Source organism: Streptomyces asiaticus (genome assembly GCF_018138715.1).
Taxonomy (GTDB): domain Bacteria; phylum Actinomycetota; class Actinomycetes; order Streptomycetales; family Streptomycetaceae; genus Streptomyces; species Streptomyces asiaticus.
Genome location: NZ_JAGSHX010000006.1, coordinates 3,260,906 through 3,488,795 on the forward strand (window position 1 = coordinate 3,260,906; position 227,890 = coordinate 3,488,795).

The 227,890-nt window shown below is 71.6% G+C and carries 204 protein-coding genes, 4 tRNA genes and 2 pseudogenes (1 of these 210 only partly in view); 98 read left to right on the top strand and 112 right to left on the bottom strand.

Annotated features, from left to right (window positions below; genetic code table 11):
* Both KHP12_RS21030 and recD2 read right to left on the bottom strand, forming a co-directional pair.
* Positions 1–357: the 5' portion of a citrate synthase gene (locus tag KHP12_RS21030; RefSeq protein WP_086881356.1), read on the bottom strand. It extends 933 nt beyond the left edge of the window; 357 of the gene's 1,290 nt are visible here — the first part of the coding sequence; the start codon lies at positions 355–357; its stop codon lies beyond the left edge, outside the window.
* A 151-nt stretch (positions 358–508) separates the two neighbouring features.
* A complete protein-coding gene (gene recD2 / locus KHP12_RS21035) occupies positions 509–2,752 on the bottom strand; it encodes an SF1B family DNA helicase RecD2 (protein ID WP_086881357.1) in 2,244 nt (747 codons plus the stop codon).
* A 186-nt stretch (positions 2,753–2,938) separates the two neighbouring features.
* Here recD2 and KHP12_RS21040 point away from each other — a divergent pair, with 186 nt between their 5' ends.
* The 8 genes from KHP12_RS21040 (at position 2,939) to KHP12_RS21075 (ending at position 10,721) form a co-directional block, all read left to right on the top strand.
* Positions 2,939–3,955 (top strand): LacI family DNA-binding transcriptional regulator, encoded by a 1,017-nt coding sequence (locus KHP12_RS21040; RefSeq protein ID WP_037955133.1) that lies wholly within the window; start codon positions 2,939–2,941, stop codon positions 3,953–3,955.
* Between the two features lie 155 nt (positions 3,956–4,110).
* Positions 4,111–5,628 carry a sugar ABC transporter ATP-binding protein gene (locus tag KHP12_RS21045; RefSeq protein WP_086881364.1) on the top strand — a complete coding sequence of 506 codons (1,518 nt, stop codon included), beginning with the start codon at positions 4,111–4,113 and terminating at the stop codon, positions 5,626–5,628.
* Positions 5,618–7,567, top strand: coding sequence for an ABC transporter permease/substrate-binding protein (locus tag KHP12_RS21050; protein ID WP_211833447.1), 1,950 nt, complete (start codon positions 5,618–5,620; stop codon positions 7,565–7,567). Before KHP12_RS21045 ends, KHP12_RS21050 begins: the two co-directional genes overlap by 11 nt.
* A 19-nt stretch (positions 7,568–7,586) precedes the next feature.
* Positions 7,587–8,513, top strand: coding sequence for a ribokinase (rbsK, locus tag KHP12_RS21055; RefSeq protein ID WP_211833448.1), 927 nt, complete (start codon positions 7,587–7,589; stop codon positions 8,511–8,513).
* Positions 8,510–8,905 (top strand): D-ribose pyranase, encoded by a 396-nt coding sequence (gene rbsD, locus KHP12_RS21060; protein WP_086881360.1) that lies wholly within the window; start codon positions 8,510–8,512, stop codon positions 8,903–8,905. Before rbsK ends, rbsD begins: the two co-directional genes overlap by 4 nt.
* A gap of 353 nt (positions 8,906–9,258) precedes the next feature.
* On the top strand, positions 9,259–9,669 hold the full coding sequence (locus KHP12_RS21065; protein ID WP_210609305.1) for a hypothetical protein: 411 nt from the start codon (positions 9,259–9,261) through the stop codon (positions 9,667–9,669).
* A gap of 69 nt (positions 9,670–9,738) precedes the next feature.
* Positions 9,739–10,371, top strand: a complete 633-nt coding sequence (locus tag KHP12_RS21070) for a SigE family RNA polymerase sigma factor (protein ID WP_037955125.1) — start codon at positions 9,739–9,741, stop codon at positions 10,369–10,371.
* Entirely contained in the window at positions 10,368–10,721 is a 354-nt protein-coding gene (locus KHP12_RS21075; protein ID WP_211833450.1) for a hypothetical protein, read from the top strand. The genes KHP12_RS21070 and KHP12_RS21075 overlap by 4 nt, the downstream gene beginning before the upstream one ends.
* Positions 10,722–10,760: 39 nt before the next feature.
* On the opposite strand, the gene KHP12_RS21080 is transcribed toward KHP12_RS21075, so the two are convergent.
* Entirely contained in the window at positions 10,761–11,234 is a 474-nt protein-coding gene (locus KHP12_RS21080; protein ID WP_211833452.1) for a hypothetical protein, read from the bottom strand.
* A gap of 279 nt (positions 11,235–11,513) precedes the next feature.
* Between KHP12_RS21080 and KHP12_RS21085 the strand changes: the two genes are divergently transcribed.
* The 4 genes and pseudogenes from KHP12_RS21085 to KHP12_RS21100 all read left to right on the top strand — a co-directional run.
* Complete coding sequence (locus KHP12_RS21085) at positions 11,514–12,707, top strand: helix-turn-helix domain-containing protein (RefSeq protein ID WP_211833455.1); 1,194 nt, start codon at positions 11,514–11,516, stop codon at positions 12,705–12,707.
* Positions 12,708–12,816: 109 nt separating this feature from the next.
* Positions 12,817–13,425 (top strand): hypothetical protein, encoded by a 609-nt coding sequence (locus tag KHP12_RS21090; protein ID WP_211833457.1) that lies wholly within the window; start codon positions 12,817–12,819, stop codon positions 13,423–13,425.
* Positions 13,426–13,600: 175 nt separating this feature from the next.
* Positions 13,601–14,842, top strand: a complete 1,242-nt coding sequence (locus KHP12_RS21095) for a methyltransferase domain-containing protein (protein ID WP_211833458.1) — start codon at positions 13,601–13,603, stop codon at positions 14,840–14,842.
* Positions 14,843–14,865: 23 nt separating this feature from the next.
* Positions 14,866–15,834: pseudogene (locus KHP12_RS21100) on the top strand (RNA-guided endonuclease InsQ/TnpB family protein); the annotation flags it as partial.
* Positions 15,835–15,851: 17 nt separating this feature from the next.
* Here the strand turns inward: KHP12_RS21100 and KHP12_RS21105 are convergent.
* The 11 genes from KHP12_RS21105 to KHP12_RS21155 form a co-directional block, all read right to left on the bottom strand.
* A complete protein-coding gene (locus KHP12_RS21105) occupies positions 15,852–16,682 on the bottom strand; it encodes a sugar phosphate isomerase/epimerase family protein (RefSeq protein ID WP_211833460.1) in 831 nt (276 codons plus the stop codon).
* Positions 16,679–17,848: a dihydrodipicolinate synthase family protein gene (locus KHP12_RS21110; protein WP_086882411.1), complete on the bottom strand. Its 1,170-nt coding sequence runs from the start codon at positions 17,846–17,848 to the stop codon at positions 16,679–16,681. The genes KHP12_RS21105 and KHP12_RS21110 overlap by 4 nt, the downstream gene beginning before the upstream one ends.
* Before the next feature lie 34 nt (positions 17,849–17,882).
* On the bottom strand, positions 17,883–19,043 hold the full coding sequence (locus tag KHP12_RS21115) for a Gfo/Idh/MocA family protein (RefSeq protein ID WP_086882410.1): 1,161 nt from the start codon (positions 19,041–19,043) through the stop codon (positions 17,883–17,885).
* Between the two features lie 428 nt (positions 19,044–19,471).
* The gene (locus tag KHP12_RS21120) at positions 19,472–21,304 is read right to left on the bottom strand and encodes a hypothetical protein (protein ID WP_086882409.1); all 1,833 of its coding nucleotides are present in this window, start codon (positions 21,302–21,304) and stop codon (positions 19,472–19,474) included.
* A complete protein-coding gene (locus KHP12_RS21125) occupies positions 21,301–21,885 on the bottom strand; it encodes a hypothetical protein (RefSeq protein ID WP_210609311.1) in 585 nt (194 codons plus the stop codon). Before KHP12_RS21125 ends, KHP12_RS21120 begins: the two co-directional genes overlap by 4 nt.
* A 2-nt stretch (positions 21,886–21,887) precedes the next feature.
* Entirely contained in the window at positions 21,888–22,760 is an 873-nt protein-coding gene (locus tag KHP12_RS21130) for a carbohydrate ABC transporter permease (RefSeq protein WP_210609313.1), read from the bottom strand.
* Entirely contained in the window at positions 22,757–23,719 is a 963-nt protein-coding gene (locus tag KHP12_RS21135) for a carbohydrate ABC transporter permease (RefSeq protein WP_086880974.1), read from the bottom strand. Before KHP12_RS21135 ends, KHP12_RS21130 begins: the two co-directional genes overlap by 4 nt.
* Positions 23,716–25,005 carry an ABC transporter substrate-binding protein gene (locus KHP12_RS21140; RefSeq protein ID WP_086880973.1) on the bottom strand — a complete coding sequence of 430 codons (1,290 nt, stop codon included), beginning with the start codon at positions 25,003–25,005 and terminating at the stop codon, positions 23,716–23,718. Before KHP12_RS21140 ends, KHP12_RS21135 begins: the two co-directional genes overlap by 4 nt.
* Positions 25,006–25,248: 243 nt before the next feature.
* The gene (locus tag KHP12_RS21145) at positions 25,249–25,998 is read right to left on the bottom strand and encodes a cupin domain-containing protein (RefSeq protein WP_086880972.1); all 750 of its coding nucleotides are present in this window, start codon (positions 25,996–25,998) and stop codon (positions 25,249–25,251) included.
* A gap of 5 nt (positions 25,999–26,003) precedes the next feature.
* The gene (locus KHP12_RS21150) at positions 26,004–26,951 is read right to left on the bottom strand and encodes a DUF6807 domain-containing protein (RefSeq protein WP_086880971.1); all 948 of its coding nucleotides are present in this window, start codon (positions 26,949–26,951) and stop codon (positions 26,004–26,006) included.
* Between the two features lie 7 nt (positions 26,952–26,958).
* Complete coding sequence (locus tag KHP12_RS21155; protein WP_086880970.1) at positions 26,959–28,116, bottom strand: Gfo/Idh/MocA family protein; 1,158 nt, start codon at positions 28,114–28,116, stop codon at positions 26,959–26,961.
* Between the two features lie 299 nt (positions 28,117–28,415).
* Between KHP12_RS21155 and KHP12_RS21160 the strand changes: the two genes are divergently transcribed.
* On the top strand, positions 28,416–29,465 hold the full coding sequence (locus tag KHP12_RS21160; RefSeq protein WP_037953075.1) for a LacI family DNA-binding transcriptional regulator: 1,050 nt from the start codon (positions 28,416–28,418) through the stop codon (positions 29,463–29,465).
* A gap of 150 nt (positions 29,466–29,615) precedes the next feature.
* Here KHP12_RS21160 and KHP12_RS21165 read toward each other — a convergent pair whose 3' ends face one another.
* The 3 genes from KHP12_RS21165 to KHP12_RS21175 all read right to left on the bottom strand — a co-directional run bounded on the left by KHP12_RS21165 (position 29,616) and on the right by KHP12_RS21175 (position 32,052).
* Positions 29,616–29,906, bottom strand: coding sequence for a hypothetical protein (locus KHP12_RS21165; RefSeq protein WP_211833462.1), 291 nt, complete (start codon positions 29,904–29,906; stop codon positions 29,616–29,618).
* Entirely contained in the window at positions 29,903–30,496 is a 594-nt protein-coding gene (locus KHP12_RS21170; protein ID WP_086880968.1) for a hypothetical protein, read from the bottom strand. Before KHP12_RS21170 ends, KHP12_RS21165 begins: the two co-directional genes overlap by 4 nt.
* A 167-nt stretch (positions 30,497–30,663) precedes the next feature.
* Complete coding sequence (locus KHP12_RS21175; RefSeq protein WP_211833464.1) at positions 30,664–32,052, bottom strand: helix-turn-helix domain-containing protein; 1,389 nt, start codon at positions 32,050–32,052, stop codon at positions 30,664–30,666.
* Between the two features lie 97 nt (positions 32,053–32,149).
* On the opposite strand from KHP12_RS21175, the gene KHP12_RS21180 reads away from it, so the two are divergent.
* From KHP12_RS21180 to KHP12_RS51200, 4 genes and pseudogenes are all read left to right on the top strand, one after another.
* Positions 32,150–33,100: a bifunctional helix-turn-helix transcriptional regulator/GNAT family N-acetyltransferase gene (locus KHP12_RS21180; RefSeq protein ID WP_244202674.1), complete on the top strand. Its 951-nt coding sequence runs from the start codon at positions 32,150–32,152 to the stop codon at positions 33,098–33,100.
* Positions 33,101–33,171: 71 nt separating this feature from the next.
* Positions 33,172–33,312: an RNA polymerase sigma factor gene (locus KHP12_RS21185; RefSeq protein WP_308016958.1), complete on the top strand. Its 141-nt coding sequence runs from the start codon at positions 33,172–33,174 to the stop codon at positions 33,310–33,312.
* Between the two features lie 177 nt (positions 33,313–33,489).
* Complete coding sequence (locus tag KHP12_RS21190; protein ID WP_211834887.1) at positions 33,490–34,632, top strand: N5-glutamine methyltransferase family protein; 1,143 nt, start codon at positions 33,490–33,492, stop codon at positions 34,630–34,632.
* A 409-nt stretch (positions 34,633–35,041) separates the two neighbouring features.
* Positions 35,042–35,686, top strand: a pseudogene (locus KHP12_RS51200) (sugar phosphate isomerase/epimerase family protein); the annotation flags it as partial.
* On the opposite strand, the gene KHP12_RS21195 reads toward KHP12_RS51200, so the two are convergent.
* A complete protein-coding gene (locus KHP12_RS21195) occupies positions 35,670–36,803 on the bottom strand; it encodes an EamA family transporter (RefSeq protein WP_211833466.1) in 1,134 nt (377 codons plus the stop codon). The pseudogene KHP12_RS51200 and the gene KHP12_RS21195 sit on opposite strands and share 17 nt — an antisense overlap.
* 115 nt (positions 36,804–36,918) lie before the next feature.
* Here KHP12_RS21195 and KHP12_RS21200 point away from each other — a divergent pair, with 115 nt between their 5' ends.
* Positions 36,919–37,833: a LysR family transcriptional regulator gene (locus KHP12_RS21200; protein WP_086883210.1), complete on the top strand. Its 915-nt coding sequence runs from the start codon at positions 36,919–36,921 to the stop codon at positions 37,831–37,833.
* Positions 37,834–37,986: 153 nt separating this feature from the next.
* On the opposite strand, the gene KHP12_RS21205 is transcribed toward KHP12_RS21200, so the two are convergent.
* Positions 37,987–39,258, bottom strand: a complete 1,272-nt coding sequence (locus KHP12_RS21205) for a macrolide family glycosyltransferase (RefSeq protein WP_211833468.1) — start codon at positions 39,256–39,258, stop codon at positions 37,987–37,989.
* Between the two features lie 246 nt (positions 39,259–39,504).
* Between KHP12_RS21205 and KHP12_RS21210 the strand changes: the two genes are divergently transcribed.
* Complete coding sequence (locus KHP12_RS21210) at positions 39,505–41,439, top strand: glycoside hydrolase family 3 protein (RefSeq protein WP_086883208.1); 1,935 nt, start codon at positions 39,505–39,507, stop codon at positions 41,437–41,439.
* Between the two features lie 183 nt (positions 41,440–41,622).
* Here KHP12_RS21210 and KHP12_RS21215 read toward each other — a convergent pair whose 3' ends face one another.
* Entirely contained in the window at positions 41,623–43,029 is a 1,407-nt protein-coding gene (locus KHP12_RS21215) for a S28 family serine protease (RefSeq protein WP_211833470.1), read from the bottom strand.
* 183 nt (positions 43,030–43,212) lie between these two features.
* On the opposite strand from KHP12_RS21215, the gene KHP12_RS21220 reads away from it, so the two are divergent.
* Positions 43,213–43,656, top strand: a complete 444-nt coding sequence (locus tag KHP12_RS21220) for a hypothetical protein (RefSeq protein ID WP_020871152.1) — start codon at positions 43,213–43,215, stop codon at positions 43,654–43,656.
* 178 nt (positions 43,657–43,834) lie between these two features.
* Here the strand turns inward: KHP12_RS21220 and KHP12_RS21225 are convergent, their stop codons facing one another.
* Both KHP12_RS21225 and KHP12_RS21230 read right to left on the bottom strand, forming a co-directional pair.
* Positions 43,835–48,025 carry an ABC transporter ATP-binding protein gene (locus KHP12_RS21225; RefSeq protein ID WP_246649130.1) on the bottom strand — a complete coding sequence of 1,397 codons (4,191 nt, stop codon included), beginning with the start codon at positions 48,023–48,025 and terminating at the stop codon, positions 43,835–43,837.
* Positions 48,026–48,814: 789 nt separating this feature from the next.
* Positions 48,815–49,102 carry a helix-turn-helix domain-containing protein gene (locus KHP12_RS21230; RefSeq protein ID WP_210609318.1) on the bottom strand — a complete coding sequence of 96 codons (288 nt, stop codon included), beginning with the start codon at positions 49,100–49,102 and terminating at the stop codon, positions 48,815–48,817.
* 75 nt (positions 49,103–49,177) lie between these two features.
* On the opposite strand from KHP12_RS21230, the gene map reads away from it, so the two are divergent.
* Positions 49,178–49,945: a type I methionyl aminopeptidase gene (map, locus tag KHP12_RS21235; RefSeq protein WP_138915541.1), complete on the top strand. Its 768-nt coding sequence runs from the start codon at positions 49,178–49,180 to the stop codon at positions 49,943–49,945.
* Positions 49,946–50,090: 145 nt separating this feature from the next.
* On the top strand, positions 50,091–51,083 hold the full coding sequence (locus tag KHP12_RS21240) for a helix-turn-helix domain-containing protein (RefSeq protein WP_211834888.1): 993 nt from the start codon (positions 50,091–50,093) through the stop codon (positions 51,081–51,083).
* A gap of 207 nt (positions 51,084–51,290) precedes the next feature.
* Here KHP12_RS21240 and KHP12_RS21245 read toward each other — a convergent pair whose 3' ends face one another.
* The 8 genes from KHP12_RS21245 to KHP12_RS21280 all read right to left on the bottom strand — a co-directional run bounded on the left by KHP12_RS21245 (position 51,291) and on the right by KHP12_RS21280 (position 60,290).
* The gene (locus tag KHP12_RS21245; RefSeq protein ID WP_210609320.1) at positions 51,291–54,056 is read right to left on the bottom strand and encodes a glycosyl hydrolase family 65 domain-containing protein; all 2,766 of its coding nucleotides are present in this window, start codon (positions 54,054–54,056) and stop codon (positions 51,291–51,293) included.
* Between the two features lie 213 nt (positions 54,057–54,269).
* Complete coding sequence (locus tag KHP12_RS21250) at positions 54,270–54,947, bottom strand: response regulator (protein ID WP_210609322.1); 678 nt, start codon at positions 54,945–54,947, stop codon at positions 54,270–54,272.
* The gene (locus tag KHP12_RS21255; RefSeq protein ID WP_211833474.1) at positions 54,944–56,299 is read right to left on the bottom strand and encodes a sensor histidine kinase; all 1,356 of its coding nucleotides are present in this window, start codon (positions 56,297–56,299) and stop codon (positions 54,944–54,946) included. Before KHP12_RS21255 ends, KHP12_RS21250 begins: the two co-directional genes overlap by 4 nt.
* A gap of 10 nt (positions 56,300–56,309) precedes the next feature.
* Positions 56,310–57,545, bottom strand: coding sequence for an acyltransferase family protein (locus KHP12_RS21260; RefSeq protein WP_244202860.1), 1,236 nt, complete (start codon positions 57,543–57,545; stop codon positions 56,310–56,312).
* Positions 57,546–57,699: 154 nt separating this feature from the next.
* The gene (locus KHP12_RS21265) at positions 57,700–58,623 is read right to left on the bottom strand and encodes an alpha/beta hydrolase (protein ID WP_210609328.1); all 924 of its coding nucleotides are present in this window, start codon (positions 58,621–58,623) and stop codon (positions 57,700–57,702) included.
* A gap of 263 nt (positions 58,624–58,886) precedes the next feature.
* Entirely contained in the window at positions 58,887–59,519 is a 633-nt protein-coding gene (locus KHP12_RS21270; RefSeq protein ID WP_086884049.1) for an SRPBCC family protein, read from the bottom strand.
* A gap of 3 nt (positions 59,520–59,522) precedes the next feature.
* Positions 59,523–59,894: an ArsR/SmtB family transcription factor gene (locus KHP12_RS21275; protein ID WP_211833476.1), complete on the bottom strand. Its 372-nt coding sequence runs from the start codon at positions 59,892–59,894 to the stop codon at positions 59,523–59,525.
* A gap of 96 nt (positions 59,895–59,990) precedes the next feature.
* Positions 59,991–60,290 (bottom strand): SCO5918 family protein, encoded by a 300-nt coding sequence (locus tag KHP12_RS21280; protein WP_211833478.1) that lies wholly within the window; start codon positions 60,288–60,290, stop codon positions 59,991–59,993.
* Positions 60,291–60,585: 295 nt separating this feature from the next.
* Between KHP12_RS21280 and KHP12_RS21285 the strand changes: the two genes are divergently transcribed.
* The 3 genes from KHP12_RS21285 (at position 60,586) to KHP12_RS21295 (ending at position 63,282) form a co-directional block, all read left to right on the top strand.
* On the top strand, positions 60,586–60,789 hold the full coding sequence (locus tag KHP12_RS21285) for a cold-shock protein (protein ID WP_020871138.1): 204 nt from the start codon (positions 60,586–60,588) through the stop codon (positions 60,787–60,789).
* A 97-nt stretch (positions 60,790–60,886) separates the two neighbouring features.
* Positions 60,887–62,284 (top strand): DEAD/DEAH box helicase, encoded by a 1,398-nt coding sequence (locus tag KHP12_RS21290; protein WP_208653146.1) that lies wholly within the window; start codon positions 60,887–60,889, stop codon positions 62,282–62,284.
* Between the two features lie 188 nt (positions 62,285–62,472).
* Positions 62,473–63,282, top strand: a complete 810-nt coding sequence (locus tag KHP12_RS21295) for a phosphatase (protein ID WP_372455212.1) — start codon at positions 62,473–62,475, stop codon at positions 63,280–63,282.
* A gap of 220 nt (positions 63,283–63,502) precedes the next feature.
* On the opposite strand, the gene KHP12_RS21300 is transcribed toward KHP12_RS21295, so the two are convergent.
* The 3 genes from KHP12_RS21300 to KHP12_RS21310 form a co-directional block, all read right to left on the bottom strand.
* Positions 63,503–64,396 (bottom strand): acyl-CoA thioesterase, encoded by an 894-nt coding sequence (locus KHP12_RS21300; RefSeq protein ID WP_086884052.1) that lies wholly within the window; start codon positions 64,394–64,396, stop codon positions 63,503–63,505.
* 59 nt (positions 64,397–64,455) lie between these two features.
* Positions 64,456–65,613, bottom strand: coding sequence for an acyl-CoA dehydrogenase family protein (locus KHP12_RS21305; protein ID WP_086884053.1), 1,158 nt, complete (start codon positions 65,611–65,613; stop codon positions 64,456–64,458).
* Positions 65,614–65,861: 248 nt separating this feature from the next.
* Positions 65,862–66,527, bottom strand: coding sequence for an SACE_7040 family transcriptional regulator (locus tag KHP12_RS21310; RefSeq protein ID WP_086884054.1), 666 nt, complete (start codon positions 66,525–66,527; stop codon positions 65,862–65,864).
* Between the two features lie 103 nt (positions 66,528–66,630).
* On the opposite strand from KHP12_RS21310, the gene KHP12_RS21315 reads away from it, so the two are divergent.
* Genes KHP12_RS21315 through KHP12_RS21335 form a run of 4 tightly spaced genes read left to right on the top strand, consistent with a single transcriptional unit; the run spans position 66,631 to position 72,898 of the window.
* On the top strand, positions 66,631–68,283 hold the full coding sequence (locus KHP12_RS21315) for a carboxyl transferase domain-containing protein (RefSeq protein ID WP_037953103.1): 1,653 nt from the start codon (positions 66,631–66,633) through the stop codon (positions 68,281–68,283).
* Between the two features lie 59 nt (positions 68,284–68,342).
* Entirely contained in the window at positions 68,343–70,796 is a 2,454-nt protein-coding gene (locus tag KHP12_RS21320; protein WP_244203129.1) for an ATP-binding protein, read from the top strand.
* A complete protein-coding gene (locus tag KHP12_RS21330) occupies positions 70,796–71,728 on the top strand; it encodes a hydroxymethylglutaryl-CoA lyase (protein ID WP_211833480.1) in 933 nt (310 codons plus the stop codon). The genes KHP12_RS21320 and KHP12_RS21330 overlap by 1 nt, the downstream gene beginning before the upstream one ends.
* 3 nt (positions 71,729–71,731) lie before the next feature.
* Positions 71,732–72,898 carry an acyl-CoA dehydrogenase family protein gene (locus KHP12_RS21335; RefSeq protein WP_208653147.1) on the top strand — a complete coding sequence of 389 codons (1,167 nt, stop codon included), beginning with the start codon at positions 71,732–71,734 and terminating at the stop codon, positions 72,896–72,898.
* A gap of 86 nt (positions 72,899–72,984) precedes the next feature.
* Here the strand turns inward: KHP12_RS21335 and KHP12_RS21340 are convergent, their stop codons facing one another.
* On the bottom strand, positions 72,985–74,640 hold the full coding sequence (locus tag KHP12_RS21340; RefSeq protein WP_086884056.1) for a beta-N-acetylhexosaminidase: 1,656 nt from the start codon (positions 74,638–74,640) through the stop codon (positions 72,985–72,987).
* 103 nt (positions 74,641–74,743) lie between these two features.
* Here KHP12_RS21340 and KHP12_RS21345 point away from each other — a divergent pair, with 103 nt between their 5' ends.
* From KHP12_RS21345 to glmS, 3 genes are all read left to right on the top strand, one after another.
* Complete coding sequence (locus KHP12_RS21345; RefSeq protein ID WP_211833481.1) at positions 74,744–75,655, top strand: DUF4429 domain-containing protein; 912 nt, start codon at positions 74,744–74,746, stop codon at positions 75,653–75,655.
* Positions 75,656–75,765: 110 nt separating this feature from the next.
* Positions 75,766–76,041 (top strand): hypothetical protein, encoded by a 276-nt coding sequence (locus tag KHP12_RS21350; RefSeq protein WP_037953108.1) that lies wholly within the window; start codon positions 75,766–75,768, stop codon positions 76,039–76,041.
* A 108-nt stretch (positions 76,042–76,149) separates the two neighbouring features.
* The gene (glmS, locus tag KHP12_RS21355) at positions 76,150–77,982 is read left to right on the top strand and encodes a glutamine--fructose-6-phosphate transaminase (isomerizing) (RefSeq protein ID WP_037953110.1); all 1,833 of its coding nucleotides are present in this window, start codon (positions 76,150–76,152) and stop codon (positions 77,980–77,982) included.
* A gap of 540 nt (positions 77,983–78,522) precedes the next feature.
* Here glmS and KHP12_RS21360 read toward each other — a convergent pair.
* The gene (locus KHP12_RS21360) at positions 78,523–79,044 is read right to left on the bottom strand and encodes a universal stress protein (protein ID WP_020871124.1); all 522 of its coding nucleotides are present in this window, start codon (positions 79,042–79,044) and stop codon (positions 78,523–78,525) included.
* 499 nt (positions 79,045–79,543) lie between these two features.
* Between KHP12_RS21360 and KHP12_RS21365 the strand changes: the two genes are divergently transcribed.
* From KHP12_RS21365 to KHP12_RS21385, 5 genes are all read left to right on the top strand, one after another.
* The gene (locus tag KHP12_RS21365) at positions 79,544–79,918 is read left to right on the top strand and encodes a hypothetical protein (protein WP_372455213.1); all 375 of its coding nucleotides are present in this window, start codon (positions 79,544–79,546) and stop codon (positions 79,916–79,918) included.
* Between the two features lie 519 nt (positions 79,919–80,437).
* Positions 80,438–81,778, top strand: coding sequence for a helix-turn-helix domain-containing protein (locus KHP12_RS21370; protein ID WP_086880112.1), 1,341 nt, complete (start codon positions 80,438–80,440; stop codon positions 81,776–81,778).
* A 5-nt stretch (positions 81,779–81,783) separates the two neighbouring features.
* The gene (gene orn, locus KHP12_RS21375; protein WP_086880111.1) at positions 81,784–82,392 is read left to right on the top strand and encodes an oligoribonuclease; all 609 of its coding nucleotides are present in this window, start codon (positions 81,784–81,786) and stop codon (positions 82,390–82,392) included.
* A 108-nt stretch (positions 82,393–82,500) separates the two neighbouring features.
* Positions 82,501–82,573, top strand: a tRNA-His gene (locus KHP12_RS21380).
* A gap of 425 nt (positions 82,574–82,998) precedes the next feature.
* Positions 82,999–83,199 (top strand): SCO3870 family protein, encoded by a 201-nt coding sequence (locus KHP12_RS21385; protein ID WP_086880110.1) that lies wholly within the window; start codon positions 82,999–83,001, stop codon positions 83,197–83,199.
* A gap of 69 nt (positions 83,200–83,268) precedes the next feature.
* On the opposite strand, the gene KHP12_RS21390 is transcribed toward KHP12_RS21385, so the two are convergent.
* Both KHP12_RS21390 and KHP12_RS21395 read right to left on the bottom strand, forming a co-directional pair.
* On the bottom strand, positions 83,269–83,646 hold the full coding sequence (locus tag KHP12_RS21390) for a MerR family transcriptional regulator (RefSeq protein ID WP_086880109.1): 378 nt from the start codon (positions 83,644–83,646) through the stop codon (positions 83,269–83,271).
* A 36-nt stretch (positions 83,647–83,682) separates the two neighbouring features.
* Positions 83,683–84,084, bottom strand: a complete 402-nt coding sequence (locus tag KHP12_RS21395) for a helix-turn-helix transcriptional regulator (protein WP_244202553.1) — start codon at positions 84,082–84,084, stop codon at positions 83,683–83,685.
* A 108-nt stretch (positions 84,085–84,192) separates the two neighbouring features.
* Here KHP12_RS21395 and KHP12_RS52440 point away from each other — a divergent pair, with 108 nt between their 5' ends.
* Positions 84,193–84,636, top strand: coding sequence for an STAS domain-containing protein (locus KHP12_RS52440; RefSeq protein ID WP_244202552.1), 444 nt, complete (start codon positions 84,193–84,195; stop codon positions 84,634–84,636).
* Here KHP12_RS52440 and KHP12_RS21405 read toward each other — a convergent pair.
* Positions 84,614–85,363, bottom strand: a complete 750-nt coding sequence (locus tag KHP12_RS21405; RefSeq protein WP_211833483.1) for a Clp protease N-terminal domain-containing protein — start codon at positions 85,361–85,363, stop codon at positions 84,614–84,616. The two genes, KHP12_RS52440 and KHP12_RS21405, sit on opposite strands and share 23 nt — an antisense overlap.
* A gap of 54 nt (positions 85,364–85,417) precedes the next feature.
* Positions 85,418–85,690 (bottom strand): hypothetical protein, encoded by a 273-nt coding sequence (locus tag KHP12_RS21410; RefSeq protein ID WP_037953118.1) that lies wholly within the window; start codon positions 85,688–85,690, stop codon positions 85,418–85,420.
* 169 nt (positions 85,691–85,859) lie between these two features.
* Here KHP12_RS21410 and KHP12_RS21415 point away from each other — a divergent pair, with 169 nt between their 5' ends.
* The 4 genes from KHP12_RS21415 (at position 85,860) to KHP12_RS21430 (ending at position 91,453) form a co-directional block, all read left to right on the top strand.
* The gene (locus tag KHP12_RS21415) at positions 85,860–87,446 is read left to right on the top strand and encodes a N,N-dimethylformamidase beta subunit family domain-containing protein (RefSeq protein WP_308289483.1); all 1,587 of its coding nucleotides are present in this window, start codon (positions 85,860–85,862) and stop codon (positions 87,444–87,446) included.
* Positions 87,447–87,529: 83 nt separating this feature from the next.
* Positions 87,530–90,007, top strand: coding sequence for a glycosyltransferase (locus KHP12_RS21420; RefSeq protein WP_086880107.1), 2,478 nt, complete (start codon positions 87,530–87,532; stop codon positions 90,005–90,007).
* A gap of 118 nt (positions 90,008–90,125) precedes the next feature.
* Positions 90,126–90,473, top strand: coding sequence for a hypothetical protein (locus KHP12_RS21425; protein ID WP_244202550.1), 348 nt, complete (start codon positions 90,126–90,128; stop codon positions 90,471–90,473).
* Positions 90,470–91,453 (top strand): glycosyltransferase family 2 protein, encoded by a 984-nt coding sequence (locus KHP12_RS21430; protein WP_086880105.1) that lies wholly within the window; start codon positions 90,470–90,472, stop codon positions 91,451–91,453. Before KHP12_RS21425 ends, KHP12_RS21430 begins: the two co-directional genes overlap by 4 nt.
* A gap of 3 nt (positions 91,454–91,456) precedes the next feature.
* On the opposite strand, the gene KHP12_RS21435 is transcribed toward KHP12_RS21430, so the two are convergent.
* On the bottom strand, positions 91,457–94,348 hold the full coding sequence (locus KHP12_RS21435) for a glycoside hydrolase family 48 protein (protein WP_211833485.1): 2,892 nt from the start codon (positions 94,346–94,348) through the stop codon (positions 91,457–91,459).
* Between the two features lie 317 nt (positions 94,349–94,665).
* Between KHP12_RS21435 and KHP12_RS21440 the strand changes: the two genes are divergently transcribed.
* Together KHP12_RS21440 and KHP12_RS21445 are read left to right on the top strand one after the other, a co-directional pair.
* On the top strand, positions 94,666–95,832 hold the full coding sequence (locus KHP12_RS21440; protein WP_086880103.1) for a glycoside hydrolase family 5 protein: 1,167 nt from the start codon (positions 94,666–94,668) through the stop codon (positions 95,830–95,832).
* Complete coding sequence (locus tag KHP12_RS21445; protein ID WP_086880102.1) at positions 95,829–97,196, top strand: glycoside hydrolase family 6 protein; 1,368 nt, start codon at positions 95,829–95,831, stop codon at positions 97,194–97,196. The genes KHP12_RS21440 and KHP12_RS21445 overlap by 4 nt, the downstream gene beginning before the upstream one ends.
* 135 nt (positions 97,197–97,331) lie before the next feature.
* On the opposite strand, the gene KHP12_RS21450 is transcribed toward KHP12_RS21445, so the two are convergent.
* Positions 97,332–98,009: a GntR family transcriptional regulator gene (locus KHP12_RS21450; RefSeq protein ID WP_211833487.1), complete on the bottom strand. Its 678-nt coding sequence runs from the start codon at positions 98,007–98,009 to the stop codon at positions 97,332–97,334.
* Between the two features lie 111 nt (positions 98,010–98,120).
* Here KHP12_RS21450 and KHP12_RS21455 point away from each other — a divergent pair, with 111 nt between their 5' ends.
* The 5 genes from KHP12_RS21455 (at position 98,121) to KHP12_RS21475 (ending at position 103,759) form a co-directional block, all read left to right on the top strand.
* On the top strand, positions 98,121–98,981 hold the full coding sequence (locus KHP12_RS21455) for a fumarylacetoacetate hydrolase family protein (RefSeq protein ID WP_211833489.1): 861 nt from the start codon (positions 98,121–98,123) through the stop codon (positions 98,979–98,981).
* A 62-nt stretch (positions 98,982–99,043) separates the two neighbouring features.
* Entirely contained in the window at positions 99,044–99,997 is a 954-nt protein-coding gene (locus KHP12_RS21460) for a VOC family protein (RefSeq protein ID WP_211833492.1), read from the top strand.
* 10 nt (positions 99,998–100,007) lie between these two features.
* Positions 100,008–101,705, top strand: a complete 1,698-nt coding sequence (mhpA, locus tag KHP12_RS21465) for a bifunctional 3-(3-hydroxy-phenyl)propionate/3-hydroxycinnamic acid hydroxylase MhpA (protein WP_211833494.1) — start codon at positions 100,008–100,010, stop codon at positions 101,703–101,705.
* Positions 101,702–103,363: an amidohydrolase family protein gene (locus KHP12_RS21470; RefSeq protein WP_211833496.1), complete on the top strand. Its 1,662-nt coding sequence runs from the start codon at positions 101,702–101,704 to the stop codon at positions 103,361–103,363. Before mhpA ends, KHP12_RS21470 begins: the two co-directional genes overlap by 4 nt.
* A 204-nt stretch (positions 103,364–103,567) precedes the next feature.
* Positions 103,568–103,759 (top strand): hypothetical protein, encoded by a 192-nt coding sequence (locus KHP12_RS21475; protein ID WP_211833499.1) that lies wholly within the window; start codon positions 103,568–103,570, stop codon positions 103,757–103,759.
* Here the strand turns inward: KHP12_RS21475 and KHP12_RS21480 are convergent.
* Positions 103,721–104,206: an ATP-binding protein gene (locus tag KHP12_RS21480; RefSeq protein ID WP_308289484.1), complete on the bottom strand. Its 486-nt coding sequence runs from the start codon at positions 104,204–104,206 to the stop codon at positions 103,721–103,723. The two genes, KHP12_RS21475 and KHP12_RS21480, sit on opposite strands and share 39 nt — an antisense overlap.
* Positions 104,207–104,578: 372 nt before the next feature.
* On the opposite strand from KHP12_RS21480, the gene KHP12_RS21485 reads away from it, so the two are divergent.
* Positions 104,579–105,442, top strand: a complete 864-nt coding sequence (locus KHP12_RS21485) for a helix-turn-helix domain-containing protein (RefSeq protein ID WP_086880114.1) — start codon at positions 104,579–104,581, stop codon at positions 105,440–105,442.
* 2 nt (positions 105,443–105,444) lie between these two features.
* Positions 105,445–105,654: a DUF397 domain-containing protein gene (locus KHP12_RS21490; protein ID WP_086880097.1), complete on the top strand. Its 210-nt coding sequence runs from the start codon at positions 105,445–105,447 to the stop codon at positions 105,652–105,654.
* A gap of 82 nt (positions 105,655–105,736) precedes the next feature.
* On the opposite strand, the gene KHP12_RS21495 is transcribed toward KHP12_RS21490, so the two are convergent.
* Positions 105,737–106,783 carry a LacI family DNA-binding transcriptional regulator gene (locus tag KHP12_RS21495; RefSeq protein WP_086880113.1) on the bottom strand — a complete coding sequence of 349 codons (1,047 nt, stop codon included), beginning with the start codon at positions 106,781–106,783 and terminating at the stop codon, positions 105,737–105,739.
* Between the two features lie 278 nt (positions 106,784–107,061).
* Between KHP12_RS21495 and KHP12_RS21500 the strand changes: the two genes are divergently transcribed.
* The 5 genes from KHP12_RS21500 (at position 107,062) to qcrB (ending at position 113,720) form a co-directional block, all read left to right on the top strand.
* The gene (locus KHP12_RS21500; RefSeq protein WP_086880096.1) at positions 107,062–108,396 is read left to right on the top strand and encodes an ABC transporter substrate-binding protein; all 1,335 of its coding nucleotides are present in this window, start codon (positions 107,062–107,064) and stop codon (positions 108,394–108,396) included.
* 7 nt (positions 108,397–108,403) lie between these two features.
* Positions 108,404–109,429, top strand: a complete 1,026-nt coding sequence (locus tag KHP12_RS21505) for a carbohydrate ABC transporter permease (protein ID WP_037953127.1) — start codon at positions 108,404–108,406, stop codon at positions 109,427–109,429.
* Positions 109,430–109,446: 17 nt separating this feature from the next.
* Positions 109,447–110,361 (top strand): carbohydrate ABC transporter permease, encoded by a 915-nt coding sequence (locus KHP12_RS21510; RefSeq protein WP_037953128.1) that lies wholly within the window; start codon positions 109,447–109,449, stop codon positions 110,359–110,361.
* Positions 110,362–110,441: 80 nt separating this feature from the next.
* Positions 110,442–111,848 carry a GH1 family beta-glucosidase gene (locus KHP12_RS21515; protein WP_086880095.1) on the top strand — a complete coding sequence of 469 codons (1,407 nt, stop codon included), beginning with the start codon at positions 110,442–110,444 and terminating at the stop codon, positions 111,846–111,848.
* Between the two features lie 180 nt (positions 111,849–112,028).
* The gene (qcrB, locus tag KHP12_RS21520; RefSeq protein WP_086880094.1) at positions 112,029–113,720 is read left to right on the top strand and encodes a cytochrome bc1 complex cytochrome b subunit; all 1,692 of its coding nucleotides are present in this window, start codon (positions 112,029–112,031) and stop codon (positions 113,718–113,720) included.
* A gap of 435 nt (positions 113,721–114,155) precedes the next feature.
* Here qcrB and KHP12_RS21525 read toward each other — a convergent pair whose 3' ends face one another.
* The 3 genes from KHP12_RS21525 to KHP12_RS21535 all read right to left on the bottom strand — a co-directional run bounded on the left by KHP12_RS21525 (position 114,156) and on the right by KHP12_RS21535 (position 117,452).
* On the bottom strand, positions 114,156–115,208 hold the full coding sequence (locus KHP12_RS21525; protein ID WP_086886063.1) for a chitinase: 1,053 nt from the start codon (positions 115,206–115,208) through the stop codon (positions 114,156–114,158).
* A gap of 139 nt (positions 115,209–115,347) precedes the next feature.
* Positions 115,348–116,742, bottom strand: a complete 1,395-nt coding sequence (locus tag KHP12_RS21530) for a sensor histidine kinase (RefSeq protein WP_086886062.1) — start codon at positions 116,740–116,742, stop codon at positions 115,348–115,350.
* Positions 116,739–117,452, bottom strand: coding sequence for a response regulator transcription factor (locus KHP12_RS21535; protein ID WP_166484232.1), 714 nt, complete (start codon positions 117,450–117,452; stop codon positions 116,739–116,741). The genes KHP12_RS21530 and KHP12_RS21535 overlap by 4 nt, the downstream gene beginning before the upstream one ends.
* Before the next feature lie 42 nt (positions 117,453–117,494).
* Here KHP12_RS21535 and KHP12_RS21540 point away from each other — a divergent pair, with 42 nt between their 5' ends.
* On the top strand, positions 117,495–118,070 hold the full coding sequence (locus tag KHP12_RS21540; protein WP_086886060.1) for a hypothetical protein: 576 nt from the start codon (positions 117,495–117,497) through the stop codon (positions 118,068–118,070).
* 313 nt (positions 118,071–118,383) lie between these two features.
* Here the strand turns inward: KHP12_RS21540 and KHP12_RS21545 are convergent, their stop codons facing one another.
* The gene (locus tag KHP12_RS21545) at positions 118,384–119,274 is read right to left on the bottom strand and encodes a spermidine synthase (RefSeq protein ID WP_037953204.1); all 891 of its coding nucleotides are present in this window, start codon (positions 119,272–119,274) and stop codon (positions 118,384–118,386) included.
* A 40-nt stretch (positions 119,275–119,314) separates the two neighbouring features.
* Positions 119,315–119,902, bottom strand: coding sequence for a hypothetical protein (locus KHP12_RS21550; protein ID WP_244203170.1), 588 nt, complete (start codon positions 119,900–119,902; stop codon positions 119,315–119,317).
* A gap of 204 nt (positions 119,903–120,106) precedes the next feature.
* Here KHP12_RS21550 and KHP12_RS21555 point away from each other — a divergent pair, with 204 nt between their 5' ends.
* Entirely contained in the window at positions 120,107–121,576 is a 1,470-nt protein-coding gene (locus KHP12_RS21555) for an NsdA family TPR-like regulatory protein (protein WP_086884232.1), read from the top strand.
* Positions 121,577–121,645: 69 nt separating this feature from the next.
* On the opposite strand, the gene KHP12_RS21560 is transcribed toward KHP12_RS21555, so the two are convergent.
* On the bottom strand, positions 121,646–122,239 hold the full coding sequence (locus KHP12_RS21560) for a histidine phosphatase family protein (RefSeq protein WP_086884233.1): 594 nt from the start codon (positions 122,237–122,239) through the stop codon (positions 121,646–121,648).
* A 309-nt stretch (positions 122,240–122,548) separates the two neighbouring features.
* On the opposite strand from KHP12_RS21560, the gene KHP12_RS21565 reads away from it, so the two are divergent.
* The 7 genes from KHP12_RS21565 (at position 122,549) to KHP12_RS21595 (ending at position 129,485) form a co-directional block, all read left to right on the top strand.
* Positions 122,549–123,574, top strand: a complete 1,026-nt coding sequence (locus tag KHP12_RS21565) for a phosphatase PAP2 family protein (RefSeq protein WP_086884234.1) — start codon at positions 122,549–122,551, stop codon at positions 123,572–123,574.
* Between the two features lie 31 nt (positions 123,575–123,605).
* Complete coding sequence (locus tag KHP12_RS21570; RefSeq protein WP_244203171.1) at positions 123,606–124,886, top strand: DUF2139 domain-containing protein; 1,281 nt, start codon at positions 123,606–123,608, stop codon at positions 124,884–124,886.
* On the top strand, positions 124,877–126,583 hold the full coding sequence (locus tag KHP12_RS21575) for a hypothetical protein (protein ID WP_086884236.1): 1,707 nt from the start codon (positions 124,877–124,879) through the stop codon (positions 126,581–126,583). The genes KHP12_RS21570 and KHP12_RS21575 overlap by 10 nt, the downstream gene beginning before the upstream one ends.
* A complete protein-coding gene (locus KHP12_RS21580; RefSeq protein WP_244203172.1) occupies positions 126,583–127,965 on the top strand; it encodes an AAA family ATPase in 1,383 nt (460 codons plus the stop codon). The genes KHP12_RS21575 and KHP12_RS21580 overlap by 1 nt, the downstream gene beginning before the upstream one ends.
* Positions 127,966–128,257: 292 nt before the next feature.
* Entirely contained in the window at positions 128,258–128,623 is a 366-nt protein-coding gene (locus tag KHP12_RS21585) for a DUF8844 domain-containing protein (protein WP_086884237.1), read from the top strand.
* 114 nt (positions 128,624–128,737) lie between these two features.
* Positions 128,738–129,355 (top strand): bifunctional DNA primase/polymerase, encoded by a 618-nt coding sequence (locus tag KHP12_RS21590; RefSeq protein WP_086884238.1) that lies wholly within the window; start codon positions 128,738–128,740, stop codon positions 129,353–129,355.
* Between the two features lie 56 nt (positions 129,356–129,411).
* Positions 129,412–129,485 (top strand) — tRNA-Lys (locus KHP12_RS21595).
* A gap of 107 nt (positions 129,486–129,592) precedes the next feature.
* On the opposite strand, the gene KHP12_RS21600 is transcribed toward KHP12_RS21595, so the two are convergent.
* The 5 genes from KHP12_RS21600 to KHP12_RS21620 form a co-directional block, all read right to left on the bottom strand.
* A complete protein-coding gene (locus tag KHP12_RS21600) occupies positions 129,593–130,906 on the bottom strand; it encodes a nucleotide disphospho-sugar-binding domain-containing protein (protein WP_211833501.1) in 1,314 nt (437 codons plus the stop codon).
* 91 nt (positions 130,907–130,997) lie between these two features.
* Positions 130,998–131,744 (bottom strand): SDR family NAD(P)-dependent oxidoreductase, encoded by a 747-nt coding sequence (locus KHP12_RS21605; protein ID WP_210609336.1) that lies wholly within the window; start codon positions 131,742–131,744, stop codon positions 130,998–131,000.
* A 103-nt stretch (positions 131,745–131,847) separates the two neighbouring features.
* Positions 131,848–132,798: a GlxA family transcriptional regulator gene (locus tag KHP12_RS21610; RefSeq protein ID WP_037953150.1), complete on the bottom strand. Its 951-nt coding sequence runs from the start codon at positions 132,796–132,798 to the stop codon at positions 131,848–131,850.
* Between the two features lie 92 nt (positions 132,799–132,890).
* Positions 132,891–134,126, bottom strand: coding sequence for an FAD-dependent monooxygenase (locus KHP12_RS21615; protein ID WP_211833503.1), 1,236 nt, complete (start codon positions 134,124–134,126; stop codon positions 132,891–132,893).
* Between the two features lie 316 nt (positions 134,127–134,442).
* Entirely contained in the window at positions 134,443–135,267 is an 825-nt protein-coding gene (locus KHP12_RS21620; protein WP_037953152.1) for an AfsR/SARP family transcriptional regulator, read from the bottom strand.
* 183 nt (positions 135,268–135,450) lie between these two features.
* Here KHP12_RS21620 and KHP12_RS21625 point away from each other — a divergent pair, with 183 nt between their 5' ends.
* The 3 genes from KHP12_RS21625 to KHP12_RS21635 all read left to right on the top strand — a co-directional run bounded on the left by KHP12_RS21625 (position 135,451) and on the right by KHP12_RS21635 (position 139,429).
* Positions 135,451–135,642, top strand: coding sequence for a hypothetical protein (locus KHP12_RS21625; protein ID WP_086885396.1), 192 nt, complete (start codon positions 135,451–135,453; stop codon positions 135,640–135,642).
* 7 nt (positions 135,643–135,649) lie between these two features.
* Positions 135,650–138,070, top strand: a complete 2,421-nt coding sequence (locus KHP12_RS21630) for a TOMM precursor leader peptide-binding protein (protein ID WP_211833506.1) — start codon at positions 135,650–135,652, stop codon at positions 138,068–138,070.
* A gap of 138 nt (positions 138,071–138,208) precedes the next feature.
* A complete protein-coding gene (locus KHP12_RS21635) occupies positions 138,209–139,429 on the top strand; it encodes a sensor histidine kinase (RefSeq protein WP_246643191.1) in 1,221 nt (406 codons plus the stop codon).
* Positions 139,430–139,540: 111 nt separating this feature from the next.
* On the opposite strand, the gene KHP12_RS21640 is transcribed toward KHP12_RS21635, so the two are convergent.
* The 3 genes from KHP12_RS21640 to KHP12_RS21650 all read right to left on the bottom strand — a co-directional run bounded on the left by KHP12_RS21640 (position 139,541) and on the right by KHP12_RS21650 (position 143,386).
* Positions 139,541–140,146, bottom strand: a complete 606-nt coding sequence (locus tag KHP12_RS21640; protein ID WP_037953161.1) for a response regulator transcription factor — start codon at positions 140,144–140,146, stop codon at positions 139,541–139,543.
* Between the two features lie 140 nt (positions 140,147–140,286).
* Complete coding sequence (locus tag KHP12_RS21645; RefSeq protein ID WP_210609340.1) at positions 140,287–141,930, bottom strand: AMP-binding protein; 1,644 nt, start codon at positions 141,928–141,930, stop codon at positions 140,287–140,289.
* A gap of 190 nt (positions 141,931–142,120) precedes the next feature.
* A complete protein-coding gene (locus KHP12_RS21650) occupies positions 142,121–143,386 on the bottom strand; it encodes a M6 family metalloprotease domain-containing protein (protein ID WP_086886519.1) in 1,266 nt (421 codons plus the stop codon).
* A 321-nt stretch (positions 143,387–143,707) separates the two neighbouring features.
* Here KHP12_RS21650 and KHP12_RS21655 point away from each other — a divergent pair, with 321 nt between their 5' ends.
* Positions 143,708–145,774 carry a putative bifunctional diguanylate cyclase/phosphodiesterase gene (locus tag KHP12_RS21655; protein WP_210610415.1) on the top strand — a complete coding sequence of 689 codons (2,067 nt, stop codon included), beginning with the start codon at positions 143,708–143,710 and terminating at the stop codon, positions 145,772–145,774.
* Here the strand turns inward: KHP12_RS21655 and KHP12_RS21660 are convergent.
* From KHP12_RS21660 to KHP12_RS21685, 6 genes are all read right to left on the bottom strand, one after another.
* A complete protein-coding gene (locus tag KHP12_RS21660; RefSeq protein ID WP_086882724.1) occupies positions 145,771–146,901 on the bottom strand; it encodes an LLM class flavin-dependent oxidoreductase in 1,131 nt (376 codons plus the stop codon). The genes KHP12_RS21655 and KHP12_RS21660 overlap by 4 nt on opposite strands.
* A 244-nt stretch (positions 146,902–147,145) precedes the next feature.
* Positions 147,146–149,020, bottom strand: coding sequence for a phospholipase C (locus tag KHP12_RS21665; RefSeq protein WP_086882725.1), 1,875 nt, complete (start codon positions 149,018–149,020; stop codon positions 147,146–147,148).
* A gap of 157 nt (positions 149,021–149,177) precedes the next feature.
* Positions 149,178–150,401 carry an iron uptake transporter deferrochelatase/peroxidase subunit gene (efeB, locus tag KHP12_RS21670; RefSeq protein ID WP_211833510.1) on the bottom strand — a complete coding sequence of 408 codons (1,224 nt, stop codon included), beginning with the start codon at positions 150,399–150,401 and terminating at the stop codon, positions 149,178–149,180.
* Entirely contained in the window at positions 150,398–151,645 is a 1,248-nt protein-coding gene (locus tag KHP12_RS21675; RefSeq protein ID WP_086882727.1) for an EfeM/EfeO family lipoprotein, read from the bottom strand. Before KHP12_RS21675 ends, efeB begins: the two co-directional genes overlap by 4 nt.
* 138 nt (positions 151,646–151,783) lie before the next feature.
* The gene (locus tag KHP12_RS21680) at positions 151,784–152,539 is read right to left on the bottom strand and encodes a maleate cis-trans isomerase family protein (RefSeq protein WP_086882728.1); all 756 of its coding nucleotides are present in this window, start codon (positions 152,537–152,539) and stop codon (positions 151,784–151,786) included.
* A 114-nt stretch (positions 152,540–152,653) separates the two neighbouring features.
* Positions 152,654–153,637, bottom strand: a complete 984-nt coding sequence (locus KHP12_RS21685; RefSeq protein WP_086882729.1) for a maleate cis-trans isomerase family protein — start codon at positions 153,635–153,637, stop codon at positions 152,654–152,656.
* Positions 153,638–153,845: 208 nt separating this feature from the next.
* Between KHP12_RS21685 and KHP12_RS21690 the strand changes: the two genes are divergently transcribed.
* Entirely contained in the window at positions 153,846–154,793 is a 948-nt protein-coding gene (locus KHP12_RS21690; protein ID WP_037953173.1) for a D-2-hydroxyacid dehydrogenase, read from the top strand.
* Between the two features lie 26 nt (positions 154,794–154,819).
* Entirely contained in the window at positions 154,820–156,235 is a 1,416-nt protein-coding gene (locus KHP12_RS21695; protein WP_086882730.1) for an amidase, read from the top strand.
* 125 nt (positions 156,236–156,360) lie between these two features.
* Here KHP12_RS21695 and KHP12_RS21700 read toward each other — a convergent pair whose 3' ends face one another.
* Entirely contained in the window at positions 156,361–156,870 is a 510-nt protein-coding gene (locus KHP12_RS21700; protein ID WP_086882731.1) for a DUF3830 family protein, read from the bottom strand.
* Between the two features lie 120 nt (positions 156,871–156,990).
* Between KHP12_RS21700 and ehuB the strand changes: the two genes are divergently transcribed.
* The 6 genes from ehuB to KHP12_RS21730 all read left to right on the top strand — a co-directional run bounded on the left by ehuB (position 156,991) and on the right by KHP12_RS21730 (position 161,260).
* Positions 156,991–157,914, top strand: a complete 924-nt coding sequence (gene ehuB, locus KHP12_RS21705; RefSeq protein ID WP_086882732.1) for an ectoine/hydroxyectoine ABC transporter substrate-binding protein EhuB — start codon at positions 156,991–156,993, stop codon at positions 157,912–157,914.
* The gene (ehuC, locus tag KHP12_RS21710; protein ID WP_086882733.1) at positions 157,911–158,663 is read left to right on the top strand and encodes an ectoine/hydroxyectoine ABC transporter permease subunit EhuC; all 753 of its coding nucleotides are present in this window, start codon (positions 157,911–157,913) and stop codon (positions 158,661–158,663) included. The genes ehuB and ehuC overlap by 4 nt, the downstream gene beginning before the upstream one ends.
* The gene (gene ehuD, locus KHP12_RS21715; RefSeq protein ID WP_037953178.1) at positions 158,660–159,310 is read left to right on the top strand and encodes an ectoine/hydroxyectoine ABC transporter permease subunit EhuD; all 651 of its coding nucleotides are present in this window, start codon (positions 158,660–158,662) and stop codon (positions 159,308–159,310) included. Before ehuC ends, ehuD begins: the two co-directional genes overlap by 4 nt.
* Positions 159,311–159,332: 22 nt before the next feature.
* Entirely contained in the window at positions 159,333–160,103 is a 771-nt protein-coding gene (gene ehuA, locus KHP12_RS21720; protein ID WP_051573182.1) for an ectoine/hydroxyectoine ABC transporter ATP-binding protein EhuA, read from the top strand.
* A gap of 260 nt (positions 160,104–160,363) precedes the next feature.
* Positions 160,364–161,125, top strand: a complete 762-nt coding sequence (locus KHP12_RS21725; RefSeq protein WP_086882734.1) for an IclR family transcriptional regulator domain-containing protein — start codon at positions 160,364–160,366, stop codon at positions 161,123–161,125.
* A gap of 61 nt (positions 161,126–161,186) precedes the next feature.
* A tRNA-Lys gene (locus KHP12_RS21730) sits at positions 161,187–161,260 on the top strand.
* Positions 161,261–161,308: 48 nt separating this feature from the next.
* Here the strand turns inward: KHP12_RS21730 and KHP12_RS21735 are convergent.
* The 3 genes from KHP12_RS21735 to KHP12_RS21745 all read right to left on the bottom strand — a co-directional run bounded on the left by KHP12_RS21735 (position 161,309) and on the right by KHP12_RS21745 (position 163,473).
* A complete protein-coding gene (locus tag KHP12_RS21735; RefSeq protein WP_086882735.1) occupies positions 161,309–161,527 on the bottom strand; it encodes a DUF2277 domain-containing protein in 219 nt (72 codons plus the stop codon).
* Positions 161,528–161,761: 234 nt separating this feature from the next.
* Positions 161,762–162,616, bottom strand: a complete 855-nt coding sequence (locus KHP12_RS21740; RefSeq protein ID WP_086882790.1) for an alpha/beta fold hydrolase — start codon at positions 162,614–162,616, stop codon at positions 161,762–161,764.
* Between the two features lie 23 nt (positions 162,617–162,639).
* Positions 162,640–163,473, bottom strand: a complete 834-nt coding sequence (locus KHP12_RS21745; protein ID WP_086882789.1) for a 4'-phosphopantetheinyl transferase family protein — start codon at positions 163,471–163,473, stop codon at positions 162,640–162,642.
* Positions 163,474–163,751: 278 nt separating this feature from the next.
* On the opposite strand from KHP12_RS21745, the gene KHP12_RS21750 reads away from it, so the two are divergent.
* Positions 163,752–164,663 carry an alpha/beta hydrolase gene (locus KHP12_RS21750; RefSeq protein WP_086882788.1) on the top strand — a complete coding sequence of 304 codons (912 nt, stop codon included), beginning with the start codon at positions 163,752–163,754 and terminating at the stop codon, positions 164,661–164,663.
* A 76-nt stretch (positions 164,664–164,739) separates the two neighbouring features.
* Here the strand turns inward: KHP12_RS21750 and KHP12_RS21755 are convergent, their stop codons facing one another.
* The 21 genes from KHP12_RS21755 to KHP12_RS21855 form a co-directional block, all read right to left on the bottom strand.
* The gene (locus KHP12_RS21755) at positions 164,740–166,497 is read right to left on the bottom strand and encodes an acetyl/propionyl/methylcrotonyl-CoA carboxylase subunit alpha (protein WP_211833512.1); all 1,758 of its coding nucleotides are present in this window, start codon (positions 166,495–166,497) and stop codon (positions 164,740–164,742) included.
* 54 nt (positions 166,498–166,551) lie between these two features.
* Positions 166,552–167,481, bottom strand: a complete 930-nt coding sequence (locus KHP12_RS21760) for an alpha/beta hydrolase (RefSeq protein ID WP_037956195.1) — start codon at positions 167,479–167,481, stop codon at positions 166,552–166,554.
* 183 nt (positions 167,482–167,664) lie between these two features.
* A complete protein-coding gene (locus tag KHP12_RS52450) occupies positions 167,665–168,444 on the bottom strand; it encodes a DsbA family protein (RefSeq protein ID WP_211834891.1) in 780 nt (259 codons plus the stop codon).
* A gap of 97 nt (positions 168,445–168,541) precedes the next feature.
* Positions 168,542–169,399, bottom strand: coding sequence for a 3-oxoacyl-ACP reductase FabG (fabG, locus tag KHP12_RS21770; protein ID WP_244203022.1), 858 nt, complete (start codon positions 169,397–169,399; stop codon positions 168,542–168,544).
* Between the two features lie 34 nt (positions 169,400–169,433).
* On the bottom strand, positions 169,434–169,925 hold the full coding sequence (locus KHP12_RS21775; RefSeq protein WP_086883384.1) for a 3-hydroxyacyl-ACP dehydratase FabZ family protein: 492 nt from the start codon (positions 169,923–169,925) through the stop codon (positions 169,434–169,436).
* Positions 169,922–170,383 carry a 3-hydroxyacyl-ACP dehydratase FabZ family protein gene (locus KHP12_RS21780; protein WP_086883385.1) on the bottom strand — a complete coding sequence of 154 codons (462 nt, stop codon included), beginning with the start codon at positions 170,381–170,383 and terminating at the stop codon, positions 169,922–169,924. The genes KHP12_RS21775 and KHP12_RS21780 overlap by 4 nt, the downstream gene beginning before the upstream one ends.
* Before the next feature lies 1 nt (position 170,384).
* Positions 170,385–170,639 (bottom strand): acyl carrier protein, encoded by a 255-nt coding sequence (locus tag KHP12_RS21785; protein ID WP_020871038.1) that lies wholly within the window; start codon positions 170,637–170,639, stop codon positions 170,385–170,387.
* Between the two features lie 35 nt (positions 170,640–170,674).
* The gene (locus KHP12_RS21790) at positions 170,675–171,664 is read right to left on the bottom strand and encodes an ACP S-malonyltransferase (RefSeq protein WP_086883386.1); all 990 of its coding nucleotides are present in this window, start codon (positions 171,662–171,664) and stop codon (positions 170,675–170,677) included.
* A gap of 37 nt (positions 171,665–171,701) precedes the next feature.
* Complete coding sequence (locus tag KHP12_RS21795; protein ID WP_086883387.1) at positions 171,702–173,015, bottom strand: beta-ketoacyl synthase N-terminal-like domain-containing protein; 1,314 nt, start codon at positions 173,013–173,015, stop codon at positions 171,702–171,704.
* Positions 173,016–173,065: 50 nt separating this feature from the next.
* Positions 173,066–173,461 carry a hypothetical protein gene (locus KHP12_RS21800; RefSeq protein ID WP_037956202.1) on the bottom strand — a complete coding sequence of 132 codons (396 nt, stop codon included), beginning with the start codon at positions 173,459–173,461 and terminating at the stop codon, positions 173,066–173,068.
* A 3-nt stretch (positions 173,462–173,464) separates the two neighbouring features.
* The gene (locus tag KHP12_RS21805) at positions 173,465–173,872 is read right to left on the bottom strand and encodes a DsrE family protein (RefSeq protein ID WP_086883415.1); all 408 of its coding nucleotides are present in this window, start codon (positions 173,870–173,872) and stop codon (positions 173,465–173,467) included.
* Complete coding sequence (locus KHP12_RS21810; protein WP_086883388.1) at positions 173,872–174,198, bottom strand: hypothetical protein; 327 nt, start codon at positions 174,196–174,198, stop codon at positions 173,872–173,874. The genes KHP12_RS21805 and KHP12_RS21810 overlap by 1 nt, the downstream gene beginning before the upstream one ends.
* Positions 174,195–174,986: an SDR family oxidoreductase gene (locus tag KHP12_RS21815; RefSeq protein WP_086883389.1), complete on the bottom strand. Its 792-nt coding sequence runs from the start codon at positions 174,984–174,986 to the stop codon at positions 174,195–174,197. The genes KHP12_RS21810 and KHP12_RS21815 overlap by 4 nt, the downstream gene beginning before the upstream one ends.
* On the bottom strand, positions 174,983–176,161 hold the full coding sequence (locus tag KHP12_RS21820) for a beta-ketoacyl synthase N-terminal-like domain-containing protein (RefSeq protein WP_086883390.1): 1,179 nt from the start codon (positions 176,159–176,161) through the stop codon (positions 174,983–174,985). Before KHP12_RS21820 ends, KHP12_RS21815 begins: the two co-directional genes overlap by 4 nt.
* On the bottom strand, positions 176,158–177,426 hold the full coding sequence (locus tag KHP12_RS21825) for a beta-ketoacyl synthase N-terminal-like domain-containing protein (RefSeq protein ID WP_086883391.1): 1,269 nt from the start codon (positions 177,424–177,426) through the stop codon (positions 176,158–176,160). The genes KHP12_RS21820 and KHP12_RS21825 overlap by 4 nt, the downstream gene beginning before the upstream one ends.
* The gene (locus KHP12_RS21830) at positions 177,426–178,418 is read right to left on the bottom strand and encodes a hypothetical protein (RefSeq protein ID WP_086883392.1); all 993 of its coding nucleotides are present in this window, start codon (positions 178,416–178,418) and stop codon (positions 177,426–177,428) included. Before KHP12_RS21830 ends, KHP12_RS21825 begins: the two co-directional genes overlap by 1 nt.
* The gene (locus KHP12_RS21835; RefSeq protein ID WP_086883393.1) at positions 178,415–179,575 is read right to left on the bottom strand and encodes a beta-ketoacyl synthase N-terminal-like domain-containing protein; all 1,161 of its coding nucleotides are present in this window, start codon (positions 179,573–179,575) and stop codon (positions 178,415–178,417) included. The genes KHP12_RS21830 and KHP12_RS21835 overlap by 4 nt, the downstream gene beginning before the upstream one ends.
* The gene (locus KHP12_RS21840; protein ID WP_086883394.1) at positions 179,572–180,717 is read right to left on the bottom strand and encodes a beta-ketoacyl synthase N-terminal-like domain-containing protein; all 1,146 of its coding nucleotides are present in this window, start codon (positions 180,715–180,717) and stop codon (positions 179,572–179,574) included. The genes KHP12_RS21835 and KHP12_RS21840 overlap by 4 nt, the downstream gene beginning before the upstream one ends.
* Positions 180,714–181,955 (bottom strand): beta-ketoacyl-[acyl-carrier-protein] synthase family protein, encoded by a 1,242-nt coding sequence (locus KHP12_RS21845; protein ID WP_086883395.1) that lies wholly within the window; start codon positions 181,953–181,955, stop codon positions 180,714–180,716. Before KHP12_RS21845 ends, KHP12_RS21840 begins: the two co-directional genes overlap by 4 nt.
* Before the next feature lie 39 nt (positions 181,956–181,994).
* Complete coding sequence (locus KHP12_RS21850; RefSeq protein ID WP_020871025.1) at positions 181,995–182,246, bottom strand: acyl carrier protein; 252 nt, start codon at positions 182,244–182,246, stop codon at positions 181,995–181,997.
* 286 nt (positions 182,247–182,532) lie between these two features.
* Positions 182,533–183,282, bottom strand: coding sequence for a helix-turn-helix transcriptional regulator (locus KHP12_RS21855; protein ID WP_211833519.1), 750 nt, complete (start codon positions 183,280–183,282; stop codon positions 182,533–182,535).
* Between the two features lie 344 nt (positions 183,283–183,626).
* On the opposite strand from KHP12_RS21855, the gene KHP12_RS21860 reads away from it, so the two are divergent.
* From KHP12_RS21860 to KHP12_RS21875, 4 genes are all read left to right on the top strand, one after another.
* The gene (locus KHP12_RS21860; RefSeq protein WP_086883398.1) at positions 183,627–185,192 is read left to right on the top strand and encodes an MFS transporter; all 1,566 of its coding nucleotides are present in this window, start codon (positions 183,627–183,629) and stop codon (positions 185,190–185,192) included.
* 76 nt (positions 185,193–185,268) lie between these two features.
* A complete protein-coding gene (locus KHP12_RS21865; RefSeq protein ID WP_086883399.1) occupies positions 185,269–186,285 on the top strand; it encodes a zinc-dependent alcohol dehydrogenase in 1,017 nt (338 codons plus the stop codon).
* Positions 186,286–186,362: 77 nt separating this feature from the next.
* Positions 186,363–187,145: an LLM class F420-dependent oxidoreductase gene (locus KHP12_RS21870; protein WP_086883400.1), complete on the top strand. Its 783-nt coding sequence runs from the start codon at positions 186,363–186,365 to the stop codon at positions 187,143–187,145.
* The gene (locus KHP12_RS21875; RefSeq protein ID WP_244203023.1) at positions 187,142–188,467 is read left to right on the top strand and encodes an MFS transporter; all 1,326 of its coding nucleotides are present in this window, start codon (positions 187,142–187,144) and stop codon (positions 188,465–188,467) included. Before KHP12_RS21870 ends, KHP12_RS21875 begins: the two co-directional genes overlap by 4 nt.
* A 17-nt stretch (positions 188,468–188,484) precedes the next feature.
* Here KHP12_RS21875 and KHP12_RS21880 read toward each other — a convergent pair whose 3' ends face one another.
* The 6 genes from KHP12_RS21880 to KHP12_RS21905 all read right to left on the bottom strand — a co-directional run bounded on the left by KHP12_RS21880 (position 188,485) and on the right by KHP12_RS21905 (position 193,651).
* Positions 188,485–189,537 (bottom strand): ABC transporter substrate-binding protein, encoded by a 1,053-nt coding sequence (locus tag KHP12_RS21880; RefSeq protein WP_086883401.1) that lies wholly within the window; start codon positions 189,535–189,537, stop codon positions 188,485–188,487.
* 26 nt (positions 189,538–189,563) lie between these two features.
* Complete coding sequence (locus KHP12_RS51220) at positions 189,564–190,127, bottom strand: ABC transporter permease (RefSeq protein ID WP_240813168.1); 564 nt, start codon at positions 190,125–190,127, stop codon at positions 189,564–189,566.
* Between the two features lie 488 nt (positions 190,128–190,615).
* Positions 190,616–191,557, bottom strand: a complete 942-nt coding sequence (locus KHP12_RS21890) for a helix-turn-helix transcriptional regulator (RefSeq protein WP_086883403.1) — start codon at positions 191,555–191,557, stop codon at positions 190,616–190,618.
* A gap of 54 nt (positions 191,558–191,611) precedes the next feature.
* Positions 191,612–192,406, bottom strand: coding sequence for a response regulator transcription factor (locus KHP12_RS21895; protein ID WP_244203024.1), 795 nt, complete (start codon positions 192,404–192,406; stop codon positions 191,612–191,614).
* A gap of 390 nt (positions 192,407–192,796) precedes the next feature.
* The gene (locus tag KHP12_RS21900) at positions 192,797–193,201 is read right to left on the bottom strand and encodes a hypothetical protein (RefSeq protein ID WP_211833522.1); all 405 of its coding nucleotides are present in this window, start codon (positions 193,199–193,201) and stop codon (positions 192,797–192,799) included.
* A gap of 48 nt (positions 193,202–193,249) precedes the next feature.
* Positions 193,250–193,651 (bottom strand): ATP-binding protein, encoded by a 402-nt coding sequence (locus KHP12_RS21905; RefSeq protein WP_037956240.1) that lies wholly within the window; start codon positions 193,649–193,651, stop codon positions 193,250–193,252.
* A 154-nt stretch (positions 193,652–193,805) separates the two neighbouring features.
* Between KHP12_RS21905 and KHP12_RS21910 the strand changes: the two genes are divergently transcribed.
* Positions 193,806–194,690, top strand: coding sequence for a DUF5753 domain-containing protein (locus KHP12_RS21910; RefSeq protein WP_211833524.1), 885 nt, complete (start codon positions 193,806–193,808; stop codon positions 194,688–194,690).
* Between the two features lie 17 nt (positions 194,691–194,707).
* Positions 194,708–194,917, top strand: a complete 210-nt coding sequence (locus tag KHP12_RS21915) for a DUF397 domain-containing protein (protein ID WP_051573419.1) — start codon at positions 194,708–194,710, stop codon at positions 194,915–194,917.
* A 51-nt stretch (positions 194,918–194,968) separates the two neighbouring features.
* On the opposite strand, the gene KHP12_RS21920 is transcribed toward KHP12_RS21915, so the two are convergent.
* The gene (locus KHP12_RS21920; RefSeq protein ID WP_086883407.1) at positions 194,969–195,562 is read right to left on the bottom strand and encodes a lytic polysaccharide monooxygenase auxiliary activity family 9 protein; all 594 of its coding nucleotides are present in this window, start codon (positions 195,560–195,562) and stop codon (positions 194,969–194,971) included.
* Positions 195,563–195,735: 173 nt separating this feature from the next.
* On the opposite strand from KHP12_RS21920, the gene KHP12_RS21925 reads away from it, so the two are divergent.
* The 5 genes from KHP12_RS21925 (at position 195,736) to KHP12_RS21945 (ending at position 200,292) form a co-directional block, all read left to right on the top strand.
* Positions 195,736–195,812 (top strand) — tRNA-Lys (locus tag KHP12_RS21925).
* Positions 195,813–196,201: 389 nt separating this feature from the next.
* Positions 196,202–196,732: a hypothetical protein gene (locus tag KHP12_RS21930; protein WP_086883408.1), complete on the top strand. Its 531-nt coding sequence runs from the start codon at positions 196,202–196,204 to the stop codon at positions 196,730–196,732.
* Positions 196,733–196,762: 30 nt separating this feature from the next.
* Positions 196,763–199,000, top strand: a complete 2,238-nt coding sequence (locus KHP12_RS21935) for a glycoside hydrolase domain-containing protein (protein ID WP_086883409.1) — start codon at positions 196,763–196,765, stop codon at positions 198,998–199,000.
* Entirely contained in the window at positions 198,997–199,515 is a 519-nt protein-coding gene (locus tag KHP12_RS21940; protein ID WP_086883410.1) for a hypothetical protein, read from the top strand. Before KHP12_RS21935 ends, KHP12_RS21940 begins: the two co-directional genes overlap by 4 nt.
* Positions 199,516–200,292 carry a hypothetical protein gene (locus KHP12_RS21945; RefSeq protein ID WP_086883411.1) on the top strand — a complete coding sequence of 259 codons (777 nt, stop codon included), beginning with the start codon at positions 199,516–199,518 and terminating at the stop codon, positions 200,290–200,292.
* A gap of 109 nt (positions 200,293–200,401) precedes the next feature.
* Here the strand turns inward: KHP12_RS21945 and KHP12_RS21950 are convergent, their stop codons facing one another.
* Together KHP12_RS21950 and KHP12_RS21955 are read right to left on the bottom strand one after the other, a co-directional pair.
* Positions 200,402–200,989, bottom strand: a complete 588-nt coding sequence (locus KHP12_RS21950) for a choice-of-anchor C family protein (protein ID WP_086883412.1) — start codon at positions 200,987–200,989, stop codon at positions 200,402–200,404.
* A gap of 574 nt (positions 200,990–201,563) precedes the next feature.
* Complete coding sequence (locus KHP12_RS21955; RefSeq protein ID WP_210609344.1) at positions 201,564–201,998, bottom strand: ATP-binding protein; 435 nt, start codon at positions 201,996–201,998, stop codon at positions 201,564–201,566.
* Between the two features lie 108 nt (positions 201,999–202,106).
* Between KHP12_RS21955 and KHP12_RS21960 the strand changes: the two genes are divergently transcribed.
* The 4 genes from KHP12_RS21960 to glxA all read left to right on the top strand — a co-directional run bounded on the left by KHP12_RS21960 (position 202,107) and on the right by glxA (position 205,909).
* Positions 202,107–202,940 carry a helix-turn-helix domain-containing protein gene (locus KHP12_RS21960; protein WP_211834892.1) on the top strand — a complete coding sequence of 278 codons (834 nt, stop codon included), beginning with the start codon at positions 202,107–202,109 and terminating at the stop codon, positions 202,938–202,940.
* Positions 202,937–203,119, top strand: a complete 183-nt coding sequence (locus KHP12_RS21965; RefSeq protein WP_086882813.1) for a DUF397 domain-containing protein — start codon at positions 202,937–202,939, stop codon at positions 203,117–203,119. The genes KHP12_RS21960 and KHP12_RS21965 overlap by 4 nt, the downstream gene beginning before the upstream one ends.
* A gap of 45 nt (positions 203,120–203,164) precedes the next feature.
* On the top strand, positions 203,165–203,845 hold the full coding sequence (locus KHP12_RS21970) for a FadR/GntR family transcriptional regulator (RefSeq protein ID WP_086882817.1): 681 nt from the start codon (positions 203,165–203,167) through the stop codon (positions 203,843–203,845).
* Positions 203,846–203,962: 117 nt separating this feature from the next.
* Complete coding sequence (gene glxA / locus KHP12_RS21975; RefSeq protein ID WP_086882814.1) at positions 203,963–205,909, top strand: radical copper oxidase GlxA; 1,947 nt, start codon at positions 203,963–203,965, stop codon at positions 205,907–205,909.
* A 27-nt stretch (positions 205,910–205,936) separates the two neighbouring features.
* On the opposite strand, the gene KHP12_RS21980 is transcribed toward glxA, so the two are convergent.
* The 4 genes from KHP12_RS21980 to KHP12_RS21995 all read right to left on the bottom strand — a co-directional run bounded on the left by KHP12_RS21980 (position 205,937) and on the right by KHP12_RS21995 (position 209,464).
* Positions 205,937–206,947 (bottom strand): glycoside hydrolase family 6 protein, encoded by a 1,011-nt coding sequence (locus KHP12_RS21980; RefSeq protein WP_086882815.1) that lies wholly within the window; start codon positions 206,945–206,947, stop codon positions 205,937–205,939.
* Between the two features lie 220 nt (positions 206,948–207,167).
* Positions 207,168–207,887, bottom strand: a complete 720-nt coding sequence (locus KHP12_RS21985) for a class F sortase (RefSeq protein WP_086886206.1) — start codon at positions 207,885–207,887, stop codon at positions 207,168–207,170.
* 23 nt (positions 207,888–207,910) lie between these two features.
* Positions 207,911–208,534: a hypothetical protein gene (locus tag KHP12_RS21990; protein WP_211833526.1), complete on the bottom strand. Its 624-nt coding sequence runs from the start codon at positions 208,532–208,534 to the stop codon at positions 207,911–207,913.
* Between the two features lie 147 nt (positions 208,535–208,681).
* On the bottom strand, positions 208,682–209,464 hold the full coding sequence (locus tag KHP12_RS21995) for an HAD-IIA family hydrolase (protein ID WP_086885920.1): 783 nt from the start codon (positions 209,462–209,464) through the stop codon (positions 208,682–208,684).
* Between the two features lie 222 nt (positions 209,465–209,686).
* On the opposite strand from KHP12_RS21995, the gene KHP12_RS22000 reads away from it, so the two are divergent.
* The gene (locus tag KHP12_RS22000) at positions 209,687–209,875 is read left to right on the top strand and encodes an antitoxin (protein WP_020870990.1); all 189 of its coding nucleotides are present in this window, start codon (positions 209,687–209,689) and stop codon (positions 209,873–209,875) included.
* A 42-nt stretch (positions 209,876–209,917) separates the two neighbouring features.
* Here the strand turns inward: KHP12_RS22000 and KHP12_RS52455 are convergent, their stop codons facing one another.
* A complete protein-coding gene (locus KHP12_RS52455) occupies positions 209,918–211,600 on the bottom strand; it encodes a hypothetical protein (protein WP_211833528.1) in 1,683 nt (560 codons plus the stop codon).
* 124 nt (positions 211,601–211,724) lie between these two features.
* Entirely contained in the window at positions 211,725–212,909 is a 1,185-nt protein-coding gene (locus KHP12_RS22010) for an ROK family transcriptional regulator (protein ID WP_086885921.1), read from the bottom strand.
* A gap of 68 nt (positions 212,910–212,977) precedes the next feature.
* Between KHP12_RS22010 and KHP12_RS22015 the strand changes: the two genes are divergently transcribed.
* Both KHP12_RS22015 and KHP12_RS22020 read left to right on the top strand, forming a co-directional pair.
* A complete protein-coding gene (locus KHP12_RS22015) occupies positions 212,978–214,078 on the top strand; it encodes a Gfo/Idh/MocA family protein (RefSeq protein WP_211833530.1) in 1,101 nt (366 codons plus the stop codon).
* Positions 214,075–214,563, top strand: coding sequence for a heme-degrading domain-containing protein (locus tag KHP12_RS22020; protein ID WP_086885922.1), 489 nt, complete (start codon positions 214,075–214,077; stop codon positions 214,561–214,563). The genes KHP12_RS22015 and KHP12_RS22020 overlap by 4 nt, the downstream gene beginning before the upstream one ends.
* Before the next feature lie 69 nt (positions 214,564–214,632).
* On the opposite strand, the gene KHP12_RS22025 is transcribed toward KHP12_RS22020, so the two are convergent.
* The 5 genes from KHP12_RS22025 to KHP12_RS22045 form a co-directional block, all read right to left on the bottom strand.
* Positions 214,633–215,499: a fumarylacetoacetate hydrolase family protein gene (locus KHP12_RS22025; RefSeq protein WP_086885923.1), complete on the bottom strand. Its 867-nt coding sequence runs from the start codon at positions 215,497–215,499 to the stop codon at positions 214,633–214,635.
* A 138-nt stretch (positions 215,500–215,637) separates the two neighbouring features.
* Positions 215,638–216,342 (bottom strand): YidC/Oxa1 family membrane protein insertase, encoded by a 705-nt coding sequence (locus KHP12_RS22030; protein WP_211833532.1) that lies wholly within the window; start codon positions 216,340–216,342, stop codon positions 215,638–215,640.
* 183 nt (positions 216,343–216,525) lie between these two features.
* The gene (locus KHP12_RS22035; RefSeq protein WP_210609350.1) at positions 216,526–216,852 is read right to left on the bottom strand and encodes a DUF6412 domain-containing protein; all 327 of its coding nucleotides are present in this window, start codon (positions 216,850–216,852) and stop codon (positions 216,526–216,528) included.
* A 317-nt stretch (positions 216,853–217,169) separates the two neighbouring features.
* The gene (locus KHP12_RS22040; protein WP_086885911.1) at positions 217,170–217,958 is read right to left on the bottom strand and encodes a class E sortase; all 789 of its coding nucleotides are present in this window, start codon (positions 217,956–217,958) and stop codon (positions 217,170–217,172) included.
* A 92-nt stretch (positions 217,959–218,050) separates the two neighbouring features.
* Positions 218,051–219,373: a DUF445 domain-containing protein gene (locus KHP12_RS22045; RefSeq protein WP_372455214.1), complete on the bottom strand. Its 1,323-nt coding sequence runs from the start codon at positions 219,371–219,373 to the stop codon at positions 218,051–218,053.
* A gap of 277 nt (positions 219,374–219,650) precedes the next feature.
* Between KHP12_RS22045 and KHP12_RS22050 the strand changes: the two genes are divergently transcribed.
* Positions 219,651–220,961 (top strand): SGNH/GDSL hydrolase family protein, encoded by a 1,311-nt coding sequence (locus tag KHP12_RS22050; protein WP_086885909.1) that lies wholly within the window; start codon positions 219,651–219,653, stop codon positions 220,959–220,961.
* 371 nt (positions 220,962–221,332) lie between these two features.
* On the opposite strand, the gene KHP12_RS22055 is transcribed toward KHP12_RS22050, so the two are convergent.
* From KHP12_RS22055 to KHP12_RS22070, 4 genes are all read right to left on the bottom strand, one after another.
* A complete protein-coding gene (locus KHP12_RS22055) occupies positions 221,333–222,130 on the bottom strand; it encodes a DUF1707 SHOCT-like domain-containing protein (protein ID WP_244202834.1) in 798 nt (265 codons plus the stop codon).
* Positions 222,131–222,330: 200 nt separating this feature from the next.
* Positions 222,331–223,308 carry an ABC transporter ATP-binding protein gene (locus KHP12_RS22060; RefSeq protein WP_138915430.1) on the bottom strand — a complete coding sequence of 326 codons (978 nt, stop codon included), beginning with the start codon at positions 223,306–223,308 and terminating at the stop codon, positions 222,331–222,333.
* A gap of 32 nt (positions 223,309–223,340) precedes the next feature.
* The gene (locus KHP12_RS22065; RefSeq protein ID WP_244202629.1) at positions 223,341–224,105 is read right to left on the bottom strand and encodes an ABC transporter permease; all 765 of its coding nucleotides are present in this window, start codon (positions 224,103–224,105) and stop codon (positions 223,341–223,343) included.
* A gap of 46 nt (positions 224,106–224,151) precedes the next feature.
* Positions 224,152–224,952 (bottom strand): ABC transporter permease, encoded by an 801-nt coding sequence (locus tag KHP12_RS22070; RefSeq protein ID WP_086880636.1) that lies wholly within the window; start codon positions 224,950–224,952, stop codon positions 224,152–224,154.
* Between the two features lie 301 nt (positions 224,953–225,253).
* Between KHP12_RS22070 and KHP12_RS22075 the strand changes: the two genes are divergently transcribed.
* A complete protein-coding gene (locus KHP12_RS22075) occupies positions 225,254–227,602 on the top strand; it encodes a transglycosylase domain-containing protein (RefSeq protein ID WP_086880637.1) in 2,349 nt (782 codons plus the stop codon).
* Positions 227,603–227,890 lie beyond the last annotated feature (288 nt).

A 227,890-nucleotide genomic window follows, 5' to 3' on the forward strand; every position in this document is an offset into this window, starting at 1 on the left:
CTTGACGTCCTCGTGGAGCAGCGTGTGGCGGGTGATGTCCCCACGGAATGCCGCCAGTTCATCGACGGTCGGCAGCTCCCCGTTGATCAGCAGGAAGGCCGTCTCCAGGAAGGAGGCGCGCTCCGCCAGCTGCTCGATGGGGTAGCCGCGGTAACGCAGGATGCCCTGCTCACCGTCCAGATAGGTGATCGCGGATTTGTACGCGGCGGTGTTGCCGTAACCGGAGTCCAGGGTCACCAGACCGGTCTGGGCGCGCAGCTTGCCGATATCAAAGCCCTTGTCGCCGACGGTGCTGTCGACCACCGGGTAGGTGTACTCGCCGTCCCCGTACCGCAGTACTACAGAGTTGTCGCTCACGTCATCCCTCACCGACGTCTGGTTCTCTTCTTCGAGGTGCCCTGACTCCCCCCACCTTCCCCTACTCGGGTAGCGAATGTGCACTCGGGGTCGGCCGAAGAGCCTTTTGGCGGCACTCAGTGCCGCCTTCACGGCCATCCTGCCCCGTTCGTCATCGTTCGGAAACCCATCTGACACGCTCGACTGTCACATCGCCGCCGAGTCGGTGATCCAGCGCGGTGCAGCGCCTGCCCGCCGAGACGGTGCGCACCGCCTGCCCCAGCGCGCGGCGCGAGCCGACCAGCACCACAAGGCGCTTGGCACGGGTCACGGCCGTGTACAGGAGGTTGCGCTGCAACATCATCCAGGCCCCGGTGGTCACCGGGATCACGACGGCCGGGTACTCACTGCCCTGTGACCGGTGGATGGTCACCGCATAGGCATGAGCCAGCTCGTCCAGCTCGTCGAAGTCGTACGGTACCTCCTCGTCCTCGTCCGTCCGCACGGTCAGCCGCTGCTCATCGGTGTCGAGTGAGGTGACGACGCCAACCGTGCCGTTGAAGACCCCGTTGGCCCCTTTCTCGTAATTGTTGCGGATCTGGGTCACCTTGTCGCCGACGCGGAAGACCCGGCCGCCGAAGCGGCGCTCCGGGAGGTCCGGGCGGGCCGGGGTGATGGCCTGCTGAAGCAGTCCGTTGAGCGTGCCGGCGCCCGCCGGGCCGCGGTGCATCGGGGCCAGAACCTGCACGTCACGGCGGGGGTCGAGGCCGAACTTCGCGGGGATGCGGCGGGCCGCGACATCGACCGTGAGCCGCCCGGCCTCCTCGGTGTCGTCCTCCACGAAGAGGAAGAAGTCCGACAGGCCCTGGGTGACCGGCGGCACCCCCTCGTTGATCCGGTGGGCGTTGGTGACCACCCCGGACTGCTGGGCCTGGCGGAAGATCCGGGTCAGCCGCACCGCGGGGACGGGGCTGCCGGGGGCCAGCAGATCGCGCAGCACCTCCCCTGCGCCCACGCTGGGCAGCTGGTCCACATCGCCGACGAAGAGCAGATGGGCACCGGGCGGGACGGCCTTGGCCAGCTTGTTGGCCAGCAGCAGATCGAGCATGGACGCCTCGTCGACCACCACCAGATCCGCGTCGAGCGGGCGGTCCCTGTCGTACGCCGCGTCCCCGCCAGGCTTGAGCTCCAGCAGGCGGTGGACGGTGGACGCCTCGGCGCCGGTCAGCTCGGACAGCCGCTTGGCGGCCCGGCCGGTGGGCGCCGCGAGCACCACCTTGGCCTTCTTGGCGCGGGCCAGCTCCACCACGGACCGCACGGTGAAGGACTTGCCGCAGCCCGGCCCGCCGGTGAGCACCGCGACCTTCTCGGTCAGCGCGAGCCGCACCGCCTCGCTCTGCTCGGGCGCCAGATCGGCGCCGGTGCGGCCGGCCAGCCAGCCCAGCGCCTTGTCCCAGTCCACGCCCCGGAAGGCGGGCAGCCGGTCCTCCTCGGTGCGCAGCAGCCGCAGCACCTGGCCCGCGAGGGAGATCTCGGCGCGGTGGAAGGGCACCAGATAGACGGCGGAGACCGGCTCGCCGCCCTCCGGGCCCGGGACCGGCTCGCGCACCACGCCCTCGTCCTCGGCCGCGAGCTCGCCCAGGCAGTCGATGACCAGGCCGGTGTCCACCTGGAGCAGCTTGACCGCGTCCGCGATGAGTTGCTCCTCGGGGAGATAGCAGTGGCCCTGGTCGGCGGACTGGGACAGCGCGTACTGAAGACCGGCCTTCACCCGGTCGGGGCTGTCATGGGGGATGCCGACCGACTGGGCGATCTTGTCGGCGGTGAGAAAGCCGATGCCCCAGACGTCGGCCGCCAGCCGGTACGGCTCGTTCTTCACGACCGAAATCGAGGCGTCGCCGTACTTCTTGTAGATCCGCACCGCGATGGAGGTGGAGACGCCGACCCCCTGGAGGAAGACCATCACCTCCTTGATGGCCTTCTGCTCCTCCCAGGCGGCGGCGATCATCTTGGTGCGCTTGGGGCCGAGGCCGGGGACCTCGACCAGCCGCTTGGGCTCCTGTTCGATGACGTCGAGGGTGTCGACGCCGAAGTGCTCGGTGATGCGGTCGGCGATCCGGGGGCCGATGCCCTTGATCAGCCCGGAGCCGAGATAGCGCCGGATGCCCTGGACGGTGGCGGGGAGAACGGTCTGGTAGTTCTCGACCGTGAACTGTTTGCCATATTGCGGATGGGAACCCCAGCGGCCCTCCATCCGCAGCGACTCGCCCGGCTGGGCGCCCAGCAGCGAGCCGACGACAGTGAGCAGATCGCCGGAGCCACGGCCGGTGTCGACCCGCGCGACCGTGTAGCCGTTCTCCTCATTGGCGTAGGTGATCCGCTCCAGGACCCCTTCCACCACCGCGAGTTTGAGCATGCCCCGACCGTACCGCCGGGAGCCGACAGGCGGTTCGGGCCTGTGGACAGCGCCCGTGGGGAAGGAGCGCGGGGATGTGTCCGGTCGCGGAATATCACGATCCGGTTTCACCGGGGGCCGCCCCCTTGCCTCCTTCCATGTAATCGATTCCAATCTCATGTAATCGATTCCACAAGGAGGTGGACGATGCCGGCCATCAAGGATGTGGCGCGGTGTGCCGGGGTCTCCGTGGCGACGGTCTCACGGGTGCTCAATGACCACCCCTCCGTCCGCGCGGACACCCGCGAACGGGTGCTCGCCGCGGTCGCCGACCTCGGCTATCGCCCCAACGCGGTGGCCCGCTCGCTGCGCACCGACCAGACCCGGACCCTGGGGCTGGTCATCAGCGACGTGCTGAATCCGTTCTTCACCGAGCTGGCCCGTTCGGTCGAGGACGCCGCCCGCGAGCTGGACTACAGCGTGGTCATCGGCAACGCCGACGAGCGGCCCGACCTCCAGGACCACCATGTGCGTACCCTCATGGACCGCCGCATAGACGGACTGCTGGTCAGCCCCACCGACGGCGGCTCCCCGATGATGCTGGCCGCCGCCCGCGCCGGCACCCCCATGGTCTTCGTCGACCGCTGGATCGAGGGCGCGGGCCTGGACCGGGTGCCGGTGATCCGCACCGACGGGCGGGGAGCCATCCGCGCTCTGGTGGCCCATCTGTGCGCCCTCGGCCACCGCCGGGTCGCCATCATCGCGGGCCCGGCGGCCACCACGACCGGCCGCGAGCGGGTGGACGCCTTCCGCTCCGCGCTGCGCGAGTCCGGCCTGGAGCTGCGCGAGGACCACATCGGCCAGGGCGACTTCCAGGCGGACAGCGGCCGCCGGGTGACCGCCCGCTTCCTCGATCTGCCGCACCCCCCGGACGCGATCTTCGCCGCGGACAACCTGATGGCGCTCGGCGCGATGGACGAGATCCGCGCGCGGGGCCTGCGGGTGCCGGACGACGTGGCGCTCGCCGCGTTCGACGACATCCCCTGGTTCGTCCACACCGATCCGCCGATCACCGCCATCGCCCAGCCGACCGGGGCGCTCGGCCGTGCCGCCGTGACGGCGCTGATCGATCTCGTCGAGGGGCGGCCCGCCGAGTCGGTGACCCTGTCCGCCCGTCTGGTCACCCGCCGCTCGTGCGGCGAGCCCGAAGGGAGCAAACCATGAGTGCCGAGTCCGAGCGGTCCTCCCCCGGCCCCGCCGACGCGGGCACGTCGGCGGCACAGAACGCGGACCCCACGCCCCCGGGCGCCCCGTCCGCCACGTCCACGCCCTCCCGCGACAGCGCGTCAACCCCGGTCTCCGGGGCGGAGCTGCTGCGCATGGAGGGGGTCCGTAAGACCTTCCCCGGGGTGGTGGCGCTGGACGGGGTGGACTTCGATCTGCGCCGGGGCGAAGTGCACGTCCTCCTGGGCGAGAACGGCGCGGGCAAGTCCACGCTGATCAAAATGGTCTCCGGCGCCCACCGCCCCGACGGCGGGCGGATCCTGGTCGACGGCGAACCGGTGCGGATCAACAGCGCGCAGGACGCCGAGCGGCTCGGGATCGCCACCATCTACCAGGAGTTCAACCTCGTCCCGGACCTGACCGTGGCCGAGAACATCTTCCTGGGCCGTCAGCCGCGCCGCTTCGGCATGATCGACCGCAAGGCCATGGACGCGCGGGCCGCCGAGTTGCTGGCCCGCGTCGGGGTGGACGTCTCGCCCCGGACCCGCGTCCGCGACCTCGGCATCGCCCGGCTCCAGATGGTGGAGATCGCCAAGGCGCTGAGCCTGGAGGCCCGCGTCCTGATCATGGACGAGCCGACCGCCGTGCTCACCACGGAAGAGGTCGACAAGCTCTTCCGGATCGTGCGCACCCTGCGCGCGGACGGTGTGGGAGTCGTCTTCATCACCCACCACCTGGAGGAGATCGCCGCCCTGGGCGACCGGGTCACCGTGCTGCGCGACGGCCGCAGCGTCACCCAGGTCCCGGCAAGCACCGACCAGGACGAGCTGGTGCGGCTGATGGTGGGCCGCTCCATCGAGCAGCAGTACCCGCGCGAGCGCGGGGACGCCGGTGAGCCGCTGCTGAAGGTCCGGGGGCTCAGCCGGAACGGCAGCTTCCAGGACATCGGCTTCGAGGTGCGGGCCGGCGAGGTGGTGGGCCTGGCCGGGCTGGTCGGCGCGGGCCGTACGGAGGTCGTCCGGGCGCTGTTCGGCGCCGACCCGTACGACTCCGGCTCCGTCGAGGTGCTCGGCCGCCCGCTGCCCGGCCATGACGTGGTGGCCGCCATGCGGGCCGGGATCGGCCTCGTCCCCGAGGACCGCAAGGGCCAGGGACTGGTCCTGGACGGCTCCGTGCAGGAGAACCTGGGCCTGGTCACACTGCGCGCCGCCACCCGCGCCGGGCTGGTCGACCGGGCCGCCCAGCGGCGCTCGGCGGCCGGTGTCGCCGAGCGGCTGACCGTCCGGATGGCCGGTCTCGACCAGCGGGTGCGCACCCTCTCCGGCGGCAACCAGCAGAAGGTCGTCATCGGCAAGTGGCTGCTCGCCGACAGCAAGGTGCTGATCCTCGACGAGCCGACCCGCGGCATCGACGTGGGCGCCAAGGTCGAGATCTACCAGCTCATCAACGAACTCACCGCGTCCGGCCACGCCGTGCTGATGATCTCCAGCGACCTGCCCGAGGTGCTGGGGATGAGCGACCGGGTCCTGGTCATGGCCCAGGGCCGGATCGCGGGCGAGCTGACCGCGCGGGAAGCGACCCAGGACGCCGTGATGGCCCTGGCAGTGAAGGACGTCAAGGACGCCGACGAAGGGGTCGGCGGCAAGGAAAAGGAGGGCTCCCGTGGCCACTGACACGATTGACGCCACGAAGGCCCCCGGGGGCCCGACGGCGCTGCGCCGCGTGCTGCTCGACAACGGCGCGCTGAGCGCCCTGGTGCTGCTGGTGGCCGCCATGGCGCTGCTGTCCGGCGACTTCCTCACCACCGACAATCTCCTCAACGTCGGCGTCCAGGCGGCGGTCACCGCGATCCTCGCCTTCGGCGTCACCTTCGTCATCGTCTCCGCGGGCATCGACCTCTCGGTCGGCTCGGTGGCCGCGCTGTCCGCCACCGTGCTCGCCTGGTCCGCGAGCTCCCAGGGGCTGCCGGTCTGGTTCGCGGCGCTCCTGGCGCTCACCACCGGTGTCGCCTGCGGTCTGGTCAGCGGGGCGCTGGTCTCCTTCGGGAAGCTGCCGCCGTTCATCGCCACGCTCGCGATGCTGTCGATCGGCCGTGGCCTGGCCCTGGTGATCTCCCAGGGCAGCCCGATAGCCGTGCCCGACTCGGTGTCAGGACTCGGCGACACCCTGGGCGGCTGGCTGCCGGTGCCGGTGATCGTGATGGTCGTGATGGGCCTGATCACCGCGGGTGTGCTCGGCCGTACGTACCCGGGCCGGGCGATGTACGCGATCGGCGGCAACGAGGAGGCGGCCCGGCTCTCCGGGATCCGGGTGACCCGTCAGAAGCTGGTCGTCTACGCGCTCTCCGGCGGTTTCGCGGCCGTCGCGGGCATCGTGCTCGCCTCCCGGCTGTCCTCCGCGCAGCCCCAGGCGGCGGTCGGCTACGAGCTCGACGCGATCGCCGCGGTGGTCATCGGCGGCGCGAGCCTGTCCGGTGGCGTCGGTAAGGCGTCCGGCACGCTCATCGGCGCGCTGATCCTCGCGGTGCTGCGCAACGGGCTCAACCTGCTGGAGGTGTCCGCCTTCTGGCAGCAGGTCGTCATCGGCGTCGTCATCGCGCTCGCGGTGCTGCTGGACACGGTGCGCCGGCGCGCCGGGGCCGGACCGGGCGCGCCCGGGGCCGCGGCGGGCGGACCGTCCGGTGGCGGCCGTAAGAAGGCCGTCAACGCGGGCAAGTTCGCGCTGGCCGCCGTGGTCGTCGCCGCCATCGCCCTCGGCGCCTCCGTCTGGCGCTCCGGCTCCTCCGGGGGCGCGGCCACCAAGGTCGGTCTTTCGGTCTCCACCCTGAACAACCCCTTCTTCGTGCAGCTGAAGGCGGGCGCCCAGGAGGAGGCCAAGCGCGCCGGGATCAGCCTTACGGTCACCGACGCCCAGAACGACGCCTCCCAGCAGGCCAATCAGATCCAGAACTTCACCAGCCAGAACATGAAGTCGATCATCATCAACCCGGTCGACTCCGATGCCGCGGGCCCGTCCGTCCGGGCCGCCGACAAGGCGGGCATCCCGGTGCTCGCCGCCGACCGCGGCGTCAACAAGGCGAAGATCTCGACCCTGGTGGCCTCCGACAACATCACGGGCGGCAAGCTGGCCGCGAAGACGCTCGCCGAGCGGCTCGGAAAGAAGGGCACGATCCTGGTGCTCCAGGGCACCCCCGGCACCTCGGCCTCGCGTGAGCGCGGTAAGGGCTTCGCGGAGGGCCTCAAGGCGTACCCGGACATCAAGGTCGTCGGCAAGCAGAGCGCCGACTTCGACCGGGCCAAGGGACTGGATGTGACCACCAATCTGCTCCAGGGCCACCCGGGCATCGACGGGATCTTCGCCGAGAACGACGAGATGGCGCTCGGCGCGGTCAAGGCCCTCGGGCCCAAGGCGGGCAAGTCCGTCGCGGTCGTCGGCTTCGACGGCACCCCGGACGGGCTCAAGGCCGTCGAGAACGGCACCCTCGCCGCGACCGTCGCCCAGCAGCCGAAGGAGTTGGGCCGGATGGTGGTGGAAAACGCCGTCAAGGCCGCCAAGGGGCAGAAGATCGACGGCACGGTGAAGGTGCCGGTGAAGGTCGTCACTGCGAAGTGACAAACGAAAGGACGTGCGGATGCACGACTACGACCTGCTGGTCGTGGGGTCGGCCAATGCCGATCTGGTGATCGGAGTCGACCGCCGCCCCGGGGCCGGGGAGACGGTCCTCGGGTCCGACCTGGTGGTCCACCCGGGTGGCAAGGGCGCCAACCAGGCCGTCGCCGCCGCCCGGCTGGGGGCCCGGACGGCCCTGCTGGCCCGGGTCGGCGACGACGACTACGGCCGGCTGCTGCTGGACGCGCAGCGGTCGGCCGGGGTCGACACGGTGGGCGTGCTGGTCGGCGGCGCGCCCACCGGGGTCGCGCTGATCACGGTGGACCCCTCGGGCGACAACAGCATCGTGGTCTCCCAGGGGGCCAACGCCCGGCTGACCCCCGGCGACGTCCGGGCCGCGGCGAGCCTGCTGGCCGCGGCGCGGGTGGTCTCGGTGCAGCTGGAGATCCCCCTCGAGTCGGTCGCCGAGGTGGTCCGTACGGCGGCCGCGGGCTTCGGCGGCCGCCCCGGGCCGCGGGTGGTGCTCAACCCCTCGCCGGTCGCGCCGCTGCCCACCGATGTGCTGGCCGTCTGTGACCCCCTGGTGGTCAACGAGCACGAGGCGCGGTTCCTGCTGAGCGACGATCAGGTGGGCTCCTCCGACGACCCCGAGGAGTGGGCCGACGCCCTGCTCTCGCGCGGTCCGCGCTCGGTCGTGGTGACCCTGGGCGGCGAGGGCGCGCTGGTCGCCGACGGCGACCGTACGGTGCTCGTGCCCAGCCCCGCGGTGACGGCCGTGGACACCACGGGCGCCGGGGACGCCTTCACCGGCGCGCTCGCCTGGCGCCTCGGCGTCGGCGACGACCTGGTGACGGCGGTGCGGTTCGCGGTGCGCGTGGGCGCGGCCGCGGTGACCCGCGCCGGGGCGCAGGCGTCCTTCCCGAGCGCCGAGGAGGTGGCGGGCCTGTGAAGCGGTCCGGGATCCTCAACCGCCATCTGAGCGCGGGCATCGCCCTGTTGGGCCACACCGACACGGTGATGGTGTGCGACGCGGGCCTGCCGATACCGGACGGGCCGTTCGTGGTGGACCTCGCCTTCACGGCCGGGGTGCCGTCCTTCGAGCGGGTGCTCACCGGGCTGCTGGACGAGCTGGTGGTCGAAGGGGCCACGGCGGCGCGCGAGGTGCGCGACCACAACCCCGGGGCGACCGCCCTGCTCGACCGCCTCTTCCCGGCTCCCGCGCTGGATCTGGTCCCGCACGAGGAGCTGAAGGTGCTGACGGCGGGGGCGCGGCTGGTGGTGCGTACGGGCGAGGCGCGGCCGTACGCGAACGTGCTGCTGCGGTGCGGGGTGCCGTTCTGAGGGTGGCCGTTCTGAGGGTGGCCGTTCTGAGGGTGGCCGTTCTGAGGGTGTGACGTTTCGAGGGGCCCGGCCGTGGTCCGGGCCCCTCGTTTTCCCCTCCCAGGGCTTCCTCTCGAATCCCCCCGGATCCCCCCCCGGAAGCCCGATGCCAGGTACGACCCGCCAAGGGCCGGAACGGTTGCACGGCGATCGGCGAAAGATTTTTCCGGGGCGCGACAACCTCGGGTGGGGCCGCACGTCTGGTGGGGTGAAGGCGGGTTCCGGAACGGGTCCTCAGGTCCTCGTGGTCCTTGGATCCTCGGCGCACGCCTCACCCTTCAGCGTTCGCTCAATCCTTTCGGGAGTCGTTCCGTATGCAGCACGTCCGCGCCAAGAAGCCGAACCGCCGTCTGCGCCCCTGGATCGTGGGGTCGGCCGCCGGAGTCGCCCTGATCGTGGGCGGGGGCATCGCCGCCCAGGCGGCCACCTCCGACCACTCCCGCCCGGCCAAGCCGGCCCCGTCGGCGACCTCGAAGCCGGAGCCCACCAAGCCGCCCACCAGCAAGCCGGAGCCCACGAAGCCGCCGACCAGCGTGCCCGAGCCGACCAAGCCCCCCACGAGCAAGCCCGAGCCCACCGAGCCGCCCGCCAGCAAGCCCGAGCCCACCAAGCCGCCCACCGGCAAGCCCGAGCCCACCAAGCCCCCCACGAGCAAGCCCGAGCCCACCAAGCCCCCCACCAGCAAGCCCGAGCCCACGAAGCCGCCCACCACGACCAGCCGCTAGCCCGACCACGGGTGGGGCGGGGCCGGATCCGGAGCCGGTCCCGCCGCACCGATGAGGTGAACGAGGACGATGCAGCTCACTCTTGTCCTGCCCTGGTGGGCCCGGCTGCTCCGCCGTGCCCGGACGACCGCCTCGACACCGCCGGTGGAGACACCGCGCGCCGGGCGGCGGCTACGGGCGCTGCGGTCGGTGGGCGGCCGGGGCGACGGGGAGCCCGGCCCCACGCTGGACGACCTGTACCGGGCCCGGCGGCTGGACATGATCCGGCTGGCGGTCTTCCTGGTGGACGACCTGCACACCGCCGAGGATGTCGTCCAGGACGCCTTCGCCGCCGTCTGCCGCCGCCACGGCTCAAAGCTGGACAGCCTCCAGGACGCCCACGCCTATCTGCACACCGCCGTGGTCAACGCCGCCCGCTCGGTGCTGCGCCGACGGCGTACGGCACGCGCGTACACCCCGCCGTACCAGGGGCCGGGGGCACCGGTGGACGAGCCGCTGCTGCTCGCCGAGGAGCACCGGCAGGTGCTCGACGCGCTCGCGGAACTCACCCCGCGCCAGCGCGAGGTGCTGGTGCTGCGCTACTGGTCGGAGCTGACTGAGGCCCAGATAGCCGAGGCGCTGGGCGTCTCCCGAGGCACCGTGAAGTCGACCGCGAGCCGTGCGCTCGTCACCCTGGAGAAGCTGCTGGAGGCGGCCCGATGAGCACTCCCTCCCCCACCGAGGAACGGCTGCGCGCCGCGCTCGACGCCCGTGCGCGGCTCATCGACGCCCACGATCTGTCCCCGTACCGGCCTCCCACCGGCCCGGCCTGGGGCACGCGCCGGATCCGGCGGGTCGTGTCCGCCGTCGCCGTGACGGTGGCGGCAGCGGCGGCCGTCGCCTTCCTGCTGCTGTCCGGCTCCCCGGAACGCCCGCATCCGACACCACCCGCACGGGACCCCCGCACCTCCCCTCCGGCCACCTCGGTCCCGTCGACGCACGGCTCGCCCACGTCCAAGCCCTCCCCAACCTCCCCGCCCGCGACCTCGACCTCCGTCCCCACCCAGCCCTGATCCGGCCGCCTCGCACGCCGCCACCAGCCACGCTCTCGGTCAGTCCCGGGTAGCCCCCTCCGGCCAGATCACCCGAGACCGGACACCGGTGCGCTCGGCGTAGGCCACGACATCGGCCGTGCCGCCGTATCCGCGGGCCGGCTGCCCGTCCCACACAGCGACCAACTCGTCCACCAGACCCACCAGGATCTCGCTTCCGGCCATGTGCGCCTGGGAGTCCGACTCCGCCATGCCCGTGCGGTGGATGTCGGCGGCCCGCTGGATGAGACGGTCATAGGTCGGGTGGTGCTCCTCCGGCAGGCCCTCGCGGTACTTCTCCGCAGGGACCACCACTTCAAGGCGACCACCAGCCTCCAGCACCAGCTCGGCGAACCAGGCGTCCGGGCCGTCGGCGATGCACGAGACCCCGATCAGGTCAGGACCGTAGCGCGCAAGTTCGTCACGAAGGGCCCGGCGGACCAATCGCTCCGTCTCCGGGGGAAGACCGCGGTGGCCGGTGATGCCGAGGCGCATGGGCCGCTCCTTTCGTGATCACAGGTAGATGCCTCGCAGTCGGTCGTCGAACTCGCGGACAACCCTGAGCGGAGTCGTCGAAGTGTAGGACCGCCGGACCGCACGGGCACGCTCGATGATCCGGCCTGACCGGTACCGTGCCCCTGTCTCAAGTGCTTGCCCGGCCAAAGCGAACGCACCATCACGAAGGCCCCCAACCCGGTGGTCAGGGGCCGATCGCTGCAATCCCGTTCGGGCCGGGAGTACCGTCTGAGTGTCGAGTTCAGAACGGAGTTCAGTATGCACGAAGACACAGGCATTGGCTCCAGCCTCCGCAAGATCCGCAAGCGGCGCGGTCTGACGCAGAGGGAACTGGCCACAGCATCAGGCGTATCGCTCTCGCTGATCCGGAAGCTGGAACAGGGAGAGATCACCGACACGCGCATGGAGACCGCCCACACGCTGGCCTCCACACTGCGCATCCCCACGAGTTACCTCCTGGAGCGCGACGACGAGGAGCCCGCCGGCGAGGCCGCCGAGCCCTGGCGCCCGCTGGGGCAGGCCGTTCAGGTCGCGCCGGTCCGCACAGGCGAGGCCCCGACGGTGGAGGGCGTGCGTGCGATGCTCACCGAGGTGCGCTCGGCCTACTTCGACAACCGGCTCGGTGAGTTGACCGGGCTCCTTGCCCCGCTTCTGGCGGATGCCGACGCGCTCGGTGACTCCGCTGAGGCCCGGGACGTGCGCTCCCATCTGCTACAGATCGCCGGATCGGTGCTGACCCAGGTCCGCCAGTACGGTGCCGCGGAGACCGCGCTGCGCCGCGCCCTGGATGACGCACCGGACCGGCTGCGCGCGGCGGGGATCATCGCTACCTGGAGCTGGCTCCTCGTCCGGCAAGGCAAGTTGGCAGCGTCCCGGGAAATGGCCACCAAGTGGGCGGACGATGTGGAGCCGCGAGTGTCCCGGGCGACGCCGGAGGAGTTGGCGGCGTGGGGCTGGCTGCTGATGCAGTCTTCAGCCGCCGCTCTGCGCGACAACCGACGGGGGGAGGCGGACGACATGATGTGCCTCGCCCAGTCAGTCTCCGTCCTGCTGGGGCGTGAGTTGCCCCGCGGCACTGAGCGCCTGACGACCTGGGGCCCGACCACTGTGCGTTATAAGGCGTGCGAGAGGCACATCGTGCTGGACGAGCCGGACAAGGTGCTCCGCGCGGCCAAGCCGAAGCGGTCCGGCCGGGCCACGGCTAGGAGGTCCGGCGGTCTGGCGCTGAGCACCGAGTACCACCGGCACCGGCTGGACGTCGCGAAGGCTCACACCATGATGCGGCAGTACCCGGAGGCTGTAGACGTACTGACCAGCGTGCACGCCACCGCGCCGGAGTGGCTGGCCAGTCAGCGATACGCGCGCGACATCCTCGGCGATGTGGTGGAGAAGCGGCGGACGTTGACGCCGGAGATGCGGACGCTGGCGGACGCGGTCAGTCTGCCGCTGTAACGCTCAATGGCACTTCCGTCGGCGGCCCGCTGGAAGTGCCATTGAGTGACCCCCGTCACCACACTTAGCGTCACGACACGGATACAAATCGGCCACGAGGAGCCGTGTCGTGATCGCTGATCCACAGCCAGCGCTGCCCTGGACACCGCCGAACAGTCAGGACATCGAGGCATTACCCGCAGGCAGATGGTGGGACGCCGTGCGCGCAGCCCCGACCATCGGCGAACGCGCCCTGCAACTGCTCGGTGACGAGACCGGCGCCGTCATCCAGGACAAGCACGGCCCTCTCTACTGGCTCGTCTCCGTCGGCACCGCAACGAGCCGGCACCTGCGGCAAGTCCGCGTCCTCACCGAGCTGACCGACGAGAGCACCTACCTCGGCGTACCGCCCGCCTCTTGGACGAAGGGGCCCCGCACCCACTGGCGCGTGCCCCTCTCGGCCGACCACTGCCTCACCGACGCCTGGTGCCTGTGGGAGGCGCTGGCCGAGGCCGACCGGGCCGAGTACGGACGCAGGCCCGAGGGACGCCAACTCTGCTACCACTGCAAGCTGCCCACCGACGAGCCCATCCCGGTCGACGTGGAGGACACGGGGAGCGACGTCGGCAAGGTCACCTACGCCTGCCCCACGCACGCCACCGGCTACCCGAGGAGCGGCCGCCGCCCGCGGACCCTCACCAGCGCGGCCACGGACCAGCACAAGGGGCGGGCCCGATGACGCACGTCGAGCAGACCAAGGACCCGTTCGCCAACGAGGCGTGGCGCGCGGCCATCGACCACGCCGCGGGGTGCCAGGCCTGCCGCACACCCGGCGCCAGATGTGAGACCGGGGAGCGGCTGCTACGCGCCTACGAGGAGGCTACGCGGCTTTCTCGATCTGAGAGTGATGCCGGATGAAGCACCGCCGACAACAGTCCGGAAAACCCCTTAGCCGCGTCGATCGCTCAAACCCTGGAGAACTGGTGTCGCCGGTGAACTGGAAACCGCTCGCTGAGAATCTGGCAAGCATCCTGGAGGGCTCGGACGACCTCGTCTCCCCTCACTGGAAGCAGGCGTTCGAGGAAGTGCCCCGGCATGTCTTCGTCCCACGCTATTTTCAGAATCAGGGGGGCGTGCCGACTCGATGGAAGCCACTCGACGCCGCGGACGGCGGAGACTGGCTCAACCCCATCTACACCAACGCCACACTCGTCACCCGCTTCGCCCCGGAGACCGCGAAGTCCGCGGATGGGCTGCTCACCGGCGTCCCCACGTCGTCCAGCACACAGCCGAGCCTCACGGCCCGGATGCTGGAAGCCCTTGACGTACAGCCTGGAGACCGGGTCCTTGATGGGGGCACCGGCACCGGCTACCAAACCGCCCTCATCGCGCACCGCCTGGAGAGTGATGACCAGCTCGTGACGGCGGACATCGACCCGGATGTGACGTCCGAAGCCCTGCTCAACCTGGAGGCCATCGGCATCACACCGAACGTGCTCACCGTGGACGTGAGGGACTGGACCTGGCCGCCGGAGTCGTTCGACAAGGTGATCATTACGTGTGCCCTCCCCCGGATCACCGAGACATTGAGGTCCACGGTCGCACCCGGGGGACGACTCGTCGCGAACCTCTTCCCGCCGCTGAGCGGGGGTCTGGCCGTCCTCGATCGCATGCCGGACGGGAACCTGGAGGGGCGCTTCCAGACGGGCGGCGGGTCCTTCATGGCGGCGCGTACGGCGGCGCCGCCCCCTCCCCCGCCGCCTGCATCAGGACCGGTAGACGCACACGGGGAATCCCGCGTACCGGTCACGGCCTTCGACAGCTACCACTTCACCTTCCTGCTGGCGTCCGCGCTGCCCGGGGTGGTGCTCCAGTACGGCACTGACGACGAGGGGCACACCATGCGTCGCCTGGTGATGCCTGACGGGGCGTGGGCTGAGGGCATCTTCGTCGGCGAACAGACGCAGTTCCGCGAGACAGGCGAGCACGGCATCTGGGACACGGTCGAGGGCTGGTGGGGGTGGTTCGTTGATCACGATATGCCGAAATGGGATCGCTTCGGCCTGACGGTCTCGGACGAAGAGCATCGCCTCTGGTACGAAACGCCCCGGGGGCCCCTCGTGGAGACTTCCTGTGTGAGTGAGGCGCGCAACTAATGCACGACGGGGCCCCTCCCGGCAGGGACCTGGACGCCGCGTACCGGAACTTCTTCGACGGGCTGAAGGGCAAGCGCCCGCGCATGGGCGCGCCCCGGTTCAAGTCCCGCAAGGACAACCGGCAGGGCGTTCGCTTCACCGCGAACGCCCGATGGAAGATCACCGCCGGCGGGGACCTGTCCTTGCCGAAGATCGGGGACGTGCGGGTGAAGTGGTCCCGCGGCCTTCCCTCGGTCCCCTCCACGGTGACCGTGATCAAGGACGCTGCCGGAAGGTACTTCGCGAGCTTCGTTGTGGAGACCGAGCCCGTCACCTCGGCCGAGAGCGACAGGGCCGTCGGCATCGACCTGGGGCTGGGGCATTTCGCCGTCTTGTCCGACGGCACGAAGATCGACGCTCCTCGCTTCCTGCGCCGGGCCGAGAAGAAGCTCAAGCGCGCACAGCAGGCCCTCAGCCGCAAGGCGAAGGGCTCGAACAACCGGAACAAGGCCCGCATCAAGGTCGCCCGCGCTCACGCGCAGGTGGCCGACGCACGGCGCGAGTTCCACCACCAGCTCTCCACCCGGCTGATCCGCGATAACCAAGCGGTCGCGGTGGAAGACCTGGCGGTGAAGGGGCTCGCCCGTACGCGCCTGGCCAAGTCCGTGCACGATGCTGGATGGTCCGCGTTCGTGACGATGCTGGCGTACAAGGCCGCGAAGTTCGGCCGCGGCTTCCACCGCATCGGACGGTTCGAGCCGACCTCCCAGGTCTGCTCGCGGTGCGGCGTCAAGGACGGCCCCAAGCCCCTGCACATCCGAGTGTGGGAATGCCGGGCCTGCGGAGCCGTCCTCGACCGGGACATCAACGCGGCGGTCAACGTCGCCAAGGCCGCCTGACTGGCGGTGTCAGCCTGTCGAGCGCAGGTAAGACCGGTACTCGTACCGGCCCAGCGCGGTGAAGCAGGAACCCACCGAGACGGTCAGCCGACCGTGGCAGGAATCCCCGACCTTAGGCCGGGGAGCGGAAGTCAAAGCACCAGCCTCCGGTACCGGTCGGCGACCTCCGCCAGGACCTCCGCGCCGTCCCGGGCCCACAGGTCCGGATTGAAGATCTCCACCTCGATCGGGCCGGTGTAGCCCGTCGCGTCGACCTGCTCGCGGAACCAGCGGAAGTCCACCGAGCCGTCGCCGAGTTGGCCCCGGCCCAGCAGGACGCCTTCGGGGAGTGGCGTGACCCAGTCGGCGAGTTGGAAGGCGGCGATGCGGCCGCTCGCGCCCGCGCGGGCGATCTGGGCCGCCACGGTGTCGTCCCACCACAGGTGGTACGTGTCCACGACCACGCCCACCTGCTCCGCCGGGAAGCGCTCGGCCAGATCGAGGGCCTGGGCGAGGGTGGAGACCACGCAGCGGTCGGACGCGTACATGGGGTGCAGGGGCTCGATGGCCAGGCGGACGCCGTGGTCGGCGGCGTACGGGGCGAGCTCTCCCAGCGCGTCGGCGATGCGCTCGCGGGCGGCGAAGAGGTCGCGGCTGCCGGGCGGGAGACCGCCGGAGACCAGGACCAGGGTGTCGGTGCCCAGGGTGGCGGCCTCGTCGATGGCCCGGCGGTTGTCGGCCAGGGCCGTGGCGCGCGCCTCGGGCTCGCTCGCGGTGAAGAAGCCGCCCCGGCACAGGCTGGTGACGCTCAGGCCCGCGTTCCGCACCAGCTCGGCGGCCGCCGCCACGCCGTACTTCTGGACCGGTTCGCGCCACAGGCCCACGCCCGGGACGCCCGCCTTGACGCAGCCCTCCGCCAGCTCGGGCAGCGACCACTGCTTGATCGTTTCCTGGTTGAGGCTCAGCCGGGACAAGGCGCTCATCGGGCCACTCCGTACACGGACAGCAGGTGTTTCATACGCGATTCCGCCAGCACCGGGTCCGGGAACAGGCCCAGCCCGTCCGCCAGTTCGTACGCCCGCGCCAGATGCGGCAGCGAACGGGCCGACTGGAGGCCGCCGACCATGGTGAAGTGCGACTGGTGGCCCGCCAGCCAGGCCAGCAGCACCACGCCCGTCTTGTAGTAGCGGGTCGGGGTCTGGAAGAGGTGGCGGGAGAGTTCCACCGTCGGGTCCAGAAGGGCGCGGAAGGCGGCCACATCGCCGGTGTCCAGCCTGCGCACGGCCTCCGCCGCCAGCGGGCCCAGCGGGTCGAAGATGCCGAGCAGGGCGTGGCTGAAGCCCCGGTCGTCGCCCGCGATCAGCTCGGGGTAGTTGAAGTCGTCGCCCGTGTAGCAGCGCACCCCGTCCGGCAGCTTGCGCCGCAGGTCGATCTCGCGCTGGGCGTCCAGCAGCGAGACCTTGATGCCGTCGACCTTGTCGGGGTGGGCGGCGATGACGTCGAGGAAGGTACGGGTGGCGGCGTCCAGGTCGGTGCTGCCCCAGTAGCCCTCCAGGGCCGGGTCGAACATCGGGCCGAGCCAGTGCAGGATCACCGGCTCGGCGGACTGGCGCAGCAGATGGCCGTAGACCTCGAGGTAGTCCTCGGGGCCCTTGGCCACGGCGCACAGGGCGCGCGAGGCCATCAGGATGGCCTGGGCGCCGGACTCCTCGCAGACGGCCAGCTGCTCCTCGTACGCCGCCCGGACCTCGTCCAGGCCGTACGGATAGCCGATCTCGGTGGCGGACAGCTGGTCGGTGCCGACGCCGCAGGCGATCCGGCCGCCGACCGCCTTCGCCTCGGCCGCCGAGCGGCGGATCAGCTCGGCGGCGCCCGCCCAGTCCAGGCCCATACCGCGCTGGGCGGTGTCCATGGCCTCGGCCACGCCCAGTCCGTGGGACCACAGGTGGCGGCGGAAGGCCAGGGTGGCGTCCCAGTCCACGGCGGCCGGGCCGTCGGGGGTCACATCGGCGTACGGGTCGGCCACGACATGGGCGGCCGAGAAGACGACGCGGGAGGTGAAGGGGGCCCCGGGGGCCGGCGACAGCGGCTCGGTGCGGGGTTCGTAGGGGCGGGTCGTACCGCCCGGCGCGGGAAGGTGGATGGTCACAGGCTCGGCTCCGGTACGTCCAGGCGGTGGAGGGTCACAGGCTCAGCTCCGGTACGTCCAGCCGGCGGCCCTCCGCCGACGACTTCAGGCCCAGCTCGGCGAGCTGGACGCCGCGCGCGCCGGCCAGCAGGTCCCAGCGCCAGGGCTCGTCGAGCGCGACATGGCGCAGGAAGAGCTCCCACTGCGCCTTGAAGCCATTGTCGAACTCCTCGTTGTCCGGCACCTGCTGCCACTGGTCGCGGAACGCCTCGGTGGCGGGCAGATCGGGGTTCCAGACCGGCTTGGGGGTGTGCGAGCGGTGCTGGACGCGGCAGTTGCGCAGGCCCGCGACGGCGGAGCCCTCGGTGCCGTCCACCTGGAACTCCACCAGCTCGTCGCGGTTCACCCGGACCGCCCAGGAGGAGTTGATCTGGGCGATGACACCGCCCTCGAGCTGGAAGACGCCGTAGGCCGAGTCGTCGGCGGTGGCCTCGTACGGCTTGCCGCGCTCGTCCCAGCGGGTCGGGATGTGGGTGGCGGCCTGCGCCTGGACGGTGCGCACGGGGCCGAACAGCTCGTGCAGCACATACTCCCAGTGCGGGAACATGTCGGAGACGATGCCGCCGCCGTCCTCGGCGCGGTAGTTCCAGGAGGGCCGCTGGGCGGCCTGCCAGTCGCCCTCGAAGACCCAGTAGCCGAACTCCCCGCGTACGGAAAGGATTCTGCCGAAGAAGCCGCCGTCGATGAGGCGCTTCAGCTTCAGCAGCCCCGGCAGGAAGATCTTGTCCTGGACCACCCCGTGCTTGACGCCCGCCGCCTCGGCGAGCCGGGCCAGCTCCAGGGCGCCCTCCAGACCAGTGGCGGTCGGCTTCTCGGTGTAGATGTGCTTGCCCGCCGCGATGGCCTTCCTTATGGCCTCCTCGCGGGCGGCGGTGACCTGCGCGTCGAAGTAGATGTCGACGCCGTCGTCCGCGAGCACGGCGTCCAGGTCGGTTGAGACGTCCGCGACCGGGTCGAGGCCGTGGTGCTCGGCGATCTCCTTGAGCGCGTGCTCCCGGCGGCCGACGAGCAGCGGCTCGGGCCACAGCACGGTGCCGTCGCCGAGGTCCAGGCCGCCCTGTTCACGAAGGGCGAGGAGAGAGCGGACGAGGTGCTGGCGGTAGCCCATCCGGCCGGTCACACCGTTCATGGCGATCCGCACTGTCTTGCGTGTCACCTGGTCTCCTTCGAAGATGCCCCCGCCTTCAGGCGGAGGAGGAATCGAAACCCCTGCGGAGCGGGGCAAGGAACGGGAATTCGCCTCTAGGGGCGAAATTCCCCCATACGATCGGGTAAGGTGCGTGTCGTGCGTCGCGAGAACCAAGCACGCACAACGTGCTGAGCGAGAACCAAGCCAGCGCAACCTCATGCTTTCGGGCAACCGGGCAGGTTCCGTCCCGGCTGGCGCTGAGGGAGTAAGTCCTTGTCGGTCGCTGACTTGCGGGGCTTCCTAAGCCAGGAATCCCCCTGCTTCAGCTGGGGGGAGGGTTCAAGTGGGTTCTTCTCCTCACGAGTTACAGTAAGCGCTTTCTAAGGTTCACGCTAACCGCCCCGCCCCATCCCTGTACAGAGGACCGAACACAGGGGGCGGAGGTGGTCAGCGCTTCAACGCAGGGTCAGCCGGTAGCGCAGCGGCGAACGCCCGGTGATCAGGACCCGCTGCCCCGCCGGAGTCAGATCACCGCCCATCCAGCTGTAGCGCTCGCCGGAGTCCACGACGGCGGGCTGGCGCGGGCCGCTGCCGTTGCCGGGCCCGAAGGTGATCACATCATCGCCGGACGCATAGGTCCCGTACCCCTTGACCAGCTGATACGTGTCCTTCTGACCGGGCACGGGGTCGACCCCGGTCAGCTTTCCGCCGCCGCGGAAGCACAGCTCGAGGGCGAGCGGGACCGCGGACTCGCCGATCTCGAGGTCCAGGTTCCAGCCGCCGTCCGCCTCCGCGATCCGCACCTCGGTGCGCAGGGTGCGCCACTCCTTGGGGCGGTGCGGAAAGTCCATCGCGGACCAGAACCGGCCGTCGTCGGTCAGCGGATACCGCCCGTCGGGGCGGCGGTGCTGCGGCGGCAGCGGAAGGTGGAAACCGGCCCGCACCTCGGCCCACAGCCGCCAGCCGTCCGCCGTGCGCTCCACGTCCTCGGCCCGGAAGTGGCCGAGCGAGAAGAACTGCGGGGACAGCCGGAGCGAGTCGAGGACGGCCGTGCCCTTGCGCCACTTGAAGAACGTCGGGTTGGTGGACAGACCCGAGGAGATCGCGTGGACGTCGGGGAAGTCGGTGCCGCCGAAGATCGTGGTCCGCGTCCTCCCCCTGGCGATCCGGACCAGCCCGCAGTCCTTGTCGTGCCAGGTGAACTCCGTCGGAGTCGCCGTGGCATCGGGCAGCGGCGCGGCCAGCTCCGGATGGTCCAGCACCTCGGCGAGGAAGTCCCCGAGCGGGGTCTCGTCGAAGGTCTGGTCCGCCCCGCGCCGCTGGATGGTGGCGGCCACGTCCGCGAACCGGCCGTCCCGCTCCCGGAGCGCCAGGGCCCGGAACTGCATCCAGTACTCGGACAGATGCTTGACCGTCTTCTGGTCCTGGCGGCGCGAGTGCACCGTCTCCACCTCCCCGTCGGGCTCCAGGAGGTGGAGGGTGGCGTCCAGGTTGCGGCGTACGTGCGCGTGGAGGGCCGGGCGCTCGGTGAGCCGGGCCAGGGTCAGCAGCGAGGGGTTGGTGACGATGGGCGCGTAGGTGGCGCTGCGCTCGCTGTACTGGCCGCTGTCGTACCTGTCGACGCCCTCGGCCAGCCAGGCGTCGATACGGCGGGTGTAGCGGGCGTCGGGCCAGAAGGAGTTGATCCGGGCCAGCGCGGCGCACACCTTCCAGCGGTGGTTGGGGGTGTGCACCCCGCCGGTGGAAAGGCCCTTGCCCGCCTTGAGCAGGATCCTCTTCAGAGTGGCGCGGATCGCCCGGGTGCCGGTGTGGCCGTCCGCGTCCAGCAGGCCGTACACCAGCCCCAGATCGACGATCGAGAAGGCGGTGTCCGGGGGCGAGTGGACGGCGCCCTGGTCGTAGAGGCCGTCGTCGAACTGTGCGGCGGCCAGCGCGTCCACGAGCCGGGTCATCGGCGCGATGAGCGCGCCGTCGTGGTGGTGGGCGGCGTCGCCCCACACATGGACGGAGGTGAGCAGCCGCAGGCCACGGGCGGCGGGGCGGGCCTGGCCGAGGTTGTTCAGCTGGCCCAGGACCGTCTCGAGCCCGTCCACCACCTCGGCCACCCGGGCGTCGGCCGCCTCGGTGAGCAGGGCCAGGAACGGTTTGTCGACCCGGCCCCCGGCCGGGCCCCGGCCCTCGGCCGAGGCCCGATCCTCGGCCGAGGCGTCGCCCGGGGCGCCGACGGCCAGCAGTCCGCCCGCCGCGGCGGTCCCGGCGAGCAGGTGACGGCGGGGCAGGGGTGTCATAGGTGGTGCTCCGTGGCTCGGGCCGCCAGGGCGAGGGGGCCGGGGACGAGGAAGGCGAGCGGCGGATAGGCCCAGGCGCAGACGGCGGCGGTGGCCACGGCCAGCAGCAGCACACCGCTCGCCCGGGGCCCGCGCACGCTGTCGTACGCCGCCGAGCGCAGCGCCACCCGCCAGCTCGTGGCCGACTCGGGGCGGGCGCAGGCCCGCAGCAGCACGACCGCGAGCAGTCCGCCCGCGATCAGCAGTACGGGCCGGAAGACCACCGCGCCCGGCAGCCCCGCCCCCGCCGCAGCTGCGTTGAACAGCAGCAGGGCGCCGCCGGCCAGCAGCCCCGCCCCCGCCAGCAGATCGCCGGTGCGCAGCCGGTCCCGCAGCGCGCGGAGGTAGCCGCCCGCCGTGGTGGGCGTGTCCTGGCGCACCCGCCGGTCCAGGACGGCGCAGGCCGTGGACATCGCGGCCGGGGCGGTGAGGAGGGGCAGCGAGGCGGCGGCGGTGGCCAGGCCCACGGCCAGGACGTCGGCGAAGAGCGCGAAGCGCGGGCCGAACAGCTCACCGGGTTCGCGTTTGGTGGCGGTGGCCATGCTCATCCCTTCAGTCCGGAGCTCGCCATGCCCTCGACCAGGAACCGCTGGAAGGCGAGGAAGAAGAGCACGATGGGCAGCAGCGCGAAGACCGACATCGCGAACATCGGGCCGAAGGCCGACTGGCTGGAGGCGTCCACGAAGGACCGCAGGGCCAGGGTCAGGGTGAACTTCTCCGGCTCGAAGAGGTAGATGAGCTGGGTGAAGAAGTCGTTCCAGGTCCAGATGAAGGTGAAGATCGCGGTGGTGATCAGGGCGGGCCGGGTCAGCGGCAGGATGACGCTGAAGAACGAGCGGAACGGCCCGCAGCCGTCGATCCGCGCCGCCTCCTCCAGCTCACGCGGCAGTCCGCGCATGAACTGCACGATGAGGAAGACGAAGAAGGCGTCGGTGGCGAGGAACTTCGGCAGGATCATCGGCCAGTAGGTGTTCACCATGCCGAGTTGGTTGAAGATGATGTACTGCGGAATGAGGATGGCGTGGTGCGGCAGCATGATCGTCGCGATCATGAACGCGAAGAGCGGACCGCGCATCCGGAACCGCAGCCGCGCGAAGGCGTACGCGGCGAGCGAGCAGCTGATGACGTTGCCGAGCACCGCGCCGCACGCGATGAGCAGCGAGTTCCACAGCAGCCGTCCGACGCTGACCTCGTTGACCCCGTCCAGCGCGGTGGAGTAGTTGCCCCATTCGAAGTGGCTGGGCAGCAGCTTGAGGCTGGCGATGACCTCGTCGGCGGGTTTGAACGAGGTGGCCAGCAGCCAGGCCAGCGGATAGAGCATCACCAGCAGCATGGCGATCAGGCAGATGTGCAGCACGATCCGGCCGGTGGGACGCCGCCGCGCCGCCGGGGCGGTGGTGATCGGGGCGGTGGTCATCGGGCCCCCTCGTTGTTGTCGTTGGCGTAGAAGACCCAGGCCCGGGAGGTGCGGAAGAGCACCGCGGTGACGACCCCGATGGCCAGCAGCAGCGCCCACGCCATGGCGGAGGCGTAGCCCATGTGGGAGGCGGTGAAGCCGCGGTCGTAGAGGTAGAGCGTGTAGACGAGCGTGGAGTCTGCGGGTCCGCCCTTGCCCGCGCTGACCGCGAAGGCGGGGGTGAAGACCTGGAACGCCTGGATCATCTGGAGCACCAGGTTGAAGAAGAGCACCGGGGAGAGCATCGGGATGGTGATCGAGCGGAACTGCCGCCACCAGGAGGCCCCGTCCACCGCGGCCGCCTCGTAGAGCTCGGCGGGTATCTGCTGGAGCCCGGCCAGGAAGATCACCATGGGGGCGCCGAACTGCCAGATGGTGAGCAGCGCGACCGACAGGATGGCCCAGCCCGGTTTGTTGATCCAGCCGCCGATGTCGATGCCCATGCCCGAGAGCAGGTTGTCGACCGAGCCGCCGTCGTTGAAGATCGCCCGCCAGACCAGGGCGATGGACATCGACGCGCCGAGCAGCGAGGGGGCGTAGAACGCCGAGCGGTAGAAGCCCTTGCCGCGCTTGACCGACTTCAGGGCGATCGCGACGGCCAGTGCCAGCAGCAGCTGGAGCGGTACCGCGATCACGACGTAGGTCAGGGTGGTGATGACCGACCGCCAGTAGCGGGGGTCCTCGGTGAACATCTGGGTGTAGTTGCGGAAGCCGATCCACCGGGGCGCGTCGAACATGTCGTAGTCGGTGAACGACAGATACAGGGACACGGCCATGGGCAGCAGCGTCAGCACGGCGGCGCCGAGCACCCATGGGGACAGGAACACCCAGGCGGCCCCCTGCCGCTCGCGTTTCGCCGCCCGCTTGCCGCCGGTGGCGGGGGGCGCGGCGTCCGGGGGGCGGGTCGCGGTCGCGGTCATTGCCTCAGCTCCGCCTTCGCCTCGGTGATGTAGTTCTCCGCCGCCTCACGCGGCGACATGCGCTCGTAAGCGACCTGGTCGTAGTCGCGCGAGAAGGTGGACTGAAGGGAGGCGTCCCCTTTCGGCGGCGCGGGCGGCGGGTCCTTGAGCTTGCCCTCGAACTGCTTCTGGTAGGTGGAGATGACCTGGTCGAAGCCCTCCAGCTTGGGCAGTACGTCCTGCCGGATGGCGTCGTTGGCCGGGATGCCGCGGGTGGCGCCGAGAATGGCGCCCGCCTTCTTGTCGTTGAGCAGGAAGTCGATGAACTGGGCCGCCTGCTTGGGGTGTGCGGTCTCGGCCGAGGCGCCGAAGAACATCGACGGTTTGAAGTACTGCCCGGGGGTGCCGTCCTCGCCCACCGGCAGCGGCGCCAGCTTCAGCCCCTCGCCGACGATGGGCGCGTAGCCGCTGGTGGGCGCGTCCCAGTTGAAGTCGGATACGGACTTGAGCCGGCCCAGCGGGGTGTTCTCCACCGTTCCGTCCATCTGGGTGGTCTGCTCGGCGGGCACGACCGCGCCTTCCTTGCGGAGCTTGGTGCACCACTCCCAGTAGCGGGTCAGATCGTCGGCGGTGAAGCCGAGCTTCTCGTCCTTGGTGTAGAGGGCCTTGCCCCGGCTCCGCAGCCAGATCTCGAAGACGTCCTCGCTCTGGCCCGGGTCGGTGGAGCCCACCCGCCCCTGTGTCGCCTTGGACGCCGAGAGCTTGCGCATGGCGTCGGCCCAGTCGTTCCAGGTCCAGGTCAGGGTGGGCTCGGGGACGCCCGCCTTGTGCCACAGCGCGGCGTCGTACGCCACCGTCTCGGTGCCGCGGGCCACCGGCAGCGCGTACTGCCTGCCGTCGACCACCCCGGTGGCCAGCAGCCCCTTGTCGATCTCCGAGGTGCGCAGCTCGGGGTGTTCGCCGAGGTCCAGCAGGATGCCGGAGGTCGCGTACTGGTTGATCTGCCGGTAGTCCAGCTGCATCACATCGGGGGCGTCACCGCCCGCCGCCTGGGTGGCCAGCTTCGCCTTGTAGGTGTCGAAGCCCGCGAAGGACGTCGCGATGTCGATGTCCGGGTGGCGCTGCTCGAAGAGCTTGACGGCCTCCTCGGTGCGGGCGGCCCGGTCGGGATTTCCCCACCAGGTGAACCGCAGGCTGACCTTGCCGCCCGAGCCGCCGCCGCCATCGCCGCCGCAGCCCGTGAGGGTCCCTGCGAGCGTGAGCACAAGGGCCAGGGCGCAGGACGTCGTTGTCCTGTTTCCGCGCATACCGGAGCCGACCTCCTTCCATGATCATTTCGTTGAGCGTGCGTGGTGGTGCCCAAGCGCTCCGCCGGAAGCGTCGCAATGGGCCGTCGGCCGGCCGCGGCGCCGTCGTGGCTGGTCGCGCCCGCGCGGCGGAGCCGCATATCGATACAGCCCCGCGCCCCTTCGGGGCACCTCCCAGCGGTAGCCGGGGGCGCCGTGCCAGGTGTCGCGGGCCCGCGAAGGTCCGCCGGACATGGCCTACGGCTATTCGCCGTAGTACGGGAGCGTGACACCGGGCAGTTCGTACTCGTCCCGGCGGCCGCACATGCCGTAGCCGCCCCGGCGGCTGGGCCCGGTCGCGGTGACCCGCGCCTCGGCGAGGTGCGCGGGGTCGCCCGCGGCGAGCGCGGTGAGCTGCTCACCGGTACGCCGCGCTGCGGCCAGCGCCCCGTCCCGCCAGCGCGGCTCCCACTCCTTCACCTTGGGCGCCACGATCCGCGCCGCCGCCTCGTGGAAGGCGCGCAGCGGTGCGTCGTCGCCCTTCTCGGCGGCGGCCCGCAGCGTCAGATAGCCCTCGATCGCGAGGTCCCGGCGGCGCCGGGCGGCCGCGTCGGCCTCCGGCCCCTCCTTGGCGGGCAGCGCGGCGGCGGCCGCGTAGCGCTCGGGGTCGGCGAGCACCTCGGGCGGGAAGGTGAAGACGGCGTCCCCGGCCTCCGGCAGCCCGCTGTTCTGCATCAGCACGGTCACCTTGAGGCCGCCGCCCTGCACCATGCGGTGGATGGTGCCGGGGGTGAACCACACCACCGAGCCCGGCTCCAGCGGGGTCTCGGTGAAGCCGTCCGCGAGGGTCAGGGTCTGCACGGCGCCGCGTCCGGCGGTGACCACATACGCCTCGGTGCAGGCGAGATGGAGATGGGGGCTGCCGCCGCACACCCCGTCGGCGGCCTCCCACTCGTACGCGCTGATGTGGGAGAGCCCCACACCGCCCGGCAGCGGGGCGGACATCGCGTTCATCGCGCTCACCAGCCGTGGTTCTTGAGGTAGTGCTCCGCCTGCGCCCGGTCCCAGGCGCCGTCCGCGACCACCACCCGGTAGCGGTAGCCGAAGGACTCACCCGGCGGAAGCTCGAACTCCTCGAAGAACGCCCAGGAGGGGGCCACCGAGGGAATCGGCTCGGAGCGCACGAACCAGTGGGAGGCGTGGATGGATTCGGCGTTCTCCGGGGCGTGGGCGAACAGCAGCGTGGAGTGCCCGTCCACGTCGTCGTGCTCACCGATGAAGGCGACCCAGGGGGCGTCGGCGGCCGGGGTGCCCATCAGGTCCGACGCGCCCTTCTCGCCGTCGCCGCCGCGCCCGTCCGGGCCGATGACATCGCCGCCGGTGAAGTCGCGCGGGCCGCGCCAGTTGAGCCCGGTGTACCCGGCCATCTCCCGGCCCGCGGTGGTCGGGGAGCCGAAGTGCAGGGCCTCGCCGCGGACGTTGGTGAGGTGGATGGACCAGTCCAGGGCCCAGGTGCCCTCGTCCGGCTCCACCGAGTGGAGTTCGATGGTGCGCCGCTCCCGCGCCCACTCCTGGCCGCCGTTCTCGACCCAGGTGAGGGTCTCCACGAAGCGCAGCCGGTCGTCGGCGACGGTGAACTCCTCGAAGCCGTCGTGGCGCATCGAGCCGACGCGCTCCTCGACCCGCTGGTAGCCCTGGTCGGGGCCGAGGTAGGAGTTGCCGCCCCAGAAGTTCTGGCCGGACAGATGGCTGGAGGTCATCTGGAGGCCCTTGTGCCAGCGGTGGTCGTTCGGACGGTAGCCGGAGACCGGGTTCCCGGCGAGGGTGCGCAGCGGGTGGGCGTAGGGCTTACGGGCCTCGAAGGCGTCCGGGTCGGGCCGGTAGACGTAGGCCATCAGCTCGACTCCGGCGGCGGCGACCGAAATCCGTTCGCCGTGGGTGTGGGTGACGGTGATGCGCTGGGTCATGGCGGCCTCAGCTCTCCTTCGTGGTGGCGGTCGCTGCCTTCGGCGCCCATGCGGGGTGGTCGCCGTGCATGGCGTCGTAGTACGGGTCCCCGGGCACGATCTCGCCCGCGCGCACGGGCCGCCCGGTGAAGGCAGCCTTGTAGAGCGCGGCGATGAACTCGAGGGTGCGGCGGGCGTCCTGTCCGCTGCCGGGCGGCCGTACGCCGTCGCGCATCGCGTCCAGCAGCCCGGTCAGCTGGGCCCCGTGGGAGCTGGGCAGATCGGCGGCCGGGGTGCGCCAGCGGCGCTGCCGGTCGGGCTCGTCGCGGACGTGCGGAGCGGGGGTGTAGACCCAGTCGTCGTTGCGGTGGCCGTAGAGGTGGGTCAGCTCGACGGTGGCGTCGGCGCAGTCGATGCGGATCCGGCTGACCTCGTCGGGCGAGAGCACGCTGTTGACGACGGTGGCCATGGCGCCGCTCTCGAACCGCACCAGCGCGGTGGAGACGTCCTCGCTCTCCACCGCGTGGACCAGCCGTCCGGCCATGCCGCGGATCTCGGTCCAGTCGCCGAGGAGGTGGAGCAGCAGATCCATCTGGTGGATGCCGTGGCCCATGGAGGGGCCGCCGCCCTCGGTCTCCCAGCGGCCGCGCCACGGTACCGCGTAGTAGGCGGTGTCGCGGTGCCAGGTGGTCTGGCAGTGGGCCACCAGCGGCTGTCCCAGGGCGCCCTCGGCCAGCAGCTCGCGGGCGTGGACGGCGCCCGAGCCGTAGCGGTGCTGGAAGACCACCGAGGCGTACGGGCCGCCCGCCTCCTTCTCGGCCCCGGCTATCTCGTCGTACTCGGCGAGCGTGAGGCACAGCGGCTTCTCGCACAGCACCCAGGCGCCGGCCTCGAGGGCGGCCACCGTCTGCTCGCGGTGCAGGGAGGGCGGGGTGCCGATGAGGACCAGATCGGGGTGCTCGGCCTCCAGCATGGCGGCCACATCGGAGTAGCCGGTGACGTCGAAGGTGCCGCCCTCGGCCGCCGCGGCGCGGAAGGCGTCAAGGCGGTCCGCGGCCACGTCGACGGCGGCGACGAGGTCGACACGGTCGGCGTGATCACGCAGTGCGGGCAGATGGCTGCCGCTGACGATTCCTCCGGTGCCGACCACTGCGGCACGGATACGGGCGGTGGCTGCTGCGGCCATGGGCTGAGGTCTCCTCGCCGTCGCCTCGGGTAAGCGCTTGCTGGGGAGGACCCTAGGCATGGTCCGGATGACAGGACAAGACCCTGGAGTGCGGAATCGCGCCGCTCATGGAGTGAGAGCCTGTGTCATATCCCCGGCCGGATCAGCGTGCGGCGTCAGGGGGCACCTCCCAGCGGTAGCTGGGGGAGCGTGCCAGGCGTCGCACGCCCGGCCGGGGATATGACACAGGCTCTGAGAGCATGGAGGCGCCCAACCAGCGCGCACGGTGTCCCAGAAGGTGACCACCCAACGGAGGAAATATGGCAGTGACCCTGGCCGATGTGGCGGCACGGGCTCGGGTCTCGGCGGCCACCGTGTCGCGCGTCCTGAGCGGCAACTACCCGGTCGCGGAGTCGACCCGGACCCGGGTGCTGCGTGCGGTCGACGAGCTGGAGTACGTGGTCAACGGCCCGGCAAGCGCTCTCGCCGCCGCCACGTCCGATCTGGTCGGGGTGCTCGTCAACGACATCGCGGACCCCTTCTTCGGGATCATCGCGGGCGCCGTCCAGGCCGAAATGGTCACCCCGGCCGGGGAGTCGGGCCGGGGCGGCGAGAAGCTCGCGGTCATCTGCAACACCGGTGGCTCGCCCGAGCGCGAGCTCAACTACCTGACCCTGCTCCAGCGGCAGCGCGCGGCCGCCGTCGTGCTCACCGGCGGCGCGGTCGAGCACCCGGACCACGCCGCCGCCGTGGCCACCAAGGCGTCCCGGCTGGCCGCGTCCGGCACCCGGGTGGTGCTGTGCGGCCGCCCGCCGATCGAGGACGCCACCACCCTCGCCTTCGACAACCGCGGCGGCGCCCGCCGGCTCACCGAGCATCTGCTGACCCTCGGCCACCGCCGGATCGGCTATGTGGCGGGCCCCGCCGAGCGCACCACGACCCGCCACCGGCTGGAGGGCCACCGGGCGGCGCTGGCCGCCGCCGGGGTGGACCAGGACGCGGAGCGGCTGACCGTCCACGGCCTGTACGACCGCGCCTCCGGCTATGACGCGACCCTCGAACTGCTGCGCCGCGACCGGAGCCTGACCGCCATAGTCGCCGCCAACGACACCATCGCGCTCGGCGTCTGCGCGGCCCTGCGCGACCAGGGGCTGCGGATCCCCGAGGACGTCTCGGTGGCGGGCTTCGACGACCTCCCGTTCAGCGCGGACGCGGTCCCGGCCCTCACCACGATGCGGCTGCCGCTGCACGAGGCGGGCGCGCGGGCCGGGCGGCTGGCCCTGGGCCGCGAGCCGCAGCCGCCGGGCGGGGTGGCGATGGTCCGCGCCGAACTGATGGCCCGCGCCTCGACGGCCCCGCCGCGCGGCTGAGCAATGCACTCCGTGCGGCGCGGGTTTCCTGTGCGCGGGTTTCCTGTGCGCGGGGCTTCTCTGCACGGGGCTCCTCTGCACGAGGCTACGAGGGGTGGGCCACCGGCGCCGTCACTCCGGTGGGGCCCGGAGCCCAGTAGCCCACCCCGGCTATGCGCCGGTCCGCTGGCGGGGCGCGCGGATCGCCGGATGGTCGCCGTCCGGCGGGGTGGGGCGCTGTGCGGCGCGGGCCGCCTCGCACGAGGGGGCGCAGACGTACAGCCGGTACGTCTCGGTGACGCTGCCGTAGTCCACCTCCACCGTGCAGATCGGCCGGTCCGCGTAGAGGCGTGCCGCGCACAGGGCGCAGTTCCAGCCCTGGAGCTGGCCGAAGACCCACCTCCGGCCCGGGGTCCGCAGTTCCGCTATCCGCTCCCGCTCGGTGTGCTCGTCCTCCGTCACCGGGTGTGCCCCCGTTCGCGGGCTCGGCGCATGGCGGCGGCCTCGGCGAGCGGGTCGCGCCGGTGGGCCAGGGCGTGGGTCGGGCAGGCGTACACCGTGCGGCCGGGTCCACTGCCGCCGTGCTGGACGTCCACGATGACGGGCTCGTCGGTGGGCAGCTCGCAGCGGTAGCAGGTCTGGCGCCCCTGTGGGATGGGGCCGAGTTCGACGCGGTCGGCCTCGGCCAGCGCTCCCCACAGCTTCCAGGCGTCGGTCAGGTAGTGGTCGACCGAGAGCGGCACGCGCCAGTGGGTGCCGGGCGGCGTGGTCCAGGAGTTGGGCGGTACGCCGAGGTAGGTGCACTCGTCCGCCAGCTCGGTCAGGACCCGCACCTGCCGCAGATGCCAGCTCGTGGCCGAGCCCACCGCGACGAGCCAGTACAGGGTGCCGTACTTGTCCTGGATGACGGCGCCGTTATCGTCGCCGAGGAGCTTTAAGGCACGTTCCCCGACGGTCGGCGCGGCTCTTACGGCGTCCCACCACTTGCCTGCGGGTAACGCCTGGACATCTGTGGCGGGCGGCGGTGTCCACGGTAAGGCTCTGGTCGTCACGTCGGGCTCCCCTGCTGATCTGCGAGGGGCGGCGCCGAACAGGTTCCTGGCGGGAGCGAGGGTCGACGCCGCCTCGATGCGGATCACGCTAGGTGTGCGCGCAGTCGCAGCCCAGTGACGAAGTGCCGTAGTCCAGCCTCAGTTTTCGGCGGGACTACAGCACTTGTTCATGCCGCCGGGTCCACGCCCAGCCGCACCGCGAGCTTTCGCAGGTCTCGGTCGCGGCGCCGCTCGGTCTCCAGCAGTCCGCCCACTGTCGAGGCGGCGAGCATCTGATGGGTCAGCCACTCAGGATGCTCCTCGTCGAGGGTGAGCAGCACATCGCGGGCTCCCTCGTCGTCATGCGTCTGGTAGCGGGCGAATGCCAGATCCAGCCGGTGCCTGGCGCGCGAGATCTTCCACGGCAGCTCATCCACGTTGACCCCACTGGCTGTGGCCAAAGCCTTGTCCGGATGGCCGAGCGACACCTGAACGGTGGTGGCCTGCATGCCCACACTCGCCGGACCGAAGGCGGTGCCTCGCACCCGTACCGGCCCGGACAGTGCGGCCGCCGCCTCCGCCTGCCTGAGGAAGGTGAGCGCGTCATCCTTCGCACTGTCGGACTCATCGCGGTTCGCCCGTGCTGCCGAGACGGCACCGGACAGCAGCAGGATCCCGAACATCGCGAACTTCTCGGGGCTGCGGTCGGAGAACCGCGGCTCGATCTCGGCCGCCCTGCGGGTCGCGACCTGCTGGGCATCGCTCCATCGGCCTTGCCGCAGGAGTACAAGCGAAAGCGTCGAGACGGCGAGAGCGTGCCGCAGCTCGTCGCTGGCGCGCGCCGTGGCATGCATGGCTCGCTCCACCGCGGTGTAGGCCAGATCGGTCTGCCCCAACTGCGCGGCCACGTCGGCGACGATGATGTGCGCGGCAGCGGACATCGACCACACCGTGTCGTGGTCGAGGCCGCCCTCGGCCTCGCGGGTGGCCGCCTTCAGATCGGTCACGAGCGCGGGCAGCATGCCGACCAGGTCGGTGAACTGGCCGAGCCGATAGTGCCTCTGGGCCTGCTCCATGACCGGGCGGAGATCGTCCGGGCCGGGCGCGTCACTGTCCGTGCCGCACAGGTCCAGCCCTGGCAGATCGCTCGGGGCCTGGATGGCGGCCCGCAACGCGATGACTCCGCCGTCGGGCGCGAGGGATTGCGTCATGGTGGGCTGGCCCAGCAGGCGGGCGAGCTCGATATCGAGTGCGCCCGCCAGCTTCTGGTACGTGGCGATTCTTGCTCCCCGCTGGGTGCCCTGCTCCAACCTGCGGATGGTGTCGACGGACACGTCGGCACGGTCGGCGAGTTGCTCTTGCGTGAGGTCGCGAATGTCGCGAAGTCGGGCCAGTCGATTACCAACGGACAGATCAGTCATGCGATACACCACCGCCAGAAGGTCTTTGGGCCACGGTACGCCCGGAGGGGGCGCCGTGGGAGCCCAGCAGGCATCGGGCACCCGAAGGAGCCCCTCGCCCGCCCCGCGGGCCGGGACGAACTCGAAGCGCGTTGGCGTTGCGGTCGCCGCCGACATCCGCCTCCCCTGGGACGGGGTCCCCCCTTCCCAAATACTTGATCTGACGCAACTATGAGGTCAAGCAAAATCGACACAGGGGTACGGAGGGTGCCGGATGGAGCCGCGCGACGATCTCGACCTGGCCGTGGACGAGGTCCGCGACTTCAACCGCATGTACACCCGCCTGATCGGCGTCCTCGACTACCCCGGGCAGCTCAACACCCCGTACACGCTCGGCGAGGCCCGCATCCTCTACGAGCTGGCCCAGCGCGAGCGCACCCATGTCTCGGCGCTCCGGGAGCACCTGGGGGTCACCGCCGCGCATCTGAGCCGGACGCTGAGCCGGTTCGAGGAGCGCGGGCTGGTGACGCGCGAGCGCCACCACCGCGACGCCCGCTTCCAGGAGGTGCTGCTCACCACGGAGGGCCGGGCGGCGGCGGAGGACCTGGACCGGCGCTCGCGGGAGGCGGTGACCGGACTGCTGGCCAAGGTCCCCCGGAACGAGCTGGGGCGGCTGCGGGAGGCGCTGGCCACCGCCCGGGGCGTGTTCACCGGCCCGGCCGAACCCGAGGTGCGGCTGCGCGGATTGGAGCCGGGGGACCTGGGCTGGATCGTGCAGCGCCACGGCGCCGTGTACGCCCGGGAGTTCGGGTGGAACGCCGAGTTCGAGGCCCTGGTGGCCCGGATCGTCGGGGAGTTCGGCGCGAGCCATGACCCGGCCCGTGAGCGGGCGTGGATCGCGGAGCTCGACGGCCGCCCCGTCGGATCGGTGATGTGCGTACGGGACGAGCGGCCCGATACGGCCCGGCTGCGGCTGCTGCTCGTGGAGCCGGAGGCGCGCGGGCGGCGGCTCGGCGAGCGGCTGGTGGGCACGTGCATCGACTTCGCGCGCGAGGCGGGCTACCGCGAGCTGGTGCTGTGGACCAACGATGTCCTGACCTCCGCCCGCCGGATCTATGAGCGGGCCGGGTTCGAGCTGATCGCCGAGAAGCGGCACGGGGGCTACGGGTCGCCGCTGGTCGGCCAGGACTGGCGGCTGGCGCTGCGGGAGGCCGCGCGGGGCTGAGAGCCTGTGGGCGCGGCCCGGTGTGACGCGGATCACCAGCAGCGCGGTGCGCGCGGCGGACAGGGAGCAGTGTGGAGACTTCACTGCGCGCACGTGTGCGGTCCGGAGATCCGGATGCCTTCGGGCAGCTCTTCGACGAGCACGCCTCGGTGATCTACCGGCACGCCGTCCGGCTGACCGGCGACCGGGTCATGGCCGAGCTGAGCAGGTGACGCGGCGTCGCCCAGGCCGGAAAACCGCTCGCGCGGAGGGCCCGGTACCGGAAGGATCGGCGCACACACACCGGCCCGTACCGCACCCGGGCATCGCACGGGCGCCGTACGGACGACGCATCCGTGCAGCGTGCTCGCGGCGCGCGTCGGAACGGCACAAGAGCAAAGGGCGTACCCCTGAGTACCCAGCAGGTCATCGAGTGGACCGAGGACGGCCGGACCCGTACCGCCCAGTGGCGCTCCGAGAGCGGCACGCCGCCGCCCCGCCGGGTCGCGACCGCGGACGACCGGATGCCCGCCGACACCGCCCACCGCCTCGTCTGCGAGGGCACCGCGCTGCTGTGGCGCGGCGACTACCAGGGCGCCCGCCAGCTGCTGACGGCGCTGGCGCGCCGGGTCGACCGGGGCCCGCGCCGGGCCAAGGAGCGGCGGCCACCGGCGGCGTCCCCGGCCGAGGCGTTCCACCGGCACCGCCAGGCCCAGTCCCGGCGGGCCCGGCTGCTGGGGATGGTGCTGGTGCCGCTGGACGCGGACTTCGGCGTTCCGCTGCGCCGGGCGCCGGACGTACGGCAGGCGTGCGCCGAGGCGTACGGCCCGGCGCAAGGCCCCTCGGTGGTCTCGCTCCGCGAGTTGCTCGGGCTGATCGGCGCGCATGAGTGGCGGGAGAAGGGCGTCGAGGTGCGGGCGCTGGGCGGGGACCGCGTCCATCCGCACTACGGCGTCTTCTCGCCGGTGCGCGGCGAGTACGTCGACCTGGTGGCCGAGGCCCCGCTGCCGTCGCACGAGCTGGCCTTCGACATCGGCACCGGAACCGGCGTCCTGGCCGCCGTCCTCGCCCGGCGCGGCATCGAGCGGGTGGTGGCCACCGACCAGGACGCGCGGGCGCTGGTGTGCGCCCGGGAGAACGTGGCCCGGCTGGGCCTGGCCGAGCGGGTCGAGGTGGTCGAGACCGACCTCTTCCCGCCGGGCCGCGCCCCGCTGGTGGTCTGCAACCCGCCCTGGGTCCCGGCCCGGCCCTCCTCACCGCTCGAATACGCCGTCTACGACCCGTCCGGCCGTATGCTGCACGGCTTCCTGAACGGGCTGGCCGGGCATCTGACCCCCGGCGGCGAGGGCTGGCTGATCCTCTCCGACCTCGCCGAACACCTCGGACTGCGGCCGCGCGCCGAACTCCTGACCGCCTTCGACACGGCGGGCCTGACGGTCCTGGACCGGCTGGACGTCCGCCCCGTCCACCCCCGCGCTTTCGACCCCACCGACCCCCTCCACTCGGCCCGCGCGGCGGAGGTGACGTCGCTGTGGCGCCTGACGGCCGGGTGAGCGGCCCTCAGCCACCAGAGGAAGGCGTCCCCCGGACGGGCGCACCGGGGGCTCGCCATCCAGCCCCTCCGGCGTCTGAGGAGCGGGGTATGAGACGGAGCCGCACCTCCCAGCCCCTCCGGCGATTGAGGAGCGGGGTCTGGGGCGGAGCCCCAGTTGAGGGAAGGGGCGGGTAGGGGAAAGCAGCCCGCCGCAGGCGTACGCGTACCGCCGGACGCCTCGTAGGCGCACGACGGCCGGATCCGTCCGACAAGACACGCCGCAGGCGTGATCGGCCCGGCAGGATTGATTCGGCTCACGCCCCTGCTTAGCGTCCCGGATGAAGGGCAAGAAGATCCCCACGTCCCGCACGACCCCTACCAAGGGAGCCCGTATGAAGCTCGCCTTCTCCACCCTCGGCGTCCCCGGTATGCCCGTGCCCGACGTGGCCCGGCTCGCCGCCGGGGCCGGGTATCACGGCGTCGAGCTGCGCGCCCACCCCGAGGAACCGGTGCACCCGGGGATCGGGGTGGACGAACGGGCCCGGGTGGCGGCGGAGTTCCGGGACGCCGGGGTCGAGATCCTCACCGTCGCCGGATATGTGCGCGCCGCCCAGGCCGGGCCGGACGAGCCGGTGCTGACCGGGCTCGGGGAGCTGCTGGAGCTCGCCCACGACCTGGGCGCCCGCAATGTCCGGGTCTTCCCCGGCGGCGGGGAGCAGAGCGCCGAGGAGGCCGACGCCACGGCCGCCCGGCGGCTCGCCGCGGCCGCGCCCCGCGCCGCCGACCTCGGCGTACGGCTGCTGCTCGAGACCCACGACTCGCACCGGACGGGCGCGGACGCGGCCCGGGTCCTCGGGCTCGTGGGCCATGGCAGCGTGGGGGCGATCTGGGATGTGATGCACACCTGGCTGGGCGGCGAGGACCCGGCCACCAGCTATCCGGCGCTCTTCGCGCATCTGGGGTACGTCCAGGTCAAGGACATCGCCTCGGCCGAGGACACCACCCCGCTGCCGCTGGGCGAGGGGGTGCTGCCGCTGACCGAGTGCGTGGAGCTGCTCAGCCGCGAAGGCTGGGACGGCTGGCTGTGCTGGGAGTACGAGAAGCGGTGGTATCCGCAGGCGCGAGCGTTCCCGGAGCTGCTGGCCCCGGGCCGGGAGCATCTGCTGCGGCTGCTCGCCGACGCGGCCTGAGCCCGGGGCTCGGAGTCTCCCTCGGCCCGTCGTGACCGTTCGGCTCGGTCGACTCGGGCGACTCGGGCGACTCGGACGACTCGGGCGACTCGGGCGGCTCGGACGACTCGGCGTGGCGGCGCGCCCCCAGCCGCATCCGGCTCAGCCTCCCGGCCGGGAGCGACGTCAGCGCCACGCCGCCCACCAGCAGCGCCGCCGCCAGCCAGCGCGCCGCGCTGATGCCCTCCCCCAGCACCAGCGCCGCCGAGGACATCCCGAAGACCGGCACCAGCAGCGAGAACGGGGCGACCGCCGAGGCGTCGTAAGTGCGCAGCAGAAAGCCCCAGACCCCGAAACCGAACACCGTGGTGACCCAGGCGACATAGACGATCGCGCCCACCCCGGCCCAGTCGAGCCGGCTCAGCGCGTCCAGATCGGGCCGCGCGCCCTCGAACATCAGCGAGAGCAGGAGCAGCGGCAGCACCGGCACCAGGCTCACCCACACCATGAAGTTCAGGGCGTCGGGCGGCGCCGCCTTGCGGGTGAGGACGTTGGAGACACCCCAGAAGGCCGCCGCCGCCACGACGAGGACGAAGCCGAGAAGCGGCCCCGAGGTGCCCTCGTCCACGGCGGCCACCGCGATCCCGGCGAGGGCGACGGCCATGCCCAGCAGCCGCCGCCGGCCGGGGCGTTCGGCGAGGAAGACGGCCGCGAACAGCGCCGTGAACACCGCCTGGATCTGGAGCACCAGCGAGGACAGCCCGGCGGGCATCCCCTCGTGCATCCCGATGAACAGCAGCCCGAACTTCGCCACGCCCAGGGCCAGCCCCACCCCCAGGATCCATCGCCAGGCGACCCTCGGCGGGCCGACCAGGAAGACGGCGGGCAGCGCGGCCACCAGGAACCGCAGGGCGCAGAAGAGCAGGGGCGGGAAGTGGTCGAGGCCCACCTCGATGACCACGAAGTTGACCCCCCACAGGGCCGTGACCAGCACGGCGAGGGCTATGTGCACAGGTCGCATGGGTTGCGTTGATCGCATGCGTCGAGGATCGGTCGCCCGGACCTTGTAGCACCAGCGCGGATGTCTTCATGCTTGGATGCAGTAACGGTTAAAGGTGCGAGGAAGGGGCCGAACTGTGCTGGATCTGGGTCGACTGCGGGCTCTGCACGCGGTGTCCGTGCACGGCTCGGTCAGCGCCGCCGCGATCGCGCTCGGCTACACCCCGTCCGCCGTGTCGCAGCAGATCGCCAAGTTGGAACGGGAGACCCGGACGGCCCTGCTGGAGCGGCAGGGCCGGGGCATCGCGCTGACCGACGCGGCCCGGCATCTGGCCGCCACCGCCCAGCAGTTGCTCGCCATCGTCGAGGAGGCCGAGACCACGCTGGAGGAGCGGCGCGGACAGCCGACCGGCCGGCTGGTGATCGGCGCCTTCGCCTCGGCGGCGCGCGGGCTGATGCCCGTGGTGCTGGCCGCGCTCAGGGCCGAACACCCCTCCCTGGACGCCCGGTTGCTCGAAGTGGACCCGCATCTGTCGGTTGACCTGGTGGCGCAGGGGGTCATCGACCTGGCGGTGGCCCATGACTGGGACATCGCCCCGCTGCCCGCCCCGGAGGGTCAGGAACGGGCGGTCATCGGGGAGGATCTGTGCGATCTGCTCGTCCCGGCCGGACATCCGCTGGCCCGGGTGGCCGCACGGCGCCCGCTGCGCCGCGAGGACCTGCCGGGCCGGCGGTGGATCTGCCAGCCGCCGGGGTCGGTGTGCCACGACTGGCTGGTCCGTACGCTGCGCGCCTCGGGCCATGAGCCGGACCTGGCGTACCAGGCGGCGGAGAACCACACCCAGATCGCCCTGGTGGCGGCCGGTCTCGGCGTCGCGCTCATGCCGCGTCTTGGCCGCGGTCCGCTGCCGGACGGGGTGCTGGCGCTGTCCCTGGAGCCGGTCCCGGTACGGCGGCTGTACGCCCTGTGGCGCCCGGGTGCGGCCCGCCGCCCCGCCATCACCGAGACGGTGCGGCTCCTGGGCGACCTCTGGCCGCGCCGCACGGGCTGAGCACACCACGAGCCGCGAACCCCCTGCGCGCCGCCGACGCTCTGGGAGGGGTGTCGCGTCGGCGGCGGGGTGCTGCTGGCCGCGGGCGGCGGAGAGGGTGGTCGGCGACGCAGCCAGCAGCGAGGCCGGGTACCGCCGTGCGGAGACTCCCCATCAGCACGCCGCTTCGACGCATCGCGACCCGCGCCGGTTCCGCGCGCGGTGTCGGACCGGCAGCTCCGCCTCGATCAGGTCCGCCGCCCGGTCCGGTCCGCCCTCCGCGGCCATCCGCGCCTTGAGCGCGGCGCAGCGGGCGGCCACCTCGGGGTCGTCCACCAGATCGAGCACCGCCTTGCGCAGCGCCGGAGCGGTGGCCTCCTCCTTGGGCAGATGGCGGCCGACCCCGAGCCCTTCGAGCGTGTCCGCGTTGCGGAACTGGTCGACGGCCTGCGGTACGGCGACCATCGGCACCCCGCAGGCCAGCCCCTCCTGGGCGCCGCCCGCACCCGCGTGGGTGACGAACGCGTCGGCCTGCCGCAACACGCTCAACTGAGGTATCCACGTGTGCACTTCGACATTGGACGGGATCTCGCCGAGCTCGTCCGGGTCGACGAACTCGCCGATCTGGAGCACCACGTACCAGCCCGGCAGATCGCCGAACGCCGCGAGGCACTCTCGGTAGAAGCCGGGCTCCCTGGTCCAGGTGGAGCCGAGCGAGATCAGCAGGATCCGGTCGGTCCCGGCGGCCCGCTCCGGGCGGCGCCACTCCGCCACGTCGCGGCGGGCGCTCTGGCAGCCGCCGACGAAGCTGTAGACGGAGGCGTCGACGCGGTCGGCGTTGGGCTGGAGCAGTTCGGGGATGAGGGCGACACAGCGGCTGGGGCGACCGATGAGCCGGTCGGGGTCGGTGCCGGCCAGGCCGTTGCCCTCGAGCCAGGCGCGGTAGCGCGCGTAGTAGGCCCGGCCGCGCTCCGACCGCCGCATATGGGCGTACATCGGCTCGAAGACCTCTTCGCGATAGCCGTCCCAGGGCACGAAGCTGGGCGCGAGCTCGACGGCGGACACGCCCCACCGATGGGCGAGGACATGCGCCGGATAGGCGGTGACGTCGTACATCACCAGATCCGGCTCATCGCCCTCGTAGGCCGCCAGATGCTGCGGAAGTGCCTGCTCCGCCTCGGTGAGAAACGGCTCGATGTAGTCGATCAGATCGGAGCCTCTGGCGCCCGGCACATTCTCACCATGGAGGATCGAGGTGTAGGTCTTCGGCTCGGCGCCGGTTTCGGCCACCTTCTCGGCGAACGACTCGGGGATGGCGTAGGTAACCCGGTGGCCGCGGGCCACCAGCTCGCGCATCACCTCCAGGCTCGGGTTGACGTGCCCGTGTGCCGCGATGCCGAACATGGCTATGTGTGTGGGGGGCTTGGCACCCGTCGGTGGGGTCATGAAAACGGAACATAAGCGAGAACGGATGCCTCATACAAATACCGCACATACCCGGTCGAGAGTTTAGTACCGGTTTCGTGCAGGCACCAGATCACGGTCTTTAACCAGTCTTTTCCTTTACGCTTCCGGGCCACGCGGCGGAGCCGCACATCGATGCTGTGGGAAAGGCCAACTTTCCTTGACCCGGCCGCGGTGTGTGTCCCAGCGTGTCCTGCACACCTATGGCCGCCCCCCTCCGAACGTCCCATGGAAGGAGTGCGGGTGCACACGACGTCTCGCCGCGCCCTGCTCACCGCCACCCTGGCCGCCGCGGCGGCCGGTGCGTGCAGCGGACCGACGAACAGCTCCCCCGCGCCCGCGGCCCCCGCGCGCCGCACCACCGCCGGTTCCGGCAGCCCCTCCGCGACCGCCTCCCGGCCCACCACGGAGTCCGGCCGGGACCACGAGCGCGACCGCCGGCGGATCGACGAGCTCATCGGGCGGATGACGCTGGACCAGAAGATCGGCCAGCTCTTCGTGATGCGGGTGTACGGCCATTCGGCCACCCGCCCCGACCCGGCCGATGTCGCGGCCAACCGCAAGGAGATCGGGGTCGACAACGCCGCCGAGCTGATCGCGAAGTATCACGTGGGCGGGGTGATGTACATCGGATGGGCACACAACATCCGCGATCCCCACCAGGTGGCCGCGCTCTCCAACGGCATCCAGAAGGCCGCGCTGGCCACTTCCGTGCCGGTCCCCGTCCTGCTCTCCACCGACCAGGAGTACGGCACCGTCGCCCGGGTCGGCGCGCCCGCCACGCTGTTCCCGGGCGCCATGGCGCTCGGCGCGGGCGGCAGCGCGGCCGACGCCCGTACGGCAGCCCGCACCGCCGGAGCGGAGCTGGCCGCGCTCGGCATCCGGCAGGACTACGCCCCGATCGCGGACGTCAATGTCGACCCCGCCAACCCGGTGATCGGCGTGCGCTCCTTCGGCGCCGACCCGAAGGCCGTGGCCCGGATGGTGGCGGCGCAGGTGGCGGGCTATCAGAGCGCCGGGGTCGCGGCCACCGCCAAGCACTTCCCCGGCCACGGCGACACCAGCGTGGACAGCCATGTGGGCCTGCCGCGGATCACCCACTCCCGGAAGGAGTGGGAGCGGCTGGACGCGCCGCCGTTCCGGGCCGCGATCGAGGCCGGTATCGACTCGATCATGACGGCCCATCTGCTCTTCCCCGCGCTCGACCCGGCCGACGACCCCGCCACCCTCTCCCGCCCCATCCTCACCGGTGTGCTCCGCGAGGAGCTGGGCTACGACGGGGTGGTGGTCACCGACTCGCTCGGCATGGCGGGGGTGCGGAAGAAGTACGGCGACGACCGGGTGCCGGTGCTGGCGCTCAAGGCGGGCGTGGACCAGCTGCTCAACCCGCCGAGCCTGTCCCTCGCCTTCGAGGGCGTGCGCAAGGCCGTCAAGGCGGGCGAGCTCAGCGAGGACCGCATCGACCGCTCGCTGCGGCGCGTCCTCGAACTCAAGGTGCGCCGGGGCCTGTTCGAAGAGCCGTACACCAGCGACCGCGCGGTCAACCGCACGGTGGGCACCCGGGAGCACCGCGCCACCGCCGACCGCATCGCCGAGCGCACCACCACCCTGATCACCAACCGCGGCGGACTGCTGCCGCTGTCGCCGCGCCGCCACCGCGATCTGCTGGTGGTGGGCGTGGACGCCGCGGCGCCCTCCGGCACCGGCGGCCCGCCGACGTCCGTCCTGGCGCGCGCCCTGTCCGGCCTCGGCTTCCGCACGGAGGCGCTGACCACCGGCACCGCCAGTTCCCCCGGCCCCTCCCCGCAGCGCATCGAGGCGGCGGTCGCCGCGGCGCGGGAACGGGACGCGGTGATCGTGACGACGTACGACATCGCCGCCGGCTCCGCCCAGCGCGCCCTGGTGGCACGGCTGGTGGCCACCGGCGTGCCGGTGGTGCACCTGGCCCTGCGCAACCCCTACGACATCGCGCGCCTGAACGGCCGCGACACGGCCCCCGGCGCCTCGCTGGCCGCCTACTGCTGGACGGATGTGGAACTGCGCGCCGCCGCCCGCGTCATCGCGGGCCGGACCACCCCGCACGGCAAACTGCCGGTGGCGATCCGGCACGCCGACGACCCGTCCCGGGTGCTGTACCCGATCGGGCACGGGCTGAGCTACTAAGCGCTCCGCTGGAAGTGTCGCGACGGGTCGTCGGCCGGCTGCGGTGCCGTCATGGCTGGTCGCGCCCGCGCGGCGGAGCCGCACATCGACACGGCCCCGCGCCCCTTCGAGGCGCTGCCCGAACCGTCGCGGACTTCCTCCGACCTGCTTAGCCCGTGCCCGATCGGGGCCCGCGGACGCGCCCTACGGGCGCAGCGTCACCGGCTCGCGCTCGATCTCGCGGCGGTCGAGCTTCGCGTTGTGCCGGGCGAGGGGCTTGCTCGTCGGGCTGACGCCCGCCCAGCGCTGCACCTCCGCGGTGGCCTTGGCCTTCTGGTCGCCCGTCAGCTGGGCGATGCTGGAGCCGTGGTTGCCGCCTGCCACCGTGTAGACGTACGCGTCCTTGGCACCCTTGCCGACCTGGAAGCGCTCGGCGCCCCACGGGTCGTTCTGGCCGTAGACGAAGAGCATCCGGTGGGCGTCGTGCCGGACCCAGCGGTCGATGTCCCGCATCACGCCCTGCTTGAAGTGCATCGGGATGTCACGCGGCACATAGGTGCGCGGCGCGTAGATGCCGGGGTAGCGCAGCAGCCCGGCCAGGTGCGGGGTCTTGAAGGTGGGCGAGCCGAGCTCGGTGCCCGCCTGGTAGTAGTACGGCGTGTAGGTCTCCAGGCCCTGGTCGGTGTAGGCGGAGAAGCCCGAGATCTCGTCGATGAAGCCGTACAGCTCGTCGGTGGACGCGGTCGGGGCCGGGACGTCCGCGCAGTCCTTCAGCAGGTGGTACTGCCAGAAGGCCCACACCAGGTCCAGGACCACGTTCTCGTACGCCTTGTCGGCGCTGCCGACGACGGTGAAGGTCTGCTTCTCGTCGTCCGCCCACTTCTGGTAGCGCTTCACGATCTCGTCGCGCCGCACCAGCGCCTCGCGCTGCACCGCGTTGAGCCTGGTGCGGCATTCGGCGGTGCCGACGCCCGCGAAGAAGCGGTCGTAGGCGGAGTCCTCGTCGTTGACGACGTCGTTGGGCGCGACATAGGCGACGGTGCCCGCCATGTCGTTCGGGTAGAAGCGGCGGTAGTAGGTGGCCGTCATCCCGCCCTTGCTGCCGCCGGTGGCCAGCCACTTCTTGCCGTAGATGGGCTTCAGGGCCCGGAAGAGGCGGTGCTGGTCGCTCGCGGCCTGCCAGATGTCCAGCTTGGACCAGTCGGCGGGCTGGGGCCGGGAGGGAGTGAAGAAACGGTACTCCATGGACACCTGATTGCCGTCCACCAGCTGCGTGGGCTCACTGCGGCGCGGTGCGGTGGTGACGTTGTAGCCCGAGGTGTAGAAGACCGTGGGCCGGTCGGTGGCCTTGTGCAGCAGCGTGAACCGCTGTTGGAAGGTGCCCTTGGAGGGATGCCGGTGGTCCACCGGCTGGGCGTAGCTGAAGACGAGGAAGCGATAGCCCTCGTAGGGCTGCTCCTCCACGAAACGCATTCCGGGAATCGCCAGGACACGCTCCTTGATGTCCGGCTGGGCGGGGGCGGCCGGTGCCGCGGACGCGCTTCCGGCGCCCGCGCCGACCGCCCCCACCAGTATCGCGAGCGACAACAGCCATCTGAGCATCTTGCGCATGCACCCTCCCCATTGTTGCCGTGTTGACCCTTTGCCCCGTGAATTCGCACAGGTCGCCGAGAACCTATCCGGGCACACACGCGCGTCGCCAGATGCCGTCAATGCTCCAACCCGAGGCCGAATACGGAGAGTTGTTACCCCCGCCCTCTTTCGTAGCGGGCTGTGATGGCTCATGCTGCCTGTATGGACCGAGACGAACGGCACGACCGGAGTGAACGGGCCGAGCGGCTGACGCGGTATCTGAACGAATTGCAGGAACGGATCGATCCCCGCTCGCTCGAGCTGCTGATGCGGCTGCTGCGCGAGTTGAGCACCTCACCGGCCGTCCGCGGGGGGACGTACGAGCTCGGGATGGGGCCGGAGGAGAAAGAGCTGTTCACCCCCGCTCTCCAGGCTGAGCTGCTGGTGTTGTTCGGCCTGCTCACCTCCCAGGACGAGCGTGTGGTGGTCGACCTCGGCGACAGTCCGCACGCCAAGGGCATGAAGGTGCTGGTGCCTCAGGAGCGGGCCGGGGACCCCGACTTCCTGCACCGCCACAAGCAGCGGGTGGCGGCCGAGGCGGAGCAGCGGGAGCGGGACCGGCGGGAGGTGGAGGGCATAGCGAGGGCCAGCGGCATGGAACCGTGACGTTACCGTACGTGACAACGGGCGAACGCTGAGCGTTACCGCCCCCAAGGGGCGCGGGGCTGTGTCGATGTGCGGCTCCGCCGCGGCTGTGTCGATATGCGGCTCCGCCGCGTGGGCGACCGGCCACGACGGCACCGCGGACGGCCGACGGCAGGTCGGGGCACTTCCAGCCGCGCGCTCAGACGGTCGCGGGGGCCGTCTCGCCCATGAACGTGCGCCACAGCGCGGCGTACCGCCCATCCCGCGCCACCAGCTCCTCATGGGTGCCGTCCTCGACGACCCGACCGTGGTCCAGGACCACCACCCGGTCCGCACGGGCGGCGGTGGTCAGCCGGTGGGCGACGACCAGTGTGGTGCGCCGTCCCGTCAGACGATCCGTGGCCTGGTTGACCAGGGCCTCGGTGGCCAGATCGAGCGCGGCCGTGGCCTCGTCGAGCAGCAGGATGTCCGGGTTCACCAGCTCGGCGCGCGCCAGCGCGATCAACTGCCGCTGACCGGCGGAGAGATTGCGCCCGCGCTCGGAGACCTCGTGCAGATAGCCACCGTCGAGCGACGCCACCATGGCATGGGCGCCGACCGCCCGCGCGGCGGCCTCCACCTCCGCGTCGCTCGCGCCGGGCCGTCCGTAGGCAATGGCGTCGCGCACCGTCCCGGCGAAGAGGTACGGCTCCTGCGGGACCACCCCGAGGTGGCCGCGGTATCCGGTGAGGTCGAGTTCGCGCAGATCCACACCGTCCACCCGCACGGCGCCCTCCGTCGGGTCGTAGAACCGCGCCACCAGCTTGACCAGAGTGGACTTACCGGCCCCGGTCTCCCCGACGAACGCCACGGTCTGCCCCGAGGGGATCGTGAGCGAGATGCCCGCCAGCGCCTCCTCGCCGTCCCCGTACCGGAACCGCACATCGTCGAAGGCGATCTCGCCGCGCATCGCGCGCACCTCGCGCGGGGCCTCGGCCACCGGTGTGGTGGTGGGCTCGCGCAGCAACTCCTGGATGCGGCCCAGCGAAACGGTGGCCTGCTGATAGCCGTCGAAGACCTGGGAGAGCTGCTGGACGGGGGCGAAGAACAGGTCGATGTAGAGGAGATACGCCACCAGCGCGCCCGCCGTCAGCGTGCCGTCCCCGACCCGCCCGGCGCCCACGATGAGCACCAGCGCGGAGGCCACGGACGACAGCAGTTGGACGAACGGGAAGTACACCGAGATCAGCCGCTGGCCGCGGAGCCGCGCCTGGCGGTAGGAGTCGCTGCGCGCCGCGAACCGCTCCCGGCCGGACCGCTCGCGCCGGAACGCCTGCACGATCCGCAGCCCCGCCACGCTCTCCTGGAGGTCCGCGTTGACCACGCTCACGCGCTCGCGGGCCAGTTCGTACGCCTTGACGCTGCGGCGCCGGAACACCACCGTGCCGATGATGAGCGGCGGCAGGGTCAGGAAGACCACCAGCGCGAGCTCCACGTCGATGATGAGCAGCGCCACCAGGATGCCGAAGAAGGTCAGCAGGCTGACCACGGCGGTGACGAGCCCGGTCTGGAGGAACGTGGACAACGCGTCGACGTCGGTGGTCATCCGCGTCATGATCTTGCCGCTCAGCTCGCGCTCGTAGTAGTCGAGACCGAGCCGCTGGAGCTGGGCGAAGATCTTCACGCGGAGTGCGTAGAGCACCCGTTCACCGGTCCGCCCGGTCATCCGCGTCTCGCCGATCTGGGCGGCCCACTGCGCGAGGACGACGAGGAGCGCGAGCCCGGAGGCGGCCCACACCGCGCCGAGCGAGAGCCGCTGGACGCCCTGGTCGATCCCGTGCCGGATGAGCACGGGCAGCAGCAGCCCGGCGATCGCGTCCACGGCCACGAGCGCCAGCGCGACCAGGAGCGGCGCCCCGAAACCGCGCAGCAGCCGCCGCAACCCGTACGCCTCCTCGGGGCGGGCGGCCCGCTCCTCGTCGATGTCGGGGGTGTCGGTGGCGGGCGGCAGGGCGGCGACCTTGGCGAGCAGCTCGGGGGTGGCGGGCATCCCGGACAGCGCCCCCGCGAGCCCCGGCCCGGCCACGGCCCCGACCCCCGCGCCCGCCGCCGTGTCGCCCTTACGGCCGTCACCATCGGGCCGCACCCATAGCTCCGGGGTCACTCCGCCGTGACTCGGGCGCGCCGGGTGGCCCGCCACGGCCCCGTCCGGCGGACAGGCGGCGCTGTCCCCGTCCGGCGCCCATACGGTGCCCTCCCCCTCCCGAACGGCGTGCGCGGGGTCGTCCCCACCGTGCGAACGGCCCCGCCCCTCCGCGTCGGACGGCACCCACGGCTCGGTCGCCACCCCATCACGGACCGCTGCCTCACCGGCGGCATGCTCGGGGTCGTCCCCACCGCGCGCCCGGCACCGCCCCTTGACCCCGTCCGACCGCACCCACGGCTCGGTCGCCACCCCGTCGCAAGCCGTCTCACCGGCGGCGTGCCCGGGATCGTCCCCACCACGTGCCCGGAGGCCCACCTCCAGGCACGGGCACTCCTCACGGCCACGCGCCGCGCCGTCGCCGTCGCCGTCCACGGACGGCCCGCCGTCGATACCCGGCTCGACCAACCCCGTCGCGGCGGACTCGCCACCGAACGCCCTGGCGAGGCCCACCGCATGCGCGGAGGCGCCGGCGCCGCGCGGCTCGACATGGGCCGGGCCGTCGCCGCGCGGCTCGGTCTCGTCCGTCAACAGGCTCCGGTACAGCTCGCTCCGGGCCCTCAGCTCCTCGTCCGTGCCCACGTCCGCGACCCGGCCCCGGTCCATCACCGCGATGCGGTCGGCGAGAGCGAGGGTGGAGGGGCGGTGGGCGATCAGCAGGGTGGTGCGGCCCGCCATGACGCCCCGGAGCGCCTCGTGGATCTCGTGCTCGACACGCGCGTCCACCGCCGAGGTGGCGTCGTCCAGGACGAGCAGCCGGGGGTCGGTGAGGATCGCGCGGGCCAGGGCCAGCCGCTGGCGCTGGCCGCCGGAGAGGGTCAGCCCCTGCTCGCCGACCTCGGTGTCATAGCCGTTGGGCAGCTCGGAGATGAAGCCGTCGGCCTGCGCGGCGCGGGCGGCGGCCAGGATCCGCTCCTCGCTCGCGTCCGGCTGCCCGTAGGCGAGGTTGGCACGCACGGTGTCGGAGAAGAGGAAGCTGTCCTCCGGCACCAGCCCGACCGCCCCGCGCAGCGAGTCGTACGTCAGCTCCCGCACATCGTGGCCGCCGATCCGCACCGCGCCCGACGACACGTCGTAGAAGCGCGGCAGCAGCATGGACAGCGTCGACTTGCCACTTCCGGAGGCGCCCACGACGGCCAGGGTCTCGCCCGGCTCGATGCGCAGGGACACCTCGGAGAGCACCGGCCGCTCGGGGTCGTAGCCGAAGCTCACCCGGTCGAACTCGACCGTCGCCGGGGCGTCCTCGGGAAGCTCCCGGGCGTCGGGGCGCTCGTCGATGACGGGCTCGGTGTCGATGAGCTCGAAGACGCGCTCGACCCCGGCCCGCGCCTGCTGCCCGAGGGTCAGCAGCATGGTGAGCATCCGCACCGGGCCCACGAGCTGGGCGAGATAGGTCGAGAACGCCACGAAGGTGCCGAGGGTGATCTGGCCCCGCGTGGCCATCCAGCCGCCGAGCGCCAGCATGGCCACCTGGCCGAGGGCGGGGACGGCCTGGAGGGCCGGGGTGTAGCGGGAGTTCAGCCGCACGGTCCGCAGCCGGGCGGCGAACAGCCGCCGGCCGACCTCGCGCAGCTTGTCGGTCTCCTGCGCCTCCTGCCCGAACCCCTTGACCACCCGGACACCGGTCACGGCCCCGTCGACCACACCCGCGACGGCGGCCGCCTGCCCCTGGGCGTACCAGGTGGCGGGGAAGAGCCGGATGCGGCTGCGCAAGGCGAGGATCCACAGGGCGGGGGCGACGGCGAGGGCGACGACGGTGAGCAGCGGCGAGAGCACGGCCATCACGACGAGCGAGACCAGGAAGAGCAGAATGTTGCCGATCATCATCGGCACCATGAAGAGCAGGCCCTGGATCAGCTGGAGGTCGCTGGTGGCGCGGCCGATGATCTGGCCGGTGGAGAGCTTGTCCTGCCGTCTGCCGTCGAAGCGGGCGATGGCCGCGAACATCTCGGTGCGCAGGGCGTGCTGGACGTCGAGGGCGAGCCGTCCGCCGTAGAAGCGGCGGATGTAGGTGAGGACGTACACCACGAGGGCGGCGACGATCAGCAGCGTGGCCCAGGGGGTGAGGGACCGGTCGTGCGAGACGATCACATCGTCGATGATCAGCTTCGGCACCAGCGGGACGAGCGCCATGACGGCCATTCCGGCGAGCGAGGCGCCGAGGGCGAGCAGCACATCGCTGCGGTACTGCCAGCAGTAGCCGAACAGCCGCCTTACCCAGCCCTGCCCGGCGTCCGGGCCATCCGAGCCCGCTCCACCCGCGCCCCTTTTGCCCGTTTCATCCGATGCGTCCGCCGCTACGTCCGCCACCCGTGAACCTCCCGATCCGCACACGCTTCCGGAAGGCACCAACACACTGATGTGCGGATTTCATCCTGCCGCAACAAACGGATCGGGGCGCGGGGCGGCTGCGGGGCGCCGGCGCATCTTTCCCCTCCCCGCCCCTTCCCGACACCAGGGGCGGAGCCCCTGGGACCCCTGGGACCCCTGGGGCCCGGGGGGCCCGGGGGCCCAGGGGTCCCGGGGGGCCCGGGGGCCCAGGGGTCCCGGGGGGCCCGGGGGCCCAGGGGTCCCGGGGGGCCCGGGGGCCCAGGGGTCCCGGGGGGCCCGGGGGCCCAGGGGTCCCGGGGGGCCCGGGGGCCCAGGGGTCCCGGGGGGCCCGGGGGCCCAGGGGTCCCGGGGGGCCCGGGGGCCCAGGGGTCCCGGGGGGCCCGGGGGGCCCGGGGGCCCGGGGGGCCCGGGGCGGAGTGCCCGTCCCGGGACCTAGGGCGAAGCACCCGTCCCGGAGTCTGAGGCGAAGCACCCGTCCCGGAGCCTGGGGCGAAGCACCCGTCCCGGAGTCTGAGGCGAAGCACCCGTCCCGGACCCGGGGCGAAGCACCCGTCCCGGGGCCTGGGGCGGAGCCCCGGTTCGGGGGCTGGGGCGGGGCTCCAGTTTCGGGAAGGGGCGGGGAGGGGAGGCAGCCCGCCGCAGGCGGCGCGATCCGGGCGGCCCCGGCTAGGCCGCCTCCTCCGCCGCCTCCTCCCCCCGCTCCGGAGCGGTCACCGCGGCGCAGCGCTCCGCGATCTCGCCCAGGGTCAGTCCGAGCGTCGCGGCGAGGGCCGCGATGGTGAAGAAGGCGGGGGTCGGGGCCCGGCCGGTCTCGATCTTCCGGAGGGTCTCGGCGGAGATCCCGGCCCCCGCGGCGACCTCGGCCATGCTCCGTTCGCCACGGGCCTGCCGCAGCAGAGCGCCGAGGAAGCGGCCGCGTTCACGTTCCAGCGGGGTGAGAGGAGTGCGCACCATGACCGTGATACTAATACCGGTATAGTAATTGGTGCACACCGAACCGGCGGTTCGGTCATGCGAAGGGGCTCATCCATGGTGGAAATCAAGACCGACGCGTCCCTGGACGCCATGCGCGAGGCGGGCCGCGTCGTCGCCTCGGCGCTCGACGCCGCACAGCGGGCGGCGGCCGTCGGCGTCTCGCTGCGCGAGCTGGACGAGGCGGCGCGGGAGGTGCTGCGCGAAGCCGGGGCGAGCTCCCCGTTCCTCGGCTATCGGCCGCAGTTCGCGCCCACCCCCTTCCCCGCGGTCATCTGCGCCTCGGTCAACGACGCCATCGTCCACGGCATCCCGGGCGACTACCGGCTGCGCGACGGCGATCTGGTGACCGTCGACTGCGGTGCGACGCTGGACGGCTGGAGCGGCGACGCCGCCGTCAGCTTCACCGTCGGCACCCCGCGCCCGGCCGACGTACGGCTGATCGAGACCACCCGGCAGGCGCTGGAGGCGGGGATCGCGGCGGCCGTCGCGGGGGGCCGGATGGGCGACATCTCCCATGCCGTGGGGACGGTGGGGCGCGCCGCGGGCTACGGCATCATGGAGGACTACGGCGGCCATGGCATCGGCCGGCGGATGCACGAGGACCCGCCGGTCCCCAACGAGGGGCGGCCCGGCCGCGGCTTTCCGCTGCGGCACGGGCTGGTGCTGGCCATCGAGCCGATGTTCCTGGCGGGCGGCCTGGACGCGTACACCACCGACGCCGACGGCTGGACGCTGCGGACGACGGACGGCAGCCGCGCCGCCCACAGCGAGCACACCGTGGCGATCACGGACGACGGCCCACGGATCCTGACCGCGCTCTGAGACGACACATCACCCCGTCCGGACACACGCTCGCGGAATCGCCCAAAAGCGGACTGTTCAATACCGGACCGTTCATCAAACACTTAGCAGGGCTGTCTAAGGTCGCGCCCATCGAAATGCGCACCACCGGCCAGGCGAAAGGATGATGATCGTGGCGGTGCCCCAGATCGACGACATCCCGCCCGCGGAACGGTTCGCGGCATGGCGCGCCCTGTGCGAGCTGACGTCGATCCCCATGGAGCTGCGCAGCGACCATGAGCACGACTTCCGCGCGAACGTACGGGGCGGAGTGAACATCGGCGAGGTGATGCTGACCTACACCTCCGTACCGTCACTGCGGAACGAGCGGACCGCGGCCCACATCCGGCGCTCCGACCCGGAGCTCTACCATCTGCGGCTCACCCTGCGCGGGGAGAGCGACGTGTGCCACGGGGACGCCGAAACCACGGTCGGCGCCCGGCAGTTCATGCTCACCTCCACCTCCACGCCGTATCTGGCGGTGTGCGAGCGCGGCAGGGTCGACGGGATGACGGTCACCCTCCACCCCTCGCTGCTGCCGTTCCCGCCCGCCGAGCTCCAACTGCTGCTCGGGCGGCGGCTGTCCGGACGGTCCGGGATCGGGGCCATGCTCGCCGACTTCCTCACCCGGCTGGCCACCGAGTCCGACGCCTACGGCCCGGCCGACGCACCGCGCCTCGGCACCGTCGCCGTCGATCTGCTCAACGCGCTGCTCGCGCATGAGCTCGACACCGGTGCCGAGGCGCGCGCCGAGAACCGGCTCACCCCCGAGAGCCGTCGGCGTACTCTGCGGTTACGCATCCAGGAATTCGTCCGGCAGAATCTGGACCGCCCGGGGCTCACCCCGGCCTCGATCGCCGCGGCCCATCACATCTCGCTCCGGTACCTCTACCGCCTCTTCGAGGAGCAGGGGCACACCGTCTCCGCGTGGATCCGCGCCCAGCGCCTGGAACGCTGCCGCCGCGACCTCGCCGATCCCGCTCTGGGCGAGACTCCCATCCATGTCATCGCCGCCCGTTGGGGCTTCAGCCACGCCGCGGACTTCAGCCGTGCCTTCCGCAGCGCCTATGGCGTGCCCCCGCGGGACTTCCGCCATAGGGCGCTTGCGGCGAACAGGTGAGCGGGGCTCCCCCCGTAGCAACCCTGCTCACCCGTCACTGATCAGCATGGGCCCGCCGGGGCCGGGATGTCGTTGGCCTCCTGTGCACACTGTCTTGATCCTGCGTGCACGGACCACGTCCGCTGTGGATGGGTCCGCTGTGGATGGGTCCGCTGTGCATGGACCACGTCCGCTGTGCACGGACCGCGCGTCCCGGCCCCCACGGGGTCACTTGGCGCGAGTCACCCGCAACTCCTCGATGCCCGCGCGCTTCTTGTCGTCCGCCGACCGCACGGTGACCCGTACGAAACGGACCGGGCCGGTCGTCCCCTCGTGCCAGTGGCGGCCGTCGAGCGAGGTCCGCACCTCGTGGGAGGCGGGGCGGGTGCGGGTCCACTCCGGGCTGACCTTCGCCAGCCGCACGGCGTGCCCGAGGTCGGCCGTGAGAGTGCCCTCGGCCGCGTCGGGCACCCAGGCGGTGGCCGCGTTGCCGTCCACGGCGGCGCCCGCGTACATCCCGGGCTCCTCCGTGCTCGCCGTGGCCTTACCGCAGCGCGCGACGTTGTCGGTCGACTCGAGGTCGGGGCGGCGGGTCTTGAGCACCGCGGGCGCGCCCCGGCTCACGACCCGCTCGCCACCGTGCGGGGTCTCGATCCGCATCGGCGCGCCCGCTGTCAGCCTTACGGTCGTCTCGTGCGGGCCGACGGCCACGTCGTAGGTGCGGCCCCGCCAGTGCAGCCCGCGCAGGGTGACACCGTCGTGGAGCTGCGGCGGCAGCGTCGGGTCGAGCCGCACACCGTCCTCGTCCATCCGCATCCCGGTCAGACCGTGGGTGAAGACCTGGAGGAAGCCGCCCTTACCGGTGAGGAAGTCCTGCGCCGGGGAGCCGGACAGGGGGTCCTGCGCACCCGCCTTCTCGCCCCGCGCCTCCGAGAAGGTGTCGAAGGGGCCGCGGACGAACGGCTTGATGGCGCGCTGGAGGTAGGTGTACGTGGAGCAGCCGGGCTCGCCGATGGCGGCGGCGTCGATGGCGTGCACCGAGTCCGTCATGGCCGGGCCGTCCGGGTCGGTGCGGGCCGCGTAGTAGTCCAGCGTCCTGGCGGCCGCCTGACCGGACATCGGCCACTCCAGCGGGTACATCAGCAGCACGGTGTCGGCCTGCTTGATCAGCGAGCCCTTGTAGCCGTCGTACTGCTGGAAGACCTGGCTCTTCTTGTCGTACGGGATCCGCAGCCGGTCGGCGATCCGGTTCCAGGCGGCGGGCACCGGCTGGCCGAGGAGGCGGGCGGCGCGGGCGGCGTCGCGCAGGGCGGTGGCGGCCCCGGCGTTGGTGAAGACCGCGTCGTCCACGCCGTTGCTGTACTCGTCGGGACCGGCCACGTTCTTGATGGAGTAGCTGCCGTCGGCGTTGTGCGTGGCGCGCCCCGCCCAGAACTCGGCGATCCCCTTGAGCACCGGCCAGCCGCGTCCGCGCAGCCACCGGGTGTCGCCCGTCGACTGGTAGTACTGCCAGGCCGCGACGGCGATATCGCTCTGGAGGTGGTTCTGGGTGCGGCAGTGCGGCGGGTCCCAGCTGTGGCACTCGGTCCACAGCCCGCCCTTGCTCGCGCTGGTCCAGGGGTAGAACAGGCCGGGGTAGCCCAGCTTGCGGGCGTTGGCGCGGGCGCCGGCGCGGGTCTTGTAGCGGTACTCCACCACCGACTTGGCGAGTTCGGGATGGGTGGCCAGCAGCCCGGGGTACATCCAGGTCTCGGCGTCCCAGAAGATCAGCCCGCCGTAGTTGTCGCTGCTCAGCCCGGTCGGGGAGATGCTGTTCCGGGAGCCGGCGCGGGTGGCGGACAGCAGGCCGTACTGCGCGGAGCGCACCCAGTCCTGGAGGTCGCGCTGACGGCGCCCGGCCACCTCGATGTCGGAGCGCCACAGCCGCTTCCAGGCGGCGCTGTGCGCGGCGAACAGCGCGTCCCAGCCCTGGTCCGCCGCGCGGCGGGAGGCGGCGAGGGCGTCGGCGCGCGGGGTGTGGGAGGTCAGCGCGGTGTCCACGCCCACGTACTTGGTGAACTCATAGGAACGGCCGGGGCGTACGGGGAAGCGGAGGCCCTGACGCGCGGACAGGTCCCGCGCCGCGTCCGTACCACCGGCCTCTGTGCCGCCGGACCTCGTACCGCCCGTCCCCGCCTCGGCCGCCTGGACGCCCGGCCCGGGGCGCAGTGTGGATGCCACGGCTCCGTCGGTCTTCGTGCCATCCGTACGGAAGGCGACATCGACCGTGCCGCCCTTATGGGCGCCACCGCCGGTCCCGCTCATCCGCCGCGCACCGCGCCCGTCGAGCAGATCGGTGACGGTCGCGTCCCCGCCCCAGTGCGGGGTCATCCGCATCCTTACGGCGCCCACGTGCGCGTTGGCGCGGTCGGCGACGATGTCATAGGTGAGGTCGGTGGCACGCCCGTCGGACGCGGTCCAGGTGAGGGAGGTCCGCACCAGTCCGCAGCGCATGAAGACCGTCTGCCGGTAGTGGGAGATCCGCCCGGCGGAGGTCCGGGAGCCGAAGGTCTCCGAACGGTCGCCCCCGGTGGCCACGTTCAGCGTGGACCAGGTGGGGATGGCGGCGGCCACCTGCCGGTTCTCGGTCGTCTTCGCGTTGTGCGCGTAGAGGCCGGAGACGAAGGCGCCGTCGTAGCGGGGGGTGAACAGCGGCCATCCGGTCTTGTCGCCCCCTCCGGAGTACCCGGTCCCCTGGGGCGGCACCCGCTGCCCCAGATAGCCGTTGCCCACATACGCGTGGGAGCTGTCCTTGGGGTCGATACGGCTGGAGGAGAGCGCCCAGCCGTCGGACGGCCCGCGCGTGCAGTCCCCTCCGGCGGTGGCGTCGGCCGCCGCGGAGGGATCGGATTCGGGAGCGGCGGACGCCGGGGGCACGGCGGCGATCAGCCCGCAGACGAGGAGCGGGGCGATCAGCCGGGCGGGCCGGGGCAGCCGGAGGGGGGAGTACGTCATTGTTCTCCGTCGTGGTTCGCCGGTGACGGTCGCAGTGACCATAAAGAGGTGAACACGACAGGTCAATGGATGGCGCGATGTCTTCAATAGCTGAAGACGAGTCACGTGAGAGAACAAGATCGGCAGGAGAGACCCGCCGGGGACAGGGGTGTCGGACAGGTCGTGACGCCTGCGGCGGGCTGCTCCCCTCCCCGGCCCGACGGCAGGACCGGGTCAGGACGCCGACGGGCGTACCAGCCCCGACTCGTACGCGAAGACCGCCGCCTGGGTCCGGTCGCGCAGCCCCAGCTTGAACAGGATCCGGCTCACATGGGTCTTCACGGTCTGCTCGGCCACCACCAGCCGTGCCGCGATCTCCGCGTTCGACAGCCCCTGGGCGATCAGCGTGAGCACCTCGGTCTCGCGCTCCGTCAGATCGCCCACCCGGGCCCGGAGGGGCCCGCGCGGGGCGGCGGCGGTCACCCGGGAGAACTCGCCGATCAGGCGCTTGGTGATGTTCGGCGCCAGCAGCGCGTCACCGGCCGCCACCACCCGTACCGCATGGGCCAGTTCATCCGCCGAGGCGTCCTTCAGCAGAAACCCGGACGCGCCCGCACGCAGCGCCTCGTAGACGTATTCGTCCAGGTCGAAGGTGGTGAGGACGAGGACCTTGACGGTGGCGTCGGCGGGTTCGGTGAGCCGGCGGGTGGCCTCGATGCCGCCGACCCCGGGCATCCGTATGTCCATCAGGACCACGTCCGGGGCCAGCTGGGCGACCTGGGCGATGGCGTCGGCCCCGTCCACGGCCTGGCCGACGACCTCCATGTCCGGTTCGGCGTTGAGCAGCACCGTGAAGCCCTGGCGGACCATCATCTGGTCGTCGGCGATCAGAACGCGGATGGTCGTCGTCATACGGGGTCCTCGGTGGTCTCGGGCAGGGCGGCGGACGGGGCGGGGTGGTCCGTGGGCAGTACGGCGATCACCTCGTAACCGCCGTCCGGCGTCGGGCCGGTGGTCAGCTCGCCCCCTAGCATCGCAGCGCGCTCCCGCATCCCGAGCAGCCCGTGCCCGGCGCCCGGCGAGGGCGGAGCGGGCCGGTCCGGCGCGGTGTTGACGACCCGGACGGTCAGCCCGTGCCGCTGGTACCCCAACTCGACCCGCGCCTCGGCGCCCGGCGCGTGCCGCATCACATTGCTCAGCGCCTCCTGGACGATGCGGAACGCCGACAGCTCCACGCCCGGCGGCAGCGCCCGCCGCTCCCCGGTGACATCGGTAAGGATCGCGATCCCGGTCCCCCGCACCGTGCCCACCAGATCGTCCAGCCGGTCCAGGGTGGGCTGCGGGGCATGCCGGGCGCCGTCGGCCAGGGCGTCCTCGGAGCGCAGCACGCCCAGCACACGGCGCAGTTCGGCCAGCGCCTCGACGGCGTTCTGCCGGATGCCCGCGAGGTTCTCCTTGAGCTCGTCCGAGGGGTTCTCGGCGAGGTGTGGGGCGACCTGGGCCTGGATGGAGATCACCGACATGTGATGGGCGACCACGTCGTGCAGCTCGCGGGCGATACGGTTGCGCTCCTCCAGCAGGGTGCGCCGGGCCCGTTCCTCCGCGGTGAGCTCCTCCTGCTCGACCAGCCGGGTCCGCGCCACCCGGCGGCCGCGCAGCGCGGCGCCCACCACCACGGCGGTCGTGAAGGACACGATGGCCTCGTCCAGGCCGTCCGCGTGGGTCCCGATGGCGAGGGCCGAGGTGAACGCCCCCACCAGCAGGGTCAGAATCAGCGCCTCGGCGGCGATCCGGGGGCGGACCCGCAGCGCGAGGAGGAACAGGACGGTGGTGTGCAGCGCGATCTGGCCGTAGTTCCAGGGGTAGAGCACATATGCGGGGACGCGGCCGTCCGCGGCCAGCGCCGTCACCATCAGCATGGCGGTCGAGAGCCACCACGCCGGTATCGGGCGGGTCAGCGCCAGTTGGACGGCCAGCGCTTCGAGCACGACGAACCAGAGGATCGGGAGCGGGTCCTGGGCCGTCCCCGGGCGGGCGGGCTCCTGGAACTGCGCCATGCTGAGCCAGGCCATGAGCACCGCGAACAAGACCACATGGCCATGGGGCAGCCGCCCCAGCCAGCGCATTCGCGGCAGCGGATCGCGCGCCACCGTCCACAGGTCCTCGCGCAGGATGCCCGGCATCGCGCGCAGGGTCTCGCCCACCGTGCGCGGCAGGGCGCGCAGGCCGCCCGCCAGCCGGTCCGCGACCTTGTCGCCTGTCATGCCCTTGACTCTAGACACTCCGCTGCTCCACGTTCCGTGCCTGCTGTGCCTGCTGTGCCTGCTTCCCGGGACGTCCCTCGCGAACGACCCGGCTGCCACCGCCCGCGGCCGAGCCGCCACCGCGGACGACCCCGCCACCGCCCTTCCGCGGCCGCCCCGCCTCGTACGCGTGGAACGCCGCCCAGCAGATCAGCAGCGCCCCCGCGAACACCGGCAGCCAGCACAGCCGGGCGAGCACCCAGCCGGGTCCTTCGGGCACGGTGTGCAGCCCGGGCTGCGGTCCGGCGAGCCGCAGCGTGGTCACGCTGACCGCCATCATCGCGGTCTGGTGCCACAGGAAGACGGTCATCGCGGCGAGGTTGACCAGCGCCACCACCGCCCACGCGACGGGCCGCGCCAGCACCCGGCGCAGCGGGCCGCGCAGCAGCAGGGCCGCGCCGCACTGGGCGAGCCCGAAGGTGACGGCCGCCAGGGTGGGCGGGTTGAGGTTGGAGACCGGGGCGCCGGGCACCCCGACCATCGCCGCCGGATAGCCGCCGAGCAGGACGAGCCCGGCGGTGACCGCCGCGCCGCCGCTCAGCAGCACCCACCCGGCCGTCCGCCCGCGCAGCCTGCCGCGGCCCCAGGCGGCGCCCAGGCAGTACGGAACCAGCCAGCCCGCCGCCAGGTTGACCCAGCCGAGCCAGGCGGGGCCGTCGAAGCCGAACCGGATCAGGTCGACATGGAGCACGACGGCGAGCGGCCACAGCGGATGCAGCCGCGCCACCAGCGGGGTCGCGGCCGTGAGCACGGCGTAGACCAGCAGGAACCACAGCGGGGACAGGACGAGTTTGAGCAGCGTGTGCACGGTCAGCAGGCTCACCCCGGCGCCGAGCAGCGCCCCCGCCGCCACGGCCCATACGGTCAGCACGGCGGCCACGGGCCGGAACAGCCGGGCCAGCCGGGCGCGCAGCCACCGCCGGTAGGTGATGCCCCGGGCGCAGGCGCTGTCGTGGCTCCTGGCGCCCATCTGCCCGCCGACCAGGAAGAACACCGCGAGGGTCTGGAACACCCAGGAGACGGGGGTGAGTCCGGGCTGGTACAGCAGCGGGCTGGCCACGCGCAGGGTGCCGCTGTCGGCCACGAGGGCGGTCACCAGCCAGTGACCGAGCACCACGCCGAGGATGGCGACGGCCCGCAGGCCGTCCACGGCGCGGTCGCGACCGGGCGGGGTGGCGGCCTCGATCCGCCGGACGAGGTCACGTATGCGGACCGTCCCACGCGGCCGGACCGTTCCACGCGGCCGGACCGTCTCACCCGGCCTGGGCGTCCCACTCAACCGGACCGACTCACCCGGCCTGGGCGTCCCACTCAACCGGACCGACTCACCCGGCCTGGGCGTCCCGCTCAACCGGACCGACTCACGCATCGCGGCCCTCCACGATCCGGCCCATGCTCACCAGGGCGGCGGACCCGGGCTTGAGGTAGTCGCTGTGCCCGACGTCCCCCGCGTCGAAGGTCCGCGCGCCGAACCGCCGGGAGACCGGGTCGGTCCCGAAGCCGATGGTCGTGCCCAGCAGCGGGATCCGGACATGCGGCACCCCGCCGATCCAGTCGTTCCCGCCCCGCCCGGCCCAGACGGTGGCCCGGGTGTGCAGCTGCCGGGCGTCGTCGTACCCCGTCCCCGGGCTGCCGTACAGGACGATGTCCGCGGCGTTCAGCCCCCGGGCGGCCCGGGCGCAGACCACCGAACCGTAGGAGTGGCACAGGAGCGAGATCCGGGCCCGGGGCGTGGCCGCGTTCAACTCCCGTACGAACGCGGTCAGTCGGGGAGCGGCACCGGCGGCCCGGCCGGTGGTCAGCACCTCGGGCGCCACGGTGCCGGGCGTCTTGTACCCGAGCCAGCCGATGACGGCCGTACGGCGCCCGAGTTGACGGCTCAGTGCGAGTGCCCCGTCCCGGAACCGGCCGTATGTCTCCAGGTTGGTGTCCGACCCCGGCACCAGCACGGCGATGTGCGTGGCGCGGCCCAGATCCCCGTACACCTCGACGGCACGGCCCCCGTTCCGCCCGTCGAAGGACAGGAAGTGCCGCGACGCCCCCCGCATCTTCCGCAGCGCCCGCGCCCGCTTGCCGTCCCCGTGCCGGGCGGCCATCACCTCGGCCGCCCGGATCCCCTCCCGGTTGGCCGCGTACCGGTGCTCAAGACCCGCGACGCGCACCGGCCCGAGCGCCACCGGCGTCGGCGCGGGCACCTCACTGGGCCCAGCGGCCCCCACCAGGGGCGCCACCACCGAGGCGGTGACGAGCGCCGCGAGCAGGGCGCGGCGAAGACGGGACGCCATGGCTGTTCCTTCCGTACCAACGGATGTCGTGAATACGGAAGGTAGGGAGCCGGCCGTGTGGTTGGCGTCCCACCGGGGAGTGCATCTCCGGGATAGCTCCCAGGTATGACGGGTAGGGGGTGGCCGCGCTTACGGCCGTCGTCGTTCTTACGGACAGCCGCCGCGTTCTTACGGACAGCCGCCGCGTTCTTACGGACAGCCGCCGCCCTTACGGAAACAGCCGCCGCCCTTACAGGCACAGCCGCCGCCCTTACGGGCAGCGGTCAGCGCGCGGGCACGTAGAACTCCGTCGTGGCGCGCGCCGTCGCCGCCACCACCTCCGCCGGGGCCCCCGAAGCCTCGTACGCCGCGCCCCAGCGCTCGCTGCTGCGGGTCATGAACTCCCGTGCCTCGTCCGACGCCTGCCACGCCTCCGGGTCGGCGGGCGCGCCCTCGCCCGTCAGGTGCAGGGTGAGGCCGAGCAGTGCGCCGTCCCAGCCGACGCCGACCGCGCCGGGGCCGAACTGGTCCCACATCTCGGGCGGTACGACGGCGACGTGCTCCAGCTCGAAGACGGTCCGCTCCTCGCCCTCGGCGGTCAGCCGGACCTCGACCTCGCTGAAGCCGGGGTTCTCGCCGAACAGCCAGCTCACCGCGAGCAGCCGCGGGGGTTCGCAGCGCAGGATCTCGCCGCCCGCGTTCCCCGTCAGCTGGTAGTGGCCGCCGAGCTTCAGGTCGCCGCTCACCGGCAGGAACCAGCGGCTGATCCGCTCCGGGTCGGTGCACGCGTCCCAGACGTCCTCGATCGCGGCGTCGTAGGTGCGTCGCAGCAGTACGGTGCGGGCCCCGCCGTCGGGCACCTCACGGGTGCCGACCTCGCGGTGGACGTGGTTGATCTGGTCGACGATCTCGCTCATGAGTCATGTCTCCGCATCGGTTCCGCTGCCGCCGCCGCGCTCCTGATCGACCCGCCGCTGCCGCTTGCCCCGCGCCAGTTCCGTCCCCAGCGCGTCCAGCCGCTGCTCCCAGAAGCCCCGGAACCGGTCGAGCCACCGGTCGACCTCCCGCAGGGGCGCGGCCTCGACGGCGTACAACCGCCGTGTGCCCTCGGCCCGTACGGAGGCGAATCCGGCCTCCCGCAACACCCGCAGATGCTGCGAGACGGCTGGCTGCGAGATGCCGAACTCTGCCCGGACGACGGAGCTGACCTCGCCGGAGGATCGTTCCCCCTCGGCGAGCAGCTCCAATATCCGGCGCCGGACGGGGTCTCCGAGGACATCGAGTGCGTGCACGCCCGGACTATGCCAGCCGCCGCTTATATAAGTCAACGCTTAACATGACTTCCCCGCGCGGCCCCGGGTCCTCGCGCCCGCGCGGCCCGGCGGGGGTCAGCCGTCCGTCGGCTTCCCCAGAAGCTCCGAGGCGGTCTCGACGGCGCCGGACGCCGCGGCCGGGGGCGCCGGATGACAGGTGAAGCCGAGGCGCGTCATGGCCCGGGTCACCTCTCCCGCCGTGAAGTCGCGGCGGTCCTGGCGAGTGACCACCGCCCCGACCTGCTTGACCGGGTAGAGCTGGCCGCCGATCTGGACCGAAGGGCCGGTGATCGGTTCGGGGCTGACGCCACTCATCGCGTCCGTCACCTCGCGCGCGGTCAGGTTGAAGGCGAAGTTGGCGATGATGCAGCGCATGGCGCCCCCACGGGGAGAGAAGGGTGTCGGAAACGCCAGCGTGTCACACCTCGAAGCGGGAGGGCACGGCCCGGCGGGAAAATCGTCCACCCGACTCCCGCCGTTCCGGAGCCGTACGTGGTAGGCTCTCCTTCAGTTGCAGTTTTGGTACCCATGGACTTTGTATGCGCCTGGCGGTATGTAGCCGCAGGCGCATTTCTTGTTTTTGCCGGTCATTTCCGGATGGGGTCATTTCGGCGACTCGGGGTGCATTTCCCACGCATTCCGGACCGATCCCCAAATGAAGGAGAAAGACATGGCTACTGGCACCGTGAAGTGGTTCAACGCGGAAAAGGGCTTCGGCTTCATCGAGCAGGACGGCGGCGGCGCCGACGTCTTCGCCCACTACTCGAACATCGCCACCAGCGGCTTCCGTGAGCTCCAGGAAGGCCAGAAGGTGACCTTCGACGTCACCCAGGGCCAGAAGGGCCCCCAGGCCGAGAACATCGTTCCCGCCTGATCACAGCCCCTGTCACGAGCCGGGGCCCGTACCTGAAGGGGTGCGGGCCCCGGCTCGTGCGCGTTTCCGCACACCGCGCCCAGCAGAAGGCACCGCATTGAGCCGTTCAGCCCGCTCGTACCGCAAAAAACCCGCGCCCTCCCGTTCCGCACGCCCCGGCCGCCCCCGCTCCACCGGCGGAAACGACGGCGGAAACGAATTCGCCCTGCCGCCCGGCTCCACCCCGGTGCTGCCCGCCGTCGCGTCGTTCTCCGAGCTCGACATGCCGGAGGAGCTGCACAAGGAGCTGGCCCAGCAGGGCGTCACCGTGCCCTTCCCGATCCAGGCGGCCACCCTCCCCAACGCCCTCACCGGCCGGGACGTCCTGGGCCGTGGCCGAACCGGCTCCGGCAAGACCCTCGCCTTCGGCCTCGCCCTGCTGGCCCGCACCGCCGGGCGGCGCGCGGAGCCCGGCCGTCCCCTCGCCCTGGTGCTGGTCCCCACCCGGGAGCTGGCCCAGCAGGTCACCGACGCGCTCACCCCCTATGCCCGGCGGCTGCGGCTGCGTCCGGCCACCGTGGTCGGCGGGATGTCGATCAACCGCCAGGCCGAGGCCCTGCGCGGCGGTGCGGAGGTGGTCATCGCGACCCCCGGACGCCTCCAGGACCTGATCGAACGCGGCGACTGCCGGCTGGACCAGGTGGACATCACGGTCCTCGACGAGGCCGACCAAATGGCCGACATGGGCTTCCTGCCCCAGGTCACCCGGCTGCTGCGGCAGGTCCCCGCCGACGGCCAGCGCCTGCTGTTCTCCGCGACCCTCGACCACAACATCGGCCAGTTGGTGCGCCAGTTCCTCCACGACCCGGCCGTGCACTCGCTGGACCCGTCCGCCGGTGCCGTCACCACGATGGAGCACCATGTACTGCACATCGCGGACACCGACAAGCGCTCCGTGGTCACCCGGGTCGCCGCCAGGGACGGCCGCGTCATCCTGTTCCTGGACACCAAGCGCGGCGTCGACCGGCTGACCCGTCATCTGCTGACCAGCGGCGTACGGGCGGCCGCGCTGCACGGCGGCAAGTCCCAGCCGCAGCGCACCCGGACCCTGGACCACTTCAAGTCCGGCCATGTCACCGTGCTGGTGGCCACGAACGTCGCCGCCCGGGGCATCCATGTGGACGATCTCGATCTCGTCGTCAATGTCGACCCGCCCGCCGACCACAAGGACTATCTGCACCGTGGCGGCCGTACCGCCCGTGCGGGCGGATCCGGCAGCGTCATCACGCTGGTCACTCCGGACCAGCGCCGGGACATGGTCCGTCTGATGGCCGACGCGGGCATCACCCCGCGGACCGCCCGGGTCCACTCCGCCGACCCCGAACTCACCCGTATCACCGGCGCGCAGGACCCCTCCGGTGTTCCCGTGACCATCAGCGCGCCCGTGCCGCCGCAGCCGCACCGTGCGGGCAAGCCCGCCCGTCGCCCCGCCAGGAGCCGTCGGCCCCGCCGCTGAGGGGGTGTCCGACGGATGGATATGCGGCTCCGCCGCGTGGTCCGCCGGACACCCCGTAGGCCCGGTGCGGGGCCCGGGCGGTGGCGGTCCGGACGGCGGCGGTCCGGGCGGACATCCGGCATTTCGCCATGGTCGTGTCACGCCCGACCGGCGGTGGATGTCCCCATTCCCCCGTCGGAGAGGCGACAATGGGCCACATGCCGATACCCAGCGCCGTGCCCAGCCGTGCCGAACTGATCGACCATCTCGTCCGTACGCGCATCGCGGGCGATGTCGCCACCCCTCGTGAGAACAACCTCTCCCACTACCGCAAGCTCGCGAACGGCGACCGCCACTACTGGCTCGGCCTGGAGCTGGGCGACCGCTGGACCGATGAGCAGGATGTGCTGGCGGTCATGGCCGAGCGCTGCGGTGTGGTGGACGATCCGCAGCACCGCTCGGGGCAGGACACCATCGACCCGGAGCTGACGATCGGCGCGCTGGACCGGATGGCATCGGTGCTGCGGAAGGCGGCGGAGGCGAACGAGCGGGTGCTGTTCGCCACCGGGCACCCGGGCGGGCTGCTGGAGGTCCACCGGGCCACGGCGGCGGCGCTGCGGGCCGCCGGATGCGAGATCGTGGAGATCCCGGGCGGGCTACAGGCGGACGAGGGGTACGTCTTCCAGTTCTGCGATGTCGCGATGCTGGAGCGGGGCGCCACGCTGTGGCACACCCACTCCCCCGCGCCCATGGCGGCGATCCTCGACGGGCTGGCCCACGAGGGGCGGCCGCTGCCCGATCTGGTGGTCGCCGACCACGGCTGGGCGGGGTGCGCGGGGCAGCGGGGCATCGACGCGGTGGGCTACGCGGACTGCAACGACCCGGCGCTCTTCCTCGGCGAGTCCGAGGGCACGCTGTCGGTGGTGGTCCCGCTGGACGACCACGTCACCAACCCGAGGTTCTACGACGCGATGACGGCGTACCTGCTGGACGCGGCGGGGCTGACGGCCCAGTTCTGACGGCCTGGTCCCGACGGACCGGTTTCCGACGGACCGGTTTCCGACGGACCGGTTTCCGACGGACCGGTTTCCGACGGACCCGATTCCTACGGACCCGATTCCTACGGACCGGTCTCGGACCGGCCGGTTCAGGACCGCCCGGTTTCCGACGGACCGGCTTCCGACCACCCAGTCCCGGACGGCCCGGTTTCGGACGGCTCCGGGCCGCCGCCCGCCGCGCTCACTTCTTCCCGCGCGGCACCCGCATGACCCCTTCTTGGATCACGGAGACGGCCAGCCGCCCGTCGGCGGTGAAGATGCGGCCCTTGGCGAGCCCGCGTCCGCCGGACGCGGAGGGGCTCTCCTGGTCGTACAGCAGCCAGTCGTCCACCCGGAACGGCCGGTGGAACCACATGGCGTGATCCAGGCTGGCGCCGACGATGTCGCCGACCGCCCAGCCGCCGCGCCCATGGGCGAGCAGGATGGAGTCCAGCAGCGTCATATCGGAGACATAGGTCGCCAGGCAGACGTGGAGCAGGGGGTGGTCGGCGGCGCCGTCCAGTTTGCCGTTGGTCCGGAACCAAACCTGCGACTTGGGCTCGCGCGGCCGTCCGACGCTGCCGAAGGGCGGCTCGTCCACGTACCGCACATCGACCGCGGCCCGCGCCTGGAGCATCCGCTCGGTCACCCCGGGGCCGAGGAAGAGGTGCTCGTAGCGGGGCAGCAGCTCCTCGGCGGTGGGCAGGGAGAGCGGGTCGGGGACGTCCGGCATTCGCTCCTGGTGCTCGAGGCCGTCCTCGTGCAGCTGGAAGGAGGCCGAGAGATGGAAGATCGGCTGTCCGTGCTGGACGGCGACCACCCGGCGGGTGGTGAAGGAGTGGCCGTCCCGGATCCGGTCGACGGTGTAGACGATGGGCGCCCCGGGGTCGCCGGGCCGCAGGAAGTACGCGTGCAGCGAATGCGCCAAGCGGTCCGCGGGCACGGTACGGCCCGCGGCGACCAGGGCCTGGGCGGCGACCTGACCGCCGAAGACCCGGGGGACGAGGGGTGCGGCGTCGCTGGTGCCGCGGAAGATGTCCTCCTCGATCTGCTCGAGGTCGAGCAGATCGAGAAGGCCCTGAAGTGCGTCATTCATGATTCAAGCAGTCTTGCAGACCCGGATTGCGGCCCTGTTGCCACTGGTCATGACGGTCGTCACAGACCCATGGACTTGGCGACGATGGACCGCATGACCTCGCTGGTGCCGCCGTAGATCCGGTTGACGCGGGTGTCCGCGTACAGCCGGGCGATGGGGTACTCCATCATGTAGCCGTAGCCGCCGTGGAGCTGGAGGCACCGGTCGATGACGACGGCGGCGCGCTCGGTGGTGAAGAGCTTGGCGGAGGCGGCGTCGGCGGCGGTCAGCTCACCGGCGTCATGCGCGTCCAGGGCCCGGTCCACGACCGCCTGCATCGCGTCCACCTCGGACTTGCAGTCGGCGAGCACGAACTTGGTGTTCTGGAACGACGCCACCGGCTGGCCGAAGACGGTGCGGTCCCGGACGTACTCGGTGGCGAACCGTACGGCGGCCGCGGCCTGTGCGTACGCCCCGACGGCGATCCCCAGGCGCTCCTGCGGCAGATTGTGGGCGAGGTAGCCGAACGCCTTGCCCTCCTCGCCCAGCAGGTCCTCCACCGGCACCTTGACGTCGGTGAAGGAGAGCTCGGCGGTGTCGGAGGTCTTCAGGCCCAGCTTCTCCAGCTTGCGACCGACCGCGTAGCCCTCGCTCTTGGTGTCCACCACGAGGATGGATATGCCGCCGCGGCGGTCCTCGGGGGTGGGCGGGGCGGTGCGGGCGCAGACCAGCACCCGGTCGGCCAGGACGCCGCCGGTGATGAAGGTCTTGGCGCCGTTGAGGACGTAGTGGGTGCCGTCCTCGGAGAGCTTGGCGGTGGTCTTCATGCCCGCCAGGTCGGAGCCGGTGCCGGGCTCGGTCATGGCGATGGCGGTCATCATGTCGCCGGTGACGAAGGAGGGCAGCCAGCGCCGCTTCTGCTCCTCGTTGGCGTACTTGAGGAGGTAGGGCAGGCACAGCGCGGTGTGGACACTGCTGCCACCGAAGCTGACCCCGGCGCGGGCGGTCTCCTCGGTGATCACGGCGTTGAACTTGAAGCTGGTCTCGCCGGCCCCGCCGTACTCCTCGGGCACCTCGATGCCGAAGACACCGAGCTCGCCCAGCTTCTTGTAGAACTCGCGCGGGGCCTGGCCGGCCTCCCGCCACTCGTCGTAGTACGGCACGACCTCGGCCGCGATGAAGTCGCGGATGGTCTCCCGGAACGCCTCGTGGTCCTCGTTGAACACCGTACGGCGCATATTGGCGCGGCCCTCCTCACGGCTAAGCCGCCGCCGCTCTCGCGGATCCGCCCGGCCGCCGTCGTGAATTCCTCGATGATGACTTGGCAACGCTCACCTAAGCGCTTGCTCAGCGAAAGCTACCCGCGAGTTACCCAGCCTGTCCAGCCTCATAGGGCTCGGTTCTCCCCCAGCTACCGCCGGGAGGTGCCCCCGCCGGGGCGCCTCAGCCCCTGTCGACAACTCGACCGTGCTCGGTCCTTCGTTCCTCAGGACCTGCGCGCGCTCTCCTTGTCGACAGCGGCGCGCCCCTTCGGCTCACTCGCCGCGCCGTCCACACCGTGGGCGCCGTCGAAGGCGCCGAGGGCCAGGCGGTGCAGCAGGGTGGCGGTGGCCGCGCGCCCCGGGAGGGCTCCGGGGCGGCCGAGGTGGGGCGTGGAGTTGAGCAGCCCGAAGACGGCGTGGACACACGCGCGGGCCTCGGCCTCGGCGAGCCGGGGGTAGACCTTGCGCACCACCTCGACCCACAGCTCCACGTACTGCCGCTGGAGGGAGCGCACCAGCTTGCGGTCGGTGTCGCGGAGCCGGTCGAGCTCGCGGTCATGGAGGATGATCAACGGACGGTCGTCGAGGGCGAAGTCGATATGCCCCTCGATCAGCGAATCCAGCACCTCCGCGGGGGCGCACCCGGCCCCCTCCCCCTCCGCGGCCCGCCGCTTGCCACCCGTCAGCAGCCGGCCGCTGATCCCGACGAGCAGCTCGGCCAGCATGGCCTCCTTGCCGGGGAAGTGGCGGTAGAGACCGGGGCCGCTGATGCCGACCGCGGCGCCTATCTCATCGACGCCGACGCCATGGAAGCCGCGCTCGGCGAAGAGGCGGGCGGCCTCCTTGAGGATCTGCTCACGGCGGCTCGGGGCGGGTGCTTGCGTGCTCATGAAATCAATTCTAGAAAGCGGGGTTAGTGGTCGTTAACCTGGTGGGGAGTAGTTAACGTTCACTAACGGTACCGAGCGGGACCGAGCGAGGGGGCTCGTAGCCATGGAGCAGGCACCGGCGCTGCGCAGCGGCGCCGACCCGGGGTCCGACGCCTGGAAGGCCAATGAGGCCGGGCACCGCGAGCTGGCCGCGCGGCTGCGCGAGAGGCTGGCCGTGGCGCGGCTGGGCGGCGGGGAGAAGGCGCGGGCGCGGCACACCGCGCGCGGCAAGCTGCTGCCGCGCGACCGGGTGGACACCCTGCTGGATCCGGGCTCCCCGTTCCTGGAGCTGGCACCGCTCGCGGCCGAGGGGATGTACGAGGGCCAGGCACCGGCGGCGGGGGTGATCGCCGGGATCGGGCGGGTGTCGGGCCGCGAGGTGGTCGTGGTCGCCAATGACGCCACGGTCAAGGGCGGCACGTACTACCCGATGACGGTGAAGAAGCATCTGCGCGCCCAGGAGGTCGCGCTGGAGAACCACCTGCCGTGCGTCTATCTGGTCGACTCCGGCGGCGCCTTCCTCCCCATGCAGGACGAGGTCTTCCCGGACCGCGACCACTTCGGGCGGATCTTCTACAACCAGGCCCGGCTGTCCGGCTCCGGGATTCCGCAGGTCGCGGCCGTGATGGGGTCCTGCACGGCGGGCGGGGCGTATGTCCCGGCGATGAGCGACGAGGCCGTGATCGTGCGCGGGCAGGGCACGATCTTCCTGGGCGGGCCGCCGCTGGTGAAGGCGGCCACCGGTGAGGTGGTCTCGGCGGAGGAGCTGGGCGGTGGCGAGGTCCACTCCCGGGTCTCGGGCGTGACCGACCACCTGGCCGAGGACGACCCCCACGCGCTGCGGATCGTCCGCTCCATCGTCGCCACCCTGCCGCCGTCCCCGATGCGGCAGGGGTCGCCGCCGTGGCCGCTGGAGCCCTCCGAGGAGCCCGCGGTGGACCCGGCGGGGCTCTACGGGGCGGTCCCGGTCGACTCGCGCACGCCGTATGACGTGCGGGAGGTCATCGCGCGGATGGTGGACGGCTCGCGGTTCGCCGAGTTCAAGGCCGAGTTCGGCACCACGCTGGTCACGGGCTTCGCGCGGATCATGGGCCACCCGGTGGGCATCGTCGCCAACAACGGCATCCTGTTCTCCGAATCGGCCCAGAAGGGCGCCCACTTCATCGAGCTGTGCGACCAGCGCGGCATCCCTCTGGTCTTCCTTCAGAACATCTCGGGGTTCATGGTGGGCCGCAGCTATGAGGCGGGCGGTATCGCCAAGCACGGCGCCAAGATGGTCACCGCAGTGGCCTGCACCCGCGTCCCCAAGCTCACGGTCGTGATCGGCGGTTCCTACGGCGCGGGCAACTACTCGATGTGCGGCCGGGCCTATTCGCCGCGCTTCCTGTGGATGTGGCCCAACGCCAAGATCTCGGTGATGGGCGGTGAGCAGGCCGCCTCCGTGCTCGCCACCGTCAAGCGCGACCAGATGGAGGCGCGCGGCGAGGAGTGGAGCGCCGAGGACGAGGAGGCGTTCCGGGCCCCGGTCCGCGAGCAGTACGAGGCGCAGGGAAACGCCTATTACGCCACCGCCCGGCTGTGGGACGACGGTGTGATCGACCCCCTGGAGACCCGCACGGTGCTCGGCCTCGCCCTTACGGCCTGCGCCAACGCACCGCTGCCCGGCCGTACGGCCACCGAGCCCGCGGCGCCCGGCTACGGCGTCTTCCGGATGTGAGGGAGATGCACCCGATGAGTGGCATGAGCGGTACGAAGTCGACCGGCCCGTCGCCCGCGATGTTCGACACCGTCCTGGTGGCCAACCGCGGTGAGATCGCCGTGCGCGTCATCCGCACCCTGCGGCGGCTCGGGGTCCGCTCGGTCGCCGTCTACAGCGACGCCGACGCGGACGCCCGCCATGTGCGCGAGGCGGACACGGCGGTGCGGATCGGCCCCGCGCCGGCCGCGGAGAGCTATCTGTCCATCGAGCGCCTGCTGGAGGCCGCGGCGCGCACCGGCGCCCAGGCCGTCCACCCCGGCTACGGCTTCCTCGCGGAGAACGGGGCGTTCGCCCGCGCCTGCGCCGACGCCGGGCTCGCCTTCATCGGCCCGCCCGCCGGGGCCATCGAGCTGATGGGCGACAAGATCCGCGCCAAGGAGACCGTGCGCGCGGCCGGGGTGCCGGTGGTGCCGGGCTCCTCGGGCAGCGGGCTGACGGACGAGCAGCTCACCGCCGCCGCCCGGGAGATCGGGATGCCGGTGCTGCTGAAGCCCTCGGCGGGCGGCGGCGGCAAGGGCATGCGGCTGGTCCGCGACGAGGCGCTGCTCGCCGACGAGATCGCGGCCGCCCGGCGGGAGGCGCGCGGCGCCTTCGGCGATGACACGCTGCTGGTGGAGCGCTGGATCGACCGGCCCCGGCACATCGAGATCCAGGTGCTGGCGGACGGTCAGGGACACGTGGTCCACCTCGGGGAGCGCGAGTGCTCCTTGCAGCGCCGCCATCAGAAGATCATCGAGGAGGCGCCCAGCCCGCTGCTGGACGAGGCCACCCGGGCGCGGATGGGCGAGGCCGCGGTGGCGGCGGCCCGGTCCTGCGGCTATGTGGGCGCGGGGACGGTCGAGTTCATCGTCCCGGGTGCCGATCCGTCGGCGTACTGCTTCATGGAGATGAACACCCGGCTCCAGGTGGAGCATCCGGTGACCGAGCTGACGGTGTCGGTCGGCGGGCGGCCCGGTCTGGACCTGGTGGAGTGGCAGCTGCGCGTCGCCGCGGGTGAGCCGCTGCCGTTCGGACAGGACGAGATCGCCTTCGCGGGCCACGCCGTGGAGGCCCGTATCTGCGCCGAGACCGCTCGCGCGGCGGCCGACGGCCGGGTGGACTTCCTGCCCTCGGCCGGGGCCGTGCTGGCGCTGGACGAACCGGCGGGCGAGGGGGTGCGGGTCGACTCCGGGCTGAGCCAGGGCACCGAGGTCGGCACGGTCTACGACCCGATGCTCGCCAAGGTCATCGCCCATGGCCCCGACCGCCCCACCGCCCTGCGCCGGCTGCGCGCCGCCCTCGGCTCCCTGACCGTCCTCGGCGTGGACACCAACACCGGCTTTCTGCGCCGACTGGCCGCCCACCCCGCGGTCGCCTCGGGCGAGCTCGACACGGGCCTGGTCGACCGCGCGGCGGCCCAGCTGATCCCGGCGGCCATACCGGAGGAGGTCTACGCGACGGCGGCCCTGCTGCGCCAGGCGGCCCTGGAGCCCGCCGCTCCGCGTGGCGGCGGATCCGGTGGGCGCCCGGAGCCCGGCGGCTCCGGCCTCGGCGGCCCGGCCGCGGACGTCTGGGTCGACCCGTTCTCGGTGCCGACCGGCTGGCGCCTCGGCGGCGACCCCGCCTGGACGGTCCACCGCCTCCGCGTGGCGGGCCACCCCCCGGTGACGGTCCGCGTGCGCGGCCGCGCCCACGACGCGGAGGTCCGGATCGAGCACGCTGACGGCACCCCGGCAGCGGCCGGGGCAACGGACCGCCCCGGCGGGCCCGAGGGCGCGGGCGAAGGCAGCGCGGAGACCTCGGTCCCCCGAACCAGCCCCGACTCCGCCGTCACCGGCACCAGTGCGCGCACCGCGAAAGCGGAGGCGGACGAGCGGGCTTCCGCCGCCCACCACGCGGCAGCGGACCGCCGCCCCGGCGGGGCGCGTGCGGCAGCGGACACGGCGCCGCGCGTGACGGACCCGCGACCGGCCGTCGACGCGGGCGCGGGCACCACCACCGCTCCGGCCCGCGCGGGGGCGGACGCGGCATGGCGCCCGGCCGCCGACGCGGGCGTCACCGTGCGGGCGCGGCTCGTTGCCCTCGAAGAGGGCTCCGTGTTGCTGGACCTCGGTGGGGTCACCCATCGCTTCCGGCATGCCGCGCACGGCGCGAGCCACTGGCTGGGGCGGGACGGGGACGCCTGGCGCGTGGTCGGGCACGACCCCGTGGAGGAGGCCCTGCGCGGAGGCGCCGCCGCGGCGCACGCCGGGGAGCTCACCGCACCCATGCCCGGCACCGTCACCGTCGTGAAGGCGGCCGTCGGCGACGAGGTCACCGCGGGTCAGGGCCTGCTGGTGGTCGAGGCGATGAAGATGGAGCACCTCATCGCCGCCCCGCACGACGGCACCGTCACCGAGCTCGAGGTGACCCCCGGCAGCACGGTCGCCATGGACCAGCTGCTGGCGGTCGTCACCCCGCATGAGCCGCAGCAGAGCGAGGAGCCTGAGTGATGACCCTCCCCATGACCGTCCCCGCCCCCGGGCTGCCCACCCGGGTCCGGATCCACGAGGTGGGCCCCCGGGACGGGCTCCAGAACGAGAAGGCGCTGGTCCCGGCGCCGGTCAAGGCCGAGTTCATCCACCGGCTCGCCGAGGCCGGTCTCACCACCATCGAGGCCACCAGCTTCGTCCACCCCAAGTGGGTGCCCCAACTGGCCGACGCCGAGGAGCTGATGCCGCTCATCGACGACGTGGACGCCCGGCTCCCCGTGCTCGTGCCCAATGAGCGCGGGCTGGACCGCGCCCTCGCGCTGGGCGCGCGCGAGATCGCCGTCTTCGCCAGCGCCACGGAGTCCTTCGCCAAGGCCAATCTCAATCGCACGGTGGACGGCGCGCTGGAGATGTTCGAGCCGGTCGTCACCAAGGCCAAGGACGCGGGCGCGGCCGTGCGGGGCTATCTGTCCATGTGCTTCGGCGACCCGTGGGAGGGCCCGGTCCCGATCTCCCAGACCGTCTCGGTCAGCCGCCGTCTGATGGACATGGGATGCGACGAGATCAGCCTCGGCGACACCATCGGCGTGGCCACCCCGGGCCATGTGCGGGAGCTGCTGGACACGCTCAACGAGGCGGGCGTCGCCGACGACCGGCTGGCCGTGCACTTCCACGACACCTACGGCCAGGCGCTCGCCAACACCCTCGCCGCGCTCGAGCACGGCGTGACCACCGTCGACGCCTCCGCCGGGGGCCTCGGCGGCTGCCCGTACGCCAAGAGCGCCACCGGCAATCTCGCCACCGAAGACCTCGTGTGGATGCTCGACGGCCTCGGCATCGAGACCGGGGTCGACATCGGCCGTCTCACCGCCACCAGCGTGTGGATAGCCCGGCATCTGGGCCGGCCCAGCCCGTCCCGCACCGTCCGCGCCCTCTCCCAGAAGGAGATCTGAGCCATGCCGATCGACCACCGACTCAGCCCCGAACACGAGGAACTGCGCCGCACCGTCGAGGCGTTCGCGCACGATGTGGTCGCCCCCAAGATCGGGGAGTACTGGGAGCACCATGAGTTCCCGTACGAGATCATCCGCGAGATGGGCCGGATGGGCCTGTTCGGCCTGCCCTTCCCGGAGGAGTACGGCGGTATGGGCGGGGACTACTTCGCGCTCTGTCTCGCCCTGGAGGAGCTGGCCCGGGTGGACTCCTCGGTGGCGATCACGCTCGAGGCGGGGGTCTCGCTCGGCGCGATGCCGATCTTCCTCTACGGCACGGAGGAGCAGAAGCGCACCTGGCTGCCGGGGCTCTGCTCCGGGGAGACCCTGGGCGCGTTCGGCCTGACCGAGCCCGGCGGCGGCTCGGACGCGGGCGCCACCCGCACCACGGCCCGGCTGGACGAGGCCACCGGCGAGTGGGTGATCAACGGCACCAAGTGCTTCATCACCAACTCCGGTACGGACATCACCGCGCTGGTCACCGTCACCGCCGTCACCGGGCGCAAGGAGGACGGCCGCCCGGAGATCTCCTCGATCATCGTGCCGTCCGGCACCCCCGGCTTCAGCGTGGCCGCCCCCTACTCCAAGGTGGGGTGGAACGCGTCGGACACCCGTGAGCTGTCCTTCGCCGACTGCCGGGTCCCGGCCGCGAACCTGCTGGGCGCGGAGGGCCGGGGCTACGCCCAGTTCCTGCGGATACTGGACGAGGGCCGGATCGCGATCTCCGCCCTGGCCACGGGGCTCGCCCAGGGCTGTGTGGACGAGTCGGTGGCGTACGCCAGGACCCGCGAGACGTTCGGCCGCCCCATCGGCGCCAACCAGGCCATCCAGTTCAAGCTGGCCGATATGGAGATGCGCGCCCATATGGCCCGGGTGGCCTGGCGCGACGCGGCGTCCCGGCTGGTGCTCGGCGAGCCGTTCAAGAAGGAGGCGTCGATCGCGAAGCTCTACTCCTCCGAGGTCGCGGTGGACAACGCCCGCGAGGCCACCCAGATCCACGGTGGCTACGGCTTTATGAACGAGTATCCGGTGGCCCGCATGTGGCGGGACTCCAAGATCCTGGAGATCGGCGAGGGCACCAGCGAGGTCCAGCGCACGCTGATCGCCCGAGAGCTCGGCTTCGCCAGCTGAACAAGCGGCGTTGAGCTGCGCCCGGGGGGCACCGCCTCAGCGGCGGTGCCCCCCGGGAAGGTGCGGGACCCGGTCCCGGGAGAGACTCAGCCGTTGGGCCAGGGGATCTGCGGGGAGTGGTAGTACGCGATGCGCATCGCGTCCCAGCGGGGGCCCTGCGCCGCCACCCGCACCTTGTAGTCGTCCCAGTCGTGCGCGCTCGCGGGCGACCAGCCGAGTTCGGCGATGCCGGGGAGCCGGGGGAAGGCCATGTACTCGATCTGCGGGCTGGTCTGGAGGGTCTCCGACCACAGCGGCGCCTCGACACCGAGCACCGAGGACGCCGGGGCGTCCTTGATGTAGGTGCCAGGGTCCCAGTCGTAGGACTGCTTCGCCTCGACGTATCCGGCCCAGTTCTGCCCCAGCGGAGTGTCGGCGTTGTACTTCATGTCCAGATAGGCGCGGTTGGCCGGGGAGAGGATCAGCCGGGTGCCCGCCTTGGCCGCGTCCGCGACCTCCTTCTCGCTTCCGTCCGTCCCCCAGTACTGGGCGATCGAGCCCTTGGCGGGGTGCGCGCCCGTCAGCTGGTGCCAGCCGACCGCCGTCTTGCCGTACTTGGCGACCACCGGCTGCACCCGGTCCATGAAGGCCACATAGTCCTCATGGCTGGTGGAGTGGGCCTCGTCGCCGCCGATGTGGAGGTAGGGGCCGGGGGTGAGCGCGGCGAGCTCGCGGATGACGTCGTCCACGAAGTCGTACGTCACCTCCTTCGGCACGCACAGCGAGCTGAAACCGACCTCGGTGCCGGTGTAGAGCGGCGGGGCGACGCCATCGCAGTTGAGCTCCGCGTAGGAGGCGAGCGCCGCGTTGGTGTGGCCCGGCATGTCGATCTCGGGGACGACGGTCAGCTCACGGCTCGCCGCGTAAGCCACGATCTCGCGGTAGTCGTCCTTGGTGTAGTAGCCGCCGGGCCCGCCCCCGACCTGTGTGGAGCCGCCGTGCCTGGCCAGGTTCGGCCAGGAGTCGATCGCGATCCGCCACCCCTGGTCGTCCGAGAGATGCAGGTGCAGCGTGTTGATCTTGTAGAGGGCCAGCTGGTCGATATAGCGCTTGACCTGGTCCACCCCGAAGAAGTGCCGGGAGACATCGAGCATCGCGCCCCGCCAGGCGTAGCGCGGCACATCGGTGATGGTGCCGCCGGAGACCCGCCAGGGGCCCGGCTGCCGGGTGGTGCGCTCGACGGACGCGGGCAATAGCTGCCGCAGCGTCTGGACGCCGTGGAACAGCCCGGCGGAGCCGCGTGCGGTGAGGGTGATCGCGCGGCCGGTGACCTGGAGCCGATACCCCTCCTCGCCCAGCGCCCGCACCCCGGCCGCCTTGGGCGTCAGCCGCAGCCGGATGCCGTCGTCACCCGATCGCGTGGTGACGGGCAGCGCAAAGCCCGTGGAGGGGCGCAGCACCCGCGCCAGATAGTCGCCCACCCGGCGCGCCGAACGCGCCGAGCCGTCGGAGCCGGACACCCGGACGCGGGTGTCCGGGCGGATCGCGTACGAGCCCGCCGCGGGCCGTACGGACGCGGGCGCGGGCACGACCCGGTCCAGCGGGGTCGGGGCGGCCGCGGCGGCGTCCTGAGCGGAAGCGGAGGACGAGCGAGCGGACCAGGGGGAAGCCGGAGAAGCGGAGGCGGAGGAGGCCGCGGTCCCCGCCCCGGCCACCACGGTCAGCAGCAGGGAACACAGAAGTCGAGCACGGCGTCGTCTCACAGGGGATCCCTTCAACGAAACGTGGCATCTTGGGTACCGCGAGGGTCAGTTGCGGTCAAGGTGTAGACCAATGTGTCGCTGTCTGCCTGTCAGAATTCACCGCATGGCGGAAATCACCCAGCGCGATGGCGCCTGGAGCTTTGACGGGGAAGCGATCCGGATCGTCCCGGGGCGGGACCGCAATGTGCATGTCGTACGGCAGGCGCTCGGCGAACTGACCGTCCCCCTGGTGGCCTTGGCCGGAGTGGCCTACGAGCCGGGGCGGAAGTCGGGCCGGCTGCGGCTGCGGCTGCGTGAGGGGGCGGACCCGCTGTCGCAGGCCACCGGCGGCAAGCTGCCGGACGCCGCCGATCCGTATCAGCTCCCGGTGGAGCCGGACCGCAGGGACCTCGCCGAGTATCTGGTCGACGAGGTCCGCCAGGCGCTGATCCTGGAGCAGGTGCCGACGGGCCCCTGCGACCGCTATGTGCTGCCCGGCCCCTCGGTGCCGATCTCGGCGTCGGCGGGGGACGCCACGGCCTCCTTCGACGGGGAGCGGGTCCGGCTGGACTGGAACTGGAAGACCGAGGAGTCGAAGAAGTCCGGCGGCCCCCGCACGATCCTCCTGCCGGACCTGGAGATGGTGGAGTGGGTCCCGGCCGCCGGGCTGGAGAACGGCTACCTCCGCTTCATCACGGCGAAGGCCACGGCGACGGCCGCGCCCAAGTACGACCCGCATGCCGTGGTGCTGTACGGATTCAAGAAGGATCCGCTGATGGCGCTGGTCGCGGCGGCCGTCATGGCGCGGATGCCGCATCCGGGCGCCCCGGCGAAGGCGCTCCCCGCCCAGCCGCCCGCCCCCGAGCCGGTGCCCGCGGACGCCCGGCCCGCCGGGGGCGACGAGGGTGAGGTGGATCACGACGTTCTGCTGCGACGGCTGCGCGAACTCGGCGATCTTCACCAGAGCGGGATCCTCACCGAGGAGGAGTTCACCACCGCCAAACAGGCCGTGCTCCGCCGCTTCTCCGACGCCTGAGGGACGGTTCCCTCGCCACCGGGGGAAGGATTTCCGTCACTGAGACCCAACCTTGCCCGATATCGGGCAGGAATGTTGCGAAACACCGCGCCGCATCGCAGTATCTACGGATGCTCGACCGCCGCATGTCCCACGATGACCTCATCGACCACCTGGTCCGCAGTACGCCGCTCAGCCGCGGCGAGGCGGGCCGGGTGGTGCTGGACGTCCTGGCGTACTTCGACGAGACGACGGAGGAGTTCGTCCGGCGCCGCCACCGCGAACTCCAGTCCGGCGGGCTGACCAACGCGGACATCTTCGAGCGGATCACGGCCGAGCTGCCGTACCGCGCGGTGGCCCCGCCCGAACTCTCGCTGCGCCAGCTGCGCCGCATCGTCTACGGCTGACGACGCCGGTGCCGCGCCGGTCCACGACGCCGGTCCACGACGGCGGCCGCCACCGCCGGACACGAGCACGAGCATGCACGAGCGATCCATTGGGAGGGTCTGAACACCATGTGCGGAATCGTCGGATACATCGGGAAACGCGATGTGGCACCGCTGCTGCTGGAGGGGTTGCAGCGGCTGGAGTACCGCGGCTATGACTCCGCGGGCATCGCGATCCAGGGCAAGCCCGCCAAGGGCGCCCAGAGCGCCGGGCTGAAGACCGCCAAGGCCAAGGGCCGGGTCCGGGACCTCGAGGCCAGGCTGCCCAAGCGGTTCGCGGGCACCACCGGCATCGCCCACACCCGCTGGGCCACCCACGGCGCGCCCAACGACATCAACGCCCATCCGCATCAGGACGCGGACGGCAAGGTCGCCGTCGTCCACAACGGCATCATCGACAACGCCGCCGATCTGCGCGCCAAGCTGGCCGCCGACGGCGTGGAGCTGGTCTCCGACACCGACTCCGAGGCGCTCGCCCACCTCATCGGCCGCTCCCAGGCGCCCACCCTGGAGGAGAAGGTCCGCCACGCGCTGGCGATGGTCGAGGGCACCTACGGCATCGCCGTGCTGCACGCGGACTTCCCCGACCGCATCGTCGTCGCCCGCAACGGCTCGCCGGTGGTGCTGGGGATCGGCGAGAAGGAGATGTTCGTCGCCTCGGACGTCGCCGCGCTGGTCAGCCACACCCGCCAGGTGGTCACCCTGGACGACGGCGAGATGGCCACCCTCAAGGCCGACGACTACCGCACCTACACCACCGAGGGCAGCCGCACCTCCACCTCCCCCACCACCGTGGAGTGGGAGGCCGAGTCGTACGACATGGGCGGCCACGACACGTATATGCACAAGGAGATCCACGAGCAGGTCGACGCCGTGGACCGGGTGCTGCGCGGCCGGATCGACGACCGCTTCTCCACCGTCCACCTGGGCGGGCTCAACCTGGACGCCCGCGAGGCGCGCGGGGTGCGCCGGGTCAAGATCCTCGGCTGTGGTTCGGCGTACCACACGGGTCTGATCGGCGCCCAGCTGATCGAGGAGCTGGCCCGGATCCCGGCGGACGCGGAGCCCGCGAGCGAGTTCCGCTACCGCAACCCGGTGGTGGACCCGGACACCCTCTACATCGCGGTCAGCCAGTCCGGCGAGACCTACGACACCCTGGCGGCCGTCCAGGAGCTCAAGCGCAAGGGCGCGCGGGTGCTGGGCGTCGTCAATGTCGTGGGCAGCGCGATCGCCCGGGAGACGGACGGCGGGGTGTACGTCCACGCCGGGCCGGAGGTGTGTGTCGTCTCCACCAAGTGCTTCACCAACACCGCCGTCGCCTTCGCGCTGCTCGCCCTGCACCTGGGCCGGATCCGCGATCTCTCGGTCGCCGACGGCAAGCGGATCATCGCCGGGCTGCGCAAGCTGCCCGAGCAGATCGCGGAGGTGCTGCGCGGCGAGGAGGAGATCAAAAAGCTGGCCGCGGAATATGCGAACGCAAAGAGCATGATGTTCGTCGGACGGGTCCGCGGCTACCCGGTCGCGCGCGAGGCGTCCCTGAAGCTGAAGGAGGTCTCCTACGTCCACGCCGAGGCGTACCCCGCCTCCGAGCTCAAGCACGGGCCGCTCGCGCTGATCGAGCCCGAGGTGCCCACCGTGGCGGTCCTGCCCGACGACGACCTGCTGGAGAAGAACCGGGCGACGCTGGAGGAGATCAAGGCCCGCAGCGGCCGGATCCTGGCCGTGGCCCACCGGGAGCAGGAGAAGGCGGACCACACGATCCTGGTCCCCCGCAATGAGGTGGAGCTCGACCCGATCCTGATGGGCATTCCGCTCCAACTGCTCGCCTATCACACGGCGCTGGCGCTCGGCCGGGACATCGACAAGCCCCGCAACCTCGCCAAGTCGGTGACGGTCGAGTAGGTCCGCACCGCCCGCGACCTGGGAACATCCTTCGGCGGTCCCCCGCGTGTGCCACCACGCACGCGGGGGCCGCCTCCCCTGCGCCGACGTCGCCTCTCCTACGCCGGCGGCTGGCCGTCGCGCGGGAACCGTCACTTCCCGCGCGACAGCACGATCGAACGGTTTGTACCCCTCACAAACGCACAATCCACCTCTACGCACGGGTAGGTTCGTCCGTTGTCAAGACAGACTGACGCCATCTCACCTGCGGTCAAGGGGAGTTGAGGGTGTCCGGTTCCAGGCGCCCGCGCCACGTCGTGCCGACGCAAAAGGTTTCGGACTGAACAACGTCACTTGACGAGGAGGCGCGCCGGGCATGGTGCGTCCAGAGTCCCAGGAACCCGGCAGAGCCCAGAAGGGCCGAACGGGCCCGGGAAGCGGCCAGGAGGGCCCACGAGGACGGGTGCGACGGCCCGCGAGAACGGGGGGGGCGAGGGCGCTCGGGGGATGCCCAGAGGAGGACGTCGGACAGACGCTCAGCGCATGACGCCGGACGGACGCTCAGGGGATGACGACGACGGGCCGCTGCGCCCGGCGTGCGAGCCGCCCCGCGACCGAGCCGAAGATCCGCCCCACCAGCCCGTGCGTGGAGCCCACCACGATGGCGTCGGCCGCGTACTCCCGGCCGACCTCCTCCAGCTCATGGCAGATGTCCCCGCCCCGTTCGACGAGGATCCAGGGCACCTCGGAGAGATGATCGGCGCAGGCCAGCTCGAGCCCCAGCACCTCGGTGCGGTGATCGGGGACGTCGACGAAGACCGGCGGCTCACAGCCCGCCCAGACCGTCGTCGGCAGCCGGTTGGCCACATGGACGATGATCAGCCCGGAGCCGGAGCGCCGGGCCATGCCGATCGCATAGGCGAGGGCTCGTTCGCTCGACATGGAGCCGTCGAATCCCACCACGACGCCGTGCTGGAACGCTGGATCGCAGGAATGACGTGTTTCTTCCGCCGCTTCGGGGTGCGCCATGTGATCGGCGACCCGCTTGCGGTCCGCGGGTTCGGGGATTTCGTGACCGGCCATCGGTGTCTCGGCGAAGGATGTCCTCGTGCGGAGGGATCGGCGGGGGCTCAGGTAGAGGGCTGTCGGGGGGACGTGAGCTCCGCTGGAGCTCGGGGGCGGTCTCGAGGAGTCGAAATCCGTCCGGGATTCATCTTTCCAAGCCCTTACCCCCAAGGGTACGGCGGCATTCACCACCTGCCCAGAGGCCGCCACGGGAGCGGAGCGCCCGAAGCGTTCCCCGGAGCATGCCGGAGGGCGGCCCGTAACGCAATGCCCCAAGTGGTCCCCCGTCGGCCCGGGCCCCGGGCGGCGGACCGGCCCGGCGGGGCCGCCGCGGTACGCCGTGCGGCCGCCCGGCAGTGACCTGGGCGCGGGCCGGGCGTTGTAGTAGCGGCACCGGGTGCGGCGGTCCCGGCCCGCCCGGCTCACCTGCCCGGATCCCCCGCCCGCCGCGCCCTCGCCACCCCCGCGCCGAGCCCCGTGCCGGCACCTCGCCGGCCGCTCGAGAGGAGCCCTGCCCGTGCCCGTCGCCCCCGAGTACGACGCCCCCGGCTCCACCCCCGGCGGCGGGGCCGGGACACCCGGACGGCCCCACGTTCCGAGCCCCCCTCGAGCCCAGGTCCAGGCCCCCGCTAGCGACGCGGTGAGCGAGGTGATCCGCTGGGCGGCCTTCAGCTGCGCCGTGGTCCCCGTCGTCCTGCTCCTGTGCGGATCGCCCTTCGGCGCCGCCCTGGGGGTCGCCGCGGGCCTCGCCGCCGTGACGGCCGCCAGCCGCGCCCTGCTGCGCCACTCCGAGCGCATCGCGGCTCGGCTGGACGCGGACGGCGTCTCCCCGCACCGGGGCCGCCACGGCCGTACGGGGATCGGCGCGCACCGTGGCGGCCGCCGCGTCTGAGGGCCGACCGGAAAGGATCGGAGCCGGGGAAGCGGTGCGTAGTGCTCCGCGCACTCAGCGCCGATGGAGCGTCGCTATAGCACCGCTCAAGCCCGGCAGACGGCCGCTCGCCCCTGAAGAAGTACGAGGGGGAGGTACGCCGGTCGTATGACGCATCCGCACGTCTGCGCCCGCTTGTTTTCAGCCAACTTCCGGCCACACTTCTTTCCTTGGCAAACGCCGTGCTCAACACCCGTCCGGCCAGCGTGGAAAGGGGTCCGGGGCACACGTACCCCCTACGGGAAGTGGGTGTCCGCACAAGGCGTACTTCACAGCGAGGGCTACGAGTGCAACGCTTCGTGATCGAATGCTTCGCGCCAAGTTGTCATGTCGACATAGTGGCGGGTGGTGAACTGGTCACGGCGACCACACGCGACACAGTAGATTCGATCTTGGCCATGACCGGCGGGGGAACCGTTCAGGACCGAGGGGAAACGTGCAGGACCGAGAGGACGCGACCACCGAGGGGGGCTTAGTGCCATGAGCCAGGACTCCACGACCGTACCGGAGACCTCGCGCAAGCTCTCCGGACGCCGGCGACGAGAAATCGTCGCGGTGCTGCTGTTCAGCGGCGGCCCCATCTTCGAAAGCTCCATCCCGCTCTCCGTCTTCGGTATCGACCGGCAGGACGCCGGAGTTCCTCGGTACCGACTTCTGGTGTGCGCGGGCGAAGATGTGCCACTGCGAACGACTGGCGGACTGGAACTGACCGCACCATACGGCCTGGAGGCACTCTCCCGGGCCGGCACCGTCGTCGTACCGGCCTGGCGGTCGATAACCCAGCCGCCACCGGCCGCCGCGCTCGACGCGCTGCGCCGCGCGCACGAGGAGGGCGCGCGGATCGTGGGCCTGTGCACCGGGGCCTTCGTACTGGCCGCCGCCGGGCTGCTGGACGGCCGCCCGGCGACCACCCACTGGATGTACGCGCCGACGCTCGCCAAGCGCTATCCGTCGGTCCATGTGGACCCCCGCGAGCTCTTCGTGGACGACGGCGACGTACTGACCTCGGCGGGCACCGCCGCCGGGATCGACCTGTGCCTGCACATCGTGCGCACCGACCACGGCGCGGACGCCGCCGGCGCACTCGCCAGGCGCCTGGTCGTCCCGCCGCGCCGCAGCGGAGGGCAGGAGCGCTATCTGGACAGGTCGTTACCAGAGGAGATCGGGGCGGATCCGCTCGCCGAGGTGGTGGCGTGGGCGCTCGAGCATCTGCACGAGCAGTTCGACGTCGAGGCCCTGGCTGCCCGCGCCTATATGAGCCGCAGGACCTTCGACCGCAGGTTCCGCTCGCTCACTGGGAGCGCTCCACTCCAGTGGCTGATCACCCAGCGGGTGCTACAGGCGCAGCGGCTCCTGGAGACCTCCGACTACTCGGTCGACGAGGTCGCGGGGCGCTGTGGCTTCCGCTCGCCGGTCGCGCTGCGCGGGCACTTCCGGCGGCAGCTGGGGTCCTCCCCGGCCGCCTACCGGGCCGCGTACCGCGCCCGCAGGCCCCAGGGCGGGCCCGCGGAGCGCCCGGACCGCCCCGACCGCCTGGAGCGGCTGGAGCGACTGGAGCGACTGGAGCGGGCCGACCGGCCCGACCGCGCCGAGGTGATCGAACCCCGGGCCGGCGACCACTCCCTGCCGCTGCGGCGGCCGGGCCCGCCCGGCGCCTCCACCGGCCACTCGGGGCACCCTCCGCACCACCATCACGCTCCGCATCCGGAACCTGGCAAACCGGAGTCGGACGCCTACGCCCCACGCCTGCCCGAACAGGCAGCGGGCCGGGCCCCGGGCCGTCCGTCCCTGCCCGGCCAGCGGGAACGCCCCGTAGGGTGAGACGTATGAACGATCGCATGGTGTGGATCGACTGCGAGATGACCGGGCTCTCGCTGGCGAACGACGCGCTTATCGAGGTGGCCGCGCTGGTCACGGACTCCGAGCTGAACATCCAGGGCGACGGAGTGGACATCGTTGTCCGGCCCCCCGCGGAAGCGCTGGTCACCATGCCCGAGGTGGTGCGCGAGATGCACACCACCTCCGGCCTGCTCGCCGAGCTCGAGGGCGGGACCACGCTCGAGGACGCCCAGGACCAGGTCCTGGCCTACATCCGCGAGCACGTCCCCGAGGCCGGCAAGGCCCCGCTGTGCGGAAACTCGGTCGGCACCGACCGGGGCTTCCTCCTCCGGGACATGCCGACGCTCGAGAGCTACCTCCACTACCGGATCGTCGACGTCTCCTCGATCAAGGAGCTGGCCCGCCGCTGGTACCCGCGGGCCTACTTCAACAGCCCCAAGAAGAACGGCAACCACCGCGCGCTCGCGGACATCCACGAGTCCATCGCCGAGCTGCGCTACTACCGGGAAGCGATCTTCGTGCCCGCTCCCGGCCCGGACTCGGACACGGCGAAGGCCATCGCGACCAAGCACGTCCTGCCCGCCCGGCACGCCTGACCCCACCGCCATCCCGGTGCTCGCTCCCGACTCCCCGAAAGCCGGGAGCGAGCACCCCTCCGGACCCTGTACACTTTTTCTCGGCCGGTACGGAAAGCGCCGGTCATGGTGGGTATAGCTCAGCTGGTAGAGCACCTGGTTGTGGTCCAGGATGTCGCGGGTTCGAGTCCCGTTACTCACCCTTTTCAAAGAGGCCGTTGACCAGCGCAAAGCGGGTCAACGGCCTCTTTCGTCATGGCGAGCGCCCGTAAGCGGTCCGCGAGGACGGCAGCACCGCGGATCAGGCCCTTCGGGATGAGGATGCGCTCTGCGCTCTGCCCCTGCGCCCAACCCGGCGAGCGGGGGTCGGCCGGGGTCGGCCCGGATCGCCCATACAGCCCTATGCATCCTGAATGACCGCAGTCGGTCGATCCTGGGCACTCAGGTGCCGGTGCCTGTGTGGTGCCGGTGCCCGCGCCAGGAGTCAATGCAGTGCCCCGTGCAACGCGCAGCCGCGGCGCGGGATTTGGCACTTGGCCGACCGTCCACAACCGATTCCGAGGGTGACATCGCCATCCATGTACTCTCGGCATTGTTCAGTCATCTCGTGGCTTGGAGGAAGCACTCATGACCAGGGCCCCGTTCGTCGCCATGTCCGCCGCTACCGCGGCGCTTGGGACCGCGCTCGGTTCCCTCGCGCTCCAGCTGCGCGCAGACGGCTACGAGCAGTACGTCGAATCCGTGGCCACCTTCAGCGTCTTGATGTACGTCACCGCGGCCCTGGTCATGGTGACGTGGGTCCGAGACGGTCGGCCGCACGCGAACTGAGTCACGGGGCTCAGCTGCCCGAAGGCCCTGGCCCAACGGCAGTTCCAACGCTGGGCGGTGGTTGCCTGGTCAGGCGCTTTGCGGGAAGCAGCACACTTCGCCCGCGACCGTGCCAGTGGCCGCCGCGATGACGGCATCGAGGCGGTCGCGGGTGGTGGCCAGGTCGGCCATCTGGGCGTTGATGCGGTCGCGTTCGGCGGTCAGGCGGTCGATGGTGTCGGGGGTGGCGACGCCGGTGTACGTACAGGGGAGGAATGCGCGGAGGGTCTTGCTCGACAGACCCGCGGCGTAGAGGCACTGGATCCACAGCACGCGGTCGACCGCGGTGTCCGCGTAGTGGCGCTGGCCGCTGGGGCTGCGCTCCGAGGCGAGCAGGCCCTGCTCCTCGTAGTAGCGCAGCGCTCGTACGCTGACGCCGGTCTTGGCGGCGAGTTCGCCGATGCGCACCGTGACTCCTCCTGGCTCTGATGTCAGGGATGCGCTTCAGCGTAGTCGAGGCGTGCGGGAGTCGGAGGCCGGTTGGGCGGGAGCCTCATCCGCTGCCGTCCCCCCGTCGCCGAGGGGGCCGTCGACGTGTTTGCGCCGGTCCTCGTCCTCGACGAGCAGGGAGAGGAGCGAGGCCACGGGGAGCCCGGCCTCGGCGGGGTGGCGCAGGACCTTCCCCGGCTCGATGCGGTACGTGTTCGTACGCCCCTCACGGGTGTGGGACAGATATCCGTCCTGCTCCAGGTCACCGATGATCTTTTGGACGGCACGCTCGGTCAGCCTGCAGTGCGCGGCGATGTCGCGGATCCGTACGTTCGGATCATCGGCGATCGCGGCCAGCACGCGGGCGTGGTTGGTCAAGAACGTCCATCCAATGTGCGATTCAGGTACTCCTCCCATGGCCTCATGATATTGCCGAGACAATAGCGCATCTGGAAACATGAATCCGACTTCGTGTATAGCAAGTCGTGTGACGCCGTCGAGGCGACCTTGAGGGGAGACAGACAGGTGCACGCACGAGACATCTCCGTGCCCGAGCCTGGACATCGCTCGCCGTACAGGCCCGCGATCGACATGGCAGCACCGGGGATACCGGACGGCTCGACGCCGTGGAGCCCCTCGTCCGTCCTCCTCACCGACAGCTACCCGGAAGGCCCCCGGAAGGTTGTCGTGGTCAACGGAGAGGTGGACTACGAGACCGCCCCCGTCATGTCCGCCGTCCTGCGCAACGCCCTCCGCGATTCCGCCGAGGGCGTTGACGTGGACCTGAGCGCGGTGCGGTTCTGGGACTGCGCGGCGCTCAACGCGCTGCTGAGGCTCCGCCGGGAGGCGCTCGCCCACGGCAAGACGGTCATCGTCCGCTCCCCGAGCCGCACGGCCAGGCGGGTCCTCGACCTGACCGGCACCGCACGGCTGTTCCGGCCCTCGGCTATCCCTTCCCCTCGTCCTTGACGGCCTCGGCGACGCGGGTCAGCGCCTGGGCGATGAACTCCGAGGAGGCGGCCTTGTCGATGCCGAGGCCGGTCAACAGGCCCGCGCCGTCCTCGTGCTCGAGGAGGGCGAGGAGGATGTGCTCGGTGCCGACGTAGTTGTGGCCCAGCCGCAGGGCCTCGCGGAAGGTGAGTTCGAGGACCTTGCGCGCGTCCGCGTCGAAGGGGACCAGTGCGGGCATGGAGTCGGATGCGACCGGGAGGGCGGCGGTGGCGGCCTGGCGGACCGCGTCCAGGAGGACACCCTGGGCGACGATCGCCTTGGCGGCCAGACCCTCGGGCTCGGCCAGGAGGCCGAGGACGAGGTGCTCCGGGCGGATCTCGGCGTTGGCGGCGGCGCGGGCCTCGTTCTGGGAGGCGACCACGACGCTCCGGGCGCGCGGCGTGTAGCGGCCGAAGCCCTGGCTCGGGTCGAGGTCCGACGGCTCGCCGGACGCCTTGGGGACGAAGCGCTTCTGGGCCGCCTGCCGCGTCACCCCCATGCTCTTGCCGATGTCGGTCCAGGAGGCGCCGGAGCGGCGGGCCTGGTCCACGAAGTGGCCGATGAGGTGGTCGGCCACGTCGCCGAGGTGCTCGGCGGCGATCACCGCGTCGGTGAGCTGGTCGAGGGCGTCGGGGTGGACCTTCTTGATGGCCTCGATCAGGTCGTCGAGGCGCACGGGATGGGTGAGTCCGACTGGTTTCGTCATGTGTCAACCATAGGTTGACGCCCCCTGGGTGTCAACGCCAGGTTGACAGTAGATCTAGCCCCGGTGTTCGCGGTGCGGCCGGTTCGGGGGCCAGAACGACGTCCAGGTGAACTTGTCGCCGCCCACCCACCGGACCACATCCGGATCGTCCAGATCGACGTCGTCCAGGCCGACCTCCCGCGCGATCTCGATGACGTCCAGCACCGAGTGCGCCTTGCCCGCGAGCTCACCGGCGATCTCGACCAGACGGAACGGGGGATCGTTCTGCTGGACGCCGTGCACCACGATCGGAGGCCGGTGGATGCGCGGCGCCTGGGATTCGGTCATATGTCCCAGGCTGCGCCCCGCGCCCTCCCGCCGCACCTCGGAGGCGCCGCAGCTCGGAAACGCCGGACCTCGGAAACGCCGCACCTCGGAGGCGCCGGACCGCGCGGCCGGATACCCCTTCGGGCCTTCCCGGCTCGCCCGCCCCCGCCCCGCGCCCCACGATGGTCCGGTGGACGGAGATCACGGCCGCATATCCGGTGGGCTGGGCCGCCGCCGCTTCCTCGGGGCCGCCGCCGCGGCCGGTGCCGCGGCGGCGGTCGCGACGGGCTGCGACTCCTCAACCGAGCGGAACGGCCACCGCGCCCGCCCGTCCCGTCGCGCCGACGCCGCGCGCCGGGCGGAGGAGGCGGAGCGGGCCCGGCCGGGCAGTGCCGACTGGCGCATCCGCTCGGTGGGGCCGCCCGACGCCATCGAGGGCTATACCGACCGGGTGAGTGTGCTGCCCGACGAGGAGGTCGGCCTCCATGTGTCGACCACCGCCCCCGCCTTCCGCGTATCGGCCTACCGGATCGGCTGGTACGGCGGGGCGCAGGCGCGGCTGGTGTGGCGGTCGGACCGAGTGGCCGGCAGGAAGCAGGGCGCGCCCCTCTTCCTCGGCGCCACCCGCACGGTGCGGGCCGACTGGGACCGTTCACTCCGCATACGCACCCGGAACTGGCCGGAGGGCGCGTATCTGCTGCGACTGGACGCCTCGAACGGCCATCAGCGCTATGTGCCACTGATCGTGCGCTCACGGCAGGCGCGGGGCCGGACGCTGCTGATGCACGCACCGGCCACCTGGCAGGCGTACAACACCTGGGGCGGCTACAGCCTCTACCAGGGCCGGGACGGCGCATACGGGAGCCGCTCGCTGGCGGTCAGCTTCGACCGGCCGTACGCGAGCAGCGGGGCGGAGAAGTTCCTGGTCTACGAGCGGGCCGTGGTGGTCCTCGCCGAACGGCTGGGCCTTCCGCTCGCGTACACCACGGGCGTGGACGTCCATCTGCGACCGGCCGTGCTCGAGGGCGCCTCGGCCGCCCTGTCGCTCGGTCACGACGAGTACTGGACCCCGCAGCAGCGGCGGTACGTGACCCGGTCCCGGGACGACGGCACCAATCTGGCCTTCCTCGGCGCCAACACCTGCTTCCGCCGGATCCGGCTGGAGCCCGGCCCCGGCGGCGCCCCCGCGCGCACCGTGGTCTGCTACAAGACCGCCTACCGGGACGACCCGTACCTGGTGAACCACCGCGACCTGGCGACCACCGACTTCCGTCAGCCCCCCGCACCCGATCCCGAGTCCTCGCTGACCGGCGTCCTCTACGAGGGCTACCCGACCGACGCCCCGTACGTCGTCCTGGACAGCGGCCACTGGCTGTTCGCCGGGACCGGGGTGGACGACGGGGACTCCTTCGACCATCTGGTGGGTGTGGAGTACGACCGGGTCACCCCGGGCGATCCCACCCCGGCGCCGCTGCGGATCATCGCCCACTCCCCCCTGGTCTGCCGGGGGCGGCACAGCCACTCGGACTCCGCGTACTACACCGTGGCGAGCGGAGCGGGGGTCTTCGCCTCGGGGACGATGCGCTGGGTGGAGGCCCTGATGGCGGGGACCCAGGAGAACGGGCGCGATCACGGGATGGACGCACGCACCAGGGCCTTCGTCACCCGTGTCACGGAGAATCTGCTGCGCGCCTTCGCGGCGGGGCCCGCCGGCAGGGACAAGCCACGGCCGGAGGACAACGTGCGCAGCGTGTACCGCGCGTCGGCCCCGGCCTGACCAACCACCCCGAACGGGTGCTGTTCTCGGTGCTGTTGTCCTCCCTGGACCGATCGACACCATCCTTCGGACATACTGTGCGGATGTCTACGCAAAGGGGAATTCCGCGCGTCATCCACCAGACATGGAAGGACGCGGACGTACCCGCCGTGTGGCGGCGCTGGGCCGAGTCCTGGCGCCGCCACCATCCGGGGTGGGAATACCGGCTGTGGACGGACACCGACAACCGCGCCTTCCTCGCCGCGCATTACCCCTGGTTCCTGCCGGTCTACGACGGCTATCCCGAGCCGATCATGCGGGCCGACGCGGTCCGGTACTTCCTGCTCGACCACTTCGGCGGCGTCTACGCCGACCTCGACTTCGAGGCCCTGCGCCCGCTGGACGGTCTGCTCGAAGGCCGCGAGCTGGTCCTCGGCCTCGAACCCGAGGAGCACACCCGGCTGCTGTGCGCGCGGCGCGCCGGGTTGCCGCGGGTGGTCGGCAACGCGTTTCTCGCCTCCCGGCCGGGCCATCCCTTCTGGGCGCACGTCCACCGCGAACTGGTCGGCGCCCACACCGCGCCCAGCGCGCTGGACGCGACCGGGCCGTTCTTCCTCACGCGCGCGCTCGACGGCGCCCCGTGCGACGGCACGATCACGGTGCTCGGACCGGAAGTCCTGTACCCCAAGCCGAGCCCGTACGCCACGGAGGTGTTGGGGCCGAGGACGGTGGACTTGGAGCGGGCGCACGCCGTGCACCACTGGTCGGGCAGTTGGGCGCACGACGCGGCCTTCACGCCCCGCGTCTCGGAAGGGCGCACGGTCCCCTTCTGGACCAGCCAGGACCTGCGGCCGTGCGCGCGGGGCACGCTGGATCTCGACGCCCAGCGCGCCCGGTGGGCCGAGGGTGCGCCCGCGCCGCTGGTGTCCTGCCTGATGGTCACCGGAGACCGGCCACGCCTCGCCGAACGGGCGATCCGCTGCTTTCTCACCCAGACCTACCCCCGCGCCGAGCTGGTCGTCGTGGACGACGGCACGGACGACAGCCTGGAACAGCACGTTCACACCCTCGCCGATCCACGGGTACGGCTCCACCGGCTGCCGCCGGAGGGACGGCCGCTGGGCGATCTGCGGAACGCCGCGGTCGACCTGGCCACCGGGCCGTACGTGTGCCAGTGGGACGACGACGACCTCTACGACCCGGAGCGGCTGGACGTCCAGATGGCCGCGCTCCTGGGGCTCGGGGCCACGGCATGCTTCCTGGCCCGGGAGCGGCTGTGGTGGCCCGCGCGCCGGATGCTCGCCGTCTCGGGGACACGGGTATGGGAAGGGTCGATGGTGTGCGCGAAGGAGGCGCTGCCGCGCTATCCGGCGCTGAGACGCGGCGAGGACACCCCGGTCGCGGAGCAGGTGGTGCGCACGGGACGGGTGGCGTCCGTGGACGCGCCCGAGCTGTACACGTACGTCCACCACGGCGAGAACACCTTCGACGCACCGCACTTCGCGGGCCTCTTCGACGCGGCGACCCAGCTCTGGACGGGCGGTGACTACGCGCCGGCGGTGCGCGCGCTGGCGGCCCGGCTGCCGGTGGCCCCGGCGGACCTGGTGCACGCGGAGCACGAGGAGCCCGAACGGCAGACCGCGCCGGAGGCGGAAGCAGAGGAGAGAGCAGGGGCTCCGGTGCGGTGTGAGGGGGCGGCGGTCCCCCGGGCCCGGTCCCTGCCGTCCGTCCCGGCCGAGCGCCCCACGGTCCTGATCCTCACCCCGGTCAGGGACGCCGCCGACTTCCTCCCCCGCCACCTGGAAAACCTGCGCGCCCTGGACCACCCCCGGGAGGCGCTGTCGCTCGGGCTGCTGGAGGGCGACAGCCGGGACGCCACATGGGAGCTGCTGGAGGACGCACTGCCCGCGCTCACCGCCGAGTTCGCCCGCGTCACCCTCGTACGGCGGCACTACGGGCTGCGGCTGGCCGGGCCGCGCTGGGAGCCCTCCGTCCAGCGCACACGACGCTCGGTGCTGGCCCGGGCCCGCAACCATCTGCTTGCCCGGGCGCTCGCGGACGAGAGCTGGGTCCTGTGGCTCGACGCCGATGTGACGGACTGTCCCCCCGATCTCGTCCGGCGGCTGCTCGACGCGGACGAGGACATCGTCGTCCCCCACTGCGTGTCCGAGCCGGGCGGGCCCACTTTCGACCTCAACACCTGGGCCCTGACGTCCGACGCCGGGACTCTGGACTGGGACCGCTGGCTGCGGGACGGAATCCTGCAGCCGCCCAAGGGGTTCGGGCGCGCCTACCTGGACGAGCTGCGGGACCGGGAGCGAGTGCGGGTGGACTCCGTCGGAGGCGCGGGGCTGCTGGTCCGCGCCGATCTGCACCGTGACGGCCTGGTGTTCCCGGCCGTTCCGTACCGGCGGCTCATCGAGACCGAGGGGCTGGCGGCACTCGCGCACGACATGGGGACGGAGTGCTGGGCGCTGCCCGCGCTTGAGCTGGTTCATCCGCGCCGTCCACACCGTCCGTACCATCCGCGTTCGGAGCCGGATCCGGCGGCGGAGTCGGAGTGCGCTGCTCCGGACAGGTGAAGCCGTACGCGCTTCCGAAGCCTCCTCCCTCCGGGCTCGTTGGGCAGGTGCCCGCGGGTGTCTCCGCGGAAGTTCCACGAGGAGGCTTTTGATGAACATCGCTAGAACTGCCGCCCTGGTGACGGCGACCGCCGGTGCGGTCGCCTTCGGCGGCGGTGTCGACGCCACCGCGCTCGCTCCCGGCGCACCGGGCGTTCCCGGCAGCGGCGTCCAGCAGCGCAACGACTGCGACAGCGCGGCCAACTCGCCGATCGCGGCGGTCGGCGCAGGCGTCGGCTGTCTCAACTTCGCGCGTATCTTCGGCGACCCGAAGAGCGTGGTGCAGAAGAACGAGTGTGATGTCTCCGGCGCCGGCAGCGCCGCCAATGTGGTCATCATGCCGATGACCGGCACTTCCTCAAAATGCGCCAACATCGCCGTCGATACCCGTTCAGCCGAGGATTCATCCCCCTTCGGAGTCCGATGACGCCGCCCGCTGCCGATCCGGGCCGCGGCCCCCGGGAGGCGGTTCTCCCGGGGGCCGCGGTCTCGGTGGTGATCCCCTGCCACGGCTACGGCCGCTATCTGCCGCAGGCCGTGGCCGGCGTGGTGGCCCAGACGTACGACGACTGGGAGCTGATGATCGTGGACGACGGCAGCCCGGACGACACCGCGGAGGTGGCCCGGTCGCTGATCGCCCGGCACCCCGGCCGGCGGATCCATCTGCTGAGGCAGGCCAACGCGGGGGTCTCGGCCGCCCGTAACGCGGGTATCGCGGCCACCGGTGGCCGCTATGTGCTGCCGCTGGACGCCGACGACGTGATCGCGCCGACGATGCTGGAGAAGACCGTCGCCGTGCTGGACCAGGAACCGGACATCGCGATCGTCTCCACCGATGTCTCGGCGTTCGCCGACGATGAGGACCTGCCCGCCCAGGTGCTGGAGCTGCCCGCGTACCGACCGGAACTGCTCCTCCAGCGACTGATCATGTTCTACTGCTCGCTCTACCGCCGCGAGGTGTGGGAGACGGTCGGCGGCTACGACGAGTCCATGCGCACCGGTGAGGACTGGGACTTCTGGATCGCCTGCGCCGAGCACGGCTTCACCGCCCATCACCTCCACGAACCGCTGTTCGGCGCGCGCAACAAGGACGACGGACTGCATGTGGAGGCGGCCGAGAACGACCTGGCGGTACGGGCGCGGATCGTGGCCAACCACCCGGGGATGTTCAAACCGGTCACCCGTGCCTGGGCGCACGCGGTACTCGAACCCCGGGGGCAGGCCGACGAGCGGGTGCCGGACGACATCCTCACCCGGGCCGCCGATATGGACCAGTTCCTGCGGTCGGTGCTCTCGCTCCAGCGCACCGCCCGCCTCCAGCACCGCTACATCCAGCGGCTGGAGGCGGCGCTGACCGGGCACCGTGGCGGGGCTCCCGGGGCCGGGAGCCCCGCCACGGTGCCGTAGCCGCTATTCGAAGAGGTCCGCGTACGACCCCATCGCCAGCGCGATGTCCGCCTGGGCCCAGAACCGGTGGTACGTGAAGCTGGGCACCGCGCCGCCCTTCAGATACGCCTCGACCTTCGACCAGGCCGGGTCGTTCTTGTAGAAGGAGCGGATCGACATGAAGATGGAGCCGGAGTCGATCTTGTCACCGTTCGGCATGGTCCCGGTCCAGCCGCTGGGCACGTAGACCGGGTCGTCGAAGCGGTTGTAGTCGGCGCGGGTCTCGGGGACCGCGATGCCGAGGGCGTCCTGGTAGTTGTCCCACATGCCGTCCAGCAGCGCCTTCGCGGTGTCCCTGGCCTTGGTGTCGCCGGACTTGGCGGCGTAGTAGGACAGGGTCTTGGCGTACGCGGCCGCCACACCGACGTCATTGGTGTAGTCGGCGACGGTGACGTGCAGGTTCGCGTTGGCGCCGGGGCTGGAGGCGTTCCAGGTGTCGGGCTGGCCGGACCACTGGAGGGTGGACGGGATCTGGTAGGTGCCATTGGCGTTGACCGTGGTCTTGGACAGCGCCCACTTCACCCACTTGTCCAGGACCGTCTTCGCGGAGGCGTCACCGGTGCGGTTGTAGTACTCCGCGACGCGCTCCATGGACCACGCCTGGAAGCCGAACCACTGGTTGGACGGCGGGTCGTGGTAGACCGGTTTCTCGTCGTAGTACATGCCGTAGAAGGTGGACGTGCCCGACGGCGGCGTGGCGTAGCGGCCCTGCCAGCTGTTGGTGGCGCCGCCCGCGATGGCACCCTCGCTGGACTGGAGCCAGCGGTAGAACTCCAGCTGGCGCTTGAGGCTGGTGGACCAGTCGCTCGCGCCTGTCGCTGACTTGGGCTTGAGGTCGGCGTACGAGCTCAGGGCCCAGGCCGCCATGGGGTTCTGGTAGCCGCCGTGGGCGTGGCTGGAGCCGATGCGCCAGGACCAGCCCGCGGAGGTGTCGGTGGCGCCGCCCCAGGCGTAGTACCAGGACAGCAGGTAGTGGGAGCTGTTCTTGCCGCTCCCGGCCGGGCAGCCGGTCTCCCCGACACAGTTACCGATCTTCTTGAAGTACTTGTCGTACATCGCGTAGCGCAGATAGTCGCCCATCTTGGCGGCCTTGGCGATGTTGCCGGAGATCTGGCCGCCCTTGCCCTGTGCCTTGGCCCACTCCGAGGCCCAGTAGGCGGCCTGGACGACCCGGGCGTCGGCGTCGGGGGCGTTGGTGAACTTCCACTGCTTGGCGTACGCGGCGTCGCCGGTGAACAGGTCCAGATAGCCGTTCTTGCCGCCGTACTTGAAGCTGTCGCAGGTGGGCTGGGTCACGGTCTCCCAGACCGACTCCTGCGGGCCCCGCTGGAAGGTGTTGACATAGCTGGGGCCGGTGTCGCTCGGGCCCGCCTCGCACTTGCCGGGCGCGTTGCCGTAGCCGTAGACGTTGTCGACGTCCTGGATCCAGTGCATGCCGTAGATGTCATCGGTGCCGTACGCGCTCTTCAGCTCGGCGGCGATGGGGTCGTTGCCGACCGGGACATTGCCGTTGAGCTGCGAGGGGTACTGGGAGGGCTGGTCCCATTCGGGGGCGTAGGTGGCCGGCTTGGAGGCGTTGTAGAAGCTGTTGGTGGGCTGGTCGGCGTGGGTGGGGATCATGTACTTCTCCATGAGGTCCCACGCGTTGTTGAACTTGGCCCAGTCGCCGGTGACCTTGCCGTACATCGCCTGGAGCCAGATCAGATAGCTGTACGCCTCGGAGGTCGTCTCATGGCCGTGGTCGGGGGCCTCGACGATCAGGGTCTCCACCGAGTGGTACGGAACGCCCTCGGGCGAGAAGTAGCCCGCCGAGGGTGCGGTGATCTTGTTGTAGAGGTCCAGGAAGCGGGCGTCGTAGACCTTCGCGGCGGCCAGCTGGGTGACGGTGACCTCGGCCTTGGTGTGGCCGGCGGCGGTCGCGGTGAAGGTCGCGGCGCCGGTGCCGGAGTTCGCGGCGGCGACGGTCACCTGCTGCGCGGTGTCCCAGTTGGCGGGGGTGAAGGTGAGGGTGGCGCCCGAGGTGATCGTCAGGCCGGTGTTGCCCGAGGTGCGGGCGACGGAGACGGTGACGTCTCCGGACGGCTTGGTGGACAGCTTGACGCCGAAGGTCCCGGTCCTGCCCTGCTGCACCCCGAGCTGCCCGGGACTGGCCACCAGCGCGGGCCCGGCCGCCACATGGATGCCGACGGGGGTGGACTCGGCGGCGGCGCCCTGGCTGTCGTACGCCTTGGCGTAGAGCGAGTAGTCGCCGGCCGGGACGTCCGTGTAGTCGAAGGCGTACGGGGAGGTGGTGTCGGTGCCGAGAAGCTTGGTGTCGCTGTAGAACTCCACCTTGCTGATCGTCGCCCCGTCGGCCGCCGCGGCCGTGGCCGTCATCGGGACGGTGCCGCCGGAGCTGAAGACGGCGCCGGGTGACGGGCTGCTCAGCACCGCGATGGGCGGCTGATGGGCGCCCCGGCAGGCCACGCCGTTGACGGCGAAGGAGGTGGGGGCGGCGTTGGTGCCGCTGTAGGTGAACTGGGCGCCGGTGGTGACATTGCCCCCGGCCGCGATCTTCGCGTTGTGCCCGGCGTTGGTGACGGTGACGGTCTTGCCGGACTGCGACCAGCTGCCGTTCCAGCCGTTGCCGAGCTTCTGGTTGCCCGCGTAGTCGTACGTGAGGGTCCAGCCGTCGATCGCGTCGGTGCCGGGGTTGGTGATGGTGAGATCGGCGGTGAAGCCGGAGCCCCAGTCATTGGTCTTGTAGTCGACCCCGCACTGGACCGCCGCGGCGTGCGCGGGGGCGGCGCCGCCCGCCGCGGTCATGGCCACGGGGAGCGAGAGGGCGGCGGCGAGGGTGGTCACCAGCCGTCTCATTCGTCGTCGTGCCCCTGATCGTCGTGGGCTGGATAAGGGCGAGCCACGCTGTACGCGCATCTGGGGGGACCTCCTCGCGGTTCGTGCGGGTGGTGGGGGATGTGCGAACCAGTGGGAGCGCTCCCAAGGTTCGTGTCAGCCCGAAGGAGTGTCAAGTCTTTGAACAACAGCGGGTCGCCGGGCACCCTCGACCGATAATTCGTGAACGGGGTCTGTTGACATGCGCCCGTCGAGCGCTACCTTCACTTCAACCAGTGGGAGCGGTTCCAGCAGTCTGCGCCACATCGAACGGCGCTTGGACCTCGAGGAGTCGCTCCATGCGAGCACCCCCGCGCCTTTACGCCTTGGTGGCCGCCGCGGTGTTATCCGTGGCGGGCACCGCCTTGGTGCCTGCCACCGCCTCGGCGGCGAGCGGCCCGGCCACGACCGCTTCGGCCGCGAGCGCCCCAGCAGTGACCGTGCCCAACGCGGCACCACCGAAGCTCCGCGCCTCCGGCAACAAGCTCGTCGACGAGAACGGAGCCACCCGGCGGCTGCTGGGCGTCAACCGCTCCGGCGGTGAGTTCATGTGCGTCCAGGGGCGTGGCATCTTCGACGGCCCCGTGGACGACGCGGCCGTCAAGGCCATCGCCGACTGGAAGGTCAACGCGGTCCGGATCCCGCTCAACGAGGAGTGCTGGCTGGGGCTTTCCCACATCAACACGGCCTACGGAGGGGCCAACTACATCGCGGCCGTCAAGGCACTCGTCGCCCGGCTGGAGGCCCGTGGCATCACGCCCGTCGTCGAACTTCACTGGAGCCACGGCAGATACACCGGCGGGGACAGCCACTGCGCCGACACCGAGTACGCCACCTGCCAGAAGCCGATGCCGGACGCGCAGTACACCCCGGCCTTCTGGACCTCGGTCGCCCAGGCCTTCAAGGGCGACCAGGCCGTGGTCTTCGACCTCTTCAACGAGCCGTTCCCGGACCGCGCCACCTCCGACCTCACGGCGGCGTGGACGTGCTGGCGCGACGGCGGGAGCTGCCCCGGGATCGACTTCCAGGTCGCCGGGATGCAGACCCTGCTGAACGCCGTACGGGCCACCGGCGCCAGGAACCTGGTGCTGATTCCGGGGGTCGCCTATTCCAACGATCTACGCCAGTGGCTGACGTACAAGCCGAACGACCCGGCGGGCAATCTCGCCGCCGCCTGGCACACGTACAACTTCAACACCTGTTCCAGCGAGAGCTGTTTCAACGAACAGCTGGCCCCGGTCATCGCCCGGGTCCCGTTCGTGGCGGGCGAGATCGGCGAGAACACCTGCTCCCACGGCTATGTCGACCGGGTCATGGCCTGGCTGGACGCCAAGGGCGCCTCGTATCTGGGATGGACCTGGAACACCTGGGACTGTTCCTCGGGGCCATCCCTGATCAGCGACTACAACGGCACGCCGACCAACTACGGCGTGGGACTCCGCGATCACCTGAAGGGAATGCAATGAGCCGCAGAATCCGAATGGCGGGCACTCTGCTCGCCGCCTCCGCGCTCACCATGGGGGCGCTGACCGGCGTGGCGTCCGCCCAGGTGGACAGCGGCAGGGCGGCCGCCGCGAAGGTCGACAACCCGTACTCGGGCGCCAAGGTGTATGTGAACCCCGACTGGTCGGCGAAGGCCGCCGCCGAACCCGGCGGCAGCAAGATCTCCAGCCAGCCGACCGGCATCTGGCTGGACCGGATCGCCGCGATCAACGGCACGGGCGGCGCGATGGGGCTGCGCGCCCACCTCGACCGGGCGCTCCAGCAGTCGGGCGGCAGCCCGACCGTCGTCCAGTTGGTGGTCTACGACCTGCCCGGCCGTGACTGCTCCGCGCTGGCGTCCAACGGCGAGCTCGGCCCGACCGAGATCGACAAGTACAAGACGCAGTTCATCGACCCGATCGCGGCGATCCTCTCCGAGTCCAAGTACGCCAACTCGAGTCTGCGGATCGTCAACACGATCGAGGTCGACTCGCTGCCCAACCTGGTCACCAACACCGGCGGCAAGCCCACCGCGACGCCCGAGTGCGACACGATGAAGGCGAACGGCAACTATGTGAAGGGCGTCGGCTACGCCCTGAACAAGCTGGGCTCGATCGGCAACGTCTACAACTACATCGACGCCGGGCACCACGGCTGGATCGGCTGGGACGACAACTTCAACCCCACCGCACAGGTGATCAAGCAGGCGGCGACGGCCGAGGGCAGCACGGTCGACAAGGTGGCCGGCATCATCACCAACACGGCCAACTTCAGCGCGCTGAAGGAGAACAACTTCACCGTCAACGACTCGGTCAACGGCACCACCGTGCGCCAGTCGAAGTGGGTGGACTGGAACCGGTACGTGGACGAGCTCTCCTACGCCCAGGCGTTCCGCCAGGAGCTGGTCAGCGTCGGCTTCCCGAGCAACATCGGCGCGCTGATCGACACCTCCCGCAACGGCTGGGGCGGCTCGGCCCGGCCCAGCGGCCCCGGCGCGAAGACGGACGTGGACACCTACGTCAACGGCGGGCGCTACGACCGCCGGATCCACGTCGGCAACTGGTGCAACCAGTCCGGCGCCGGGCTCGGGGAGCGGCCCAAGGCGGCACCCGCGGCCGGGATCGACGCGTACGTGTGGATGAAGCCCCCGGGCGAGTCGGACGGCTCGAGCTCCTCGATCCCGAACGACGAGGGCAAGGGCTTCGACCGGATGTGCGACCCGACGTACACCGGCAACCCGCGCAACAACAACAACATGTCGGGTGCGCTGCCGAACGCTCCGCTGTCGGGCCACTGGTTCTCGGCCCAGTTCCAGGAGTTGCTGAAGAACGCCTATCCGGCGCTGTAACCGCACGACCCGTCCCCTGAGATGCGGGGCCGGTGGACGCGCACGCGCGCTCCGCCGGCCCCGTCGGCGTATCAAGCCGCGCGTCTGGAGGAGCGCCATTTCAGCAGGGGCGCTGGGTGCGGGGCAGCACCGCGGTCACTGTGCTGCGCCGTGCTCCGCGCTTGCTCGCAATGCCTGCGATGTCCGGTCGATGTGCTGGGCGAGCAGATCGGAAGCAAGGTCGGCGTCTCGCGCGACCGCCGCGTTCAGCAGCGCCTGGTGCTCACCGGCGACGTCACGGTCGTAGTCGTGGCCGATGGGCACGGACCAGCGCCGGTAGATGGTGGCGGCGTCCCGCAAGGACAGGGCGACCCCGAGCAAACGGGTATTGGCACAGCCTTCCAGCAGGCTCTGATGGAAACGCTCGTGGACGCCGAACCAGGCCGTGTTGGCCTTGCTGCCGCCGTCAGCCAGCGGCCGAGTCGCCGCCAGGTGGTGATGGGCGGCCACCGCACCGGCTTCCCACGCCAGGTCGCCACGCTGAATCGACAGACGCAGTGCCGCGCACTCGATCTCGATGCGCGCCTCGGTGAGTTCCTCCAGGTCTGTGAGCGAGAGCGTCACGACGTGGAAGCCCTGCTGCGGCACGGCGACGACCAGCCCCTGTGCCGCCAGCCGCGTCAGTGCTTCGCGGATCACGGACTGACTGGCGGAGAAACGCGTCGCCATCTCCACCAACCGCAAGCGTCGGCCGGGCTCCAGAGTGCCGTCGAAGATCTCCTCACGCACCCGCGCGTAGACCGCTCCCGTTCGCGTTTCCCGCTCGTTCGTCACCTGACGAGTCTATCAAAATCGCGAACCACGAGGAGTATCGATAATACGCCGTGTTCTCGTTAAGGTGAGTGAACGCTGCTGGCAGGAGCAAGTCGAGCAGGAGGAATCGCCATGCGCATTGCCACTCTTCATGGACGGGTCGTCCTTCGCCGCGGTGAAGGCCATGTGGACGTCGCGACGGCGAGCGAGGGGCGCTTCGGCCCCGATCCGCAGGCGGTCTACGGGGACTGGGAGGCGTTCGCCTCCTGGGCTCGGGCCCACCTGTCCGGGGGCGCGCACATGGCCGCCCCGGCCCCGACGAACACCGAGGTCCGCTGGGGACCGCCGGTCCCACGGCCGGCTCAGATCTTCGCCATCGGCCTCAACTACCGTGACCACGTGGCCGAATCAGGGCTGTCCATTCCGGACGAGCTAGCTGTCTTCACCAAGTTCGCATCGTCCCTGACCGGCCATCGAGCGCGGGTCGCCCTGCCCGAGGGCAGCGTCGACTGGGAAGCGGAACTGGTCGTCGTCATCGGCCGGCGCGCACATCACGTCTCCCGGGCCACCGCCTGGTCCCACGTCGCCGGCCTCACCATCGGCCAGGATCTTTCCGAGCGACGGCTCCAACTGACCGGACCCGCACCACAGTTCTCGCTGGGCAAGTCCTATCCCGGCTTCGCGCCGATCGGCCCCGAGCTGGTCACCGTCGACGAGTTCGACGACCCCGACGACCTGGAGCTGGGCTGCCGGCTCGAAAGCGGCGAAGTACTACAGAAGAGCCGCACCAGCCAGATGATCTTCGACGTGCCGGAACTGATCGTCCGGCTCTCGGCCGTCTGCCCGCTGCTGCCCGGCGACCTTGTCTTCACCGGCACCCCGGCGGGGGTCGGCGGCGCCCGCAACCCCCAGGAGTTCCTCACCCCCGGCGACGAACTCCTGACGTGGATCGAGAGGATCGGCACCCTGCGGACCTCGCTGCACGCGTCCTGACCGTCCGCCACTCCCTCCGACACAGCATCCGAAGCCATCCGTCCCGCATCTGGGAGCCCGTCATGCCACTGCACCGTCTGACCCGGATCACCATGGGCGTGCCGAACGTCGAGCAGACGGCCGACTACTACCGAGAGTTCGGGCTCAGCCCGTCGCACACGGACGAAGGCACGAACAGCACGATCCACACCCTGGCCACCATCGACAGCGGCGACCAACTCCGCATAGTCGAGACACCACGACGGTGCCTTCTCGAACTCGAAGTGGGCGCCGATGACCCCGACGACCTTGCCCGCATCGCAGCCCGCCTCGACCGTCTCGGGATCCCCGTCGAGCGCACTGCGGACACGGTCAGCGCCCGCGACTCCGGCACCGAGGTCATGGTTCGTGTTGGGATCTCCCCACGACACGCACAGACACCCACGCCCGCCCCGGTCTTCAACGCACCGGGGGTGACCCCGCGACTGCACGAGCGCGCCCCCGGGATCCTGCGTGAGCAGCCGGTGCGGCCCCGGAAACTGGGGCACGTCGTGCTCGGCTCCACCGACCAGGAGTTCTCACAGCGGTTCTTCCAGGAGGGCATCGGGTTCAAGATCAGCGACACCGTGCCGGGGCTCGCCGCGTTCATGCGCTGTTCCACCGACCACCACAACGTTCTCGTGCAGCAGTCGCCCGTCGCGTTTCTGCACCACACCTCCTGGCAGGTCGACGACGTTGACGAGGTCGGCCGGGGCGCCACCGTGATGCTGGAGGCCGATCCCGACCGGCACACCTGGGGGCTGGGCCGGCATTTCATCGGCTCGAACTTCTTCTGGTACCTGAAGGACCCCGCAGGCAACTTCTCCGAGTACTACTCCGACCTCGACTGCATCGTCGACGACGCCCTGTGGAAGCCCGGCGTGTGGGAGGGCGCGAAGGCACTGTGGGCCTGGGGGCCGCCCCCGCCGCCCTCGTTCCTCGCGCCGGAGGACCTGGCCGGGCTGATGACCGGCGCCCACTCCACGTCGCGAGACTAGGCGGGCATCCATGAAGTCCACATCCCCCCAACCGGCTCTCACGCACGCCGACGTCGTCATCGTCGGCGCCGGCCCGGTCGGGATGACCTGCGCACTGCTCCTGGCGAAGCAGGATCACACCGTCATCGTGCTGGAGCGCTGGCCTGCCCCGTACGCCCGTCCCCGCGCTGTCCACTTCGACGATGAAGTCGCCCGCCTGCTCGCGAACGCCGGCATCGGCGAGAAGACCGCCGCCCTGACCGAGCCGGCCGACACCTACGAGTGGCGGAACGCCCGGGGAGAGACACTGCTTTCCTTCGACTGGACCGGACCGGGGCCGTCCGGCTGGCCGAAGGCGTTGATGATGTACCAGCCCGACCTCGAACAGACCCTTGCCGATGCCGCTTCCACGTCGGCACACATCACCGTCCTGCGTGGCCACGAAGCCGTGAGCCTGACAGAGCACCCCGACCACGTCGAGGTGACCAGCCAGGCACAGGACGGTACCCGGCACACCGTCAGTGGTTCCTACGTCGTCGGCTGCGATGGCGCCAACAGCTTCGTCCGCGGCTACCTTCCCCACGGGACGACGGACCTCGGCTTCTTCTACGACTGGCTCATCGTCGACGTGCGGCCCCACGAGCACCGCGCATGGAACCCCGTCAACCTTCAGCTCTGCGATCCACGGCGGCCGACCACCGTCGTCTCCGGCGGGCCCGGTCGACGCCGCTGGGAATTCATGCGCATGCCCGGCGAGACCATCGACGAACTCAATACGGAGGAAACCACCTGGCGCCTGCTCGCGGATTGGGACCTCAACCCGGGAAACTGCGATCTCGAACGACACGCCGTCTACACGTTCCAGGCCCGGTGGGCAGACACCTGGCGAGCGGGCCGACTGCTCCTCGCCGGTGACGCCGCCCACCTCATGCCACCCTTCGCCGGACAAGGTATGGGCTCCGGCATCCGCGACGCGGCCAACCTCGGCTGGAAACTCTCCCTCGTCCTCGATGGCCACGCCGACGCGGCGCTCCTGGACACCTACGGCACCGAACGCGCCGCGCACATCCAGCATGCCATCGGCATGTCCGTCGAACTCGGCAAGGTCATCTGTGTCACCGACCCGGCGGCAGCCGCTCGACGCGATGCCCACATGATCAGCCAGGGCGCCGATCCGGCGAAGATTCTCCCTCCGCTGCCGCCTCCCAGGCTCACCAGCGGTGTCCTCCACGGCCCTGGGTCGGGCCGGCTGAGTACGCAGGCACGCGTCCGCCGACAAGCGACCACCGGACTGTTGGACGACGTCGTGGGCGGCCGGTTCGTGGTCGCGGCCACAGCCGACCCGCGCACGTTCCTCACAGAGCGTCAACTCGCTTTCCTGGATGCTGTCGGGACTTCCTTCGTCCGGTTCGTCGAACCCGGAACGAGTCCCCTCGGCGACATCGACACCGAAGACATCGACCATGTCTACCTGCCGCATTTCGCGGAAGCAGGCCACGGTGCCGCTGTGGTGCGACCCGATCATTACGTGTTCGGCACCGCAATACAGCTGGGCGGCCTGGGAGCGGTCATCGACGAACTGCAACGCCAACTGAGTGCCCGGAAGGCTGCCGGCGAACCGGCACGGCCCACCGGCGGGTCCAGCACCTGGGAAAGCTCCCATCAGGCAACTGTGAGACCGGGCGGGCAGAACTCCGCGAAACCGGCTGACGAGAGGCACGACTCATGAGTCACGACCCCCGCCCGACAGATGAGAACACGTCCGAGGAGGACATCGGCGACACCGGCACGGTGGAGTCCGAGACGGAGCGAGCCGAGGCGACGACGGCCTCGAAGGGCAGTACACGCCGCACTCTTCTCAAGAGGGTCGGGCTCGGCGCGGTCCTGATCGGCTCGGGCGCGTTCGGCCGGGAGGCGGTCGCGCGCGTGATGGCCCCCGACGTGCCGGCCAGGACGCTCGGGAGCGATGCCGCCGACATGCGCATCGACAACGTCACGATCGTGGATCCACTCAACGGCAGCCGGACCCGCGGCCGGTCGATCGTCCTGCGCAACGGACACATCGCGTCGGTCTTCTCCAGCGGCGATGCACCTGCGGAGACCTCAATGCGCGTCATCGAAGGCGCCGGACGGTACGCGGTTCCGGGCTACAACGAGATGCACACCCACGTCCTTCAGAAGACGGACACGCGGTTGGCGTACGCGACGATGCTCGCCCAGGGCGTGACGGGCATGCGGCAGATGCAGGGTTCGGAGGACATACTGACCTACCGCGCCGAGCAGCGCCTGGGCCTGACCGAACACGCACCGAGGCCACTGGGGATACCGGGCGGCCTCCTGCTGCCGTTCAACGCCGGTTCCACCGACGACGTCCGGGAGGAGATCGCCCGGCAGTGGGACCAGGGCGCGGACTTCATCAAGATGATCCTGACGGAGCGGGATGTGTTCTTCGCCGCGATCGAGGCCGCGCACAAGCGCGGTATGCGCATCGCCGGACACCTGCCGCCGGCCATCCGGATTGAGGAAGCCTCCGAACAGGGCTTCGACTCGATCGAGCACCTCGGGACGGGCTCGAACGTCTTCTTATCCCTCTCGACCACTCCGGACAAGCTCTGGGAACAGCAGGACACAAAGTTGCCAATACCGGGCTGGCTGGCCGGACTGCCAGGCGCCGGTGAGGTGTTCGACCGCTTCTTCAAAGACAAGCTGATCTCCTCCGTCGGCAGGGCCGAGCCGGACGATCCCAGCGTGGTGCTCCTCAAGAAGGCGCTGTCCACGTACTCGGAGGAGCGGGCGACCGAACTGGGCGACATGTTCGCCCGGAACAGGACATGGCAGTGCCCCACGCTGGCCAACCTGCGCTCGAAGTACCGACTCGACGACCCGGAGTTCCGGTCCGACCCGTGGCTGAAGAAAATGCCCGCCGATGAGCGCAGGAAAAAGCTGGCCGACATCGACACCTACGAGGCCCTGCACCCCGAAGTGCGGGACATCAACCATCAGTACTACGACCGGGTCATCCAGACGATCGGCATCTGGTCCAAGGCCGGTGCCCCCTTAATGGCAGGCACCGACACCTCAGGCCGCGCCGTGGCCAACACCATCCAGCACGAGTTCCGCGAACTCGCCAGAGCGGGGCTCACACCGCTCGAGGTCCTGCGTACGGCGACGACCGCTCCGGCCACCTACCTCGGACTCGCCCACCGCATGGGCCGGGTCGTGGAGGACATGGAAGCCGACTTCCTGCTCCTCGACGCGGATCCCCTCGACTCCGTCGACAACCTCGGCGCCATCTCGATGGTCGTGCGCGCGGGCCACGCCTTCACCTCCGAGGACCTCACGGCGACCGTCGACAAGCTGCTGCGCGCACAGGAGAAGAACGGCTGAGGAGCGCGGCCGATGCGCCACTTGGTGTAGACATGCCGATGTCGTTGCCGGTAAGCCGATTGCCCTCGGGGAACGGGAAATTCGTCGTGATCACGTTTTACATCGTCACCGCGGTCATAGCGGTAGTCACCGGCGCGGTGGTGTCCACTTGTTCGGCGTGACCTCAGCCCGAGGGCAGCGCTGCTGGCCACCGGGTGTCTTGCCGTGGCCGTGTGCGCCGGCTGGGTGCTGGCGCTCTTCCATGTGCTGATCGGTTGTGCGGTCGGGCTGGTGGCCTATCTGGTCATGCGCCGACGACTGACGGGCATCCAGGCGGTGGTGGTCGGTGGCATCGGTTACGTCGTCGGCACACTGCTGTCAGTCGTTGCTCTGATGATTGCCCTCAGCGGTATGTAGAGCGTCTTGGTGCGGTCCATGCTCCTCCCCTTGAGCGAGCAGGTCGACCCACACGACTTTGCCCCAGCGGCGGTAGTCCACGCCCCATTCGTGCGCGACGGCTTCCACGATGAGGAGCCCCCGACCCGTCTCCATGTTGCCGTCCGGCCGCTGTGGGGTCGGCATTGAGCGGGACTTATCGCTGACGGCGAGCCGCACCCGGTCGCCTTCCGCGCGGACGACGATGACGCGCATGACGTCACGCCCGCTGTGCCGCACCGCATTGGAGACGAGTTCCGAGATAATCAATATCCCAGGGTCGACGAGATGGCAGAGCCCCCAGGTACTCAAGGCCGCGTTGACAAGTTGACGGGCGCGAACTGCCGACTCCTCTTCGCAGGGGAGCGTCTGGCTATAGCCGGGGGCTCCAATGGCATGGGGAGCCGGGGGCTCGTTCGCGCTCAGCACGTCGCTCCCAACGATCACTCCCAGAGAAGTAACTCTCGAACGTTTTTCGGATTGGCGGCGACAGAAACGCGCATGCGCTTCAGCTCGGTAATGACAGCGGCCATGTAACTGCCTTCCATCACTGAGAAGTTGCTGGGCAGATGGGTTTTCGGGGCGCAGAGATCGGCTGGTTCCCGCCGCCGCCCCAACCCGGCCCTCGGTGACTCAACTACTGTTCTGCACTTGCGATCTAACTTGCAAGCTAACGTGCCGCTATCGTGAAAGTGGTACATGCCTCGGCGTCAACAGGGGCTGTTTCAAGGGGATCTGGTGATGGCAGACTCGGCACAGCAGCGTGCCGGGGCCTGGCAGAGGCACGTGGAGGGAACACAGATGGCAGCACGACGAGGTGCTACGTTCCGCCGCCGGGAACTCGGTAAAGAGCTTCGGCGCCTGCGCGAGAAGAACGGCCTCACCATCCTGGAGGCGGCCAAGGGGCTCGGGTGCTCGGAGGCCAAGCTCAGCCGGGTGGAGACCGGTAATAACAGCCTCCCCCGTGTCGCCGACATGGAGGCGCTGCTGGACCGCTACGGCATCACGGACATCGATGACCGAGAGACCCTGCTGACACTCCACCGCGACTCGCTCACCAGGGATTGGTGGACCCCTTACCGCAATGTGATGCCATCGGGCCTACACACATTCATCGGGCTGGAGATGGACGCCCGTGCGATGCGCGCCTGGAATGCGCAGGTCGTCTTCGGGCTGTTGCAGACCGAGAACTATGCGCGGGCGATGTTCATGACCGCGAAGCCCGTCGAGGAGACGACAACGGCGTTCGTGGAGGACAACACGCGCGTACGAATGGAACGCCAGCAAGTCATCACACGCCGGGACGACCCACTTGAACTTCGGGATGTCCTGGACGAGTCGGCGCTCCGCCGAATCATCGGTGGCCCGGAGATCATGCGGGAGCAGTACGAGGCCGTCGCCGAGTTGTGCAGTCTCGACAACGTGACCGTCCAAGTCCTGCCACAGTCTCTGGCCACGTACAGGGCAGAGGACAACTTCATCGTTCTTGATTTCGACGGCGGCCTCGACTCAGTCGTCGCGCTCGACAACAGCACCAACAGCTACACCGATAAGAAGGGTGAGGTCTGGAAACACAATCGCCGCTTCGATGCCATGCGCGAGGGCGCGCTACCTCCGACGGAAACGCCTCGCTTCCTCAAAGAACTAGCACGAGAGTTGGTCTAGCCATGAACGTCCGTAAAGAAGCTACCTGGTTCAAGTCGAGCTACAGCGGTCAAGAGCCGAGCGCCTGCATAGAGATCGCAAACCTGACCACCGCCGTCGGCGTCCGCGACTCAAAGGACGAGACCGGCCCCGCCCTCCTCATACCCCCCGCCGCATGGGCCGAGTTCGTGAGCGGCGTCCGGACGGGGCGGCTCGGCCGCCCCATCGAGTAGCCGCAGGCCGCGCGAGCGCACCCGCACACGACGGGGCCGGTGGACGCTCTTCGCGACCACCGGCCCCGCACCCATTAATGCCTCAGGACGACTCCCGCCGCACCAGCTGCGTCGGCAGCACCATCTGTGGCCGCTTGGCCGTGCGGTCCGAGCGCCCCGCGATCTCCTCCAGCAGCACCCGCACCATCGCCCGGCCCATCTCCTCCGTGGCCTGCCGGACGCTCGTGAGCGGAGGGTCCATATGGCGGGCGACCGCCGAGTCCTCGAAGCCGACCAGCGCCACATCGTCCGGGACGCGGCGCCCGTTCCCGCGCAGCACCTGACGGGCGCCCGCGGCCATCACGTCCGACGCGGCGAAGACCCCGTCCAGGTCCGGGCGCTGGCTCAGCAGCTGACGCATCGCCCGGCGGCCGCCCTCCTCGGTGAAGTCCGCGGACGCCACCAGCTCCGCCGCCACCTCCCGGCCCGCCGCCCGGACCGCGGCGTGGTAGCCCTCCAGGCGGCACTGCGCGACATACATGTCCAGCGGGCCGGTGATGGTGGCGACCGTCTCGCGGCCGCGGCCGATGAGGTGCTCCACGGCGGACTGGGCGCCGCCGGTGTTGTCCGAGTCGACGTACGGGACCGATTCATGCGCCGAACGGCGGCCGCTCAGCACCGCGGGCATCTCGATCTGCTCCAGCAGATCCGGCAGCGGATCGTCCGCGTGGACGGAGACCAGCAGCACCCCGTCGACCCGGTGCGCGGAGAGGTAGTCCGCGAGCCGCTGCCGTTCCTTGGGGGTGCGGATGAGGGTGAGCAGCAGCTGGAGATCGGTGTCGGCGAGTTCGGCGCCGACGCCGCGGATGATGTCGGAGAAGTACGGTTCGGCGAAGAGCCGGGTCTCGGGCTCGGGGATGACCAGGGCGACGGCGTCGGCACGGTTGGCGGCGAGGGCGCGGGCCACCCGGTTCGGCACATAGCCGAGTTCGGCGACGGCCTGCTCGACGGCCGTGCGGGTGCGGTCGCTGACCCGGGGCGAACCGTTGATCACCCGGGACACGGTGCCGCGACCGACTCCGGCGCGGGCCGCCACCTCCTCGAGGGTCGGCCGTCCCCGCCCCGCACCATGCCGCCGCGTTCCTGCCATATCGCGCCTCCAGCCGTCCATGCCCAGCAGCTCCAACCCCCCGAATGGGCGGCTGCGGGGACATTCAACAGCAGTGTGGTTTCGGGAAGTTGTTTCGCGCACTCCCTTGACACCCCAGCGGGGAGCCGCGACCCTTCAACACATCAATCTGGGAGCGCTCCCACCGTACCTGAGCCATACACAACCCGCACGATGCCCACCCGACTCGATGCATCTCAAAGAGCCATGTATCACCACTTTTGGCCGGAACCCGTTGGGCGGGGCGCTAGGAGGACGGAATGCGCAGGAACACTGGTAGTCACCGCAGCAGAGCCGTGGTCCTCGCGGCCGTCGCCGCTTTAGGAGCGGGGGTGCTCAGCGGGTGCGCCGATGACGGCGACGACGGATCCGCCGGCTCGTCCGGCGGCGGCGACAGCAAGGGCAAGACGGTGGTGACCGTCGGCACGTACGGCGTCATGGGTTTCAAGCAGGCCGGGCTCTATGACGAGTACACAAAGCTGCACCCCGATATCAAGATCGAAGAGAATGTGATCGATCCGGCCTCGAACTACTACCCGCAGCTGCTCACCCATCTCGGCTCGGGCAGCGGGCTCGCCGACATCCAGGCGGTCGAGGTGGGCAACATCAATGAGGTCACCACCACCCAGGCCGACAAGTTCGTTGATCTTTCGAAGGCGGACGGCGTCAAAAAAGAGAACTTCCTCGACTGGAAGTGGGCGCAGGCCACCGCCAAGGACGGCAAGACGATCGGCCTCGGCACGGACGTGGGCCCGATGGCGATCTGCTACCGCAAGGACCTCTTCCAGCAGGCCGGGCTCCCGGCCGACCGTGACGCGGTCTCCGCGCTCTGGGCGGGCGACTGGCAGAAGTACCTCGACGCCGGCAAGAAGTACGCGAAGAAGGCGCCGGGCGGAGCCGCGTTCCTGGACTCGGCCGGCGGACTGTTCAACGCGGCGGTCTCCGGCGGCTCGGAGGTCTACTACGACAAGAGCGGGAAGCCCATCTACAAGGACGGCCCGGCCGTCAAGAAGGCGTGGAAGCTGGCGACCGACGCGTCCGCGTCCAAACTCTCCGCCAAGCTCCAGGAGTTCACCAAGCCCTGGCAGCAGGCGCTCGCCAACGGCAAGTTCGCCACCGTCTCCTGCCCGGCCTGGATGCTCGGCCAGATCAAGGAGTACGCCGGGGACAAGTACAAGGGCAAGTGGGACGTCGCGGCCGCCCCCCAGCCCGCCAACTGGGGCGGCTCCTTCCTCTCCGTGCCGCAGGCGGCGAAGAACAAGGACGAGGCGGTCAAGCTCGCCACCTGGCTGACCGCGCCCGAGCAGCAGGCCAAGCTCTTCGAGAAGCAGGCGAGCTTCCCCAGCGCCCAGGCCGCGTACAGCCTTCCCCAGGTGGCCGACGCCAAGCTCCCCTACTTCAACAACGCGCCCATCGGCAAGATCTTCTCCCAGGCCGCGAAGGACAGTCCGACGCAGGTCCTGGGCCCGAAGGACGCCATCATCAAGCAGAACTTCACCGATGTCGGCCTGCTCCAGGTCGAGCAGCAGGGCAAGTCCGCCGCCGAAGGCTGGAAGGCCGCGATCAAGACGAACGACAACGCGCTGGACCAGTGACCTGGACATGACCGCACCTTCCGGTTTCACCCCTGATACGGCCGCGCCCCCCGCAGGGCAGGGGGGCGCGGCCCCGCGCGCCGCGACCGCGCCGGCGCCCGACCCGGCCGAGCAGCGGCGTCGCGACCGGCGCAGCCGCCGCTACCGCTGGGATGTGCGATGGAGCCCGTACGCCTTCGTCGCCCCCTTCTTCGTCTTCTTCGCCGCCTTCGGCCTCTTCCCGCTGCTCTACACCGGGTGGGCCTCGCTGCACCAGGTGGAGCTCACCAGCCCCACCCATATGGAGTGGGCGGGGTGGCACAACTACTCCAGGCTGTGGGAAGACGAGTTCTTCTGGAAAGCGCTGCGGAACACCTTCACCATCGGGGTGATCTCCACCGTTCCCCAGCTGATGATGGCCCTCGGGATCGCGCATCTGCTCAACTACCGGCTGCGTGCCTCGATGTTCTTCCGGGTGGCGATCCTCACCCCGTACGCCACCTCCGTCGCCGCCGCCACGCTGGTGTTCGCGCTGCTCTTCGGGCATGACTACGGCATGGTCAACTGGTCCCTGGGGCTGGTCGGACTGGACGGCATCGACTGGCAGAACGGCACCTGGACCTCGCAGATCGCGGTCTCCACGATCGTCATCTGGCGGTGGACCGGTTACAACGCGCTGATCTACCTGGCCGCCATGCAGGCCGTGCCGAACGATCTGTACGAGTCGGCGGCGCTGGACGGGGCCTCGCGCTGGAAGCAGTTCCTGCATGTCACCGTCCCGTCGCTGCGGCCCACCATCCTCTTCACGGTCGTCGTCTCCACGATCGGGGCCACCCAGCTCTTCGGTGAGCCGCTGCTGTTCAACACCGCGGGGACGGCCACCGGCGGCGCCGATCACCAGTACCAGACGCTCGGCCTGTACATGTACGAGCAGGGCTGGGTGAACCTGCACCTCGGCCGGGCCTCCGCCATCGCCTGGACGATGTTCCTGATCCTGCTGCTGATCGCCGCGGCCAACGCGCTGTTCGCGCGGCGGCTGCGAAAGAGCCAGTGAGGGAGACGAGGAGAACCATGAGCGCCACTGTCTCTTCCCGGCAGCCACTCGATCCGGCAGCTCCCGCGCGCACCACTCCGCGGGGTGAGAAGGGCCGCGGCCGAGCGGGCAGGCAGCTGCACGGGGGCAAGATCACCTACGCCGTGCTGATCCTGTTCACCATCGGCTCGCTCTTCCCACTGGTGTGGACCGCCATCGCCGCCTCCCGCACCAACACCCGGCTGGCCCAGACACCTCCTCCCCTGTGGTTCGGCGGGAACCTCTTCAACAACCTGGACAAGGCGTGGAACGGCGCCAACATGGGCACCGCGCTGCTCAACACGACGGTGGTGGCGGGCACGGTCGCGGCGTCGACCGTGCTGTTCTCGACCATCGCGGGCTTCGCCTTCGCCAAGCTGCGCTTCCGCTTCAAGAACATCCTGCTGATGCTCACCATCGGGACGATGATGGTGCCGCCCCAGCTCAGCGTGGTGCCGCTGTACATGATGGTGGCCAAGCTGGAGTGGACCGACCAGCTCCAGGCGGTCATCGTGCCGACGCTCGTCAGCGCCTTCGGGGTCTTCTTCATGCGGCAGTACCTCTCCCAGGCGCTGCCGACCGAGCTGATCGAGGCGGCGCGGATGGACGGCGCGAGCAGCCTGCGGATCATCTGGCATGTGGTCTTCCCGGCTGCGCGTCCGGCGATGGCGGTGCTGGGGATGCTCACCTTCGTCCAGTCGTGGAACGACTTCTTCTGGCCGTTCATCGCGCTCACCCAGAACGGCAACCCGACCATGCAGGTGGCACTGACCGGTCTGAGCCGGGGATACACCCCGGATCAATCACTGATCATGGCGGGGGCGCTGCTGGGCACCCTGCCGCTGCTGATCGCCTTCGTCCTCTTCGGCAAGCAGATTGTGGGGGGCATCATGCAGGGCGCGGTCAAGGGCTGAGCGGCCCGCCACCACCACTCCGTCCTCCTCCTCGTTTCGCCCCGTTTCCCCTCCCCACGACCTCGAATGGGAGCGCTTCCATGACTCTTACCTTCCCGCCCGGATTCCTGTGGGGCGCGGCCTCGGCCGCCTATCAGGTCGAGGGCGCCGCCCAGGAGGACGGCCGCACCCCCTCCATCTGGGACACCTTCAGCCACACCCCCGGCAGGGTGCTCGCCGGTGACACCGGTGATGTGGCGGTGGACCACTACCACCGCTTCCGCGAGGACGTCCGGCTGATGGCGGAGCTGAACCTGGGGGCGTACCGCTTCTCGGTGTCCTGGTCACGGGTGCAGCCGACCGGCCGGGGCCCGGCCGTGCAGCGCGGGCTCGACTTCTACCGCTCTCTGGTGGACGAGCTGCTGGGCGCGGGCATCCAGCCGGTGGTCACCCTCTACCACTGGGACCTCCCCCAGGAGCTGGAGAACGCAGGCGGGTGGCCGGAGCGCGAGACCGCCGAGCGGTTCGCCGAGTACGCGGGCATCGTGGCGGAGGCGCTGGGCGACCGCGTCGAGTTCTGGACCACCCTCAACGAGCCGTGGTGCAGCGCCTTCCTCGGCTATGGCTCGGGGGTGCACGCCCCGGGCCGCACCGAGCGGCTGGCCCCGCTGCGCGCCGCTCACCACCTGAACCTCGCCCATGGCCTGGGCGCCCAGGCGCTGCGCGCCGCGCTCCCCGCCCGCGCGCAGCTCGCCATCAGCCTCAACCCGGCCGTGGTCCGGCCGCTCAGCGACAAGCCCGAGGACCAGGACGCGGCGCGGCGTATCGACGCGCTGGCCAATCGCGTCTTCACCGGGCCGCTGCTGCGCGGTGCGTACCCCAGCGACCTGATCAAGGACACCGCCTCGATCACCGACTGGTCGTTCGTCCGCGATGGCGATCTGGCCGTCATCAAGCACCCCCTGGACGCGCTGGGCATCAATTACTACACACCGTCATTGGTATCAGCCGCCACCGACAACGACGGCTCGCCCGCCCGTCACGACGGCCACGGCGCCAGCGCCCACTCCCCGTGGCCGGGCTCGGAGCGGGTGGCGTTCCACCAGACCCCGGGCGAGCGCACCGAGATGGGCTGGACCATCGACCCGACCGGGCTGCACGACCTGCTGATGCGCTACAGCCGTGAGGCGCCGGGCGTACCGCTGTACATCACCGAGAACGGCGCCGCGTTCGACGACAAACCGGACGCGGAGGGCGCGGTCCACGACCCGCGGCGGATCGACTACCTCCGGGCCCATCTGGCCGTGGCCCACCAGGCCATCGCGGACGGCGCCGATCTGCGCGGCTACTTCCTCTGGTCGCTGATGGACAACTTCGAATGGGCGTACGGCTACAGCAAGCGCTTCGGCGCGGTCTACGTCGACTATCCGACGCAGGCCCGGGTACCGAAGTCCAGCGCCCGCTGGTACGCCCGGGTGGCCCGCACCGGAGAGCTTCCGGCGGCCTGACCGGGGCCCGAGTCCACGGCGCCGCCCGCTGGGGGGCGGGCGGCGCCGTGGATGGCGGCGGAGGCGGGCACCCGGGCGCAAGCCGGCCGGGGTGTTCTTCCTTCAATGGGGTTACGCCCTGATCCACCCGGCGGAAGGACGCCGTCATCCGCGGAGAATGCCTGGTAAACCCATTGAGACATGAGAGCATTTCCGGAGCGCCGGCAGAGGTTCCGCGATGAGCCATCCGGTCGGCGCGCGCCCGCCGGAAAAGGCGAGGCCCTCGCCGACTGGTTCGACGGCCGGGTGGGCCTCTTCACGATGGCCAAGGCCAATCTGCGTAAGGTCTTTCCCGACCACTGGTCCTTTCTGATCGGCGAGATCGCCCTCTATACGTTCGTCATCATCATTCTGACCGGTGTCTATCTGACCCTGTTCTTCAAACCGGCGATGAATGAGGTGATCTACGACGGCCGCTGGACGCCGCTGAACGGCATCCGCATGTCGCAGGCGTACGCGTCCACGCTGGACATCAGCTTCGATGTGCGCGGCGGACTGCTGATGCGGCAGGTTCACCACTGGGCGGCGATCGTCTTCATCGCCAGCATGATCGTCCATATGATGCGGACGTTCTTCAACGGCGTCTTCCGCAAACCGCGCGAGATCAACTGGCTGTCCGGCGCCGGTCTGCTGATCCTCGGGATGTTCGACGGCTTCATGGGCTATTCACTGCCCGACGATCTGCTGTCCGGCACCGGTCTGCGCTTCATGGAGGGCGCGATCCTGTCCATCCCGATCGTCGGCACGTATCTGTCGTTCTTCTTCTTCGACGGCCAGTTCCCGGGAACGGCGGTCGTGCCACGGCTGTTCACCGTGCATGTGCTGCTCATTCCGGGCATCATGCTCGGGCTGCTGGCGCTCCATATGATCCTGCTCGTCTATCACAAGCACACCCATCACCCGGGGCCCGGAAAGAAGAACATGAATATCGTGGGGCCGCCCCTTTGGCCGGTCTATGTGGCCAAGTCCGGCGGATTCTTCTTCCTGGTCTTCGGCGTCACCACCCTGATGTCGGCCATCGCCCAGATCAATCCGGTATGGTCCTACGGCCCCTACCGGCCCGACCAGGTGTCCACCGACGCCCAGCCCGACTGGTACATGGGCTATTCCGAAGGGCTGATCCGGCTGATGCCGGGCTGGGAGATCAATCTCTGGGGCCACACCCTGGTGCTCGGGGTGCTGATCCCGTTCCTGGTCTTCCCCACGGTGCTGCTGGTCATCTGGCTCTATCCGTTCCTGGAGGCATGGATCACCGGGGACCGGCGCGAGCACCATCTCAATCAGCGCCCACGCAACGCCCCGACCCGCACCGCGTTCGGCGCCGCCTGGATCGCCCTCTACGCGGTGCTGCTGGCGGGTGGCGGCAATGACCTCATCGCCACCCACTTCCAGCTGTCGATCAACGCGATCACCTGGACCTGCCGGATCGGCTTCTTCGTGGTGCCGGTCGTGGTCTTCGTGATCACCAAGCGGATCTGTCTGGGCCTCCAGCACAAGGATCGGCAGAAGCTGCTGCACGGGCGCGAGACCGGCATCATTCAGCGGCTGCCGCACGGCGAGTACGTCGAGGTGCACGAGCCGCTCTCGCCCGGGGAGAAGTACACGCTGACCGCGTATGAGCAGTATCTGCCGCTGGAGCTGCCGCCGTCGGTCGACGAGGCCGGGGTCGCCCGGAAGCTCTCCTTCAAGGAGCGGCTGCGGGTCTCGCTGTCCCGGAGCTACTTCGGGCGCGACGGGCAGGTCGCCAAGGTCACGAAGGAGCAGGTGGCGGAGCACGAGGAGCATGAGGCGGAGGAGGCGGGGGAGCGGGCGGAGGAACCGCAGCGGCCGTAGGGGGTGTCCGACGGTACGCGTACGCCTGCGGCGGGCTGCTTTCCCCCTACCCGCCCCTTCCCTCAACTGGGGCTCCGCCCCAGACCCCGCTCCTCAATCGCCGGAGGGGCTGGATGGTGGGGCTTGGCCCCGGACCCCGCCGCTCGAACTCCCCCAGCTACCGCTGGGAGGTGCCCCCTGGAGGGGCTGGGAGGCGGGGCTCCGCCGCAGACCCCGGGATCCAGGGGCGGAGCCCCTGCCACGCGGCGGAGCCGCATATCGAGGCTTCGGGAAGGGGCGGGGAGGGGAAAGCATCGGGCCGCCGGACACGCCGCAGGGCGCCAGGGCGATGGAAACGGCGGGGCGCGGTGGGTGGGGGATTCCTTCCGCGCCCCGCCGTGTGGGGGGTTTCCGTGGGGGGTGGCGAATGCGGGGCTTTACGCGGCTACGTCGTCGTCAGCCGTTGAAGGCGCCGAAGGCCTTGGTGAACGCGAGCTCTTCCTGGTCGATCGAGCTACAGGTCGGCGACGCGGTGTCCTGCGGGCTGGGGCACTGCTTGTCGCGGGTCGCGGACCACATCGACAGCCAGGCCAGGCCCTTGGACTTGGCGAACTCCACCAGCTGGGAGGCGTCGTCGACCTTGAATATCTCGTTCTTGACGTCGTTGACGCCGAGCATCGGGGTGACCGCCACGGTCTTCCACGCCTCGTCGTCGCTCAGCCCGAGCGCGTCCTTGATCTGGCCCTGGGTCGCGGTGGCGGCGTCGATCGCGTACTGGCCCATGTCGTCGTCGAAGGACGCGCCGTAGTCCATCGCCATGATGTTGACGGCGGAGACCTTCACGCCGTTCTTCTTGGCGTCGGCGACGAGGTCGACACCGTCCTGGGTGAGGCCGGTCGGCAGCACCGGCAGGGTGAAGGAGACATCCAGGTCCGAGTGCTGCTGCTGGAGCTTGGCTATCGCCTGGGCGCGGCGGGTGTTGGCCTCCTTGTTCGGGAGCGCGCTGCCCTCGATGTCGAAGTCGACCTTGGTGAGCTTGAGGGCGTCCACGACCTTGCCGTAGGCCGCGGCGAGCTCGTCCGCCGAGGTGCAGGCCAGGCCCAGTTCGGAGCCGGAGGCACCGCCGAAGGAGACCCGGACGTCGCCGCCCTTCGCGCGCAGCGCCTCGGTCTGCTTGGCCACCTCGTTGTCACCGACCTCGGTGACGCCGCCCCACTTGGGGGTACAGCCGCCGCCGGAGGTGATGAAGGCGAGGTTGAACTCCTTGACGCCGGTCTTGTCGGCGGTGCCCACCATGTCGTAGGCGGGGTAGAGCGAGGTGTCGATGTACGGGGCGAAGCCGCCCGCCGCCGCGGCGGGCTTCTCGGAGGCGGAGGTCTTCTCGGAGACGGTTCCCGCGTTCGCCGCCCCGCTGAGCGCGAACGCCGTGCCGCCGGCCACGACGGCGGCGGCGGTCGCGCCGATCACCTTGGTGGTCCGGCTCGCCTTGCGACGGTGCGTACTGCTCATCAGGTGCCTGCCTTCGCTGTACGGATGTGGGGGGTTGGTGGTGCGGGCGACACGCTAGCGAGGGGAAGTCGGACAAACGGCAGGATCCGTGCACGGGCCACGGATCTTATGGCTGTCTTAAGGAACCCATCGGCGGCGATTAATGCTCCGCGGGCTCCTTGGCCCTGCCGCGGCCCCGGGTCCTCTTCTTACGGCCGCGCCGCCGCTGCCCCGGGTCGGCGGAACCGGCGCCGTTCAGCGAGAGCCACACCCGTACCTCGGTGCCGCCCAGCACGGACCGCCCGATCCGCAGATCACCGCCCGTGGACTCCGCGACCCGGCGCACGATGTCCAGGCCGAGGCCGGTCGAGCCGGGGCCGCCGTCGCCGTGGCCCCGGCGGAGCGCCGCGTCCGGGTCGGCGATGCCCGGGCCCGCGTCGGAGACCAGGATGATCACGCTGTCCTCGCCGTTGTGGACGTCGACCGCGAGCGCCGTGCCCTCGGGCGTGTGCCGGAAGACATTGCCGAGCAGGGCGTCCAGCGCGGCGCCCAGTTCGGGGCGGGCGACCGGCACCCTTACGGTGCGCTCGACCCCGGCCAGCCGCACCGTACGGTCCTCGTCCTCGGCGAGCGCGGACCAGAACTCCATCCGGTCCCGGATCACCTCGGAGGCGTCACAGCCGGAGGGGGTGTGGGTCTTCTGCTGGCGCGCGGTGCGGATGATCTGGTCGACCTCGCCCTCCAGCTGGGCGACGGCGGCGCGGGTCTGGTCGGCCGCCGGTCCCTCGCCCAGCGAGGCGGCGTTGAGGCGCAGCACGGTGAGCGGGGTGCGGAGCCGGTGGGAGAGGTCGGCGGCCAGCTCGCGCTCGCCGGCCAGGAGCTGGACCACCTGGTCGGCCATGGAGTTGAACGCGGCGGCGGCCGCCCGGAGTTCGGCCGGGCCGTCCTCCGGGACGCGCACCCCGAGCTCGCCCCGGCCCAGGTCGTGCGCGGCCTCGGCGAGCCGCCCCGCGGGGCGCACCAGCCGGGTGCCGAGCCGGTCGGCGATGGCCACCGCACCGACGATCAGCGCCAGGCCGACACCCGCGAGCACCAGCCAGGACGTGGTGACCCCGCTGGTGACCACGCCACGCGGGACGTACACCTCGACGACCGCGACCTGACCGCTGCTCAGCGCGGTCGGCTGGAGCAGTGCGTAGCCCCCGGGGGCACCGGACACCGAGGCGCGGCCGAGCCGCCGCGCGGTGGCCAGCTCGCCCTTGGGCGCACGGCTCTTGCCCAGGTCGTAGCCGCTCGCCCGGTCCCCCGGCTCATCGGGGACATGCACCGCCATCCGGCCGTCCCCGCCCGCCTGGGTGCTGGCGACCGCGCGCTGGAGCCGCGCCCGCTCGGTGGTGATGGCGAGCGCCGGGCCGATGGTGGCGGCCTGCCGCTCGGCGTCGGCGAACGCCCGGTCCCGGGCCAGCTCCTTGACGACGAGTCCGAGCGGTACGGCGAAGGCGACCACGACCATCGCCGTGACCGCCAGACAGACCTTGACCAGGGCCCATCTCACGTGTGCTCCGCCGGGGGCTCCAGCTTGACGCCGACCCCGCGCAGCGTGTGGAGATAGCGCGGCCGGGCGGCGGTCTCGCCCAGCTTGCGGCGCAGCCAGGACAGATGGACGTCTATGGTCTGGTCGTCCCCGTACGCCTGCCGCCAGACCTCGGCGAGGAGCTCCCGGCGCGGCACCACGACACCGGGCCGCCCGGCGAGATAGGCCAGCAGGTCGAACTCGCGCCGGGTCAGATCGAGCGTCACCCCGTCCAACTGGGCCTGGCGGCGCAGCGGATCGACGGCAAGACCGCCGACCCGGAGCACCGCCGGGGGCGCCGCCGCGCCGCCCGGCTCGCCCGGCCCGCCCCCGCGAGCGCGGCGCAGCACGGCGGTCATCCGGGCGGAGAGATGGGCCACGGAGAACGGTTTGACCAGGTAGTCGTCGGCGCCGTCGTTGAGCAGGCGGACGATCTCACCCTCGTCGTCGCGGGCGGTGGCCACGATGACCGGCACATCGGTGATGCCACGCAGCATCTTGAGCGCCTCCGCCCCGTCCAGATCGGGCAGGCCGAGGTCCAGGATGACGACGTCGAATCCGATCTGCGCCACCTCGCGCAACGCCTCCAGGGCGGTGCCGACGCTGCGCACGGTATGGGACGCCTCGGTCAACTGCCGTATGAGGGCTGAGCGCACGAACTGGTCGTCCTCGACCACAAGCACACTTGCCATGAGCGGCACCGTACGCCATTCGGGTGAGGCAAGATGAGGAAGATGCAAAGAGGTCTGGTCCAATGTCTGGCCTGGGTGCTGGCGACCGGCGCCGCGGTCACGCTGTCGTGGTACGGCGTGCGGACGGTGCTGACCGGTACGGCCTACGACCCGCCGCGCGCGCTGCCGATCACGGACGGCTCCGGGTCGGCGAACGGGTCCTGGTCCTCCTCCACGCGTCGGCCCAAACCGCCCTCCCCCTCGGCCACTTCACCGTCCTCGCCGTCCTCGCCCTCGCCTCCCGGGACGGACGCGGGGTCCGGCGGGGACAAGGGCAAGGAGTCCGGTTCGGCCGGGCGCACCCGGAAGCCGACGCAGACGCCGTCCCGGAAGGAGTCGGCGCGGCCGGAGGAGAGCGGGGAGGTGCGCAGCTATCCCGCCAAGGGCGGCCGGGCGGTCTTCGACATCCGGGCGGCGTCGGCGGATCTGGTCTCGGCGACACCGGACGGCGGATGGCAGATGCAGGTGTGGAAGCAGAGCGAGTGGATCCGGGTGGACTTCGTCTCCGGGGCCGAGACCACGACCGTCTTCTGCACGTGGCATGACGGGCCGCCCCAGGTCCGCATCGATGAGCACTAGGGGTGTCCGTCGGTACGCGTACGCCTGCGGCGGGCTCGTCCCCTCCCCGCCCCTTCCCACAACTGGGGCTCCGCCCCAGACCCCGCTCCTCAAGCGCCGGAGGGGCTGGAAGGTGGGGCTCCGCTTCTCAAACTCCCCCAGCTACCGCTGGGAGGCGCCCCTGGAGGGGCTGGAAGGCGGGGCTTCGCCCGGGCCCCGCTCCTCGGACTCCCCCAGCTACCGCTGGGAGGTGCCCCCCCGTAGAGGCTGGAAGGCGGGGCTTGGCCCCACGCCTCGGGGTCCAGGGGCGGAGCCCCTGGCACGCGGCGGGCGGTCAGGCGAAGACGGCGGGCGGCGGGGCCGGGGAGGGGGCGGCGGTCGCGTCGGTGACGGGGGGCGCGCCACCGGTGAAGTCCGCGAGCGCGCGGCCGTGTTCGACCCGGGCGGGGTGCGGATCGCCCGCGGCGCGGCGGGTGAGCTCGGCCAGCGGCAGCTCGCGGTCGGCGGCCAGCAGCACGGCGTTGCCGAAGCGGCGGCCGCGCAGCAGGGCGGGGTCGGCGGTCAGACACACCTCGGCGAAGGCGGCGCGGGCGGTGGCGATCTGGGCCTTCAGATGGGCCAGCGGCGGGCCGTCGGCGAGATTCGCGGCGTAGCACCCGTCCGGGCGCAGGGCGCGGCGCACCTCGGCGAGGAACTCCGCGCTGGTGAGATGGGCGGGCGTACGGGCCCCGCTGAAGACATCCGCGATGATCAGATCCGCCCAGCCGTCGGGCACCTTGGCGAGCCCGGCGCGGGCGTCGGCGCCGCGCACCCGTATCCGGTCACCGGGGTCCAGCGGCAGCTCACGCCGGACGAACTGGACGAGCGGGGCGTCGATCTCGATGATCTGCTGGGTGGAGCGGGGGCGGGTGGCCGCTATATAGCGGGCGAGAGTGAAGGCGCCGCCGCCCAGATGGACCGCGTGCAGCGGACGGCCGGGAGGGGCGGCGAGATCGGCGACATGGCCGAATCTGCGCTGGTACTCGAAGTCGAGATACGCGGGGTCGTCGAGGTCCACATGCGACTGCGGCTTGCCGTCGAGCAGCAGCGTCCAGCCGCGCGGCCGGTCCCGGTCCGGCACGAGCTCGGCGAGCCCCCCGTCGACGGATGCGGTGACCGGCTCGGGGCTGCGTCCCCGCGCCGCTCCGCGCCCGCGCGCGGCTCGCTTGTTCGTGCCTTTCGCCATGTGTCCCAGTATGGGGCCGACCACTGACAGCCCCCGGGGCTCACTGGCAGCGGTCGACGGCCTCGATCGTGCGGGCCGCCTCACCGAGTGCCGCCCGGAGCTCGGCGGGGTCGGTGGCGACCGTGTACGCCGCGTGGGGCGGCACCAGCCAGCCGGTGCCGATGCCCGGCGGGGCCTCGTTCCCGGCCGCGCCGGACGCGCCATCTCCGAACTCACTGTCTCTGGAGTCACCGTCTCCGGATGCCGTGTCTCCGGAACCAGGGGCTCCGGATTCGGTGTCTCCGGATCCGTTGTTTCCGTGTGGGAGGTCTCCGGACGCGGAGTCTCCGGTTCGGGTGTCTCCGGCCCCGGCGGGGGTGCCGGTGCCGGAGCCGATATTTATCCGGATCCCGCGCCCGGATGTCTGCGTACACGCCGAGCCCGGCAGGTCCCAGCCGTCCGCCGTACCGGGCGGGACCAGGAAGCCGAGGGTGTCGCAGGCGTTGTCATGCAGGACCGGACCGAGGCCGTCGCGCGCACGGCGCAGGATGTCCACCGCCTCCAGCCCCTGGCGGGCGGGCACGGTGACGAGATCGCAGTCCTGGCGCTGGGGGTGCTGGGCAGTCGTCCGTGAGCGGCTGGTATCCACTCCGGCCTCCCTCTCCATCGGGTAGCACCTGGTTCAACGCGCGGCGGTGTCAACGGCTACGGCCGAATGCCGCCGTAAAGGATGGCAGTTCATGGCAGATCGTGGGCGAGACGTCACATTTGCCGGAAATCTCCGAGTGTCGTGGATCTCACAGCCGGTACGGTTCTCCCCCGCCCACCTGGCATCACCAAGGGAGAGGCTCAGATGACGCCGCTTCCAGAGCCCCCGCCGCCCCGGCCGAACACCGCGTTCCGCCGACTGCGCGGACAGCTCTCGCCCTCCGAGTTCGCGGCGTCCGTGCGCCGCGCCGCCCGCGAGATCGGCGAGCAGGTCTCCTGCGACGCCCGCTATATCGGCCGTGTCGAGTCGGGGGCGATCCGCTGCCCCAACTACGCGTACGAGCGGGTCTTCCGCCATATGTTCCCCGGCCGCACCCTTACGGATCTCGGCTTCGCCTCCCGTGAGTCGGTGCGCGGCCACCAGGCGCGCGGCCCCGCGGGCCCTCCCGTCCCCGTGCCCGTCCCCTTACCCGGCCCGCGCCCAGGGCCCTGCGAGCCCCCGGGCAAGGGGTCCGTCGACATCTTCGAGGAGAGCGAACTGCTGCGCCGCTCGTTCATGGCCGGTGGGGCGGCGGCCGCCGCCGTGGCCGCCGCGCCCCGGGCCGGGACGCCGCCCCGGCGGACGGGACGGCGGGTGGGCGAGGCCGAGGCCGCCGCCGTGGAGGAGGCCGTACGGCGGATCCGGGTGCTGGACGACCGGCACGGCGCCGACCCCCTCTACGCGCACACCGCCAAACCGCTGAGCGCCGCCTACGCGCTGCTCGACGCGGGCGGCTACAGCCGCTCGATCGCCGAGCGGCTCTTCGCGGGCGCGGGCGAACTGGCCATCTCGGTGGGCTGGCTGGCCCATGACTCAGGGCGGCTGTCCGACGCGCGGTCCCACTACGCCGAGGCCCTGGCCACCGCGCGGGTCTCCGGCGACGCCGCCCTGGAGGCGCACGCGTTCTGCAATACCGCCTTCCTCGCCCGCGACGCCGGACACCCCCGCGAGGCCGTAAGGGCGGCACAGGCGGCCCAGCGGGTCGCCGAGCGGCTCGCCTCGCCGCGGCTGCTGTCGCTGCTCGCGCTGCGCGAGGCCGGGGGACTCGCCTGGCTGACCGACCGGGGCGGCTGTGAGCGGGCGCTGCTGCGCGCCCGGACGCTGTTCGGGCGCGGGCCCTGCGATGCCGACCCCGAGTGGATGAGCTTCTTCGGGGAGGCCGAACTGGAGGGTCTTGAGGCGCAGTGCTGGTCGGCGCTCGGCGACTGGAAGCGCGCCGTGGAGCACGCGCGGCGCGCGGTGGCCCTCCAGAACCCCCACTTCACCCGCAATATCGCGCTGTTCACCACGGAGCTGGCGAGCGATCTGGTGGCGGGCGGCGCACCGGACGCGGCCGCCGCCTCGGCCGGCCGGGCGCTCGGCCTGCTGGACCAGGTGAAGTCGTCGCGGATCCGCCGGATGCTCGACGACACGGCCCGGATACTTCGTCCTTACGGTCGCGATGCGGCGGTCGCGGACTTCCTCGCCCGCTACGAGACGGCCGCGCGCCCCGGGGCCGCCGCACGCCCCGAGCCGACCGCCCGTCCCGAGCCGGCCACACGCCCCGAGCCGGCCGGCCTCACCAGCCCGGTCTGACACCGGTTCGGGCCCTCGGTCGGGGTGGCCGGTTCGATGGCCGGTTCAGTGGCCGGTTCAGTGGCCGGTTCAGTCGAGATGGCCGGTGTCGTTCCAGCGCTCGATGGCGGGCTCGCCGTACGCCCAGCCGAGCACCGACAGGGACGTGGGATCGAGCCGGATACGGGCGGCGAAGGAGACCTCATGGCCCAGCCAACGGGCGCCCAGCGTCCGCAGGATGTGGCCGTGCGCGAAGACCAGCACATCGCGGTCGGCCGAGCGCGCCCACTCCACGACCTCGTCGGCCCGCGCCGCGATCGAGGCGATCGACTCGCCCTCGGGCACCCCGTCGCGCCAGATGAGCCAGCCCGGCCGGATCGCCTTGATCTCGGCGGGGGTCATCCCCTCGTACGCGCCGTAGTCCCACTCCAGGAGCGCGTCCCACTCCCGCGCCCGGTCGCCGAAGCCCGCCAGCGCGCAGGTCTCCTTCGCCCGCGCCAACGGGCTGGTGCGCACCTCGGCGTCCGGGAGGCCCGCCCAGGGGCCGTGGCGCAGCCGCCCGCCGAGCAGTTCGGCGCCGCGCCGCCCCTCGTCCAGCAGCGGGATGTCCGTACGGCCGGTGTGCTTCCCGGCCAGCGACCACCGCGTCTGTCCGTGCCGGGCCAGGAGGATGCGTGGGGCCATGGGGCAGCGCCTTCTTTCACCGGTTCCGCACCGCCGCGCCGCCGTGCGCCATTACACGTCGCTGCCTGCGGTTTCGTGCACATCACGGGACCGGCACATGGCCGATCGCCATCCCTCCATCATCGCGCACGTGATCAGCAGGCAACCTCCGGGTCACTCCTGGCGTCTTCCAGGCTGCGCGCGAGTCCGCCAGGGGGTCCCGACAGTGGGCGCGCTCGCGGACGGGGGCGGTGCGTAGGTCGCTTCGCCTACACCGTACGGTTGACCGCGCGCCTTTTTCTGGCCGCCTGAACTTTGGAGAGCGTCCGAATGCCCCACACCGTGCCCCGTGCCGGAGCAGCACCGGGCAGTCGGCCCCGTTGGTGGACCGAACTGCCGCTCATAGCGGTGGTGTACGCCGCGTACTCGGCCGGTCGGCTCCTGGCCCGCGGCGATGTGTCCACCGCCGTCGATCACGGTCTGGCGATCCTCCATTTCGAACAGCGTCTGAACATCGACTTCGAGTCGCCGCTGAACGACCTCTTCACCGCCAACGCGGTCATAGGCATACCGGCGGACTTCGCCTACGCCTCGCTGCACTACGTCCTCACTCCGGCCGTCCTGATGTGGCTGTGGAAGCGCCGTAAGGCGTCGGACTACCGCTTTCTGCGCACCTGGCTGCTGGTCTCCACCGTCATCGGACTCATCGGCTTCACCCTGCTGCCGACGTGCCCGCCACGGCTCCTGGACGCGAGCCACGGCTTCGTGGACACCATGGCGCAGTACGGCTCGTACGGCTGGTGGGGCGGCGACGCCAGCGCACCGCGCGGGCTCGGCGGGCTGACCAACCAGTACGCGGCGATGCCCAGCCTCCATGTGGGATGGGCGCTGTGGTGCGGCGTCGCCCTGTGGCGGCACGGGCGCTCGGTGTGGACCAAGGTCCTCGCGGTCGGCTATCCGCTGGCGATCACGCTCGTGGTGATGGGCACCGCCAACCACTACTTCCTGGACGCGGCCGCCGGCGTCGCCACCATGGGGCTCGGGGCGCTGCTGGCGGGCCCGGCGCTGCGCCTCACGGAGACCCTGCGCACCCGGCTGCGCCCGGCCCAGGAGACCCCCCTCGCCTCCCGAAACGCGGGTGTGCCCGCGAATGTCGGTGACAAGTGCGAGACTTCGGCGCGTGAACGGGAACGGATCCCCCGACAGCAGGGCAGGGGCGCGGACAGGCAACGCACCGACGGTGCCGCGGACGACGGCGGCCGGGGAGCCGGTGCCGGTACCGGCGGCCGGGGCGCCCCGGCCACGGGCGGCGCGACCTCCACGGCAGGCGACGGGGCTCCGGCAGCGGCTCGCTGAGCTGCGCGGCCCGGCCACCGCTCCCCGTCCGATGGACGCCCGAGCGCTGGCGGCGCTGGCCGCCAACCCGGGCTGCCGCCGCCGCGCGCTGCTGGACGGGGCCGGGGTCGACAAGGGCGCGCTGGCGCAGGCCCTGGGGGCTCCCGCGAACTTCGGTCAGTCGCAGTTCGCGCATCAGCGCGGCAATTCCTTCGAGGCCCGGGTCAAGGCCGACGGAGGCGCGGATCTGGTGCGGCTGCTGCACGAGCGGCTGCGCGACGGCTCGGAGCCGCCCGGCCCCGGCGCCGTCGCGACCCCCGATCTGACCGCGCCCGGACCGCAGGGCCGCACGGCCCGTACGGCGCTCGCGCTGCGGGAGGCCACGGAGGCGGGGCGCTGGGCGCTGCTGGACCATCCGATGGTGAGCCTGGACGTCGCGGGCTCGCCCGCCTTCCTGGAGCCGGACGCGGTCGTGGTGCACCCCGACGGGTCGTGGACGGTCATCGAGATCAAGTCCTTCCCGATGGTGGACGGCTCCGCCGACCCGGCCAAGGTGGGCGCTGCCGCCCGGCAGTCGGCGGTCTACACGCTGGCGCTGGAGCGGGTGGCGTCGATGATCGGCCGGCCGCCGGAGGGCGGCGGCGACACCGCGGAGGCGGTGGAGGCCGTGGACGTGGCGGAGACGGCGAGCGCGGCGATGACGGCGGACGCGGCGGACCCGGCTGGGACGAAGGAGGCAGCAACCTCGGCGGACCCGGCCGAAACGGCGGCGCAGGAGGGCTCGGTGACCCCGGCGGAGGCCGCTCCCGTGCGGGCCCGGGTGCGGCATCAGGTGCTGCTCGTCTGCCCCAAGGACTTCTCCAACCTGCCGACCGCCGAACTGGTCGATGTGCGCAAGCAGCTGGCGGTCACCCGGCGGCAGCTGGACCGGCTGACCCGGATCGAGGAGATCGCCGCCGCCCTCCCCGAGGGCACCACCTTCGACCTCCGGCTCACCGACGACGGCCGGAACCCGACCCGGCCGGTCGAGGAGCTCACGGCCGCCGTGGACGCGGTGGAGGCGGCGTACGCGCCGGAGTGCCTGTCCACGTGCGAGCTGGCCGCCCACTGCCGGACGCGGTCCCGCGCGGCGGGACAGGTCGAGGCGCTGGGCCGTGGCGTCCGGGGCGAGCTGGGCGGGCTCACCACCGTGGACGCCGTCCTTACGGCCGCCATGAACGGCCCCGCCGACGAGGCGCCCACCGGTGACCCCGCCGTGGACGCCCTGCGCCGCGCGGCGGCCCTGCGCGCCGAGGCGCTCGCGTCCCGCCCCGAGGCGGTGGCATGTCGCTGATCACCACCCTGGCCCGGATGGAGGCGGTCCGGGAGGGGCGGGCCCAGCCCCTGACCACCGTGCGCCACCGCCATCTGTCGCAGCGTCCGCTGGCGTTCGTCCCGCTCACCACCGCCGGTGAGGCGGGGGCGCCGCTCGGGGCGCTGGTGGGCACCGACCGGGACGCGCCGCGGCTGCTGATCGTGGCCCAGCCACGCGACCGCGACCTGCGGTTCGCGTTCCTCGCCGAGCTCGCGGAGGAGATCCAGCCGTATCTGGACTCGTACGGGGACGAGGTCGAGCTGGAGGAGCGCAAGGAGACCGATCCGGAGACCGGTAAGAAGGTGCCGGTCCAGGTCGAGCTCTGCCAGGACGCGCCGCAGCTGCTGGTGCCCAGCGCCGCGGGCGTGGCGTTCGTACGGCTGCTGGGCCGGTCGATGCGGTTCCGGCGGACCGCCGAGCAGGACCCGGAGACGCCCTTCCCCGCGCCCGCGCGCGTACCGCTGCTGGGCCGCTGGCTGACCCACTACGGGGAGCGGGCGCGGGTGCCCGGCTCCTGTCTGCTGCTGTCGCTCACCGAGCTGCTGAGCCGTCACTGGGCGACCGGGCAGAGCAATCTCGAGGATCAGCACCTGGGCTCGCTGCTGGCCTGGATCGACCCGCCGGAGGGCGTGCCGGGCGCGGAGGCGGCGCTGCGGGCGGAGTCGGAGCGGGACGAGGGGGGCCAGTTGCGCTGTCCGCCCGCCGGACCGTCCACCGACCCCGCCTTCGACAACAAGCTGCTGGCCCCGGCGATGTCCCGCTATGACGCGGCCCGTGCCGAGGCGTCACAGGGCGTGGCCGGGGGCGCGGCGCGGCTGCGGCTCGCCGAGGCGGAGCTGCGCGGGCTGATCGAGTCGCAGCTCCGGCCCACCTGGGACGCGCTGTGGCACGGGGTGGATCTGCTGCGCGCCCTCCCGGAGGGCGCGCGGGTGGCCGACCGCTGGAAGCGGGACCGCTGGTCGTACACCGGCCACCGGGACCGGGTCCGGGCCGGGGAGCCACCGCAGCCCAAGCTGGACGACGCGGTGACGGCGGCGCAGAAGCTCGCCGCGCGCGAGACCGCGCAGGCCCAGCTGGACGCCCATGAGGCGCTGGACGATCCGCTGGTCATGGCGGGGCGGCGGCTGGCCGGTGAGGCGTTCGCGGGCGAGGTGATCGATGTGGAGATGGCCTGGTCGGACGCGAAGGTGCCGCGCCCGCGCCCGCTGGTCACGATCCGCACCGAGGACCGTCCGCACCTGGCCGAGCGGGTCAAGCTGCACCGGGTCACGGCCGACGGCAGGGCGCAGAGCGGGGAGTTCGCCGGTCTCGCGGACCTGGACGGTGCCGACGGGCCCGACGAGGTCGGCGAGGCCGCCGGAACCGATGTCGTGGGCGGCCCGGGCGATGCGCACGCCCCGGGCGATGCGCACGGCCCAGGCGATGCGCACGGCCCAGGTCGTGCGCTGGTAGTGCGGCTGACCGGCGGGATGGGCCGGGGCAAGCAGCCCGAGCCGGGCACGGTGCCCGAGAAGGGCGACCGGGTGTGCTGGACGCTGTTCGAGCACGCCCCGCGCGGCGGCCCCGAGCTGCCCGACGCGGAGAGCACCCCATGGACCCACGGCGGCCCGCCGGACGCCGCCGCCCCGGCCCAGAGCCCCCAGCCCGACCCGATGACCGAGGAGGACTATCTGTGATCGGCGCGGACCCGGCCGCCGCCGCGGCCCACCCGGGCCGTGCCCGCGCGGGCGAGCCGTTCGACCCGTCGGCCGCCGCGGCGCGCGCCACCGAGGCGATCCTGCACGACACGCTGCACGGAGCGGACCGCGGCGTCGTCGTGGACTCCCCGCCCGGTGCGGGCAAGTCGACGCTGGTGGTGCGGGCGGCGCGGGAGCTGGCCGCCGCCGGGCGGCCGCTGATGGTGGTCGCGCAGACCAACGCCCAGGTGGACGATCTGGTGGACCGGCTCGCCACGGCGGACCCCGACCTTCCGGTGGGGCGGCTGCACAGCAGCGATCCGCATCCGTACGACCCGGTGCTCGACGGCCATGAGTCGGTCCGCGCCTCCGCGAAGATCGCCGACCTCGCCGGGCTCGACATCGTGGTCTCCACGGCCGCGAAGTGGGCGCACATCAGACACGTCGAGCCGTGGCGGCACGCGATCGTGGACGAGGCGTACCAGATGCGCTCCGACGCGCTGCTGGCGGTCGCCGGGCTGTTCGAACGGGCGCTGTTCGTGGGCGACCCCGGGCAGCTGGACCCGTTCAGCGTGGTGGGCGCCGACCAGTGGGCGGGGCTTTCGTACGACCCGTCGGCGAGCGCGGTCACCACCCTGCTCGCCCACAACCCGCGGCTTCCGCAGCACCGGCTGCCGGTCTCCTGGCGGCTCCCGGCCTCGGCCGCGCCGCTGGTCTCGCACGCGTTCTATCCGTACACCCCCTTCCGCAGCGGCACCGGCCACGGCGAGCGGCGGCTGAGCTTCGGGGTGGCCTCCGACGGCTCGGGCCCGGACCGGGTGCTGGACGAGGCCGCCGCGTCCGGCTGGGGGCTGCTGGAGCTGCCCGCCCGGCGCACCCCGCGCACCGACCCTGAGGCGGTGGCGGCCGTGGCCCAGGTGGTGCGGCGGCTGCTGGACCGGGGCGCGGTGGCGGTCAGCGAGCGGTCCGACGAGCCGCAGCCGGTCGCGGCGGACCGGATCGCGGTGGGCACGGCGCACCGGGACCAGGCGGCGGCGGTCCGGGCGGCGCTGGCGGGGCTCGGGGTCTCCGGCGTCACCGTCGACACCGCCAATCGCCTCCAAGGGCGTGAGTTCGATGTCACGGTCGTGCTGCACCCGCTGTCGGGGCGGCCGGACGCCACGGCCTTCCACCTGGAGACGGGGCGGCTGTGCGTACTGGCGTCGCGGCACCGGCAGGCGTGTGTGGTGGTGTGCCGGGCGGGGGTGGCCGAGCTGCTGGACGAGCATCCGTCCACGGAGCCGGTGCAGCTGGGTGTCACGGTGAAGTTCCCTGACGGCTGGGAGGCCAACCACGCGGTGCTGGCGCACCTGTCCGAGCACCGGGTGGCATGGCGGCCGTAAGGGCGTGGCTCGGGGGCCGTAAGGGCGTGAGGGCACGTTCCCGGTGGCCGTAAGGGTGCGTCTCCGAGGGCCGTGACGGCGCCTCCCCGGTGGCCGTGAGGGCGGCGCGTTCCCGGTGGCCGTACGGTGCGTCACCGGGGTGAGAGGTGCGGCCATGGTTCAGGGGGCGATGGGGTGGGGAGAGACCCCAGGTCGACGGCGTACGGCGGGGGCGCCCTTGCCCTACGCGCGACAATGGAGACGACAAGACCCGCGAACCGTACGTGTCTCACGAGCCAGGAGGAGAGATCACATGCCCGAGCCGGATTCGGCTTACGGCCGGCACGGCTCCGCGCCCCGGCGGCTGAAGCCCGCGCCCCTGCTCTTCGAACCGGCCGCCGCCGCGTCGGACGAGGCGCACTTCTTCGACCTGGAGTCGATCGAAGACCCGCGGGAGCTGCTGTCCCGCTCGACGGAGCTGGCGCTGGCGTTCCGCGCGGCGACGGACCGGGCCATGGAGTTCCAGGCGATGGCGGCCGCGCAGCTCGCCGACCCGAGGCGGTTCGATCGGCTGACCCCCGCCGTGATCGCCGAGCGTGCCGAGTGGACCGAGGACTACGCCAAGAAGATGGTCGAATTCGGTCGTGAGCTGATGCGGGGCGGCGAGGTGCTGGACTGACGGCAGGCGTGAGCCCGGGGCATATGCGAGCGGAAGGTACCCGATACCGCCATCCGATGTCCCGGTTTTGTCTCATCTCTCTACACCGTCCGCGCTGACGGTAAAGGTGGAAACATGAGCAGATCGCCGCAGGACTCACTTCACACCGCCGCCTTCGTCACCCCGGCGGGCGCGGACTGGCTCGCCTCGGCCAGCGCCTCCCCGCGCGGTGTGCAGGCCCTGTGGGCCGCTGCCCCGACCGCCCCGGTGACGCTGCCGTGCGGCACGGCGTTCGACGTGATCAGCATGGACGCGCTCTTCGGCCGCCGGGTCGTGGGCCGGTTATGGACCGACGGGCCCGGCACCGGACCGGTCGCGGCCCAGGGCGGCCGGGTCATGCTCTTCGCCACCCCGGGGACCGCCCAGCGGCTGCCCGCGCTGCTCGGCTGGGAGGAGTGGGGCGCGGCCGCTCCCCCGCTGCTCTGCTACGGCCGGGGCGACGCGGTGACCGTGCCGCCGCTGTTCCCGCCGGACCCCGGTCCGCAGGAGGCGGCGCCCCTGGAGCACGACGCCCCGGAATCCGGCGTCGCCCCGATGCCGCCGCCGCGCTGGCTGGTCGCGCCCGATGTCCGCAGCCCCTGGCTGCCCGGCCCCGAGGTGCTGCTGTGGGCGTGTGTGAGAGCGGCCCGCGCCGCCGGTGGTGATCTTGTCAGCACGGCCCTGACCAGCGCACCCGCCGCATTTCCGGGCTGAAACTTATCGATTTTCACTCCGTGGCGTCCGGGTGCTAAGGTCTCCTACGTCAGCAGGCGCCGCTAGCTCAGTTGGTTAGAGCAGCTGACTCTTAATCAGCGGGTCCGGGGTTCGAGTCCCTGGCGGCGCACAGACAGTGAAAGGCCCCTCACTTCGGTGGGGGGCCTTTCGCGTACCGGGGCCTTTCGCATACCCCGGTGACTACCCCGGCGACACAGGACGCGCCTGACGGCGAACTCACACCGCCGGGCCCACGAGCCGGGTGACCGCCTTCACCGCCTTGTCCGGGCCGGGCATCGCGAGCGCCTCCCGGCGCAGGGCATGCGCCGCCGCGGCGTACGAGGGCTGCTCCAGCAACGCGAACAGATCCAGCGCCAGCCGGGCGCCCGCCGCCCGCGCCCCGGGCCGGGTGGCGTCGAGCGCGTCGGCGGGCAGATACATCCCGGCGCCCGCCCGGGCCAGCCGCGCCCCGTTCAGCTGGTGCTCCAGGCGGGGCGCGACGACCAGCTGCGGCACCCCGGCCATGGCGGCGGCCAGCACCGCCGCACCCCCGCCCTGGTGGAGCAGTGCCCGGCAGCCCGGCAGCACCCGGTGCAGCGGCCCGGCGGGCGGCCGCCCCTCGGCGGCGCTTCCGACCCGGACGACCTCCACGCCCCGCGCCTCGGCGGCCCACAGCGCGGCCCTTACGGCGTCCGGCGGGCCACCGGCGTCGTCCCACGCCGCGCACACCCGCACCGGCCCGGAGCGCCTGGGGCCACCGTCCGGCCCGCGCCGCCCGTTCGACGCGGCGGCGTGGAGCCCGGGGTGCCCGGAGTGGCCGGGGCGCCCGGGGCGTCCGGGCTGCTCGTGGCGCCCGGGGCGCGCCCCGGCGCGGCGGGCCTCGTACGGCGACGGCGTCTCGTCCGGCGACGTCCCGTCGTGCGGCACGAAGCGCACCGGGAGCCGCCGCGCCCGCGAGGGCAGCGCGAGGCTCGGCGGGCAGGGGTCGAGCCACAGGTCGGGCTCGCGTGCCGGATCGGCGCCGTAACGCCGCATCAGCCGGGCGTAGCCGGGCAGCGGCGGGCCTTCGAGCCGCTGCCGGTCCAGCCGCAGGACGGCCGCGCTCCCCCACAACTGGCCGACCGCGGGCACACCCAGCGCCCCCGCGGCCACCGTGCCCGCGTACGCGCCCGCGTCATGCACCACCAGCTCCGGCTGCCAGCAGCGGGCGAAGGCCACCAGCCCCTGGGCCATCGCCTCGGCGATCCGCACCTGCCGGTCGCCGCACGCGCGCAGCACGCCGTGCTGCTCCGGAGTGAGCGCGGCGGGCCGCACCGGCCATTCCGTGGGCCAGATGCCGCGCGGTCGGCGCGCCGCGTCCGGCGGTCTGACCACCGCCATGGGCAGGGCGCCGATCTGCACCGGCACCAGGCCGGTCCGGGCGACGGCCGCCGCGCACTCGGACGGCACCGCGACCCGCACCTGGTGCCCGGCCTCGAGCAGGGCGCGGGCCAGCGGCACCATGGGGACGAGATGGGCGCCCGAAGCCCAGGTCGTGAACAGGACGCGCATGGTCACCTCCCGCGGAGGTCGAGCCGGCCGGACCGACCCGTCCGGCCGATGGACATGACACCGAGCCGACCCCTCACACCCGCCGGCGGGCTCAGCGGCGCCCCGCGAGCGTCAGCGTCTCGCCGGTGATGGCGCCGTTGGCCGCCGAGCACAGGAAGACGAGAGCGCGGGCGATGTCCTCGGGGCTGGTCGTGGAGGACTCGGGCGTGGTGAAACCCTCGGGGGCGGTGGGCGGCCGGTCGGGCGGGGTGGGCCCGGGGCATACGGCGTTGAGCAGCACGCCATCCCCGCCCACCTCGCCCACCAGCCCACGGACCAGACCCCCCAGCCCGGCCCGCGCGACCCCATGGAACTCCCCGCCCGGGTCGCCGCCCGGCACATGCGGCGGGGCCACCAGCGCGATCCGGCCCCAGCCGCGCTTCCGCATCCCGGCCACGGCCCACTGGACGGTGCGGATCGCGGGCGCGAAGGCGCCGGCGACCAGCGGCCGCCAGTGCTCCTCCGGGACGTCCTCGAACCGGGCGTGCGGCTCACGCCGCGCGCCCCTTCGCCGGGCGGCCGCCACCAGCACGTCCAGCCCGCCCCAGTGTTCCTCCACGGCGGCCACGACCCAGCGCGGCGACGCGGCGTCATCCAGGGCGTACGGCACGGCGAAGGCGCGGCCCCGATCCGGTCCGGACAGCTCGACGGCCAGCGCCTCGGCGGCCTCGCGGCGGTGCCGGAAGGCGAGCGCGACCCGGGCGCCCTGCTCCGCGAAGGCGCGGGCGGCGGCGCTGCCGATGGCGCCGGTGGCCCCGGTGACCAGGACCGTGCGCCCCTCAAGGCCGAGGTCCAACATGGGCGCTCCTCGCGGTCGTTCCCACTGAGAAGGCCATGGTCGCCGCCGTGACTCGAGCCCGCCTCGACCCGCGCCCGACCCCGTCCGGTGCCTCGCTCGGCGGCTATCCGGCGTTTCGCTGGAAGGCGGAGCGATAGCTGTGCGGGCTGGTGCCGACGACGCGCTTGAAGCGGTCCCGGAAGGAGGTGGGCGAGCCGAAACCCACCTGGGCGGCGATGCGCTCCACGGGGTGGGTGGTGGCCTCCAGCAGATACTGCGCCTGGCGGATCCGGGCGCGGTGCAGCCACTGGAGCGGGGTGGTCCCGGTGTGCTCCCGGAAGCGGCGGTTGAGGGTGCGGGTGCTCATGCCGACGTGGGCGGCGATCTCGTTGAGGGTGAGGTCCCGTCCGGCGTTGTCCTCCATCCACCGCAGCAGGGGTTCGAACAGCGATCCGCGCGGTACGGGCGGCTGGTCATGGACGATGAACTGGGCCTGTCCGCCCTCCCGTTCCAGGGGCATCACGGACAGCCGGGCGGCGTCGGCGGCCACGGCGGAGCCATGGTCGCGCCGGATGATGTGCAGACACAGATCGAGCCCGGCCGCGGCGCCCGCCGAGGTGAGGAACTGACCGTTGTCCACATAGAGCACATCCGGGTCGACCTGGATCTTCGGATGGAGCTCGGCGAGCAGCGCGCCGCCGAGCCAGTGCGTGGTGGCGCGGAGTCCGTCGAGCAGCCCGGTGGCGGCGAGGACGAAGGCCCCGGAGCAGATCGAGGCGATACGGGTGCCCCGCCCGGCCGCGTCCCGCAGCGCCTGGATCACCTCGTCGGGGAGCGGGAGCAGGGGGTCGACGCGGCCGGGCACGACGATGGTGTCGGCCTCGGCGAGCGCCTCGAGCCCGTACGGGGCCTGGAGGGCGAACACCCCGGCGTCGACGGCGGGGGCGGGGGCACAGACCCGGACCCGGTAGGGCTCCCGGCCGTCCGGCAGCCGGGTGCGGGTGAACACCTCGATCGGGGTGGCCAGATCGAAGGCGATGACCTGGTCCAGCGCCAGGATCACGACAGTGTGCATGGCCTCAACCTAGGCCGTACGGGGCATGGCGCCAATGCCGGGGTGGCGAGAAGCCGGTGTGGAGCTTGTTTCCAGCCATTGAGCTCCGGGTGTCATGTACGGCCGCACACCCCGGCGTCGGCGATACGGATCGAGGGGTTGCCGTAGGCCATGCGCTGGAGGATCTTGCGATAGATCGGCGTATGACGCAGCGCCCGCGTGAGACGGGGGCGCACCCGGGTGGTGAACGCGCCCTGCGAGAGGATCGCCCGGCTCTGGAGGGTCTGCATCCGCATCACCGCCGCGATATCGGGCCCGCGCCGCCGCTCGAACTCCGCCAGCCGCTCGGCGCTGGTGTCGCCCTCGGCCAGGGCGCGGGCCAGCAGGGGATGCAGCACCACCGCGTCCTGCACGGCGAGGTTGATGCCCTGGGCGCCGATCGGGCTGTGGGTGTGGGCGGCGTCGCCGATCAGCACCAGCCCGTCGGCCACCCAGCGCTCGGCACGTGCGGAGAAGACATCGAGCACACCGAGGTCGGCGGGGGTGCGGATCTGATCGCGGATCAGCGTGGCGTACCGCGGCACGGCACGCACCAGCCGCTCCTTGACGTGGTCGAGGCCGAGGGCGGCGATATGGCCGTAGCGCCGGTGCGGCAGGGTCCAGCCGATCTGGATCCGGTTCGGCCAGGAGCCGTAGACCAGCACCGGGCCGCCCCCCGTGCGGTACACCCGCACATCGCGGATCGGCGGCTCTTCCGGGGGCGTGCTGAGGGTGCACCACAGCACATCCTGAGCGAACGCGTCGGCGCGGCCCGCCCCGATGCCGGCCAGCCGCCGGATCCGCGAGAACCGGCCGTCCGCGCCGACCACGACCCGGGCCCGGACGGCACAGCGGCCCGGCGGACCTTCGGCGATGACCCCGGCGATCCGCCCCTCCCGCCGCAGCAGCGCCCCGGCCCGCCGTCCGGGCAGATAGCGGAAGCCGGGCGAACGGCGGCAGCGGGCGAGGAGCTCATCCAGCAGATGGGGGCGCGGCACGCTCAGCAGGTGGTCGTGCGGGGCCGGAAGCAGCCGGTAGTCGGCCTCCAGCAGCACCCGCTCGCCCTCGATCACCAGGAACCGGTGGTGCTCATGGGCGCCGCGGGCGCGGGCGCCGGCGAGCACATCGAGCGCGTCCAACAGCTCCATCGCGCCGGGCTGGAGTATTTCGCCGCGGGCCACGCGCTGATGCGCGCGGGCGCACTCCACCACGGTCACCCGAGCCCCCGACCGCAGCATCAGCAGCGCCAGCACCAGACCGGCCGGGCCGCCCCCGACCACGCACACATCGGTGTCGATCTCGCGCATCATCGCGCCTCCTGCTGGTCGGGCTCAGGGTCCAGGGCTCAGGCCATGGGCATCGGGCATCGGGCGCCTGTGACAGCCCCTGGACGCGCTACGGCTCCGCTTGCCCGCGCGGGGGGATCGGGCAGCGGAGCCGTAGCAGGCCCGGCTGAAGGGCGGCGCCGGGCGTATGGGGGGGATGGTTCGCCGGACGGGGACGGCTGGTACGGGGGCTGTCTGCTGTGGGCTGGGGGCCGAGGCTGTGGGCCGGGGGCCGGGGGCCGGGGGCCGGGGACTGGGGTCGGTGGCCGGGGAGTCGGCGGCCGGGGGCGGTGGCCGGGGGCTATGCGGCGAACAGGTCGAGCACCGGGCGGCGCCAGTGGCCATCCAGGTCCAGATCGAGCGCCGGGTCGGAGGCGAGCACCGCCTGCTGGAGCTTCTGAAGCCGCGGCGACGGCTCCAGCCCGAGGTCCTCGACCAGTCTGGCGCGCAGCCCCTGGTAGACCTCCAGCGCCTGCCAAGGGCGGCCCGCGCGGTAGAGCGCGGCCATGCACTGGGCGTGCAACCCCTCGTGCAGCGGATGACGGGCGGTCAGCTCGGTGAGCTCCGTGAGCAGCTCGGCATGGCGGCCCAGCCGCAGATCGGCCTCGATACGGCGCTCCAGGACGCCGAGCCGGCTCTCCTCCAAGCGGGCCAGCTCGATCTCCAGGACCGGTCCGACCTTCACATCCACCAGCGCGGGACCGCGCCAGACGGCCAGCGCCTCGCGCAGCAGCAGGGACGCCTGGACATCGTCCCCGGCGTCCAGCGCGTCCCGCCCCGCGGCCACCAGCCGGTCGTACTCATGGATGTCCACCGCGCCCGGCTGGGCCTCCAGCACATATCCGCCGTAGCGCGTGGCCAGCACGTCCTTGGAAGCCTGCGGGGCCTGTGGGCCATAGGCCGCGGCCAGCCTGCGGCGCAGCTGGAGGATGTAGGTCTGCAAAGTGGTGAGCGCGCTGCGCGGCATCTGCGTGCCCCAGATTTCCTCCATAAGAGTGGGCACCGGGAGCATCTGGTTGGCGTAGACGGAAAGCAGTGCAAGGATCTGGCGCGGCTTGCCCGCGCTGGGCACGATCGACTGACCGCACGCCTCGACGCTCAGCGGCCCCAACACCTTGATGTCCATGGTCGTGTACCTCCGTCAACGGTCCGTCAAGTGCCTCCTGGCCGCGCGGCCCTGCCACCGAGGCATCTAAGAGCCTCGCTTGTGGGCGGCCTGTGCGGCCAGTGCCGGAGTAACGAGCTCGATATGAGTTCCAGAGCCCCGCACCATGACAAATTCACACCCCTGGCGATGAGAGAGTCCGCGATGACCGATACGCCCATCCCACATGAGCCCCCGAGCCCCGCCGCCCTGGCTCATCCCGCCACGCCGGCCAAGCCAGCCGAGGCCGTCCGCCCGCCCGCCGAGGACGACGACCTGGTCATCGAGGACCTCTCCGACGCCGCCTGGCCCATCCCCGCGCCCGGCATCTGCATCTGCACCGTCGGCGCCGAATGACCGGGCCATGACCGGCGAACTGGGCTTCACACCACATCTGCGGGTCGAGCCGGTGCCCGGCGAGGCCGTCTACCTCGTCTCCGAGCACGGCGTCACGGCGCTGCACGGGCGGGCGATCGCCGCGCTGGCGCCGCTGCTCGACGGGTCACGGGACCTCGCCCACATCCTCACCGAGGCCGCCGCGCCCGGCCGCGCCGCGGGCCCGCCCGGCGCGGTCCCGGCCGGCGCGGTCCCGGCCGGGCAGGCCGAGCGCGTCATCGCCCGTCTCCGCGCGGCCGGACTGGTCTCCGAGCGGGAGCACGCCTGGACCCCCGAGGAGGCGTACTGGGAGCTGGCCGGGCTGGGCACGGGCGGCTCCGCCGCGGCCCCCACGCCCGCGTCCGCCCGCCCCGCCGTGGCCCCGCTGGTCCTCGGCTCGACCGACCCGGACGAGGTGGTCCGGGCGCTGCGCGTCGCGGGGCTGAGGACCGTGGACGGCGAACCGGCGGACCCGAGGTCCGCGAACGCGGAGGCGGTGAACGGCGATCCGACGACCTCGGGGGCCCATAGCCCCCGACGAGAGATATGTCAAATCGCCTTCCGTCAACATGACGCCGCAGAACTCACCCTTGTGGTGTGCGATGACTACCTCGATCCCCGGCTCGCCGCCGTGGACGCCGCGCACCGCGCCACCGGCCGTCGCTGGCTGCCCGTCAAACCGGTGGGCACCCAGGCGTGGCTGGGCCCGTTCCTCGGCGCCCCCGACGATCCGTGCTGGGTCTGCATGGCCGACCGGCTGTGGCGCGGACGGCAGGCCGAGGCGTATCTCCAGCGCCGGCTCGGCCGCCCCGGACCGGTGCCGCGGCCGCCCGCGTCCCTGCCCGCGAGCCGCGCCGCCGCGCTCCAGCTCGCCGCCCTGGAGGCCGCCAAGTGGCTGGCCGGGTACCGGCACCCGGGCCAGCGGGAGCTGCGCACCCTGGACAGCCTCACCGCCACCGTGGACCGCCATCCGCTCTCCCGCCGCCCGCAGTGCGCCGGCTGCGGCGATCCGGCGCTGGTCGCGGCCCGGATACGGGCGCCCCTGTCGCTGCCCTCCCCACGGGAGCCACGGGAGCCACTGGCCGCGACCGGTACCGCCACCGACGCCACCGACACCTCCCCGCGCGGGATCATGGAGCGCTACGGACATCTGGTGGACCCCGTCACCGGGCTGGTCACCGAGATCCGGCGCGATCCGCGCGGCCCCGCCGTCCTCAACTGCTTCCACGCCCGCCACCCTTCGTACGCCGGAGCGGGCCCCCACAGCGGCCTGGACGCCGTAAGGGCCGGGCTGCGGGCCGCCGCCCACGGTAAGGGCCGCACGGCCGAACAGGCGCGGGCGAGCGCGCTGTGCGAGGCCCTGGAGCACTACAGCGGCCACTTCCAGGGGGACGAGCCGCGTCAGCGCGCCCGCTACCGCGATCTGCGCCCGGAGGACGCGGTGCACCCGGACACCGTCCAGCTCTTCGACCCGCGCCAGTTCCTCGACCCCGCCCTCCCCGCGCGCCACCGCGTCCAGGATCCGTTCGACGAGGGCGCGGAGCTGGACTGGACCCCGGTGTGGTCGCTCACCGCCGGACGCCACCGACTGCTGCCCACCGCGCTGCTGTACTACGGCGCCCCGCAGCCCCCGGGCCACCGCTGCTGCCGGGCGGACTCCAACGGCGCGGCGGCGGGCGGCACCCTGGCCGACGCCGTCGTACGGGGCTTCCTGGAGCTCGTGGAGCGGGACGCGGTCGCCCTGTGGTGGTACAACCGCACCCGGCAGCCCGCCGTGGCCCTGGACGCCTTCGACGACCCGTGGCCGGCCGCAGTGCGCGCCGCCCACCGGAGCGTGCGGCGCGAGGTGTGGGCCCTGGACCTCACCACGGACTTCGGCATCCCGGTGGTCGCCGCGCTCTCCCGGCGCCTCGACAAGCCCGCCGAGGACATCACCTTCGGCTTCGGCGCTCACTTCGACCGGCACACCGCGCTGTGCCACGCCCTCGCCGAGCTGAACCAGATGCTTCCGGCGGTGGTCGAGGCCCGCGCCGACGGCGGGGGTTACGGCGCCACCGAGCCCGAGGCGCTGCGCTGGTTCCGTACCGCGACCCTCGCCGACCACCCGTATCTGACCCCCGATCCGGCCGCCCCGCCGCCCCCGGGGATATCCGGCCCCCCGCCGGCCCCGGAGGGCGATGCGCTGGCCACCGTGCGGGAGTTGGTGCGCGGACACGGGATGGAACTGCTGGTGCTGGACCAGACCCGGCCGGATGTGGGGCTGCCGGTGGCCAAGGTGCTGGTGCCCGGAATGCGCCCGCACTGGGCCCGGTTCGCGCCCGGCCGGCTCTTCGACGCCCCCGTGGCGCTCGGCCGGCTGCCGGGGCCCACGCCCTACGCGGACCTCAACCCGATTCCGTTTTTCCTGTGATCCCCCGTGATATCCGGTAACTCCGCGTACACCATGAGCCTTCCACAGGGCCTCTCCACCCCAGGTAAAGATCGGATACTCTCGGGCAAGCCACCCAATCCGGCCCGACCATCCGGAGGACGAGTGCAGGGGAGCCTCTTGCCCGACGATGCCGGGAACCATCCACCGCGCCACCAGGACGGTCTGGCGCCGCGTCTGGCCGTGGTCATCACGGTCCTCGTGCTGGTGGGGTACTTCGCCGTGGCCGTCACCTATGTGGTCGACGGCAATCGTTCGGGCAGGTCGGTCGACGCGGCGATGCTCGGTCTCGCGCTGCTGCCGATGACCGTGCTGCTCTGCCTCCAGATGCTGCACTCCTTCCCCGGCCTCGCGCCCCGGCTCAGCGGTGCGCGGCGCTGGACGCTGGCGCTCCAGGCGGTGCTGACCTTCGCCCCCTTCGCCGTCTTCAAGCACGCCTGGCTGGGCATGCCGGGCTTCCTGGCCGGTTCCTCACTGCTGGTGCTGGTCCCGGCGCTGGCGTGGCCCGCGTTCGCGGCCATCCTGCTGTGCACGGACGTCCTGCTGTTCCAGGTGGGCTTCGGCTGGGGTCAGGTCGCGTACACCACCGTCTCCACCGCGCTGACCGGGCTGGTGGTCTTCGGGCTCTCGCGGCTGTCCGGGCTGGTCGCCGAGGTGTCCCGGTCCCGGGCGGAGCTGGCCCGGCTGGCGGTGGCCCAGGAGCGGCTGCGGTTCTCCCGGGACGTGCACGATCTGCTGGGCTACAGCCTGTCCACGATCACCCTCAAATGCGAGCTGGTGCACCGGCTGGTGCCCCGGCAGAACTCCCGCGCCCAGCAGGAGCTCTCGGAGATCCTCCAGACCTCCCGTCAGGCCCTCGCCGACGTACGGGCGGTGGCCAGCGGCTATCGCATGATGTCGCTGTCGGCGGAGGCGGCGACGGCCCGGTCGATGCTGGCCGCGGCGGGCATCAGCGCCACGGCCGAGATCGACTGCGGACCGCTGCCGGAGCTGGTGGACACGGTGCTGGCGAGCGTGTTGCGCGAGGGGCTGACCAATGTGCTGCGCCACAGCAAGGCCGACCACTGCGCGGTCGAGGCGCGGCGCAGCGGGCACCGGGTGTCGCTGACCCTCGTCAACGACGGGGTGGGCCGGCCGTCCACGATCCTGCGCGCCGACAGCTCGGACGGCGGCAGCGGTATCGGCAACCTCCGGGTGCGGGTGGAGAACCTCGGCGGGCGGCTGCGCGCGGGCGTACGGCCGGACGGCTGGTTCGAGTTACGGGCGGAGCTGGATGTGTCCGTGGACGCGCCGCCGCGAAGCGGCCGGGAGTACGGCCCGGGGCCGACGGTGACGGCGTAACGGGGCTCTGGGACCCCAACGGCGTGACGGGGCCCAACGGCGTAACGGCCTCTGACGGCGCGACGGAACCCCTGACGGCCTGAGCGGCACGTGGGATGGCCGCACGCCGCCTTACAGCCAGCCCGCCTCGCGGGCGATCCGGATGGCGTCCACCCGGTTGCGGGCGTCCAGCTTGGTCACGGCGGACGTCAGATAGTTGCGCACCGTGCCCACCGACAGAAACAGCTTGGCCGCGATCTGCCCGGAGTCCTCGCCCTTCGCGGCGAACCGCAGGACCTCCAGCTCCCGTGGGGTCAGCGGCTGTGGGCCGTCGTCCAGGGCGGCCAGCGCGAGCTGGGGATCGATCACCCGCTCGCCCTTGGCGACGGCCCGGATGGCGTCGCTCAGCTTCTCCGGGCTGCTGTCCTTCAGCAGAAAGCCGGAGACATGGGCGGCCAGCGCCCGGCGCAGATTTCCGGGGCGGCCGAGGCTGGTGAGCATCATGGTGCGGCATTCGGGGACGGCGGTGCTCAATTCGGCCGCGGCGGTGAGCCCGTCCACGCCCGGCAGATCGATGTCGAGCACGGCGACGTCCGGGCGGAGTTCACGGGCGCGGGGCAGGATTTCGGCCCCGTTGGAGAATTCGGCCACCACATCGATATCCGGTTCGAATTCCAGCAGGGCGACCAGTGCCTTGCGCAACATATGCATGTCTTCCGCGATCAGCACCCTGACCATGCCGCCCCCTGCTTTCCCCGCCCGGCCTCTCCCCGCAGGGGGATTATTCCCCCGCCCTCTCGGTCATTCCATCGATTCGCGGGGAAATACGCCCGTCGAACGCTCATCCCGTAGCGCGAACGCGACCGCGCGCCCCCTATTCACGCCGCACCACCCCGGCAGGGCTCACCGACCCCCGGCCCGAACTCGGCGTGCAGCGCGCGCACTTCGCCCCGCAGATAGCGCTCGCGCAGCAGGGCGCGCCGGATCTTGGCGGTTCCCGCCCCGCGCACGGTGCCGGGGCGCACCAGCAGCAGCGCGCCGGTCTCGACCCCGAACTCCTCCGCGATCAGGGCGCGGATCCGGGCCGCCAGCCGGGGCAGCCCGGTGCGCGCCCCGCCCGCCGTACGGACCACCTCCTGGACGACCACCAGCGTCCCCGCGCCGGGCCCGGCGCAGAACACCCGGGCCGATCCCAGCGCCTTCGCGCAGCCCAGCAGTTCGCGCTCCACGTCCTGGGGGTGCAGGGTGTGGCCGTCCACCAGGAGGGCGTCACGGACCCGGCCGGTCATCCGGAGCTGGCCGTTGACCGTAAGGCCGAGATCGCCGGTGCGCAGAAAGCCGCCAGGGCCCTCGGCGACCCGGGCGGCGAACAGCAGCGCGGTGTCCGACGGACCGCCCCAGTGGCCGGTGGCCACGGCGGGGCCGCGCACCCAGATCTCCCCGGGCGCCCCGTCCGGCAGCCGGCGCCCGGTCAGCGGGTCGACCACGGCGAAGTCCGCGCCCGGCACCGGTGCGCGCCCCCTGGCCAGCGGCACCGGCGCCCCCTCGGCCGGGACGTACCCCGCCACCAGGGTGCCCGGACGCAGGCCCAGCGGGGCGCAGCGGTGGGGGAAGGCGGCCATGGTCCCGGCCGAGACCGGCTCCCCGGCGTTCAGCGCGGTACGCCAGCGGGAGAGGTCGAGCCCGGCCGGTGGCTCGTCGCCGAGGAGGGCGGCGCAGCGGGCGTGGAGGATGTCGGGCGCGAGGGTTTCGGTGATGCCGTGGCGGCTGATGGCGCGCAGCCAGCCGAGCGGATCGGTGCGGTACGGCTCCGCCGGAAGGGTCACGGCGGTGGCACCGAGCCATAAGGGGTGCAGCACCTGCCCGATCAGGCCGGGGGTGTGGTGGCGGGGCAGCCAGCCGCCGATCCGGGAGCGGCGGTCGGTGCCGAGCGTTCGCCGCAGCCCGGCCATGGCCGCCGTAAGGTTGCCATGGGTCAGCAGGGCGCCGCGGGGGGCGGTGGCGGGCCCGGAGTCGTAGGCGAGCAGCGCGAGGCTGTCGGCGGTGGTGCGGAGGGGTTGCCGGGGTGCGTCGGCGCCCGCGTCGGGGCGGAGTCCGTCGACGGCTAGGCAGGTCAGACCGGCGCGGCCGATTCGGGAGAGCCGGCGGGAGGTCTCGGTGGCGTGGGCGGTCTCGGTGAGGACGAGGTCCACGACGGCGTCCCGGACGATCGAGGCGGTGCGCTCGGCATCGGTCCGGGAGGCGGACGGCGCGGGCACGGGCACCGCGACGGCCCCCGCGTACAGACAGCCGAGCAGCGCCACCGCGGCGCACGGACCGGGGTCCATGGCGAGCAGCACCCGGCGGCCGGTGGCGTCCCGGGCGCGCAGCCAGGCGGCCACGGCTTCGGCACGGGCGTCGAGCGCGGCGTAGGACACGCGGTGTTCGGTGCCATCGGGGGCGGGGTGGGCGAGCGCCGTGCCGTCGGGGCACCGGAGGACCCGTTCCTTCAGGGCCTCGGCCAGATTCGCGTATCGCGGCATTCGCAACTCCCGGGCACCCGGTGTCGAAAAGGGGCCCACAGTCTCGAAGCGCCACCTCGAAGCCGACTTGATCAACGGTGAGGAGCGCGCCCCGGTCCTCGGCGGGGGTCCGTCGGCGGCCCGACCTGCCGCATCGGCGCGGGTCCGGCAGTGGCCCGCCGGGGCCTCGCGGCCCCGTCGTCAGCCGTCATCAGCGCGCCCTGCGGTTGACCCGGACGGTCCAGCCCCCGTCGGCGGCGCGGCCCGCCACCGTGATCCGTACGGAGTCCTCCTTGACCGACATGCTGTCCCCGACGCCGAGGGGGGCGTCGGCGAGTTCGGGGTAGACCGACTCGTTCCAGCAGGCGGAGGTGGCGGGGTGGCCGTCCAGCACCTGGACGGGGCCGTCGCCCGACGCCTTGTCGTTGTGGACGCGGTAGACCAGCACGCCCTCGGTGCAGGTGCCCGCGTCGTTGCCGCGGCCGCCGCGCGCCTCGATGGCCAGCGCGGTGGTGGGCCCGGTGCGGACCACGACCAGCCGGGTGCGGGTGTCTCCACCGGACCGGCCGCGCGCCATGGGGGTGGCCAGGGGCTGGAGGGTGTAGCGGCGCGGTCCGGTGGCGCGGTCGCACGCCACCTGGCGCCCGCCGAGCCAGCCGAGCTTCCACTTGTGCCAGCCGAACGGATCGGGTGCCATGCCGAACTGGCTTCCCATCAGATCCCAGTCGCCGACGTAGGTGTCCCATTCGGCGTTGCCGTCGGTGTCCTTCGGCCGGTGGTAGAGGTCGGGAAGGTCGAAGACGTGCCCGGTCTCATGGGCCAGCACATTGCGGTCCGGCGGATGGTGCTCGAAAACGGTGACCAGTCGGCGCAGATCGACACCGTCCGCGCGCAGTGGCTTTTCGAAGTTGACCACTTTCGTCGCGTCGGCGTCCACACCGGGGGCGTCGGGGTCGGCGACCAGATAGACGAGGTCGTAGCGGGCGAAGTCGAGGTGCGGATCGGCGGCGGCGATGGCGTCACGCAGATAGGCGGCGCGGCGCTGGGCGTTCCAGTCGCGCTGTATGGCGTACGCGGTGGAGCGCCGGGGCATGGTGATCCAGCGCCGCAGCGGATGCACCCGTAAGCCGAACTTCCCGTAGGAGGCCCGTTTGAAGAAATCGGGGGTCGCGGGGATGTGGTCGGCGGCCAGCTGGGCGGGGGTCACCCGGGGCCGGGCGTCCGGGAAGGACAGGAAGACCATCGCCGCGTCCAGGCGGCGGACCGGGCGCGGATAGCGGGAGTTCCAGGTGTCCACGCCCTCCGAGTGATGGGCATCGGTGCGTTCCAGGTCACAGGGGCCGCCGGGGCCGGCCGCGACCGCCGGACCCGCCACCACGGTGGTCGCGATGAGCGCGCTCAGCGAGGTGAGCAGGGCTCCGGTCCGACGCAGCCGAGGCTGCCGGTGCACCCCCTCGGGTACCTGAGGACGCACCATGTCGACCTCCCGGGCGTAGTCGGAACACCCACTCCACCCTGAGGTGAATTGGCGGGGTACGCCCTGTTGAGTTGGGCTGGTCGAGTGAAGAGGCCGCGATCCGGGTACGTAACAGACGGTCACAATCGGTCAGAGCGGCTGTTGGCCCGCGCAGAGTCGAACAGATACGACCAAACACATTGTCAAGGTGGCGGTGAGCGCGATGACATCGATGGAACGCCCGGAGTACGAGCCCCTATGATCGGCACATTTCCAGCGGGGAATCCCCCTTCAGGCAGGCATTTACGGTCGGCCCGGCACCCGGTGTGAGACATGCACAAGATGTGTACGAACAACCTGGAAACAACAGACGCCACCTGGGAGCGAGCGGTGAGCGGAACCCCCGACGGGCAGGGACGCGCCCCGGGCGCGACACTGCCGACGATCACAGAGCGTGAGGCCATGCCGAGCGTCCTCCCGGTCGCGGAGGACCCCGGCGCACCACGTCCGGCCCCCGGCGCGCCGTCGGTCCTGGGCACGCCCCCGGCCCCCGGCACGCCCCCGGGCGCGGGGCACCCAACGGGGCATACCACCGGGCCCACGGCGGGGCATACCGCCGATCCCGCCACCGGTCCCGCCACCGGCCATACCGCCGGGCCCGCCACCGGGCATACCACCGGTCCCGCCACCGGTCCCACGGCCGGGCACGCGACCGGCCCCGTGCCCGGCGACTACCGCGCCGCCTTCAACGTGGCGCGCCTCGCCATGGCCGTCCTCGACCGCGAGGGCAGGGTGCTCGACGCCAACCCCGCGCTCGGCGCCCTGCTCGGCACCGATCCGGCCCTGCTGATCACCCGCAGCGCGGCGGACCTGGCCGATCTGCGCGAGGATCCGCGCACCTGGCGGGAGTACCGGGACGTCCTCGGCGGCCGTGCCGCGCGGCTGCGCCGCACCCGGCGGCTGCGGCGCTCCGACGGCCATGCCCTGTGGGCCGAGATCACCGTCGAGCCCGCGCCGGACAGTTGCAGTCTGCTGCTGTCGATGGCCGACATCAGCGACCAGCGGGATCTCCAGGGGCGGCTGCGCCATCTTCAGATGCACGACCCGGTGACCCGGCTGCCCAACCGCAGCCTGTTCTTCGAGCGGATGACCAGGGCGCTGGAGGCGGCCACCTACGACCACGGGGGAACCGGCCGGATCGGGCTCTGCTATCTCGACCTGGACGGCTTCAAGGCGGTCAACGACACCCTCGGCCACCGGGTCGGCGACCGGCTGCTCGGCGCGGTCGCCCAGCGGCTCACCGACTGCGCGGCGCCCGACGGCCATCTGGTGGCGCGGCTCGGCGGGGACGAGTTCGCCCTGCTGGTCCGCAACTCCACCGGCACCGAGCAGCTGTGCGACCTCGCCCGGACGGTGCTGGCCGCCCTTCAGGAACCGTTCGACGTGGGCGGACAGCGGCTGTCGGTGTCGGCGAGCATCGGCGTGGTGGAGCGGCCGGCGGCCGGCACCCACACCACCTGGCTGATGCAGGCCGCGGACACCACGCTGTACTGGGCGAAGGAGGACGGCAAGGCGCGCTGGACCCTCTTCGACCCGGAGCGCAACGCCCATCGGATGACCCGGCAGGCGCTGTCCAGCACGCTGCGCCCGGCGGTCGAGCGGGACGAGTTCGTGCTCGACTACCAGCCGCTGGTGGGGCTGGGCGACGGGGTGGTCCGGGGGGTGGAGGCGCTGGTGCGCTGGGACCATCCGCAGTTCGGGCGGCTGTCGCCGAACCGGTTCATCCCGCTGGCCGAGGAGAACGGCGCGATCGTGCCGCTGGGCCGGTGGGTGCTGCGCACCGCCTGCCGCCAGGCCCGTGCCTGGCAGCTGGCCGAACCGCCGCATCCGCTGGTGGTCAGCGTGAATGTGGCGGTCCGCCAGGTGTGGGACTCCGATCTGGTGGCCGATGTCGGCGCGATCCTGGCGGAGACCGGGCTGCCGCCGCATCTGCTCCAGCTGGAGCTGACCGAGTCGGCGGTGATGGGGTCCACGGGGCGGCCGCTTCAGGCGCTTCAGGCGCTCAGCGACATGGGGGTGGCCATCGCGATCGACGACTTCGGGACGGGCTACTCCAACCTCGCCTATCTCAGCCGGCTGCCGGTCTCCACGCTCAAGCTGGACGGCTCGTTCGTCCAGGGGTTCCGGGCGGAGGAGCATCCGAATCCGGCCGACGAGACCATCGTCGAGGCGCTGGTGCAGCTCGCGCACCGGCTGGGCCTCACGGTGACGGCCGAGTGTGTGGAGAGCGCCGAGCAGGCGGAGCGGCTGAGGCGGATCGGCTGCGATACGGGACAGGGGTGGTTCTACTCCCGTCCGGTGCCGCCGGACCGCATCCAGGCGATGATCACCTGCCCGGCGCCGGGTTAGGGCTGCTCCGTCTGCGCCGTCGGCAGATCGTAGGCATCGGCGATCAGCTCGTACGAGCGCAGACGGGCGGCACGGCCGTGGGCATTGGCCGTGATCTTGACCTCGTCCGCTCCGGTGCGCTTGATCAGCCCGTCGAGCCCCTCGCGGACCTGGTCCGGGCTGCCGTACTCGACATTGGCGAGCCAGCTGTTGATGAAGTCGCGCTCGATCTCGTTGAACTCGTACCCCTCGGCCTCCTCGGGCGTCGGCACCAGGCCGGGGCGTCCGGTGCGCAGCCGGATCATGGCCAGGGCGCCGGTGAGCACCTGGCGGTGGGCCTCCTTCTCGTCCTCGGCGGCGAAGGCCGAGACGCCGATCGAGGCGTACGGCTTGTCCAGCACGGCGGACGGCCGGAAGGTCTCGCGGTAGAGGTCGAGCGCGGGGACGGTGTTGGCCGCGGAGAAGTGGTGGGCGAAGGAGAACGGCAGGCCGAGCATCCCGGCGAGCCGGGCGCTGAACCCGCTCGAGCCCAGCAGCCAGACCGACGGCCGGTCGGCGGACTGGACCCCGCCGAGCACGGTGCCCTGCACCGGCCCCGGCACCGCGTGGATACGGGCGTAGCGGTGGCCGTCGGGGAAGTCGTCGTCGAGGAAGCGGGTCAGCTCGGCGAGCTGCTGGGGGAAGTCGTCGGCGCCCTCGCGCAGCCGCTCGGTACGGCGCAGCGCGGCGGCCGTGGCCCCGTCGGTGCCGGGCGCACGGCCGAGGCCGAGGTCCACCCGGCCGGGGGCGAGCGCCTCCAGGGTGCCGAACTGCTCGGCGATGACCAGCGGGGCGTGATTGGGGAGCATCACCCCGCCGGAGCCCAGCCGGATCCGCTCGGTGTGCGCGGCGAGATGGGCGAGGATCACCGCCGGGGAGGAGCTGGCGACCCCGGGCATGGAGTGGTGCTCGGCGACCCAGAAGCGCTGGAAGCCCCGGCGCTCGGCGAGCCGGGCGAGCTCGGTGGTGGTCCGCAGCGCCTCGGCGGCCGTCACCCCGCTGCCGACGGTCGCGAGGTCCAGCACCGACAGGGGCACCGGTGCGCTGCCGAGGGGCCGGGCCCGGATGGGGTCGCGCTGGTCGTCTCGCCGGTCCTGCTCATCGGCCACGGTGGCCCGCCTCCCTGGTCGCACTGCGCGGTGCGCGTATGTCGTGTGCGTGTGCGGCGGTGCGCCGCCACGCCTCTGCGTCTACCGGCGACATTCAACCGGAGAAAGGCTCCGCTTTATTCCCGGCCCCGGCCCCGGCCCTCGTTCCCCGGCCTCCGGAGAACGGCCGGGCCCGCCGCCACCTGGGGAGGAGGTGTGGCGGCGGACCCGACGACGGTGTGCCGCGCGCTCGCGCGGAACGGGCCTAGCCCGCGGTCCCCGCGGTGCGGCGGCGGTGGAGGGCCAGCGCCGTACCGGCGCCGCCGAGCACCAGCACACCCGCCGTGAGGCCGATGGGCAGGGCGGCGGACATGCCCTTGTCGTCGGCGAGACGCCGGGTGGTCAGGGCGTCGGCGGCCGCGGCGTTCACGATCGGGGCGTGGGCGGCCAGGGCGGAGGTCGTGTAGTGACCGGCCTTGTGGACCGACGCGACCGAGCCGTCGGACTTCAGCAGCACCTGGGTGTTGTTGGGGTGACGGAAGTCGAAGAGCCCGGAGAGGGTGTTCGCCCGGCGGTCGAAGGAGGCGTCGCCGATCCGGCCGGTGTGCCAGTTGTCCTCGATGAAGCGGGTGATCGAGGTCTGCTCGGTCTGGGTGTGGTCAACCTTGTTGGACTTGCTGAAGGGCGAGATCACCAGCAGCGGCTGCCGGGGGCCGGGGCCACAGCGGTCCTGGTAGCCGCCCGCGGGCTTCGGAGCGGACTGGCAGGCGGGGCTGTCGGTGGCCTTGCCGTTGGACCCCGTGGTCTTGTCGGTCGACCCGTTGCGGGGCTTGGCGTACGCGTGGTCGTACCAGCCGTCGCTGTCGTCGTACGCGACGACGATCGCGGTGTCCTTCCACTGCGGCGACTTCTGGATCGCATTGATCTGCTCGACCAGGAAGTGCTGCTCGTCGACCGGGTCGGAGTAGGCGGCGTGGCCGTCCTGGTACTCGGCGGCCTTCAGGAAGCTGACGGACGGCAGATGGCCCGTCTTGAGCGCCGCGTCGAAGTCGGTGAGGTCGTAGTTGTGGTTGGCCCGGCCGCTGTGCCCGATCTCCTGGACGCTCTTCGGCGGGAGGTGATGCGGGTTCGCCGTGGACTTGTAGTACTGGAACGGCGCGTGGTGCGGGCTGTAGTCCACCGAGGCGGCGCCGCCGACATTCTTGTGGGTGGTGCCGGAGCACTTGGCATAGTGGTCCTGCTCACCGTCCCAGGCGGTGCTGGGCCGGAAGCCACCCTGGAACCAGCCCCAGCTCACACCCTTGGCGTTGAGCAGATCGCCGACGTTCCGGCCCTTCAGCTGAGCCAGGGCGTTGCCGCTGGTGTGGTCCTTGTTGGAGCAGTCGTCGAAGGCCGGGTCCGGGTCGTTGATCACCGTGCCGACGCCCTTGGCGTCCGGCGAGGCCACCGTGTACGCGTCCGGCTTGTCGGTCTGCTCGGGGTCCTCGGTGGAGGACTTGGGGTCGGTGGAGATCACGCCATGGGTCTGGCCCGAGATCAGCTCCAGCGCCCCGGGGGTGGAGGGACCGTAGGCCGAGCTGAAGGAGCGGTCGCTCATCGCGTAGTGCTGGGCGTAGTTCCACAGGCCGGTGACGGTGTTTCCGTCGTAGTAGTCCATCACCAGACCGGGCTCGCCGAAGAGCCCGGTGCACTTGCTGACCTCGGTGTTCTCCACGAACTTATCGGCCTTGCCGCCATTGGCGGCGTACTGCTCGGGACCGTAGGAGTGGTTCTGGTCGCAGGTCATGGCCTGGTCGCTGCGCAGCCGCTTGGGCTTGTAGAGATTGGGGTTCTTCTCCAGCAGCCCCGCGTTCGCGAGGGTGTCGATGTCCTTGGGGGTGTCCTTGGCCGGCGTGAACTTGGTGCCGTCCGTGTTCGCCGCCTTGGGGTAGGTGCCGAAGTAGTGGTCGAACGAGATGTTCTCGTCGAAGATCACCACCACATGCTTCACCGGGGTCGCGGTGTGGCCGCCCTTGGCGGGCGCGGCCCATGCGGGGGCCACCCCGCCCACGGTCGCCAGGGCCGCGGCGCCGGCCAGGGCACCCCAGCGCGCGGCCCGGCCACGCCGTCGGCCGCCTTCGGATCCTGCCGTGCCGCCCATGCCATGCCTCCACATGATTCGCGTTTCACGCCTGCGCCTGATCCTGTGCCACGGGCAGGACTCTCCGATGGAATCCATGGAGGCGGCCGAGTGAATAGAGGGTCAGAAGAATCCAAGGAACTCTTGAGGTGTTCTTGACCGGATGGTGGGGCGATGATCAGGACAGAAGGGTCCGTCCCAGCCAGTCGGAGCGGTCCCGCGCCCCGGGGAGCGCGAAGAAATAGCCGCCGCCGAAGGGGGTGATGTAGTCCACCAACGGCTCCCCCGCCAGCCGCTTCTGCACGGTCTCGAACTGGCGCTCGAGGTCCTGCTGATAGCAGCAGAACAGCAGCCCCATGTCCAAGTTGCCATTGCCGTCCATGCCCCGGTCGTAGTTGTAGGCACGGCGGAGGATGCGCTGGTCCTCGGTCCGGGCGGTGCGCGGATTGGCCATCCGTATATGGCTGTCCAGCGGAATGATGTCGCCCTTGGGGTCCTGTGCGAAGCGCGGGGTGTCGAACTCGTGCTGACCGTCCAGCGGGGCGCCCGAGTCCCGGCTGCGGCCGAATATGCGCTCCTGCTCGCTGATCGACACCCGGTCCCAGAACTCCACCAGCATCCGGATCAGCCGGATCACCTGATAGCTGCCGCCGGTGGCCCAGGCGGGCTCCCCGGAGTGGGCACCCACCCACACCAGACGGTCCATCGCCCGGGCGTCCCCGGTGTCGGGGCTGGCGGTGCCGTCCTTGAACCCCATGTGGTTACGCGGGGTGCCGGACGGGCGCGGCGGGCTGACGAAGCCGTCGATACGCCAGCGGATCTGCAACGCGCCCCGGGTGTGCCGGGCGATGTCGCGCAGCGCGTGCAGCACCGTGTCCGTGCTGTCGGCGCACAGTTGGAGGCTCAGATCGCCATGGCACCAGTCGGGGTCGAGATCGTCGTCGGGGAAGGACCGCATCGCGTGCAGCCGCCGGGGCTTGCGGTCCCGCAGTCCGTAACGCTCGTCGAAGAGCGAGGCGCCCACGCCGACGGTCACGGTCAGCCGGTCGGCCGCCACCTCGGGGCCCAGGGTGCCGGAGTCGGCGGGCGGCGCGGTGATCCCGACCGGGTCGGGGGTGCCTCCGGCGGTGAGGAAGCGGCACCGCTCGGTGAGCGCACGGAAGGCGTCGGCCAGCTCCTTGCGCCCCTCGGCCATGGTGTCGAACGCGATGAACGCGGTGGCCCGCTGGGGCGGGGTGAGGATCCCGGCCTGATGGGTGCCGTGGAAGGGGACACGGGTGGGCCTCTTCTCCGGTCCGTCCTCCTTCGCGGCCGCCGTGCCCGCGGCGGCCGCGCCCGCCACCGCGCCGACCGTGCCCGCGGCCGCGCTCAGCAGAAAGCCCCTGCGCAGCACCTCGCTCACCGGGTCCTCCGCACATCCATCAGCGCCGCCACCTGCGCCAGCCGCTCCACCAGCGCGCCCGTGTCCGCGTTGAGCCGCTGGCGCCCGGTGCGGCTCAGCCGGTCCAGCGGGGTCCAGCGGTCGCCGTGGTGCGAGCGCTCCAGGGTCCGCTGGGTGCGGTCCAGGTCGCTCTCCAGCTCGGGCAGCCAGGGGGCACGGGGCTTCAGCAGCGGCTCCAGCCGGCGCAGCACGGCCCGCGTGCCGTCCAGGTTGGCCCGCGCGGTGGCCAGATTGGTGCCGCTGCCGTAGTCGGTGCGGCCGGTCAGCTCGAACTGCACGGTGTTCTCCATGATCTCGTGCGCCCGCAGGCCCAGGTCGGCCGGGTCCATCCGCTCCTGCGGCCAATCGTCCCGCAGCCCTCGGACGTCCCTCACGAGCCGGTCGGCGACCGGGCTCAGCGAGCTCGCGGACTCGCCGTGCCACAGGCCGTACTCGAGGCGGTGGAAGCCGGTGAAGTCCGGGTCGTGGACCCCGTCGGACAGCCCCGCCGTGGTGCCGTTGATGGCCCCGTCGGCGTCGCCGAAGGTGCCATAGGCGGCGCCCATCCGCTCGTACACCAGATGGGCGGGCAGCCAGACCGCGCGGGCCGTGGCCAGGTCACCGCAGTGGATGGCCGAGCGCAGCGCGTCCGTGCGCCGCACCAGCTCGTCCATCCGGCCCGCCACCCACTTCTGGTAGGCGATGGTGGGCGGGATCAGATCCTGCTGGCCGACCGGGACCGCGGCCGGTCCACCGCCCCGCGCCGGTCCGGACACGGTGACGGTGGGCCCGGTGACCGCGTCCGCGTCCTCGGGCAGGCAGACGAAGGCGTAGGAGCCCCCGCCGAGCGTGACGCTCAGCGGTCTGCTGGTGCCGGGGCCCAGACCCTCCACCTCTCCGTAGACGGCGCCGTTCGCCGGATTGGTGAGATAGACCTCGGCCGGTCTGCTGGAGGTGTTCCGCAGCTCGAAGACCTGCTTGCCACGGGCGGCATCGGTCCAGCCACGGCCACAGCCGCCCTCGGACACCTCGACGGAGGTGTGCCGCAGCCCGTCCGATGCCTTCATGGGCGCGCTTCCGCTCGCGGAGGGGTGCGCACGAGAACCGTCCGAGGAGCCTCCGCCGACCGCCAGCGCGCCGATTCCGACGGCCGTGGCCACCGTCACCGCACCGGCGACCAGCAGATGACGTGCCGACGGGACCGGGGAGAGATGTTGGCGACGCACGGCTGCATGCTAGGGGCAGTCCGATAAGCGGAATGCACTGATGGCCAAAGAGCTGCATGGAATTACGCCGGGGTTCAGCTCCCCGTCACCGGCTCCTCGGGCCCTTCGGCGCGCCCGCCCCGGCCGCGCCACCCTTCGCTATCCGCCGCTCCGGGCGAAAAGCGCGCCCAGCCGGTCATGGACTGGATCGCGGCCCAGCAGCCGCAGCCCCTCCCAGACCGTGACCTGGTTGGCCGTGAGCACCGGCTTGCCCAGCTCCGCCTCCAGATCCGGAATCCAGGCGGCGGTGTGCAGAGCGGTGTCCGGCAGGAGGACCGCCTGGGCCTCGGGGTGGTCCCCGGCGCGGCCCAGCTCCAGCACCTCGTCCCGGCCCCAGGTGCCGACCTCCGCTGCCGTGATGATCCCGCTGCCGCGCATCGAGACCACCTCGGCGCCGGCCGCCTTCAAAAATGCCCGGAAGTAGTCGGCGACATCCTCCGGATAGGTGGCGGCGATGGCCACCCGGTCGGCGCCGAGCGCCTGCACCGCGTGGGCGAAGGCGAAGGAGGTGCTGGAGGCGGGCATCCCGGCCGTCTCGCCCAGCTCGCGCACCTGCTCCTTGGCGCCCTCCCAGCCGAAGACGAAGCTGGCGCTGGTGCACGCCCAGACCACGGCCCGGGCGCCGCGCTCGGCGAGCTCGGCGACCCCGGCCGCGAGGCGGGCCGCCGACCCCATCTCCAGCAGGGCGTCCACCCGATGGGCGTCCTCACCGATGTCGGTGTGGACCAGCGGAAGCCGGATGTCGCCGCTGTCGCCGCCGAGCATGCCTTCCAGGCGCGGGTATTCGTCCTCGGCGGAGTATCCGGGGTAGAGAAAGCCGACCGTGTCCGGGGCCGGGTGCGTCGAGTCCACCATGACTGCCTCCTTGACTGGCGGCCCCCGCGAGCGCCGCCCCTGCACTGCTGTCACTTCTCATACACCGCGGAAGCCCGGCGGGTTCCCACCCGCCGGGCACACCGGGCCTTCGCCTCACCCCGCGGCAGGGCCGCCGGAATCGTCGAGGTAGGGGCCCTCGCCGAGGCCGGTGCCGAAGCCCGGGTCGAGCCCGTCGGCCGGGTCGCCGTCCGACCCCGGCGGGGCCGCCCCGGCCAGCGCCGCCTCGGGCTCGTCCACCACGGACTCGACCGCCTCCACGGCCCCGAGCATCGACTCGACGACCGGGTCCGTCACCGGGAACGGGCCGCTCGGCGACACGGACATCCCCGCCGGCCCGGACCGGGCGGCCGGGTCCAGCAGCGCCTGGTACGGGCCCACGGCCTGGGCGCCGATCGCCCGCAGCGCCGCCCACATGGTGACCTGGTTCGCGGACAGCACGGGCATCCGCAGCTCCGCCTCCAGCTGCGGGATCACGTCGTAGGTCGGCAGATTGGTGCAGCTGATGAAGAGCGCGTCGGTGGCCCCGACCACCGCTTGCCGGGCCATGTCGACCACATCGCGGTACGGCACCTTCCAGATGTGCCGGGTCAGTCCGAGGTACGCCCGACCGGTGACGGTCATCCCGCCCTCGGCCAGATACTCCTCCAGCGAGTCGGTGACGGACTGGGTGTACGGCGTCACCACCGCGATCCGCCGGGCGCCGATCTCCCGCAGCGCCTCCAGCAGCGCGCCCGAGGTGGTCAGCGACGGGATCTCACCCGCCTGGGACATGGCCGCGCACATCGCGCGCTCCCCGGCGACACCGCCGACGAAACTGCCCGAGGTGCACGCGTACGCCACCACTTCCGGTGCGACGGCCGCCAGCGCCTGCACCGCGTCGTGCAAGGTCTCGTGCTCACTTACGAGCCGCGCCAGGTCGAGGCTCACCTCGACGGGTACGAACGGGGTACGGGTGAGGTGGAGGGATACCTCGTCCGGCACCCAGCGCCACAGCTCACGGTCGAGTGCGAAGTCGAACGGTGCCACCACACCCACGCCGCGCTGCGGCTGTGGGCCACCCAGAAAAGAGACGTCCAAAGCGAGCCCCAATACGGAACGGAGGGACTGGACCATTGGCCAGAGATTTTGGATGGAGAGAGCCGGCCTGATGCCGGGGACGCCGGGACAGATGCCGTTGTTGACGACGGTAGTTTCCGCTGCCTAGCGTGGTCAATCCTCAAACTGAGGCGTCTGCCCCCTCCTTTTCCAGGCAAACCCATCCACGTTTCGAAACGGTTTCCCGCCTATGTCCGAAAGCACAGTTGTCGTCTTCGGCGACCAGCCACCGGTCCACCTGGACCGGGTGGCCGGCCGGGCCAAGGTGCTCGTCTGTGACGAGAATTCGCTGCCCCAGGCGCTCCCCACCGCGGATGTGCTCCTGGTCTGGGATTTCACCTCCGACGCGGTCCGCGACGCCTGGCCCGGTGAGGGTCCCCGGCCGGCGTGGGTCCATACCGCGAGCGCGGGAGTGGACCGGCTGCTCTGCCCCGAACTCGTCGCGTCCGACACGGTACTGACCAATGCCCGAGGGGTCTTCGAGCAGCCGATCGCGGAGTATGTGGCCGGTCTGGTGGTCGCCATGGCCAAGGACTTCCACGGAAGCTGGGAGCTCCAGCGGCAGCGACGCTGGCAGCACCGCGAGACGATGCGGCTGGCCGGGACGCGCGCCGTGGTCGTGGGCGCGGGCCCCATCGGCCGGGCGATCGGCTCCACCCTGGCCGCGCTCGGCGTGGTGGTCGACCTGGTGGGCCGCACCGCGCGGCAGGGCGTGCGCGGCGGCGACGAGCTGCCCGAGCTGCTTCCGTCGGCCGACTGGGTGGTGAGCGCGGCGCCGCTCACCGACGCCAACCGCGGCATGTTCGACCGCACCGTCTTCGACCGGATGAAGTCCACCGCCCGGTTCATCAACGTCGGCCGCGGCCCCCTGGTCGTCGAGAAGGACCTCACGGCGGCCCTGGTCGCCCGGCGGATCGCCGGCGCCGCCCTGGACGTCTTCGAACACGAGCCGCTGGCCTCGGACGATCCCCTGTGGGACGTGCCCGGGCTGTTCGTGTCGCCCCATATGAGCGGCGACACGGTCGGGTGGCGCGACCACCTGGCCGACCAGTTCCAGGACAACTACGAGCGCTGGTGCGCGGGCGAACCACTGCTCAACATCGTCGACAAACGCCTCGGGTACGTACCGGTGGACTGATCGCAGGACCCTGAACGGAGAGCCGGATGACCGACATTCACGACCTGACAGCCGTTCAACTCGTCGAGCGCTATGCCTCCGGCGAGCTCTCCCCCGTCGAGGCGACCCGTGCCGTCCTCCACCGGATCGAGCAGATTCAGCCGGAGGTGAACGCCTTCACCCGGGTGGACGCCGAGGACGCGCTGCGGCAGGCGGAGGAGTCCGCCGAGCGGTGGCGGCGCGGGGCCCCGGTGGGCCTGGTGGACGGCGTCCCGGTGTCGGTGAAGGACATCCTGTTGCAGCGCGGCGCCCCCACCCTGCGCGGCTCGCGGACCGTACGGCCCGAGGGCAAGGCGTGGGACGAGGACGCGCCCTCGGTGGCGCGGCTGCGCGAGCACGGCGCGGTGTTCGTGGGGAAGACCACGACCCCGGAGTTCGGCTGGAAGGGCGTCACCGACAGCCCGGCCCACGGGGTCACCGGCAATCCGTACGACCCCCAGCGGACCGCGGGCGGCTCCAGTGGCGGCAGCGCGGCCGCGGTCGCGCTGGGCGCGGGTCCGCTGAGCCTGGGGACGGACGGCGGGGGCTCGGTCCGTATCCCGGCGGCCTTCTGCGGCATCTTCGCGCTGAAACCCACCTATGGGAGGGTTCCGCTCTATCCGGCGAGCGCGTTCGGCACCCTGGCCCATGTGGGGCCGATGACCCGGGACGCGGCGGACGCGGCGCTGCTGATGGATGTGATCTCCGGCCCGGACTGGCGCGACTGGTCGCAGCTGGGTCCCGTCGAGGGCGGCTTCCGGGAGGCGCTCACCTCCGGCGGGGGCGGGGTGGACGGCCTGCGGGTCGCCTACAGCCCCGCGCTCGGCGGCACGGCCGTGGTCGACCCGGAGGTGGCCGCGTCGGTGCGGCGGGCGGTGGACCTGCTGGCGGAGCTGGGCGCGGTGGTCGAGGAGATCGACCCGGGGTTCGAGGACCCGGTGGAGGCGTTCCACACGCTGTGGTTCAGCGGCGCGGCCCGGGTGGTGCAGCCGCTGGGGCAGGAGGACTGGGAGCTGCTGGACCCGGGGCTGCGCGAGATCTGCGCCCAGGGGGCGTCGTACAGCGCGCTGGACTATCTGGCGGCCGTGGACGTGCGGATGGCCCTCGGCCACGCCATGGGGCGGTTCCACTCCGCGTACGACCTGCTGGTCACCCCCGCGCTGCCGATCACCGCGTTCGAGGCGGGGGTCGAGGTGCCCAAGGGGTTGGAGCACACCCGGTGGACCGGCTGGACGCCGTTCACCTACCCGTTCAACCTGACCCAGCAGCCCGCGGCGTCGGTGCCGTGCGGCCTCAGCGGCGCGGGCCTGCCGATCGGGGTGCAGCTGGTGGGCGCGCGCCACGCGGACGCGCTCGTGCTGCGCGCGGCGCACGCGCTGTTCGAGGCGGGGCTGGCGGACGAGGTGCGTCCGCCGACGGCATAACGCCCGTTGCCGGGTCCGGGGCGGCTACGCCCCGGACCCGTGCCCGGCGCATGCGCCGCGCCGGACCCGGCCCATGAGCCGCGCCGGGCACGGACCGAGGGCCTGCGCCCGGCGCGAGCCGAGGTCTACGCCCGGCGGAAGTTCAGCGTCTCCCCCAGCGCCCCCGCGCGCCACAGGTCCTGGCAGGCGTCCGCCATGCGGTCGAGGCCGTCCACGATCGTTCCCCAGACGATCCCGGGCACCCAGCCCGCGTCACCGTTGATCAGCAGGTTGTTCCGCTCGTAGAAGAGCGCCAGGTCGATCACCTGCCGCCGCCCCTGGTGCTTGGCCTCGGTCTCGTATCCGTACGACTTGGTCCCGAGCTGGGTGTCCGTGAAGGTGAAGTAACACAGGTCCCCGGGGATCGGGGTGATCGTCGGGTTCTCGAGGGGCGGCTCCTCGGGCGCGAAGGGGGGCAGCAGGGTGTAGATCTCATTGCGTGCGTACTTCGCGTGGTACACATCACCCCCGAGCGGCAGCGCGTTCCACACCGCGTCGCAGGTGATCGGCGCGAGCTCGTCAAGGAGCTTGGCCGTGCAACTCACCCCGCGCTTGTCGAGCGAGACCTCGATGAACCGGTCGGCTCGGTCAACCATCGACTTTCCTCCAGGTCGCTTCGGAACCAGTCCTGTCCCAGGGGACTACCCAGACATCGGCTGTATCAAGGGCCGGAAACGACCCGCATACATTTGCCGGAGTCGGGTAGCCGCGCGCCCATGGCTCCACCACGTGGGAAAGACACCAATAGCAGAGAAATAGCCAAAATGGGCCCAAGCCGCCGCGCTCTTCTCGCCGGCGGTGCGGCCCTGGGCCTGCTGGGCGCGGCCGGCTGTAGCCGGGTGTCCGGCTCGGGCGCCAAGGACGGGGGCAATCTGCTGGAGCGACTCCGGTCGCAAGGGACGGTCCGGCTGGGAATTGCGGGGGAGATCCCATTCGGCTACATCGACGAGAACGGCGAGTTCACCGGCGAGGCGCCGGAGATCGCGAAAGTCATCTTCAAGCGGCTGGGGGTGCCCAAGGTCCAGCCGGTGCCGACCGAGTTCGGCTCGCTCATCCCGGGCCTTCGCTCGCAGCAGTTCGACGTGGTCTCGGCGGGGATGTACATCAACCCCGAGCGCTGCGCCCAAGTGATCTTCTCGGACCCCGACTACCGCATGCGTGACGCGTTCATCGTGCGCAAGGGGAACCCCAAGAATCTGCACAATTACGAAGACATCTTCAAGAAGAAGGCCAAAATGGCCACCGGCACCGCCTACGCCGAGATCGGCTACGCGGAGGACGTCGGGATCAAGCAGAGCGACATGCTGATCCTCCCCGACCAGCTGGCCGGGCTGCTGGCCGTGGAACAGGGCCGGGCCGATGTCTTCGCGGGCACGACCGTGACCGTGCACAACGTGGTGAAGCAGCGGAACAGCCGGCTGGCCGAGGCCACCGAGCCGTTCCAGGCATACGTCGACGGCAAACCGGACATCGGCGCCGGCGGCTTCGCCTTCCGGCCGGAGGAGACCAAGCTCCGGGACGCCTTCAACGTCGAGCTGCACAAGATGAAGAAGAGCGGCGAGCTGCTGCGGATCGTGCGGCCCTTCGGCTTCACCAAGGAAGAGATGACCGATCTGACCGCCAAGGAGCTGTGCTCATGACGGCCGGGCTGTGGGAAAACTGGCTTCTTCCGGGCGTCTGGATCACCATCCAGCTGACCCTGTACAGCGCGGTCTTCGCGGCCGTCGTGGCGTTCGGCATCGGGATCGCGCGCACCTCCCGGCTGTGGATCGTCCGCTTTCTGACCGGCTTCTATGTGGAGGTCTTCCGCGGCACCTCGGCCCTGGTGCTGATGTTCTGGCTGTTCTTCGTGATGCCACTGGCCTTCCAGTTCCAGCTGGTGCCGATGTGGGCCGCGGTGCTGGCGCTCGGCCTCACCTACGGGGCGTACGGCTCGGAGATCGTGCGTGGCGGGATCGCCGCGGTGGCCCCGGCGCAGCGTGAGGCGGCCATCGCGCTCAGCTTCACGCCCGCGCAGCGGATGCGCCGGGTGATCCTGCCGCAGGCGATCCCGGAGATGATCCCGCCCTTCAACAATCTGCTGATCGAGCTGCTGAAGGCGACCGCCCTGGTCTCCGCGGTGAGCGTCGCCGACATCACCTTCGCCGCCCAGCTCTCGCGGCTGGCGACCGGTGACAGCCTGGAGATCTACGCGATCATCCTGGTCCTCTACTTCGTGCTGGCCTTCGTCCTCACCCGGCTGATGCGGCTGCTGGAGCGGCGCGCCAAGGCGGGCATCGGCCAGGCCCCCGTGAAGTCCGGCAAGGGCCCGCTGATCACCCGGAAGCTGTCCGCGCGCCAGGAGGCCGAGCAGTCGTCCAACATCATCACGGCGGGAGGTGCCCAGTGAGCTGGAACTGGGATGTGGCGAAGGACTTCCTCCCCGAGCTGGGCAACGGGCTGCTGATCACCCTCGAGGCGACCGCCCTGGGCTCGGTCCTGGCGTTCGCGCTCGGGCTGGTGTGGGCGATGGCCTTCCGCTCGCCGACCCGCTTCATACGCTGGCCGGTGGCGGCGGTCGTGGAGTTCATCCGCAACACTCCGCTGCTGGTGCAGCTGTTCTTCTTCTACTACGTGCTGCCGACCTGGGACATCAAGTTCTCGGCGCTCACCACCGGGGTGATCGCGCTCGGGCTGCACTACTCGACGTACACCGCCGAGGTCTACCGGGCCGGTATCGACGGTGTGCCCAAGGGCCAGTGGGAGGCGGCGACCGCGCTCAGCCTCTCCCGCGGCCGTACCTGGACCGCGGTGATCCTGCCGCAGGCCATTCGCCGGGTGGTGCCCGCACTGGGCAACTACGTCATCGCGATGCTGAAGGACTCCCCGATGCTCGCGCTGATCGGCGTCGTCGACATGTTGCAGAAGGCGCGCGCGGAGGGCGCGTCGTCCTTCCAGTACATCGAGCCCTACACGATGGTCGGCATCGCCTTCATCGTCATCGCCTATCCGGCTTCCCTTCTGATGCGAGCCCTGGAGCGTCGTCTTGGCCACTGAAACCGACCACACGAACCCTGCCGTGGACGGCAGTGAACTGATCCGCTTCGACCAGGTGACCAAGCGCTTCGGCAGCAACACGGTCCTGGACAACCTCGACTTCTCGGTCTCCTCCGGTAAGCACGTCACCCTGATCGGCCCCTCGGGATCGGGCAAGACCACGATCCTGCGGCTGCTGATGACGCTGATCAAGCCGGACGAGGGCACGATCAAGGTCGACGGCGACTACCTGACCCATGAGGACAGGGCCGGCAAGCTGGTCCCGGCGGGCGAGAAGCACACCAGAGAGGTGCGCAAGAAGATCGGAATGGTCTTCCAGCAGTTCAACCTCTTCCCCAATATGCGGGTGCTGCGGAACATCACCGAGGCCCCGGTGAACGTGCTGGGCCTCAGCAAGGACGAGGCCGAGACCCGTGCCCGGGAGCTGCTCGACCTGGTCGGCCTCGGCGACAAGTGCGACGCGTACCCGACGCAGCTGTCCGGCGGTCAGCAGCAGCGGGTGGCGATCGCCCGGGCGCTGGCGATGCGGCCGCAGGTGATGCTGCTGGACGAGGTGACGTCGGCGCTGGACCCGGAGCTGGTGGCCGGGGTGCTGGACGTGCTGCGTGACATCGCGCACACGACGGACATCACCATGCTCTGTGTCACCCATGAGATGAACTTCGCGCGGGACATCTCCGACGATGTACTGATGTTCGACGCGGGCCGGGTGATCGAGTCCGGACCGCCGGAGAAGATCTTCACCGAGCCGGAGCACGAGCGGACGAGGGAGTTCCTGAGCGCGGTTCTCTGAGCTCTCGGCCGGACCGGGCCCGGCGCCTGCCGGGCAGAACATCCGGCCCCACCGGGCAGATCATCCGGCGCTCGCCGGGCCCGGTTCGGCGCTGCCCCCGCGACCCTCCCGCGGGGGCACGCCGCTGTCATATGCCGAGGACATACGCCCCTGCTGACCGGGGCCGATGCGCCTCGGCAATATCCTCAACAGCCGATCCGGATAAGCCCCTTGGCGGTTATCGTGATACAAAGCCACGCCAACCTGCGAGGGGGGAAATCGTGGCGCTCAGGCCCGAGCCGACCGCGCCGTTCCACTCGGTGCAGCACGCCCTCCGCATCCTGGAGGTCGTCGCCAAACACGCGTCCGGCGTCAGCGACATCATGCTGGCCAGGGAGACCCGGCTACCGGCCCACCAGCTCGCCGATCTGCTGCGGATGCTGCGCCGCGAGGGCTATGTGGAACAGATCGCCGACGGCGCCTACGTCGGTGGCAACGCCCTGACCCTGCTGGGCTCCGCCGCCCCCGACCGCGGCCACGCCGTACAGGACAAGCTCCAGCAGTCGCTCATCACCCTGCGCGACTCGGTGGGCGCGGCGGTCTACCTCAGCCGCTATGTGGACGGCGAAATCAAGATCACGCAGTATGCGGACGGGCCCCGCACCCCCAAGGTCAACGAGTGGGTGGACTTCCGCTCCGCCGCCCACGCCATGGCGCTCGGCAAATGCCTGCTCACCCAGCTCGACCACGACAGCCGCCGCGATCACCTCGCCCGCCACAAGACGGTCCGGCTCACCTCCCGGACCACCACCAACGAGAAGGTGCTGTTCCGCAAGCTGGACAGCCAGCCCGCCACGGTGCCCGTCCTCGACCTCCAGGAATACGCGGTCGGCACGGTCTGTGCGGCGGTCCCGATCAGCGCCGGGCGTTCCGTGGGCTGCCTGGCCCTCTCCCTCCCGCTGGCCCATGCCCACCGGCTCCGCCAGGCCGCCGACACGCTGAACCGCGAGGCGGCCCCGATGCTGCTCTCCCTGTCCATCTGAGCCCACCTGAGCGTGGTCAGAAGCACCCCTCCGGACCAGGTAGTATTTATGTCGTCAGCAGGCGCCGCTAGCTCAGTTGGTTAGAGCAGCTGACTCTTAATCAGCGGGTCCGGGGTTCGAGTCCCTGGCGGCGCACAACTGATCAAGCGAATGGCCCGGGTGCTCTCGACAGCCCCGGGCCATTCAGCGTGCTGCCCCACCGCGCACCTCGAGCGAGTCCAGCAGCTCCCCCGTGGCGGCGGCGATGGCCTCGACCGCCTTGTCGAACGCCTCCGCGTTATGGGCGGCCGGCTGGCGGAAGCCGGAGATCTTCCGGACGTACTGGAGGGCCGCGGCGCGCATATCGGCCTCGGTGACGGAGTCGGCGTACGGCGGGCGGAGCGTCTTGATGGATCTGCACATACTGACGACGGTACGCCGGGGGTACGACAGCCCCCTGGGCCGTGGCGGATCTTTCCCCACCCCGCCCCTTCCCGATACCAGGGGCTCCGCCCCTGGACCCCCGGGCCGACGAGCGGCCGTGTCGCCGTGTCGCCGGGAACAGCTCACCGGCCAGGACATCCCCGCGCACATCCCGGTCGCCCGGCCGGGGTCCGGGTCGGAGCCCCACCACGCGGCGGAGCGGCATATCGATGCCTAGGCCGGCTCGGGGCCGTCCAGGACGAAGGCGCGGATCAGGTCGGCCAGGGGGCCCGGCTGGTCCTGGGGGATCAGGGTGTAGCTGTCGGGGATCTCCGCCAGGCTGCCGCGGGGCAGCAGACCGGCCAGGCGGAGGCCGTGCTCGGGCGGCATGACGCGGTCCTCGGACGCCCAGGCCACCAGGGCGGGGCGGTCGAAGGTGCGCAGGGCCTCGGCCCAGTGGAGCAGCTCGTTCACCGGTGGCACGCCGAGGACGTACTTCCGCAGGTCGCGGCGGACCTCCGGGGAGGTCCACAGCGGCTGGAACCAGGCGTCCATCACCTCGCGGTCCACCGGGCGCTTGGTCATCCAGCCCCAGGTCATCGGCAGCCGGCGCAGGGGGGCGAGCCTCAGCAGCTTGAAGGCGGCGTTGAGTCCGCCCGGCAGCTTCGCGGCCAGCCGCAGATTCCTGCCGGGCAGCCCGGGCGGGTAGTTCTCGAACGCCTCACAGGAGGTGATCACCAGTCGGCCGATCCGCAGGTCGCGGCCGTCGGCGATCAGCGCCTGCGCGCCGCCCCAGTCGTTCATGGCCAGCGTGACATCCGTAAGGTCGAGCCGGTCCAGGAACTCGGCGACCAGCCGGGCCACCCCGAGCACCGACAGATCCGCGTCGGGCCGCATCGGGCGGCGGTGCCCGCCCAGGGGGAGGGTGGGGACGACACAGCGGATGTCGGGGGCCAGCGCGGCGACCACCTCGCGCCACAGGGAGCCGTCCATGGCGACGCCGTGCAGCAGGACCGCGACGGGGCCCTCGCCTCCCGTGTCCTCGTACTCGATGGTGCCTGCCGAGAGTTCCACCTCGAGATGCGGCATGGCGCCGACCTTACCCGGGGTGATCACCCCAGAGGCAGACCGGCCAGCGTCACCGCCGGACGCGCCGCGCCGCCGGACGCGGCCTCGTCCCGTACGCCCTCGTCCCTCACGGCGACCGCCGCGTAGTAGCCGGGCGGGGCGTCGAGGTCGGCGAAGGTCCAGCCGTGCGGGCCGGGCGGGGCGCCGGCCGGGGCCAGGCCATCGGCGAGCCCGACGTGGTGGGCGCCGATCCCGCCCGGCAGCCCGGTGCCGATGCCCTTGAGATACGCCTCCTTACGGACCCAGCAGCCCAGGAACGCCTCCTCCCGCAGCTCCTCCGGAAGCGCGTCGATCGCAGCCCGCTCCTCGGGGTGCAACTGCCCGACAAGACCCGTCAGCCGGGCCCCGGTGCGCCCGGGGTCCCGCTCCTCGACATCGGCGCCCACGGGCGCCCCTGCGACGGCGCACAGGGCCGCGTCGCCGGAGTGGGACAGGGAGAAGTGCAGCGCGTCCTCGCCCGCCAGGGCAGGGCGGCCGTGCGGCTTCTCGCAGTCCGGCATGCCGCAGGTCTCCCGGGTGAACGCGACCTCGGCCGGGGCGATGCCGAGATAGCCGCCGAGCAGCATCCGCAGCCCCACATGGGAGGTCACATAGCGCTCGCGCGCCATATCCGACCGCAGCCGCGCCGCGCGCTCGCGCTCCTGCTCGTCCAGCATGCCCTCCGCGACGGCGGCGGCAGCGGCGGCGTACGGCGGGATCCGCAGCAGCCATACGGCCACCTCGCCGGGGCCGGGGCGGTCCCCGGGGCCGGGCAGGGCGCGGACCGGGGCCCATCGCCGGGGCTCGGGTGCGGGTTGAGCCGGGCTGGTGAAGGACACTGTTCGGTTTCCCCCCGTGCTATCGGCCGATGATGCGCTCGCTGTGGACGTACTGACGGTACAGCGGCGCGCGCGGCACGCCGTGAGTGCCCCGCCGTCGGAACGCGCCACCACGACCGCTTCACACGCCCCCAACACCCCTGCCACAAGGCCGCGTTGCCGATCGCGGACACCCGGTGACTTAGGCCACGTTCGCCTTCCGGCCGACGCGGTCACCTGTCAGTCCGCACTACGATCGCGCACGTCCGGGCACGATCGGTGATGGGGGTTTGACGACCATGGCGACGGGATTCCTGGCCAAGGCGGCCTCAGCGGTGGCCCTCCCGGTGGCACCGCTGTACGGCGCCTTCCTCTCGTACATGATCTTCCACCCGCCCCGCAGACCGCATCACAAGACCCCCGCCGACCTCGGGCTGACCAGCACCGACGTCAACGTTCCGCTGAACGGGCAGCAGGGCCGCGGGCTGCATGTCTGGCTCATCCCCGGCGACGCCGAGCGGGTCGTGGTGCTCGGCCACGGCCTGGGGCTCAGCAAGTCCGCGAGCCTGGCGCACGCGCGGCTGCTCAGCGAGGCGGGCTACACGGTCGCCATGTTCGACCACCGCAACCACGGTAAGAGCGTCGCGGACCGGGCGGGCTGGGGCATGAGCGACCGCCACACCGACGATGTGGTCGCCGTGGTGCGGCACATGCGGTCGATGGACGAGTACGCCGCGGCGCGCATCGCGATCTACGGCTTCTCGATCTCGACCTTCCCCTCGTTCTACATGCTCAAGAGGGAGGACTGCCCGGTCGACGCGGTGGTCTTCGACAGCGGCCCGGCGCTGGAGCTGGCCCCGCTGTTCCGGAACTTCGTCGCGGCCGGCGGGGTGCCCATCCCCGGCCCGCTGGGCGCCGGCCCCTCCCGCCCGGTCGTGGAGTCGGTCGCCTCGTCGGCGGCGGTGGCGATGCTGCGGGTGCAGTGGCCGCCGCCGCTCGGGGGCGCGTACGAGCGCACCCCGATGCTCTTCCTGGCCGGTGAGCGCGACACCATGATCCCCGCCTCGGGGGTACGGGCGCTGGCCGAGCGCTATCCGCTGGCCGAGGTGCACACCCTGCCGGACACCGAGCACCTTCAGGGCATCAAGACGCAGCCGGAGACGTACGCGGCGACCGTCCTGGGCTTCCTGGAGCGGACGCTCAAGGACTGACCCTTACGGTGGACCCGGCCGGGCCCGGCCCACCGTGAGGAGGCCATGGCGTTCGTAAGGACGCCATGGCGGCGGGTCAGTCCTTCAGTTCGCAGATCACCGCGCCCGCGCTGACCGAGGCGCCGACGTTCGCGTTCAGGTTCTTGACGATCCCACTTCGGTGGGCGTTGAGGGGCTGCTCCATCTTCATGGCCTCCAGGACCACGACGAGGTCGCCCTCGGCCACGGTGTCACCCTCACCCACGGCCACCTTGACGATGGTGCCCTGCATGGGCGAGGCCAGGGCATCGCCGGAGGCGGCGGAGCCGGACTTCTTGACCGCCTTGCGCTTCGGCTTCTTCGAGCCGCCCGCGGCCTCCCCGGGCGACACCGCCAGGCCGAGCACCGCCGGGAGGGAGATCTCAAGCCGCTTGCCGCCGACCTCGACCACGACCGTCTCGCGGGCGGTCGGCTCCTCGGCCTCGTCCGCGCCGGTCGGGGTGAACGGGGCGATGGTGTTGTTGAACTCGGTCTCGATCCAGCGGGTGTGGATGGTGAAGGGCTCGCTGGTGAACGCCGGGTCCTTCACCACCGCCTGGTGGAACGGGATCGCGGTGGCCATGCCCTCGACCTGGAACTCGGCCAGGGCACGGGCCGCCCGCTCCAGGGCCTGCTTCCGCGTGGCGCCGGTGACGATCAGCTTGGCCAGCAGCGAGTCCCACGCGGGGCCGATGACGCTGCCGGACTCCACGCCCGCGTCCAGCCGGACACCGGGCCCGGCGGGCGGCACGAAGGAGGTCACCGTGCCCGGGGCGGGCAGGAAGTTGCGGCCCGGGTCCTCACCGTTGATCCGGAACTCGAACGAGTGCCCCCGCATCGGCGGGTCGTCGTAGCCGATGGCCTCGCCGTCCGCGATACGGAACATCTCGCGGACCAGGTCGATGCCGGTGACCTCCTCGGTGACCGGGTGTTCCACCTGGAGCCGGGTGTTGACCTCGAGGAAGGAGATGGTGCCGTCCATCCCCACCAGGAACTCCACCGTCCCCGCCCCGACATAGCCCGCCTCCTTGAGGATGGCCTTGGAGGCGGCGTAGAGCTGGGCGTTCTGCTCCTCGGACAGGAACGGCGCCGGGGCCTCCTCGACCAGCTTCTGATGGCGGCGCTGGAGGGAGCAGTCGCGGGTGGAGACCACGACGACGTTGCCGTGGGTGTCGGCCAGGCACTGGGTCTCCACATGCCGGGGCTTGTCGAGGTAGCGCTCGACGAAGCATTCCCCGCGGCCGAAGGCGGCCACGGCCTCGCGGACGGCGGAGTCGTAGAGCTCGGGGACCTCGTCCATCGTGCGGGCGACCTTCAGACCGCGGCCGCCGCCGCCGAAGGCGGCCTTGATGGCGATCGGGAGACCGTGCTGTTCGGCGAAGGCCACGACCTCCTCCGCCCCCGAGACGGGGTCGGGGGTCCCGGCCACCAGCGGAGCACCCGCGCGCTGGGCGATGTGCCGGGCGGCGACCTTGTCACCGAGGTCGCGGATGGCGTGCGGCGGGGGGCCGATCCAGGTCAGGCCCGCGTCCAGGACGGCCTGGGCGAACTCGGCGTTCTCGGAGAGGAATCCGTAGCCGGGGTGGACGGCGTCGGCGCCGGATTCGGCGGCCGCGGCCAGGACCTTGGCCTGGTCGAGATAGCTGGCCGCCGGGGTGTCACCACCCAGCGCATAGGCTTCATCGGCCGCGCGCACATGCACAGCGTCCCGGTCCGGATCGGCGTAGACGGCTACGCTCGCGATCCCGGCATCCCGGCAGGCACGGGCAACACGGACAGCGATCTCGCCACGGTTGGCGATGAGCACCTTTTGCATGCTCTCTCTTCCCTCTTCCGAAAAGTTCCGTCCCGTCGAGGACGGTCAAGGTGGCTACCCCAGGGCCCGCTCGAGGAAATCCAGCACCACGCTCGCGTAGCCTTCAGGATCGGTCTCCAGCCCGAGCAGATGCTCGGCTCCCGGCAGGACGTGCGTCTCGGCTTGGGCATAGCGCTCGGCCAGCGCGTCCACCGAGGAGGGCGGCACGATCGCATCGTGCTCGCCCGACATGAACAACAGGGGGATCTTGGCGAACTTGCCCGTCGCGGGCGGTGGCCACTGGGCCCGGAGCATGGCCGGTCCCACGGCGCACAGCGTCCGCGCCACCACCGAACGGGCCGGTTCGCCCTTCAGCACGGCGGGCAGCGGCAGCGCCTCCGCCTCCAGGAACTTGCGCAGCAGCGGTGGGACGTCGTGCCCCGGCCCGCTGTCGCACACCAGCGCGTCAAGTTCGAATCCGTCGTGCGTCAGCGCCCACATGGACGAGAAGCACGAGAACGAGAAGCCGTAGAAGGCTATCCGCGCCCCGCCGTACCCGCGCCGGCCGCGCAGATGGGACACCACGGCGGTGACATCGCTCGCGAACCGGTCGCCGAGCCCGAACAGCGCCCGGTCGTCGCTGCTGGCCCCGTGGTTGCGGTGGTCGAACAGGCAGACGGTGTACCCGGCGTCGTGCAGGAACTTGGCATGGCGGAGGCTGTGGTCCTTCGCCGTCGCCATGCTGTGCCCGAGCACCACCACCTTCTCGGGGGACCCCGGGCACAGCCAGGCGTCGAGGTGTTTCCGCGCCGCGAAGGGGACCTTCAGCTCGGTGCAGGGCAGCCCGTGGTCCCGGGGGTGCTCCCGCTGTTCCCGGCGCCGCGGATGGAAGGCCAGATACGCCAGCGAGACTCCGAACAGCGGGGCGATCGGCAGGGCCGCGGCCGAGAGGGCGCGGGCTCCCAGGGAAGGAGGCCGCGCCGACGTCTGGCGTGGCTCGGGCATCTGCGTCCTCCAGGAGGGGGAGTGTCCGTCGGCAGTCAGGGCGTTCTCGTCTCGGTCGGGACGGGCGGCTGGACGGTCGGGGGCTGGACGGTCGGGACGAGCGGCTGGGCGGGTGGGGGGCTGGGCGGTCGGAACGGGCGGGTGGACGGGCGACAACGTGTGAACGAGCGGGCGGGCGAAGAGTCAGCCACAGCCTCCGGCATGGCCCGGATCGGCCGACCGGGCGGCGGCGAAGTCCGCCTCCGAGAACTCGGCGAAGTCCTCGTCCGGCGCCCCGGCGAGGGGCGTGTCCCGGGACCGGGCCCCGGTCCCCGCCCCGGACCCGGACCCGGACCCGGACCCGGAGCGAACCGAGGCGACGAAGGCCGCCAGCCGGTCCACGCCCCAGAATTTGTCATAGCCATGGGTGAAGAACGGCACGCCGAACGCCCCGGCGTCGCTGACCGCGAGCAGGGCCCGGAGCCCCCGGCCACCGCGCAGCTCCTCGTCATCGGCGGCCGCCGCCGCCCGTTCGGCCGACAGCCCCAGCTCCTCGGCGATCTCCGCGATGGTCGTACGGTCGCAGATGTCGCGGCCCTCCTGCCAGCGCGCCCGGTAGACGCGCTCGATCCAGGCGGGGCCGAGCCCCGCGTCGAGCGCGAGGAAGTACGGCAGATGCGGCACCTCCCAGACCGGGTCGTGGTCCACCGGCCAGCTGACCGCGAGGCCGCGGTCGGTCGTCAGCCGGCGCACATCCTGGAGGATATAGAGATGTTTCTCCCGGGACATCGCCGAATAGGGGAAGTGATGGCCGTGTTCGGCCATACGGCGCTCCCCGTCCGCGTCCGGCTCCCACCACAGGTGCCATTCCACCGCCTGTGCGACATCCGGATATCGGTCCATCAGATCACGGTAGGCGATCCAGCTGTACGGGCTGCGGAAATTGAAATAGAACCGCGGTACTTTGCTGCGCTTGGCTGCCACTTCCGTCACCCCTCGCTCGTCCGTCTCCTGCGTACCGCCCGTTCAGCGAGCGATCGCATCGTGCGCACCGCCCGCACAGCGGTGCCGAGGGTGCCCGTCAGAGGACGATGCCGCCGTCCACCTGGAACACCGCGCCGGTCACATACTCCGCTCCGACCAGGTACGCGACCATGTCGGCGACCTCCTCCGGACGACCGAAGCGGCGCAGCGGGATGCTCTGCTCCGCCTCCTTGCGCGCCCGGTCGGAGAGTCCGGCCGTCATATCGGTCTCGACGAAGCCGGGTGCCACCACATTGGCTCGAATGCCGTACCGGCCGACCTCCTTGGCGAGCGACTTGGTGAAGCCGATGATCCCCGCTTTGGAGGCCGCGTAATTGCTCTGGGTCGCATTGCCGTGGACACCGGCCACGGACGAGATGTTGATGACGCATCCGGACTTGCGTTTCATCATTCCGAACACCACGGAACGGCACAGGTGATAGGTGCCGTCCAGATTGACCTCCAGGACGCCGCGCCACTCCTCGTCCGTCATCAGCAGCAGCGGATTGTCCCGGGTGATCCCGGCGGAGGTGACCGCGACCTCGACCGGGCCGAGCGACTCCTCGGTGAAGGCGACCAGCTCGCGCACCGCGCCCGCGTCGCGGACGTCCGTCTGTCTGCCGAGCACCCGCCCGCCGCCGAGCCGTGCCGCCTCCTCCTCCAGTTCACGGGCGGCGTCGGGCCTGGAGCGATGGCAGAACGCCACATCGAAACCGTCCCGGGCCAGCCGGAGCACGGTGGCCCGGCCTATGCCGCGGGAGCCGCCGGAGACCAGCGCGACGCGCGGCGCCGGCTTCTCATCAGGCGCCGGCTTCTCGGCAGACGTCGGCTCCTCGTCAGGCGCCGGCTTCTCACCAGGCGTCGGCTCCTCGTCACCGGATGCGCGGCCCGTGTCGTCGGATATTCGGTCGGACATACGGTGAGGCCCTTCTCCCGGGGGTGGTGTGCGGTCAGAGCGGGTCGGGCACGGGCGGGGCGGCCAGGTCGGAGGCCGGGCGCATGGTCATCGTCAGCCGCCCTATGGTGAGGGCGGTCTCCTTGCCGACCAGGCTCTCGCCCTCGAAGACGTAGGTCTCGCCGACCTGGCGGGCCAGCCGCACATGATGCTCCACCACATCGCCGGGCACCACCGGCCGGTGGAACTCCGCGTCCGAGATGCCGCCCAGCAGCATCGCCTTGCCCGAGCGCACATCGGGGTTGGGCCGGTCCCAGGTGACCAGCACCCCGGCCACATGGCACCAGGACTCGATGAGCACCGTCCACGGATAGTGGTAGTCCTCCTCGGTCGCGGTGTCCGGCATCCCCTCGTACCAGGGCTCATTGCAGGTGACCGCCTTCAGCCCGCTCGCCCGCTCGCCCGGCACCAGATCGGTGACCCGGTCGACCAGCAACATGGGATAGCGGTGCGGCAGCATCCGCTTGATCTCGTCGACGGTGATCATCCGGCGTCCGCTCCTCGGTCCTGGTCGCTCCGCTCCCCCGCCCCGGCCGCCGCGCCCGGGACGTCCCGGTTCTCGAAGCGCAGCCTTATCTGCGCGGCGGGCCCGCGCCCGGTGGCCGCCGAGGCCCGGCAGCGCCAGCCACCGTCCTTGCGCGACCAGACGTATTCGCTGGTCAGCTCGTCACCGGGGTAGACCGGGCTGAGGAAGCGGGAGGACTCGACGGCCGCCAGGACCCAGCGCCCGCCCGGTTCGCGCTCCGGCATGGTGGCGAGGGCGCCGCGCTGGACGTACTCCACGACACACACCCCGGGGAAGATGGCGAACCCCGGGAAGTGCCCGGCGAACACCTTCTCCGACGCGCCGACCACGGCCACGCACCGGGCGGGCCGCTCACCGGGGAGGCCAGGGTCCACGACCTCCACGGCGCCGTCCACCGGCCCGCACGCCGCCGCCGTCATCTCACTTCCCCATCTTCGAGGCGAGCAGGTCGTGCACCTTCCGGAGCGTGGTGATGTCCTTCATCTCCCGCTCCTCCAGCTTCACCGAGTACTTCTTCTCCAGGACGACCATGACCTCGAGGGCCATCAGGGAGTCCACGCCGAGGGTCTTGACGAAGTCGGCGTCGTCGGTGACGTCCTCCTCGTCCACGTCGAGCACATCCGCGACGAAGGTGCGCAGCTCGTCCATGTCCAGGGCGGCGGTGGCGTCGGCCATGCGGGGGTCTCCTTTCCGCTGTCAGAGCGCGGGGCTCAGGGTTCGGGGGTGGTGAGCTTGGCGAGGGCGGCGGCCGACTCGACCGGGACGGTGAGCGCGCCGTCCGCGATCCGGCGGATCATGCCGGTCAGCTGGCGCCCGGGGCCCAGCTCCACGAACCGGACGCAGCCCAGCTCGCCGGAGAGCGTGCGGACGCTCTCCTCCCAGCGCACCGGGCTGGTGAGCTGGGTCAGTTCGAGGTCCCGCCAGTGCTCGCCGCTCGCGTACGGGCGGGCGTCCACATTGGCGACGACCGGGGTGTGCTCGGGGGCGAAGTCCACGGCGGCCAGGGCCTCGCGCAGTTCGTCGGCGGCCGCGGCCATCAGCGGGCTGTGGAAGGCGCCGCCGACGGCGAGCCGGATCACCTTGCCCTCGCTCTCCACGGCCAGTTCGGCGAGCCGGTCCACGGCCTCGGCGGTGCCCGAGAGCACGATGGCGCCGGGCGCGTTCACATTGGCGATCCAGACCTGGCCGCCGTCCTCCTGGACCTGGCCGACCAGCGCCTCCACGGTCTCCGGGCCGAGCCGTACCACGGCGGCCATGGTGCCGGGCGACCGCTCGGCGCACGCGCGCATGGTCCGGCCGCGGGCGGCCACGAGGCGGGCGGTGTCGGCGAGCGGCACGGCCCCGGCGGCGTGCAGCGCGGTGTACTCGCCCAGGCTGTGCCCGGCGCAGGCCACCACGCCGCCCAGCAGCCCGGCGGCCTCCGCCTCGCGGTGGGCGAGCACCTCGACGGTGAAGACGGCGATCTGGGCGAGGTCGGTGCGGCGCAGCGTCTCGTCGTCGGCCTTCAGCAGGAGATCCTCGACGTCGATACCGGTGTACTCGGAGATCTCCGCCACCAGCGCCCAGGACGCGGTGTCCCGCCACGCCTCGCCCATGCCCGCCTTCTGGGCGCCCTGCCCGGGGAAGACCAGCGCCGTACGGGGCGCCTCGTCGCCACCGGGGGCCGCGGGGGGCCTGGCCATCGTCTCTCGGTCCGTCATCTCAACCAGCTCCTTCAGTTCAGGGGGCGGCGGCCCGTCACCGGATCCGCAGCAGGGCCGCGCCGACCACACCGTCCCGGTCCACTGTGGTGACCAGGGCAGTTGCGCCTCTTTTTAGGGGCTCGGTTCGCCTCCGGGGCGCCTCAGCCTCCCCCAGCTGCCGCTGGGAGGTGCCCCCTGTCGACGGTCGACCGTGCTCGGCCCCTTCGTTCCTCAGGGGCCTGCGCGCGCTCTCCCTTACGACAGCGGCGCGCCCCTTCGGCTCGCCCCCAGCTACCGCTGGGAGGTGCCCCCGGCCGGAGGCAACACCCGAGGGGTCGCGCTCGGCCATCGCGAGCACGGCGGCGATCTGGAAGGCCGCCGCGGCGGCGCAGGTGTCCCCGATGGTGTCGGCGGCCGTGATCCGCGGCGGCTCCTTGCCGCCGAGGGCGTCGGCGAGGGCGGCGAGCTCGGCCTCCCCCTCGGCGCCGGGGGCGCCGGAGTCGGCGACGGCGCTCAGCTCGCCGGGGGTCACCCCGGTGCGGTCCAGCAGCCGCCCGATCGTCTCGGCGAGCACCGTACGGGCGGCCTTCGCGTCCGCGGCGCAGCCGAACTCCAGGCCCACCACCTCGGCGAGCCCCTCGCGGCCGTGCTCGCGCGCCGAGGCGTCGGGCTCCAGCAGCCATACGGCCGCGCCCTCGCCGAGCACGGCGGCGCTGTTCTCGTCCGCGCGGGCGTGCCACTCCAGCCAGGCGCGGGCCGAGGAGAACTCCTCGACCGCCCCGCACAGCACCGCCCTGGCCCGTCCGGCGCGCTGGAGCCGCACCGCGTACCGCAGGGCGAGCAGCCCGGTGGCGCGGCCGCCCGCGATGGTGGTGTTGGGGCCCCTGAGCCCGTGCCAGATGGCGGACTGACCGGCGGCGCAGTTCATCACGGTGTTGGGGAACCGGGCCGGGTCCACGTAGAAGGGCTTCTCGCCCACCAGCGAGTCCCGGGTGAAGTCCATGATGCTCTGGGCGGAGCCGGTGCTGGTGCCGAGCGCGAGACCGGTCTCCTCGCCCACCCCCGGCAGCCGCTCGCCCTCGCCGTACTCCCGCTCCCCGGTGAGCAGATGGCGTATCGCGGTGACGGCGAGGCCGGTGGCCCGGTCCATGGAGCGGGTGCCCTTGCGGCCGAGGATCTGCCGGATGTGGAAGTCGGGCACGAGGCTCGCCTCGCGGAACGGCGCCGACCACTCCTCGGGGTCCAGCGGCCGGGCGGCCGGGCGGCCGGACCGCAGGGCCGCGGTGAAGTCGGACCCGCGCAGTCCCAGGGGCGATACGGCGGTCCAGGCCGAGATGACCGGGGCTGCCCCGGAGGGGGCGTTGACCATGGGTTCGGGTACTCCTTCGGTTGGGGCCAAGGGGCCATGGGGGCGGCGGGTCACAGGAACCACACCTGTTCGTAGGAGGGCCAGCGGGCCGCGAGGTCGTCGCCCCCGATGACGCGTACGCCGGGCAGCAGCCGCTCCGCCGCGGTGCGGCCGAGCGCGGCCAGACCGTCCTCCTCGACCAGCACGGTCACCCCGGCGGCCAGCAGCCTCGCCACGGAGGTGGGCGGATGGGGCAGGGTGTCCAGGGTGCGGTCGCCGAGCCGCAGCGCGGGCCGGGAGCCGGTGTCGAGGGCGTAGCCGGCGGCGGGGCCGCGCAGCGCCAGATCGCAGCCGCCGCTCTGCCGGTGCAGATCGGGCACGCAGTACAGCACGTCGGCGTACTGGGTCTCGATCGAGCCCCGGTACGCCTTCTCCACGATCAGCAGCCAGCGCGCCTGGTCGCCCATGGCTCAGCACACCCCCATGAGCAGGCTCTTGTCCGCCGCGTTCACATGCTCGGCGAAGACGAACGGCGCCCGCTTGCGGACCTGCGGGATCTGCTCGGCGGCGCCGCGCTCCTCGGCGCAGAAGCGGCACACGTACCAGTAGAGCCGGTCGGGGTGGTCCTCGATCAGCTCGCGGACGACCCGGGCGGTGGAGGGGTGCTCGCGCCCCAGGTCGGTGTAGTCGCGCGGTTTGGTGTCGCCGAGGGCGGCGCCGGTCAGCCGGGTGGCGTCGCCGCAGGTCCAGATCTGCACCCGGGCGCCCCGGGCGAGCAGCGCGGCCGCCAGCCGCAGCGCCGAGGTGACCAGGTCGGTCTGGTGGGGCGCGCCGAAGAGGTTGAGCAGCACATCGGTACGGGGGACGGGCCTGGGCATCAGTGCCACACCGCCCTGATCCGCGGCTCCAGCAGCTTGGCGGCCACGTCGTCCATCTCCACCAGCCGCGCCCGGGGCGTCAGATCGGCGGCGGGCAGGGCGCGCTGGGCGGCGGAGAAGGTGTCCACCCACAGCTCGCCGCCGTCGCTCAGGAACGTCTCGATGCCCGGGGCGGTGCCGGGGACGGCGGCGGCCACTCCGTTCTCCACGAGGAACAGCACCACCTGGTGGCCGTCCCTGGCCAGCCGCGCGGCATCGCCGAGGAACCGCTCACAGGCGGGTCCGGTCTGCGGCCCGCCGCTCTCGATCAGCAGATGGGCCGTCATGTCAGCAGCTCACCGCCGTCCACGCCGATCACATTGCCGGTGATCCAGGAGGAGTCGGTGCGCGAGAGCAGCGAGACCGCCTCGGCGACGTCCTCGGGCCGGGTCAGCCGCCGGTGCGGATTGAGGTCCCGGGCGTACGCGGCGAGCCGGTCGCTGCCGGGGATGCGCTCCATGGACGGGGTCGGGGTGACCCCGGCGCGCAGCGCGTTGACGGCGATGCCGGAGGGGGCGAGCTCCAGGGCGAGCTGGCGCACATGGGACTCCAGGGCGGCCTTGGCGGCGGAGACGGCGCCGTAGTGGGGCATCACCCTGGCGCTCCCGGCGCTGGTCATCGCGTACACCTTGGCGCCCTGGCGCAGCAGCCCGGCGGTGAACAGGTCCTGGGTCCAGTAGACGAGCGAGTGCGCCATCACATCGAGCGTCATGTTCATCTGGCGGGCGGTCAGGCTGTCCTCGCCCTCGGCGCCGACGTACGGCAGCAGGGTGCCGAAGGCGAGCGAGTGCACCACGATCCGGATGCCCGTGCCGCCGGTCAGCTCCTCGAACCGGGGCAGCAGCTCCTCGCGGGTGCGGGCGGAGGCGGCGTTGGCGTTGAAGAAGTGGGCCTCGACGCCGTGGCCGCGCATCTCCTCCCGGGCGACGGCGGCCTTCTCCTGGCCGTCGGTGGTGTCGAAGTGGACGCCGAGGATGTGGACGCCCTCGCGGGCCAGTTCATGGGCGATGGCCAGGCCCATACCGCTGGAGGCGCCCAGGACCAGGCACCAGGAACCTTCGAGTCGGGTGATCATCGGTCGCTCGCCCTCCGTCGTCCGCTCATGGGCTGCTCGGTTCCGGCGGGCGCTTCGGCTCCGGCGGGCGCGTCCGGTATGGCGGGCGCGTCGGTCCCGGAGCGTGCGTCCAGCTGGGCGCCCGGGGTCACCAGGCAGACGGCGGCGTTCCCCTCCGCCGCCGCGGTGATCACGGCGTGGGGGTGGCCGTCCGGTGCGCCGAGGGCGGCGGCCACGCGTGCCACCGGTTCCAGGGCGCCAGCGCCCGCCGGGACCCGCTCGGGCTTCCCCACCAGGGCCCGTCCGCCCAGGGCCCGCCCGCCCAGCGCCTTCTCGTCCAGCGCCGCCGCCATGGCCGCGCCGACCGGGGAGCCGTCGAGGACGGCGGTGACGGCCAGGGGCCGGTCCGGCCGGTGGCCGAGGGCGTCCAGCGCGTCCCGCAGCAGCGCCGCCGCCCGCTCGGCCCCCTCGGCGGAGGCGGCCACCTTCGGCGGCAGGAAGAACGAGCGGACGCCCACCCGGCCCAGCGCCGCCGCCCCCCGGCCGCGGGCGGCCGGTTCGGGCTCCAGCACCAGCGCGACGGCCCCGGCCTCCGAGGTGTCCGCACCCGGCTCGCCCTCGGGCAGCGCCTCCTCGGTGGCCCCGGCCAGCAGCCGCCGGGCCCGGCCGGTGGCGAGGGCGCGCTGGCCGGTCTGGAGCGCCTCGAGGCCCGCGACCCGGGGGCTGGTGAAGGTGAGGTTGAAGCCCTTGAGGTCGTGTTCGGTGGCCAGTCGGCTGCCGAAGAGGTTGATGGAGAAGTAGGGCGCGGTGACCGGCGACAGATCGCCCGCCCCGGTGGCCGTGACCGTACGGTCCATCGTGTGGTGCAGGGCGAGCGCCGCGCTGTTGGTGCCCACCGCGGCGCCCCGCTCCTCGGGCCCGACCGCCGCCAGGGCGTCCGGGCCCGCCTGGGCCAGCGCGCGCTTGGCCGCGGCGAGGAAGTACTGGGAGGCGGCGGGCAGGTACTTGTAGCCGTGCCGGCCGAGCGCCGTACGGAAGTCGAAGCCGTCCGCGCCCACGTGGCCGATGCCCGTCACCACCAGGCCGACGGCCGGTTCATCGCGCCCTGCCTCCTCGATCGCTTCTCCGCCCACGCGGCGCAGAGGCGCGGCTTCCGTCGCCATCCGCGGCCCGGCGGCCGCACATGCGTCGCTCACGCCGCGGCCTCCCCGAAGACGAGCGAGATGTTGTTGCCCCCGAAGGCGTAGGCGTTGACCAGCCCGTACGCCCCGGTCATGGGCGCGGAGCCGGACGGCAGCGACACCGCGCACTCCGGGTCCCGCTCGCCGACCGGCACGTTCGGCGGCAGCGTCCTGTGGTGCAGCACCAGGCTGGCGGCCAGCGCGGCGAAGGCGCCCGCCGCGCCGCCGGTGTGCCCGATGAGCGCCTTGACGCTGTAGAGGGGCGTACGGGGGGTCAGCGCGTCCAGCACCCGGCTCTCCACCACGTCGTTGAGCTCGGTGCCGGTGCCGTGCGGGATCACGAACCCCAGCCCGCCGGAACCGGAACCGGAACCGGAACCGGAGCCGGATCCGGCCCCGGGCTCCGCCCCGGTCACGGTCCCGGCCCCCGCCTCCCGGAGCGCCTCGCGCATCGCGCGCTCGATCTGCTCACCGGAGGGCTCGGGCGCGGTCGCGTGGTAGGCGTCGCAGCTCCAGCCGGCGCCCGCCAGACGGCCGTAGACGGTGCGCGCGCCGCGCGCGCGGGCGTGCGTGGCGGACTCCAGGACGAGCACGGCGGCACCCTCGCCGAAGACGGTGCCCCGCCGTTCGGCGGCGAACGGGCGGCAGCGCTCGGGGTCGATGGCGCCCAGCCGGTTGAAGCAGGCGAGGGCGACCCGGGAGTACGCCTCGGCGCCGCCCGCGATGACCACGTCGGCCTCGCCCGCGCGGATCAGATCGGCGCCCACCGAGAGCGCGTAGCCGCTGGCGGCGCACGCGTTGCTGACGCAGGTGTTGACGCCCTGGGCGCCGAACCACCCGCCGACCACCGAGGCCAGCGGGAAGGGGGGCGCCCAGCGGCCGGACGCGGGGGCCTCGCCGGTCCACCAGCCCTCGTGCAGATCCGTGTCGCCCATACCGGTGCTGAGGGCGACGGCCACCCGGCGCGGATCGAGTCCCTTGGCCTCCGGCCGCTCGCCCGGCCCCGGCGGCGCGGCCAGCCCCGCGTCGGCGACCGCCTCGCGCGCCGCCGCGAGCGCGAACCGCGAGCCGCGCCCCAGCGGCAGCCCGTCCTGCTCCTCGGGGCCGTCCGGGATATCGGCCTCCGGCACCAGGTACATCAGCGGATGGTCCATGTGGGCGAGCGGATCGGGGACCCGCGACGGCGCGGTGTCCGCCTTGTGCATCCCGCGCCAGAAGGCGTCCGTGCCCGCGCCCAGCGGGGACAGCGCGCCGAGGCCGGTGACCAGTACGTCGTCCATCAGGTGCCGCTCTGCTCTCCGCCGAGCGCGTCCAGCACCCGCCGGTCGAAGGAGACCAGCCGCCAGTCGCTGCGGTTGTCGATCACCGCGTAGCCGTGGGTGATCCGGCCGGTGGCGGTGAGAGTGAGCGCGCCGTCGCGGACCACGAAGCAGTCCATCCGGGCGGTGTAGGTGAGGTCCTTGAAGATCTCCTCGACCGTGTAGACGGTGTAGAGGTCCTCCTCCATCACCGCCTCGTCGAGGACGCGCACCGAGGACTGCGGGACGACCGGTATCCATTTGCGGTCGTCCAGCAGGGTCTTGATGGAGATGCCGCGGTCGAGGACGAAGCGGTCCTTGGCCTCCTCCAACAGCCGCAGATAGCCGGACATCTGGAGCCGCTCGGTGAAGTGGCAGTAGGGGTACGGGATGGTCCACTTCCAGGCGTAGGCGTTGCGACCCGCGGTCAGCGACGCCAGGACGGCGGCCTCGTCCCCCTCGGGCATCCGCACCCGGATCGGCGCCAGCTCGCCCGGGCGCGCCTCGGCCCCCAGCCGGTCCACCACGAAGGGCGCGAACTCGGCCGGGGGTTCACCCAGCTCCGGCAGATAGGTGTCGGCGCGCAGCGAGACCCGCACCTTGGCGGCCACGGCCTTGAGGAGCGAGCCGTCGCGCTCCACCCGGAGGGTCACCCGGAAGCCGAGGGTGCGGTCGTCGTCCTCGGTGTCCGGCACCACCTCGGCCTCGGCCACGTCGTCCATGTGGAAGGCGTGCAGGATGCGGGTCTCCAGGGCGACGATGTCCAGCCCGAGACCGTGGTCCTCGTACAGCCGCCGGGCGGGCGCCCCCGAGTCCGCGAAGTGCACCAGCACGGCTTCCTCGACGAGGTAGTTGACGTGTTTGAAGCCGATCCAGGTGCAGATGTTCGACCCCTCGTAGCGCGGGCGCAGCCGGACGGTGGTGACATCCGTCAGCAGGGCTTTGGTCGACATCGTCGGGGCGACGGCGGTCATCGGGAACACTCCATGGAGATAAGGGGGGCACGTGCGGGGTGCGAATCGCACCGGTCGGGCGTGGGGCGCAGCAGCAGTCCGGCCACGGCGTCCGCGGTGTCGTCCCCGCTGGTGATCAGCGCCTGACGGGACGCGTGCACCGGGTCCGGCACGGCCCCGGGACCGGCGGCCTCGATGACACTCCCGGCTCCCGCCTCCGCACTGGCCCCGGCCCCGGCGCGGGCCAGCCAGCCGACGGCCGCCGCGCACTGGAGCACCCCGAGGGCCCCGGAGGCCCGGCCCACCGCGCCGGTGACGTCGTAGCGCGGCACACCCACCGGCACCGGCACGGCCTCCGGCACAGGTACAGCCCCCGGCACGGGTACGGCCCCGGCGGGCCCCTCGGCGTAACGCTCGGGGGTGAACCAGACGCCGGGGGCGGCACCGTCGGGCAGCAGGGCCTCCACGCAGCCGCTGAGCCCGGCCCGCCGTTCGTACGGCCCGAGTGCGGCGACGGCCCGCGCCCCCCGGGCCTCGGCCCAGCGCGCGCCCTCGACGACGACGGCGGCGGCGCCGTCCAGCAGCTCCCCCGCGGACCGGCCGAGCAGATCCTCCACCACGGCGTTGTGCGTCTCCACGCCGATCACCACCGCGCGCCGGACCCGGCCCGCGGCGACCAGCGTGGCGCCCCAGTGCACGGCGTCCAGGCCGGAGGTCGCCCCGTTGCACAGCATCAGATTGGGGCCGCGCAGCCCGTGGCGGATGGCCACCCAGGAGGCGATCACATTGCTGGAGGCGTTCGGCAGGCTCATGGGGCTGAGGTCCACGGCCGACCGCTCCGCGATGGCGGCGGCGGTGAGGCAGGCGGTGTCGAGGTTGCCCAGGTTGGAGCTGGCGACCACGCCCACGCTGTCGCCGGGCACGGTCACCTCCTCGCCGTCGGAGGGGATCAGAGCGGCGTTCCGCAGCGCCTCCAGCGCGGCGCACAGCGCCAGCCGGGTGGCCCGGTCCTTGTAGCGGTGGCCCCGGCGACCGATCCGGGCGGCGGTGTCGAACGGTTCGGGGGCGGGCCCGGTGACGGGGCAGGCGGTGCGGCGCAGCAGCGCCTCGGGGGTGTCGGCGCCGGGGACGGCCAGGCCCACACCGGTGACGACGACTTCGCCGGGGCCATGCGTCATCGGCCGGCCCTCTCGACGATGGCGACCGCGTTGACCCCGCCGAAGCCGAACGCGTCGATCTGCGCGACCCGCAGATCCCCGCCCTCCCGCGCCTCCTCCCGGACGAAGCGGAACGCCTCGGCCTCGGGCAGCGGTTCGACCAGGCCCAGGGTGGGCGGCACCCGGCCCGAAGCCATGGACTCCAGCGCGACGATCAGGCTGAGCAGCCCGGAGCCGCCCGAGGTGTGGCCGGTCATGCACTTTATGGCGGTCATCAGGGGCCCGCTGACCTCGCGGCCGAAGACCTCGGCGATGGCGGTCGCCTCGGCTGCGTCGTTCAGCTGGGTGCCGGTCCCGTGCAGCAGCACCAGGTCGATGTCGCCCGGTTTGACGCCCGCCCGCCACTGCGCCTCGTGCACCGCCCGCGCGATGCCCTGGGGGTCGGGGGCGGTCACATGGTTCGCGTCGCAGTTCATGCTGACGGCGCGCACCCGGCCGAGCGCGCGGGTCTCCGCGCCGGGCTCCTCCCGGCGCAGCACCACGGCGGCGGCGCCGTCGCCCATCAGCACCCCGCGGCGGTCCCGGTCGAACGGCCGGACGCGGTCGGGGGGTTCGCTGCTGACGCGGTCCAGCAGCCCGTACATCGACTCGGTGAGGGTGTCGACCCCGGCCACCACGACGGTGTCCTCGGCCCCCGAGGCCAGCAGGTCGGCGGCGAGTGCGAGCGCGTAGAGGGAGGCCGAGCAGGCCCCCGAGAAGGTGTGGGTGCGGACCGCGCCGAAACGTGTCCGCAGCGCGGTGCCGAAGTGCAGCCGGCCGATGTCGAAGGGGGTGCCGTCGCGCCAGGCGAGCTCGGCCGAGCGCAGCTCCCGCAGTCCGGTGCCGATGAGGACGGGCACCTCGCTCAGGTCCTCGCCGAGCCCCGCCTGGGCCGCGGCCTCGCCGACCGCGCGCAGCAGCCAGTCGGTGGCGCGGCCGGGGAGGTCGGTGCCGGGCGCGGGGCGGTCGTCGATCTCGTAGGCGTGGCGGGTGCGGTACCGCTCCCGGTCGAAGCCGCGCAGTTCACCGAGTCCGCTGGTGCCCGCGCACAGGGCCCGGAAGACCTCGTCGACGCCCTCGCCCACGCTCGCCACCGCGCCCGCGCCCGTCACCAGCTGACTCATGACCAGTCCGCTCGGGCCTTGCCGAAGATGACGACGGCGTTGTTGCCGCCGAAGGCCAGCCCGTTGTTCTGGACCACCTTCAGGTCCGCCGTCACGGCCTGGTTGGGCACACAGTCCAGACCGCACTCGGGGTCGGTGTGCTCATGGTTGATGGTCGGCGGGATGAAGCCCTCGGTGAGCGCGAGGGAGCAGGCGATCGAGGCCAGGGCCCCGGCGGCGCCCATGGAGTGGCCGATCATCGACTTGATGGAGACCGTGCGCGGCGGGGCGGTGTCCCCGAAGACCTGGCGGATGGCGCGGGCCTCGGTGGTGTCGTTGGCCTTGGTGCCGGTGCCGTGCGCGGAGATGAAGTCGACCTCGTCCGGCTTGACGCGGGCGTTCTCCAGGGCGAGCCGCATACAGCGGACCACGCTGTCCTGGTTGGGGGCCACGGGGTGGTCCGCGTCGCAGTTGAGGCCGTAACCGAGCACCTCGGCGTAGATACGGGCGCCGCGGGCCAGCGCCGACTCCAGGCTCTCGAGCACCAGGATGCCCGCGCCCTCGCCGGTCAGGATGCCCTTGCGGTCCTTGTCGAAGGGCTGACAGCGCTCCGGGGCGATGGTGCCCAGGCGGTAGAAGCCGGTGAAGGTCTTGCGGCACAGGGCGTCGGCCCCGCCGCACAGCGCCACGTCCACGTCCCCGCCGCGGATGGCGTCGTAGCCGTAGCCGACCGCGTAGTTCCCGGCGGCGCACGCGGTGGGGAGGGTGACCGCCTCGGCACGGGTGAGGCCGAACTCCTGGGCGATCGCGCTCGACAGCCGTCCGGCGGGCACCCGCCGGGCGACCGTGGGATCCATCCGCTCGGGCCCCAGGTCCACTTCCTCCTCGACCAGATGGTCCAGGTCCCTGGACTCGCCGTCGGTCGTGCCGACGGAGATCAGACAGGGTATGTCGCGCAGCGCGCTCTCCGGCTCGGGGAATCCGGCGTCGGCCACCGCCATACGGGCCGCCGCGACCGAGAACCGGCTGGCCCGGCCCAGCGTCCGCACATCGAGATTTCGAATCCACCGGTCCGGCTCGAAATCCTTGACCTCACACGCCGTAGAGCGGTCGAAGCCCTCCGTGTCGAACGCGGTGATGGGCCCCGCCGCGCTCTTCCCGGCGCGCAGTCCGGCGAGGAATTCCGCCGCGCCGATGCCGATGCCGGACACCGCCCCGAGACCGGTGACAACGACCCTACGACCCGGCTCACCACGCATTTCGCCCTGCCTTCCGAGGAGTCCGCCAGGATCCGGCGGTCACCAGCCCGCCGCGTCGGAGACAACCTCATAGACGCCCCGGAGGTTTACCATCCGGCTGAGTTCGGACTGGTCTATGACAATGTTGAAGGTCTTCTCCAATGCCGCGAGTATTTCAATGGCACGCAGTGAATCCGCGTCATGCTCTTCTTTGAAGAGACTGGTCTCGGTGACCTCGTCGGGGTCGATCTCAAGAATATCGGTGACGATTTCCTTGATGGTTTCACGACGCTCTTCGACGATGGCGGTCATTACCGCGCACCTCCATTTTCGGGCATGGGCAAAGCGACGAAGCTTCCGCTGACGCTAGGCGCCGGTCCGGGAGGGGACAACCCCAGAGTCCACTAGCTGTCACGCGCCCGATGAACACCAGCGTTCGACTAGTCGGCGTGTCATAAAGCTGCACATGACAGCCGGTTACCCCGCGGTCAGAAGATGGAATCTGCAGGAAGCTGCCAGGTCGTCGGCGGACAGAAGCGTGCCAATAACGTTCAAACCGCCAACAACCCGGCTGCCATCCCGATTGCGCGGCCCGCCCCTACTCGGGGTCGAACTCCATCAGCCCGGCGCGCACGGCGCGCACTCCGGCCTGGAACCGCGATTCGACCTGGAGGTCCCGCATGATGTCGGCCACATAGCGACGGTAGGTACGCACCGAAAGGCCGAGCTTGCGCGCCGCGGCGTCGTCCTTGTAGCCCTCCGCCATCAGCGTCAGCACCTCGCGCAGCACCCGGCCGCGCGCGCCGCCCTCGAACGACAGCGGACGCATCGGGCGCTGGGCCGTGTCCCACATGCCGCACAGCAGTTGGTGCAGCATATCGGCCACGGTCGAGTTCTGGATCATCGAGGCGCGGGAGCCGCCGGGCTCGCCCGGCGAGACGTCGGGCGCGATGACCGCCGCGCCGTCCACGACCACCAGCTCCTGCCGCACCCCCGCGAAGACGCGCACCTCCAGGCGCGCCACGGTGCCCACCGAGCGCTGCCACGCCGCGCCCCGGATGACCGCCGGCGGGCACAGCATCCGGGTCCTGACCCCCTTGCCCGCCAGCTGGGCGAGCGTCTGTCCGACGAGCCGGGCGTGGTCCTCGCCCGTGACCTCCGGCAGACTCCAGATCACATCCCGCTCGGCGCGCAGCACCAGCCGCGCCACCCACCCGGCCACGGCCTCCCCGTCCACCGGCAGTTCGGCGGACGCCGAGGCCAGCGCGGAGCGGCGGTGGTGGTGCACGGCGGACTCCAGGAGGCGTAACGCCTCGCCCAGAGTCTCCTCCAGGTTGTCCGACCCCATGTCCGGCTCCGTTCGAACCGCGCCTCCCGTGCCCACCTCCCCGTCAAATCCGTCAATAGGCACTCGCCCATTTGGTTGAATTCCGAAATGGCTCAAAGGACACCCCCGTTCCCTTTCCGGGAACAGTAACGAGCCCCCTGGCACACGGCAAGGAAGATCGTTCCTTATGGGACACTTCCCGCCGGGAAATACCCTCGCGTTCCGGCCACGACACCTCCCCGTGTCGGCAAGGGGCTGCGCCTCCGCTCGGCGGATTGGTAACTTCCTCTAGAGCCAGCACGCCATCCCTTGCCATACGACGCGGACCCCCCACCATGCCTTGGGTCCCGAAAGGCGCCGCCACCATGGCTGCACAGAACACCGCGACCACCGATGCCACCCAGGCCGGTCCTTCCCACTCCCCCACCGGTCGCCAATGGCTCGCGCTTTCGGTGCTCGTCCTGTCCCAACTCGCGGTGTGGCTGGACAACACCGTGCTGAACGTCGCCCTCAAGACCCTGGCCGACCCCACCGAGGGGCTCGGCGCCAGCCCCAATCAGCTCCAGTGGAGCATCAGCTCCTACACCCTGGTCTTCGCGGTACTGCTGTTCACCGGCGGGGTGCTCGCCGACCGCTACGGCCACCGCCGCTTACTGCTCACCGGCATGGTGCTCTTCGGCGCGGCCTCCGCCTGGGCCGCCTACTCCGGCTCGGCCACCGAACTCATCGTGGCCCGCGGCGCGATGGGCATCGGCAGCGCCCTCATCATGCCCGCGACCCTCGCCCTGATCGCCCAGGTCTTCGACGAGCGGCACCGGGCCACCGCCATCGCCATCTGGTCGGGTTCCAGTGGAATCGCGATCGCCACCGGGCCGATGCTCAGTGGAGCGCTGCTCGACCACTTCTGGTGGGGTTCGGTCTTCCTGGTGAACGTGCCGATCGTGGTGGCGTGCGTGGCCGGATCGTTCGTCTTCCTGCCCGGTGTGGTCACCCGGGTGCGGCAGAAGTTCGACCCGCTGGGCGTGGTGCTCTCCACCGCCGGGCTCTTCGCCATCGTCTGGGGCGTCATCGAGGGCGGCCACCGCAACGACTGGACCGATCCGGCCATCGTCGGCTCGCTGGCCGGGGGTGTGCTGCTGGTCGCGGTCTTCGTCCTCGTCGAACTGCGCGTCGCCAACCCCAGCTTCGACGTACGGCTCTTCCGCGACATCCGCTTCACCGGCGCCAGCGTCGCCGTCATGCTCACGTTCTTCGGGCTCAACGGCTCGATGTACTACACCAGCTTCTATCTCCAGGGCGTCCACGGCCAGACCCCGCTGGAGTGCGGTCTCTCCATCGCCCCGGTCGCCCTCGGCGTGCTGCTGGGCGCCCCGCTCTCGGCCAAGCTGGTACGGGCCTACGGGGTGCGCCCGGTCGTCACCGCGGCCATGCTGATCGCCACCACCGGCTTCGTCGCGTACGTGTTCCTCGACGAGCACAGCGGACTGCCGCTGTTCTGGGTCTTCCTCGTCCTCCAGGGGCTGGGCATGGGCGCGGCCGTCGCCCCCACCACCGAGGCCATCATGGCGATCCTCCCCGCCGACCGGACCGGCGCGGGCTCCGCCGTCAACAACTCGCTGCGGCAGATCGGCGGCGTCCTCGGGGTCGCGGTCCTCGGCTCCGTCCTGGTCAGCGTCTACCGCGACCGGGTCACCCCGCGCCTGAGCGGACTGCCGTCCGGTGCCGCCGACGGCGCCGCGGAGTCGCCCGAGGCCACCCGGCTGCTCGGCGCGAAGATGCGGCTGCCCCGGCTGTCGGACATCGCCGACGAGGGGTTCGTCCACGCCATGCACGTGGCCTCCGTCGTCGGCGCGGCCGCCGCCGCGGCCGGAGCCCTGATCATCTGGTGGGGCTTCCGCAGGACATCTTCCGAAGCGCGATCCAGCATGTGATCGTTCTTCCTTGCCACCCCCGTCGCCCCGGAATAGCCTCCCGGCACAACATCCGTAAACGGGGAAGGCAGTTCACATGCGTACAGCTGTCATCACGGCGGCAGGCCAGGTGGAGACCAGAGAGATACCTGTCCCCGACATCGGTGACTCCGAGGTGCTGGTACGCATCGCGGCCTGCGGTATCTGCACCATGGAGGCCAATCTCTACGCGGGGCGGATGACCGTCTACCCCGCTGCCGCCGGACATGAGATATCCGGCTGGGTCGAGCGGATCGGCGCCAAGGCCGCCGCGCTGGAGGACATGCCCGCCGTCGGCTCCCTCGTCGCCCTCGACGGGCTGCCGCGCTGCGGCGCCTGCCGCAGCTGCCGGCGCGGCCAGACCGCCATCTGCGTCGCGCTCCAGGGGCACAAGCGGGAGGACGGCGCGATCACCATGGGCGCGGGGCTCGCCGAGTACATCGCCCTGCCCGCCTCCCGGGTGTGGTCGGTGGGCGACGCCGACCCCGCCGTGGCCGCCATGGGCGAGCCGCTGGCCTGTGTGGTCCACTCGCTGCGTCGCGGCGGCTTCCGCGCCGGGGACCGGGTCACCGTCATCGGCGCCGGCTACATGGGCCATCTCCACCTCGCCGTCGCCGCGCAGCTCCAGGCCCGTGGCGTCGCGGTGATCGAACGGGACGAGCAGCGGCTGGCCGCCATCGCTGCGGCGGGCGCCGACGCGGCCGTCACCCCCGAGGACGTCGGCCAACTGCCGCCCGCCGACGTGGTCTTCGTGACCATCGCGTCCAAGGAGGCCATCGCCTCGGCGCTCGCCGCGGTCGCCGACGGCGGCACCATCGTCCTCTACGGCGGCGGTCCCGGCGGCCCGCCCGCCGAACTCCCCGGCTATGAGGTGCACCGCCGCCAGCTGACCGTCACCGGCTCCTTCAGCCATGAGCCGGACGACTGGCGGGCCGCCGCCGAACTGCTGCGCGGCGGGCGGCTGTCCGGGCGGCTGGAGACGCTGGTCACGGCGCGCTACTCGCTGGACGAGGTCGAGAAGGCGCTCAAGCAGGCCGCGGAGACGCCCGTCTACCGCGTGGTCGTCACGCCGTAGCCGCCCGCGGCGCCCGCCCGCCGTTCGCGGGCGAACCGGCACCAGACCCGAATCGACAAGAGAAAGGATTCCCCTCCGTGACCCTGCGCGTAGGCGTCCAACTCCACCCCCAGCACACCGGAATCGCCGAGCTGCGCACCGCGTGGCGGGAGGCCGACGCCATCGGGGTCGACTCGCTGTGGACCTGGGACCACTTCCTGCCGCACACCGGCGACCCCGCCGGGCGCCACTACGAGTGCTGGTCGCTGCTGTCCGCGATGGCGGTCGAGACCCGGCGGGCCACCATCGGGCCGCTGGTGAGCTGCACCGCGTTCCGCAATCCGCATCTGCTGGCGGACATGGCCCGCACCGTCGACCAGCTCAGCGGCGGGCGGCTGGTGCTGGGGCTTGGCGCGGGCTGGTTCGAGGCCGAACACACCGAGTACGGGCTGCCCTTCCCCGGACCGGCCGGGCGGATGGACGCCTTCGCCGCGTCCGTCGCCGCCGTCAAGGAGCGGCTGGCCAAGCTCAACCCCGGTCCGGCGGGCCCGCTTCCGCTGCTGATCGGCGGCGCCGGGCGGCGGCGCACCCTGGAGCTGGTGGCCCGCGAGGCCGACTGGTGGAACTGGTACGGCTGGGCCTCCGACGACCCGGTCGCCGATTTCCGCGAGCTGAGCGGCGTGCTGGACGAGTGGTGCGAACGGGTCGGCCGGGACCCGGGCGCGGTGGCCCGCACGGTGATGGTCAACCCCGACCAGCTGCCGCTGGTCGAGGGGTTCGCCGAGGCCGGGGCGGTCCATGTGGTGCTCTCCCTCCCGGCCCCGTACGACCTGCGCAGGGTCGAGGAGCTGCTCAAGGTGCGGGCCACGCTCACCTCGTGACGGCCATACGCGCCGCGGCGCCCCGTACGCCCCTGGGGCGCCGCTTCGGCCTGCTCATGGGCGCGCTGCTGCTCTCCAGCCTGGGCAACGGGCTGTGCTTCCCGTTCACCTCGATCTACATCAGCCAGTTGCTGGGGCTCGGCGGGCGGGCGGCGGGCGGCTACTTCATCGCGATGGCCGCTGCCAGCTTCGCCGCCGCCCTGGCCGGCGGACCGCTGGCCGACCGGGGCAGCCCGCACCGGGTGGGCGCGCTGGGCGGCGCGGCGCTCGCGGCCGGCTACGCCCTGCTGGCCCCGGCCGGTTCGGTGGCGCTGGTGCTCGCCTCGGGGGTGTGCGTCGGGGCGGGCTTCGGGCTCTTCTACGCCTCGATCGTGGGCATCGTGGACACCGCGGTCCCCGAGAGCGGCCGCCGCTCGGCCTTCGCCATCCGGCACATCGTCAACAACGCCGGGATCGGACTGGGTTCGGTCGCGGCCGGGCTCGCGCTGCACGGCGCGGCCACCCCGGTGGGGGCGCTGCGCTGGTTGTACCTGGCCAACGGGCTGGCGGCGCTGCCGCTGATCGCGGTGATCCTGGGCGTACGGCCCCGGACCCGGCCTGGCTCCCCGCCCCTTCCCGAGACTGGGGCTCCGCCCCAGACCCCGGGATCCAGGGGCGAAGCCTCTTGTATCGGGAAGGGGCAGGGAGGGGAGAAGCCCGCGGGCAGGCCGACGTATCGGACCCTGTTGCGGGCCCGCCCGATGGCCCTGCTGATCCTGGCCCAGGCGCTCTTCGCGATCGTCGGCTTCACCCAGATCGAGGCGACCGTACCGCTGCTGATGCACGACCGTATGGCGGTCACCCTGGGCTGGGTCAGCGCGGTGGTGGCGGCCAACTCCTTCGCCCTGATCGCCCTTCAGCCGCTGCTCCGCCGCCGGCTGGAACGGCTGCCGGAGACCGTGAGCCTGGCCGCCGGTCCGGTGCTGTGGACCGGGGCGTTCGGCTGCGGTCTGGGCGCGGCGCTGGCCGGGGAGGCGGCCCCGGCGGCCGTGCGGTACGGACTTCTGCTCGCCTTCGCGGTGATCTTCGCGGCGGGCGAGCTGATGTACTCCTCCGCCTTCTATCCGCTGCTGCTGCGCTGGTCGGGCGAGGAGGCGGTGGGCCGGGCGAGCGCCCTGGCGTCGCTGGCCTGGAACCTGGGCACCGCCTCCGGCCCACCGATCGGGCTGTTCGTCGTGGCCAACGCCTCGGCCACGGGCAGCTGGCTGGCCCTCGCACTGGGCGCGGCGGCCGCGTTCACGGTGGCCGCCGCGCTGCACAACCGGACGACGGACGGCACCTGACCACCCGCCGAACGCACCTACGACTTGGGCAGATACGACGTGTCGTAGGCATCCTCAGGCGTGACGCTCTTCTCCAGGAGTCCCTGGTCGTACATGAAGTCGGCCATCCGGGTCCAGGTCTGCGGGTCGATCGCGCCCAGCTCGCCCTGGTCGTTCTTCATCAGCGGCGCCGTGGCCTTGAGCACCGCGCGGGCGTTGTTCCGCTGCTTCTCGCCGCGCAGCCCCGGTACGTACTTCTCGCTGAGCTTGATGGCCTCGTCCTGGTGGTCGATCGCATAGCGCAATCCGCGCAAGGACGCGTCGACGAACTTCTTGATGTCATCACCGCGCTTGTCGAGCGTCTTCTTCTTGGCGCCCAGGCCCACGCCCACCAACTGGTCCCCCGCCGAGCCCGAGTTGAGGGTTATCGACCGGACCTCCTTGCCCGCCTCCTTGAACGAGACGGCGTCATTGTTCAGATAGCCCATCACCCCCTCGACCTTGTTTCCGGTGAGGGCCGCCTGCTGGGTGAAGCCGATGTTCTGTACCTTGGCGTCCTTGGTGGAAAGGCCGCCCTCCTTCAGGAGCGCCAGCAAACCGAAATAGGTCTCGCCGAAGGCACCGGGGGTGCCGATCTTCCGGCCCTTGAGGTCGGCGGGGGTCCGGATCTTCGATTCCTTGGGCACGATCAGGCCCACCGGGTACTTCTGGTAAAAGGTGGCGATGTCCACGACGGGCACATTCTTGGCGCGCGCCTGAAGCATCTCGTCGCCGCCCGCGTAGATCACATCTTCCTTGCCCGATGTGAGAGCCCCGAAGAGATCTTCGGCCGCGCCGTGGTGGCGCAGTGTCACATTGAGTCCGGCGTCCTTGTAGTACCCCTTTTCGGCGGCCACATAGAACGGCGAGAACTGGATGTTGGGGGTGTAGGTCAGCCCCACCGTGATGCTTGCGCCGCCCTTGGCCCCCGCGTTCTTCGGCTCCTCGGCGCATGAGGTCAAAGTGGCCAGTACCACCACCGAGGCGAGGGCGGCCGCGCCCGTGACCCGATGTCTGTGGGCACGCCTCATGGGCGTCTGCACGAAACGCACGTACTTCTCCTCTTGGGTGAAAGTTGTCAGTCGCGCTGAACGAGCCGCTCGACCAGGCGGACCACTCCGTACGAGACGGCGGCGAGAAGGCCGAGCATGACGAGCGTCGAGAACAGTCCGATGGTGTCGGCCTCCTGGCGCTGCACCGACAGCAGCTGCCCCAGTCCGTCGCCGCCCATCACGAATTCACCGACGACCGCGCCGGTGATGGAGAGCGTGAGACCGTTGCGCACCCCCGCGAGGACGCTGGGCAGGGCGAGCGGAAGCTCGATGTACCAGAGCATCCCCCACCACCCCACCCCGTCCACCCGCGCGGCCCCCATCACATCGGGGTCCAGCGAACGCAGCCCCAGCACGGTGTTGACGAGGATGGGGAAGAAGACCAGCAGCGCGCAGAGGACCGCGATGGGCAGCAGTCCGTACCCGATCCACAGGGCCAGCAGGGGGGCGAGCGCCACCGCGGGCATGGCCTGCGAGGCGGCCACATACGGCTGGAGGGCCGCCGCGGCGATCTCGCTGCGGGCGATCAGATAGCCGAGCGGCAGCGCCACTCCGATGCCGATACCGCTGCCCGCCAGCGCCTCCCACACCGTCTCCTCGGTGTAGTCGACGAGATCACCGTGGAAGACGTCATCGAGGAATTGCCGCGCGAGGTCCAGCGGAGCCGGAAGATAGAACTCCGCAACGGCGCCGGTCCGGGTCACGATGTCCCAGACGACAAGCAGCGACAGCCCGAATACCAGCGGCGGCAGCACACTCCGGAACAGCGTTCCGCGCCGGTTGGCGAGAGCCGCCCCGGATGCCGCTCCGGTCATTTTCCGGCCGGCCCCGGACCGCGACTTCTCACCATTTCCACCGCCGTCGCCGGTCTTTCGCGCATGTCCCGGTCGGGGTGAATGCGGCTCGTCCGCAGCCGACTCGCCGTCCGCGCCCGCCGTGGCGGTCGCGCCCCTTCCGTGCCCTTCGGTCATCCCTAAATCCCCTTGCATTACCGGCTGTTGCCAGATCTCGGCACGCCCGCAGGCAACCTATCGCCAGCACGCTCCGGATCACAATGTCGATGGGGAAAACGAAATAATCATGTGGAACTATTTCCAAGGATGCCGAGCTCAGTGGCGCGCACCCCGGCCTGGAAACGGGAGTTGGCCTCCAGCAGCTCCAGGATCCCGGTGACATAGCGGCGGTACGTACGCACCGAGATCGCCAGATCGCGGGCGGCGGCCTCGTCGGTGACCCCGTCGCGCAGCCGGGCCAGCACCCGGCGGACCATTTCGGTGCGGGCGCGGTTGCCGAAGTCCAGCGGGCGGGCGGCGGGCACGGCACCGCCCCAGATGGAGCGGAACATGCCGTACAGGGTGGCCACCACCACCGGGTCCTCGATGACCGAGGTCTGCCGCCCCTCCTCGGCCTCGGTGCACACCAGGGCGGTACGGCCGTCGGCGATCACCGCCGTGGGCAGCGGCACCGACGCGATCCGCACCTGCGCGGGGCGCGCGGCCGGAGCGGCGCCGGGCGCCTCGGCGGGCGGTGCGGGACCGGGGATGGGCCGCGGCACGGGCCCGGACGGCGCCGCCCCGGCAGCGGACCCGGAGGCAGGCCCGGTGGATCCGGCGGCAGCCGTTCCCGCGGCGGACCCGGAGGTGAGCCCGGTGGATCCGGCGGCAGGCCCGGTCGATCCGGCCCCGGGCGCGGATCTGCCGCGCAGCACCCGCACCCCGACCGGCTCGCCGAGGTCCGTGAGCAGCGCGCCGAGCGCGGCCTGCACCGGCGCCATCCGGGCCGAGCACTCGGGGAAGACGGCGTCCACGCTCCGCCCCGCCTGGCCGATCACCTCCTCGGCGGCGGCGAGGAACGCGGCGTCCTCCACCCCCACCTCGGTGAACCGCGCGTCCCGGGCCCGCCGGGCGCGATGCTGGATCACCGTGGACTCAATGAGGTCCCGTACCTCCCGTAGCGTCCCCTCCAGGGTGTCCCCCGCGAGCGCGGCCTCCGGTCCAGGATCGCGTCCGCGCTCCATCATGTCGACATTCCCGCACTTTCCGCCTCGTGACGTGGTCAAGGTCTCGAGCGCCGTTCAGTGACGGCTGGGCAGCAGCCCCATTTCCACCGCCCGTACCCCCGCCTGGAAGCGGGAGTTGGCCCCCAGTTCGCGCATGATCTCTGCCACGTACCGGCGGTAGGTACGCAGCGAGACCTGCATCTGGCGCGCCGCCACCTCATCGGTGTGGCCGGTGCGCAGACACTCCAGGATCCGCCGTACGGAGTCCGGGCACAACCGCCCGCCGAGCCGTGGATAGTCCGCGAGCGCCACGGCGTTCCCCCAGGTCCCGGCGAACATCATCTCCAGGGCCCGCACCGTGGCGGGATCCTCGACGAGCGACGCCTGCCCCGGGCCCCGCCCCGGTTCCGACGGCCCCCTCCTGAGGTAGACCACCTCGCCGTCGATGAGCAGCGCCTCGGGTAACGCCGGCAGCCCGCCGTCGCAGATCCGGATCTCGCACCGCGGATCGGTGCGCGCGAGCGCCCGTACCGCCCCCGAGGCCAGCACCCGCTCCTCGCACAACAGCCGTACGACGAGGGCGCGCCGGGCTCCCCTGGCCGGGCGGGCGAGCGCGGCGCAGACGGCCCGCGTCTGCTCCTCGTTCCCCGACAGCACCACGCTGACGGTCCGCTCGGCGCAGTCGACCAGGGTGTCGACGACCTCGGCGAGCGGCACCTTCCCCAGAGCCGTCCCCGCCCAGGAGTCCTGGGCCAGCTCCCTTCGGTGCCGGGTGACCGTGGACTCGATCAGATCACGGGCGGCCAGCAGCGCGTGCTCGACATAGTCTATGGCGCCTGACGAGGGAGTCTCCGTGCTCTCCGTGCTCATGGGAGAAGGCTCGGACACCCTCACAAGACCAACCATGACTTCCCCTGCCGGGTGACAGTGACCTGGTTATGCGAATACCGGCCTGATTCTCGTCAATTTCCCTGCCCCGAAATGCGCGGGCAGCATTGTGCGAAATCCATGACGACACTAATTCGCGCACAGCGACCGCGTCAACGCGGGGCGTGAGGTAAAGAGTTGACAAAACGGCGTGCGGCGGCGCGCGTCATGCTGTCGAGCCGCCGATGCGCCGGGGGCGCGTGTCCACAAGTTACCGGCGAGTGCACCCTCCGGACCCGGGGAGACTACGGACCGCAGCGAATCGACGCCGTTCGGCGACGCGGAGTGGGGGCTGATGTCCGGTTACTGCCAACGCGGCACGCTCGATCGGCGTCAGCCGAAGCTGATCGGCCCCTGGAAGTCCCGTCCCTGGACCACCGGGCCGGTGATACGGGCGTTGCCTCCGATGCGGTTGTACACGGCCCCCGCCTCCCCGGCCGACTCGCCGTGCTCACGCATCCAGGCGGCCAGGTCTCGGCCGAACTCCGGGTCCTGCCGGGCCCGTTCTACCAGCAGATCGGCCAACTGGCGCAGCCGGGCGCCGTCGTCGTACGGAATCGCCACCGGATCCGGACCACCCGACCCCGGGTCACCGGCCGGCTCGCCCTCGGCGCGCCGCAGCACCCTGCGGACCAGCGTGCCGAAGGACTCCAGGGCCCGCCGCCCGGCCTCACCGCCGGCGCCCGACACCGCCGCGTTGACCGCCGTGACCAGCGCGCCCGCCGTCACCGGGTCCATGGCCCACCCCCTGCCCTCGATCGGGGCCCACGCTACCGGCGCCGCTGGTCACCGTTCCACCGCTTCCGCGCGGAGGGTGAACCAGACCGTCTTGCCGGTCGGGGTGAGATCCGTTCCCCAGTCATGGGCGGTCTTGCTCAGCAGGAACATCCCCCGGCCGCTCTCGGAGAGGAAGTCCGGCTCCTTGACCACCGGCAGCCCGGACTCGGTGTCGCTGACCGCCGCGTGGATCCCGTACGGAAGGTTCTCCAGGGTGAGGACGCATTCGGGAGAGGCCGCGTGCTTGTGGACATTGGACAGCAGCTCGGTGACGCACATCCCCGCCGCGCTGATCAGCTCCTCACGCCCCCACAGCCGCAGTCGCGCCCCGACGGCGCGGCGTATGTCGGCGAGTATCCGCGGATGGGCACGGAGGCGCAGTTCGTATCGCTGCGAGATGTTCTCAGCCATATGCTCCGGGGCCCCTCCAAAGCACGACGCGCTGCCGTGTCCCCTAGCGATCCTGGCCTATGGAACGTCCCACTCGCAATGTTTCGACCCACTCGCACAAGACTGGCATATGCCTGGCTGGTAGGCGTAGTTGGCAATACGACAGACTGGCGACATGTCCTACCAGCCAGTGCCCACCGTTCGGCGCAGGCGCCTGGGCTCCACGCTACGGAAACTGCGCACCGAAGCGGGGATGACACTGGACGCGGCGGCCGACGCACTCAATGCGGCCGCGAACGGATCGTCCGACGCCCGCCGCTGGACGGCGCCGAAGCTCTCCCGGATCGAGAACGCCAACGCCACGATCCGCACCACCGAGGTCGAGACCCTGCTGAGGGCCTACGCCGTCACCGACTCCCATACCCGTATCGCCCTGGAGGGACTGGCCAAGGACGCGGGAAAACGCGGCTGGTGGCAGACCTATCGCGGCATCGTGGGCCCCGCCTACGCCGACTACATCTCGCTGGAGAGCGACGCGGAGAGCGTTCGCGACTACGCCTCACTGGTCGTCCCCGGTCTGCTCCAGACGGCCGACTACGCCCGCGAGACCATCGCGGCGAACGCCGTGGCCCGCACCGCCTCCGAGGTCGACGCCCTCGCCGAGGTGCGCCTGGCCCGCCAGGCCGTTCTCACCCGCTCCTGCCACCCGCTGCGGCTGTGGGCCGTCATCCACGAGGCGGCGCTGCGCCGCAGGTTCACCGGCCGGCCCGGCATCATGGCCGATCAGCTGAAGCGGCTGCTGGACGTGGCCGACTGGCCCACGGTCACGCTCCAGGTGATACCGATCGACGCGGCCCCCAACCCCGGGGACGCGGGAGCGTTCACACTCGTGGCCTTCCCCGGGCCCATGCCGGATGTTGTCACCCAGGAGAACCTGCGCGGCCCCACATACGTCGAAGGAGTCGACGACGTCAACGTCTTCGCCGACGCCTTCGGCCATATCGTGGACTGCGCGCTGTCCACGGATGTGACGAAGGCCCTCATCGCTGGTCTGGTATGAGAAAGAGGGCCCCACATATGAACACCTCTGCAATGACCGCGCATCGCCACCCCCACTGGCGCAAGTCCACGTACTCCGTGGGCGAGGGACAGTGCGTCGAGGTCGCCGCCGCCGGCGGCCGCGTCCGGCTGCGGGAGAGCGACGACCCCGGCACCGTCCTGACCACCGTGCCGGCGGTGCTCGCCGCCTTCGTCCGGAGCGCCAAGTCGGGCGCGTTCGACGCCTGACCGTATGACGACGGTGTGGTGCCGCCCCAGGACGGCACCACACCAGCGACGTCAGAACTGGACGTCCGAGCAGGAATAGAAGGCGTTCGAAGTGTCCGCGATGGTCCACACGGCGAGGATCACGTGTCTGCCGGTCTTACCGCTCGGGATGGTCCCCGAGTGGGAGAGCGTGGACGGCGGACGCTGACCGTTGTACGGAACGGTCAGGAAGGGCTGGGAGTCCAGGCTCGCACGGGTCAGTTTCTGGTTGGGGTTCCAGCCATTCTTGGTGATGTAGTACTTGAAGTCCGTGGTCGCGTGGGAGGCCGTGAACCGCCAGTTGAAGGTGTAGCTCCGCCCGGCGGTCAGCTTGGTCGTGGGCCAGTTGCCGCCCCGCGGGTCGTCGAGCTGCGAGAACCGGCTGTTGCCACCCGCACAGATGGTGCCGTCCGCCGGACCACCCGAGGGGAAGCCCTTCGGCCCCTCGACGCTCTGAGGCTCGTACTGGATGTCGCCGCAGCCCGTCACCGTGCCGTTGGCGCAGAGCTTCTGGCGGCTGATGGGCGAGTCGGTGTAACCGTGGCTGGAGGCGCTGCCGCCGGTCGCGAGGACGGAAATCGCCGCGAGTCCGATGCCGATGACGGCGGCGCTGATCTTCTTGCGCATGCTTCGCTCCTGAAGACGTGGGGAGTGCTTCGACGAGCCGTGCACGGCGGTCTAGACCAAGTGTGAGAGTATCCAGGGGTCAATAGTCATGTCCATACCAATGGCGTAGGTCCACGCGCCCCCTTGGCGTCCTGAGCACCCTCCGGGGTCGGGTAGGATTTCCGCGTCAGCAGGCGCCGCTAGCTCAGTTGGTTAGAGCAGCTGACTCTTAATCAGCGGGTCCGGGGTTCGAGTCCCTGGCGGCGCACCAGCACCCATATCGCTGACCTGGGCGTTCTCGGTTTCCGAGGGCGCCCTTCGGTGTTTCACGAGCGCCTGGAGCCACGGCCGCCGACGGCCGCCCCGAGTCCGGAGATAGTGACCAGGGACACATATCAACCCTCTGTATACCGAGCTCCTTGCACATGAGTCGCTTTATCCCCTCATGGGGGACGCACCCCGTACTTCCTCCGTGACGGCCTATCGCCGGAAGGCCAGGCTCCGCTCTCCCGACGTGTCTAGACCCCTTGTCCAAGGCCCCGACCAGTGAATATCTTCCGTGCGACCACAGCGCGGAAAGCGCTTGTCGCCGCGTACGGGCCTTGGGGAGAGGCCCCGGCGATCTTTTCTCTCATCAGCCTTCACGGGAGGGGTACGTCCATGTCCACGATCCTCAGATCCACCGTCGGTGCCGCCCTCGCCGCCGCCGCGGCCGCCGTTCTCACGCTGACCGCGCCCCAGGCCTCCGCCGCCGAGCGCCCCTCGGCGACCGACGTCAAGGTGTCCCCGCTGGCGTCGGCCGAGACCAAGGCGTTCGCCAAGGCCAACCCCGGGCCCACCGCGGCCGCCGCGACCGTGTGCGGCACCGGCTACTCGCTGAACAAGGCCATCCCGCTGCCCGAGGGCACCGACCCGAGCGTGCGCCTGGCCACGCTGTTCAGCTACACCAACGGCAGCGGCAAGGGCTGCGCGATCCTGGACAACAACTACGGCGCCTCGCAGTACATGTACCTCAAGGTCTGCAAGGTGGACGGCACCGGCTGCGACACCGACTCGGGCAACTTCAGCGAGTACGCCGGCCCGGTCTACGTCTCCAGCATCGCCTGCGCCCCGGTGACCGCCAAGATGGGCAAGACCTCCAGCAGCCTCTACATCAACTACAAGTCCGACTACGTCTTCGCGTGCAACTGACCCCCGTCACTCGGCACTGAAGGAGACGTCATGGCCGACGCCATGGTCATGCGGGCGCAGCAGTTCATCAACGACACATACGGCGGGAAGCTGGGCATTCCGGCGCTCGAGGTCGACGGGAAGACGAGCTGGACGGTGATGTACGCGCTCACCCGGGCGCTCCAGTACGAGCTGGGCATCACCAGCCTCTCGGACAGCTTCGGCCCCACCACCCTGAGCACGCTCCAGTCGAAGTACCCGAAGCTCAACGCCAGTACGACGCCCTCGACCAAGTTCACGAAGATCATTCAGTCGGGGCTGTACTGCAAGGGGTACAACGGCGGCGGGATCGACGGAGTGTTCAGCTCCACGGTGGCGAATTCGCTCACCGAGCTGATGACCGACATGGGTGTGGCGGGCGTCTTCGAGGCGGGCAGCCTCTCCCCCAAGGTCTTCAAGGGGCTGCTCACCATGGACGCCTACATCGTCACCGGGGACGGCGGCGCCGGCATCCGCACGGTGCAGCAGTATCTGAACGCCAACTACGTCAAGCGTCAGGACTACTTCATCATCCCGTGCGACGGACACCACTCGCGGACCGTCGCCAAGTCCATGCTGCTGGCGGTGCAGTACGAACTCGGCATGGCCGACGGTGTGGCCAACGGGAACTTCGGCCCCGGCACCCAGTCCGGGCTGAAGCAGCACACCGTCGCCTCGGGCGAGACCAGCACCTGGGTACGGCTGTTCTCCGCCGCGATGATCCTGAACCAGCGGCCCAATGTGCCGTTCAGCTCCTCGTTCGGATCGGCGCTGCAATCCGCGGTGAACAGCTTCCAGGATTTCGCCAAGCTCCCGGTCACCGGGAAGGGCGACTACTCCACCTGGGCATCGCTGCTGGTCTCCTACGGCGACCAGGACCGCAAGGGCCAGGCGTGCGACGGCGTCACCAAGATCACCCAGGCCCGCGCCAACACTCTGAAGGCCGCCGGGTACAAGTACATCGGCCGCTATCTCACCAACCCCAGCACCACCGATCTCCCCGAGAAGGCCATCCAGATCGGCGAGCTCCAGACCCTCGCCGACAACGGGCTCCGGTGCTTCCCGATCTATCAGACCTTCGGCCGCGACGCCTCGGGCTTCAACTACACCGCGGGCAACGCGGCGGCCATCGCGGCGGCGAACGCGGCCGATGACCACGGCTTCAAGGACGGCACCCGGATCTTCTTCGCCGTGGACTTCGACGCGTACGACTACGAGGTCACCGACAATGTCCTGCCGCACTTCAAGGGCATCGTGGACGGCATGGCCATCGCCGGGAACCGGTACAAGATCGGGGTCTACGGCCCGCGCAATGTGTGCATCCGGGTCTCCGAGGCGGGCCACGCCACGGCGAGCTTCGTCTCCGACATGTCCAGCGGCTTCTCCGGGAACTACGGCTATCCGCTGCCGCCCAACTGGGCCTTCGACCAGATCGTCACCAAGACGATCGGTTCCGGCGACGGCTCGATCAACATCGATAACAACATCGCCTCCGGCCTGGACACCGGACAGGGGTCGTTCAACCCCCCGGTGGCGACCATGCCGGACAGCCTCTTCAACCAGGCCTATTTCCCGGGGCTGCTCGCCGACGTCCAGACCTACATGCAATCCATCGGCTTCCCCGAGGACGACGGCCGGATCTACACCACCACCCAGTGCCTGGAAACGATCATCGCCGGGGATGTCGCCGTGACGAACACGGCACGGGCCTACGGCATGCGGAAGGCGCTCATCCAGACCACGGCGTTCTGGGAGTTCCGGCACTACGGCAACGAGGACCTGGTCAAGGACGCCGGGGTGTGGCTCTATCACAACGGCTATGTGCCGGACTGGGCCAAGGACCTGCCCGGGGTGGTCTCGCTGCGCGACAGCAGCACCGGTGTGGCCCAGATGTTCGGGCTGGTGGGCGTGCTCTGCTGGAACAACTCCATCAGGACCGGTCTGGTGACCGGCACCCCGAAGGACCCGGACAAGGACTCCGACGTCTTCTCGGTGTGGGACAAGCTCCGCACGGACAACGACTTCGCCCTCACCTCCGTCGGCCACGCCCATATCTGGGGAGCCGACGGCAAGCCGGGCAGCGTCGACGCGGAGACGGCGATCCGCCGGCCCTCGCTGGACTACAAGGAGTCGGAGATCTACGAGGTGCTGCGGCGCTACCAGGGCCCGAAGGAACCCGCCTTCACCGACGCCAAGAAGCGCATGCCGCTCTACTACATCTTCGAGAAGTACAACAGGATGATGCGGTGAACGAAGCACCTTCATCGCCGGCATCGCTGGCGTCCGATTCGCCGGACGGACTCAACTCGATCCTGCTGCTGTTCATCTGCCTGATCGGGGTCATCGTCGTCTTCACCCTGATCGGCCTCCTCGGCTCCGGCATCGCCAAGCGCACCGGCCGCCGGAAGACCCCGGCCGAATGGCTCGGCGCGATCGCCCTGCTGTCCGTCTGCGCCACCGTCGCCCTGTACATCTGGGGCGCGCTCCATGTGATGTTCATGGAGAGCGACACCATGCGCGAGGCATGCGCCAAGGCGGGCGGGGAGGCGAAGGCGGCCCAGGTCGACCGCTACTCGGCGAGCTACCTTCCCCTTCGCTTCACCTGCCGGATCGACGAGGGCGGAAGTTACGACGCCGCGGTCCCCGGATACGTCAACCCGGCCATGGGCATCGCCTTCGTCCTGGCCATCGCCACGGGTGCCGTATCCGTCGTGGCCCGCGACCAGAACCGGCCCACCAGCCCCACCGTCACGAGGGGACGATGAATGAGCGTGTTCGACCCATCCCGTAGGCAGCTGCTCGCCCGCTCCGGCGCACTGCTCGGCGCGGCCGCGCTGGCCTCCCTCCCCGGTTCCGCGCTGCTGGCGACACCCGCGTACGCCGCGTCCTCGCACTCCAAGACACCCACCGGCGAGGAGATCCGGAAGGCATACCGCCGCTATCAGGCGAACCGGGCCCGGGTGCTGACGGGCAGATCCAGCCCCAGCGGCTGGGAGATGGAGAAGGTCGCCGACGGCGGCGGAGCCATCTGGTCCCGTCCGGTGCCCGGCACCCCGCTGGAGGGTGTCACCGTCCGCATCGGCGCACCGGAGGCCGTACTGGTCCATGTGATCCGCCGCTTCCACTACGAGATCGACGAGCTCCGCAAGGGCGATGTGATCGGCTGGCGCAGCCCCGGCTCGGTCCGCAAGGGGCTGCCGGAGGGCAACCAGGCGTCCGGTACGGCCGTCCGGATCCGGCCCGGCCACTACCCGCCCGGCGTCAAGGGCGGCTTCTTCCCCCAGCAGGAGGTCGTGATCCGCGACATCCTCGCCGAGCTCGACGGCGTGGTCCGCTGGGGCGGCGACGACCGGAAGCCGGACGAGTCGCTCTTCTACCTGGCCGTCGGGCCCGGCGATCGGCGGCTGGCCGAGGTCGTGGCCCGGCTGGACCGCTGGCGCGAGACGCCGGGCAGCGGTGCGGGCGCCCCGGTCGACGTGCTCGCGCCGGGGCGCCGCAAGGCGGCGACGTCCTTGGCCCGCAGCCAGCGCGCGGCCGCCTGACGAAGTTCCGAAGTTCTCCGAAGAACCGGGGAGCCCCCGGCGCGTGGGGGCACCGAGGGCTCCCTCTCGGGATCAGCCGCGATCAGCCGCGCTCAGCGATCAGTCGCGATCAGTCGCAGGAGGGGCAGGGCGTGCAGGCGCTGACCCTGACGTCGTCGATGACCGGCCCGTAGGCGCTGCCGTTGGTGCTGGCGAACGCCAGCGTCGTGGAGGTTCCGCGTGCCACGAAGGTCACCTCCCGGGTCACATAGCCCATGTTCGCGAACGTCTTGCCCGTGACGTCGAAGCTGAAGTCCTGGAAGTTCTGCCCGTCCACCAGCACCTTCCCGGTCCGCACGGTCGGGCCTCCCGCCGGGTTGCCGGCCAGGGAGTACGTCACCGAGTATCGCTTCCCCGGGACCGTGGTGAAGGTCTGTTCCACGGTCCCGGCGCCCTGACCGTTGAGGTCCACGGACTGGCCCCCCTCGGCCGCCTGCCAGAAGCCGTCCCCGATGTGGTCCACGTTTCCGGCCGTGACCTTCCAGGGCCCGATGGTCTGCCCGGACGTCACGTTCACGAACGTATTGGCCGCCACCGTGGGCGTCTCGAAGCTGCCGTCGTCGAAGCGGCTGACGGCGGCCGTCGCGGTACCGGCCCCCATACCGGCGAGCACCCCGGCGACGGCGACCGCTGCGACAAAGATGCGAATAGGCGACATGTTCCCCTCCAGTGCGACTCATTCGGCAATGTGCCGAATTGATGTGCCGAATTGATGGCGCGTCAGAATCTTCCGCACCGGAGGATCACATGCCAGGGCACCACCCCCGGCGCACCGTGGTGCGGACCGGGTCGAGCGCGGCTGGTGCGCCGGTCGATCACGCCGGGCCGCGCCCCAGGGGAGGCGAGGGGGGTTGGGTTGCGCGGCTCGGTCGGGCGCGGCGCCGTCTCGCGCCTTCGGCGCATGTGAGCAGCGGGGCAGGGGGTGGGGGGCGCGGCCGCGTCGCCGGGCGCCGGGCGACCGGGTGTGGGCGCCGGTGGCGGCTACGGCCTGCCGGGGCAGGGGCCGTCGCCGGACCGCCTGCCAGGGGGTGGGGTACCCCTCTCGAAACTGGTTGACAAATTAGTTGCTTCAGATCAAGCGTTTTTTGGAGGGGTACCCGGAGGGGCGGTCGACCCGCACCCCGGATCGGCCCCGACCCTCGGGCACGGAAGCCGCCACGACACCGGCACCCACCGGCCCGGCGGCCGGCGGCGAGGCCCCCGCCCCCCATCCCCCGGACCCATGCTCAAAGTCACCTCGCCTCGGTGATCCGCGCCCATACGGTCTTGCCCGGCCCCCTTCGCTCCCTGATGCCCCAGCGATCCGCCACCGCCTCGACCAGCATCAGCCCCCTCCCCTCCTCGTCCTCCGACGTGGGCGCCTTCGGCACGGGGCACTTCTCATGGGTGTCGCTCACCTCGATCTCCAGGACGCCGCCCCGCTCGTCGTACGCCAGCCGCACCGCGAAGTCCCGCCCCGGTACGCGCCCATGGAGCGCCGCGTTGGCCGAGAGCTCGGCCACGACCAGGATCGCCGCGTCATAGCCGCCCACCCCCGGGGTGAACCCCCACGCGGTGAGCTGGTGCACGGCCAGCAGCCGGGCGAGCCGGGCACCGCGCCGGGTGGCGGAGAATCGCTGCGCGAACGTACGTACGGTGACGGGCACTTGGCCCTGTGGTGCGGTCATGGCGGAAGCGTCCCGGCCGAGCGGCGGCCCCTGCCAGGCACGACACCCACCCAGTTTCGCTTGTACCAGTTCACCGCCTGGACCGGACTGGTCACCGCCCGTGACGATATGAGGATGACAAAAGACAGCGAACCGGAAACGTCGGAGAGCCTCAAGACCTTTGGCGCGGTACTGAAGGCGCTACGGGACGAGGCGGGGCTGACGCAGGAGCAGTTCGCCCCACGGGTCCGGTACTCGGCGACGTACGTCGCGAAGATGGAACAGGGCAGGCGCTTCCCGCCCAAGGAACTCATCCCGCGCACGGAGGAGGTCCTGGGCGCCCCGGCCGCGCGGGTTCTGGGCGCGGCGTACCGCAGTCTGACGCGGAGGGTCGGACTCGCGTCGTGGGTCCTGCACTGGGCGGGGATCGAGGAGGAAGCCGTCTCACTCCTCGCGTACGACTGCGCGGTGGTGCCGGGGTTACTTCAACCCGAGCCGTACATCCGCACCGTCTTCGACCGCTACCTCCCGCACACCCCTACGCAAGAGTGCGAGCAGCAGGTGATCGCACGCCTAGCGAGGCAGCAGCTGTTCACGGACCTGCCGAGCACCTCGTTCTGCTTCATCATCGAACAGGCGCTCCTGGAAAGGCACTTCGGCGGCTCAGAGATCACCAGGGCCCTGCTCGACCACCTCCTTGAGCAGCAGCAGCGCCGCAACGTAGAGATCCAGATCATGCCGCTCCGGCAGGAGGATCACTCTGGTGCCGATGGATCGATGCGCCTGGCCGAAACGATGGAACACCGTTGGCTCGGCTACATCGAAGGGCACGGCAGCAGCATCCTGATCACCGATCCGGAAGCCGTCAGTGCCATGCACCAGCGCTATGGCAAACTGCGCTCACAGGCTCTGAGCCCTCAGGACACCACGAGCCTGCTGGAGCAGATGCGAGGAGCGCTATGAGCAGCAGCACCACCGAACTCGACTGGTTCAAGAGCAGCTACAGCGGCGGCGGAGGCGGCGAGTGCGTCGAGGTCGCGATACGCCCCGATACCGTCCACATCCGCGACTCCAAAACCCCCCAGGGGGGTCGGCTCACCGTCTCCCCCGAAGCCTGGGCCGCCTTCATCGCACACATCTGACCTGCTCGTGCCGCCGCCGCTAAGCTGTCCGGATCGGAGGTGGCGGTGGCGGCGCACATACAGGAACGCATCAAGCGGCTGATCATCGACCAGCGGCTCCCCTCGGGCGCCCCGCTGCCCACCGAGACCGAGCTGATGGAGCTTCTCGGCGTCAGCCGTAACTCCGTGCGGGAGGCGCTCAAGGCGCTCCAGGCGATGGGGATCGTGGAGATCCGGCACGGCTTCGGAACGTACGTCGGCCCGATGTCGATGGCACCGATGATCGAGGGGTTGATCTTCCGTACCGTCGCCGGGCACTACCGGGGCGAGGACAGCCTGCTCGAACTCCTCGAGCTGCGCGAGGCCGTGGAGACGGGGCTGATCGCGCGGCTGGCCGGCCGCATCCCGGAGGCGGATCTCGCCGAGCTGGAAGCGGTCGTGCGGCGGATGGAGGCGGAGGCGGCGGAGGGCTCGGTGCGCGCCGAGACGGACCGGTCGTTTCACGCCGCGCTCTACGGGAGCCTGGACAACTCGCTGCTGAGCGAGGTGCTGGAGGCGTTCTGGGACGCCTTCCACCGGGTGCGCACCGACCTCGTGGACGTGCCCACGGACCCCCGGGTCACCTGCAAGCAGCACCGGGAGATCCTGGAGTCGGTGCGCTCGGGTGACGCCCTGCGAGCCGAAGAGGCGATCCGCGACCACTTCGGCAACATCCGCATCCGACTGCGTTCGGCGCATCGCGAGTAACCCGGGCCCGAGCCTGGTCGCGGCCACCTTCGGCGGGTCGCTGGCCTCTTCGTCCCACTTCGGCCACAGTCATCCGACAATGACTGTTTTGTGCCCGCCCTTGGGGGACGATAAGAAGTGAAGTACCGACCGAGTCGCCGCACCCGCCGCTTCGGGATCGGTGCGGCGGCCATCTTCGTGCTGGCCGGGATGAACGGCCCGGCCCTCTACCGTTTCAGCTCGGACAAGTACCACGCGTACAAAATCAACCAACCGGAGTACAAGGCGGAGAACGGCCACTGGGATGTGGTCGATGTCCCCGAGGCGTACCGGATCAATACGATCCACGCCGCTCTGCTGCACACCGGCAAGGTGCTGCTGGTGGCCGGTTCCGGGAACAACGCCAAGAACTTCGCCGCCAAATCCTTCCGCAGCGTCCTGTGGGACCCGGAGAAGAACACCTTCACCAACATTCCCACCCCCAAGGACCTCTTCTGTTCCGGGCACAGCCAGCTCCCGGATGGAAAGCTGCTGGTGGCGGGCGGCACCCAGCGCTATGAGAAGCTCAGGGGAAATGTCGAGAAGGCGGGCGGACTGATGTTCGTCCACAACGAGAGCCCCGACAAGCCGAAGACCCTCCCCGCCGGGACCCGCTTCACGGGCAGGGAGAACGGCAAGACCTTCGAGTCGAAGGACCCGATTCTCGTTCCGCGCGCGAAGAAGAGCAAGAATCGCAAGGGGAAGGTCATCGTCACCGCGAGCACGGCGCGGGTCTATGTGGAGGCGCTGCGCAAGGGAAAGAAGTACCAGACCGGGACCGAGGACAATTACCGGATCTCCGGGCTGAAGGGAAAGGACAAGCGGAACTTCTACGGGATCGCGCAGAAGCTGTCGTTCGACAAGAAGGACTTCCAGGGCATCAAGCAGGCGTATGAGTTCGACCCGGACGCCGAGCGGTATATCCCGGTCGACCCGATGAACGAGGCCCGCTGGTACCCGACCCTGACCCCCCTCCAGGACGGCAAGGTGCTCGCGGTCTCCGGGCTGGACGAGATCGGCCAGGTGGTGCCGGGGAAGAACGAGATCTACGACCCCAAGACCAATAAGTGGAAGTACCTGTCCAAGAAGCGCTTCTTCCCGACCTACCCCGCGCTGTTCCTGACCGACAAGGGCCGGATCTTCTACACCGGCTCCAACGCCGGATACGGCCCGGACGACAAGGGCCGCACGCCCGGCATCTGGGATCTGAAGACCAATCGGTTCGATGTGGTCCCGGGCATCAGCGACTCGGACGCCCTGGAGACGTCGATGTCGGTGCTGCTGCCGCCCGCGCAGGACCAGCGGTACATGGTGCAGGGCGGCGGCGGGGTCGGCGAGGACCCCAAGTCCTCGGCGAAGACCCGGATCGTCGATCTGCACGCCGAGAAGCCGCGGTTCCGCGATGGCCCGGAGCTGTATGCGAAGGTGCGCTATCCGAGCAGTGTGATCCTGCCCGACGACACCGTGCTGACCACGAACGGCTCGGGCGACTACCGGGGGCGCGGCGCCACCAATGTGCTGAAGGCCGAGCTCTACAACCCGAAGAGCAACACCGCGCGCGCGGTGGCCGATCCGCTGGTGGGCCGCAACTACCACTCGGGCGCGCTGCTCCTGCCGGACGGCCGGGTCATGACCTTCGGCTCGGACTCGCTCTTCGCCGACAAGGCCAACACCACGCCGGGTGAGTTCCAGCAGCAGATCGACCTCTACACCCCGCCGTATCTCTTCCGGGACTCCCGGCCGAAGCTCACCGACACCGCGCCCAGGACGGTCAAGCTCGGCGGGAAGACCACCTACCGGACCGCGTATGCGTCGGCGATCACCAAGATGCGGCTGCTCCGGCCCGGCTCCTTCACCCATGTGACCAATGTCGAGCAGCGGTCGATCGCCCTTGGCTTCACCCGGTCGAAGGACGCGGTGACGGTGACCCTGCCGAAGGACTCGTCCGTGGTGCCGCCGGGGTGGTACATGCTCAACGCGGTGGACGACCGGGGGACGCCGTCGAAGGCGGTGTGGGTGAGGGTGCCCGCCCCGAAGAAGAAGTGACGGCTGACTACTTCGAAGAAGTGACGGCTAGCTACTTCTGCGGTCGGCGTTACGGGCGAGATCGAGCGCGTACCGGGGCCACCACCGACCCGCGGTGGGACCGCCCTTGCAGGTGCCGTCCGACTCGCCCGGACGCTTGATCCACAGATAGGCGTCGATCCGCTTGTCCCCGGTGTCGACGGTCGGCCGCTCGCCCAGCGCCCGGCCCTTCGGGTTGCACCACGCCTGCGGGTCGTTCTTGCCCGGGGCCGGGCCATTGCCGTTACGGCTGGTGTCGATCACGAAGGGCTTGCCGCCGAGCAGCGCGGACAGCCGCTTGCCGTACGCCCGGTTCTCCTCGGTCGTCTGATAGTTGGAGGTGTTCAGCGCGAAGCCGTCGGCCTTACGGATACCGGCCCGCTTCAGCGGCTCGACCATCCGCCGCGGGTCCTTGATCCAGTGGGGGTTTCCGGCGTCCAGATAGACCTTGGTGCGCGGCAGCCCCTTGAGCTTGTCCACAGCGCCGGTCAGTACGTCGTACCGCTCCTCGTGGAACTTCTTGGGCGTACAGCCGTCCACCACATGGGGCAGCGCGTCGGGCTCCAGGATGACCGTGGCCCGGCGGTGGCCGATCGCCCGGACCACCTTGTCCAGCCAGGTGCGATAGGCGTCGCCGTCGGCCGCGCCGCCCTTGGAGTACTGCCCGCAGTCGCGGTGCGGGATGTTGTAGAAGACCAGCAGCGCATCCCGGTTCACCTGATCCGCGGCCGCGGTGAACGCCCGCGCCCGCCCCTCCGGGTCGCCCGCCCCCAGCCACTCCGCGACGGGCTGCTCAGCGATCTTCTCGATCAGCCTGGCCTCGCCGTCCTCGCCCTTCTTCCGATACGCCGCGACCTGGCGCGCCGCGCTGCCCTCCGGATTCACCCAATAGGGGATCGTGGCCTTGGGTCGCTGCCTGGGCTGCCGGGCGACCGAGGCATGGTCACTGTCCCCCTCCGAGGCCCCGAAACACCCGGAGACCACGAGACACGACAGGAGCGCCCCGGCGACGGAGACCACGCGCGTACGGCTGCGGCTGCTGGTGTGGGTACGGGGACGGGTTGTGACGCCTGCGGCGGGCTGTTCCCCTCCCCGCCCCTTCCCGCTCCATTTCGATATGCGGCTCCACCACGTGGCAGGGGCTCCGCCCCTGGACCCCGGGGTCTGGGGCAGAGCCCCAGTTTCGGGAAGGGGCGGGGTGGGGGCTTTGCCCGCCGCAGGCGCCCAGCCGTCGCACCGGCTAGTGCGGCGCATTGCGGCTGCCTGCCGACACGTTGCCCGGAGAGCCCGTCGTGCCGGTCAGGTAGGCCGAGACGACGACGTTCGCCGAGTACGTCCGGGTCGAGCGGTTGTACGTGCCCCCGCACGTGATCAGCCGCAGCTCCGCGCGGTCATGGGACCGCGACCCGTACACCCGTCGCGCGTCGAAGTGCTTCTCCGGCACCACCTCGACGTGCTCGACCGTGAACTCCGCCGTCGTCCCGTCCGATCGCGCGACCCGCACCCGCTCCCCCCGCTTGAGGTCGCTCAGCCCGTGGAAGACCGCCGGTTTGCTCTTCGTGTCCAGGTGGCCGACCAGCAGGGCGGCGCCCGGGGAGCCGGGCTCGGGGCCGGCCCGGTACCAGCCGACCGTGCCGGGGCGGCTGAAGGGCGGGGGCTTCACCGCTCCGTCGCGGTCGAGGCCGCTGGCGACGACAGGGGCGCGGACCCCCGCCGCCTCGATCACGACCCGCTCGGGCCGGGCGGAGGCCAGCGGCGCGTGCGCCGGGGGCAGCGGATGGGCGGACGGCCGCCCGACCGCGGCCACGTCCCCGGTCATGGGCGCCGGACCCCCCGTCCCCTCCGTCGTGTCGCGGCCCCACATCCACAGGCCCAGCAGCAGTGCCGCCCAGGCGAGTCCGATGGCCGGCCGCCCGAGGCCGGAGAAGCGATTCCCGATGCCGTCCATGTGTCCGTCCATCTCGGTATCCAGATCCGTGGCGATCAGCTCGCGGTACGGGAGGGATGTCGGCGGCGGTGGACCGCGAGGCCGCCGACGGCCACGGCCGTACCGCCCGAGAGCACCAGGCCGTACGCCTCCGCGGCGCCGATGTCGTCGCGTGGCCGCGCCTCGTCGGGTGCGGTGCCGCCCCCGCCGGCGCGGACGGGGGCGACGGGCGAGGGCGGGCGCTCCACGGCGAGGGCGACCCGGTCCGCGCCGCCCTGCCCGTCCCCGGCCGCGCCGTCCTGCCCTTCCCCGGCCGCGCCGCCCGCGCCGTCCGCGCCCGTTCCGTCCTCGCGTACAAGGCCGCCGCCCGCGCAGTCGAGGGTGACCCGGTGCGCCCCCTTGGCCGCCGTAGAGCGGATCGTCGCCTCGCTGAAGAGCGCGTCCCCCTCGGGCGTCAGCTCCGCGTCGTCCACGAACACCGGGGACGAGGCGGTGGCCACCCGGTCCGGGCAGCCGAAGGCCCAGACCTCGACCTCGGCGCCGGGGGCGAGGGCCCGTGGGCTGATCCGGATCGTGGTGGTGGCGGAGTGGCGCTGCTCGGCGAGGGCCGGAGCGGCGGCCGTCAGCACCGCGACGGCGGCACATGCTGCGCTACAGAGAGTGAGTGCGACAATGCGCATGGTGAAACCTCCCGATACCAAGAGGCTCACGCGCCCGGCAGGGCCCCGCATCCGCTGCGGTCGCCTACTGCGCCATCCGGGGCACAGGGCTCACCGGCGGGTCATGCCGACGCTCACCAGCAGGTCATGCCCACGCTCACCGGTGGGTCATGCGATGCGTTCCACGAGGTCCGCGATGGACTCCACGACCGTGGACGGGCGGTACGGGTACCGGTCCACCTCGCCCGCCTTGGTCACCCCGGTGAGCACCAGGAAGGTCTCCATACCGGCCTCGAGCCCGGCCCGCACATCCGTGTCCATCCGGTCGCCGATCATCGCGCTGGACTCGGAGTGGGCGCCGATCGCGTTCAGCCCGGACCGCATCATCAGCGGATTGGGCTTGCCGACGAAGTAGGGCTTCTGGCCGGTGGCCTTGGTGATCAGCGCGGCCACGGAGCCGGTGGCGGGCAGCGCGCCCTCCGCGGAGGGGCCGATCTCATCGGGGTTGGTGGCGATGAACCGCGCGCCGTCGTTGATCAGCCGGATGGCCTTGGTGAGCGCCTCGAAGCTGTACGTACGGGTTTCGCCGAGCACCACATAGTCCGGCTCGACATCCGTAAGAACGTAGCCGATGTCGTGCAGCGCGGTGGTCAGCCCCGCCTCGCCGATGACATACGCGGTGCCGCCGGGGCGCTGCTCGTCCAGGAACTGGGCGCTGGCCAGCGCCGACGTCCAGATGTTGGCCACGGGCACATCGAGCCCGATCCGGGACAGCCGGGCATGGAGGTCGCGCGGGGTGTAGATGGAGTTGTTGGTGAGCACCAGAAAGGGCGTGTCGGATTCGCGCAGCCGCTTGATGAAGGCGTCGGCACCGGGCACCGGTATGCCCTCGTGCATCAGCACACCGTCCATGTCGGTGAGCCATGACTCGATCGGCTTGCGCTCTGCCACTGGTTGCTCTCCGCTCGGAATCGACTCTGCGACGACCTCAGCCTAACCGGGGAAAGCGCTGGGGAGACCGCCCTGTGTCCGGGAGCACGGTCCGTTCGCCGTCCGTTCGCGCTCCGTCCCAGCGCGACAGATCCGCACAGGTGTCTGATCCTGGGGAAGGGGCGGAATCCGCCCCTCCGTGGAACGAGCCGGACCGTGAGGCCGGACCGTAAGGAGGCCACGATGGGCATGATGGACAAGCTCAAGGGCGCGATCAGCAAGAACCCCGACAAGGCTCGGAAGGGCGCTCGCAAGGGGGCCGAGACCGCGGACAAGAAGACCGGCGGCAAGTACTCGGAGCAGATCCAGTCCGGCTCGGACAAGGTCGACGACGAACTGCGCCGCCGGGGCGAGGGGCCCCGGGGCCAGTAGTTCGTACCCGCGCCGGATGTGAGGGCATCGGGGCGCCGGGGTTCAGACCCCCGAGCGCCTGGACTTCACCACGAGGACGGTTCCGCAGGTCACGAGCGCGGCGCTGATGACGCCGAGCCCCGCGAGCAGGGCGGTGTGACGGCCCGTCGCGGCGAGTTCGGGAATCCGCTCGTGTTCGCGCTCGTGGCCGCCGTCCTCCTCGTGACGGCCGTCACCGCCGGTGCCGGTGCTGGGCTCGGCCTGGGGCTCGCGTCCGGTGTCGGTGCCGGGGTCGGTGTCGGTGCCGGGGTCGGTCTCGGTGCCCAGGTCGGTCTCGGCGCCGGGGTCGTCGGTCTCCGTGCCCAGCCCGGTGTCGGTCCCCACGTCGGTGCCGGGATCGGTCTCCGTACCGAGGTCGGTGTCGGTGCCGGTGTCCAGGCCCTCGTCGAGGCCGGTACCGGTGCCGGTGTCGGTACCGGTGTCAGTACCCGCCTCGGTGTCGGTACCCGTATCGGCGTCCGCGCCTGAGTCCGAGCCCAGGTCCGAGCCCGAGCCCGTGTCCGTATCCGTGCCCGCCCCGAGGTCGGTGTCCATGTCCGTGCCGACATCCGCGCCCAACTCGGTATCCGTATCGGTATCGGTATCCGCTCCGGTCCCCGCGTCCTCCTCGGCGCCGGGATCGGTGTCGACGTCGGTGTCCGCGCCGACGTCGGCGTCCGCCTCCGTGTCGGCATCAACGTCGCTGTCGGCGCGGGGCGGCACCGCGGCCGGGCTGCTCTCCTCATGGGTCGCGCCGGGACTTCTGGTGGCGCTCGGCTTCCGGCTCGGCGCGACCGAGGGGGTCTCCGTCTCCTTGGTCTCCTCGGCCGTTCGGCTCGACGTGGCCGTGGGGCGCTTGGAACGGGTGGTCGGCTCCGGAGCGGGCTTCGTCTCGTCGTCCCCGTCGGTGGCGGCTCCGGCGCCGACACCGGTATCCGTCCCGGTCTCCGTAAGCCCGCCGGAGCGCGTGGCAGCCCTCGTACGCGTTCCGGCGTCCGGGTCCTTGGTTCCGGTGCCGGTTCCGGTGCCGGTGCCAGTGCCCGCGGTACCGGTATCCGTACCCGACCCCGTACCCGAACCCGTGCTCGTGCCCGAACCCGTGCTCGTACCCGAACCCGTAGCCGTCGCCCCGCCGATGCGGAAGACGTAGTCGTTCGACTGCCCCACCCAGTCGCCGTCGTCCGCGCGCCGCTGCACGGCGATCGCGTTGGCCGTCACCGGCCCCTCGGGCGCGTCCGCGGTGAAGCGCGTGCGCACCTGGACGTCGACGGTCTTGTGCGCGGGCACGGTGAAGCCCTTGAAGTGGTCTTCGAAGACCCCGATGTTCTCGTCCTCGTCCGTGGTCTGGAAGGAGACGGTCCGCCAGGTGGCGCCGCCGTCCGCGGCGGGGTCCAGGAACTCGAAGCCGATGTGGCGGGGCCGCAGTTGACGGGCCTGGTCGACCAGGACGGCGATGGGGTGGATGGCGCGGCAGCCGGTGTCCGTGGCGTTGCGCAGTTCGAGGTGCCAGCCGCGCCAGCCGCCGCCCAGGGCGTACTGGTCCGGCCCGCCGCGCAGATGGGCTTCGATGGGAAAGTCGGAGGCGTTCCGGTCCCCGCAGGCGGCGGGCTCGGCCTCGGCGGCGTACGCCGGGACCCCGTAGAGGGCCGGGGCGAACGCGAGCGCGGCCGCCGGAAGGACAGCTCGTAGGGACAGTGCGGTGGGCAAGCGCATGAGTGACCTCTGCTGTGCTGCGGTTTTCCCCGAGCACTCCGCTACATTCCGCGTTCGCACGCCGACACACCGCACCAGGCCCGGATTGCCCCCGACTGGCGGTCAGGATCCCCCTCGATCAGCCCAGTGCGAACAGCGGTGCGAGCACCAGCCGGGCGGCGCCTTCGACGACGGCGCGCTCGCCCCGCTCCACGACGTCCACGGAGACCGGGGGGCGGCTGGCGCGGACGGAGTCCTCGGCGATCATCGTGGCCACACCGCGAACGTACGGCTCGGGGTCGGCCAGCACCATCCGGCCGCCCAGGAGCACCCGGTCGATGTCGAGGAGCCGTACGAGGTTGGTCGCGCCGATGCCGAGCAGCCGCGCGGCCTCCGTACGGTCGCCACGCGCGACGGCGGCGAGGCACAGCGCCTCCAGACAGCCGTTGTTGCCGCAGTCGCAGGGCGGCCCGTCGAGCTGTATCACCTGGTGCCCGAACTCCCCCGCGTCGGTCCGCGCGCCCCGGTACACATCCCCGCCGAGCACCAGACCGGCGCCCAGGCCGGTGCCCAGGTGGAGATACGCGGCCGACTCGGCGGTCCCGGCGGTCACCAGCCCGAGCGCCGCGGCGTTGGTGTCCTTGTCGAGGACGACGGGGAGGGCGAGCCGCTCGGCGAGCGCGTCGCGCAGCGGGAAGCCGTCCCACTGGGGGAAGCCGGTGACGCGGTGCAGCACGCCGGAGACGTGGTCGAGGGGTCCGGGCGCGGCGACGCCGACACCGAGCAGTCCGCCACCCAGGGCGCTACCGCCGCCCGCCGCGATGTCGGCACCAGCGCCCGCCGCGATGTCGGCACCAGCGCCCGCCGCGACGCCGCCGCCCACCACACCCCTGGCCGCCGCATCCGCCAGCAGCGCCCTGACCTCGGCCGTGGCCGCCGAGAGCGCCTCCTCCGCGGGCGCGCCGAAGTCGAAGGGGGCCGAGCGGGCCGCGACCGAGGTCCCCGCGAGGTCGACCAGGACCGCCGTCACCTCGTCGCGGTCGAGCTGGAGCCCGATCGCATGGCGGGCGTCCGGGACCAGCCGGACCGCGGTGGGCGGTTTGCCGCCGGTCGAGGCGCGCTGACCGGCCTCCGCCAGCAGCCCCTCCGCCCTCAACCGGGCCGTGATCTTGCTGACGGCCTGGGGGGTGAGGCCGGTGCGCCCGGCCAGCTCCGGTCGGCTGACGCCGTCCTCGCCCGCGTTCCGCAGCAGCCGCAGGACGAGTGCCGCGTTATAGCTGCGCAGGGCGGTCAGGTTGGCTCCGGGCCCGGCCGCTCCGGACATCGTGCTGTTCACCCCTCCATTGTGGCCACCGCTTGCACTTTGACAACACTGTTGCCAAAGTGGGCTTCATGGATGCCACCGATGACAGCAGCACCACCCGCGTGGGACTGATCGGCTACGGCCTGGCCGGATCCGTCTTCCACGCCCCCTTGATCGCGGCCACCGAGGGACTGGTCCTCGACACCATCGTCACCTCCAGTCCGGAGCGGCAGCGGCAGGCGCGCGCCGAGTTCCCCGACGTCCGGCTCGTGGACTCCGCCGATGAGCTGTGGGCCCGGGCGGATGAGCTGGACCTGATCGTCATCGCCTCCCCCAACCGCACCCATGTCCCGCTCGCCCGCGCCGCCCTCGAGGCCGGGCTGCCGACCGTCGTGGACAAGCCGCTGGCCGCGACCGCCGCCGAGGCCGAGGAGCTGGCCGCGCTCGCCGAGGCCCGCGGGCTGCTGCTGACCGTCTTCCAGAACCGCCGCTGGGACAACGACTTCCGCACCCTCCGCAAGCTGCTCGCCGAGGGCGCGCTGGGCGAGGTGCAGCGCTTCGAGTCCCGCTTCGAGCGGTGGCGGCCGCAACTCAAGGGCGGCTGGCGGGAGTCCGGCGACCCGGCCGAGGTCGGCGGGCTGCTGTACGACCTGGGCAGCCATCTGGTCGACCAGGCGCTCACCCTCTTCGGCCCGGTCGAGTCCGTCTACGCCGAGGCCGATGTGCGCCGCCCCGGGGCGCAGACCGACGACGACACCTTCATCGCCCTCACCCACACCAGCGGGGTCCGCTCCCATCTGTGGATGAGCGCGACCACCGCCCAGCTCGGCCCGCGCTTCCGGGTGCTGGGCAGCGAGTCGGGCTATGTGAAGTACGGCCTCGACCCGCAGGAGGCCGCCCTGCGCGAGGGGCTGCGCCCAGGCGAACCGTCCGTCGAATGGGGCGCCGAGCCGGAGGGCGACTGGGGCCGGCTGGGCGCGGGAGAGTCCCCGACGACCGGTGGCGGCGTTCCGGTGGAGACCCTCCGGGGCGACTACCCCGCGTACTACGCCGCCGTCGCCGCCGCCCTCCGCGACGGCACCCCGCCGCCGGTCACCGCCGCCGAGGCCGCGGCCACCCTGCATGTGCTGGAGGCGGCCCGGGTGGCGGCCGCGGAGCGCCGTACCGTCCGGATCGAGGTCCCCGCATGAGCGAGCACACCGACGCGACAGCCCGGGTGGCGGAGCTGGAGGAGCAGGAGCGCCGGCTGCGGCTGCCCCGCTTCGACAACGACGACGCCTGGCGGCTGGGCTGCCTCATCGCCGACCTGGCCCAGGAGCGCGGCGCCGCCGTGACGATCGGCGTCCAGCGGGCCGGTCAGCGCCTCTTCCACCGTGCGCTGCCGGGCACCTCCCCGGACAATGACGCCTGGCTGGAGCGCAAGTGCCGGGTCGTGGAGCGCTACGGGGCGAGCTCGTTCCTGGTCGGCACCCGCTTCCGCGCCAAGGGCAGCAGCTTCGAGGAGTCCTCGCGCCTCGACCCCGACCGGTACGCGGCGCACGGGGGCGCCTTCCCGATCCATGTGACGGGCACGGGCGTCGTCGGCGCGGTCGCGGTCTCGGGGCTGCCGCAGGCAGAGGACCACGCGCTGGTGGTGGAGGCGCTGGAGCGCTATCTGTCGACGGCCCAGGGCTGAGGTGAGGGAGGGGCGGCCCCGGCGGGACCGCCCCACCCCCCCATCCACGTGGTGTCCTCCGGTCGCGCGTCAGGCGTCCTTGAACTCCTGGCGCTGGCGGCCCAGCCCCTCGATCTCGAGCTCGACGACATCCCCGGCGCGCAGATACGGCTTGGGCTCGGGGCGGCCCATGGCCACGCCCGCCGGGGTGCCGGTGTTGATGACATCGCCGGGGTAGAGGGTCATGAACTGGCTGAGGTAGCGGACCACCTGGGCCACGCCGAAGATCTGGTCCGCCGTGTTGCCGTTCTGCTGGAGCTCGCCGTTGACCCAGAGGCGCAGGCCCAGGGCCTGCGGGTCGGGGACCTCGTCGGCGGTGACCAGCCAGGGGCCCAGGGGGTTGAACGTCTCGCAGTTCTTGCCCTTGTCCCACTGGCCGCCGCGCTCGATCTGGAAGGCGCGCTCGGAGACGTCATGGGCCACCGCATAGCCCGCGACCGCGGCCAGGGCGGCCTCGTCGGAGTCGAGGTAGCGGGCGGTGCGGCCGATGACGATGGCCAGCTCCACCTCCCAGTCGGTCTTCACGCTGCCGCGCGGGACGAGGACGGTGTCCTCCGGACCGACGACCGTGTCCGGGGCCTTCATGAAGACGATGGGCTCTTCGGGGATGCTCGCGCCGGTCTCGGTGGCGTGGTCGTGGTAGTTCAGCCCGATGCACACGATCTTGCCGATCCGGCCGAGCGGCGGGCCGATCCGCACCCCGCCGTCCTCGATCGCGGGCAGCGCGTCGTCCCCCTCGGCGGCCGCCGCCGCGCGCACCCGCGCGAGGGCGGCCTCATCGGCGAGGAGGGCACCGTCGATGTCCGGGACCAGGGCGGACAGATCGCGCAGGGTGCCGTTCTGATCGAGCAGCGCGGGGCGTTCCGCGCCCGCCGGTCCGACTCGCAGCAGTTTCATCCCAAGACTCCCGAGGTCACAGGCCGGTGCGAGACGCCTACCGGCCGATTGATCCTCCCTTCAGGGGCGTCCAGCCCGCAAGACCTCGTTCACGGACTGGGACATCGGTCTCAAGGGTGACCGCGACGGGGGGCGTCGTCAGCGGTGCAGCAGGGCCCGCTCCACCGCCGTCCAGGTCGTGCTGGTCGCCAGGTAGAGCGCCGCCGCCAGCGGGACCACGGCGGCGGTGAAGAGGGTGCCGAACGACAGCAGCGGCAGCGCCCGGGCCACTCCGGGCACCCCGGGCACCCCGGGCACCCCGGGCACCCCGGGCACCCCGGGCACCCCGGGGACGGTCACCTTACGGGTGCGGAGATACGTCCAGGTGGCCACGGCCGCGATCAGCGCGAAGAGCCCGAGGTAGACCAGCCCCGGCCCACCGCTGAACACCCCGCCCCAGTGGGCGCCGAGCGGGGCCCCGGCGAGCGTGTGGTCGAGGAGGTCCCCGGCGCCGCTGCCGGTGGAGAACACGTGGTACATGACGAAGAAGACCGGAAGCTGCACGAGCGTCGGCAGACACCCCGCCAGCGGTGACGCGCCCTCCTGCGTCCGGAGCTCCGCCATGGCGCGCCGCATCCGCTCCGGGTCGTCCCGGTGCTTGCGGCCCAGCTCCGTGATCTTCGGCGCGAGCGCGGCCCGCGCCTTCTCGCCGCGCACCGCGGCCCGGGCGAGGGGGTGCAGCGCGGCGCGGACGCACAGCGTGAACAGAACGATGGCGGCCGCCGCCGCGGACGCGCCGAAGAGCGGATCGAGTCCGTCCGCCATGGTGGTCAACAGGGAGCCGAGGGAAGAGAAAAGGGACATGGGAGCCCTCCGCGGGTCTCGTCGTGCCGGAGTGTGGAAGACATCGGCGTGACGAGCCGCGTGGCGCGGCGGTACGAATCCTGGAGCTTCCGGGGTTCCACCCCGGACCCCCCGGACCCCGCTCCTCAAGCTCCCCCAGCTACCGCTGGGAGGTGCCCCCTGGAGAGGCTGAGAGCAGTGCGCCTACGCGGCCGTCGGCAGCCGACGGCCCGGCGCTCGGGGCCTCGGGCGTCCGGCGGCATCGGGATCCCGCTGCGGCAGGAACGCCGTACGGCGCTCCCGGTCCCGTATCGCGGTGCGAATCCGCCCGGCGGGCACGGGTATTCGGCCGCGGGCGGCGAGGATCGCGCACAGGGCCAGCGCGGCGGCGACGGCGGTCGTGGCCGCGACGGTGGCGGCGAGGGCGACGGCGCTAACCACCCCGCTCTGCGCCAGCAGAACCCCGGTCAGCAGGAACAGACAGACGCCCAGCTGCATCCGCAGCGCGTCAAGTCGTCGCGACACGGTCATGTCCCCCTCTCCCGGCCGGTCTCCCCTCCTGGCGCTGCCAGTCTAAGCAGATCGGGGGCCACGCGGCCGAGCCGCAGAGCGATACTTCCCCCTCCCCGCCCCTTCCCGCAACATCGATATGCGGCTCCGCCGCATGGCAGGGGCTCCGCCCCTGGACCCCGGGGCTCTGGGGCGAAGGCCCGCTCCGGGGGTCTGGGGCGGAGCCCCGGAGCGGGGTCTGGGGCAGAGCCCCGCTCCGGGGTCTGGGGCGGAGCACCAGTTTCGGGAAGGGGCGGGTAGGGGAACAGCCCGCCGCAGGCGGCACACGACCCGTCCCCCTAGTGACCCCCGCCGACATCCCGTGGGGCGGCGGCCCGCAACCGGGCCCAGACCACCAGGCGGTAGCGGGAGGTGAATTCGGGGGTGCAGGTCGTCAGCGTGAGGTAGTAGCCCGGCTCGGTGTAGCGGTAGCGGGGGTGGACGGAGCTGTACGGCACCCGCGCGATCACCGTGCCGTCGGCGGGCGAGGTGCGCGGCAGGGTGCGCTCGATCACGTACGTGAAGCGGGCGTCGGCCGTGTCGATGCGCACCGTGTCGCCCGGGCGCACCTCGTCCAGCTGCCGGAAGGGCTCGCCGTGGGTGTTGCGGTGGCCCGCGAGGGCGACGTTGCCCGCCTGGCCCGGCTGGGCGGTGCGCGGATAGTGGCCCACGTAGCCCTTGTTGAGCACCGCCGCGCGGCTGATGCCCTCGGCGATGGGCACCGTAAGGCCGATACGCGGGATCCGGAGCACCGCGTACGCCTGGTCCCGGCGCGGCCCTCGGCCCCCGGCGCCGCTCCCGGCCGACCGGTCACGGTCGCGGTCACCGTCACGGCCGCGGCCGTCCCCCTGAGCGGAATCGGAGGATCGCGTCGCCCCCGGCGTCGGCGTCACGGACTCCTCGGCCCCGTCCTGCCACCGCCGCTCCAGCACCGACACCTCGTGCCGTGCGTCCGCCCTCGCCTGCCGGTTGGTCCACCACAGCTGGTGGACGACGAAGAGCAGCACCACGACCCCGAGGGTGACGGCGAGCTCACCGGCCGTCCACAGCCCCCGGGCGAGCACGGCACGCCCTCCACGACGTCGCACGCGCGCACCATAGGCCAGGCCGCGTACACCTTCCAGAGCCGCGACGCGGCAATCCGCCGGGCGCCGCAAGCCAACCCGCCACCGCCTGCGCGCTATGCGCCCAGCACCCGCGAGACCGTATAGATCACCAGCCCGGCCAGGGCACCCACCACCGTGCCGTTGATCCGGATGAACTGTAGATCCCGGCCGATGTGCGCCTCGATCTTCCGCGAGGTGTGGTCCGCGTCCCAGCTCGCCACCGTCTCGGTGATCAGCGAGGTGATCTCGTCCCGATACGTCGTCACCACATAGACGGCGGCGTCCTCCAGCCAGCCGTCGATCTTGTCCCGCAGCCGTCGCTCCGTCATCATCCGTCGGCCCAGCGAGAGAATCGCCGCATGCGCCCGCTGCCGCAGCTGGCTGCGCTCGTCCTCCGCCGCCGCGACGATCATCGCCCGCACCGAGGCCCAGGTCGAGGCGATGAGGTCCTGGACGTCGCCGCGCCCCAGCACCTCGCTCTTCACCCGCTCCACCCGCAGCCGGGTGTCGGTGTCGGACTGGAGGTCCCCGGCGAAGTCGGTGAGGAAGCGGTCCAGGGCGCCGCGCGCCGGATGGCCGGGCATGTCCCGCATCTCGGTCACGAAGCGCAGCAGTTCCCTGTAGACGCGCTCGCCGACCTTGCGGTCCACGAACCGCGGCGTCCAGCCGGGGGCGCCGCCGGTCACGGCCTGCATCACCGAGTCGTTGTGCTCCACCAGCCAGTCGTGGGCGCGCAGACACACCAGGTCCACGGCGCGGCGGTGACCGCCGTCCGCGACCACCCGCTCCAGCAGCTTGCCCAGGCCCGGCGCGATCTCCTGGCTGTCGGCCCGGCGGGTGATCGCCTCGCCCACCACCGCCTGCACATCGGAGTCGCGCAGCACCGTGAGCGCGCCGCGCAGCGCGGTGGCCAACTCGGCGGTCACCCGGTCGGCGTGCTCGGGCTCGGCGAGCCAGGTGCCGAGCCGGCTGCCGATGCCGACCGCGCGCAGCCGCATCCGTACGACGTCGCCGGAGAGGAAGTTCTCCCCGACGAACTCCCCGAGGCTGGCCCCGAGCTGGTCCTTCTTGGTGGGGATGATCGCCGTATGGGGGATCGGCAGCCCCATGGGCCGCCGGAAGAGCGCGGTGACCGCGAACCAGTCGGCCAGGGCGCCCACCATGCCCGCCTCGGCGGCCGCGGCCACATAGCCGGGCCAGCCGCCGATACCTGAGGACCGCGCCCAGGTGGCGAGCACGTACACCAGTGCGACGCCGAGCAGCAGCCCGGTGGCGAACGCCTTCATCCGGCGCACCCCGCGCCGCCGCTCGACGTCGAGGGGGCTGTCCGTGACGAAGGGCACAGCCGCGCCCCGCGACGGCGGGGCCGCCGTCTCGCCAGTCGTTCTTCGCTCCATACGCTCCACCTGGTCGGCCCGTCTCCCCATGCATTGTCTCTTTCCGGTCTCAGTCGCCCATGTGTGGAACGAACGGTGAGTTCCCGTCGTCTGTCTGGGGGAGCGACCCAGCACATTGGGGGCAGGCCGACGGGCGGAGCCGGGTCCCACCATGGGATCATGGGAGACCGACCGGACCGCATCGGCATTGCCGGATACCACCCGCCGTTCCCGTCCACTTCCGGAGCCTCGGGCTCCGTCTGCCCGAGGAGACAACCCGCCCATGAGCATGCCCCCAATGCCCAGACGCACGGGGTATGCCGTGCTCGCTGCGCTGGCGGCTGTGGTGATCCTCGTCTCCACCGCGATATTCATCGGGCTCGGTGGTGACAACGGCGGTTCGGACGCCCGTGCGCAGGGAGCCCGCGGCTCGGCCGCCCCGGCCTCGGCCGGTGCCTGGGTGGGCACCTGGTCCACCTCGGCCGCGGCCGCCGAGCCGAGGACGCTGCGCGGCGGCCTCTCGGGCATGTCGATACGGAACGTGGTGCACACCAGCATCGGCGGCACCAGCGCCCGGATCCAGCTCTCGAACTTCTACAGCAACCGTCCGCTGACGATCACGCATGCCTCGGTGGCGCTGGCCGCCGCGCCCAGCAACCCCACCGCGGCCGCGGGCACCATGCGCCGTCTCAGCTTCAACAACCGCACCTGGGTGACGATCCCGCCCGGTAAGGCCGCCACCAGCGACCCGGTGCGGCTCGCCGTCCCGGACGCGGCCGATCTGCTGGTCACCACCTACACCCCGCAGGCGTCCGGCTCCGTGACCTACCACCCGCACGCCCGCCAGACGTCGTACATGGCGCGTGGCGACCGTACGGAGGACACGGCGGGCTCCGCCTACACCCAGCAGAGCCCGTACTGGCGCTATCTGACCGGCGTGGACGTGTGGTCCAAGCAGGCCGAGGGCGCGGTCGCGGTGCTCGGCGACTCGATCACGGACGGCATCACCTCCACCGCCGGGGCCAACCACCGGTGGACCGACTTCCTCTCCGAGCGGCTGCGCAGCGAGCCCGGGGCGCCCCGCTTCGGCGTGCTCAACCAGGGCATCAGCGGGAACCGCGTGCTGAGCGACGGCACGCAGTTCCCGCCCAACAACCCCAGCGGGCTGTCCCGCTTCGACCGCGACGTGCTGTCCCGTACGGGCGTCAAGGCCGTGATCATCGAGCTGGGCGTCAACGACATACTCCGCATCCCCCATCAGACCGACCCCAACCGGATCGTGTGGGGCCTGAAGCGGCTGACCGAGCAGGCCCATGCCCGGAGCCTGCGGGTCATCGGAGCCACTCTGACGCCCTTCTACGGGCACCGCGGCTACACCCCCCGGCTGGACGCCGTGCGCGAGCAGATCAACGCGCAGATCCGCGCCGGGCGGGTCTTCGACGAGGTCGTGGACTTCGACAAGGCGCTGCGCGACCCGGTCAGCCCGCTGCGGCTGCGCCCGATGTTCGACTCGGGCGACCATCTGCACCCCAGCGACGACGGCTACCGCGCGATGGCGCGGGCGCTGAACCTGGACCACCTGCGGGGCCGCACGGCGGCCGAGCTCTAAAGGGCCCGGGGGTTCTTTCCCCTCCCCGCCCCTTCCCGCAGCATCGATATGCGGCTCCGCCGCGTGGCAGGGGCTCCGCCCCTGGACCCCGGGGCCTGGGGCCAAGCCCCGCCTTCCAGCCCCTCCAGGGGGCACTTCCCAGCGGTAGCTGGGGGAGTTCGAGGAGCGGGTTCTGGGGCGGAGCCCAGCTTTCCAGCCCCTCCGGCGCTTGAAGCGGGGCCCGGGGCCGAGCCCCGCCTTCCAGCCCCTCCGGCGCTTGAGGAGCGGGGCCCGGGGCCGAGCCCCGGGGGGTGCGAGGGGGTGCAGCCCCATCGTTCGGGAAGGGGCGGGGAGGGGAACTGCCCGCCGCAGGCGTCACAACCCGTCGCCGCCTAGTCCTCGCGGCGCTCCTTCTCCAGGGACAGCCGACGCTCCTCCCGCTCATCGCGCCGCTCATCCCGCCGCGCGCCCCGCAGCCCTCGGCGCTCGGCGCGCAACTCCTCCCGGCGCTCGGCCTTCAGCCGGCGGCGCTCCTCCTTCATGCGCCTGTGCTCCTCCTTGCGGAGCTTGCGCTCGACGCTGACCCCGCCGAAGAGCGCGAGGCCGGTCACGGTCACCCGAGGACCGGTGGGGTCCCCGTCGGCGGACCCGGTGTGGTCGAAACCGCCCATGAGCCCGATGCCGCTGACATGCGTCTCCAGGTCCGGCGGGACGGTGATCTGCACCCCGCCCATGAGGGCGAAGCAGCGGATCACCACATCGCGGCCCTCGAACCGGGCCTCGCGCAGATCGATCTCACCGCCGCCCATGACGGCGAAGGCGGTGAAGGCACGCGGAACGGTCCAGGTCCCCTTGCGCTGGAAGCCGCCCATGATCGCCACGGCCCACTTCGAGGTCGGGGTGCCGCCGATCCGCTCGGCCCAGCCGGTGCGGTCGGCGGGGGCCGGCGGGGCCGGAGCGGCGCTGCCGGGCACCGGGAGGTCCCGTACCAGCGGCTCCAGCTCGCCATGCGTGCGTGCCGCGTAGGCCGCGCCCAGCCGCTCCTCGAACTCCTCCATGTCCAGGCGGCCTTCGGCGACCGCCTCGCGGAGGACCTCGGCGATCCGCTCACGCTCGGCGTCCGATGCCCGCATCCCGGCCGGGTCCGGGAGGTCGGGGCTCGCCCCCTGGGAAGAACCAGCGCTCGTCATACGGACAGACTAATGGCGGGCACCGGCCCTGACCCCTCTCACACACCGGGCCCGCGCCGCTCTCCCGCACCGGGCCCTCGCCGCTCCCACGCACCGAGCTGACCCCTCTCACACACCGGGCCCTCACCGCTCCCACGCACCGGACCCTGGCCGCGTTCTGACACACCGGCCCTCGCCGCCTCCCCCACAGCCCGCCCCGGCTACGCTCCCCGCCCCGCCCAGTCCTCCGCCCCGTGCAGCATCCTCGCGATGACGTCCTCGATCTCGGGCTCGCGCACCGAGAGGTCCACCAGCGGATAGCCGTCGGCGACCGCCGCGACGATCGGCGCCGCGCTGCTGGTCGCCGGGAAGGCCAGCCACTGCCGGGGCCCCTCGACCCGCACCGTCCGGGCGCCGGGGACCTCGATGGGCGGCAGCTCCCGCTCCAGGTCGACCACGAGGGTGCGCTCGCTCTCCCCCACCGCGTGCAGCCCGTCCAGCCCGCCGTCGTAGACCAGCCGCCCGTGGTCGATGACCATCACCCGCTTGCACAGCAGCTCGATATCGGTCAGATCGTGGGTGGTGAGCAGCACCGTCGTGCCCTGCTCCGCGTTCACATCGCGCAGGAACTCCCGCACCTTCGCCTTGCTGACCACATCGAGCCCGATGGTCGGCTCGTCGAGGTAGAGCACCTCGGGGTCGTGCAGCAGGGCGGCCGCGATATCGCCGCGCATCCGCTGACCGAGCGAGAGCTGACGCACCGGCACGTCCAACAGCGCGCCGAGGTTGAGCAGTTCCACACAGCGGTCCAGGTTGTGCCGGTAGCGGTCATCGGGGATCCGGTACATCCGCCGCACCAGCGCGTACGAGTCGCGCAGCGGCAGGTCCCACCACAGGGTGGTGCGCTGTCCGAAGACCACCCCGATCCGGCGCGCGAGCCTCGTCCGCTCCCTGGAGGGGTCGATTCCGGCGACCCTGAGCCGTCCGCCGCTGGGCACCAGGATCCCGGTCAGCATCTTGATCGTGGTGGACTTCCCGGCGCCGTTCGGGCCGATGTAGCCCACCATCTCGCCGCGCGGCACCCGGAAGCTGATGCCGTCCACGGCGCGCACCTCGCGGCGCTCACGGCGCATCAGCCCGGCTTTGCGTCGCACCTGGAACACCTTCTCGACACCGTCGAGCTCGATCAGATCGTCCACGGCACTCCCCAGCGGCGATTCCACAATTCCCCTCAGCTCCCCGTGCTCTGATACGCCCGCAGCCCCGCCCGCCACGCCAGCCCCGCCACCGCACAGCAGCCGCCCGCGACCAGCGGCGCCGCGAAGCCGATCCAGGCCGGGAGCCCCAGCGGATCGGGGCGGCCCAGGATGTACAGCGCCGGAAGCCAGTTGACGAAGGCCAGCGGGATGACGAAGGTGACGCCCCGCAGCAGCTCCTTGCCGAAGACCGTCGGCGGGTACTCCAGCAGCGTGGTCCCGCCGAAGGTGAAGGCGTTCTGCACCTCGGAGGCGTCCTTGGCCCAGAACTGGAAGGCGCCGCCGAGCACGAACAGCGCCCCGAAGATGGCGCCCCCGCTCAGCAGCATCACCGGCATCAGCAGCGCCCGGTCCAGCGTCCAGTCGATGTCCAGCCGGGCCAGCGACCAGCCGAGCAGCACCGCCCCCTGAGTGATCCGGCCCAGCCGGCGCAGCGCGAAGCGGTCGGCGGCCACCTGGGCGAGTATCGGCACCGGCCGCACCAGCAGGGTGTCCATCGTGCCGTCGCGCACCCGCTGGCCCAGCCGGCCCATGGTGCCCAGCGCGAGATCGGCGAGGCCGAAGGCGACGCTGGTGGTGCCGTAGAGGAAGGCGACCTCGTCCAGGGTGAAGCCGCCCAGTTCCCCGATGTGGGTGAACATCAACGCGATCGCGACGAAGTCGAGGCCGGTCGCGAGGAAGTTCCCCAGCGTCATGATCAGGAACGAGGTGCGGTACGCCATCGTGGAGCGCACCCACATCCCGACGATCAGGCCGTAGGCCCGCAGCCCGTTGGACACGGCGGACTCAGCCACCCTGGACCACCACCTTCCGGGTCGCCGCCGATTGAACCGCCCGCCCGGCCGCCAGCAGCGCCACCGCCCACCCCACCTGGAAGGCGAACGCCGCCAGCAGCCCCATCCCCCGGCGCTCCTCCAGGAAGACGTCCGCGGGCACCTGGAGCATCGCCGCCCAGGGCAGCGCGCGGGCGGTCTCGCCAAGCTGCCCGGGGAAGACGTTGAGCGGCAGGATCATCCCGGAGAAGAACAGGCACAGCAGCCCGCTCAGCATGGACAGCCCCGTCCCGTCGAGCAGCCAGAAGGAGGCGAGCGACACCAGATAGCGCACCGCGAAGCCGACGCACACCGCGAGCACCACGGAGAGCAGGAACCACAGCCAGGTCAAGGGCGAGGCGGGCAGCCGGAGCTCGAACACCAGCGCCCCGACGGCCATCGGCACCACACCGCGCCCCAGCAGCTGGAACAGCGCCCGGCCGAGCTCGGTGGCCAGCCACCACATCTGGAGGTCGACCGGGCGGTAGAGGTCCACGGCGATGTCCCCGGAGCGGATGCGGTCCTGGAGCTCCTCCTGGAAGCCGCCGCCCATCAGCGCCACGGCCGCCAGCAGCGCCTGTCCGAGCCAGACGAAGGTCAGCGCCTGGGCGAGGTCGTAGCCGCCGAGGTGCGGCCGCTCGTCCCACAGCGCGGTGTAGGTGTAGGCGAGGATGAAGCCGAAAACCGTGTTGGTGAAGACCCCGGCCACCGTGGCGACCCGATACGTCGCGTAGCGTTTGAAGCCGCTGACCGCGACGGCCGCGTACAGCCGCATCCGCCCCTGCCTCCCTCCCCGACCGCACCGCCCGACCGGCCCGACGCACACCGCCCCGAACGGCGCCAAAATCCGGAGCTTAGTGGGGTGACGGGAGAGACGGCCAGGCATTATTCACCGGATGGTGTGAGCGGAATCATCCATTCGACCGGTCACAGACCAGTCACAGGTGCGCGCCTCGTCCTCGGCCCGGAACGGATGATGCGACAGTGTTTTATCGGGCGTACGACGCGAATCGCCCGACCGTGCACGATCCCGCCGCCGCGCAACCCTCGACGGCGGCCGAGGAGTCTCAGGAGACATGAGCGACGAGCCCCAGTTGATCGATGGTGGCGCGGCCGGATCGGGTGACCGGCCCGGCACCGACGATGGCAACCACGACACGCCGCACCGCGCGGACGGCCTGACGGTGACGGCGGGCAAACCGGCCAAGGGCAGAAAGGGGCGCCCCCAGCGCACCGGATGGCGCCGTCTGCTGCCCACCTGGCGCATGGTCCTCGGGGGCTTCCTGCTGATCGTCCTGCTGATCGCGGGCGGGCTCGTCACCGGCTATCTGCTCGTCGACATCCCCCCGGCCAACAAGGCCGCCATCGCCCAGAGCAATGTCTTCCTCTACTCCGACGGCTCCCAGCTCGCCCGTGAGGGCACGGTCAACCGGGAGAACGTCCAGCTGAGCCAGGTGCCCAAGCGGATCCAGCACGCGGTGCTGGCGGCCGAGGACCGGGACTTCTACGCGGAGTCGGCCATCGACCCCCAGGCGATGATCCGGGCCGCCTGGAACACCGCCACCGGCAAGGGCAAGCAGTCCGGCTCCACCATCACCCAGCAGTATGTGAAGAACTACTACCTGGACCAGGAACAGACGGTCTCCCGCAAGGCCAAGGAGTTCTTCATCGCGATCAAGCTGGACCGCGAGGTGAGCAAGGACAAGATCCTGGAGGGCTACCTCAACACCAGCTACTTCGGGCGCAACGCCTATGGCATCCAGGCCGCCGCCCAGGCGTACTACGGCAAGGACATCGGTGAGCTCAACACCGCCCAGGGCGCGTATCTCGCCACCCTGCTGAACGCCCCCAGCTCGTACGACATCGTCGCCCATCCGCAGAACAAGGGCCGGGCCGTGGCCCGCTGGAACTACGTCCTGGACGGCATGGTGAAGAAGCACTGGCTGACCAGGGCCGAGCGGCAGAAGATGACCTTCCCCGGGCCCTCCGAGGCCAAGGCCCCCTCCGGCATGTCCGGCCAGCGCGGCTATCTCATCGAGGCCGTCGAGGACTACCTCACCAGCAACGGGATCATCGACGAGCAGACCCTGGCGCGCGGCGGCTACCGCATCACCACCACGATCGACAAGGACAAGCAGGACGCCTTCACGGAGGCCGTGCGCGACCGGCTGATGAGCAAGCTCAGCAAGGACCGCAAGGTCGACGCCTACGTCCGCGCGGGCGGCGCCTCGATCGATCCGAAGACCGGGAAGGTGGTCGCCCTCTACGGCGGGATCGACTACACCAAGCAGTTCGTCAACAACGCGACCCGCCGTGACTACCAGGTGGGATCCACCTTCAAGCCATTCGTGTTCACCTCGGCGGTGCGCTATGGGGCCACCACCCAGGACGGCCAGACGATCACCCCGGACACCCTCTACAACGGCGACAACAAGCGCGAGGTCATCGGCTCCGACGGGCCCACCGGCTACTCCCCGGCCAACGAGGACGACGTGGACTACGGCGACATCGACGTCACCACGGCCACCGACAACTCGGTGAACTCGGTGTACGCGCAGATGGCCGAGGACGTCGGCCCCTCCAAGGTCAAGCAGACCGCCATCGACCTGGGCATCCCCAAGAGCACCCCCGATCTGCACGCCTCCCCCTCGATCGCGCTCGGCCCGGCCACCGCGAGCGTGCTGGACATGACCGAGGCGTACGCGACCCTCGCCAACCACGGTGAGCACGGCCGGTACAGCCTGGTCGAGGAGGTCACCAAGGACGGGGCGCGGATCAAGCTCCCGGCGCGGGAGAGCCGCCAGGCCATCCCGCGCGGCGCCGCCGACACCACCACCTCGATACTGCAGAGCGTGGTCGACGGCGGCACCGGCACCGCCGCCCAGGCCGCCGAGCGCCCGGCGGCGGGCAAGACCGGCACCGCGGAGGAGGACAAGGCCGCCTGGTTCGCGGGCTACACCCCGGATCTGGCGACCGTGGTCGCGGTGATGGGCCAGGACTCCAATACCGGCGTGCAGAAGTCGCTGTACGGGGCGACGGGCCTGGAGCGGATCAACGGCGGCGGCTACCCCGCCGAGATCTGGGCGCAGTACACATCGGGGGCGCTGGACGGCAAGGAACCGGCCGAGTTCGATCTACGGCTGGAGGACGGCGCGGACGCCCCCGACGGCTCCGAGACCCAGCAGCCGCCGAACTCCCCGCCGCCGGTGGTCACCACTCCCCCGACCGACACGCCGCCGGACACCTCGGTCCCCACGGCACCGACCTACACCCCGCCGACCCTGCCGACGGACGAGCCGACGACCCCCACCCCGCCGACGGGCTTCCCCACCGGCGGCCCAACGACCGAACCCGGCCCGGGCGGCCCCGGCGACCCGGGAGGCCCGGGCGATCCGGGCGGCCCAGGAGGCCCGGTGGGCGGCTGAGGAGGCGCCCCGAAGGGGCGCCCCTTCATGGGCGCGGGGCTGTGTCGACGTGCGGCTCCGCCGCGTGGGCGCGACCAGCCACAACTGCGCCGCGGACGATCGACGGCGGGTCGGGGCACATCCTGCGGAGCGCTTACGGGGTGTCCGGTTGAGCGAGGCTTTCCCCTAACCCGCCCCTTCCCGAAACTGGGGCTCCGCCCCAGACCCCGGGGTCCAGGGGCGGAGCCCTTGGTATCGGGAAGGGGCGGGTAGGGGAAACAGCCCGCCGCAGGCGCCAAGACCCGGCGG

Coding starts and splice junctions, on each gene's coding strand:
- recD2 (WP_086881357.1), bottom strand. CDS start 2,752: ATGCTCAAACTCGCGGTGGTGGAAGGGGTCCTGGAGCGGATCACCTAC.
- KHP12_RS21040 (WP_037955133.1), top strand. CDS start 2,939: ATGCCGGCCATCAAGGATGTGGCGCGGTGTGCCGGGGTCTCCGTGGCG.
- KHP12_RS21045 (WP_086881364.1), top strand. CDS start 4,111: ATGGAGGGGGTCCGTAAGACCTTCCCCGGGGTGGTGGCGCTGGACGGG.
- rbsK (WP_211833448.1), top strand. CDS start 7,587: ATGCACGACTACGACCTGCTGGTCGTGGGGTCGGCCAATGCCGATCTG.
- KHP12_RS21065 (WP_210609305.1), top strand. CDS start 9,259: ATGCAGCACGTCCGCGCCAAGAAGCCGAACCGCCGTCTGCGCCCCTGG.
- KHP12_RS21070 (WP_037955125.1), top strand. CDS start 9,739: ATGCAGCTCACTCTTGTCCTGCCCTGGTGGGCCCGGCTGCTCCGCCGT.
- KHP12_RS21075 (WP_211833450.1), top strand. CDS start 10,368: ATGAGCACTCCCTCCCCCACCGAGGAACGGCTGCGCGCCGCGCTCGAC.
- KHP12_RS21080 (WP_211833452.1), bottom strand. CDS start 11,234: ATGCGCCTCGGCATCACCGGCCACCGCGGTCTTCCCCCGGAGACGGAG.
- KHP12_RS21085 (WP_211833455.1), top strand. CDS start 11,514: ATGCACGAAGACACAGGCATTGGCTCCAGCCTCCGCAAGATCCGCAAG.
- KHP12_RS21095 (WP_211833458.1), top strand. CDS start 13,601: ATGAAGCACCGCCGACAACAGTCCGGAAAACCCCTTAGCCGCGTCGAT.
- KHP12_RS21105 (WP_211833460.1), bottom strand. CDS start 16,682: ATGAGCGCCTTGTCCCGGCTGAGCCTCAACCAGGAAACGATCAAGCAG.
- KHP12_RS21120 (WP_086882409.1), bottom strand. CDS start 21,304: ATGACACCCCTGCCCCGCCGTCACCTGCTCGCCGGGACCGCCGCGGCG.
- KHP12_RS21125 (WP_210609311.1), bottom strand. CDS start 21,885: ATGGCCACCGCCACCAAACGCGAACCCGGTGAGCTGTTCGGCCCGCGC.
- KHP12_RS21130 (WP_210609313.1), bottom strand. CDS start 22,760: ATGACCACCGCCCCGATCACCACCGCCCCGGCGGCGCGGCGGCGTCCC.
- KHP12_RS21135 (WP_086880974.1), bottom strand. CDS start 23,719: ATGACCGCGACCGCGACCCGCCCCCCGGACGCCGCGCCCCCCGCCACC.
- KHP12_RS21140 (WP_086880973.1), bottom strand. CDS start 25,005: ATGCGCGGAAACAGGACAACGACGTCCTGCGCCCTGGCCCTTGTGCTC.
- KHP12_RS21145 (WP_086880972.1), bottom strand. CDS start 25,998: ATGAACGCGATGTCCGCCCCGCTGCCGGGCGGTGTGGGGCTCTCCCAC.
- KHP12_RS21150 (WP_086880971.1), bottom strand. CDS start 26,951: ATGACCCAGCGCATCACCGTCACCCACACCCACGGCGAACGGATTTCG.
- KHP12_RS21155 (WP_086880970.1), bottom strand. CDS start 28,116: ATGGCCGCAGCAGCCACCGCCCGTATCCGTGCCGCAGTGGTCGGCACC.
- KHP12_RS21160 (WP_037953075.1), top strand. CDS start 28,416: ATGGCAGTGACCCTGGCCGATGTGGCGGCACGGGCTCGGGTCTCGGCG.
- KHP12_RS21175 (WP_211833464.1), bottom strand. CDS start 32,052: ATGTCGGCGGCGACCGCAACGCCAACGCGCTTCGAGTTCGTCCCGGCC.
- KHP12_RS21180 (WP_244202674.1), top strand. CDS start 32,150: ATGGAGCCGCGCGACGATCTCGACCTGGCCGTGGACGAGGTCCGCGAC.
- KHP12_RS21195 (WP_211833466.1), bottom strand. CDS start 36,803: ATGCGACCTGTGCACATAGCCCTCGCCGTGCTGGTCACGGCCCTGTGG.
- KHP12_RS21205 (WP_211833468.1), bottom strand. CDS start 39,258: ATGACCCCACCGACGGGTGCCAAGCCCCCCACACACATAGCCATGTTC.
- KHP12_RS21210 (WP_086883208.1), top strand. CDS start 39,505: ATGGAAGGAGTGCGGGTGCACACGACGTCTCGCCGCGCCCTGCTCACC.
- KHP12_RS21215 (WP_211833470.1), bottom strand. CDS start 43,029: ATGCGCAAGATGCTCAGATGGCTGTTGTCGCTCGCGATACTGGTGGGG.
- KHP12_RS21220 (WP_020871152.1), top strand. CDS start 43,213: ATGGACCGAGACGAACGGCACGACCGGAGTGAACGGGCCGAGCGGCTG.
- KHP12_RS21230 (WP_210609318.1), bottom strand. CDS start 49,102: ATGGTGCGCACTCCTCTCACCCCGCTGGAACGTGAACGCGGCCGCTTC.
- map (WP_138915541.1), top strand. CDS start 49,178: ATGGTGGAAATCAAGACCGACGCGTCCCTGGACGCCATGCGCGAGGCG.
- KHP12_RS21240 (WP_211834888.1), top strand. CDS start 50,091: ATGATCGTGGCGGTGCCCCAGATCGACGACATCCCGCCCGCGGAACGG.
- KHP12_RS21245 (WP_210609320.1), bottom strand. CDS start 54,056: ATGACGTACTCCCCCCTCCGGCTGCCCCGGCCCGCCCGGCTGATCGCC.
- KHP12_RS21250 (WP_210609322.1), bottom strand. CDS start 54,947: ATGACGACGACCATCCGCGTTCTGATCGCCGACGACCAGATGATGGTC.
- KHP12_RS21255 (WP_211833474.1), bottom strand. CDS start 56,299: ATGACAGGCGACAAGGTCGCGGACCGGCTGGCGGGCGGCCTGCGCGCC.
- KHP12_RS21265 (WP_210609328.1), bottom strand. CDS start 58,623: ATGGCGTCCCGTCTTCGCCGCGCCCTGCTCGCGGCGCTCGTCACCGCC.
- KHP12_RS21270 (WP_086884049.1), bottom strand. CDS start 59,519: ATGAGCGAGATCGTCGACCAGATCAACCACGTCCACCGCGAGGTCGGC.
- KHP12_RS21280 (WP_211833478.1), bottom strand. CDS start 60,290: ATGCGCTGCATCATCGCCAACTTCGCCTTCAACCTGACCGCGCGCGAG.
- KHP12_RS21285 (WP_020871138.1), top strand. CDS start 60,586: ATGGCTACTGGCACCGTGAAGTGGTTCAACGCGGAAAAGGGCTTCGGC.
- KHP12_RS21295 (WP_372455212.1), top strand. CDS start 62,473: ATGGGCCACATGCCGATACCCAGCGCCGTGCCCAGCCGTGCCGAACTG.
- KHP12_RS21300 (WP_086884052.1), bottom strand. CDS start 64,396: ATGAATGACGCACTTCAGGGCCTTCTCGATCTGCTCGACCTCGAGCAG.
- KHP12_RS21305 (WP_086884053.1), bottom strand. CDS start 65,613: ATGCGCCGTACGGTGTTCAACGAGGACCACGAGGCGTTCCGGGAGACC.
- KHP12_RS21310 (WP_086884054.1), bottom strand. CDS start 66,527: ATGAGCACGCAAGCACCCGCCCCGAGCCGCCGTGAGCAGATCCTCAAG.
- KHP12_RS21315 (WP_037953103.1), top strand. CDS start 66,631: ATGGAGCAGGCACCGGCGCTGCGCAGCGGCGCCGACCCGGGGTCCGAC.
- KHP12_RS21320 (WP_244203129.1), top strand. CDS start 68,343: ATGTTCGACACCGTCCTGGTGGCCAACCGCGGTGAGATCGCCGTGCGC.
- KHP12_RS21330 (WP_211833480.1), top strand. CDS start 70,796: ATGACCCTCCCCATGACCGTCCCCGCCCCCGGGCTGCCCACCCGGGTC.
- KHP12_RS21335 (WP_208653147.1), top strand. CDS start 71,732: ATGCCGATCGACCACCGACTCAGCCCCGAACACGAGGAACTGCGCCGC.
- KHP12_RS21345 (WP_211833481.1), top strand. CDS start 74,744: ATGGCGGAAATCACCCAGCGCGATGGCGCCTGGAGCTTTGACGGGGAA.
- KHP12_RS21350 (WP_037953108.1), top strand. CDS start 75,766: ATGCTCGACCGCCGCATGTCCCACGATGACCTCATCGACCACCTGGTC.
- glmS (WP_037953110.1), top strand. CDS start 76,150: ATGTGCGGAATCGTCGGATACATCGGGAAACGCGATGTGGCACCGCTG.
- KHP12_RS21360 (WP_020871124.1), bottom strand. CDS start 79,044: ATGGCCGGTCACGAAATCCCCGAACCCGCGGACCGCAAGCGGGTCGCC.
- KHP12_RS21370 (WP_086880112.1), top strand. CDS start 80,438: ATGAGCCAGGACTCCACGACCGTACCGGAGACCTCGCGCAAGCTCTCC.
- orn (WP_086880111.1), top strand. CDS start 81,784: ATGAACGATCGCATGGTGTGGATCGACTGCGAGATGACCGGGCTCTCG.
- KHP12_RS21385 (WP_086880110.1), top strand. CDS start 82,999: ATGACCAGGGCCCCGTTCGTCGCCATGTCCGCCGCTACCGCGGCGCTT.
- KHP12_RS21395 (WP_244202553.1), bottom strand. CDS start 84,084: ATGGGAGGAGTACCTGAATCGCACATTGGATGGACGTTCTTGACCAAC.
- KHP12_RS21405 (WP_211833483.1), bottom strand. CDS start 85,363: ATGACGAAACCAGTCGGACTCACCCATCCCGTGCGCCTCGACGACCTG.
- KHP12_RS21410 (WP_037953118.1), bottom strand. CDS start 85,690: ATGACCGAATCCCAGGCGCCGCGCATCCACCGGCCTCCGATCGTGGTG.
- KHP12_RS21420 (WP_086880107.1), top strand. CDS start 87,530: ATGTCTACGCAAAGGGGAATTCCGCGCGTCATCCACCAGACATGGAAG.
- KHP12_RS21430 (WP_086880105.1), top strand. CDS start 90,470: ATGACGCCGCCCGCTGCCGATCCGGGCCGCGGCCCCCGGGAGGCGGTT.
- KHP12_RS21435 (WP_211833485.1), bottom strand. CDS start 94,348: ATGAGACGGCTGGTGACCACCCTCGCCGCCGCCCTCTCGCTCCCCGTG.
- KHP12_RS21440 (WP_086880103.1), top strand. CDS start 94,666: ATGCGAGCACCCCCGCGCCTTTACGCCTTGGTGGCCGCCGCGGTGTTA.
- KHP12_RS21445 (WP_086880102.1), top strand. CDS start 95,829: ATGAGCCGCAGAATCCGAATGGCGGGCACTCTGCTCGCCGCCTCCGCG.
- KHP12_RS21455 (WP_211833489.1), top strand. CDS start 98,121: ATGCGCATTGCCACTCTTCATGGACGGGTCGTCCTTCGCCGCGGTGAA.
- KHP12_RS21460 (WP_211833492.1), top strand. CDS start 99,044: ATGCCACTGCACCGTCTGACCCGGATCACCATGGGCGTGCCGAACGTC.
- mhpA (WP_211833494.1), top strand. CDS start 100,008: ATGAAGTCCACATCCCCCCAACCGGCTCTCACGCACGCCGACGTCGTC.
- KHP12_RS21470 (WP_211833496.1), top strand. CDS start 101,702: ATGAGTCACGACCCCCGCCCGACAGATGAGAACACGTCCGAGGAGGAC.
- KHP12_RS21485 (WP_086880114.1), top strand. CDS start 104,579: ATGGCAGCACGACGAGGTGCTACGTTCCGCCGCCGGGAACTCGGTAAA.
- KHP12_RS21490 (WP_086880097.1), top strand. CDS start 105,445: ATGAACGTCCGTAAAGAAGCTACCTGGTTCAAGTCGAGCTACAGCGGT.
- KHP12_RS21495 (WP_086880113.1), bottom strand. CDS start 106,783: ATGGCAGGAACGCGGCGGCATGGTGCGGGGCGGGGACGGCCGACCCTC.
- KHP12_RS21500 (WP_086880096.1), top strand. CDS start 107,062: ATGCGCAGGAACACTGGTAGTCACCGCAGCAGAGCCGTGGTCCTCGCG.
- KHP12_RS21505 (WP_037953127.1), top strand. CDS start 108,404: ATGACCGCACCTTCCGGTTTCACCCCTGATACGGCCGCGCCCCCCGCA.
- KHP12_RS21510 (WP_037953128.1), top strand. CDS start 109,447: ATGAGCGCCACTGTCTCTTCCCGGCAGCCACTCGATCCGGCAGCTCCC.
- KHP12_RS21515 (WP_086880095.1), top strand. CDS start 110,442: ATGACTCTTACCTTCCCGCCCGGATTCCTGTGGGGCGCGGCCTCGGCC.
- qcrB (WP_086880094.1), top strand. CDS start 112,029: ATGAGAGCATTTCCGGAGCGCCGGCAGAGGTTCCGCGATGAGCCATCC.
- KHP12_RS21525 (WP_086886063.1), bottom strand. CDS start 115,208: ATGAGCAGTACGCACCGTCGCAAGGCGAGCCGGACCACCAAGGTGATC.
- KHP12_RS21535 (WP_166484232.1), bottom strand. CDS start 117,452: ATGGCAAGTGTGCTTGTGGTCGAGGACGACCAGTTCGTGCGCTCAGCC.
- KHP12_RS21540 (WP_086886060.1), top strand. CDS start 117,495: ATGCAAAGAGGTCTGGTCCAATGTCTGGCCTGGGTGCTGGCGACCGGC.
- KHP12_RS21545 (WP_037953204.1), bottom strand. CDS start 119,274: ATGGCGAAAGGCACGAACAAGCGAGCCGCGCGCGGGCGCGGAGCGGCG.
- KHP12_RS21555 (WP_086884232.1), top strand. CDS start 120,107: ATGACGCCGCTTCCAGAGCCCCCGCCGCCCCGGCCGAACACCGCGTTC.
- KHP12_RS21560 (WP_086884233.1), bottom strand. CDS start 122,239: ATGGCCCCACGCATCCTCCTGGCCCGGCACGGACAGACGCGGTGGTCG.
- KHP12_RS21565 (WP_086884234.1), top strand. CDS start 122,549: ATGCCCCACACCGTGCCCCGTGCCGGAGCAGCACCGGGCAGTCGGCCC.
- KHP12_RS21570 (WP_244203171.1), top strand. CDS start 123,606: ATGGACGCCCGAGCGCTGGCGGCGCTGGCCGCCAACCCGGGCTGCCGC.
- KHP12_RS21575 (WP_086884236.1), top strand. CDS start 124,877: ATGTCGCTGATCACCACCCTGGCCCGGATGGAGGCGGTCCGGGAGGGG.
- KHP12_RS21585 (WP_086884237.1), top strand. CDS start 128,258: ATGCCCGAGCCGGATTCGGCTTACGGCCGGCACGGCTCCGCGCCCCGG.
- KHP12_RS21590 (WP_086884238.1), top strand. CDS start 128,738: ATGAGCAGATCGCCGCAGGACTCACTTCACACCGCCGCCTTCGTCACC.
- KHP12_RS21600 (WP_211833501.1), bottom strand. CDS start 130,906: ATGCGCGTCCTGTTCACGACCTGGGCTTCGGGCGCCCATCTCGTCCCC.
- KHP12_RS21605 (WP_210609336.1), bottom strand. CDS start 131,744: ATGTTGGACCTCGGCCTTGAGGGGCGCACGGTCCTGGTCACCGGGGCC.
- KHP12_RS21610 (WP_037953150.1), bottom strand. CDS start 132,798: ATGCACACTGTCGTGATCCTGGCGCTGGACCAGGTCATCGCCTTCGAT.
- KHP12_RS21615 (WP_211833503.1), bottom strand. CDS start 134,126: ATGATGCGCGAGATCGACACCGATGTGTGCGTGGTCGGGGGCGGCCCG.
- KHP12_RS21620 (WP_037953152.1), bottom strand. CDS start 135,267: ATGGACATCAAGGTGTTGGGGCCGCTGAGCGTCGAGGCGTGCGGTCAG.
- KHP12_RS21625 (WP_086885396.1), top strand. CDS start 135,451: ATGACCGATACGCCCATCCCACATGAGCCCCCGAGCCCCGCCGCCCTG.
- KHP12_RS21630 (WP_211833506.1), top strand. CDS start 135,650: ATGACCGGCGAACTGGGCTTCACACCACATCTGCGGGTCGAGCCGGTG.
- KHP12_RS21640 (WP_037953161.1), bottom strand. CDS start 140,146: ATGGTCAGGGTGCTGATCGCGGAAGACATGCATATGTTGCGCAAGGCA.
- KHP12_RS21645 (WP_210609340.1), bottom strand. CDS start 141,930: ATGCCGCGATACGCGAATCTGGCCGAGGCCCTGAAGGAACGGGTCCTC.
- KHP12_RS21650 (WP_086886519.1), bottom strand. CDS start 143,386: ATGGTGCGTCCTCAGGTACCCGAGGGGGTGCACCGGCAGCCTCGGCTG.
- KHP12_RS21655 (WP_210610415.1), top strand. CDS start 143,708: ATGTGTACGAACAACCTGGAAACAACAGACGCCACCTGGGAGCGAGCG.
- KHP12_RS21665 (WP_086882725.1), bottom strand. CDS start 149,020: ATGGGCGGCACGGCAGGATCCGAAGGCGGCCGACGGCGTGGCCGGGCC.
- KHP12_RS21680 (WP_086882728.1), bottom strand. CDS start 152,539: ATGGTGGACTCGACGCACCCGGCCCCGGACACGGTCGGCTTTCTCTAC.
- KHP12_RS21690 (WP_037953173.1), top strand. CDS start 153,846: ATGTCCGAAAGCACAGTTGTCGTCTTCGGCGACCAGCCACCGGTCCAC.
- KHP12_RS21695 (WP_086882730.1), top strand. CDS start 154,820: ATGACCGACATTCACGACCTGACAGCCGTTCAACTCGTCGAGCGCTAT.
- KHP12_RS21700 (WP_086882731.1), bottom strand. CDS start 156,870: ATGGTTGACCGAGCCGACCGGTTCATCGAGGTCTCGCTCGACAAGCGC.
- ehuB (WP_086882732.1), top strand. CDS start 156,991: ATGGCTCCACCACGTGGGAAAGACACCAATAGCAGAGAAATAGCCAAA.
- ehuC (WP_086882733.1), top strand. CDS start 157,911: ATGACGGCCGGGCTGTGGGAAAACTGGCTTCTTCCGGGCGTCTGGATC.
- KHP12_RS21735 (WP_086882735.1), bottom strand. CDS start 161,527: ATGTGCAGATCCATCAAGACGCTCCGCCCGCCGTACGCCGACTCCGTC.
- KHP12_RS21740 (WP_086882790.1), bottom strand. CDS start 162,616: ATGCCGCATCTCGAGGTGGAACTCTCGGCAGGCACCATCGAGTACGAG.
- KHP12_RS21750 (WP_086882788.1), top strand. CDS start 163,752: ATGGCGACGGGATTCCTGGCCAAGGCGGCCTCAGCGGTGGCCCTCCCG.
- KHP12_RS21755 (WP_211833512.1), bottom strand. CDS start 166,497: ATGCAAAAGGTGCTCATCGCCAACCGTGGCGAGATCGCTGTCCGTGTT.
- KHP12_RS21760 (WP_037956195.1), bottom strand. CDS start 167,481: ATGCCCGAGCCACGCCAGACGTCGGCGCGGCCTCCTTCCCTGGGAGCC.
- fabG (WP_244203022.1), bottom strand. CDS start 169,399: ATGTCCGACCGAATATCCGACGACACGGGCCGCGCATCCGGTGACGAG.
- KHP12_RS21775 (WP_086883384.1), bottom strand. CDS start 169,925: ATGATCACCGTCGACGAGATCAAGCGGATGCTGCCGCACCGCTATCCC.
- KHP12_RS21780 (WP_086883385.1), bottom strand. CDS start 170,383: ATGACGGCGGCGGCGTGCGGGCCGGTGGACGGCGCCGTGGAGGTCGTG.
- KHP12_RS21785 (WP_020871038.1), bottom strand. CDS start 170,639: ATGGCCGACGCCACCGCCGCCCTGGACATGGACGAGCTGCGCACCTTC.
- KHP12_RS21790 (WP_086883386.1), bottom strand. CDS start 171,664: ATGACGGACCGAGAGACGATGGCCAGGCCCCCCGCGGCCCCCGGTGGC.
- KHP12_RS21795 (WP_086883387.1), bottom strand. CDS start 173,015: ATGGTCAACGCCCCCTCCGGGGCAGCCCCGGTCATCTCGGCCTGGACC.
- KHP12_RS21800 (WP_037956202.1), bottom strand. CDS start 173,461: ATGGGCGACCAGGCGCGCTGGCTGCTGATCGTGGAGAAGGCGTACCGG.
- KHP12_RS21805 (WP_086883415.1), bottom strand. CDS start 173,872: ATGCCCAGGCCCGTCCCCCGTACCGATGTGCTGCTCAACCTCTTCGGC.
- KHP12_RS21810 (WP_086883388.1), bottom strand. CDS start 174,198: ATGACGGCCCATCTGCTGATCGAGAGCGGCGGGCCGCAGACCGGACCC.
- KHP12_RS21815 (WP_086883389.1), bottom strand. CDS start 174,986: ATGATCACCCGACTCGAAGGTTCCTGGTGCCTGGTCCTGGGCGCCTCC.
- KHP12_RS21825 (WP_086883391.1), bottom strand. CDS start 177,426: ATGGACGACGTACTGGTCACCGGCCTCGGCGCGCTGTCCCCGCTGGGC.
- KHP12_RS21830 (WP_086883392.1), bottom strand. CDS start 178,418: ATGACCGCCGTCGCCCCGACGATGTCGACCAAAGCCCTGCTGACGGAT.
- KHP12_RS21835 (WP_086883393.1), bottom strand. CDS start 179,575: ATGACGCATGGCCCCGGCGAAGTCGTCGTCACCGGTGTGGGCCTGGCC.
- KHP12_RS21840 (WP_086883394.1), bottom strand. CDS start 180,717: ATGAGTCAGCTGGTGACGGGCGCGGGCGCGGTGGCGAGCGTGGGCGAG.
- KHP12_RS21845 (WP_086883395.1), bottom strand. CDS start 181,955: ATGCGTGGTGAGCCGGGTCGTAGGGTCGTTGTCACCGGTCTCGGGGCG.
- KHP12_RS21850 (WP_020871025.1), bottom strand. CDS start 182,246: ATGACCGCCATCGTCGAAGAGCGTCGTGAAACCATCAAGGAAATCGTC.
- KHP12_RS21855 (WP_211833519.1), bottom strand. CDS start 183,282: ATGGGGTCGGACAACCTGGAGGAGACTCTGGGCGAGGCGTTACGCCTC.
- KHP12_RS21860 (WP_086883398.1), top strand. CDS start 183,627: ATGGCTGCACAGAACACCGCGACCACCGATGCCACCCAGGCCGGTCCT.
- KHP12_RS21865 (WP_086883399.1), top strand. CDS start 185,269: ATGCGTACAGCTGTCATCACGGCGGCAGGCCAGGTGGAGACCAGAGAG.
- KHP12_RS21890 (WP_086883403.1), bottom strand. CDS start 191,557: ATGATGGAGCGCGGACGCGATCCTGGACCGGAGGCCGCGCTCGCGGGG.
- KHP12_RS21895 (WP_244203024.1), bottom strand. CDS start 192,406: ATGAGCACGGAGAGCACGGAGACTCCCTCGTCAGGCGCCATAGACTAT.
- KHP12_RS21900 (WP_211833522.1), bottom strand. CDS start 193,201: ATGGACCCGGTGACGGCGGGCGCGCTGGTCACGGCGGTCAACGCGGCG.
- KHP12_RS21905 (WP_037956240.1), bottom strand. CDS start 193,651: ATGGCTGAGAACATCTCGCAGCGATACGAACTGCGCCTCCGTGCCCAT.
- KHP12_RS21910 (WP_211833524.1), top strand. CDS start 193,806: ATGTCCTACCAGCCAGTGCCCACCGTTCGGCGCAGGCGCCTGGGCTCC.
- KHP12_RS21915 (WP_051573419.1), top strand. CDS start 194,708: ATGAACACCTCTGCAATGACCGCGCATCGCCACCCCCACTGGCGCAAG.
- KHP12_RS21920 (WP_086883407.1), bottom strand. CDS start 195,562: ATGCGCAAGAAGATCAGCGCCGCCGTCATCGGCATCGGACTCGCGGCG.
- KHP12_RS21930 (WP_086883408.1), top strand. CDS start 196,202: ATGTCCACGATCCTCAGATCCACCGTCGGTGCCGCCCTCGCCGCCGCC.
- KHP12_RS21935 (WP_086883409.1), top strand. CDS start 196,763: ATGGCCGACGCCATGGTCATGCGGGCGCAGCAGTTCATCAACGACACA.
- KHP12_RS21945 (WP_086883411.1), top strand. CDS start 199,516: ATGAGCGTGTTCGACCCATCCCGTAGGCAGCTGCTCGCCCGCTCCGGC.
- KHP12_RS21950 (WP_086883412.1), bottom strand. CDS start 200,989: ATGTCGCCTATTCGCATCTTTGTCGCAGCGGTCGCCGTCGCCGGGGTG.
- KHP12_RS21955 (WP_210609344.1), bottom strand. CDS start 201,998: ATGACCGCACCACAGGGCCAAGTGCCCGTCACCGTACGTACGTTCGCG.
- KHP12_RS21960 (WP_211834892.1), top strand. CDS start 202,107: ATGAGGATGACAAAAGACAGCGAACCGGAAACGTCGGAGAGCCTCAAG.
- KHP12_RS21965 (WP_086882813.1), top strand. CDS start 202,937: ATGAGCAGCAGCACCACCGAACTCGACTGGTTCAAGAGCAGCTACAGC.
- KHP12_RS21985 (WP_086886206.1), bottom strand. CDS start 207,887: ATGGACGGACACATGGACGGCATCGGGAATCGCTTCTCCGGCCTCGGG.
- KHP12_RS21990 (WP_211833526.1), bottom strand. CDS start 208,534: ATGCGCATTGTCGCACTCACTCTCTGTAGCGCAGCATGTGCCGCCGTC.
- KHP12_RS22000 (WP_020870990.1), top strand. CDS start 209,687: ATGGGCATGATGGACAAGCTCAAGGGCGCGATCAGCAAGAACCCCGAC.
- KHP12_RS22010 (WP_086885921.1), bottom strand. CDS start 212,909: ATGTCCGGAGCGGCCGGGCCCGGAGCCAACCTGACCGCCCTGCGCAGC.
- KHP12_RS22015 (WP_211833530.1), top strand. CDS start 212,978: ATGGATGCCACCGATGACAGCAGCACCACCCGCGTGGGACTGATCGGC.
- KHP12_RS22020 (WP_086885922.1), top strand. CDS start 214,075: ATGAGCGAGCACACCGACGCGACAGCCCGGGTGGCGGAGCTGGAGGAG.
- KHP12_RS22025 (WP_086885923.1), bottom strand. CDS start 215,499: ATGAAACTGCTGCGAGTCGGACCGGCGGGCGCGGAACGCCCCGCGCTG.
- KHP12_RS22030 (WP_211833532.1), bottom strand. CDS start 216,342: ATGTCCCTTTTCTCTTCCCTCGGCTCCCTGTTGACCACCATGGCGGAC.
- KHP12_RS22035 (WP_210609350.1), bottom strand. CDS start 216,852: ATGACCGTGTCGCGACGACTTGACGCGCTGCGGATGCAGCTGGGCGTC.
- KHP12_RS22045 (WP_372455214.1), bottom strand. CDS start 219,373: ATGGAGCGAAGAACGACTGGCGAGACGGCGGCCCCGCCGTCGCGGGGC.
- KHP12_RS22050 (WP_086885909.1), top strand. CDS start 219,651: ATGCCCAGACGCACGGGGTATGCCGTGCTCGCTGCGCTGGCGGCTGTG.
- KHP12_RS22055 (WP_244202834.1), bottom strand. CDS start 222,130: ATGACGAGCGCTGGTTCTTCCCAGGGGGCGAGCCCCGACCTCCCGGAC.
- KHP12_RS22065 (WP_244202629.1), bottom strand. CDS start 224,105: ATGTGGGTGCGCTCCACGATGGCGTACCGCACCTCGTTCCTGATCATG.
- KHP12_RS22070 (WP_086880636.1), bottom strand. CDS start 224,952: ATGCGGCTGTACGCGGCCGTCGCGGTCAGCGGCTTCAAACGCTACGCG.
- KHP12_RS22075 (WP_086880637.1), top strand. CDS start 225,254: ATGAGCGACGAGCCCCAGTTGATCGATGGTGGCGCGGCCGGATCGGGT.